Source organism: Asticcacaulis sp. (genome assembly GCA_024707255.1).
Taxonomy (GTDB): domain Bacteria; phylum Pseudomonadota; class Alphaproteobacteria; order Caulobacterales; family Caulobacteraceae; genus Asticcacaulis.
Window position 1 is genome coordinate 681,044 of record JANQAC010000002.1, and the last position, 230,686, is coordinate 911,729.

195 protein-coding genes, 1 tRNA gene and 10 pseudogenes (2 of these 206 cut by a window edge) are annotated in these 230,686 nt (G+C 59.9%); 110 read left to right on the forward strand and 96 right to left on the reverse strand.

The window, feature by feature from the left end; all coding sequences use genetic code 11:
* Both NVV72_14535 and NVV72_14540 read right to left on the reverse strand, forming a co-directional pair.
* Window positions 1-293, reverse strand: the beginning of a protein-coding gene (locus tag NVV72_14535; GenBank protein ID MCR6660491.1) for an ABC transporter substrate-binding protein. Its footprint begins 847 nt before the window's first position; only the first 293 of its 1,140 coding nucleotides appear in the window; the start codon lies at window positions 291-293; the stop codon falls past the left edge of the window.
* Window positions 290-892 carry an ANTAR domain-containing protein gene (locus tag NVV72_14540; GenBank protein ID MCR6660492.1) on the reverse strand — a complete coding sequence of 201 codons (603 nt, stop codon included), beginning with the start codon at window positions 890-892 and terminating at the stop codon, window positions 290-292. Before NVV72_14540 ends, NVV72_14535 begins: the two co-directional genes overlap by 4 nt.
* Window positions 893-1,054: 162 nt before the next feature.
* Between NVV72_14540 and ugpC the strand changes: the two genes are divergently transcribed.
* On the forward strand, window positions 1,055-2,155 hold the full coding sequence (ugpC, locus tag NVV72_14545; GenBank protein ID MCR6660493.1) for a sn-glycerol-3-phosphate ABC transporter ATP-binding protein UgpC: 1,101 nt from the start codon (window positions 1,055-1,057) through the stop codon (window positions 2,153-2,155).
* Here the strand turns inward: ugpC and NVV72_14550 are convergent.
* On the reverse strand, window positions 2,140-3,477 hold the full coding sequence (locus NVV72_14550; protein ID MCR6660494.1) for a GH1 family beta-glucosidase: 1,338 nt from the start codon (window positions 3,475-3,477) through the stop codon (window positions 2,140-2,142). The two genes, ugpC and NVV72_14550, sit on opposite strands and share 16 nt — an antisense overlap.
* A 146-nt stretch (window positions 3,478-3,623) precedes the next feature.
* On the opposite strand from NVV72_14550, the gene NVV72_14555 reads away from it, so the two are divergent.
* The 11 genes from NVV72_14555 (at window position 3,624) to NVV72_14605 (ending at window position 21,363) form a co-directional block, all read left to right on the forward strand.
* Window positions 3,624-5,105: a Tat pathway signal protein gene (locus NVV72_14555; GenBank protein MCR6660495.1), complete on the forward strand. Its 1,482-nt coding sequence runs from the start codon at window positions 3,624-3,626 to the stop codon at window positions 5,103-5,105.
* A complete protein-coding gene (locus NVV72_14560) occupies window positions 5,105-6,376 on the forward strand; it encodes a sugar ABC transporter substrate-binding protein (GenBank protein ID MCR6660496.1) in 1,272 nt (423 codons plus the stop codon). The genes NVV72_14555 and NVV72_14560 overlap by 1 nt, the downstream gene beginning before the upstream one ends.
* Window positions 6,373-7,266, forward strand: coding sequence for a sugar ABC transporter permease (locus NVV72_14565; protein MCR6660497.1), 894 nt, complete (start codon window positions 6,373-6,375; stop codon window positions 7,264-7,266). Before NVV72_14560 ends, NVV72_14565 begins: the two co-directional genes overlap by 4 nt.
* Window positions 7,263-8,084 carry a carbohydrate ABC transporter permease gene (locus NVV72_14570; protein ID MCR6660498.1) on the forward strand — a complete coding sequence of 274 codons (822 nt, stop codon included), beginning with the start codon at window positions 7,263-7,265 and terminating at the stop codon, window positions 8,082-8,084. Before NVV72_14565 ends, NVV72_14570 begins: the two co-directional genes overlap by 4 nt.
* 63 nt (window positions 8,085-8,147) lie before the next feature.
* Window positions 8,148-8,792, forward strand: a complete 645-nt coding sequence (locus NVV72_14575; protein ID MCR6660499.1) for a prolyl oligopeptidase family serine peptidase — start codon at window positions 8,148-8,150, stop codon at window positions 8,790-8,792.
* 5 nt (window positions 8,793-8,797) lie between these two features.
* The gene (locus tag NVV72_14580) at window positions 8,798-11,068 is read left to right on the forward strand and encodes a glycoside hydrolase family 3 C-terminal domain-containing protein (protein ID MCR6660500.1); all 2,271 of its coding nucleotides are present in this window, start codon (window positions 8,798-8,800) and stop codon (window positions 11,066-11,068) included.
* 1 nt (window position 11,069) lies between these two features.
* The gene (locus NVV72_14585; protein ID MCR6660501.1) at window positions 11,070-12,590 is read left to right on the forward strand and encodes a tryptophan 7-halogenase; all 1,521 of its coding nucleotides are present in this window, start codon (window positions 11,070-11,072) and stop codon (window positions 12,588-12,590) included.
* 417 nt (window positions 12,591-13,007) lie between these two features.
* On the forward strand, window positions 13,008-14,024 hold the full coding sequence (locus NVV72_14590; GenBank protein ID MCR6660502.1) for a LacI family transcriptional regulator: 1,017 nt from the start codon (window positions 13,008-13,010) through the stop codon (window positions 14,022-14,024).
* An 86-nt stretch (window positions 14,025-14,110) separates the two neighbouring features.
* Window positions 14,111-17,017 carry a TonB-dependent receptor gene (locus tag NVV72_14595; protein ID MCR6660503.1) on the forward strand — a complete coding sequence of 969 codons (2,907 nt, stop codon included), beginning with the start codon at window positions 14,111-14,113 and terminating at the stop codon, window positions 17,015-17,017.
* Between the two features lie 80 nt (window positions 17,018-17,097).
* A complete protein-coding gene (locus tag NVV72_14600) occupies window positions 17,098-19,365 on the forward strand; it encodes a glycoside hydrolase family 3 C-terminal domain-containing protein (GenBank protein ID MCR6660504.1) in 2,268 nt (755 codons plus the stop codon).
* A gap of 147 nt (window positions 19,366-19,512) precedes the next feature.
* A complete protein-coding gene (locus NVV72_14605; GenBank protein ID MCR6660505.1) occupies window positions 19,513-21,363 on the forward strand; it encodes a family 43 glycosylhydrolase in 1,851 nt (616 codons plus the stop codon).
* Here NVV72_14605 and NVV72_14610 read toward each other — a convergent pair.
* Window positions 21,360-22,034, reverse strand: a complete 675-nt coding sequence (locus NVV72_14610; GenBank protein ID MCR6660506.1) for a DUF6445 family protein — start codon at window positions 22,032-22,034, stop codon at window positions 21,360-21,362. The genes NVV72_14605 and NVV72_14610 overlap by 4 nt on opposite strands.
* A 190-nt stretch (window positions 22,035-22,224) precedes the next feature.
* On the opposite strand from NVV72_14610, the gene NVV72_14615 reads away from it, so the two are divergent.
* The 3 genes from NVV72_14615 to NVV72_14625 all read left to right on the forward strand — a co-directional run bounded on the left by NVV72_14615 (window position 22,225) and on the right by NVV72_14625 (window position 25,989).
* A complete protein-coding gene (locus NVV72_14615; protein ID MCR6660507.1) occupies window positions 22,225-24,549 on the forward strand; it encodes a TonB-dependent receptor in 2,325 nt (774 codons plus the stop codon).
* A 149-nt stretch (window positions 24,550-24,698) separates the two neighbouring features.
* Window positions 24,699-25,805: a glycerophosphodiester phosphodiesterase gene (locus NVV72_14620; GenBank protein ID MCR6660508.1), complete on the forward strand. Its 1,107-nt coding sequence runs from the start codon at window positions 24,699-24,701 to the stop codon at window positions 25,803-25,805.
* A gap of 108 nt (window positions 25,806-25,913) precedes the next feature.
* Window positions 25,914-25,989, forward strand: a tRNA-Lys gene (locus NVV72_14625).
* A 59-nt stretch (window positions 25,990-26,048) separates the two neighbouring features.
* Here NVV72_14625 and NVV72_14630 read toward each other — a convergent pair.
* The 4 genes from NVV72_14630 to NVV72_14645 are packed head-to-tail and all read right to left on the reverse strand — an operon-like array spanning window position 26,049 to window position 28,607.
* Window positions 26,049-27,110 (reverse strand): tyrosine-type recombinase/integrase, encoded by a 1,062-nt coding sequence (locus NVV72_14630; GenBank protein ID MCR6660509.1) that lies wholly within the window; start codon window positions 27,108-27,110, stop codon window positions 26,049-26,051.
* On the reverse strand, window positions 27,100-27,294 hold the full coding sequence (locus tag NVV72_14635) for a hypothetical protein (GenBank protein MCR6660510.1): 195 nt from the start codon (window positions 27,292-27,294) through the stop codon (window positions 27,100-27,102). The genes NVV72_14630 and NVV72_14635 overlap by 11 nt, the downstream gene beginning before the upstream one ends.
* Window positions 27,287-28,003 carry a hypothetical protein gene (locus NVV72_14640; protein ID MCR6660511.1) on the reverse strand — a complete coding sequence of 239 codons (717 nt, stop codon included), beginning with the start codon at window positions 28,001-28,003 and terminating at the stop codon, window positions 27,287-27,289. Before NVV72_14640 ends, NVV72_14635 begins: the two co-directional genes overlap by 8 nt.
* On the reverse strand, window positions 27,969-28,607 hold the full coding sequence (locus tag NVV72_14645; GenBank protein ID MCR6660512.1) for a hypothetical protein: 639 nt from the start codon (window positions 28,605-28,607) through the stop codon (window positions 27,969-27,971). The genes NVV72_14640 and NVV72_14645 overlap by 35 nt, the downstream gene beginning before the upstream one ends.
* Before the next feature lie 85 nt (window positions 28,608-28,692).
* Here NVV72_14645 and NVV72_14650 point away from each other — a divergent pair, with 85 nt between their 5' ends.
* Genes NVV72_14650 through NVV72_14660 form a run of 3 tightly spaced genes read left to right on the forward strand, consistent with a single transcriptional unit; the run spans window position 28,693 to window position 30,000 of the window.
* Complete coding sequence (locus tag NVV72_14650) at window positions 28,693-28,881, forward strand: hypothetical protein (protein ID MCR6660513.1); 189 nt, start codon at window positions 28,693-28,695, stop codon at window positions 28,879-28,881.
* A gap of 1 nt (window position 28,882) precedes the next feature.
* A complete protein-coding gene (locus NVV72_14655) occupies window positions 28,883-29,788 on the forward strand; it encodes a hypothetical protein (GenBank protein MCR6660514.1) in 906 nt (301 codons plus the stop codon).
* A 50-nt stretch (window positions 29,789-29,838) separates the two neighbouring features.
* Entirely contained in the window at window positions 29,839-30,000 is a 162-nt protein-coding gene (locus NVV72_14660) for a hypothetical protein (GenBank protein ID MCR6660515.1), read from the forward strand.
* Between the two features lie 548 nt (window positions 30,001-30,548).
* Here the strand turns inward: NVV72_14660 and NVV72_14665 are convergent.
* The 8 genes and pseudogenes from NVV72_14665 to NVV72_14700 form a co-directional block, all read right to left on the reverse strand.
* A complete protein-coding gene (locus NVV72_14665) occupies window positions 30,549-32,600 on the reverse strand; it encodes a hypothetical protein (protein ID MCR6660516.1) in 2,052 nt (683 codons plus the stop codon).
* Window positions 32,587-32,811 carry a hypothetical protein gene (locus NVV72_14670; GenBank protein ID MCR6660517.1) on the reverse strand — a complete coding sequence of 75 codons (225 nt, stop codon included), beginning with the start codon at window positions 32,809-32,811 and terminating at the stop codon, window positions 32,587-32,589. Before NVV72_14670 ends, NVV72_14665 begins: the two co-directional genes overlap by 14 nt.
* 229 nt (window positions 32,812-33,040) lie before the next feature.
* Entirely contained in the window at window positions 33,041-34,312 is a 1,272-nt protein-coding gene (locus NVV72_14675) for a phage major capsid protein (protein ID MCR6660518.1), read from the reverse strand.
* Window positions 34,313-34,518: 206 nt separating this feature from the next.
* Entirely contained in the window at window positions 34,519-34,758 is a 240-nt protein-coding gene (locus NVV72_14680; GenBank protein ID MCR6660519.1) for a hypothetical protein, read from the reverse strand.
* A 223-nt stretch (window positions 34,759-34,981) separates the two neighbouring features.
* The gene (locus NVV72_14685; protein ID MCR6660520.1) at window positions 34,982-36,118 is read right to left on the reverse strand and encodes a helix-turn-helix domain-containing protein; all 1,137 of its coding nucleotides are present in this window, start codon (window positions 36,116-36,118) and stop codon (window positions 34,982-34,984) included.
* Window positions 36,119-36,567: 449 nt separating this feature from the next.
* The gene (locus NVV72_14690; GenBank protein MCR6660521.1) at window positions 36,568-37,251 is read right to left on the reverse strand and encodes a hypothetical protein; all 684 of its coding nucleotides are present in this window, start codon (window positions 37,249-37,251) and stop codon (window positions 36,568-36,570) included.
* Window positions 37,252-37,293: 42 nt separating this feature from the next.
* Window positions 37,294-38,070, reverse strand: a pseudogene (locus NVV72_14695) (glycoside hydrolase 43 family protein).
* A 152-nt stretch (window positions 38,071-38,222) separates the two neighbouring features.
* Window positions 38,223-39,065 (reverse strand): alpha/beta hydrolase, encoded by an 843-nt coding sequence (locus NVV72_14700; protein ID MCR6660522.1) that lies wholly within the window; start codon window positions 39,063-39,065, stop codon window positions 38,223-38,225.
* Window positions 39,066-39,680: 615 nt separating this feature from the next.
* Between NVV72_14700 and NVV72_14705 the strand changes: the two genes are divergently transcribed.
* The 8 genes from NVV72_14705 to NVV72_14740 all read left to right on the forward strand — a co-directional run bounded on the left by NVV72_14705 (window position 39,681) and on the right by NVV72_14740 (window position 52,785).
* Complete coding sequence (locus tag NVV72_14705) at window positions 39,681-40,706, forward strand: alpha/beta hydrolase-fold protein (protein MCR6660523.1); 1,026 nt, start codon at window positions 39,681-39,683, stop codon at window positions 40,704-40,706.
* On the forward strand, window positions 40,703-41,245 hold the full coding sequence (locus NVV72_14710; protein ID MCR6660524.1) for a DUF3237 domain-containing protein: 543 nt from the start codon (window positions 40,703-40,705) through the stop codon (window positions 41,243-41,245). Before NVV72_14705 ends, NVV72_14710 begins: the two co-directional genes overlap by 4 nt.
* A gap of 339 nt (window positions 41,246-41,584) precedes the next feature.
* On the forward strand, window positions 41,585-42,913 hold the full coding sequence (locus NVV72_14715; protein MCR6660525.1) for an alpha-N-arabinofuranosidase: 1,329 nt from the start codon (window positions 41,585-41,587) through the stop codon (window positions 42,911-42,913).
* Window positions 42,914-42,972: 59 nt separating this feature from the next.
* Window positions 42,973-45,057, forward strand: coding sequence for an alpha-L-arabinofuranosidase (locus NVV72_14720; GenBank protein MCR6660526.1), 2,085 nt, complete (start codon window positions 42,973-42,975; stop codon window positions 45,055-45,057).
* Window positions 45,058-45,081: 24 nt separating this feature from the next.
* Entirely contained in the window at window positions 45,082-47,739 is a 2,658-nt protein-coding gene (locus NVV72_14725) for a glycoside hydrolase family 3 C-terminal domain-containing protein (protein ID MCR6660527.1), read from the forward strand.
* Window positions 47,740-47,758: 19 nt separating this feature from the next.
* Window positions 47,759-48,634: a hypothetical protein gene (locus NVV72_14730; protein ID MCR6660528.1), complete on the forward strand. Its 876-nt coding sequence runs from the start codon at window positions 47,759-47,761 to the stop codon at window positions 48,632-48,634.
* Between the two features lie 44 nt (window positions 48,635-48,678).
* Window positions 48,679-51,105: a glycoside hydrolase family 95 protein gene (locus NVV72_14735; protein MCR6660529.1), complete on the forward strand. Its 2,427-nt coding sequence runs from the start codon at window positions 48,679-48,681 to the stop codon at window positions 51,103-51,105.
* 3 nt (window positions 51,106-51,108) lie between these two features.
* Window positions 51,109-52,785, forward strand: a complete 1,677-nt coding sequence (locus NVV72_14740; GenBank protein ID MCR6660530.1) for a tannase/feruloyl esterase family alpha/beta hydrolase — start codon at window positions 51,109-51,111, stop codon at window positions 52,783-52,785.
* Between the two features lie 3 nt (window positions 52,786-52,788).
* Here the strand turns inward: NVV72_14740 and NVV72_14745 are convergent, their stop codons facing one another.
* On the reverse strand, window positions 52,789-55,443 hold the full coding sequence (locus NVV72_14745) for a DUF5110 domain-containing protein (protein ID MCR6660531.1): 2,655 nt from the start codon (window positions 55,441-55,443) through the stop codon (window positions 52,789-52,791).
* A gap of 141 nt (window positions 55,444-55,584) precedes the next feature.
* On the opposite strand from NVV72_14745, the gene NVV72_14750 reads away from it, so the two are divergent.
* The 12 genes and pseudogenes from NVV72_14750 (at window position 55,585) to NVV72_14805 (ending at window position 68,209) form a co-directional block, all read left to right on the forward strand.
* Entirely contained in the window at window positions 55,585-56,595 is a 1,011-nt protein-coding gene (locus NVV72_14750) for a zinc-binding alcohol dehydrogenase family protein (protein MCR6660532.1), read from the forward strand.
* Between the two features lie 13 nt (window positions 56,596-56,608).
* A complete protein-coding gene (locus NVV72_14755; protein MCR6660533.1) occupies window positions 56,609-58,483 on the forward strand; it encodes a glycoside hydrolase family 97 protein in 1,875 nt (624 codons plus the stop codon).
* 618 nt (window positions 58,484-59,101) lie between these two features.
* Entirely contained in the window at window positions 59,102-59,404 is a 303-nt protein-coding gene (locus NVV72_14760; GenBank protein MCR6660534.1) for a hypothetical protein, read from the forward strand.
* Window positions 59,365-59,523: a hypothetical protein gene (locus tag NVV72_14765; GenBank protein ID MCR6660535.1), complete on the forward strand. Its 159-nt coding sequence runs from the start codon at window positions 59,365-59,367 to the stop codon at window positions 59,521-59,523. Before NVV72_14760 ends, NVV72_14765 begins: the two co-directional genes overlap by 40 nt.
* Window positions 59,524-59,704: 181 nt before the next feature.
* On the forward strand, window positions 59,705-60,379 hold the full coding sequence (locus tag NVV72_14770) for a hypothetical protein (protein ID MCR6660536.1): 675 nt from the start codon (window positions 59,705-59,707) through the stop codon (window positions 60,377-60,379).
* A 20-nt stretch (window positions 60,380-60,399) separates the two neighbouring features.
* Window positions 60,400-62,307, forward strand: a complete 1,908-nt coding sequence (locus NVV72_14775; protein MCR6660537.1) for a TonB-dependent receptor — start codon at window positions 60,400-60,402, stop codon at window positions 62,305-62,307.
* A gap of 65 nt (window positions 62,308-62,372) precedes the next feature.
* Window positions 62,373-62,951 (forward strand): hypothetical protein, encoded by a 579-nt coding sequence (locus tag NVV72_14780; GenBank protein MCR6660538.1) that lies wholly within the window; start codon window positions 62,373-62,375, stop codon window positions 62,949-62,951.
* A gap of 37 nt (window positions 62,952-62,988) precedes the next feature.
* Complete coding sequence (locus NVV72_14785) at window positions 62,989-63,666, forward strand: DUF6445 family protein (GenBank protein ID MCR6660539.1); 678 nt, start codon at window positions 62,989-62,991, stop codon at window positions 63,664-63,666.
* An 84-nt stretch (window positions 63,667-63,750) separates the two neighbouring features.
* A pseudogene (locus NVV72_14790) lies at window positions 63,751-65,230 on the forward strand (tryptophan 7-halogenase).
* A gap of 3 nt (window positions 65,231-65,233) precedes the next feature.
* A complete protein-coding gene (locus NVV72_14795; GenBank protein MCR6660540.1) occupies window positions 65,234-66,511 on the forward strand; it encodes a tryptophan 7-halogenase in 1,278 nt (425 codons plus the stop codon).
* A 14-nt stretch (window positions 66,512-66,525) separates the two neighbouring features.
* The gene (locus NVV72_14800; protein ID MCR6660541.1) at window positions 66,526-66,699 is read left to right on the forward strand and encodes a hypothetical protein; all 174 of its coding nucleotides are present in this window, start codon (window positions 66,526-66,528) and stop codon (window positions 66,697-66,699) included.
* A 1-nt stretch (window position 66,700) separates the two neighbouring features.
* The gene (locus tag NVV72_14805; protein ID MCR6660542.1) at window positions 66,701-68,209 is read left to right on the forward strand and encodes a tryptophan 7-halogenase; all 1,509 of its coding nucleotides are present in this window, start codon (window positions 66,701-66,703) and stop codon (window positions 68,207-68,209) included.
* Between the two features lie 32 nt (window positions 68,210-68,241).
* On the opposite strand, the gene NVV72_14810 is transcribed toward NVV72_14805, so the two are convergent.
* The 6 genes from NVV72_14810 to NVV72_14835 all read right to left on the reverse strand — a co-directional run bounded on the left by NVV72_14810 (window position 68,242) and on the right by NVV72_14835 (window position 76,822).
* Window positions 68,242-69,021, reverse strand: coding sequence for an IclR family transcriptional regulator (locus tag NVV72_14810; protein MCR6660543.1), 780 nt, complete (start codon window positions 69,019-69,021; stop codon window positions 68,242-68,244).
* 580 nt (window positions 69,022-69,601) lie between these two features.
* Window positions 69,602-70,681 (reverse strand): glycoside hydrolase family 5 protein, encoded by a 1,080-nt coding sequence (locus NVV72_14815; protein ID MCR6660544.1) that lies wholly within the window; start codon window positions 70,679-70,681, stop codon window positions 69,602-69,604.
* 395 nt (window positions 70,682-71,076) lie between these two features.
* Window positions 71,077-73,128 (reverse strand): beta-galactosidase, encoded by a 2,052-nt coding sequence (locus tag NVV72_14820; GenBank protein MCR6660545.1) that lies wholly within the window; start codon window positions 73,126-73,128, stop codon window positions 71,077-71,079.
* Window positions 73,129-73,201: 73 nt separating this feature from the next.
* Window positions 73,202-75,586, reverse strand: coding sequence for an ABC transporter permease (locus NVV72_14825; protein MCR6660546.1), 2,385 nt, complete (start codon window positions 75,584-75,586; stop codon window positions 73,202-73,204).
* Entirely contained in the window at window positions 75,583-76,245 is a 663-nt protein-coding gene (locus NVV72_14830) for an ABC transporter ATP-binding protein (GenBank protein MCR6660547.1), read from the reverse strand. Before NVV72_14830 ends, NVV72_14825 begins: the two co-directional genes overlap by 4 nt.
* A 121-nt stretch (window positions 76,246-76,366) precedes the next feature.
* Entirely contained in the window at window positions 76,367-76,822 is a 456-nt protein-coding gene (locus NVV72_14835; protein ID MCR6660548.1) for a hypothetical protein, read from the reverse strand.
* A gap of 148 nt (window positions 76,823-76,970) precedes the next feature.
* Here NVV72_14835 and NVV72_14840 point away from each other — a divergent pair, with 148 nt between their 5' ends.
* Both NVV72_14840 and NVV72_14845 read left to right on the forward strand, forming a co-directional pair.
* Complete coding sequence (locus NVV72_14840) at window positions 76,971-78,212, forward strand: response regulator (protein ID MCR6660549.1); 1,242 nt, start codon at window positions 76,971-76,973, stop codon at window positions 78,210-78,212.
* A 4-nt stretch (window positions 78,213-78,216) separates the two neighbouring features.
* Window positions 78,217-79,416 carry a HAMP domain-containing histidine kinase gene (locus tag NVV72_14845; GenBank protein MCR6660550.1) on the forward strand — a complete coding sequence of 400 codons (1,200 nt, stop codon included), beginning with the start codon at window positions 78,217-78,219 and terminating at the stop codon, window positions 79,414-79,416.
* 249 nt (window positions 79,417-79,665) lie between these two features.
* On the opposite strand, the gene NVV72_14850 is transcribed toward NVV72_14845, so the two are convergent.
* Window positions 79,666-80,217: a helix-turn-helix domain-containing protein gene (locus tag NVV72_14850; GenBank protein MCR6660551.1), complete on the reverse strand. Its 552-nt coding sequence runs from the start codon at window positions 80,215-80,217 to the stop codon at window positions 79,666-79,668.
* 1,369 nt (window positions 80,218-81,586) lie between these two features.
* Here NVV72_14850 and NVV72_14855 point away from each other — a divergent pair.
* The 3 genes from NVV72_14855 to NVV72_14865 are packed head-to-tail and all read left to right on the forward strand — an operon-like array spanning window position 81,587 to window position 85,360.
* On the forward strand, window positions 81,587-82,885 hold the full coding sequence (locus NVV72_14855; GenBank protein MCR6660552.1) for a glycoside hydrolase: 1,299 nt from the start codon (window positions 81,587-81,589) through the stop codon (window positions 82,883-82,885).
* Between the two features lie 40 nt (window positions 82,886-82,925).
* Entirely contained in the window at window positions 82,926-85,133 is a 2,208-nt protein-coding gene (locus NVV72_14860) for a glycoside hydrolase family 2 protein (protein MCR6660553.1), read from the forward strand.
* A complete protein-coding gene (locus NVV72_14865) occupies window positions 85,103-85,360 on the forward strand; it encodes a hypothetical protein (GenBank protein MCR6660554.1) in 258 nt (85 codons plus the stop codon). The genes NVV72_14860 and NVV72_14865 overlap by 31 nt, the downstream gene beginning before the upstream one ends.
* Window positions 85,361-85,405: 45 nt before the next feature.
* Here NVV72_14865 and NVV72_14870 read toward each other — a convergent pair whose 3' ends face one another.
* From NVV72_14870 to NVV72_14880, 3 genes are all read right to left on the reverse strand, one after another.
* Window positions 85,406-86,998, reverse strand: a complete 1,593-nt coding sequence (locus NVV72_14870; protein ID MCR6660555.1) for a beta-xylosidase — start codon at window positions 86,996-86,998, stop codon at window positions 85,406-85,408.
* Between the two features lie 514 nt (window positions 86,999-87,512).
* Window positions 87,513-88,838, reverse strand: coding sequence for an alpha-L-fucosidase (locus NVV72_14875; protein MCR6660556.1), 1,326 nt, complete (start codon window positions 88,836-88,838; stop codon window positions 87,513-87,515).
* A gap of 15 nt (window positions 88,839-88,853) precedes the next feature.
* Complete coding sequence (locus tag NVV72_14880; protein MCR6660557.1) at window positions 88,854-90,440, reverse strand: alpha-L-fucosidase; 1,587 nt, start codon at window positions 90,438-90,440, stop codon at window positions 88,854-88,856.
* Window positions 90,441-91,242: 802 nt separating this feature from the next.
* On the opposite strand from NVV72_14880, the gene NVV72_14885 reads away from it, so the two are divergent.
* The 10 genes and pseudogenes from NVV72_14885 (at window position 91,243) to NVV72_14930 (ending at window position 105,526) form a co-directional block, all read left to right on the forward strand.
* Window positions 91,243-94,668, forward strand: coding sequence for a TonB-dependent receptor (locus tag NVV72_14885; protein ID MCR6660558.1), 3,426 nt, complete (start codon window positions 91,243-91,245; stop codon window positions 94,666-94,668).
* A gap of 189 nt (window positions 94,669-94,857) precedes the next feature.
* Complete coding sequence (locus NVV72_14890; GenBank protein MCR6660559.1) at window positions 94,858-96,348, forward strand: tryptophan 7-halogenase; 1,491 nt, start codon at window positions 94,858-94,860, stop codon at window positions 96,346-96,348.
* A gap of 398 nt (window positions 96,349-96,746) precedes the next feature.
* Window positions 96,747-96,983: pseudogene (locus NVV72_14895) on the forward strand (alpha/beta hydrolase).
* A 125-nt stretch (window positions 96,984-97,108) separates the two neighbouring features.
* Window positions 97,109-97,450, forward strand: coding sequence for a prolyl oligopeptidase family serine peptidase (locus NVV72_14900; GenBank protein ID MCR6660560.1), 342 nt, complete (start codon window positions 97,109-97,111; stop codon window positions 97,448-97,450).
* Between the two features lie 58 nt (window positions 97,451-97,508).
* Window positions 97,509-98,666 (forward strand): hypothetical protein, encoded by a 1,158-nt coding sequence (locus NVV72_14905; GenBank protein ID MCR6660561.1) that lies wholly within the window; start codon window positions 97,509-97,511, stop codon window positions 98,664-98,666.
* Entirely contained in the window at window positions 98,620-99,486 is an 867-nt protein-coding gene (locus NVV72_14910; protein ID MCR6660562.1) for a sialate O-acetylesterase, read from the forward strand. Before NVV72_14905 ends, NVV72_14910 begins: the two co-directional genes overlap by 47 nt.
* Before the next feature lie 32 nt (window positions 99,487-99,518).
* Window positions 99,519-100,595, forward strand: a complete 1,077-nt coding sequence (locus NVV72_14915; GenBank protein ID MCR6660563.1) for a non-reducing end alpha-L-arabinofuranosidase family hydrolase — start codon at window positions 99,519-99,521, stop codon at window positions 100,593-100,595.
* A 187-nt stretch (window positions 100,596-100,782) separates the two neighbouring features.
* Window positions 100,783-102,564 (forward strand): NPCBM/NEW2 domain-containing protein, encoded by a 1,782-nt coding sequence (locus tag NVV72_14920; protein MCR6660564.1) that lies wholly within the window; start codon window positions 100,783-100,785, stop codon window positions 102,562-102,564.
* Between the two features lie 42 nt (window positions 102,565-102,606).
* Window positions 102,607-103,284 (forward strand): DUF4968 domain-containing protein, encoded by a 678-nt coding sequence (locus NVV72_14925; protein MCR6660565.1) that lies wholly within the window; start codon window positions 102,607-102,609, stop codon window positions 103,282-103,284.
* On the forward strand, window positions 103,268-105,526 hold the full coding sequence (locus NVV72_14930) for a PA14 domain-containing protein (GenBank protein MCR6660566.1): 2,259 nt from the start codon (window positions 103,268-103,270) through the stop codon (window positions 105,524-105,526). The genes NVV72_14925 and NVV72_14930 overlap by 17 nt, the downstream gene beginning before the upstream one ends.
* Before the next feature lie 167 nt (window positions 105,527-105,693).
* On the opposite strand, the gene NVV72_14935 is transcribed toward NVV72_14930, so the two are convergent.
* A complete protein-coding gene (locus tag NVV72_14935; GenBank protein MCR6660567.1) occupies window positions 105,694-105,936 on the reverse strand; it encodes a hypothetical protein in 243 nt (80 codons plus the stop codon).
* Between NVV72_14935 and NVV72_14940 the strand changes: the two genes are divergently transcribed.
* From NVV72_14940 to NVV72_14960, 5 genes and pseudogenes are all read left to right on the forward strand, one after another.
* Window positions 105,935-106,105 carry a hypothetical protein gene (locus NVV72_14940; GenBank protein ID MCR6660568.1) on the forward strand — a complete coding sequence of 57 codons (171 nt, stop codon included), beginning with the start codon at window positions 105,935-105,937 and terminating at the stop codon, window positions 106,103-106,105. The genes NVV72_14935 and NVV72_14940 overlap by 2 nt on opposite strands.
* A 122-nt stretch (window positions 106,106-106,227) precedes the next feature.
* Window positions 106,228-106,752 (forward strand): sigma-70 family RNA polymerase sigma factor, encoded by a 525-nt coding sequence (locus NVV72_14945; GenBank protein MCR6660569.1) that lies wholly within the window; start codon window positions 106,228-106,230, stop codon window positions 106,750-106,752.
* A gap of 130 nt (window positions 106,753-106,882) precedes the next feature.
* Window positions 106,883-107,871: pseudogene (locus NVV72_14950) on the forward strand (FecR domain-containing protein).
* Window positions 107,872-107,875: 4 nt separating this feature from the next.
* Window positions 107,876-110,227: a TonB-dependent receptor gene (locus NVV72_14955; GenBank protein MCR6660570.1), complete on the forward strand. Its 2,352-nt coding sequence runs from the start codon at window positions 107,876-107,878 to the stop codon at window positions 110,225-110,227.
* Window positions 110,228-110,429: 202 nt separating this feature from the next.
* Window positions 110,430-110,627: a hypothetical protein gene (locus tag NVV72_14960; protein MCR6660571.1), complete on the forward strand. Its 198-nt coding sequence runs from the start codon at window positions 110,430-110,432 to the stop codon at window positions 110,625-110,627.
* A gap of 62 nt (window positions 110,628-110,689) precedes the next feature.
* Here the strand turns inward: NVV72_14960 and NVV72_14965 are convergent, their stop codons facing one another.
* From NVV72_14965 to NVV72_14985, 5 genes are read right to left on the reverse strand one after another with little or no spacing between them, the layout of a single operon-like run.
* Entirely contained in the window at window positions 110,690-110,962 is a 273-nt protein-coding gene (locus NVV72_14965; protein ID MCR6660572.1) for a thioredoxin family protein, read from the reverse strand.
* Window positions 110,925-113,621, reverse strand: coding sequence for an FAD:protein FMN transferase (locus NVV72_14970; protein MCR6660573.1), 2,697 nt, complete (start codon window positions 113,619-113,621; stop codon window positions 110,925-110,927). The genes NVV72_14965 and NVV72_14970 overlap by 38 nt, the downstream gene beginning before the upstream one ends.
* Window positions 113,621-114,994: a DUF3570 domain-containing protein gene (locus tag NVV72_14975; protein ID MCR6660574.1), complete on the reverse strand. Its 1,374-nt coding sequence runs from the start codon at window positions 114,992-114,994 to the stop codon at window positions 113,621-113,623. Before NVV72_14975 ends, NVV72_14970 begins: the two co-directional genes overlap by 1 nt.
* On the reverse strand, window positions 114,985-115,218 hold the full coding sequence (locus NVV72_14980) for a DUF4266 domain-containing protein (protein MCR6660575.1): 234 nt from the start codon (window positions 115,216-115,218) through the stop codon (window positions 114,985-114,987). Before NVV72_14980 ends, NVV72_14975 begins: the two co-directional genes overlap by 10 nt.
* Complete coding sequence (locus tag NVV72_14985; GenBank protein MCR6660576.1) at window positions 115,208-115,684, reverse strand: TlpA family protein disulfide reductase; 477 nt, start codon at window positions 115,682-115,684, stop codon at window positions 115,208-115,210. Before NVV72_14985 ends, NVV72_14980 begins: the two co-directional genes overlap by 11 nt.
* A gap of 172 nt (window positions 115,685-115,856) precedes the next feature.
* Between NVV72_14985 and NVV72_14990 the strand changes: the two genes are divergently transcribed.
* Window positions 115,857-116,450 carry a hypothetical protein gene (locus NVV72_14990; protein ID MCR6660577.1) on the forward strand — a complete coding sequence of 198 codons (594 nt, stop codon included), beginning with the start codon at window positions 115,857-115,859 and terminating at the stop codon, window positions 116,448-116,450.
* Here NVV72_14990 and pdeM read toward each other — a convergent pair.
* Complete coding sequence (gene pdeM, locus NVV72_14995) at window positions 116,402-117,076, reverse strand: ligase-associated DNA damage response endonuclease PdeM (protein MCR6660578.1); 675 nt, start codon at window positions 117,074-117,076, stop codon at window positions 116,402-116,404. The genes NVV72_14990 and pdeM overlap by 49 nt on opposite strands.
* Window positions 117,066-119,504 (reverse strand): ligase-associated DNA damage response DEXH box helicase, encoded by a 2,439-nt coding sequence (locus tag NVV72_15000; protein MCR6660579.1) that lies wholly within the window; start codon window positions 119,502-119,504, stop codon window positions 117,066-117,068. The genes pdeM and NVV72_15000 overlap by 11 nt, the downstream gene beginning before the upstream one ends.
* Window positions 119,505-119,547: 43 nt before the next feature.
* Between NVV72_15000 and NVV72_15005 the strand changes: the two genes are divergently transcribed.
* Together NVV72_15005 and NVV72_15010 are read left to right on the forward strand one after the other, a co-directional pair.
* A complete protein-coding gene (locus tag NVV72_15005) occupies window positions 119,548-120,555 on the forward strand; it encodes a ligase-associated DNA damage response exonuclease (protein ID MCR6660580.1) in 1,008 nt (335 codons plus the stop codon).
* Window positions 120,552-122,129, forward strand: a complete 1,578-nt coding sequence (locus tag NVV72_15010) for a cisplatin damage response ATP-dependent DNA ligase (GenBank protein ID MCR6660581.1) — start codon at window positions 120,552-120,554, stop codon at window positions 122,127-122,129. The genes NVV72_15005 and NVV72_15010 overlap by 4 nt, the downstream gene beginning before the upstream one ends.
* 21 nt (window positions 122,130-122,150) lie before the next feature.
* Here NVV72_15010 and NVV72_15015 read toward each other — a convergent pair whose 3' ends face one another.
* From NVV72_15015 to NVV72_15025, 3 genes are all read right to left on the reverse strand, one after another.
* Complete coding sequence (locus NVV72_15015; protein ID MCR6660582.1) at window positions 122,151-125,354, reverse strand: glycoside hydrolase family 78 protein; 3,204 nt, start codon at window positions 125,352-125,354, stop codon at window positions 122,151-122,153.
* A gap of 120 nt (window positions 125,355-125,474) precedes the next feature.
* Window positions 125,475-126,323, reverse strand: coding sequence for a hypothetical protein (locus tag NVV72_15020; GenBank protein ID MCR6660583.1), 849 nt, complete (start codon window positions 126,321-126,323; stop codon window positions 125,475-125,477).
* Window positions 126,324-126,545: 222 nt separating this feature from the next.
* Window positions 126,546-127,088, reverse strand: coding sequence for a glutathione peroxidase (locus tag NVV72_15025; GenBank protein ID MCR6660584.1), 543 nt, complete (start codon window positions 127,086-127,088; stop codon window positions 126,546-126,548).
* Between the two features lie 93 nt (window positions 127,089-127,181).
* Here NVV72_15025 and NVV72_15030 point away from each other — a divergent pair, with 93 nt between their 5' ends.
* Genes NVV72_15030 through NVV72_15040 form a run of 3 tightly spaced genes read left to right on the forward strand, consistent with a single transcriptional unit; the run spans window position 127,182 to window position 128,685 of the window.
* The gene (locus NVV72_15030; protein MCR6660585.1) at window positions 127,182-127,535 is read left to right on the forward strand and encodes a DUF1304 domain-containing protein; all 354 of its coding nucleotides are present in this window, start codon (window positions 127,182-127,184) and stop codon (window positions 127,533-127,535) included.
* The gene (locus tag NVV72_15035; protein MCR6660586.1) at window positions 127,532-128,065 is read left to right on the forward strand and encodes a GNAT family N-acetyltransferase; all 534 of its coding nucleotides are present in this window, start codon (window positions 127,532-127,534) and stop codon (window positions 128,063-128,065) included. The genes NVV72_15030 and NVV72_15035 overlap by 4 nt, the downstream gene beginning before the upstream one ends.
* A 32-nt stretch (window positions 128,066-128,097) precedes the next feature.
* On the forward strand, window positions 128,098-128,685 hold the full coding sequence (locus tag NVV72_15040) for a pseudouridine synthase (GenBank protein ID MCR6660587.1): 588 nt from the start codon (window positions 128,098-128,100) through the stop codon (window positions 128,683-128,685).
* Here NVV72_15040 and NVV72_15045 read toward each other — a convergent pair whose 3' ends face one another.
* Window positions 128,686-129,384 (reverse strand): SDR family oxidoreductase, encoded by a 699-nt coding sequence (locus tag NVV72_15045; GenBank protein ID MCR6660588.1) that lies wholly within the window; start codon window positions 129,382-129,384, stop codon window positions 128,686-128,688.
* Window positions 129,385-129,500: 116 nt separating this feature from the next.
* On the opposite strand from NVV72_15045, the gene NVV72_15050 reads away from it, so the two are divergent.
* Window positions 129,501-131,552 (forward strand): glycoside hydrolase family 2 protein, encoded by a 2,052-nt coding sequence (locus tag NVV72_15050; GenBank protein ID MCR6660589.1) that lies wholly within the window; start codon window positions 129,501-129,503, stop codon window positions 131,550-131,552.
* Between the two features lie 97 nt (window positions 131,553-131,649).
* On the opposite strand, the gene NVV72_15055 is transcribed toward NVV72_15050, so the two are convergent.
* The 3 genes from NVV72_15055 to NVV72_15065 form a co-directional block, all read right to left on the reverse strand.
* The gene (locus NVV72_15055; protein ID MCR6660590.1) at window positions 131,650-133,320 is read right to left on the reverse strand and encodes an alkaline phosphatase D family protein; all 1,671 of its coding nucleotides are present in this window, start codon (window positions 133,318-133,320) and stop codon (window positions 131,650-131,652) included.
* Window positions 133,321-133,429: 109 nt separating this feature from the next.
* Window positions 133,430-133,780: an L-rhamnose mutarotase gene (locus tag NVV72_15060; protein ID MCR6660591.1), complete on the reverse strand. Its 351-nt coding sequence runs from the start codon at window positions 133,778-133,780 to the stop codon at window positions 133,430-133,432.
* A complete protein-coding gene (locus NVV72_15065; GenBank protein ID MCR6660592.1) occupies window positions 133,777-134,799 on the reverse strand; it encodes a LacI family DNA-binding transcriptional regulator in 1,023 nt (340 codons plus the stop codon). The genes NVV72_15060 and NVV72_15065 overlap by 4 nt, the downstream gene beginning before the upstream one ends.
* 300 nt (window positions 134,800-135,099) lie before the next feature.
* Here NVV72_15065 and NVV72_15070 point away from each other — a divergent pair, with 300 nt between their 5' ends.
* The 7 genes from NVV72_15070 (at window position 135,100) to lldD (ending at window position 143,145) form a co-directional block, all read left to right on the forward strand.
* Complete coding sequence (locus NVV72_15070) at window positions 135,100-136,275, forward strand: aldose 1-epimerase family protein (GenBank protein MCR6660593.1); 1,176 nt, start codon at window positions 135,100-135,102, stop codon at window positions 136,273-136,275.
* 1 nt (window position 136,276) lies between these two features.
* Window positions 136,277-137,023 carry an SDR family oxidoreductase gene (locus tag NVV72_15075; protein MCR6660594.1) on the forward strand — a complete coding sequence of 249 codons (747 nt, stop codon included), beginning with the start codon at window positions 136,277-136,279 and terminating at the stop codon, window positions 137,021-137,023.
* A gap of 27 nt (window positions 137,024-137,050) precedes the next feature.
* Window positions 137,051-138,244, forward strand: a complete 1,194-nt coding sequence (locus NVV72_15080) for a CoA transferase (protein ID MCR6660595.1) — start codon at window positions 137,051-137,053, stop codon at window positions 138,242-138,244.
* Window positions 138,237-140,129: an extracellular solute-binding protein gene (locus tag NVV72_15085; protein MCR6660596.1), complete on the forward strand. Its 1,893-nt coding sequence runs from the start codon at window positions 138,237-138,239 to the stop codon at window positions 140,127-140,129. The genes NVV72_15080 and NVV72_15085 overlap by 8 nt, the downstream gene beginning before the upstream one ends.
* A gap of 114 nt (window positions 140,130-140,243) precedes the next feature.
* Window positions 140,244-141,215 carry a D-glycerate dehydrogenase gene (locus NVV72_15090; protein MCR6660597.1) on the forward strand — a complete coding sequence of 324 codons (972 nt, stop codon included), beginning with the start codon at window positions 140,244-140,246 and terminating at the stop codon, window positions 141,213-141,215.
* On the forward strand, window positions 141,199-141,999 hold the full coding sequence (locus NVV72_15095) for a kinase (protein ID MCR6660598.1): 801 nt from the start codon (window positions 141,199-141,201) through the stop codon (window positions 141,997-141,999). Before NVV72_15090 ends, NVV72_15095 begins: the two co-directional genes overlap by 17 nt.
* 15 nt (window positions 142,000-142,014) lie before the next feature.
* Window positions 142,015-143,145 (forward strand): FMN-dependent L-lactate dehydrogenase LldD, encoded by a 1,131-nt coding sequence (gene lldD / locus NVV72_15100; protein ID MCR6660599.1) that lies wholly within the window; start codon window positions 142,015-142,017, stop codon window positions 143,143-143,145.
* Between the two features lie 39 nt (window positions 143,146-143,184).
* Here lldD and NVV72_15105 read toward each other — a convergent pair.
* From NVV72_15105 to NVV72_15140, 8 genes and pseudogenes are all read right to left on the reverse strand, one after another.
* Window positions 143,185-144,029 (reverse strand): annotated as a pseudogene (locus NVV72_15105) (fumarylacetoacetate hydrolase family protein).
* A gap of 76 nt (window positions 144,030-144,105) precedes the next feature.
* Window positions 144,106-144,831, reverse strand: coding sequence for an SDR family oxidoreductase (locus tag NVV72_15110; GenBank protein MCR6660600.1), 726 nt, complete (start codon window positions 144,829-144,831; stop codon window positions 144,106-144,108).
* 312 nt (window positions 144,832-145,143) lie between these two features.
* Window positions 145,144-147,240, reverse strand: a complete 2,097-nt coding sequence (locus NVV72_15115) for a TonB-dependent receptor (protein MCR6660601.1) — start codon at window positions 147,238-147,240, stop codon at window positions 145,144-145,146.
* A complete protein-coding gene (locus NVV72_15120; GenBank protein ID MCR6660602.1) occupies window positions 147,173-147,865 on the reverse strand; it encodes a TonB-dependent receptor plug domain-containing protein in 693 nt (230 codons plus the stop codon). Before NVV72_15120 ends, NVV72_15115 begins: the two co-directional genes overlap by 68 nt.
* Before the next feature lie 715 nt (window positions 147,866-148,580).
* Window positions 148,581-149,783, reverse strand: a complete 1,203-nt coding sequence (locus NVV72_15125) for an MFS transporter (GenBank protein MCR6660603.1) — start codon at window positions 149,781-149,783, stop codon at window positions 148,581-148,583.
* 13 nt (window positions 149,784-149,796) lie between these two features.
* On the reverse strand, window positions 149,797-150,627 hold the full coding sequence (locus NVV72_15130; protein ID MCR6660604.1) for an amidohydrolase family protein: 831 nt from the start codon (window positions 150,625-150,627) through the stop codon (window positions 149,797-149,799).
* A gap of 3 nt (window positions 150,628-150,630) precedes the next feature.
* Window positions 150,631-151,581 carry an aldo/keto reductase gene (locus NVV72_15135; protein ID MCR6660605.1) on the reverse strand — a complete coding sequence of 317 codons (951 nt, stop codon included), beginning with the start codon at window positions 151,579-151,581 and terminating at the stop codon, window positions 150,631-150,633.
* 88 nt (window positions 151,582-151,669) lie between these two features.
* A complete protein-coding gene (locus NVV72_15140) occupies window positions 151,670-152,809 on the reverse strand; it encodes a mandelate racemase/muconate lactonizing enzyme family protein (protein MCR6660606.1) in 1,140 nt (379 codons plus the stop codon).
* A 289-nt stretch (window positions 152,810-153,098) separates the two neighbouring features.
* Between NVV72_15140 and NVV72_15145 the strand changes: the two genes are divergently transcribed.
* Complete coding sequence (locus NVV72_15145) at window positions 153,099-153,836, forward strand: FadR family transcriptional regulator (GenBank protein ID MCR6660607.1); 738 nt, start codon at window positions 153,099-153,101, stop codon at window positions 153,834-153,836.
* A gap of 148 nt (window positions 153,837-153,984) precedes the next feature.
* Here the strand turns inward: NVV72_15145 and NVV72_15150 are convergent, their stop codons facing one another.
* Both NVV72_15150 and NVV72_15155 read right to left on the reverse strand, forming a co-directional pair.
* Complete coding sequence (locus NVV72_15150; GenBank protein ID MCR6660608.1) at window positions 153,985-155,520, reverse strand: glycosyl hydrolase family 28 protein; 1,536 nt, start codon at window positions 155,518-155,520, stop codon at window positions 153,985-153,987.
* Window positions 155,517-157,631 carry a right-handed parallel beta-helix repeat-containing protein gene (locus tag NVV72_15155; protein MCR6660609.1) on the reverse strand — a complete coding sequence of 705 codons (2,115 nt, stop codon included), beginning with the start codon at window positions 157,629-157,631 and terminating at the stop codon, window positions 155,517-155,519. The genes NVV72_15150 and NVV72_15155 overlap by 4 nt, the downstream gene beginning before the upstream one ends.
* A gap of 210 nt (window positions 157,632-157,841) precedes the next feature.
* Between NVV72_15155 and NVV72_15160 the strand changes: the two genes are divergently transcribed.
* Together NVV72_15160 and NVV72_15165 are read left to right on the forward strand one after the other, a co-directional pair.
* The gene (locus NVV72_15160; protein ID MCR6660610.1) at window positions 157,842-158,243 is read left to right on the forward strand and encodes a hypothetical protein; all 402 of its coding nucleotides are present in this window, start codon (window positions 157,842-157,844) and stop codon (window positions 158,241-158,243) included.
* A complete protein-coding gene (locus tag NVV72_15165; protein ID MCR6660611.1) occupies window positions 158,224-158,418 on the forward strand; it encodes a hypothetical protein in 195 nt (64 codons plus the stop codon). Before NVV72_15160 ends, NVV72_15165 begins: the two co-directional genes overlap by 20 nt.
* A gap of 75 nt (window positions 158,419-158,493) precedes the next feature.
* Here NVV72_15165 and NVV72_15170 read toward each other — a convergent pair whose 3' ends face one another.
* Together NVV72_15170 and NVV72_15175 are read right to left on the reverse strand one after the other, a co-directional pair.
* Complete coding sequence (locus NVV72_15170) at window positions 158,494-159,084, reverse strand: hypothetical protein (GenBank protein ID MCR6660612.1); 591 nt, start codon at window positions 159,082-159,084, stop codon at window positions 158,494-158,496.
* Window positions 159,084-159,749 (reverse strand): MFS transporter, encoded by a 666-nt coding sequence (locus tag NVV72_15175; GenBank protein ID MCR6660613.1) that lies wholly within the window; start codon window positions 159,747-159,749, stop codon window positions 159,084-159,086. The genes NVV72_15170 and NVV72_15175 overlap by 1 nt, the downstream gene beginning before the upstream one ends.
* A gap of 135 nt (window positions 159,750-159,884) precedes the next feature.
* On the opposite strand from NVV72_15175, the gene NVV72_15180 reads away from it, so the two are divergent.
* Entirely contained in the window at window positions 159,885-160,319 is a 435-nt protein-coding gene (locus NVV72_15180) for an OsmC family protein (protein ID MCR6660614.1), read from the forward strand.
* Between the two features lie 133 nt (window positions 160,320-160,452).
* On the opposite strand, the gene NVV72_15185 is transcribed toward NVV72_15180, so the two are convergent.
* The 6 genes from NVV72_15185 to NVV72_15210 all read right to left on the reverse strand — a co-directional run bounded on the left by NVV72_15185 (window position 160,453) and on the right by NVV72_15210 (window position 167,902).
* Window positions 160,453-161,889 (reverse strand): glycosyltransferase family 39 protein, encoded by a 1,437-nt coding sequence (locus tag NVV72_15185; GenBank protein ID MCR6660615.1) that lies wholly within the window; start codon window positions 161,887-161,889, stop codon window positions 160,453-160,455.
* A gap of 27 nt (window positions 161,890-161,916) precedes the next feature.
* On the reverse strand, window positions 161,917-163,932 hold the full coding sequence (locus NVV72_15190; protein ID MCR6660616.1) for a phospholipase C, phosphocholine-specific: 2,016 nt from the start codon (window positions 163,930-163,932) through the stop codon (window positions 161,917-161,919).
* Window positions 163,933-164,002: 70 nt separating this feature from the next.
* On the reverse strand, window positions 164,003-165,484 hold the full coding sequence (locus NVV72_15195) for a carboxylesterase family protein (protein ID MCR6660617.1): 1,482 nt from the start codon (window positions 165,482-165,484) through the stop codon (window positions 164,003-164,005).
* A gap of 70 nt (window positions 165,485-165,554) precedes the next feature.
* On the reverse strand, window positions 165,555-167,081 hold the full coding sequence (locus NVV72_15200; GenBank protein ID MCR6660618.1) for a DUF5110 domain-containing protein: 1,527 nt from the start codon (window positions 167,079-167,081) through the stop codon (window positions 165,555-165,557).
* On the reverse strand, window positions 167,059-167,382 hold the full coding sequence (locus NVV72_15205; GenBank protein ID MCR6660619.1) for a hypothetical protein: 324 nt from the start codon (window positions 167,380-167,382) through the stop codon (window positions 167,059-167,061). Before NVV72_15205 ends, NVV72_15200 begins: the two co-directional genes overlap by 23 nt.
* Window positions 167,330-167,902 (reverse strand): hypothetical protein, encoded by a 573-nt coding sequence (locus NVV72_15210; protein ID MCR6660620.1) that lies wholly within the window; start codon window positions 167,900-167,902, stop codon window positions 167,330-167,332. Before NVV72_15210 ends, NVV72_15205 begins: the two co-directional genes overlap by 53 nt.
* Before the next feature lie 179 nt (window positions 167,903-168,081).
* On the opposite strand from NVV72_15210, the gene NVV72_15215 reads away from it, so the two are divergent.
* Window positions 168,082-168,687: a hypothetical protein gene (locus NVV72_15215; GenBank protein ID MCR6660621.1), complete on the forward strand. Its 606-nt coding sequence runs from the start codon at window positions 168,082-168,084 to the stop codon at window positions 168,685-168,687.
* 49 nt (window positions 168,688-168,736) lie between these two features.
* On the opposite strand, the gene NVV72_15220 is transcribed toward NVV72_15215, so the two are convergent.
* Window positions 168,737-169,177, reverse strand: a complete 441-nt coding sequence (locus NVV72_15220; GenBank protein ID MCR6660622.1) for a methyl-accepting chemotaxis protein — start codon at window positions 169,175-169,177, stop codon at window positions 168,737-168,739.
* A gap of 7 nt (window positions 169,178-169,184) precedes the next feature.
* Complete coding sequence (locus tag NVV72_15225; GenBank protein MCR6660623.1) at window positions 169,185-170,411, reverse strand: HAMP domain-containing protein; 1,227 nt, start codon at window positions 170,409-170,411, stop codon at window positions 169,185-169,187.
* A gap of 250 nt (window positions 170,412-170,661) precedes the next feature.
* Between NVV72_15225 and NVV72_15230 the strand changes: the two genes are divergently transcribed.
* From NVV72_15230 to NVV72_15240, 3 genes are all read left to right on the forward strand, one after another.
* The gene (locus tag NVV72_15230) at window positions 170,662-171,771 is read left to right on the forward strand and encodes an S-(hydroxymethyl)glutathione dehydrogenase/class III alcohol dehydrogenase (protein MCR6660624.1); all 1,110 of its coding nucleotides are present in this window, start codon (window positions 170,662-170,664) and stop codon (window positions 171,769-171,771) included.
* 210 nt (window positions 171,772-171,981) lie between these two features.
* Window positions 171,982-172,824: an S-formylglutathione hydrolase gene (gene fghA / locus NVV72_15235; protein MCR6660625.1), complete on the forward strand. Its 843-nt coding sequence runs from the start codon at window positions 171,982-171,984 to the stop codon at window positions 172,822-172,824.
* A gap of 341 nt (window positions 172,825-173,165) precedes the next feature.
* A complete protein-coding gene (locus NVV72_15240; protein ID MCR6660626.1) occupies window positions 173,166-173,774 on the forward strand; it encodes a hypothetical protein in 609 nt (202 codons plus the stop codon).
* Here the strand turns inward: NVV72_15240 and NVV72_15245 are convergent.
* Window positions 173,771-174,691: a DNA methyltransferase gene (locus NVV72_15245; GenBank protein ID MCR6660627.1), complete on the reverse strand. Its 921-nt coding sequence runs from the start codon at window positions 174,689-174,691 to the stop codon at window positions 173,771-173,773. The two genes, NVV72_15240 and NVV72_15245, sit on opposite strands and share 4 nt — an antisense overlap.
* 187 nt (window positions 174,692-174,878) lie before the next feature.
* Here NVV72_15245 and NVV72_15250 point away from each other — a divergent pair, with 187 nt between their 5' ends.
* Entirely contained in the window at window positions 174,879-175,469 is a 591-nt protein-coding gene (locus NVV72_15250) for a hypothetical protein (protein ID MCR6660628.1), read from the forward strand.
* 275 nt (window positions 175,470-175,744) lie between these two features.
* Window positions 175,745-177,022, forward strand: a complete 1,278-nt coding sequence (locus tag NVV72_15255; protein MCR6660629.1) for a hemolysin family protein — start codon at window positions 175,745-175,747, stop codon at window positions 177,020-177,022.
* On the opposite strand, the gene NVV72_15260 is transcribed toward NVV72_15255, so the two are convergent.
* The 5 genes from NVV72_15260 to NVV72_15280 all read right to left on the reverse strand — a co-directional run bounded on the left by NVV72_15260 (window position 177,023) and on the right by NVV72_15280 (window position 181,177).
* Window positions 177,023-177,859, reverse strand: coding sequence for a methyl-accepting chemotaxis protein (locus NVV72_15260; protein MCR6660630.1), 837 nt, complete (start codon window positions 177,857-177,859; stop codon window positions 177,023-177,025).
* Complete coding sequence (locus NVV72_15265; GenBank protein ID MCR6660631.1) at window positions 177,856-178,143, reverse strand: HAMP domain-containing protein; 288 nt, start codon at window positions 178,141-178,143, stop codon at window positions 177,856-177,858. The genes NVV72_15260 and NVV72_15265 overlap by 4 nt, the downstream gene beginning before the upstream one ends.
* Entirely contained in the window at window positions 178,098-179,105 is a 1,008-nt protein-coding gene (locus NVV72_15270) for a cache domain-containing protein (GenBank protein ID MCR6660632.1), read from the reverse strand. The genes NVV72_15265 and NVV72_15270 overlap by 46 nt, the downstream gene beginning before the upstream one ends.
* A 91-nt stretch (window positions 179,106-179,196) precedes the next feature.
* Window positions 179,197-179,898: a CDGSH iron-sulfur domain-containing protein gene (locus tag NVV72_15275; GenBank protein ID MCR6660633.1), complete on the reverse strand. Its 702-nt coding sequence runs from the start codon at window positions 179,896-179,898 to the stop codon at window positions 179,197-179,199.
* A complete protein-coding gene (locus NVV72_15280) occupies window positions 179,870-181,177 on the reverse strand; it encodes a ferritin-like protein (protein MCR6660634.1) in 1,308 nt (435 codons plus the stop codon). Before NVV72_15280 ends, NVV72_15275 begins: the two co-directional genes overlap by 29 nt.
* Window positions 181,178-181,422: 245 nt before the next feature.
* Here NVV72_15280 and rpsD point away from each other — a divergent pair, with 245 nt between their 5' ends.
* Window positions 181,423-182,040, forward strand: coding sequence for a 30S ribosomal protein S4 (rpsD, locus tag NVV72_15285; protein ID MCR6660635.1), 618 nt, complete (start codon window positions 181,423-181,425; stop codon window positions 182,038-182,040).
* A 102-nt stretch (window positions 182,041-182,142) separates the two neighbouring features.
* Here rpsD and grxD read toward each other — a convergent pair whose 3' ends face one another.
* From grxD to purL, 3 genes and pseudogenes are all read right to left on the reverse strand, one after another.
* A complete protein-coding gene (grxD, locus tag NVV72_15290) occupies window positions 182,143-182,478 on the reverse strand; it encodes a Grx4 family monothiol glutaredoxin (protein MCR6660636.1) in 336 nt (111 codons plus the stop codon).
* Between the two features lie 74 nt (window positions 182,479-182,552).
* On the reverse strand, window positions 182,553-183,464 hold the full coding sequence (locus NVV72_15295) for an aldo/keto reductase (protein ID MCR6660637.1): 912 nt from the start codon (window positions 183,462-183,464) through the stop codon (window positions 182,553-182,555).
* A gap of 246 nt (window positions 183,465-183,710) precedes the next feature.
* Window positions 183,711-185,931, reverse strand: a pseudogene (gene purL, locus NVV72_15300) (phosphoribosylformylglycinamidine synthase subunit PurL).
* 165 nt (window positions 185,932-186,096) lie between these two features.
* On the opposite strand from purL, the gene NVV72_15305 reads away from it, so the two are divergent.
* Both NVV72_15305 and NVV72_15310 read left to right on the forward strand, forming a co-directional pair.
* Window positions 186,097-186,558 (forward strand): hypothetical protein, encoded by a 462-nt coding sequence (locus NVV72_15305; protein ID MCR6660638.1) that lies wholly within the window; start codon window positions 186,097-186,099, stop codon window positions 186,556-186,558.
* A 170-nt stretch (window positions 186,559-186,728) separates the two neighbouring features.
* Entirely contained in the window at window positions 186,729-187,007 is a 279-nt protein-coding gene (locus NVV72_15310; GenBank protein ID MCR6660639.1) for a DUF4242 domain-containing protein, read from the forward strand.
* 3 nt (window positions 187,008-187,010) lie between these two features.
* Here NVV72_15310 and NVV72_15315 read toward each other — a convergent pair whose 3' ends face one another.
* From NVV72_15315 to NVV72_15330, 4 genes are all read right to left on the reverse strand, one after another.
* Entirely contained in the window at window positions 187,011-188,420 is a 1,410-nt protein-coding gene (locus NVV72_15315) for an alpha/beta hydrolase (protein MCR6660640.1), read from the reverse strand.
* A 61-nt stretch (window positions 188,421-188,481) separates the two neighbouring features.
* Window positions 188,482-189,153 carry a phosphoribosylformylglycinamidine synthase subunit PurQ gene (gene purQ / locus NVV72_15320; protein MCR6660641.1) on the reverse strand — a complete coding sequence of 224 codons (672 nt, stop codon included), beginning with the start codon at window positions 189,151-189,153 and terminating at the stop codon, window positions 188,482-188,484.
* Between the two features lie 6 nt (window positions 189,154-189,159).
* Window positions 189,160-189,399, reverse strand: a complete 240-nt coding sequence (gene purS / locus NVV72_15325; GenBank protein MCR6660642.1) for a phosphoribosylformylglycinamidine synthase subunit PurS — start codon at window positions 189,397-189,399, stop codon at window positions 189,160-189,162.
* The gene (locus NVV72_15330; protein ID MCR6660643.1) at window positions 189,399-190,160 is read right to left on the reverse strand and encodes a phosphoribosylaminoimidazolesuccinocarboxamide synthase; all 762 of its coding nucleotides are present in this window, start codon (window positions 190,158-190,160) and stop codon (window positions 189,399-189,401) included. The genes purS and NVV72_15330 overlap by 1 nt, the downstream gene beginning before the upstream one ends.
* A 298-nt stretch (window positions 190,161-190,458) precedes the next feature.
* On the opposite strand from NVV72_15330, the gene NVV72_15335 reads away from it, so the two are divergent.
* From NVV72_15335 to NVV72_15345, 3 genes are read left to right on the forward strand one after another with little or no spacing between them, the layout of a single operon-like run.
* Window positions 190,459-190,779, forward strand: a complete 321-nt coding sequence (locus tag NVV72_15335; GenBank protein MCR6660644.1) for a DUF1476 domain-containing protein — start codon at window positions 190,459-190,461, stop codon at window positions 190,777-190,779.
* A 36-nt stretch (window positions 190,780-190,815) separates the two neighbouring features.
* The gene (locus tag NVV72_15340; GenBank protein MCR6660645.1) at window positions 190,816-190,995 is read left to right on the forward strand and encodes a hypothetical protein; all 180 of its coding nucleotides are present in this window, start codon (window positions 190,816-190,818) and stop codon (window positions 190,993-190,995) included.
* A gap of 7 nt (window positions 190,996-191,002) precedes the next feature.
* Window positions 191,003-191,452, forward strand: coding sequence for a hypothetical protein (locus NVV72_15345; protein MCR6660646.1), 450 nt, complete (start codon window positions 191,003-191,005; stop codon window positions 191,450-191,452).
* Here the strand turns inward: NVV72_15345 and NVV72_15350 are convergent.
* Entirely contained in the window at window positions 191,433-192,113 is a 681-nt protein-coding gene (locus NVV72_15350; protein MCR6660647.1) for a 2OG-Fe(II) oxygenase, read from the reverse strand. The two genes, NVV72_15345 and NVV72_15350, sit on opposite strands and share 20 nt — an antisense overlap.
* Window positions 192,114-192,285: 172 nt before the next feature.
* A pseudogene (purB, locus tag NVV72_15355) lies at window positions 192,286-193,592 on the reverse strand (adenylosuccinate lyase).
* On the opposite strand from purB, the gene NVV72_15360 reads away from it, so the two are divergent.
* The 5 genes from NVV72_15360 to NVV72_15380 all read left to right on the forward strand — a co-directional run bounded on the left by NVV72_15360 (window position 193,591) and on the right by NVV72_15380 (window position 199,055).
* Complete coding sequence (locus NVV72_15360) at window positions 193,591-193,713, forward strand: hypothetical protein (protein ID MCR6660648.1); 123 nt, start codon at window positions 193,591-193,593, stop codon at window positions 193,711-193,713. The pseudogene purB and the gene NVV72_15360 overlap by 2 nt on opposite strands.
* Before the next feature lie 100 nt (window positions 193,714-193,813).
* Window positions 193,814-195,115: a peptidoglycan-binding protein gene (locus tag NVV72_15365; GenBank protein MCR6660649.1), complete on the forward strand. Its 1,302-nt coding sequence runs from the start codon at window positions 193,814-193,816 to the stop codon at window positions 195,113-195,115.
* 88 nt (window positions 195,116-195,203) lie between these two features.
* Window positions 195,204-198,101 (forward strand): DUF4982 domain-containing protein, encoded by a 2,898-nt coding sequence (locus NVV72_15370; GenBank protein MCR6660650.1) that lies wholly within the window; start codon window positions 195,204-195,206, stop codon window positions 198,099-198,101.
* An 80-nt stretch (window positions 198,102-198,181) separates the two neighbouring features.
* A complete protein-coding gene (locus tag NVV72_15375; GenBank protein ID MCR6660651.1) occupies window positions 198,182-198,625 on the forward strand; it encodes a hypothetical protein in 444 nt (147 codons plus the stop codon).
* A 166-nt stretch (window positions 198,626-198,791) separates the two neighbouring features.
* Window positions 198,792-199,055: a hypothetical protein gene (locus tag NVV72_15380; GenBank protein MCR6660652.1), complete on the forward strand. Its 264-nt coding sequence runs from the start codon at window positions 198,792-198,794 to the stop codon at window positions 199,053-199,055.
* Window positions 199,056-199,110: 55 nt separating this feature from the next.
* Here the strand turns inward: NVV72_15380 and radC are convergent.
* Window positions 199,111-199,868, reverse strand: a pseudogene (gene radC / locus NVV72_15385) (DNA repair protein RadC).
* Between the two features lie 18 nt (window positions 199,869-199,886).
* Window positions 199,887-200,705 carry a type I methionyl aminopeptidase gene (gene map / locus NVV72_15390; protein ID MCR6660653.1) on the reverse strand — a complete coding sequence of 273 codons (819 nt, stop codon included), beginning with the start codon at window positions 200,703-200,705 and terminating at the stop codon, window positions 199,887-199,889.
* Between the two features lie 172 nt (window positions 200,706-200,877).
* Between map and NVV72_15395 the strand changes: the two genes are divergently transcribed.
* Both NVV72_15395 and NVV72_15400 read left to right on the forward strand, forming a co-directional pair.
* Window positions 200,878-201,729, forward strand: coding sequence for a division plane positioning ATPase MipZ (locus tag NVV72_15395; GenBank protein ID MCR6660654.1), 852 nt, complete (start codon window positions 200,878-200,880; stop codon window positions 201,727-201,729).
* Window positions 201,729-202,187, forward strand: a complete 459-nt coding sequence (locus NVV72_15400; GenBank protein ID MCR6660655.1) for a molecular chaperone DnaJ — start codon at window positions 201,729-201,731, stop codon at window positions 202,185-202,187. The genes NVV72_15395 and NVV72_15400 overlap by 1 nt, the downstream gene beginning before the upstream one ends.
* Window positions 202,188-202,222: 35 nt before the next feature.
* Here NVV72_15400 and NVV72_15405 read toward each other — a convergent pair whose 3' ends face one another.
* Together NVV72_15405 and NVV72_15410 are read right to left on the reverse strand one after the other, a co-directional pair.
* Entirely contained in the window at window positions 202,223-203,233 is a 1,011-nt protein-coding gene (locus NVV72_15405; GenBank protein ID MCR6660656.1) for an SPOR domain-containing protein, read from the reverse strand.
* Entirely contained in the window at window positions 203,115-203,738 is a 624-nt protein-coding gene (locus NVV72_15410) for a serine hydrolase (protein ID MCR6660657.1), read from the reverse strand. The genes NVV72_15405 and NVV72_15410 overlap by 119 nt, the downstream gene beginning before the upstream one ends.
* 476 nt (window positions 203,739-204,214) lie before the next feature.
* Between NVV72_15410 and phaP the strand changes: the two are divergent.
* The 3 genes and pseudogenes from phaP to clpA all read left to right on the forward strand — a co-directional run bounded on the left by phaP (window position 204,215) and on the right by clpA (window position 207,822).
* Window positions 204,215-204,653 (forward strand): annotated as a pseudogene (phaP, locus tag NVV72_15415) (TIGR01841 family phasin).
* A gap of 275 nt (window positions 204,654-204,928) precedes the next feature.
* Window positions 204,929-205,258 (forward strand): ATP-dependent Clp protease adapter ClpS, encoded by a 330-nt coding sequence (clpS, locus tag NVV72_15420; protein ID MCR6660658.1) that lies wholly within the window; start codon window positions 204,929-204,931, stop codon window positions 205,256-205,258.
* Window positions 205,259-205,510: 252 nt separating this feature from the next.
* Window positions 205,511-207,822: pseudogene (gene clpA / locus NVV72_15425) on the forward strand (ATP-dependent Clp protease ATP-binding subunit ClpA).
* Between the two features lie 177 nt (window positions 207,823-207,999).
* Here the strand turns inward: clpA and NVV72_15430 are convergent.
* Both NVV72_15430 and NVV72_15435 read right to left on the reverse strand, forming a co-directional pair.
* Window positions 208,000-208,806, reverse strand: a complete 807-nt coding sequence (locus NVV72_15430) for a hypothetical protein (GenBank protein MCR6660659.1) — start codon at window positions 208,804-208,806, stop codon at window positions 208,000-208,002.
* A 125-nt stretch (window positions 208,807-208,931) separates the two neighbouring features.
* A complete protein-coding gene (locus NVV72_15435; GenBank protein MCR6660660.1) occupies window positions 208,932-209,315 on the reverse strand; it encodes a hypothetical protein in 384 nt (127 codons plus the stop codon).
* Window positions 209,316-209,443: 128 nt separating this feature from the next.
* Here NVV72_15435 and NVV72_15440 point away from each other — a divergent pair, with 128 nt between their 5' ends.
* A complete protein-coding gene (locus tag NVV72_15440) occupies window positions 209,444-210,439 on the forward strand; it encodes an LLM class flavin-dependent oxidoreductase (protein ID MCR6660661.1) in 996 nt (331 codons plus the stop codon).
* Window positions 210,440-210,452: 13 nt separating this feature from the next.
* Here the strand turns inward: NVV72_15440 and NVV72_15445 are convergent, their stop codons facing one another.
* The 3 genes from NVV72_15445 to NVV72_15455 all read right to left on the reverse strand — a co-directional run bounded on the left by NVV72_15445 (window position 210,453) and on the right by NVV72_15455 (window position 213,361).
* Window positions 210,453-212,243 (reverse strand): DUF4153 domain-containing protein, encoded by a 1,791-nt coding sequence (locus NVV72_15445; protein MCR6660662.1) that lies wholly within the window; start codon window positions 212,241-212,243, stop codon window positions 210,453-210,455.
* Between the two features lie 63 nt (window positions 212,244-212,306).
* Window positions 212,307-212,930: a histidine phosphatase family protein gene (locus tag NVV72_15450; GenBank protein MCR6660663.1), complete on the reverse strand. Its 624-nt coding sequence runs from the start codon at window positions 212,928-212,930 to the stop codon at window positions 212,307-212,309.
* Complete coding sequence (locus tag NVV72_15455) at window positions 212,930-213,361, reverse strand: HIT family protein (GenBank protein ID MCR6660664.1); 432 nt, start codon at window positions 213,359-213,361, stop codon at window positions 212,930-212,932. Before NVV72_15455 ends, NVV72_15450 begins: the two co-directional genes overlap by 1 nt.
* A gap of 76 nt (window positions 213,362-213,437) precedes the next feature.
* Here NVV72_15455 and NVV72_15460 point away from each other — a divergent pair, with 76 nt between their 5' ends.
* From NVV72_15460 to NVV72_15475, 4 genes are read left to right on the forward strand one after another with little or no spacing between them, the layout of a single operon-like run.
* Window positions 213,438-213,842, forward strand: a complete 405-nt coding sequence (locus tag NVV72_15460; GenBank protein ID MCR6660665.1) for a CrcB family protein — start codon at window positions 213,438-213,440, stop codon at window positions 213,840-213,842.
* Window positions 213,839-214,843, forward strand: a complete 1,005-nt coding sequence (locus NVV72_15465; GenBank protein MCR6660666.1) for an RluA family pseudouridine synthase — start codon at window positions 213,839-213,841, stop codon at window positions 214,841-214,843. The genes NVV72_15460 and NVV72_15465 overlap by 4 nt, the downstream gene beginning before the upstream one ends.
* Window positions 214,840-215,538, forward strand: coding sequence for an HAD-IA family hydrolase (locus NVV72_15470; GenBank protein MCR6660667.1), 699 nt, complete (start codon window positions 214,840-214,842; stop codon window positions 215,536-215,538). The genes NVV72_15465 and NVV72_15470 overlap by 4 nt, the downstream gene beginning before the upstream one ends.
* Window position 215,539: 1 nt before the next feature.
* A complete protein-coding gene (locus tag NVV72_15475) occupies window positions 215,540-216,286 on the forward strand; it encodes an ATPase (GenBank protein MCR6660668.1) in 747 nt (248 codons plus the stop codon).
* On the opposite strand, the gene NVV72_15480 is transcribed toward NVV72_15475, so the two are convergent.
* The 4 genes from NVV72_15480 to NVV72_15495 are packed head-to-tail and all read right to left on the reverse strand — an operon-like array spanning window position 216,270 to window position 218,743.
* Window positions 216,270-216,614, reverse strand: a complete 345-nt coding sequence (locus tag NVV72_15480; GenBank protein MCR6660669.1) for a DUF962 domain-containing protein — start codon at window positions 216,612-216,614, stop codon at window positions 216,270-216,272. The two genes, NVV72_15475 and NVV72_15480, sit on opposite strands and share 17 nt — an antisense overlap.
* Window positions 216,615-216,650: 36 nt before the next feature.
* Window positions 216,651-217,082 carry a hypothetical protein gene (locus NVV72_15485; GenBank protein ID MCR6660670.1) on the reverse strand — a complete coding sequence of 144 codons (432 nt, stop codon included), beginning with the start codon at window positions 217,080-217,082 and terminating at the stop codon, window positions 216,651-216,653.
* Window position 217,083: 1 nt separating this feature from the next.
* The gene (locus tag NVV72_15490) at window positions 217,084-218,226 is read right to left on the reverse strand and encodes a GNAT family N-acetyltransferase (GenBank protein ID MCR6660671.1); all 1,143 of its coding nucleotides are present in this window, start codon (window positions 218,224-218,226) and stop codon (window positions 217,084-217,086) included.
* 46 nt (window positions 218,227-218,272) lie between these two features.
* On the reverse strand, window positions 218,273-218,743 hold the full coding sequence (locus tag NVV72_15495) for a RidA family protein (protein ID MCR6660672.1): 471 nt from the start codon (window positions 218,741-218,743) through the stop codon (window positions 218,273-218,275).
* Between the two features lie 247 nt (window positions 218,744-218,990).
* On the opposite strand from NVV72_15495, the gene NVV72_15500 reads away from it, so the two are divergent.
* Both NVV72_15500 and NVV72_15505 read left to right on the forward strand, forming a co-directional pair.
* Window positions 218,991-219,359, forward strand: a complete 369-nt coding sequence (locus NVV72_15500) for a response regulator (GenBank protein MCR6660673.1) — start codon at window positions 218,991-218,993, stop codon at window positions 219,357-219,359.
* Between the two features lie 9 nt (window positions 219,360-219,368).
* A complete protein-coding gene (locus tag NVV72_15505) occupies window positions 219,369-220,742 on the forward strand; it encodes a PleD family two-component system response regulator (GenBank protein ID MCR6660674.1) in 1,374 nt (457 codons plus the stop codon).
* Here NVV72_15505 and NVV72_15510 read toward each other — a convergent pair.
* Together NVV72_15510 and rpmG are read right to left on the reverse strand one after the other, a co-directional pair.
* Window positions 220,739-221,191 carry a hypothetical protein gene (locus NVV72_15510; protein MCR6660675.1) on the reverse strand — a complete coding sequence of 151 codons (453 nt, stop codon included), beginning with the start codon at window positions 221,189-221,191 and terminating at the stop codon, window positions 220,739-220,741. The two genes, NVV72_15505 and NVV72_15510, sit on opposite strands and share 4 nt — an antisense overlap.
* Window positions 221,192-221,369: 178 nt before the next feature.
* A complete protein-coding gene (rpmG, locus tag NVV72_15515; GenBank protein ID MCR6660676.1) occupies window positions 221,370-221,537 on the reverse strand; it encodes a 50S ribosomal protein L33 in 168 nt (55 codons plus the stop codon).
* Window positions 221,538-221,734: 197 nt separating this feature from the next.
* Between rpmG and NVV72_15520 the strand changes: the two genes are divergently transcribed.
* A complete protein-coding gene (locus tag NVV72_15520) occupies window positions 221,735-222,304 on the forward strand; it encodes a hypothetical protein (GenBank protein ID MCR6660677.1) in 570 nt (189 codons plus the stop codon).
* A gap of 359 nt (window positions 222,305-222,663) precedes the next feature.
* On the forward strand, window positions 222,664-224,253 hold the full coding sequence (locus tag NVV72_15525) for a hypothetical protein (protein ID MCR6660678.1): 1,590 nt from the start codon (window positions 222,664-222,666) through the stop codon (window positions 224,251-224,253).
* 3 nt (window positions 224,254-224,256) lie between these two features.
* On the opposite strand, the gene rnr is transcribed toward NVV72_15525, so the two are convergent.
* The gene (rnr, locus tag NVV72_15530) at window positions 224,257-226,650 is read right to left on the reverse strand and encodes a ribonuclease R (protein MCR6660679.1); all 2,394 of its coding nucleotides are present in this window, start codon (window positions 226,648-226,650) and stop codon (window positions 224,257-224,259) included.
* 51 nt (window positions 226,651-226,701) lie between these two features.
* Window positions 226,702-227,172, reverse strand: a complete 471-nt coding sequence (locus NVV72_15535; protein ID MCR6660680.1) for a response regulator — start codon at window positions 227,170-227,172, stop codon at window positions 226,702-226,704.
* Window positions 227,173-227,322: 150 nt separating this feature from the next.
* On the opposite strand from NVV72_15535, the gene NVV72_15540 reads away from it, so the two are divergent.
* Together NVV72_15540 and NVV72_15545 are read left to right on the forward strand one after the other, a co-directional pair.
* On the forward strand, window positions 227,323-228,819 hold the full coding sequence (locus NVV72_15540; GenBank protein ID MCR6660681.1) for a PAS domain S-box protein: 1,497 nt from the start codon (window positions 227,323-227,325) through the stop codon (window positions 228,817-228,819).
* A gap of 23 nt (window positions 228,820-228,842) precedes the next feature.
* Window positions 228,843-229,298, forward strand: a complete 456-nt coding sequence (locus NVV72_15545; GenBank protein MCR6660682.1) for a response regulator — start codon at window positions 228,843-228,845, stop codon at window positions 229,296-229,298.
* Between the two features lie 2 nt (window positions 229,299-229,300).
* Here the strand turns inward: NVV72_15545 and NVV72_15550 are convergent, their stop codons facing one another.
* On the reverse strand, window positions 229,301-229,570 hold the full coding sequence (locus tag NVV72_15550; GenBank protein MCR6660683.1) for a hypothetical protein: 270 nt from the start codon (window positions 229,568-229,570) through the stop codon (window positions 229,301-229,303).
* Window positions 229,571-229,630: 60 nt separating this feature from the next.
* Window positions 229,631-230,326 (reverse strand): DUF1345 domain-containing protein, encoded by a 696-nt coding sequence (locus tag NVV72_15555; GenBank protein ID MCR6660684.1) that lies wholly within the window; start codon window positions 230,324-230,326, stop codon window positions 229,631-229,633.
* A 96-nt stretch (window positions 230,327-230,422) separates the two neighbouring features.
* Between NVV72_15555 and NVV72_15560 the strand changes: the two genes are divergently transcribed.
* On the forward strand, window positions 230,423-230,686 hold the 5' portion of the coding sequence (locus NVV72_15560) for an SRPBCC family protein (protein ID MCR6660685.1). The gene runs 183 nt beyond the window's last position; the window shows 264 of its 447 coding nt (coding positions 1-264); the start codon lies at window positions 230,423-230,425; its stop codon lies off the right edge, out of view.

Here is a 230,686-nt window from a genome sequence, read left to right on the forward strand (position 1 = left end):
GCCTTGAGCTTGGCCGAGACCAGCACCGAATTGCCGTTGGCGCCGAGCGCCATGGGCGCGATGATCCGGCCCATCGAAGGCCCCAGCCCCAGCGCGGCCGCAAATGGCATGGGCGCCAGGATGTGGGCGGCATCTATCATGCCATAGGCCAGCTTGTCGCGGATATTCGACCAGTTGGCCTCACGGATCAGGGTGACGTTCAGGCCCTCGCTGTCGTAAAACCCCAGCGCTTCGGCCACCAGGATCAAGGCGGCGTCATTCAGTGGGCTGTAGGCGATTTTGAGTTCGGTCATTGGCTGTCACCCGGTTTCAGCAGATCGCTCACCGCCAGGATGTCGGCGGCCACGGCCTGGATGGGCCGGCCGGTATCCATGGCATGTTTGCGCAGGGCCTTGTAGGCATCGTCTTCGGAGAGATTGCGCGAGGCCATCAGCACGCCCTTGGCGCGGTCGATGGTCTTGCGGGCGGCGAGGTCGGCCTTGGCCTTGTCGAGATCCTTGCGCAGCCCCTGTGTTACGGCGAAGCGCTGCGCGGCTACGGTCAGGATCGAGGAAATCCGCTTCGGATTGAAGCCATCGACGATATAGCCGGCCACGCCGGCCTCCAGCGCCTTTGCCGTGGCGTTGTCATCGGAGCGGTCGACAAACATCACCACCGGACGCGGAACCTGTTCATTGGCCACCTGCAGGGCTTCCAGCATATCGCGGTCCGGGCTTTCGCAGGCGATGATGACCATGTCGGGGTCGAAATCGCGCAGCATCCGCAGTTCGAAATGCCGCTCCTGGCGGATGACGGTCTCCTGGGCGCCATTATCCGCGCGGACGCCTTCCGCCACCTGTTCGGCGCGGGCTTCGTCGGGATCGATGATAAGCACATTGACGGTCTTGGCCATTCGCCAAAATGTTAGCGCCTGCAAAATAAACTTGGCAAGGCTGTTTGCTGCCGCCTGGGGCTGTTCTGGTAACAGTTTGATTTACATCGTTTACATGACGTGATGATCTTGTGATTAATCGATGCGCCGCGTAGTCTGGCCAAAAAGGCGGGAATATACAGAGTGGCGAATGTCGCGTTAATAGGGCTGGAGAAACGCTTCGGGGCGCAGGCCGCCCTGAAGGGAATCGACCTTGCCATCGCCGATGGCGAATTCCTGGTCATTGTCGGACCTTCGGGCTGCGGAAAGTCCACGCTTTTGCGCGTCATCGCCGGGCTTGAGGCGCCGACCGAAGGCGATGTGCGGATCGAGGGGCAAAGCGCGTTGTCGCTGTCGCCCGCCCAACGCGGGGTCGCCATGGTTTTCCAGTCCTATGCCCTCTATCCGCACCTCAATGTGCGCGACAACATGGCTTTCGGCCTGCGCATGGCCAAAAGACCGGAGACCGAAATTGCGGTGGCCGTGGGCCAGGCGGCGACACTGCTCGGTATCGAAGACCTGCTCGACCGGCGGCCAAAAGAGCTTTCCGGCGGCCAGAGGCAGCGCGTGGCTATCGGCCGCGCCATTGTCCGTCAGCCGCGCCTGTTCCTGCTCGATGAGCCCCTGTCCAATCTCGATGCCGGCCTGCGCGTCCATATGCGCCACGAATTTGCCCGGCTGCACCGTGACCTGCAAACGACCATGATCTATGTCACGCATGATCAGGTCGAGGCCATGACCCTGGCGTCGCGGCTGGTGGTACTCAATGGCGGCGCAATCGAGCAGGTCGGCACGCCGATGGAGGTCTATAACGCGCCGCGCAACCTGTTCGTGGCATCCTTTCTCGGTTCGCCGCGCATGAACCTGCTGGCGGGCGAGATTGCCGCCATAACGAAGTCGACCGTCAAGGTCCGGCTGGTGTCGGGCGATGTGGTGTCGGCGGCGGTCGAAGCCGGCCGGGCCCATATCGGCGGCCGGGTAACGCTCGGCGTGCGGCCTGATGCCCTGGCCATCGGAAAGGCGGGGAATGGGATTGCTGCCACGGTTGATGTGGTCGAGACCCTGGGCGGGATGCAGGCGGTCTATGGCCTGATGGCGGGAGCAGGCCAACCGGTCTGCGCGCTTTTGCCCGGCAGCTATCCGGTCAGGAATGATGACGCGCTGCGCCTGTGCTTTGCCGCCGGTGACGCCTATCTGTTCGATGCTGACGGGCAGGCGTTCAAGCGCGGTCAGGGCAGGCCATGACAGGCGATCACCTGTGAATAGAAGCGTGCACTGGTCTTGGGTGTCCGCGCCTGTGTCTCGAAATTGACGTGGACAAGGCCGAAGCGCTTGGCATAGCCCAGCGACCATTCAAGATTGTCCATGAAGGACCGGGCCATGTAGCCGCGCACATCGACTCCCTGACGGATGGCCTTGTCCAGGGCCAGCAGGTGCGTGCGCAGGTAATCGACACGCTGGGGATCATGAACCTCGCCGTCGGCGGCTGCGGGCGGATCAGGGAAGGCGGCGCCGTTTTCGGTGATGTAGATCGGGATGTCGCCATAGCGTTGCCGCACCCACAGCAGCGTATCGGTAAACCCTTGCGGAAAAACCTCCCAATTCGTCTCGGTATATATGGCATCCGGCTGCCGGACGGCAGCGGCCTTCAGCAGGTCATCCCCCGCGTCATGACGGACCACGGCGCGGGTATAGTAGTTGATGCCGAGGAAATCGAGTGGCTGGCGGATCAGGTTGAAATCCGTTTCCGGCCAGTCCGGCCAAGCGGGGCCGTAAATCTCGCGCAAGGGGTGCGGGTAGCGGCCGAGCAGGGCTGGATCGAGATACTGTTCGTTCATATAGGCCGAGGCGCGATGGGTGGCCGCCATGTCTTCCGGCGTGGCGCTGGCAGTATATTTCGGCTCGATATTGACCGCCAGGCCGATCTCATGCCGGCCGGTTTCCCGATAGGCTTTGACCGCCGCGCCATGCGCCCGCATCAGGTTGTGCGAGGCGATCGGCGCCTCGAAACGGTTGCGGTGTCCGGGGGCTATGGTGCCGCGCAGATAACCGCCGTCGTTGACCACCCAGGGTTCGTTGAGGGTGATCCACTTTCTCACCCGGCCATCGTAAGCCCCGAACGCCACGCGGGCATATTCGGCGAACCAGTCGGCCGAGTCGCGGTTGAGCCAGCCGCCCCGGTCATCGAGCGCGGCGGGCAGATCCCAGTGAAACAGGGTGACCATCGGCTCGATATTGTGTTTTAGCAATTCATCGATCAGATCGGAATAGAATTGCACGCCGGCGGCATTGATCCGGCCAATCCCTTCGGGGAGAATACGCGCCCAGGACAGGCTGAAGCGATAGGCCCGCATCCCCAGGTGGGCCATCAGGGCGATATCTTCGCGGAAACGATGATAATGATCGCAGGCGATATCACCATGGTCGCCGTTCGCCATCATACCGGGGGTGTGGGCGTAACGATCCCAGATGCTGGGACCCTTGCCATCGGCCTTGGGCGCGCCTTCGATCTGGTAGGCGGCGGTGGCGCAGCCCCACAGAAAGCCTTTCGGAAAGCGCCGCGACATGGCTCCCACATCCTCCGTGTTTCAAAGTTCTTATGCGGCCTTGGTAGCACATATGTCGGCGTTGACAACAAATTTGTAAGCGTTTACAGCCGGAGGTCAAGCGGACCTTGAAGGGTCATAAAGCAGCCGTCAGTGCAGGGAAAACAATGGTTTCGCGTAACCGGGTCAGTCGTCGTCATTTCATGCTGGGCTTAGGCGCGGTCGGCCTGCTGTCGGCCTGCGCCCGGCCAGAGGCTGTGCGCGAGGGGGTGGCGTTCGATGACGGCCTGGCGGACCTGCACCGTCGGACCTTCACCTATTTCTGGGAGACGACCGACGCCAGAACCGGCCTGGCGCCGGATAACTGGCCTGGTCCCGATTTCTGCTCGATCGCCGCCACCGGTTTTGCCTTGACCGCCTTCGTCATCGGCTGCCGGAGCGGCTATATCAGCCGGTTTGATGCCGCCGAGCGGGTGCGCACCACCTTGCGCACCTTCTGGAACGGTCCGCAGGGACCAGCCCCGGAAGGGATGATGGGCCACAAGGGGTTCTTTTATCACTTCCTGCATATGGATACTGGCCTGCGTTACAATAGGGTCGAGCTGTCGAGCATCGACACGGCCCTGTTCCTGTGCGGGGCCCTGACGGCAGCGGCCTTTTTCGACGGCAAGAATGCCATCGAAACCGAGATCCGTGATCTGGCCATAAAGCTCTATGAGAGGGTCGACTGGACCTTCATGGCGCGCGAAAATGGCCTGGTCAGCATGGGGTGGCACCCCGAACCCGGCATGAAGGATCATGACATCAATGGTCTGATCAATCGGAACTGGGACCGCTATAATGAAGGCATGATGATCTATCATCTCGGCATGGCGTCGCCGACCCATCCCCTGCCGGCTAAGGCTTGGGAAAGCTGGACGGCCACGCTCGATACCTGGGGCGATAATTTTGGCGAACCGCATCTCGGTTTCGCGCCGATGTTCGGCCACCAGTACAGTCATGCCTGGTTCGATTATCGCGGCATCGCCGACAGCTTTATGCGCGGCAAGGGCATCGATTATTTCATCAACTCCCAGCGCGCCACGGCGGCGCAGCGCAATTATGCCATCCAGAACCCCGGAGGTTTCAAAGACTATAGTGCCGATATCTGGGGGCTGACCGCCTGTCGGGGGCCGGGCTATGTCACGGCGAAAGTGAATGGCCGCGAGGTCCAGTTCCAGGAATATGGCGCGCGCGGCCCGCAGACGCCCGACAAGGAAGGGCTGGACGACGGCACGATCGCACCGACCGCCGCCGCCGGATCGGTGATGTTTGCGCCCGATATCTGCGTGCCGGCGATCCATGCGTTGCGCGACCGCTATGGTGCCGATCTGTATGGCCAGTACGGCTTCATGGATGCCTTCAATCCCAGCTTTCCAGCGGATCAGCCAACGAAGACCGGCATTCATACCGATAGGGCCGGCTGGGTATCGAGGGAATATCTCGGTATCGATCAGGGCCCGATCCTGATCGGACTGGAAAACTATCGCTCCGGCTTTGTCTGGGATATGTTCAACAGAAGCGCCGTCACCGGTCCGCTGGTGAAAAAGGCATTTGTGGCGGCGGGTTTCCAGCCCGTGGCCGAGGCGGGGAACTGGTTGAAAGCCTGATGAATACCGACCGGCGCAGGTTTGGACTGGCATTGGCGTCGCTAGCGGCCGTCACGCCTGTGGCCTGCGCCAAAAAGCATGAGCCGCTGCGCATCTGGGCCATGGGGCTGGAAGGCGAAGCGCTGGGTGGCATCGCTCAGGATTTCGAGACTGCAAATCCCGCCATTCCGCTGCGCGTGCAGGCCCTGCCCTGGGGCGCGGCGCACGAGAAGCTGCTGACCGCCTTCGCCGCCGATAATCTTCCCGATGTCATCGCGCTGGGAAACACCTGGGTATCGGAATTTGCCGCCCTTGGCGCGCTGGAACCGTTGAACAGCCGCTTGTCACGCAGCGGCATAATCCCTGACCGCTGGTTCGATGGCGCGCGAAAATCGGTCACCCTCGATAATCAGGTTCTGGGCGTGCCGTGGTACGTCGATACGCGGCTGCTGTTCTATCGCACCGATCTGCTGCAAAAGGCCGGATTTAACGCACCGGCAGACACATGGGCCGGCTGGGACGCGCAACTGGCGGCGCTTTCCGGCGCGCGCCGGGGCGGCAAATATGGTCTGCTGATGCCCTTTGCCGAATATGAGCCCCTGGTGGCTTTTTGTCTTCAGGCCGACGCACCGATCCTGATCGACAGCGATACGCGCGGCGGCTTCCGCCAGCCCGGCATCCGCGACAGTTTCGCCTATGCGGCATCGCTGTATCAGCGGGGCTATGCCGCGCGCCTGACCCATTCCGAGGTGACGGATGTCTATTCATCCTTCGCGCGCGGCGATTTCGCCTTCATCATCACCGGCCCGTGGAACCTGGCGGAGTTCGCCAAACGTCTGCCCGCCGAATTGCAGAACCAATGGGCGACCGCGGCGCTGCCGGGGCCCCACGGGCCGGGCGACTCCTCGGCCGGCGGGGTGTCGCTGTGCATTCCGCGCGCGTCCCGGCGCAAGGACAGCGCCTTCCGTTTCATCGAATATCTGTGCGATCCGCAGCGCCAGGCCGATTTTTACAAGACCACCAGCGATCTGCCGGCCGACCGGAGCGCCTGGCTGCGCACCAGCCTGATGCACGACCGGCGGTCTCTGACCTTCTTCGACCAGCTTAACCGCACGCGCCCGCCGCCGCAGGTGCCGGAGTGGGAACGCATCGCCAATGAGATGGTGGCGGCGCTGGAGCGCGTGGTGCGCGGCATCATCACCCTGGACGCGGCGCTGAAGGGCCTCGATGAATTTGCCTGGACCCTGCTGGCCAAACGTCGCGCCATGCTCGAACTGAAGGGTGTGGCATGACGACCTTGCGCACCTTTATGCGGGAGATATCGCCGGGCCATGTCTTCGTGGCGCCGGCCATGATCGTGCTCAGTGTCTTTTTCCTCATGCCGGTGTTGGGCGCGCTGGTGATGAGCTTCACCGATTTCGACCTCTATGCCCTGGCCGACCTGAAGAACCTGCGCTTCATCTGGCTTGGCAACTATATCAACCTGATGCAGACGCCGCTGTTCTGGAAGGCGTTCGGCAATACCTGCTATTTCGCCCTGGTCGGCGCGCCCCTGTCCATTGGCGTGTCACTGGCCATGGCCATGCTGTTGAATGTGCCGGGGGTGGGTCTGAAGGCGCTTTACCGCACGGCGCTGTTCGCCCCCTATGTGGCCACGCTGGCGGCGGCGGCGGTGATCTGGCGCTATATGCTGGATGCGCAATATGGCTGGCTGAACCAGTTCCTGATCGTGCTGGGCCTGCAACCGATTGACTGGCTGGGCAACCCGCACTTTTCCATGCCAGCCATCATCCTGTTCTCGGTGTGGAAGAACTTCGGTTACAACATGCTGATCCTGCTGGCTGCCCTGCAGCGCATTCCGGATGATCTTTACGAAGCCGCACGCGTTGATGGGGCAGGGCCCTGGGAACGCTTCATTCATGTCACCCTGCCGGGCGTGGCGCCCAGCCTGTGGATGGTGGCCCTGCTGACCGTGGCTGGCTATTTCCAGCTTTTCGCCGAACCCTATGTCATGACCCAGGGCGGTCCGGCGCAATCGACCGTATCCTTGCTCTATTTCATGTACGAGGACGGCTTCAAGTGGTGGAACCTCGGCCATGCCTCGGCCACGGCCTTTATCCTGTTCGCTGTGCTGATGGGCCTGTCCTTCCTGCGCCCAAAATCGGAAGAGGTGTTCGCATGAGGAATGCCCTCCAGAAGATATCGACCACGGGCCTGTTGATCGCCGCCTCGTTCATCGCCATCTTTCCGCTGCTGTGGATGGTGTCGATGTCCTTCATGCCGGAGGCCGAGGCCAATGCCTTTCCGGCGCGGCTGTTTCCGCACGATCCGACCCTGGCCAATTACGCCGACCTGTTCGCCCATCAGCGCATGGGGCGCTTCCTGTTCAACAGCCTGCTGGTGGCCTCACTGGCGACGGTTCTGTCCCTGGGCTTCAACGTGACCGCTGGTTATGCCTTCGCCAAGCTGCATTTCAGGGGACGGGAAAAGCTGTTCCGCTTCCTGCTGGCGGTGGTGGTCATTCCTGGCCAGTTGACCATGCTGCCGCTGTTCTTCCAGCTCAAGACCCTGGGCCTGCTCAATTCCTATGCCGGCGTGGTGGTGCCTTTCATAACCTCTCTGTTTGGTATCTTTCTGGTGCGTCAATACGCGCTGGGCCTGCCCGATGAGATGCTCCAGGCGGCAAGGGTCGATGGCGCCTCGGAATGGATGATCTTTCGCAAGATCGTCCTGCCCAACCTGTCGCCGATCATTGTGACGCTCGGTGTTTTCACCTTTCTGGCCGCCTGGAATGATTTCCTGTGGCCGCTGATCGTGCTGTCCGACGATCACAACTACACCCTGCCTTTGGCCATCGCCTCGCTGTCGCAGGAACATATCCAGGATTCCGGCATGGTCATGGCCTGCGCCACCGTCACCATCGCACCGGTCATATTATTGTTTCTGGCGCTCCAGAGGCATTATGTGCGCGGTTTGCTCGCGGGGAGTATCAAAGGATGAGAACCTTCATTTTGGTATTAGCGGTCCTGGCCCTGACCGGCTGCGCCACGATCTCGACCGGATATGCTGGCGAAAGGCGCGACCGCCGAAAAGGTCGTGCTGAAAGATGGTTCGACCATCCAGTACATGCAGTATGTGCCTGCCAGCTATCATGGGGGCAAGGCGCCGGTCATTGTCTTCCTGCATGGCTCCGGCGAGGCTGGCAGCGATGTTACGCGGGTCATGGGGCCGGGGCCGTGGGAATATGCCCGCGACCATGCCGATTTCCCCTTTATCATCCTGGCGCCGCAGCAATGGCGCGATGAGGAATGGGAACCTAAAAAGCTGAAAGAATGGCTGGATGATGTCGAAGCGCACATCCCGGCGGACCGCAAACGCATTTACCTCACCGGCCTGTCGCTGGGCGGCGGCGGCGCCTGGGACTGGGGCATGACGCAGCCCAGACGCTTTGCCGCCATCGCGCCGGTCTCCGGCTATTCGAACCTGAAAACCCCCTGCAAGCTGACCGGCAACCACATCTGGGCCTTCCACGGCGAGGTCGACGATGTGGTGCCGATCCGCGACGAGGAAGTGCTGGTCAGCGCGGCCAAAGCCTGCGGCATAGATATCAAATACACCATCTATCCCGGCGGTAATCACAATGCCTGGGACGCCACCTACGCCAATCCGGACCTCTACGCCTGGTTTCTGGAACATAAAAAGGAGTAACGCTCATGACCGCTTTTACCCCCTCCCGCCGGTTTTTCCTGAAAGGCGCCGCGGCCACGGCCGCCCTCGTGCCGGTGGCCGCGCCCGGTTTCGCCAGGGTGACGCCCGCCGCCGATCCGTTCATCGAAAAGCTCATCAAAAGCATGAGCATCGAGGAAAAGGCCGGGCAACTCTCGATCTATGGCGATACCACCCGCTTCGACGGCCCGCCGATCAATCCGACCTCGGAACAGGCGCAGGGCAAGGAAAAGGTCAAGGCCGATATCGCTGCCGGTAAGATTACCGGGCTATTCAACGGCATCGGCGTGGCCGGCGGGCGAGAGTTGCAGCAGGTGGCCATAGAGCAATCGCCGCATAAGATTCCGCTGATTTTCGCCGGCGATATCATCCACGGCGTGAAGACGACCTTCCCGATTCCGCTTGGCGAATCCGCAAGCTGGGATACCGACCTGGCCATGCGCACAGCGCGTGCCGCCGCCCTGGAAGCCACGGCCAAAGGGCTGCACTGGACCTTCGCGCCGATGGTCGATGTGGCGCGCGACCAGCGCTGGGGCCGTGTCGCCGAAGGGGCGGGCGAGGACACCTATCTCGGTATCCAGTTGGCTAAGGCGCGCGTCAAGGGTTTCCAGGGCGACAGCCTGAAGGCGGAAACCTCGTTGGTGGCCTGTCCGAAGCACTTCGCGGCCTACGGTGCCGTCCAGGGCGGGATGGAGTACAATACCGCCGATATCCCCGAAACGACTCTGCGCGAGGTCCATCTGCCGCCGTTCAAGGCCGCCTTCGACGCCGGCGCATTGACCACCATGTCGTCGTTCAACGATATCGCCGGGGTGCCCTCCACCGGCAATCATTACCTGCTGACCGATATCCTGCGCGGCGAGTGGGGCTTCAAGGGGCTGGTTGTTTCCGATTACACCTCTGAAGAAGAACTGATCCTGCACGGTTTCGCTGCCGATGGCGCCGATGCCACGGCCAAGGCGATCAATGCTGGCTGCGACATGGGGATGCAGTCGGGCCTCTATATGAAATACCTCCCGGACCTGGTGCGGTCGGGCAAGGTCAAGTTGGCCGTGCTGGATGAGGCGGTGCGCCGGGTGCTTTACGTCAAGAAGGCGTTGGGCCTGTTCGACAATCCCTATCGCTCCCTCGATCTCAAACGCGAACAGACGGATATCCGCCGGCCCGAAACCGTAGCGCTGGCCCGCGAAGCCGGACGCAAATCGTGCGTGCTACTGAAGAACGAGGGCAACCTGCTGCCCCTGCCGAAATCAGGCAAGAAAATCGCTCTGATCGGCCCGTTCGGCAATGACAAGGCCAATTGTCCCGGTCCCTGGGCGGTCTTCCCGGATGTGGAAAGCTGTGTCACCTGGGAGGCCGGTTTCCGCGCCGTGATCGGCGATGCACTGACGGTGGTGAAGGGCTCGGATGTCGAGGCGCCGATACAGGGCGGTATCGACGCGGCGGTCAAAGCGGCCAAGTCGGCGGATATCGTCGTGCTGGCCATCGGCGAGGCGGCGAATATGTCGGGCGAGGCGCAATCGCGCGTCGATATCTCGATCCCCGCGCCGCAACTGGCCTTGGCCGAGGCCGTGGCGGCGACCGGTAAACCGGTGGTGGTCATTCTGAAGCACGGCCGCGCCCTGGCCCTGACCGGGGCAGTGAAGGATGCGTCGGCGATCCTGGCCACCTGGTTCCTAGGCTCGGAAGAAGGCAACGCCATCGCCGATATCGTCTTCGGCGATTACGCGCCGCAAGGCCGTTTGCCGGTCAGCTTCCCGCAGGCGTCGGGGCAAGAGCCCTTCTATTATAACCACCGCATCACCGGCCGTCCGCAAATCAGTGACGACAAGAACTTCAAGGCACGTTACCGCGAAGTGACCAATGACGCGCTCTATCCTTTCGGTCATGGCCTGAGCTATTCGACGGTTTCCTACGGTGCCACGACGGTCAGCGCTGCGAGCCTGGCGATGAACGGAACCATCAAGGTGACGGCGACGATCAGCAATACCGGCGCCCGCAAGCTGCATGAGGTGGTGCAACTCTATATCCACGACAAGGTGGCCTCGATGACCCAGCCGATCCGGGCGCTGAAAGGCTTCCAGCATATCGATCTGGAGCCAGGCCAGAGCACGACGGTCGAATTTACCCTGACGGCCGCCGATCTCGCCTTTGTTCATCCCAACCTGAAAGCGTCGGCCGAAGCCGGGCGGTTCGATGTGTGGGTTGCGCCGTCTTCCACCGGCGGCACGCCGGCCTCGTTCGATCTGACAGCGTAAAATGACTTATACACCGATCAAAAGCATAACCATTGTTGGCGGCGGCACGGCCGGCTGGATGACGGCCGCCTTGCTCTCCAAGCTGCTGATGGGCCGCTATGACATCACCCTGATCGAATCCGAGGAAATCGGCACGATAGGGGTGGGGGAGGCGACTATCCCGGCCATCAAGGTCTTCAACGAGATGCTGGAGGTCAATGAAGCCGAGTTCCTTAAGGCGACGCAGGGCACCTTCAAGCTGGGTATTGAGTTCGTCGGCTGGCGCGATGGCCCGCGCGACCTGACCGACAGCTATATCCATGGCTTCGGCAAGATCGGCATTGACCGGCTGTGGCTGCATACGCACCAGTTCTGGCTGAAGATGCGCGAGAAAGGCGCGGTCAAACATTTCGACCATTACGCCATCTGCTGCGCCGCCGCTCGCAAAGGGCGCTTCACGCCGCCTGACCCCCGGCGCGGCCCGCCGATCGGCGATCTCGACTACGCCTATCATTTCGATGCCTCGCTCTATGCCCGCTATCTGCGGACCCTGAGCGAAGGCCGCGGCGTCAGGCGCATTGAAGGCCGGATCACTCAGGTCAACCTGCGGCCGGAGGACGGCTTTATCGACACCGTGACCTTGCAAAACGGGCAGGCGATAGGTGGAGATTTGTTTATTGACTGTTCCGGGATGCGCGGTCTGCTGATCGGCGAGGCGCTGGGTGTCGGCTACGAAGACTGGAACAAATGGCTTTTATGCGACCGCGCCTATGCCGTGCCTTCGGTCAATCCGGCCCAGATCACGCCCTATGTCACCTGCACGACGCGCGATGCCGGCTGGCAGTGGCGCATCCCCCTGCAACACCGCACCGGCAATGGCTATGTCCATTCGAGCGGCCATACCGATGATCAAGCGGCGGTCGATACCCTGATGTCCACGCTTGGCGGACAGGCCCTGGCCGAGCCGCGCCTGGTCAAGTTCCGGCCCGGCAAGCGGCACAAGGCATGGGTGAAGAACTGCGTTGCCATCGGGCTTTCTGGCGGCTTCCTGGAACCGCTGGAATCGACCAGCATCCACCTGATTCAGACCGGTATCCTGCGGTTGTTGTCACTGTTTCCGGGGCAAGGCTTCAATGCCGCCGACATCGACGCATACAACACCTATACCGATGACGAATACCGCGACATCCGCGACTTCATCATCGCCCACTACAAGGTGACGAACCGCGAAGACACGCCCTTCTGGGCCTATGTCAAGCACATGCCAGTGCCTGACTCACTCCAAAGCAAGCTTGACCTGTTCTGGTCATCGGCAAGGGTCTTCAAGCGTGGCGCGTTCGAGCTGTTCCGCGAGGAAAGCTGGGTGCAGGTGCTGTTGGGACAGGGGATGGCCGCCGGTTACGACCCTAATGTCGACCTTCTATCCGAAGCGGAAATTGTCAGCTTCCTGCGTGATATCGAGGCGGTGATTGATGGTAACGTCAGCACCATGCCGACGCATGACGACTACATCGCCCGCTATTGCCAGGCGCCGAAGATGTAAAAAAGAACCCCGCCGGAACTGGTGCGGCGGGGCTTAGGGCGCATGCGCTGATAGGGCGACAGCGCCTGCGTGTCTTGGTATGGGCGTCCCGTTTGTTACTCTGGCGCAACACTTGCGCGGTGTTTGGCGGGGACTTTCAGGCGAAACCGGATCGCAAAGGGTGGGGCGTCTGGTGGCAGTCTGATTTTTGGTTATTCAAATTCTTTTTAATACAAGGCATTAATGTACTTTTTGACGTGAAGTCAGACGGCTTTGTGTCTAAATTTCGTGATCACAAGTGGCAATGTAAGCGCTTGCATAATCGTTGACAAGCGAAATGTAAGCGTTTACGGAGTGGCGTCATACGAGACCTTGCCGCCTTCCTGCCATGTTTTACCGCGCAGGCGGGGAGGCGAAATAACCACCACAGGAGAGACGATGCGGCGCGCCACGCTGAACGACGTTGCAAAGGAAGCGGACGTGTCGATCGCCTCGGCGTCACGCGCCATCAACGGCCTCGACAATGTCGCCGAGGGGGTGCGCACGCGCGTGCTCGAAGCCGCCGCCAAGCTCAAATATATCCCGCATGGCGGCGCGCGCTCTTTGGCTTTGGCGAAGACGAACACCATCGGCCTGCTGCTGCCGGATATCTATGGCGAGTTCTTCTCTGAAATCATCCGTGGCGTCGATGTCGCGGCGCGCGCCAAGGGGCTGCACCTGCTGGTTTCGGGCTCTCACGGCGACGTCAAGGAAGCCGTGGCGGCCATCCTGGCCATGTCCGGCCGGGTCGATGGCCTGCTGGTGATGTCGCCCTTCGTCGATTCGCAGGATCTGGGCGCCGTTCTGCCGGTCAGCCTGCCGCTGGTGACCATCGCCAGCCGCATCGGGCAGTCGGGTTACGGCGCCATTACGGTCGATAACCATGCCGGCGGCAAGCTGGCGGTCGAGCATCTGGTGGCGCAAGGCTGCACGCGTCTGGCCCATATCAGCGGGCCGGAAAGCAATTTCGAAGCGCAGGAACGCAGGCGCGGCTTCGAGGCGGCGGTGGCGGCCGGTTCAAAGGTCACGTCTGTCACCATTCACGAAGGTGATTTCACCGAGGAGAGCGGCTTCCGCTGCGTGAAGGATATTCTGGCCGCGGCCGATGCCGGCGCACCCCTGCCGGACGGCATCTTCGTCGGCAACGACATGATGGCGGTGGGCGCCCTGTTCGCGCTCAAGGAAGGCGGCCTGTCGGTGCCGGACGATATCGCCCTGGTCGGCTTCGATGATGTGCCGATCGCGCGCTTCGCCCAGCCGGCGCTTAGCACCCTGCGGGTCGGCGTCTACGAACTGGGCCGGCGCGGCCTGGAACTGCTGGCCGATGCGCTGGCGAACCCTGACGCCGAACCGGCGGAGGGCATAGTGATTTCACCGGAACTGGTCATTCGGGAAAGCAGCAAACGAACAGGCTGACCACCACACACGGGCCGCACCTCAAGTCAAAGACGGGGTTTCGGCCGGCACCAAGCACGACACACATATCTGTGGGAGGAACGATAATGAAACATACAACCAAATTCCGGCTGGTTCTGGGGGCGTCGATTTTCGCGCTCACCGCCACGCTCGGTGGCGCCGCCCTGGCGGCGGATTTTTCCACGGTGCAGGGGCATGTGGCGTCGGCCCAGGCAGGCGATACTGTCACCGCCACCGACACCAATACCGGCGCCGTCACCACCGGCACTGTGCGCACTGACGGCACCTATGTTATCGTGGGCCTGCGTCCCGGTAATTACAAGATCGCAGTCGGTTCCACCGTTCAGGAAGTGACCCTGGCAGTCGGTGAAACCACCACGCTCGATCTCGACGCCGCCGCGGCCGCCGAACCGACCGCGACCATCACCGTCGTCGGCCGTCGCCGCAAGGAAGTCCGCACCTCGGAAGTGGCGACCAGCGTCTCGCAGACCCAAATCAACAGCCTGCCGCAGAACGGCCGCAACTTCCTGAACTTCGCCGCCCTGGCTCCTGGTGTGGCGGTGACGCCCGACGCCGAGAACAAGCAGTTCCGCGCCGGCGCCACCTCGGCCAACCAGGTCAACGTCTTCATCGATGGCCAGAGCCAGAAGAACCAGGTGCTGCAGGGCGGTACGATGGGGCAGGATTCCTCACGCGGCAATCCGTTCCCGCAACTGGCCATCCAGGAATTCAAGGTCTCTACCCAGAACTTCAAGGCCGAATACGAGCAGGCGGGCACGGCCATCATCTCGGCCGTCACCAAGACCGGCGGCAACGAGTTCCACGGCAGCGCCTTTGCGACCTATCAGTCCAAGGATATGATCGGTCAGCCCTACTTCCAGCGCAGCCAGCCCAAGGGTGACTATCAGAACACCGAATACGGCGTCGATCTCGGCGGGCCGATCATCAAGGATGTGCTGCATTTCTACGCGGCCTATGAACATCGCAAGGACCAGCGTCCGACGGACGCCGTTGACATCACCTTACCAGGCTTTGAATCCGAAAACGGTGTCTACGCGAAGGATTTCCAGGAAGATCTCTACTTTGGCAAGCTGACCTGGACGCCGAATGAGATGAACACGATCGACGTCTCCTTCCAGGACCGCGAAGAAGACGATGTGCGTGGCTTCGATCGGACCACGGCCTATACACAGGGCAATACGCTCGACCAGTATGTCCGTCAGGGACTGATTTCGTGGAAGTATCGTGAGGAAAATATCCTCAATGAAATGACGCTGGAATACCAGACCTATCACTGGCTCCAGACGCCGCTGACCGATGCGCCGGGCCAGACCATTATCAACAGCCCGACGGATTTCGGCGTACTGGCAAGGGTTGGCGGCGCTACCTATGCCCAGGAAAAGGGCCAGGACAACACCACCTTCCGTGATACCATGACCTTCACGGGTCTGGACTGGCACGGCCAGCATGTCATCAAGGCGGGCGTCAAACTGGCGCTTTATGAATATATCGCCACGGAGGCCGATCACTTCAATCCGGAATTCTTCTATCCGGCCAGCAGCTATACCTATGGCGCATCGAACAATGTGCCGGTGCGTGTCGTTATCGCTGACGGCAATCCGGTCGTCACGGGCAAAAACAACCAGTGGGGCCTGTTCATTCAGGATGACTGGACGGTTGATGATCACCTGACGCTGAATCTCGGCGTGCGCTGGGATTATGAAACCAACATGCTGAACGACAAGTTCGTTACCGATCCGGGCGTTGCGGCGGCTCTGCGCGGCTGGGCCAATTTCAAGGCGGCCGGTTTCGATCCGGAAGACTATATCAGCGACGGCCATAACCGTAAGGCATTTGGTGGCGCCCTGGCGCCGCGTCTTGGCTTCTCCTATGACGTGCATGGCGATCGTGATCTCGTGATCTTCGGCGGTTACGGCCGTTATTATGACCGCACCATCTATGATGACGCCCAATTGGAAACGCGCCGCACCCAGATCCATGTGGTGACGCTGAACATCAATCCAGAAGGTACGGTCGACACCAATCCGAACGACAACAATGTCACATGGAATCCGGCCTATTTCACCGACAAGAATGCTCTGATCGCCGCCGCAAAGGCTACGGGCCAGAAGGGTGAAATCTTTGCACTGAATAACAATGCCAAGGTGCCCTATTCGGATCAGTTCAACCTGGGTGTCCGCAAGCAGTTCGGTGATATCGCCACCAGTCTGACGCTGGCCGATATCGAGAGCAAGGATATCTTTAGCTTTGTTCTGGGTAATCGTAATCCGGATGGCTCCTGGTGCAGCTATGGCCCGCAATATGCCTGCCAGCCCTGGGGCTATGGTCTGCCGGGCTATGGCAACTTCATTATCTCAACCAATGACCAGCAGGCAAAATATCAGGCCCTCTACCTGACGGTAGACAAGCCCTATACCCGCGCTTCGCACTATGGCTACAGCGGCACCCTGACCCTGACCAACGCCAGGGCCACAGGTCACAATGACCGCTTTATCTTCGACTACGCCATGCCGCATGATTCCGGCTGGCACGATGCCGAGGGCGTCGACAAGTGGCGCTTTGTCGGCACCGGCATTGTCGACGGTCCTTGGGATACGCAATTGTCGGCCTTCGTCACCCTGGCTTCGGGCGGTCCGTTCGATTACATCGATGCCAGCGGTCCGGCCGTGCGTATCATTCCCGGCGGCGTTTCGCCGAAGGACGATATTGCCTACCAGAATGTCGATCTGCGCATATCGAAGGACTTCGACCTGCCGGGCGGCCAGACCATCACGCTGGAAGGCCAGGTCTACAACCTGTTCGATTCGATCAATCGCACCTATTCCGGCTGGAATGGCGGCCTGAAATGTTCGCCGACGGACACAGGCTGTATCGACCAGCGTAATGGTCAGCAGGGTCCGACTCGCGCCGGCGATGACGTGACGGTCGGTTCGGCCCGGTCCTATCAGGTCGGCCTGCGTTACAAGTGGTAAGCGCTCTCCCTGGTGAATGAGCAAACTGGAGAGGGGAGAGCCTTGGTTTTCCCCTCTTTTTTATTCTGAAAGCCTGAATCATGTCTCAGCCTCTTTCCCGGCGCGCCTTTTTCAAGGGGGCGGCTTCAACCTTCGCGGTGATGGGTGCCGCATCGGCCTATCTGCCGGCGATCGCCGCGCCAAAGGATGCCTTTATCGAAGGGCTGATTGCGAAGATGTCGCTGGAGGAAAAGGCTGGGCAACTGAGCCTTTATTCAGACTCCGTGCGCACCGAGGCGGCGTTTTTCAACCCGGCCATTGCCAGCCAATCGAAAGACCAGGTGCTGGCCGATATCGCCGCCGGAAAGATCACCGGCCTGTTCAATGGGCGCGGCGTGGTCCTGAGCCGTGAACTGCAAAAGGTGGCGGTCGAAAAATCGCCCCACGGCATTCCGCTGATCTTCGCTGCCGACATCATCCACGGCATGACGACCATCTTCCCGATCCCGATGGCCGAAGCCGCCAGTTTCGATCCGGAACTCTCCCGCCGCACCAATCGCGCGGCGGCGGTGGAGGCCACGGCCAATGCCATTCACTGGACCTTCTCGCCGGCGGTCGATGTGGTGCGTGACCAGCGCTGGGGCCGATCGGCTGAGGCGGCGGGCGAGGATACCTGGCTCGCCTGCCGGTTCGCCGCCGCCCGCGTGCAGGGCTTTCAGGGACCGGACCTGAAAGCGCAGGATTCGATGCTGGCTTGCCTGAAACATTTCGCCGCCTATGGCGCGGTTGAAGGCGGGATGGATTATAATACGGTCGAAATTACCGAGCCGACCCTGCGCCAGACGCATCTCCCGTCCTTCAAGGCGGGTATCGATGCGGGCGCGCTGACGGTGATGAGCGCCTTCAACGATATCGGCGGCGTGCCCTCGACAGGTAATCACAAGCTGCTGACCGATATTCTGCGCGGTGAGATGGGATTCAAGGGCTTCGTGGTTTCCGACTTTACCTCGGAAGAGGAATTGATCGCCCATGGTTTCGCCGCCGATGGCCGCGATGCAGCGATGAAGGCGATTTTGGCAGGCTGCGATATGTCCATGCAAAGCGGCATCTATATGAAATATTTGCCGGACCTTGTGCGCAAGGGCGAGGTGCCTTTGAAGGTTCTGGACGAGGCCGTGCGCCGGGTACTGCGCATCAAGAAGGCCGTCGGCCTGTTCGATGATCCGTATAAATCGATGGATGCGGTACGCGAACGCAACGATATGCGCAAGCCCGAAACCATTGCCCTGGCGCGTGAGGCGGCGCGGCGGGCTTGTGTGCTGCTGAAGAGCGATAATGATATCCTGCCGCTCAAAAAGTCCGGCCAGAAGGTCGCCCTGATCGGTCCCCTGGCGGCGGACAAGAACCAGCTTAACGGCTATTGGGTGGTCTTCCCGGATACAAAAGACAGTGTCACGGTCGAGATGGCGATGCGTGGTGTGATCGGCGATAATCTGACCGTAACGCGAGGGAGCGATATTGACGCGCCGATCGAAGGCGGCATAGACGCGGCGGTCAAGGCAGCGAAAGCGGCGGATGTGGTGGTGTTGTGTATCGGCGAGGGACAGGAAATGTCCGGCGAGGCGCAGTCGCGCACTGAAATCACCGTGCCGGACGCGCAAATGGCGCTGACGGAAGCGGTGAAGGCGACAGGCAAGCTGGTGGTGGTTTTGCTCAGCCACGGCCGCGCCATCGCCCTGGAAGGCGCGGTGAAGGACGCCGATGCCATCCTCTGCACCTGGTTCCTGGGTTCGGAAGCCGGCAATGGCATCGCTGATTTGCTCTTCGGGGATTACAGCCCGTCCGGCCGTCTGCCGTGCAGTTTCCCGCTGAAATCCGGGCAGGAGCCCTTCTATTACAACCATCGCACCACCGGCCGGCCGCAAATTGGCGATGACGCCAGTTACCGCGCCCGCTGGCGGGACGCGCCTTTCGCGCCGCTCTATCCGTTCGGCCACGGACTGGGCTACAGCAAGGTCACCTATGGCGTTACGCGACTGAGCGCGGAGACTTTGCCGTGGTCCGGCAAGGTGACGGCCTCGGTTGAGGTGCGCAATACCGGCGGCCGTCCGGTCCATGAGGTGGCGCAGCTCTATATCCACGATCGCGTGGCCTCGATTACCCAGCCGGTGCGCTCGCTGAAGGGCATTCGGCACCTTGATCTAAAAGCCGGTGAGACGCAGACCGTCCGTTTTGAACTCTCCCGCGCCGATCTCGCCTTTGTCGGGCTGGACCTGAAATGGCAGGCCGAACCCGGTGACTTCGATATCTGGATCGCGCCGTCTTCCGGCACCGGCACGCCAGCCAAACTGACGCTGCAAAAGGGATAAATCTTCGCCCGCCCCGTTTACGGGGAGGGGGACCATCGCTTGCGATGGTGGGAGGGGCAAAGACCGGTGGAATTGCCCCTTCCGTCACGGCGCAAGCGCCGCGCCATCTTTCCCGTAAACGGGGCAGGCGAAATTGATGAGGATCGGATGATGAAATTTGCGATATTGCTCACCGCTTCACTCCTCGCCTTGGCCGCGTCTGCTCACGCCGAGCAGACCACCTATGCCAATCCGCTCGATATCGATTACCGCTATAATTTCGAGCAGCAGAACGAGGGCATTTCCTACCGCACGGGCGCCGATCCGGCGGTGGTGCTGCATCAGGGCGCTTACTACCTCTTCCAGACCCTGGCCGATGGCTACTGGCGCTCGGAAGACCTGATCCACTGGACCTTTATCACGCCGAGCCGCTGGCCGTTCGAGAGCATCGTGGCGCCGGCGCTCGTTTCCGACGGCAAGACGCTCTACATCATGCAGTCGCATACTCGCCAGACGGCCCTGTTGAAAAGCGACGATCCGGCGTCGGGCAAGCTCGATTTCTGGGTGCGACGCACCCCGCCGGTGCCGACCGCGGTGGGGGAAGGGACGGACGACAGCCATCTGGGGCCGGACCAGGTCCAGCCCAGTCCGTGGGATCCCGGCCTGTTCATCGATGATGACGGCAAATGGTACATGTACTGGGGCTCTTCGAATATCTACCCTATCTACGGCATCGAAATGACGCCGGAACCCTTTGCCTATAAAGGCAAGCCAAACCGCTTCATCTATTTGCAACCTGAAAAACACGGCTGGGAGCGCTTTGGTCAGGATCATTCCGGCAAGCTGCCCAATGGCACGCCAATCAAGCCCTTCACCGAAGGGGCGTGGATGACCAAGGTGAACGGCAAATACTACCTGCAATACGGCGCGCCGGGCACGGAATATAATGTCTATGCCAACGGCACCTATGTCAGTGACAAGCCTTTGGGGCCATTCACCTATGCCGACTACAATCCCGTGGCCTATAAGCCTGGCGGCTTTGTCAACGGCGCGGGGCATGGCTCGACCTTCCAGGACAAATATGGCAATTACTGGAACACCGGTACGCTCTGGCTGGGCTATAACTGGACGTTTGAGCGCCGTATCGACATGCTGCCGGCGAAATTCTACGCCGACGGCCAGATGGCGGTGTCGGCGCGCTTTGGCGACTTCCCGCACTATGTGCCGACATCCAAGATCGATGATCCGGAAAAACTGTTCACCGGCTGGATGCTGTTGTCCTATCGCAAGCCGGTCAGCGTCTCCTCGCAACACGCGCCGGTGGAAGGCCAGAATTTCGAGCCGAAAAACGCCACGGATGAAAACCCGCGCAGCTTCTGGCTGGCGGCGGATAACCAGCCCGGCCAGACCCTGACCGTCGATCTCGGCGCGGAAAAGACGGTGCGCGCCATTCAGGTCAATTATGCCGACTACAAGTCCGGTCTCTATGCCGATGGCCCGGATATCTATACCGAATTTACGCTGGAAGCTTCGTCCGATGGCCAGTCTTGGACGAAGGTGGCGGAAACCGAAGCCCCCCGCCGGGATCGGCCCAATGCCTATTTCGAACTGCCGCAGCCGATGAAGGCGCGCTATATTCGCTATGTCCACGGCCATATCGGCGCGCCGAACCTGGCCATTGCTGATCTGCGCATCTTCGGTACTGCCGATGGCAAGGCGCCGGCCAAGCCCTTGGGCGTGACGGCAAAGCGTGACAACGACCCGCGCAATGCCCATATCAGTTGGAATGCCGTACCTGGCGCGGTCGGCTATAATGTCCGCTGGGGTATCCGGCCAGATCGCCTGACCCTGACCTATCAACTTTTCGCCGAGGATGACGACAATCAATTCGGCGGCCGCCAGCATGGCCATGCACTCGACCTGCGCGCGCTCAATGTCGGCGTCGGCTATTATGTGGCGGTCGAGGCCTTCAACGAAACCGGCGTCTCGAAACTCAGCAAGGTCTTGAAACTACCCTAATAACCCCGCACAAACAGATTGGCGGTCAGGCGGCCGGTCAGCGGATCGTCGCTCAGCGGCATATCGGGCGGAATGAGGCCGGAGTGCAGCAGGCAACCCTCGTAGATGACCAGGCGGTCCGGTTTGGCTTCAACCCGGCCGATTTCCTCGAACCACGGGTTTGATCCGCTGATATACCCCTTTGCGTCCGTATTTTCGGCTTCCGCGGCGGCGACATAGAGAGCGAAAGTCTCCACTGTCACGCGCTCAATGCCGGTTGAGCGCTGACGGAAAAAAGCCGTGCCGGTGCCGGTTGTGTCGCTGAGATAATGCAGGATCGCCAGGTATTTCGGCTCGACCGTGTCGATATGCGGTGCGCGCTGGCGCGGTGCGAGTGTTTCCGGCGGTTGGGTCACCATCGAAAAGCTGCCCTCTACCCAGTCGAAACGATCGATATCGAAGGCGCCCCCGATATAGGGAGAGGCTTCGACCAGCAGCCTTTGCATATAGTCATGCGCCGGCAGATCCGTTTTGGTGATCATCCGGCGCAGACCGGGGTAATATTGCGATTGCGCCGGGAAGGGGGGCAGAGCGGCGGCCATGCGGCAAATCTGGTTATAAGTACCGGTAAAGTCATCAATGACGACAACGCGGCTTTGGCTGTTTCCCAAGGTCAGCAGCTCAGGCTTCATTTTTTTCTCTCCTGTTTAAATGTAACCTGAAAAGCACATTATTTTATACAGCAAATTCAATATCTTGTGAGGTGTCATTTAATCGTTTCGTTCCTGACAAGATTGCGTCTTCAAACCTTGGAAAAACTGTCACCGAGCGACGTTAGGGCGCTTTCTCAGAGGGTCATTAAGGCCCTGCTGGGGATATATCATGAAAATCGCACTCTTCACTTCCGTGGCCGCCTTTGCCCTTCTGAACGCCGGGCTGGTTCATGCGCAAGACGCTGCGCCGGTCGCTGATGCCGCCACCGCGCCGGCCGCTGCCGATCAGGTTACCGAAGTTATCGTCTATGGCCAGGGCCAGAGCCGCCAGACCCAGTCGGTCAAGGCCGACGACATCACCAAGGTCGCGCCGGGCACCAGCCCTTTGAAGGTGCTCGACAAGTTGCCGGGAGTCACCTTCCAGTCGGCCGATCCGTTCGGTGCCTATGAATGGTCCGCCCGCATCTCGGTGCGTGGCTTCAACCAGAACCAGATGGGGTTCACGCTTGATGGCGTCACGCTCGGCGACATGAGCTATGGCAATTATAACGGCCTGCATATCTCGCGCGCCATTATCAACGAAGACATCGCCCGCGCCGACCTCTCACAGGGCGCCGGCTCGCTCGATTCGGCCACTTCATCCAATATGGGCGGCACCTTGAAGTTCGTGTCGCGTGATCCGTCTGAAACCCTTGGCGGCGAACTGGCCGGCACGGTGGGTTCCGACAATATGCACCGCGTCTATGGCCGCTTTGAAACCGGCGCGATCACGGCGCTCGGCGGTCTGCGTGGCTATATCTCGGCGGTCGATATGAAGACCGACAAGTGGAAGGGCGGCGGTGAGCAGAAGCAGCAGCAGGTCGACGCCAAGGCGGTCCTGCCGATCGGCGAAGGTTCGCTGTCGGCCTTCGTGAACCACAGTCAGCGCCGCGAGCAGGATTACCAGGACATGTCGTTCGAGATGATCGACCGCCTGGGTTATGACTGGGATAACTTCCAGCCCAACTGGGCGCTGGCCAACCAGGTAGCGCAGCTCTACCAGACCCAGACCACGCCGACCTATCCGGGCAATATCACCACGGTCGATGACGCCTATTATTATGGCGGCGGCGTGCGCGACGATACCCTGTCGGGCATCAGCCTCAACCTGCCGGTCTCCGACCGCCTCACGTTCAACGCCACGATCTACAACCACACCAATAAGGGCCAGGGTCTGTGGGTCACGCCGTACCTGCCGTCGCCGGGTGTCAGCTACTCGCCCTTCTATAACGCCGCCAACCCGTCTTCGGACGATGCCTATGTTTCGATCCGCACCACGGAATACGATATCAACCGCACGGGTGCCATTGGCGGCGCCACGCTCGATCTCGGCACCCATCAGGTTTCGGCCGGCTTCTGGGTTGAAAACAATGACTTCAACCAGGCCCGTCGTTTCTACGGCGAAACTCTTGCCGCGCCGCATCGTGACAGCCTCGGCTTCCAGAGCAACCCCTTCTATACGCAGTGGGAATACGCCTTCAACACCAAGACGACCCAGCTCTACCTCCAGGATGTCTGGACGGTTACCGATGCCCTGAAGATCAATTACGGCTTCAAGTCGCTGGAAACCACCAACAAGGTCAATCAACTGGCCGGCGGCACCATCAATGCCGAACTGAAGTCGAAGGACACCTTCCTGCCGCAGGTCGGCGCGGTCTATAAGGTCAACAGCCATTACGAAGTCTTCGGCTCCTATGCCGAAAACATGGACGCTTATGTCTCGGCCGCTACTTCCGGCCCGTTCAGTTCGCAAAGCCAGGCCAATATCGATTACGTCAAGACCAGCCTGAAGCCGGAGTCGTCGAAGACTCTCGAAGGCGGCCTGCGTTTCCGCTTCCCGCAGTTCTCTGGTGTCGCCGCGCTGTATAATGTCAAGTTCGACAATCGTATCCTGGCCGTGGCGCAAGGGTCCGGCATCCAGGGCAATGCCCCCGTGCTGTCGAACGTCGGCGGCGTTACAAGCCAGGGCGTCGAGCTGGCCGGCACCTATCGCTTCACCCCGCAGTGGAAACTCTACGCCGCTTACAGCTACAATGACTCCAAGTATGAGGACGATGTGCATTCGTTCGATGGCGCCGGTAATCCGGTGGTCACCCCCACGAAGGACAAGACCGTCGTCAATACGCCGAAAAACCTGCTGAAGACCGAACTGGGTTACGACAACGGCGCGCTTTTCGGCTCCCTCGGCGTCAACTTCACGGATAAGCGCTATTACACCTACACCAATATCGGTGGTGAAGTGCCTTCCAGCACCATCACCGACCTGAGCGTGGGGTATCGTTTTGAAACCATCGGCACCACGGTCCAGCTCAACGTTACCAACCTGATGGACGAGCAGTACATCTCGACCATCGGCTCCAACGGTTTCGTCAACTCTGATCCGACCGGCACGACCCAGACCATCCTGCCGGGTGCCCCCCGTCAGGTCTTCCTGAACGTGCGTAAGACATTCTAGTCGCTCAGAGGCCGCGAAGGCTCGCCGCTTCAGCGGCGGCGGGCCTTGCCCTTGCCAAATCCTTTGCAGGATTTGGAGAGTCTCTGACTTTCCCTTGGGCCAGCCGCGTTCACCACCGTGGCTGGCCTTTCTTTTTATCCGGAGTTACCATGACGCATCTCAACCGCCGCCGCCTGATCGGCGCAGGACTTGCCACCATGGCCGCCGCCACTGTTGCCTACGCCGCCAGCCCGAAGAGGCCGCTGATTGTGGGCCATCGCGGCGCGCCGGGCTATCTGCCCGAACACACTATTCCCGGCTATGAACTGGCCATAAAAATGGGCGCCGACTTCATCGAGCCCGATGTGGTTTCGACCTTGGATGGCCACCTCATCGTCCGCCACGAGCCGCTGCTGTCCGTCACCACTGATGTCGCCAGCCGGCCGGAATTCGCCGGACGAAAGCGCACCCGCACGCTCGATGGTATTGAAACAACCGACTTCTTTACCTGCGATTTCACCTTGGCCGAGATCAAGACCTTACGCGCCCGTCAGGCGTTCGCAGGCCGCGATCACAGCCATGACGGACTCTATCAGGTACAGACCCTTCAGGAGGTCATCGACCTGGCGCAGGCGAAAAGCCGGGAAACCGGGCGCACCATCGGCCTCTATCCGGAAATCAAGCATCCGACCTTCCATCAGCAGCTTGGCCTCGCCATAGAGGACAAACTGCTCGATATGCTGAAGCGCGCCGGGCTGGACAAGGCGTCATCGCCGGTGATCATCCAGTCGTTCGAGACCGCCAACCTGAAATACCTGCGCCGGAAAACCACGATCCGCCTGATGCAACTGATCGACGGTTCCGATACCGATCCGGATACCGGCGCCATGATCCTGACGGCTCCCTCCGACAAGCCATATGACTGGGTATTGGCTGGGCGGGCAGGGGATAACCGCGACCAGTTATCGCCAGACGGCCTGAAGGCAATCGCCACCTATGCCGATATTGTGGCGCCCTGGAAGCGGCACCTGCTGAGCTTCGCCAAGGGCCAGCCCATGCGCCGTAAGGACATCATCGATACCGCCCACGCTTGCGGCCTCCAGGTCCATAGCTGGACCATGCGCAATGACCAGCTTGATCCGTATTATAATGGCGATGCCCAGAAAGAGTATTTTGACCTGTTTGATCTGGGCGTAGATGGTCTTTTCACCGATTTCGCCGATAACGGCGTCAAGGCCCGCGATGCCTGGATGAACGGCAGGGCGTTATCTGTTTAAAAACTTTGGAAAAAGCGAATTTAGCGCTTGTCATGGCAAAATAATTGGCTATGTTCCGCGCCTCACCGCCGGGGTCACCAAGCCCGGCTGGTTCCGAAGAATTGGTTCGGGTGTGTAGCTCAGTTGGTAGAGCAGCTGACTCTTAATCAGCGGGTCCACGGTTCGAGTCCGTGCCCACCCACCAATTTTCATTCCTTAATTCAAACACTTAGCTTTATTGATATGCTAAGATTGGTTTGCGGTTTACAGTCGGTTTACAGTTTTCATTCCCATTCCGTTCTCATTGAGGCGGGCGATTGCCCGTTCCGCGAGGGGCGTTTGGTCGCCCAAATAGTGGGCATTTAGCACCGCCTCGACCGTCTTTTCAGAGTGTCCGGTGATCGATGCAATCTCGCGCGTTGTGCATCCGGCGATCGTGAGTTGCGTTATCGCGGTCCCTCGCAAGTCGTGGAAATGCAGATCGGTATCCGTAAATATTTTACCAAAGGCTTTTCGCCAGCTTGCCCGAAACCCGGATGCGGTCCACGGCAGGCCGCGCGAATTGGTCAGGATGTGGGTACTGGTGCGCTCCAGGCTGTTCAGGGCGTCGGCGGCATAATCGAGCAGGCGTATTGTAAGCTTGACGCGCGGTGCGCCGGGTTTCTTCTTACTGACCGACACCTTGATACGTTCGCCGTCGAAATCCGCCCAGGTGAGCTTCAGGAGGTCGCCTTCGCGTTGCCCGGTGGCAAGGGCCAGCATAAGGGCGAGCGACAGTGACGCCGGCGCTTTCTCCACGAACAGGGCTATTTGCTCCTTGGACCAAACCTTTTCCGCTCGGTCGCTGCTGTATAGGCGCCCAAGGCGGGCGGCGTAGTTATAATGGATCCGGCCGTTATCCAGCGCCACCGAAAGGATGCGGGCGAGGGTGGTGGCGGCATAGTCGGCGGCGCGTGGCGTTTCGGCCATGGAATCGCGCCACCGCTTGAAATGACCGCGAACGCGTGGATCGTCCAGCGCGCTTATGGGCATATCGCCGAACCGATCAAGCACCTTGGTCGCCGCCAGGTCATAATTACGGCGTGAACTCGCCGACAGGCGCGCGAAATCGGTGCTGGCCCGCCATTCGGCTACCAGCGTCGCCAGCACGCCCTGAACTGGCCTGCGAAGCTCTTTCAGGGCTTCATTGTAGCTGGCCATGAATTCGGGTGTGCCGGGCTTGCCATCAAGGCGCGGGCCGCCGCGCCAGGCGTAATGGTATCGCACCACGCTGCCGTCGGCGAGGGTCTTCCTGACCTTGTGAATACCTTTGAGCTTAACCCGCATTTTGCTTTTTTACCCATCCGTCAAGGGCAGTCCCGGCATCTGCCTCGGTCGTCTGGCCGGGGAAAAAGTCGATAACGCCGGTCGTCACGTCCACACTGATCCGGTCGAACGAAAGGCCGCTCTTACTCGCGCCCTTAAGGGCGCGTTCCACGGCCGCCTGGCTGATCTTTGATGGCTTACGCATCGGCGACCTCTTCGTCATCACGCGTTTTCATGAATTGATGCGGCATCGCCCAGTCGATCCTGCACTTGAGTGACGCGAAAATAGCGCTAGCGGTCGCAGACGAACTGATCAGGCCGGCCGAATCGGCCCATTTAAATCGGATCAGTTCGTCTTGTGGCCAATATTCCCCGGCGATTTCGGGATCGGTATGCTCAATGCGTACACATGCCTGACCAGGCATGAATGTAATGGACCGCGCGCCGCGAACCAGACGATCCTCGCTTAGAATTCGGGCTATGACGAACTCCAGGTAGGGGCGCATGGATTGAAGCCCGCTGCCCTGATCTTCCATCAGTGGTTCACCGTTGCGTGTCGCCTGACAGAAGTCTTCATTCGCAGCGGCCGGATCGACGCCAGCTCGCCAGGCGAGGACGCCAAGGAGGAGGCGGGCAATATAGACCGGTTGAACAAGGTGGATTTGACGGCCTGAACTCTTGGGCAGGCAAGGCGCCGCCTCGCCCTGTAATGCCTTATAAACTGGATAGACATTTGCCCACGATAGACCCGCGATATCGGCAAATTTTTTGGCTGCAAGGAGTACAGAATCAGGCATTGAAATCTCCAATTTGGATTTTTGATAGTTAAATCCAAATTGAAGACGGGTCAATTGGAATTTTAAATTCATTTTCCAAATTCTACGCCAGCGCCAGCAAAAGACTTTTGGCGTCATCGATATCGATTTCCGCCAGCAGGGTGGCGAGCGGTTCCGCCAGCGTCGCTATCTTTCGGCGAGCCTCGCCAAGGCTGGCGGGCTTGATCGCCAGCAGGGCCTCCACAGCAGCGTCATGCTCCGTGCCCAGCGATTCAAGTCGATCCAGGCACGCGGTCAGGCCGCTATCCCGTTCGACCTTAAGGCGTGCATCACGGACCTCCCGAAATTCGGCGATCTTGGTATCGAGATATTTTTTTGCATTGCTGTCCGGCCCCCAGAATTCCACGCCCGCATCTAAATGCCGGTGGATTTCAGATTCGGAATAGGCCCGCACCTCCTGCCCACGGTTGTTTTTCCCCATGCTCACGCTCACGATGTCATCGATGCCGTCGCTCAGGCGCTGGCATAGCGCTTCGCAGGCTTTCAGGGCCGCCTGGGCCGCCTCCAGGCGGGCAATGGCGGCGTCCATGCCGGTAGGCGGCGCAGCGCGCGCAGCGGCGGCCTCCAGGGCGGCAACGCCCGATATGGCAGGCAGGGCCATCAGCGCGGTGCGGCGGTTGAGATGGGAAGCGTCCGAAATGGACACGGCGGGCACAGGGGTGCTATGGGCATTTGCAGCCATGATTGATCCTCCAGTGATCAGTTTGGTGAGGCCCGTTGATTAGTTCCAGCTTTTCAACGGGCCGTTAATTTGATATCAAAATATCATGAGCGATGCAATAATTGATATCAAGAAATCTAAAAAAGGGCGTCCGAAGTCTGAGACTACGCCTGTCATGGTGCGCCTTCCGATAGACCTGGTTGCCAAAGTTGATCAGTATAGACGAGAACAGCCTGACCTGCCCGGCCGTCCGGAGGCGATCCGGCAGATACTGAAGGCTTATTTCAAGGGCTGAAATGGACTTGCACCTTACAGTACAAGATTTCTTAAGTGTTGTTGGAACGACAACATTCATCGTCGGGTTAATCGGCTGGGCACTATCAATTCCCTATCGATCCGCAATTGAAAATGGCATTCGCAGCAGCTTCGATACCAAACTTGAAAAGTTGAAAGGTGACCTTCGTAAAGAGGAGGAAGCTTTCAAAGCAGAGATTAAACGTAAGGATGACGAACTAAGTTCTCTTCGCTCGAACGTATTGTCGATAGTGTCGAATAGACATCAACATTTGGACAAAAGAAAACTTGAAGCTGCTGAAAAGCTATGGGCGGCGGTTATTGCAGACGGCAAATACACCATGCTCATCGAGTTTTGCAAAGCCGCCTATATCGATCAAATGGTCGAAGTCGCCTCAAAAGGCGGGCGGGACAGCGATGGAATAAAACAATTCGCCAAACAAATCTGGGAATCGACCGGCCTTGAAGGGCAAAAATACGACCCTCTTGCCGATTGCGAAAGGTTGTACATCTCACCGACAGCGTGGGCGCTCTTCGGACTGTTCAGAAGTATTTCGATGTCTGCTGTCGCAAAGTTTGCATCATTGCGGACAGGGATGCCGGATATCGTGAAAGATGATAACCAGATTGTGGATTCCCTTATAAAATTGCTGCCTGAGCGTGAAGTGTACTCAAAAGAGCATCGGATGACCGCCGCTTTCTATTTGTGGAGCGACATCAGGGAGTTGATTTTTCAAGAGTTGGTCAAGGACATTGACGGGGACAACGGGTCTCAAACCGCCCTTCGCCAATCGACAGACGTGATTAAGGCGCTGGGATTGCCAAATGGGGATAGTCAAAACGGCACTGCCACCGTCGCGCTTCCGCCTGAAATGGCTAAGAAATTCGGACGGGACAAGGTTTTGTGATCTCAAAGCAACGTGACAATAATCAGGTTGCGATCAGGATGCCGCTACCGGTGAAGTTGGCGGCCATTGAAGCCTGCCTCGATCAGGACCGGGCGCTTGCCGCCGTGGTGGTCGACGCCCTGACCGACTACCTCACGGCGCGCGGCTATCTGACCCCGGAAGGTGAGCCAGCGAATCAGATATGGTCCAGGGCGTCCGAGAGCGGCGTGTAGGGCTTGCGCTCGATCATCAGCTTGCCGGCCGACCTATACTTGTCGATTTGTCGATCAGATTACTTCGATCTGGCGAATTATCCATATCTATCCCCACAAGTCACAGGCTGTGAATCGGCCACAAGTGGATACCTGTGAGTCTGCGGAAAATCCGCCACGACAGCCCTTGTGAATAACATCTTAACTCTGAAACTGGACGGGCCCGATCATATTGATTCGGGCCGTACCTATGGAGAGACGCATGAAACGTCTGAAATATAGCCTGCACTTCAAATGCAAATGGTTTGATGTCAGGATCAGAGCGGGGCCGAGGGCCGCAATGGGGATGCTTATGGTGACGGTCGTTATTTGGACGATCCCGTCCGCCACCATAAGTCAGTCGCTTGATCTCGCCATAGCCTGGTTCAGGTAACAACGATAAGAGCAGCGCGCCGACGTGATTTTCACGCCGGCGCGTAATTTATTTGTGGCGCAAATGAAGCATCGACGCAATGTGGCATCAAGCCCGCGATGGACTTTTTTTCAGGTGCCGGCGGCCGCTAATAGGTTCATGACATCTCGCTCCGTTGCTGTTTCGCCGCCTGTGTCCGCGCCAGTTGCGCGCCGCCGTATACCCCCACCTGCGCGGCACGCTCGCTCATCGGCTGGGCGATCTGCGTCACCCGCACATCGAAATAGGGCGAGGCTTCCACCTGCACCCGGATCGCCTGCGGATCGGCCGCGCGGGCGCCTTGCAGGGCGCGCAGGCTGTTATTGTTGACGATGCTGCCATTGAGGCCGGGCGTGAAGACTTCCGGGCCATGCTCGCCCACCAGATAGCTGCCCGCCCCGGAAACCATGCCGCCGCCGGCGCGCGCGCCGGTAATTCCGCCGCCGATGCCGCTGATGATCGAGCCGAGCAGCCCCCCGCCCGAACTGCCGGACTTGCCCAGAAGGCTGTTGAATATGTCTTGCAGGCCGCCCGTGATCCATTCGGCAGCGATCCGGCGGAAGGTATGCGAGAGCGCATCCCCCAGGTCATCGCCATAGGCGATGGCCTCGCCCAGGTCATAGGCGATATCGCGCGAGACGGAGCGTAGACCCTCCAGCGCCTCGCGGGCCGGATTGACCACCTCCGGCAGCTTCATCATCGGATCGATGATATTGATATCCCGGTCCTTATTCGTGCCGAGCGTCGGGTTGTTTCCGATCTTGCCGTACAGGTCTTCCTGATCCTTGGTGCCATCCTTACGGATCACAAAGGCGCCGGATTGCTTGTTCTGATATTCGCGGGTCAGTTCGGCCAGGGCCGTATTATATTGCGCCTGGGTGATCTCGCGCTGTTTCAGGCCGGCGGCCAGCTTTTTCTTGTCGTCTTCATACTGCTTCGCCAGGCGGGCATCCTCTGCCATCAGGGCTTCGACAAGCTGGATCGCGCCCGTGGCCTGCACGCTAGAGGGAGGTGTGACGTCCGGGTCTTTGATCCCGAATTTTCTTCGGATGTCGTCAACGGAAACCGATTCGGAGGATACGGGAGACGCTTTGGCGTTTTGCGCTATCACCTGTTCGGCATAGGTTTTAGCCTCGGCTTTCGTTTTTCCCTGCCGGATAGCTTCGTCATAAAATTTCGCGTACTGGTTATATCCGTCGATAACCGGCTTCACCAGGTCGCCGCTCGCGCTGACTAAACCCGCCGGGCCGGAAACCATCCGCAGCAGGAACCATCCTATAGTGCCTTCCTGATTTGGCATCTTGGTCGTCAGGAATTGCAGGAAATCCGCGCTTGCGGTCGTGGCGCCGGTAATCGCCGGAGCCAGGTCAAGGAAGGCCCGCTTAAGCTGGGCATCGATACGCTGATGGGCGATTTCAACCTCGCGGTTCATATCCGCCAGCGCGCCGACCGTCTGGTTATCGATGACCAGCCCCAGTTCCACGGCGCGGTCGGTGACCTCTTTCAAGCCGCCCGCGCCATTTTGCAGCATGGGCAGCAGTTCTTCGATGCCCAGCTTTTTGGCGATCTGCACCTGTTCGGCGCGCGTGCCCATGGCGCTTATCTTGTCAGCCAGCAGCGGCAGCAACTCACTGGCGTCATTCATGCCCTTCAGTTGCTCCGGCTTGATGCCGATGGCGGCGAACGCCTTCTCAATCTTGGCGGCCCCCACGCCGGTCTGGATAGCCCCCAGCGAGGCATTGAGCGCCTTCAGGCCCTCCTGCATGGCTGAAACCTCGACATCGGCGTCACCGGCAGCGAATTGAAGCTCCTGAAGGGCTTCGGCCGAAATGCCGATATGATCGGCCGCGGCCTGTAATTCATCGGCCCAGTTCATGGCTTTCTGGGCCTGGTTCAGACCTATGGCCAGCCCGGCTACGGCCGTGGTCGCCAGAAGGGCAGGGCCGCCGAGGGAAATCAGTGCATCGCCCAGGATCGGCACCTGGCTGGCAGCGCCCTCAATAGCGCTGGTGAAATTACCGCTGATACTGGACCCGGCCTTGTCGAAATGCCCCTGTATGACATTGCTGGTTTTCTTCGTGTCAGCCGTCATCTTGTCCATTTTTTTCGCCATCTTCGAGATGTTCACGTCCATCTGGAAAACGAGCGCTTCAAGTTCAGTTTGCGGCATCTCTGCCCCCCTGATTAGCTTGGCTGATAGTCGCCAGAGCAATTGCCGCTTGCGTGATGTTCAGGTTCTGAAGCTGGGTATTAAGGGCCTCGATGCGCAGGTCCGCCTCTTCGATGCGGCGCGTGTAGGCGCCGATTCGGTCAACAAAATAAGCTTCGACGGCCTCATAACCGTCGCTGTAGGCGTCTCTCAGGCTGGTATGCTTTTTCACGTTACCTCCGAAAAATAGGGGCGGACCACGCCCCCTTTGGGGGCCGTCCGCTCTTGGCCGGAAAGGCAACCGTACCAAGCGAGAGGGATGGGGCGGGCTGCCGATACCCGCCCCGCTCGCGCAGGAAGTCACCACACAAACCGCGCGAGGGTCTCGTAGGTGAGAGGGGTGGGGCGGGTCGCCGATACCCGCCCCGCTCGCGCGGGAAGCACACCGCGCGAGTGTTCGATTAGCTGGCGGCGATCTTCAGCAGGCGAACCGCTTTCGGGTCGTCAAGGCCGCCGCCGACACGCTTTGTCGCGTAGAAATCGACATAGGGCTTGTTGGTGTAGGGGTCACGCAGCAGGCGCAGGCCGATGCGGTCGTTGATGACGTAGGCACGCTTGAAATCGCCGAAAGCAATCGGCAGGTTGCCGGCGCCCACGTCAGGCATGTTTTCATCGATCTCGACAGGATAGCCCAGCAGGGTGGCGGGCTGGCCAGCAACGTAGGTTTCGCGCCACAGGTAGTTTCCGTCGCCATCCTTGAACTTGGCGATGGCGGCGGCCGTCATGCTGTTCATCAGCCATTTGGCGTTTTGGCGGTAGGGCGAGGTCAGGCCATAGACGAAATCGATCAGGCCATCACCATCCGGAAGAGCCGAGGCGGCGCCGGACGGAACAACCGTGATGTTTCCGGAGGGATGAACGCCGGCCGAAGCGCCGCCGGTGACATAGGTCAGCAGGCCACGCGGCTTGTTGGTGCCGTTCCCGGAAATGAACGCCACGCCTTCCTGTTTGGCGAATTCCTCGCTGATTTCATCCGCCAGCCACTGTTCAATTTTGAAGTCGGCATCATCGAGCAGTTGTTGGGTGACCGAGGGTTTGGCGTAGATTTCACCGTTAGGGAACGTCAGTGAAGCGAGCGTAGCGTTGTCGGTCGCCGGGCGAGCATCGGTTTCCCCGACCCAGCCGGAGGCCCAGCCGCCAGCCCGATAAAGCGTCGAATAGGCGCGTACGGTCGTGGGTACGACACGAGCTATGCGCCGCATGGGGCTTACGGCTTCAAGCGCCTTGTTGACCTTGCGGTCCCATTCGATCGGTGCCAGGTAGCCGCCGGCGGTGTCCGGGCTGGTCGTCATGGCGGCTTGGATCGCCGACCGAATACCGGTTGCGTTCAGGGAACGCAGGTCGCCTTCCTGCTGGCCACTGCGCGTCCAGTTGTTGAAAGTTTCGGTATAGCTGGGATCAGCCGGGAGAACGTCAGAGCCGCCTCCGATACCGTTCAGACCAATGGCGGCGAGGCGGATGTTTATCCGGTCGATTTCCTCGCGGTGTTCGTCCAGGGACGCACTTTGCCGCACTTTGAAGTCCTCGAAGTTTTCGCCCAGGCGACGGACGAAACCCACGGCATCTTCATCGGAATTTCGGGGGGCAGCGAAGGCAGGGCCTACGAGGCCGCGAAGCTTGGCAGCGGATGGTGAATAGCTCGGCGCAATACGAGCGCGGTTTGATTGGGACATAGGCCCACACTCCTGCAAAGGATGAATTTGGAAAAATTGGCCTGCGTCAACGGCAGCGCTCGGCGTGCCGGAACTCAGGGTATGCGGTGCATCGCCTTTTGGGCGAAGCTGGCCCCGATAGCGCTCGGCGTATCGGGAGGGGGCTACAGCGCCAGACATGACGCCCCTACCATGATTGGACGGGTGCAATGCTTCGCGGTTCCCTGTCAAGTGCTGGGCCGAAAATTTTTATGCGCCTCGGCCATGATCTCATCGGCGACCCGTTGCAGGCCCTCCGCGACGGCCGCCGAACCTTGCTGTGCGGTCGCCAGCCGCATCCCCCAGGTGAGCGCCGCCGTGGCCAGCACTTCAACGGGCAGACCTTGCTTGGTCCAGCCTTCCTGGCATTTGAGCATGTAGCGCTCTACCAAGTCTTCAATTTTTTCAACACCTTGATTGTCATTCATGGAATGATCCTTTGAGTTTGTGTATCCGGAAAAAATACAGCCAAAAACCTCCGGTAGGGCTATGGCCGCCAAGAATTATCAATTAATTCAGTGGGATAGTTTTCACCCGTCTGACCCTCCCGGTAACCACAGCCAGAAAACTGTTTGAGCCGGAAAAAAAATCTACGGATGAGGGGGACGCGGGTCTTCTGTTGATCGACCTGCCAGACTTTTGACTGCCCCCCTATGCCGTTGACGTTGGTTGCGAGGTCACAGCGCGGGCCGTGAGAGGGCTTATCACTCGAATGCCCTTGAGTGCTGGATGCTGGCTTAGACGTTCGTGAGCGGTCTCTGTCGCCGCAATGATCGAGCCATCCGGGCCGACCTTGGCGTCGTATAGGTACGATATCCCGAAGTCGTGAGTGACGTGAGTGAACAACTCCAGTAGTTCGGTAGGCGCATGGAAATCTGCCGAGTCAGGGCTTGGCCCCCATTCAGCCGGCCAACCCTTCTTCAGCGCAAAAACGTTCATTGCGGTGCGCCAGCGACCAAGCGTCCATTGCTCCAGCGGAACCGAGAGAGCGGGCTTTTCCTGAGCCCGCCTTCTCGGTGGCGTTTTACGCTGGCTGTAGCCGATTTCCTCAAAGGGGGATTTAGGGGGTATAGTTCTTTTACGGTTCATTATCACCGGCAAACAGTTGCCGGTAGGGTTGCTCGATTTTGCCGGTAGGGTTTGCGTGATTTTGCCGGTAGGAGTCCTACCGGCAGATGTTGCCGGTAGGCTGTTTTCAAAGGCCAAATGATACCGCGTTCCGAGCCGCTGGCCGACCTCTCCGGTGATCCGTTCGCGCGTGATATGCCCCAATGTTTCGAGGATTTTGAGGTGCGTTCTAACGCTCCGCTCGCTGATCTCAGTGACGGAAACGATGTAGTCCTGACCGGGAAAACACCCCTGCGCAGGGTTGTGACAATCCGCGAGGACCAGCAGGATCAGCTTCGTGGCCGGCTCCAGACCGCGAATGTTCATCGCCCATGATGTTGCCTCGTGGCTCATGACGCCACCAGGGGAGGGTTGGGCAGCGCACATGGCCATGAGAACGTCCAGATGCACCTCATAGACGTTGGGCAGACAGCCACGCGTCTGGGAATTCTGGGAATGGGTTGAAATTAGCCCGGCCTCGCGGAGACACTTCAGCGCCTGGCACACGGTTGACGGCGCCATGCCGGTCATGAACGCTAAGTCTGGCTGGCTGGGACTGCATTGGCCTGTGCGCCCATCCGCGAGGTGAGCAAGTTGGACCAAGACGCTCTTTGCGGAGGCGGAGAGGCGGTAATATTGTGCGCTGAGATCGGCAGCGAAACCGAGATGTGCGGCGCTCATATCGCGCCGCATTTCTGGTTTGCAAAAGTCGCATAACCTATTGATTTATAACACACGGTTTTGGCTCCGGTTTGGAGCTATGTGTTTGAATAGGTGCGGCAAACCGCAGCCTCTTAATCAGCGGGTCCACGGTTCGAGTCCGTGCCCACCCACCATTCTCCCTTCCGCCTGGGTCCGGCGATGATTGAAAAATCCTTTAAAATCTGATGTGTTAGCCGGGTATCTGTCCGGTCGTTTCCACTTGTATCCGGGATTATCCGTACAAGTTGGGGGTATTTCCGGGGGTACGTTCAAGTGCCCCCCGTTAGGCGATACCCCCACATGGCAATTGCGGACTCGGCTATCCGTGGCGAAAGCCATAGAGAGCAATAACTGAGAATTTTCCGGCAAATCGCTGTGAATGGCAGGTTCAATCCGCCCCGGGGTTCCCTTTGGTGTGGGGGCATGGATCAGGGAGTTGTCGGCGATGTTTTTGAGGCGCTGATGGTCAGGTCGAAACTGTCAATATCCAGATAACCGTCACCTGGAACCGGATTGAAGCAGAACAAGGCAAATTGCGGTCCCTGGAAGGTGCCGGTGCGCCAGTCGTAGGCCAGCGGGAAATCGCCGCCGAGCGGTGTCCAGGCGACGCCGTCCGGGCTGTAGGCAATGTGTCCGCGGTCTGTTTTGAAGTCCATATCTGTGCGCACGTACAGGCCGCCGCCGTTCAGTGCCTGAGGCGGCGCCAGAACAGTGGCTTTTTGCCCATCGACTGTATCCTCACCCAGGTTGAGAGCCAAGGTGCGGTGGCCATTTGCAGTGGTTTCAACCGTTGCCTGGGCGCTGTATTTGCCGAGCGTGCCGACACCGCACCGGTCGCCGGGTTGAAGGTGTGAGATGTCCAGTCGCACCACGGCCTGACTGGATGGACCGAAGCCTTTTTGAGTCAAGGTGTTGCGTGCCGTCCAGAAAGCCTCTCCCTTTGTGGCTTTAAGTCTCAGAAAGCCTGGACGTTCTGTCAATGTCCAGCGGCTGTTGTCGGGATTATGATTCCATTGCCACTGGAGGCCGAGGGTGGCGCCGCTGAAGTCATCCGATGTCGCCAGTCTTAATTCCGGGTGCGCGGGCAGGGGCAAGGCGGCTGACAAAGGCACGCGACCAGGCGCGGCGGGCGCTCCCCATACCGGCCAGTCGTTTTCCCAAAAGACGGGGCTGATCTGCGTCATGCGGCCAATGGCGCCGGCATCGACCATCACAAAGCCATACCAGCCGCCATCCGGCAGATCGACCAGAGCGCCCTGATGGCCGCCGGTCGTGTCATCAATCTGGTTTCGTGTTTCCCATGGGCCTTCGAGCTTGTGCGCGCGTGAAACCGTCATGCCCAGGCGCGACGGGATGGCGTTAAACAGGTAATACCAGTCGCCGCGGTGGATCAGCTTCGAGCCTTCGGCGCCTTTGTTAAAATAGACCTCTTTGGACGCAACGATCTTTGAATAGGCAACATCGAGCGTCAGGAGCGTGAGTGTGCCGTCCCATCCGCCAGATGTGGCGATATAGCCCGTGCCGTCAGCGTCGAAAAACAGGCCGGGATCGAAAGCAGCGCGATCGAGTTCGGTATAGGTCCATGGTCCTTTTATGTCGGTCGTGCGGTAGATTCTGTGTGTTCTGGCCGTTCGGTGTGACGACGATATAAAACACGCCGTTGTGATAGCGCAGGCTGGGGGCATAGACGCCGGCTCGATAGGCCGTGCCGCCCTTCAGGTCTAGGCATCGCGTCCGTCCAGGCGAGGCATGACATGGCCCGCATATTCCCAGTTTACCAGGTCTTTGGAGTGCAGGATGGTCAGACCGGGCGTGTTGGCAAAAGTAGTTGTGGCGAAATAGAAGTCACTGCCGACCCGGATGATGTCGGGGTCGGGGAAGTCGGCATAGAGGGGCGGATTGTTGTAGGTACCGTCGCCGTTGGCGGCCATGGGCTGTGTACGCAGGGGATCGGCGAGGGCAGGAAGTGCGCAGGCCGCAGCCAGCCACAGGATGGAAGCCAGTGTTGTTTTGGTCCTCGTCATTTTCAACATTGGCCTCCCCTTTAATGTTTGCAATTCCTGCTGGCTTAAGTCTGTTTAAATCACGCTTTCGGTTTCAGATAGCCGTGCATGCCCAGCCACAGCACGAACTCATCGAACCAGGCTGTGCTCGTGGTTTCTTTTTTGTACATGCCGAAGCCGTGCCCGCCCTGTTCGAACAGGTGGAATTCGACCGGGCGTTTGGCGGCGCGCCAGTTGTCGATCAGGCCATATCCGGCGTTGGCGAAGAACGGATCATCGCTAGCCAGGGCAACAAACAGCGGCGGCGCATCGGCCGGCACGGTGACCGGCATCAGCGGACCATAGATATCGCCGATAAAGGCCGGCTTGGCGTCCTGACCATAGAGGGCGGTAGACAGGGTGAGCATGGCGCCGGCGGAAAAGCCGACCATGCCGACGCGATCGGGGTCGATGTGCCATTCTGCGGCCCGCGAACGAACGAGGGCGAAGGCGGCGCGGGCATCGTTGATCTGGGGCGCCAGGGCTGCCGCCGGATCCTGCTGTGCGGGCGGTCGCGGACGCGCGGCGCCTGAGAACATTTCAGCCATCGAATGTTCGAACGCGCCCATGTCTTCCGGCGTGGGGTTGAGGCGATATTTCAGCACAAACGCGGCGACCCCGTGGTCAGCCAGCGCCTGAGCGACCTGCCAGCCTTCGTTTTCCATGGACAAGGTCATGAAGCCGCCGCCGGGGGCGACAATAACGGCGGCGCCAGTCGCTTTGGCAGGATCAGGCAGGAAAGGGGTGAGTGTAGCGACCGTAACATTGCGTGCGAACACGCTGCCGTACTGGCTGTGCCACGCTTCCTTGGCGGTAGTACCCGGCAGGGGGCCAGTGCCCAGTTCGATGGCATTGGGCTGTGCCGGGGTGGCGATCGGCGTCATCTTGTCATCCAGCGCATGGGCCGGAGAGGTGAGCGCGCAGGTCAGGACAATGGCGGCCGCGCCGACGCCGGTCAGCAACTGATGAACCAGTCGCGCAGCGAATGGCTTGTGAATTTCCGCTTTCATGGCATTCCTCTGTATTTGTTTTTTAGTTTATCTGGTTTGGTCGTAACGCGAAATCAGTCCTAAGCCCGTCAGGGCGCTTACTGTATCGAAAAAAAGGGCGCATCCCGAAAATGCGCCCACCTCATGCTCCGTAGACAAAGAGCAGTCAGGAAGAAAATACGAACTGCCATTCTCCAGGGACGGGGAGAATAGCGCCAACTCATGTTAGCGGTCACAACGCTATTATATCGGACAATTTCCGTCAATCGGGTTTGGTTCCGGTTTTCGCCAAAATGAGAAATAAATTTGCTTCTTTTCATGAATTTAAACAGGCTAAATTTGAATAATAATTTGATTTTAATGGAAAAAATAGAAACTTCCCGACTTTAAAATATTCCGCTAATAAAAAAAGTTTCCAAAATTGGGTTGGGTGAATGAATTCGTGCCTTGATTTTTAGCGGATATTGTCGGAGGAAATAAGAAAGAGATAAAAATTCCAGGGAGGATGGTATGCGGCGGCTGTTTTCAAGCCTGTGCGTGGTTCTGGCTGTGGTCATTGCGCACCCTGTGGCCGCGCAATCAGTGCGGACCGAGCAGATTACGGTTCACAGTCAGGCCCTGGAAGGCAATCTCGAAGGCAATTCGCCTGACCGCAGCGTGACCGTCTATCTGCCGCCGGACTATGACAAGGACAGCCAGAAACGCTATCCGGTGATCTATGCCCTCCACGGCTATTCGATCAATAACGAGATATGGTCGAAGGAAATCAAAACGCCGCAGACAATCGAAGGCGCCTATGCGGCCGGCGTGAAGGGCATGATTATTGTGCTGCCGAGTTCCCAGACCCTGCATAACGGCTCCATGTATTCCAGTTCGGCAACCACCGGCGACTGGGAGACGTTTATCTCGAAAGATCTGGTGGCCTATATCGACAGCCATTACCGCACCCTGCCGCAACGGGAGAGCCGTGGCCTGGCGGGGCATTCCATGGGCGGCTACGGCACGATCCGTATTGGCATGAAGCACCCGGAAGTCTTCAGTGCGCTTTATGTCATGAGCCCGTGCTGTCTCTCGGCGCGCGGCGCGCCCTCGCCCGAAGAGGGGGAGGCGCTTGAAGCGGTGAAAACACCCGAGGAAGCCAAATCGCTCGGCTTTTTCGCCCGCGCCACCCTGGCAGTGTCTTCGGCCTGGTCTCCCAATCCCAATAATCCGCCCTTTTACATGGATTTGCCGACAAAGGGCGGTGTGGCGCAGCCGGATGTCATTGCGCGCTGGGCGGCGAATGCGCCCTTATCGATGGTGCATCAGTATATTCCGAACATGCGCCGCTATACAGCGATTGCCTTCGATGTCGGTGACCGCGACGGGCTGAAGACGGACACGAAAGCCCTGAGCGACACACTTACTGCCTATCATATCGTCAACAGCTTTGCGCTGTATGACGGAGATCACGTCAGTGGCGTGGCGGACCGCTTCCAGAATCATGTCCTGCCGTTCTTTGCCGCGCACCTGGCCTTTGGGCCGGCCAAGCCATGACCCGCCTTATCGCCCGATTTGGACGGCTGTGCGTGGCTGCTATAGCCGGCATCGTCTGGCTTGCGTTGCCTGCGCAGGCGCAGACCTCTGAGCCGCTGGCGCCGCATCTCGAATTTGTCTTCGAGGAAACCGTCCTTTTGGGCGAGGGGGTCAATCCGGGCCCGACGCCGATGGGTGAGCGCTATATCATTCCCATTACCGGTGGAACGTTTGATGGCCCAGGCGACGGTGCCGGCTTTAAGGGGATCGTGCGGCCTGGCGGCTGGGACTGGCAGCTTAAGCGCGCCGATGGCTGCGTATGGGCGACGGCGGATTACATGCTTCAGACCGATGATGACGCGGTGATCAATGTTCGCAACCAGGGGCCAATGTGCCCTCAGACGGCGTCTGAGTCTGCACCGTTCCTGCTGACGCCCATCTTTGAAGCGCCGCTTGGCCGCTATCAGTGGCTCAATCAGTCGGCCTTCGTGGCGCGGCTGGATATTGTGACACAAGACGGGAAACCGGCGGTGAAAATTCGTTTCTATCGCGCGCGATGATATGATCTTGGCAGCAGTTTGTTTTGTCATAAGATGGTAGCGCTATCATAATGGCGGCGTGAGCCGCAGCCAGAAAAAGCTCCACCAGGTGGGGTTGAAACAGGGAGGTACTATGAAGTCGATTGTTCTAACCGCAGCCGTATCAGTGGCTGCATTGACCGCGCCGGCAATGGCGCAGGATCGCGTTGCAGTCACGGTCGACGCCGCCCAGCCGGGCGCAAAGATCGATCGGCGGATTTTCGGCCAGTTCGCCGAGCATCTCGGTAGCGGCATTTATGAAGGAATCTGGGTCGGCAAGGACTCCCCATCCCCAATACGCGCGGCATTCGTAACGATGTGGTGGCGGCGCTCAAGGCCATCAAGGTGCCGGTTGTGCGCTGGCCGGGCGGCTGTTTCGCCGACGAATATCATTGGCGCCGCGGCATAGGCCCGGAGCGCAAGCCCTCGATGAACGCCAACTGGGGCGGCGTGATCGAACCCAACACCTTCGGCACCGACGAGTTCTTCGATTTTGCCAATCAGGTTGGCGCTGAAGCCTATGTCTCGGTCAATGTCGGCTCTGCGCCTGTCAGCGAAGCCGCCGAGTGGCTGGAATATATGACGTCCAGCACGGGGGACGCCCTGGGCGCGGAACGGGCGAAAAACGGCCACGCGGAGCCGTACAAGGTGGCGTTTGTCGGCCTCGGCAACGAAAGCTGGGATTGCGGCGGCGGCATGACGCCCGATTTCTATGTCAGCCAGATGAAGATGCACGCGCGCTTTGATCGCAACTATAATCCTGCCCAGCCGATGCAGCGCGTCGCGGTCGGACCGAACGGCGGCGACACAGCCTATACCGAGGCGGTCATGAAAGCCTATCAGGGCAGGAGCTGGGCATGGGGCATAGAAGGCCTGTCGCTGCATTCCTATACAACGGGCGGCGGCTTCCCTGTCTCGCAAAAAGCCACCGGCTTCGGGGAAAAGGAATATGCTGTCATCCTGAAGGATACCCTGGGCATGGAGGATCTGGTCACCAGACACTCAGCGATCATGGACAAGTACGATCCGGAGAAGAAGGTCGCGCTGGTGGTTGACGAGTGGGGCGCATGGTATGCGCCCACGCCCGGCACCGATCCCGGCTTCCTGATGCAGCAAAACACCCAGCGCGACGCGGTGCTGGCTGCGCTCAATATCAATATCTTCGCCCGTCACGCCGATCGTGTCCGCATGGCCAATATCGCCCAGATGATCAATGTGCTGCAGGCCATGATCCTGACCGACAAGGACAAGATGCTGCTGACGCCGACCTACCACGTCTTTGAAATGTATGTCCCCTTCCAGGACGCGACCTTCATCCCGGTCAAGCTGGATGCCGGCACATATACCTACGGCGATATCAGCCTGCCGCGGGTCGATGCGATCGCGGCGAAAGGAACTGACGGCAAGCTCTACGTGTCGCTGACCAATATCGATCCGAACCGGCCTGTGGAAATCGACACCGCTTTCCTGGGCATCAAGGCGAAGTCCGTGACCGGCAAGACCCGGGCGGCGCCGAAGATGGATTCCGCCAATACCTTCGAAGCGCCGAATACGGTCGCGCCCAAGCCGGCAGCGGTCAAGCTCAAGGACGGCCAGGCGGTTGTCCAGCTCGCCCCGTCATCCGTAACCGTAATCGCCATTAGTTTGTAACCACCAAGGCCTGCTGGTGTTCAGTGGGCCGTATTCTTTTCCTGGATCTAGAGGTTACCATGCATACTGAAAATAAGCTCACCCTGTCGCGCCGCCAGGCCCTTCTGACCGGCGCCACCGCCAGCCTGTTCGCCGGCTTTCCGGCCCTGGGCCAGACCCGTTCTTCCATAGCGTCGACGATCCTGGCCGGCCAGGCAGGTGCGCCGATCAATCCGTTTATTTACGGCGGCTTTCTTGAACATATCGGCAATCTGATCAATCACAGCCTGTGGAGCGAAGTGCTCGACGACCGCAAGTTCTTCAACGTCATCAGCAGCAAGCCCGCACCTCAGCCGCAAGGCCAGGCGGGCCGTATGCGCGATATGAACGCCTGGGTGCCGGTCGGGCCGGACAGTGCCGTCACCATGGATACCGCCGCGCCCTATGTCGGCGAACAGTCGCCTGTCATCGCGCTGGCGGGCGCGGAGGCACGCGGCATTGCCCAGTCGGGTCTGGTTCTGGCCAAAAAGGACTATACCGGACGGGTGGTGGTTGCCGCCGATGGCCAGGCCGATATCGCTGCCACCCTGGTCTGGGGCGAGGATGCGGGCGACCGTCAGGTCGTGAAAATCGCCGCAGGGAAGGACTGGAACACGGTGCCGCTGCATTTTTCCTGTCCGCTCGATACGCAAACCGCGCGCCTGGAAATCACCGGGACGGGCACGGGGGCTTTCCGGCTCGGCGCCGTGTCGCTGATGCCAGCCGATAATATCAAGGGCTTCCGTGCCGATACCATCGCCCTGATGAAGGAGATCGACTGCAAGATCCTGCGCATTCCGGGCGGCAATTTCATCTCCAGCTATGACTGGAAGAATACCATCGGCGATCCGGACAAGCGCCCGCCGATCCTCGATCCGGTGTGGAACTTCCCGCAGCCGAACGATGTCGGTGTCGATGAACTGCTGCAGATGTGCCAGATGATCAATGCCGAACCGAGCTGGTCCGTCAGCACCGGCTTCGACGAGCCGCGTTCGGGGGCGGAACAGGTCGAATATATCAACGGCGCCGCCGATACCGAATGGGGCGCCAAACGCGCCGCCAATGGCCACCCGGAGCCCTATCGCGTCAAATACTGGAACATCGGCAATGAAATGTACGGCCACTGGCAGATGGGCCACATCCCGATGAAACAGTATGCCATCAAGCACACCCTGTTTGCCGACGCCATGCGCAAGGTCGATCCGTCGATCTATATCATCGCGCCGGGCGGCTTCGCCGATGAAATGACGACGGGGCAGGGCATCTTCATCGAGGGCCAGCCCCAGGTCGAGTTCGGATCGGAGCGCGACTGGGCCTATGGCATGTTCGCCAATGCCTGGGGCAAGTTCGACGCCCTGGCCACCCACGCCTATCCACCGGAAAACAAGAAGTTCGACATCAAGACGGGCAAGCTGTTTGATGTCGAGCGGCCGCTCGTCGAATGGGCACGCCAGCCGGCCAATCGTGTCCTGACCATGGTGGAATGCTGGGAAGAGTACAAGCGCCGCTTCCCGAAGTTGAACGATGGCAAGGTCAAGGTCTTCTTCGATGAATACGCCTACAGCTTCCGCCAGACCCTGAAGACCTGCCCGGCCCTGGGCATGTGCCTGCACGAATTCTTCCGCCATACCGATTTCATCGACATGGCGGGCTACACCATGGCCACCGGCTGGATGGATTTCGACCGCACGCGGTCGGTCATCAGCGCCACGGGCCGGATGTATCAGATGTACAACCAGCACTTCGGGACCATTCCCGTGGCCGTGACCGGCAATTCGCCGGTACCGGCGCCGGAATATCCGGCCGGGGGCGACCAGCCGCGCGTTAATGCCGGCAGCGCCACCTATCCGCTCGATCTCTCCGCCGCCCTGACGGCGGACCGTAAGGCGCTTGTGGTGGCGGTTGTCAATGCGACGGAGCAGCCGCAAAGCCTTCAGATCAGCCTCGAAGGTTTCAAGGCGCGCAAGACGGGCCGTTGCTGGAAACTGACCGGCACCGGTCTGGAGGCGCAAAACCAGGTGGGCAAGGCCCCGGAGGTCTTGGTTGCCGAAAGCCCCTTCAATGCGACGGCAGGACTGAAGATCGCGCCGATCAGCGTCGAGCTGTACGAATTCACCCGCGCCTGAGCCATATAAGAACAGGGAATGGAAATGGAACGACGTCACAATGCCGCCTTGCGGGCACTGACCACTTCGGCGATCACCTTGCTGGTGTGCATGGGGGCAGCCGCTCACGCGCAGAACCCGCTCGATCGCCCGCCTTATCAGGATATGACCCGCACGCCGGAGCAGCGCGCCACCGATCTGGTGTCGCGCATGACTCTCAGTGAGAAGGCCGCCCAGCTCATCAATGACGCGCCGGCGATTCCGCGCCTCGGTATCCGCGAATACAACTGGTGGAACGAAGGGCTGCACGGGGTGGCCGCCGCCGGCCATGCCACGGTCTTCCCGCAGGCGGTCGGCCTGGCCGCCACCTTTGACGCGCCGCTCGTCCATCAGGTCGCCGATACGGTCAGCGTCGAGTTCCGCGCCAAGTACCTGGAAAGCCGCCACAGGTTCGGCGGCACCGACTGGTTCCGCGGCCTGACCGTGTGGTCTCCCAATATCAACATCTTCCGTGATCCGCGCTGGGGGCGCGGCCAGGAAACCTATGGTGAGGATCCTTACCTGACCTCGCGCATGGGCGTGGCCTATGTCGAAGGCCTGCAGGGCAATGATCCGGTCTATTATCGCACGGTCGCGACGCCCAAGCATTACGCCGTCCATAGCGGCCCCGAGTCCGGCCGCCACCGCGATAATGTCTCGCCGTCGCGTTACGATCTCGAAGATACCTATTTGCCGGCCTTCCGGGCGACGATCACCGAAGGCAAGGCGGGCTCCATCATGTGCGCCTATAACGCCATTGACGGCCAGCCGGCCTGCGCCAATGACGACCTGCTGGTCACCCACCTGAGGAAGGACTGGGGCTTCAAGGGCTTTGTCGTGTCCGACTGCGACGCCGTGGGCGACATCTATTACAAGACCTCGCACTTCTACCGCCCGACGCCGGAGGAGGGGGTGACCGCCGCCTATCTGGCTGGCACCGATCTGATCTGCGGCAATGCCAATGAGGCCGACCACGTCATCGATGCGGTCAGTCACGGCCTGTTGCCGGAGAGTGCCGTCGATACGGCTCTGGTCCGGCTGTTCACGGCCCGCTTCCGTCTCGGCCAGTTCGATCCGCCGGCCAAGGTTTTCCCCGCCATCACGGCGGCGGATTACGATACCCAGGCCAACCGCGACTTTTCGCAGCAGGTCGCCGAAGCCGCCATGGTCCTGCTGAAGAACGACGGCAATCTGTTGCCTTTGAAGGCAGAGCCGCGGTCGATCGCCGTGATCGGTCCCAATGCCGATTCGATCGACTCCCTGATCGGCAACTATAACGGCGATCCGTCGCATCCGGTGACGGTCCTGGCCGGTATCCGCGATCGCTTCCCCGACGCCACCATAACCTATGCCAAGGGGTCCGGTCTGATCGATCCGGTGATGATCCCTGTGCCTGACAGCGCCTTCTGCCGCAATCAGGGCTGTACCGAAATGGGCGTGACGGCCAGCCATTTTGCCGCCGCCGATACGTCCGGCACAGCGCAGACCACCGCGGCGGAGCCGAGCGCGCGCCTGGCCTGGTCCGGTGAACTGCGCAGCGGGGCGGTGCGCTTTGACGGCTACCTGACCGCGCCGGAAAGCGGCGAATACCGTTTCCGTTACGATGCCGACGGCGGTTACCGCATCTGGATCAACGACCAGCTTGTCGTAGACGCCTGGCGGGTCGACTGGCGTCCCTCCATCGCCACCGGCACGATCCGGCTGGAAGCGGGCAGCCACAACAAGATCCGCGTCGAATCCTTCCAGAGGCAGGCGTCCGGCGACGAAAAGCTGCTGTGGAGTCTGCCGTCCGACACCGGCGCACAGGAAGCGGTGGCGGCCGCAAAAGCATCTGACGTGGTGATCTTTGTGGCCGGCCTGTCGCAGCGCGTCGAAGGCGAGGAAATGCACGTCGAGACACAGGGCTTCTCCGGCGGCGACCGCACCAGCCTCGACCTGCCGCCGGTGCAGCAAAAGCTGCTGGAGCAGGTAACGGCCGCTGGCAAGCCGGTGGTGCTGGTGCTGACCAATGGCAGTGCGCTTGGCGTCAACTGGGCGGACAAAAACGTGCCGGCCATTGTCGAGGCCTGGTATCCCGGTGGGCAGGGCGGTGCGGCCGTGGCGCGGCTGATCGCCGGGGATTACAGCCCGGCCGGCCGCCTGCCGATCACCTTCTATCGCTCGGTTGATCAGTTGCCGGCCTTCAGCGACTACAGCATGAAGGGCCGTACCTATCGTTATTTCAAGGGCGAGGCGCTTTACCCCTTCGGTTACGGCCTGTCCTATACCCGCTTCAGCTATGCGCCTGCCAAGCTGTCGGCCAGCAAGGTCAGTGGAAGCGGCGAATTCACGGTCTCGGTTGACGTCACCAACAGGGGCCAGATGGACGGGGACGAGGTGGTTCAGCTTTACCTCAGCCATCCGGGAGAAAAGGATGTTCCGATCCGCGCCCTGGCCCGGTTCGGCCGCGTCCATCTTAAGGCGGGCGAGACGAAGACGGTCAGCTTCACGCTCGACAGCCGCGCCCTCAGTACGGTCAATCCGGATGGGTCACGCTCGGTGAAACCGGGCAAGGTCAATATCTGGCTGGGCGGCGGGCAGCCGCAGCAACGCGCCGGCCTGGCCAAGGCGGCGGGCGTGGCGGCTGCGATCACCGTGACCTCCGGCCAGTCGCTGGAGCCTTGAAATGGTGAGGATCATGAAAATGAAACGAGCATTCTTTCTGGGACTGGTTTTCGCAGCCGTGGCGGGAAACGCCCTCGCTAGCGAAGGTTCAGGCGCTTATCCCGCCATTTTTGAAGAAGATGCGGGCCTGCCGAATCATGTGGTCTATCGTCCGGAAAACCTGGCGGCGGTGAAAGAGGGGGCGCTCGGCGTCTACGTTTTTGGCAATGGCGGATGCAGCACAGATGGCACCAGTTCGCGCAACCACCTGCTGGAAATCGCCTCACATGGCTATCTGGTCATCGCACCGGGCGTCATACCGTCGCAGCATCCGCAGACTGAGGCGGCTCAACCGGGCAATGGTCAGTTGAAAGCGCCGACCGCGCCCGAAGCCCTGACCGAGGCGATCGACTGGGCGGTGCGCGAGAACGACCGGCAGGGCAGCCCCTATTATCATCGCCTGGCGCCCGGAAAGATCGCGGCATCCGGCTGGAGTTGTGGTGGCTTGCAGGCCATAGCCATCGCCAAGGACCCGCGCATATCCACCTTCATCATCATGAACAGCGGCGTCTTCAATGGGGCCAATCCGATCGCCAGGTTAAACGTCAACAAGGCAATGCTCGCCGATCTGCATGGTTCGGTCATCTACGTCATGGGTGGGCCGGAGGATATCGCCTATGCCAACGGCCGTGACGATTACAGCCGTATCTCGCAGATTCCGGCGGCCTATGTCGATATCCCCGTCGGCCATGGCGGCACCTATATGGAACCCAATGGCGGTATCGGCGCCGAGATCGTCACGGCCTGGTTGAACTGGCGGCTCAAGGGCGATGCGACAGCCGCCCGCAAGTTTACCGGTGACGGTTGCGGTTACTGCGTCGACAAACGTATCGTCTACGAGCACAAAAACGACTGACACGGCGCCGGACAGCGCGCAGTGATTTCGATAGGGAAGCAGGCATGGTTCTTTCAGGCAAAACCTCAAGGCGCGCCGTTCTGGCGGGTATGGTGGCCGCGTCTGCGGCAGGGGTCTCAGCCCCGGCAGGAGCCAAAGGCCGCGCATCCGATAACCGGCTGTGGTATCGCAAGCCGGCCGCGCGCTGGGAGGAGGCGCTGCCGGTCGGCAATGGCCGGCTGGGCGCCATGGTCTTTGGCCGGACGGGGCAGGAGCGGCTGCAACTCAATGAAGATACCCTGTGGTCGGGTGGACCCTATACGCCGGATAGTCCTGATGCTCTGGCAGCCCTGCCGGAGGTGCGGCGTCTGATTGCCGACGGGCGCTACAAAGAGGCCACCGACTTGGCCAGCGCGAAAATGATGGCGCGTCCCCTGTCGCAGATGGCCTATGGCACGCTCGGCGACCTGCTGCTGACCTTCGACGAGGCGGCCGTTCCCGACCGGTATGAGCGTGAGCTTGATATTGAGACGGCGATTGCCGGCGTCTACTATCAGACGCCGGGCGGCACAATCCGGCGTGAGGCCTTTGCGTCCGCGCCGGATCAGGTGGTGGTCGTGCGGCTGGAATCGGAGGGCGGCAAGCTGGGGTTTGACCTGGCTTATCGCGGCCCGCGCGAGGTGAAATATACCGCGGCGAATTACAGCGGCTCCCCGACCAATCTGGCGGTCAACCACGCAACGGACTGGGCGCAGCATGAAGATCCGGGAACAAACGGTGATAATATTCGTACCCGCCCGGCCGGCACCAACGTCTGGCTGATCACCGGCAGAAATACCGCCAGCCAGGGCATAGCGGCCAACCTGACCTTTGCTTTGCGTGTCCAGGTGGTCAGCGATGGCCAGGTATCGGTTTCGGAGTCGTACGTTTCCGTCAGAGGCGCGCGTACCGCGACCCTGCTGATTTCGGCGGCGACCAGCTATGTCAATTTCCGCGATACCAGTGGCGATCCCGTGGCGATCGTGCGCAGGCAGGGCGAGGCGGCGGCAAGAAAATCCTATACGCAACTTAAGCGGGACCATATCAGCGACTATCAGGGCCTGTTCGCCGGGTTTACAGTCGATTTCGGACGCGGCGCCAGTGCGGACCTGCCGACCGACCAGCGCATCGTGGCGACGGAGGCAGCAGACGATCCGGCGCTGGCCGCCCTTTACCTGCAATATGCCCGCTATCTGCTTATTTCGTCATCGCGCCCAGGCACGCAGCCAGCCAACCTGCAGGGCATCTGGAACGAAGGGACAAACCCGCCCTGGGGCAGCAAATACACCATCAATATCAATACCGAGATGAACTACTGGCTGGCCGGTCCTGCCGGTCTGTCGCCCTGCGTCGAGCCGTTGCTGCGCCTGACCGAGGAACTGGCGGTCAGCGGCGCCGCCACGGCGAAGACGATGTACAATGCCAGGGGCTGGGTGGCGCACCACAATACCGACCTGTGGCGTGCGGCCGCGCCGATCGACGGACCGTTATGGGGGCTGTGGCCGTGCGGCGGCGCCTGGTTGTGCAACACCCTGTGGGACCAGTATGACTACAGCCGCGATGCAGCCATGCTGTCGCGCCTCTATCCCCTGATGCGCGACGCTTCCCTGTTCTTCCTCGATACCCTGATCGAAGACCCCGGCGGTCGCGGCCTGATCACCTCGCCATCGGTCTCGCCGGAAAATACCCATCCCTTTGGCTCTTCGGTGTGCGCTGGTCCGGCCATGGACCGTCAGATCGTCCGCGACCTGTTCCATCATACGGTCGCTGCCGGCAAGGGCCTGGGACAAGACACGGACCTGCTGGCGCAGATCGAAACCACGGCGGCGCGCATTGCCCCCGACCGCATTGGCAAGACAGGTCAATTCCAGGAATGGCTGGAAGACTGGGACGACGCCGCCCCGGAACCGCAGCACCGTCATATCTCGCATCTCTATGCGCTTTTCCCCAGTTCCCAGGTCAATCCGCGCGATACGCCGGAACTGGTGAAGGCAGCGCAGGTCACCCTCGAAAGGAGAGGCGATCTGTCGACGGGCTGGGCCACGGCCTGGCGGATAAACTGCTGGGCGCGGACGGGCGAGGGCGACCATGCCCACCGGATCCTAAAGTCCCTGCTCGGACCGCAGCGTACATACCCCAATATGTTTGATGCCCATCCGCCGTTCCAGATCGACGGTAATTTCGGCGGCGCCATGGGGATCATGGAAATGATCGTGCAGTCGTGGGGCGGCGAGATTCACCTGCTGCCGGCGATGCCGTCCGCCTGGCCTTCGGGCCGGCTGAAGGGCGTTCACGCGCGCGGGAATATCAGGCTGGATATCGCCTGGACCGGCGGCAAGCTGATGGCGCTCAAGGTCTACGGCCGGCCGGCGCAGGAGGTCGTCCTGCGTCACGGCGGCGACGTCCGCACGGTCCGGCTTGACAGCTGCGGCATCTACCAAATGAAAGCCTGAACCATGCGCCTGTTTTTGACGACCATCTTCGCTTTGTTTGCCGGACTGACATCTCAGGCGCACGCTGCTGATACCCAGCCTGTCTGCGAGGCTCTGGCCGGGCGGACCATCGCCTGGTCCGGCGACGCGGCGCGAATTGTCAGCGCCGCGCCGGTGGCTGCGACGGCCGACCTCGCCGCCCATTGCGACCTTTCCGGCATCATGCACGAGCGCCGGGGACGCTTCGGGCAGAGCTATGCCATCCGCTTCCATATGCGCCTGCCACGGGAGTGGAACGACCGCATGGTGTTTCAGGGCGGGGGCGGCAGCAATGGCGATATCGGCGATGCCCTGGGGCATGTGTCTTCGGCGGGCCCAGTGGCGCTGGCCATGGGCTATGCCGTCATCAGCCAGGATTCCGGTCACGACAACGCGACCAATACGGATATGGCTCGAAACGGCGCCCTGGCCTTCGGTTTCGATCCGCAGGCGCGCGCCGACTATGGCCATGCTTCGCTGAAAGCATCCGCAGAGGCCGCAAAAGCCGTACTTCGGGCGGCCTACGGGCATGGACCGAAATTCAGTTATTTCGTTGGCTGTTCCAAAGGCGGTCAGGAAGGTATGGTCTTCGCCCAGCTTTACCCCGATCTTTTTGATGGCATTATCGCCTCGGCACCAGGTTTTTCCCTGCCACGCGCGGCCGTGGCCGAAGCGTGGGATGTCCAGGCATTCGCTTCACTGGCCGGACCGCGAGATGCCGTGAAAATGGGCGATCTTACCAAGACCTTTTCCGCGGCTGATTTTGCCCTTGTGAGAAGCGCTATTCTGGAAGCGTGCGACGGCGATGACGGGCTACAGGACGGCATGGTGTCGAATATCACCGCCTGCACCAATGTCAGGGTGCAGCCCGCGCTGCAAAAGCGCGTATGTGCCGGCGGGAAAACCGATGCCTGCCTGACGCCGAGCCAGGCCGCAGTTTTGCAGAAAGTTATTGACGGGCCGACCACCTCAGCCGGCGCCCGCATCTATAGTGACTGGGCCTGGCCGTCATCGATCAATGCACCTGAATGGCGCATGTGGAAGATCGGTTCGGAAAACGGCCAGATACCACCGCTGAATGTCATCCTGGGTGGTCCGGCTCTGGCTTCAGCCTTTACAACACCGCCGGTCGCCCTGGGATCGCCGAATGCCCTTCTGGCATACCAGTTGAATTTCAGTTTCGACCGGGATGCCGCCGGTATCCACGCCATTGCTGAACCCTTTAAGCGCTCTGCGTGGGAAGATGTCGGCGCGCGGTCGACGGACCTGTCGGCATTTCGTGCGCGCCATGGTCGGATGATCGTGGCGCATGGCGAATCGGACCCGGTATTCTCATTGAAGGACACACTGAACTGGTTCGATGCCGTAAATGCAGCCAATGGCGGCCATGCAGCGGATTTCGTCCGGGTGTTTCCGGTTCCCGGCATGTGTCACTGCGGTGGCGGCAGCGCAACCGACCAGTATGACATGTTCACGGCCCTGGTGACCTGGGTAGAGCAGGGACAGGCGCCGCAGAGCATCGTCGCGGCTGCCGGACCTGCCACGCCATGGCCGGGACGCACGCGCCCGCTGTGCGCCTATCCGCAATGGGCCAAATATACAGGCGGCAATCCCGAAACAGCGTCCAGCTTTCAATGCGTGGCGCAGGCCGGCGGCACCTGAAAACTATTCGCCGAGGCGAACGCGAAGCGGCCGGCCGGTATAGGTCACCATCAGGTCGGGGGGCTGGCTTAGGGCCGGATGACCCTCAGCGGCGAGACGGATGCGGAGCTGTTTCTCTTTGGCCATGCCGTCGAACCGGCCTGTGCCTGCGCCTATGATCAGCTCTTTGTTGTTCTCATTCCAGGACAGGGGGATGAGGCTGTAAGCGCCCGCTTCGTAACTGTAGGTGAGGCCGTCATCCTCATAGAGCTCGAAGCTTCCATCCTGTCCGGGGAAAATCACAATGTCCAGAACCTGGCCAGTGATGTCGGCGGTGGACTGAACCTCCGGGCCCAGGGGCAGGATCGTGCCTGCGCGAGCGTGAAGCGGTATCTGCGACAGGGGAGAGGAGACGAGATGCGTCTCGCCCCCTGCGCGATGGGCGCCGGTCCACAGATCGAACCAGCCACCCGGCGATTGCGGCAGGTAAACCGGCCAGGTGGTCGCGTCCGGAGCGGTGACCGGTGCCACAAGAAAGGCCGGGCCGAACATGAAGCTGTGCGCCTGGGCCAGGGCTTTTTCGTCGCTCCTAAAATCGAAGACCAGCGGGCGCAGTAAAGGCATCCCCTTGCGATTGGCCATGGCGCCCAAACTGTAGATGTAGGGGAAGAGACGGTATCGGAGGTTGAGATAGTCGCGCGCCACGCTTTCAACCGCTTCACCGTACCGCCAGAATTCGGTATCCGTCATATAGCCGTGCACGCGCTGCAAAGGCAGGAAGGTGGCGTACTGGAACCAGCGGACAAAGCGTTCATGGTAGGCGGTGTCGGTATATTGCGACGGGCCGGGTCGAAAGAAGCCGCCGGCATCGACCGTCCAGTAAGGATAGCCGGCAGCGGCCATATTGAGACCCGCCGGTATCTGCCTTTTCAGGGTTTCCCAGTCGTTGCCGATATCGCCGGACCAGGTGGCGGCGCCATAGCGTTGCTGGCCGGGAAACGCCGAGCGTGTCAGGATAAACACGCGCCGATCGGGGAAGTCGCGGCGCTGACCTTCGTAAACAGTCCTCGACACCTGTAAAGGATAACTCAGGCGGACATGTTCTCCTTTGCCGGCATGGGTCTGGCGTCCGACCAGATCGTCGTTTTCCGGCTCTGTCGCGTCCTGCCACCAGGCATCGATACCGAGCGCCGCCAGCCGCGTGCTCTGGTTCTGCCAGTAGAAGGCTGCGGCGGCGGGATCAAAAAAATCGATCCATTCTGAGTCGGGGATGTAGAAGCCCTTCGACGCCATGGCCTTGCCGAGTTCGGTCTTGCGATCGACCTTTGACCAGACCGACAGCATGAACCGCATATCCATGTCGTGCAGGCTTTTCACCATCCCGGCCGGATCGGGATACTGTGTCTCATCGAAGCGCATGGCGTTCCAGCCATGTTTGCCCCAGTATTGCCAGTCCTGCACCATGACATCGACCGGCAGCTTTCGCCTGCGAAACTCATGGGCGGTGTCGAGGATTTCCTGCGCGGATTTGAAGCGTTCGCGGCAGTGGATGTAGCCATAGGCCCATTTCGGCAAGATCGGTGCCGCGCCGATGAGTTGCCTGTAGCCCGCCATGATGTCAGCGGCATCGGGCCCGGCAATAACGACATAGTCGATCGCCTCGGCGACGTCGGACCGCCAGACCGTGCGGTCTTCCGCCTTGCCGTAAGAAATGGAGGGGCTGTCGTCGGCATTCGCCCGGACGGTCAGGGCATGGGGGCCGGGCTCCAGTTCGGCAAGGAAACTGGTGGTCGGCGGCAGCCACAGATTTGACAGGTCGCTATAGACCTTGCCGTCGATTTCCACATAATGCCGGGACGCCATCTTGCGGCCGATATCGAGCTGAAAAGCATAACGACCCGGCGCATCGACATGGATTTCGCCGCGGAATTCCGCTTCGGTCCGCGTCAGTTTCGCATTGCCTGCGCCGGTCGTGACATCGACGACCTGCCCTTGTTTTTCGGTATCGACGCGATCGAGCTGAACGCGCATGGCGGGTGGATTGACATCGCTTCGCCCTTCATTGAGCCACATCAGGCCATAACCGCGGCTCGACAAGAGGAATGGCAGACTGATCTGGGTATTCACCTGCGTCAGGCGGCGCGGAAGCTGGCGGATATCGAGCGCGCCATCCTGAAAACAGCCGGTGCCGAAGATGCGTTCATCTGGCGGCGAATCGAACGCCTGTTCGGCGATAAAGACATATTCGTCACCCAGTTTCGAGGCTTCGAGACGCCGGCCATCGGGCAATTCGCTGACGAGGGCATTACTCTTCCCGTCGAGGAAGGACAGGTGGCCGTCTGCTGGATCGAGATCGCAGATAATGCCCGGCAGGCGGAGGCGAACCTTGCCATTTGCTGCTTGTGTTCGAGCGCGCGGTTGCTGCTCTTGAGGCAGAAGAATGCGATCCGGCGCCGCCGTCAGCGGTGCCGTTCCAGGCGAAAAGCGCACACGAAACGCCCGGTCGGTCAGGGCAAATATCTGCAGGGTGCCGTTTTCCCGGACATCCATATAGTCCGCGCGGCGTGAGGGTATTGCCTTTGCCCGCGTGCTTACTGCGGCCACGCTGGCCAGCGCAGCGGTGCCGGTCAAAAAGCTGCGCCGGGTAGGGGTATTGGCCGATAAATTAAGAGAGTTCATTCCTTTGCCTGTTGTTTGTCTTGTATTTTATTGCGTTTTTCGTTCCGGCTTTCGCATAAGCAAGCGAATTTCAATACGTGATATTGCAATCTGATATTATCCTATATAAAAGTAAATTCCATATAAGGAAATAAATTCAAGATGCTCGCCATATCCTGCAACAAGCCGTTTGATCTGAGCCTGGCTGAACGCCCGATGCCCGACCGCCGCGCCGGCGAGGTGCTGGTACGTGTCAGGCGCGTCGGCATGTGCGGGACAGATTTCCATATCTATTCCGGAAACCAGCCCTATCTCTCTTATCCCCGTGTCATGGGGCACGAACTTGCGGGCGAGGTGTGGGAAGCCGACCCGGATCTGGGGCTGCGAACCGGTGCGACCGTGACAATCAATCCCTATTTCCGCTGCAAGACGTGCCATGCCTGCCAGATGGGCAAGCCGAATTGCTGTATGAATATCCGCGTCATGGGCGTTCATATCGATGGCGGCCTGGCGGAATTCGTTGCGGTTCCGGCGGAGGCGGTCATCGACGTAGACGGGTTGAGCCTGGAACAGGCGGCAATGGTCGAGTTTCTGGCGATCGGCCTGCACGCCGTCCGCCGTGGCAGCGTCACTTCGGTCGATCGGGTGCTTGTGGTTGGCGCCGGCGCCATTGGTATGGGCGTGGCATTGTTTGCCAGGATGGCCGGTGCCCGTGTCCATGTCATCGATACCAATGATGGACGGTTGAAACGTGCCCAGGCCGTGTGCCCCGACGTCAAGACGGCGCTGGTGGACGACGGCATCGATGCCTGGTTGAGCGAGCGGACAGAAGGCAACATGTTCGACGCTGTTTTCGACGCTTCGGGAAGCGCCGCAGCCATAGAGAAAGGCTTCTCCTATGTGGCGCACGGTGGCCGCTATGTCCTGGTCAGCGTCGTCAGCCAGAATATCACTTTTTCGGATCCTGAATTTCATAAGCGCGAAATGCAGCTCATCGGCAGCCGCAACGCCATGAAGCATGATTTTCAGATGGTCATCGACATGATCAGGGATGGTGCCATCCCCACCGAAAAGCTTCACACCCATTCGCTGGCCGCGGCGGAGATGCCGCAGAAGGTTCCGCAACTCATGGCGGCGCGCGGTGATCTTCTTAAAGCCATTGTAACCATCTGACCGGGGAAAAATGATGCTGGCATATCTCTTAACGGCGGCCGCTGCCGCCCAGATTGTTGTGTCGTCACCCGACGGCAAGGTCGAATTGCGTATCGCCCCGGACGGTTCGAGCTATGTCGCCGCGCGCAACCATGAGGATATTGCTTCCGGCAAGCTCGGTTTGCAACTGACCGGAGCAGAGCGGTTTGCGCCCCTTATTCTGACCAGACACACGCACCAAAGCGTAAATACGATCCACCCCCTGACCGCAACCAAGGCCGACCGGGCACCGGATGTCTATAACAGTGAAAGCCTGGTGTTCCGTGAAGCTTCCGGCCTGAAGCGCGAAATCACCTTCGAGGTCCGGGTCTATAATGAGGGCGTTGCCTGGCGTTATGATCTGCCCAAGGGCAATGCCGTCAATCTGGCAAATGAGGACACGCAGTTCCGGCTGGCCGGTGATCCGAATTGCCTTGTTTCGGAATACAGTTCCTCCCACGAAAATTATTGGAATTCCGTCCGCGTCTCGCAACTCGATCCCGCCAAACTCTACGACTACCCCATGGTTTGTGCTTCACCAGGTGGCGGCACACACTATGCCATCGTCCAGGCGGGCCTGTCGGGCTATGCCGGTTCGGCACTGAAGCCGGCAGCGGAGGGGCTCAAGGTCGAGTTGTTTCCCCGCCCGGATCGCAAGGATGTGGCTGTGGCTTCGCCTGCTGGTCTGCAAAGTGGTTGGCGAGCTATTCTGATGGGGGATCGGGCAGGCGATCTGATCGAGTCCAACCTGATCGGCAATCTGTCGGCGCAAGCCTCTGGCGATTTCAGTTGGGTCAAGTCCGGCAAGGTGGCGTGGGACTGGTGGTCCGGCCCCACCGTCGGCGAAAAGCCGACCATGGAACGTTATCGTCGGTTCATCGATTTCGCGGCCGAATCCGGCTTTCCCTATTTCCTGATCGATGCCGGCTGGGCGCTGAATACCGGCCCGTGCTGTGACGCCGACCCGCGGACCGACATCACAAAGGCTGAGGCGGGCATCGATATGCCGGCGCTCGCGCAATATGCCGCCTCGAAAGGCGTCGGCCTGCTCCTCTGGGCGCACTGGAAGCACGTCGAGCCGCGCATGGACGAGGTGCTCGATACCTATCAGGCATGGGGGATCAAGGGGATCAAGGTTGATTTCCTGGAGCGCGATGACCAGGACATGGCCGCCTTCTATGAACGGCTCGCCGCCGCCACGGCCAAACGGCACCTGCTGCTCGACATGCACGGCGCCTTTCCCCCTATGGGCCTGTCGCGGACCTATCCGAACTTCATCACTCAGGAAGGCGTCCTGGGCGCCGAATATAACAAGTTTGCATGGGGACGCGTAACGCCTTCGCATAACGTCAAGCTGGCCTATACCCGGATGCTGCTGGGGCCGATGGATTACACACCGGGTGGTTTCCGCAATTCATATCCGGACGCCTACGTGCAGACGGAAGTGATGCCATCCACGCGCTTCACCCGCGGCCAGGCTTTGGCGCAGTTCGTCGTGTATGACAGCCCGCTTCAGATGGTGTCGGATGATCCGTCTGCCTATCAGGGCGCTGATGGCTTCGATTTCATCAAGGCGGTGCCGACATCGTGGGACGAGACCCGTTTCATTGAAGGCACACCGGATAGCTACGTCGTCCTTGCTAGGCGCAAGGGCAATGCCTGGTATATAGGTGCTATGAACAACGAGACGGCACGCGTCATAGATATACCGCTGACCTTCCTGGCGGCCAAGACGCAAAACGCGGTGATATGGGCAGATGGAGCGAGCGCCAACCAAGTCTATCGCACAGCCAGAACCGTGTCAAAAGGTGACATGCTCAGCGTAAAAATGTCGGGCGGAGGCGGCGCCGTGATCATGATCACACCGTAAAGCGTCAACCCCCTGACGCGCCACATACCTTTGCATCGCTAATTGCAGGGGCGTTTTTCCCAAGGTTTCCTCTGGTGAGCCTTGATAATTTGTCACGTCTTGATGGTCAAAATAATCAGACAATTTATTCCATAATATTTATTTCTATTAGAAAAAATTATTTTCATTTTCGGCTTATAATTGCAAAGTTGCGAATTTGGAATTGATGATTTACATCACGAAAGTAATTTCCTGCCACTTATTTGCAATAAAAACAATAAAATAACTGGATACGTTCCGTAATTTGATATGCCTTTGTGCGGTAGTATTTTATAAAAATGAATTCTTCATATGGACAAAAATGTGTCACAATCTGGCAACGTCGCGCAAATTTTCAAAAATATGTCTGACTTTTTAGCTTGAAATCATGTGACCGCTATCATAACCTTGTTACGTCTAACTGGCGGGGACCGGCAAGGCACGGCTCTCAAAATGTTAGCGATACCATAAAAACGTCTAACTGACACACTCGCTTAGGCGGGAAATCACAAAAAGTACTCGGGGCCATAAGCCACACGAGACAGGGAGCTAAACACAATGACATCCACACGGGATAACTTTGTCCAAAATTACGGCGCCATGCGTGCCCGTTCTCGCGTCGGCAGACTGCTGCTCGGCTCGACGGCGCTTGCTGCGGCACTGCTCGCCACCACGGCCTTCGCACAAGATGCGGCGCCGACCGGTTCGGATAATCCGGAGGCAACGGCTCAGGACGATGGCCAGGTCGTCATCGTTACCGGTATCCGCAGGTCGCTGGAAACGGCGGCCCAAATCAAGCGGAAGTCCGATACGTTCGTCGATTCGATCACGGCATCCGACGTCCCGCGCTGCCGGATGCCAGTGTGGCGGAGGCCCTGGGCCGTATTCCGGGCGTATCCGTGACGCGCTATTCGATCCTGCCGCAATACAACACCGGCGGTGCCGGCGGTGCCAGCGGCGACTTCCCTTCCGCCGAAGGCTCGGGCAACCTGATCTCGCGGCCTGTCGTTCGTTCGCTCTGAATTCAACGGCCGTGATCAGTTCACCGCCAACGGCGGCCGCGCGCTCGACTGGTCATCCATTCCACCCGAACTCGTCGGTGGTGTCGATGTTTACAAAAACGCTTCGGCCGAGCTGATCGAAGGCGGTGCCGGCGGCACCATCAACCTGCGCACACTGGCGCCGTTCGACCGCAAGGGAAAGGTGTTCTCCGTCAGCGTGGACGGCACCTATGCCGACCTGCGTGACGCCTGGTCGCCCACCTACAGCGTTATTGCGAGCAACCGCTGGCAGACCAGCGCCGGCGAATTTGGCCTGCTGGGCTCCTATTCACATTCGGAACTCAAATCAAACATCAATGACTGGCAGATCGGCGCACCGGTCCCGAAGGTCAATGTCGGCGCGGTTGAAGCCACCGGGCCGGACAAGTTCGACGGCGTACCTGTCGGAGATGTCATCGGCACGCAGACGGTCTTCCAGTTGCGCCACAACGAGCAGGACCGCGAGCGCACCAGCTACTATCTGGCCGGGCAATGGCGTAACGACACGACGAGCGTTCTGATCAAGTACATCAATGTTGAGAATGGTACGGACACAGTCGAACATACGGTTGAGCACCTGCCGGACTCCAACACGCCGAACAATACGGTTCTCTCGGACATCAAGACTATACCTTACAGTGGCACAGTCGCGCTCTGTAATACCGGTTATGATCTCGCTCTGGGCGGCTGCAGCCAGCCGATCGCCATCGGCCAGTTGATGACCTCAGGACGGATTAACGGGGCCTCAGAAGACGGCGGCGCCTATGGCTATGCCATCAATACACTGGGGCGCGGGGTTGTTGATCACCCAGGACCGAGGATTTCAGCATCAACCTGAAGCACAACTTCAGCAGCCAGTTGCACCTCAACCTCGATGCGCAATATACCAAGGCAACGGCCTCGCAAAACGAAATGTGGGCCGGCGGCCAGACGCACTTCATGGTCGATATGGTGTCCGACCTTGATCACGGGTCTGTCAAATTCACAATGGACCCGCGCGGCAACCAGATCACTGCGGTCAAGCCTGGTCTGACACCGACCACTGCGTCGACCAGTACGGCTGATCCGGGGGTCTACTGGTGGCTCTATAATGCCGATAACCAGCAAAAGGGCAGCGGCGATCTCTATGCGCTTCGCGGCGACCTGGTTTACGACTTCGCGGACCATTCGTGGTTCAAGGATATCAAGTTCGGCGCCCGCTATTCCGAACGTAACCAGACCAACGATACCGCCAACCAGAACTGGGCGGGCGTCGCGCCGCCGTGGGCCGGCGGCGGTGCAACGCCGTTCAGCGCCCTGCCGGCCGGCATGACCGAAGTCGATGACTACAAGGACTTCTTCCGCGGCGGTCTCGTCCAGGGCGATAATACCAAGTTTGTCTATATCAACCGGGATTATCTGCTGAATTACGACAAGATGGTCGATTTCTTCGCCAACAACTCGGATCCGAATACCGGCCTGGTTCGCGGTGCGCCGTGGGCGCCGCGCGTTCCGATGTTCCCGGATGCCAATCGTTCCGAGATCACCGAAAAGACGACCAACTTCTATGTTCAACTGGACTTTAATCATGAGTTCGGCAACGGCCAGTCGATCGAGGGCAATATCGGCGTTCGTTATGCGAAAACCGATCTGGAATCGGCAGGTAATCTGGTCCGTGTTCCATTCCCTGATGAGACAACCTGTACGCCGGGCACGGATACCAACGGCAATGTGACGACGCCAGGTGCCTGTTCACGCGACAATCCGCAGGATTTCCTGCCGGAAACCACCGCCTATCTTCAACAGGCCGCGCAAGCCATCAATTATTCGACCAGCGACGACCACGTCCTGCCATCGTTTAACATGAAGTGGAACCTGAACGAGGACATGCTGATCCGTTTTGGCGCCAGCCAGAACCTGACGCGCGCCAACATCGCGGACCTGCGGGCCTACACGACTTATGGCGCCAGCACGCTCAGGACGCCGTTCCCTGCCGGGCACTGCGCGTCTCTCAGCCTGCCTGATGGCTGTAATGACGGGGTCCAGAACATAAGCCTGACCGCGATCAGCGCCGGCGGCGGCAATCCGCGCCTGAAGCCGACGACTTCGGATAACTTCGACCTCTCCTATGAGTGGTACTTCCCCAGCGGGAATATCACAACGGCGGTGTTCTCGAAGAAGCTGCACGATGTCATCCAGGGCGGCTCGGAAAACATCGGCAATGTCACGCTCGATGGAAAGCAGGTGCCGATCGTCTATAGTGGCCAGGTTAATGCCAAGTCAGTGGATGTGGATGGCGTCGAACTCGCGTATCAGCAGTTCTACGACTTCCTGCCGGGTATCTTCTCCCACCTCGGCGCACAGGCGAACTTCACCTACATCGACGCCAGCACGGCGCCGGATACGTCGTGTACGAACAACGGCGAACCCTGCCGTTACAATATCACCGACCTGTTCGGTCAGTCCAAGTACCTGGCGAACCTTGTCGGCATCTATCAGGATGACAAGTTCGAAGCACGTCTGGCCTATTCGTGGCGCAGCCGCTACCTGATCGTGAAGGGCGACTATATGACGGGCAACCCGACCTACAACCAGGCGGGCGGTTTCCTCGATGGATCGCTGAAGTGGAACGTCAACGAGCACCTGCAACTTCACACATCGGTCGAGAACATGCTCGATACGACGACGAAGGCGGTCATGCAGGTTGATGCGGCGGGGCATACGCTTCCGCGCTTCGCCATCAAGAACGATCGGCGGATCGTGGTTGGCCTGCGTTACCTGTACTAAGTTAATCCTAGAGAGGGCGGGGTAGAGTCTACCCCGCCTTTTTGCCTGATCCGTGAGGTTTTCCAATGAAGAGGTTTTCACTTGTCGCCGTGGCCCTTGTCGCCGTGGTCGCGGTCTCGGGCGCCGAGGCGAAGGAATACAAGGCTGCCGCCAAACCTGGTGACGCCGGTTATTTCAATGTGCTTGAGGAGGGTGGTTTCTGGACGGTCGGCTATACTGGTGAGCCAGGGCAGTCCAACCGCGAAATCGCCGAATACGCCATGAGGCGCGCCGGCGATCTGGCTGCCGAACAGCACAAGGAATGGTTTGCGGTGCTGACGACCACCAATCGCATGGTTCAGCTTGGTGTCGCTGACGATCTGCAGATGCGCGCCGGCAATTTTATGGGTTCGAGCGGTGGCGCTAACACGTCTGCGCCGGTTTCCGGCGCACCGGCCAGTAATTCCCGTAATAATACGGGCACCTTCGGTGGTGAGGCGGTCCCCAACAGTGTGCTGGAGCGCTGGGAGCCACGCAAGGTGCGTCAGACTCTGCTGGTGATCGAACTGGGATCAGGCGATAATGCTTCATTTCCAGGACTGGACCACACGCCGGAAATTTTTCCCGCTACAGGGGCCGCGTCCGCGCCATCGCCCAAGCCATAATTTACTTTCCGTGCGGACTGGGTGTTAGAGTAGGGCCATGCAGGTCGGGGTATATGAAGTCGGGCGTTCGAAGTCCAAAGTCATCGTTATTGATGACTTTCTGCCCAATGCCCAGGACGCCGTGGATGCGGCGGCTGCATTGCCCGCCTTTCCGCCTGAAACCAGGACAGGCTATCCGGGCAGGCGCCACCAAATCGGTCCGGCGGACAAGGCTTCTTCATGCGTTATGGACATATTGAAAGGGGCGGGGCCCCTCATTCAAAGCCAGTATGGGGTAGATAATTTCAGGGTCTTTGAAGCGAGTTTTTCCCTGGTCACGACGCCGGCGGCGGAAATGAGTCAGAGACAACGCATTCCGCATTACGACTGGGATGATCCCAACTATCTGGCCATTATGCTTCATCTGCATCGTGTCCCTGACACCGGCACGGCATTCTACCGTCATGTGGCCAGCGATCTCGAACAGGTCAGCGGCGGCGCTGCGTCCAGGCTGGGCAGACGGGTGCAGGCGGAAATCGCAGAATGCCAGCCCGGTCCGGATGCGCATTACGAAAAGCTATTCCAGGTCGAAGGCCGTTTTAATCGTCTTGTCATTTACCAGGGCTGTTTGCTTCATTCGGGCTACTTTCCGCTGGAATTCAATTACAGCAGCGATCCTCGGGCGGGACGACTGACGGCTAATGTATTCATTCAAACGGCCAAAAATAGCGGCTGACAATTATATCAGGGTTTTGGAATGCCGCTGCGCTCGAAAAATATTGAAAAAATCTGCATTTTAGGTGGGGGCACGGCAGGGTGGATGACGGCGGCCGCGCTCTCCCACAAGCTGAGGGGATTGCCGGTCCACATCGAACTGGTCGAATCCGATGAAATCGGCACGGTTGGCGTTGGTGAGGCCACACTGCCGCTGATCCGGAACTTCAATGAAGCGCTGAACATCGACGAAGCGACCTTCATGAAGGAGACAGAGGCGACCTTCAAACTGGGAATAGAGTTCTGCAACTGGGGCCGGCCGGGCGACCGCTATATCCATCCCTTCGGTGACTACGGACGGCCAATCGATGGTCTGCCCTTTTACCAGGCATGGCTGCGTTTGAGGCAGTTGGGAGAGACCTCGCGCCTCGATGATTATGCCTACTCGATTATAGCCGCCGAGCACGCGCGTTTCCAGCGGCCCAGTGCGGATCATACGGCGATCGACGGCGGATTTGGCTATGCCTACCAGTTCGACTCCTCACGCTATGCCCGGTTCCTGCGAAAATATGCGGAAGCTAAGGGTGTGGTGCGGACGGAAGGGAAGGTGGCCTTGACCGACTGCCATCCCGAAAATGGTTTTGTGCGTTCGCTTACCCTGGATAACGGCAAGACAGCGGCGGCAGACCTGTTTGTCGATTGCTCCGGGTTTCGCGGCGTTCTGATCGAACAGGCGCTGAAAACGGGCTATGACGACTGGAGCCACTGGTTGCCGTGCAACCGGGCGATTGCTGTCCCCTGCGAGATCCCGTGGTGCCTTCGCGCCGCTTACGCGCGCCACCGCACGCGAGGCTGGCTGGCAGTGGCGCATTCCCCTTCAGCACCGGGTCGGCAACGGTCATGTTTATTGCAGCAGCTTTATTTCGGATGACGAGGCGACCACGCGCCTGCTCGAAAATCTGGAAGGGCCGGCACTGGCCGCCCCCCGTCAGCTCTTTTTCACCACGGGCCGCCGGCGCAAATTCTGGAATCGCAATGTCGTCGCTATCGGGCTTTCGGCAGGTTTCCTTGAGCCTCTGGAATCAACCTCCATTCACCTGATTCAGGAAGGCATTACCGAGCTCCTGCAACTGTTCCCTGACCAGTCTTTCCCCACGCTGGATGCCGACGAATACAATGCGCGCATGGGGCTTTCGTTTGAGCGGGTGCGCGATTTCCTTCTGTTGCATTATGTCGCCAATCAGCGCGAGCAGGGCGATTTATGGCTGCATTTCCAGAACCTGAAACTGCCCGACAGCCTCGAGGAGAAGCTGACAGCCTGGATGACGCGCGGCCATATTATCGCCTATGAATTCGGCACCTTCCTGCCGCCCAGTTGGCTGGCGGTCCTGCTGGGACAAAACCTGGTGCCGCGCGGTTACGACCCGCGCGTGCGCAAAATCGACGATAACCGGTTGCGGATGGAAGCCCGACGCCTTCGTGAAGCGGTCCAGGCCGCGGTCGGGAACACGCCCAAACACGCCGACTTTATTCGCCAAGTCGGGGCTGACTCCGGCAGTGCCCCGATCATGGCCGGGATGATCTGAGCCATGAGCAGAACCGATCACGACACACCGGCTTTTCATATCGCCATCTGCGGGGGCGGCCTGGCGGCATATATGACAGCGGCGGCGCTCAGTCGTCATTTGCCGCCAGACTACCGGCTGACACTGATTATCACCGACGAAAATCCGCCGGCCGATATCTTCTACGGCAGCGTGACCTCACCCACGGCCTATAACTTCAACCTGTCGATCGGCCTGTCGGAACCGGACCTGATCCGTGGCGGCAATACGGCCTTTTCCTGGGGCACCCATTATCAGGCGTGGGGGAAAGAGAGGAGAGACTGGATACAGGGCTTCCAACTGCCACTGCCGGTGCTGGGCGGAGTCCAGTTTCACCAATATCTCGCCGACCGCGATAATGAAGCGCTCGAACCCTATCTTGTTTCAGCCGCCGCCGCCAGGCTGGGCGTATTTGCGCATCCGCCCGAAACCGATGGGCATTCACTCGCGCGCGCCGAATACGGCTACCAGTTTTCACCCGCCGCGTACCGGGAAGCGATGTCATCCGTTATCGACCGCGCTCGCCTGAGCGTCATCGCGGCGGCCATCACGGAGGTCGATCGCCTGGCCCATGATATTCGACAGGTTCGCCTATCTGATGGCCGGTCGGTTTCTGCCGACCTGTTTATCGACTGCACTGGTCCCGAGGCAGCCCTCATTGGTCGCATGGGCGCGGATATGATCGGTGGCAAAGCGCTGGGCGCGGCCCTGAGCCAAACGCCATCCAGGACATTGGGGCCGGCCACGCGCGTGCTGACGGGCCAGGCATTCGGCTGGCAAGCCGTTACCCCTTTGCAGGGCGCCTCGACGAAACTGACCCTGTACGCGATGGAAGATGAAATTGCGGCATTGGTGGCGCATGGCGCTGTCGATGTCGTCGCCCGGGCGGTCTGCGGTCGCCGGTCCGCCGCCTGGATTGGCAATTGCGTAGCGATAGGTCAGGCGGCTGGCGTGGTCGATCCGCTGACGCCCGCACCATTGATGCTGCTGCAACGCGATGTCGAGCGCCTGCTGGCGCTTATTCCCGTATCGTCCGACTTGGCCATGGAACGGCGTGAATTCAATCGGCAATTCGCCAATGATCATGACCACGCCGAGCTGTTTCGCGGGGCATTGCTGGCCTCGCCGCCTGAGGACGCCGGCGCCTACTGGCAGGGGGAGAAGCATCCGATGAAAGGCTCGACCGGAAGATCACGCAGTTTCTCAGCCGGGGCGTACTGGTCTCTTACGATCTGGAACCCTTTACACCGGAAGACTGGCTGATCCTGCACTACGGCATGGGGCGCCGGCCGGAACGCCATGACCGCCTGGCTGATACCCCGCCGGACGAACAGGTCCGGGCCTATCTTTCCGATCTGCGCAACCGGATCGAGGCGGCGGCCCGCAGCCTGCCCGATCATCACACCTACATGGTCAACCTGAAGCGCTACCTGGCGCACAGAGGCGCATAGAATGGCACCGCTCCTGAAAAATATCGTGATTGCCGGCGGCGGCACGGCCGGATGGATGACAGCCGCCGCCTTGTCGAGCCTGCTCGGTCCCGACAAGCTGTCGATCACTCTGATCGAGTCGGAGGAAATCGGCAGCATCGGCGTGGGCGAGGCCACCATTCCCGACATCATCAACTTCAATCATCTGCTGGGCATCAACGAAGCCGACTTCATCCGCGAGACCAACGCGACCTTCAAACTCGGCATCGAATTTATCGATTGGGGACGAAAGGGGGATCGCTACATCCATCCGTTCAGCGGTCACGGCATCGATATGAACGGTTACGATTTCCACCAGTACTGGCTGCGCAGCCGCGCCGCCGGTAATCCCCACCCGATCGACGATTACAGTCTGTGCGCCGTCGCCGCCCGGCAGGGAAGGTTTACCCATCCGGATCCCAATCCGCGCACCGTTCTGTCACATATCCGGTATGCCTATCATTTCGATGCCAGCCTTTATGCCCGATATCTGCGCGGCTATGCCGAAAAACGCGGTGTCCGTCGGGTCGAAGGCAAGATACGGTCGGTCGGCCAGGCCCCCGAAACCGGTCGCATAACGCATCTCGATCTCGAAGACGGCCGATCCGTTCAGGGCGAATTTTTCTTTGACTGCACGGGTTTCCGCTCTCTGTTGCTGGGCCAGACGCTCGGCGTCGGCCATATCGACTGGAGCCACTGGCTGCCATGCAACTCCGCCCAGGCCGTTCCCTCGGCGCATTCCGGGCCGCTCACGCCCTATACGCGGGCTACGGCCAAGGCTTCCGGCTGGCAATGGCGCATCCCCACTCAGGCGCGGACGGGTAATGGCCATATCTATTGCCGGGACTTCATTTCCGATGACGAGGCGACCGCGGTTCTTCTCTTCGGGCTGGACGGTGAGGCCCTGGCGTCGCCGCGGACCATCCGGTTCACGGCCGGTCACCGCCAGACTTTCTGGGAAAAAAACTGCATTGCCATCGGCCTTTCGGCTGGTTTCCTGGAGCCTCTGGAATCAACCTCGATCTACCTGATCCAGGAGGGGATCAGCCGGTTTATTTCCCTGTTCCCGGACAGCGCCCTACCGGACGTATTGCGCAACGAATATAACCGGCACATGAAAACCGAGTTCGAGCAGGTCAGGGATTTCATCATCCTGCACTTCAAGGCCACGGAAAGGGATGACAGCCCTTTCTGGGACTATTGCCGTAATATGACGATCCCTGACAGCCTGGCGCGCAAAATCGCCTTGTTCCGCGAGGGCGGGCGCACTTTCCGCTACGAGGACGAACTGTTTTCGCGCCCAAGTTGGGTGGCGGTCTTCCTCGGGCAGAATATCGTCCCTGACGCCTGCGATCCGGTTATAGCCAGCTTGCCGGCGGATGAGGTCATGGCCAGCGTGGAGTCAATGCGCAGGGCCATGGCGCAGGCGGCAAGTCAGATGACGACGCATGACGAAGTCTTGAAGCGCTACCGCAAGGCCGGCGCCGCCTGAGCAGACGAACAGCCGCCGGCAAGAATGCTGCATCAGCAGCGGATGGCGCCCAGTTCTTCCGAAATCTGGCGGGTCGTTTCCTGCAGAATTAGCCGTGCTTCCTCACGATCGACCTTTTGTGTGCCGTCTATCAATTGCAGAAAGGGCACTGTGAGCGCGGCGAGGGCAACACCATTCCCGCCAAAAACCGGACAGCTCATGTCCGTAACGCCGACCGTGCGGGTGCTTTTCATCATCTCGTAGCCGCGGGTCCGAATTTTGCGCAGCGTATTTTCCAGCGCGGGATCGATACTGACTTCGCCAACGCGCGGTCCGTCGTTGACAGCATCGAAGGCAAGCAGGACGTGACCGGAGCATGTGGCCGGCAAGGCGATCTCGGCGCCAACGCGTGTGGCAAACACGGTAGGACCAGGAGTCTGCTGGCGATATACGATCATTCCGCGGTCACCGTTGCGCACGGCGAGGTGGCAGGACTGTTCGATTCGGTAGGAAAGCTCGCGCATGAACGGGGCCGCCGTCTGAACCAGATCGTCGACGGGCGTGGCCTTGAAGCCCATTTCCAGCAGACGCAAGGTCACGCGAAACCGGTCGCCGGCATGGCGTTTGATCCAGCCTTGTCTTTCCATGACCATGATAACACGAAAGATTTCGCTGACAGACAGGCCCAGCTTGCCAGCCATTTCGGTGATGGTCAGGCCACCGGGAAATTCGGAAAGGAGCTCCAGAATTGTGAAGCCCTTTTCAAGGGCGGGCGCGCTGTATACCGGTGACTTGCGGGTTTTTTCATCAGGATCTTGCGAAGAAACGGCCATTGGGTAGTCAGGCTTTCAATTCGATGGATTTTGGCGCGTCATGCGACAAATTATCGCCGACCTTATGGCGCGTCTGCAGGAAAAGATCAAATAAGCCGTGAAACAGCCAGGTTCTTATCACTCGGCTCTTCGCTACGGGCGCTGGCCATTTGGGCTTTCGTGGCCACGAGCGGTTTGTTATGTTTGCAGCGCCTCCCCGATTTGTAATGAAAGGCCGACCCGAAAGGGCGACCGACGCCGCAGGCGCCCTAAAGGGATAAGTATTGCAAAAACAACGTGCATCAATCTCTTCGAGTGCCTCAATTAAAATCAGTAACCTGAACGAAAATGACGGTGCAATTGCACCACTTTTTTCGTTTGTAAACCGCTGTAGCGGCGTCTCAAATTTGCAGCATTATTGCCGATTTTGAAAATTATTATGTTTTATCAATCGAATAATGGCGAAAAAATAGTTTGGGCCTCGCAGGCTAGGGAAGGGTCGACAAGCGCTGCCGCATGATTATTGGTTTCCTGTAATGATCATTATCGGGTGATCAGCCGAAGCCGGCGCTCCGGAGATATCCGGAGCGCTTTTACCTGGTTAGCAGAAAACCAATTGACGATCGCGACACAGCTTTATTTCTTGCCGGCGGCCGTGAGGGAGGGCGTCGAGAATATCCGCATCCTTGACGGCGAGGGTGGTTCGATCGATCAGGCTGCCGGTGTCCCAGAGGAACGGCACCACGCCATTAGCCAGCGCCTGTTGGGTCACGTACTTGTTCCAGTAGGTCACTGAGGCATTGTGTTTCGGCAGGTCGAGCGGCGTGGTTTTGCGCCAGGCGCCATACTCGCCCATGATAACGGGGATGCCCTGGTCAACGAAATGCGTTTTCATCGCCAGCATCTGCTGATCGACATAGTCTTCCTCGCCCCAGGTCGCATTGCGGTCGGGCTCGATGGTCGAATGGTTATCCTTACCCCAGTAATAGAACATCTTGCCCCAGGACTGATCCTCGCTGATGATGGCGAACTGTGAGGGGGTATAGTAGTGGATTTCGAACATAAGACGGTTTGCCACAGTATCCGTCGGCATGTTCGTCCACAGCGAAACCGCATATTCCGTACTGGTGCTGGGTGACTGAACGACTATGGTGCGGTAGGCATTCCGGCCGCCTGTGGAGCGGACCGCGTCGATACAGGCCTGATGATAGGTCATCAGCGCATCCATCTGCGCCACCTTGTCGGCGGCGGGTTCGTTCGCGCTGGCAAGCACCAGGCGCTCGTCGAAATCGCGCAGATGGGTAGCGATCTGCTCCCAGAAGGCTTTTTGCTTGGCCGAGACGGCCGCCTTACTGGCGTCGTCGATATGGCTCTCCAGCCAGCCGCCATCCCAGTGTATGTTCAGCACGACATAAAGATCGGCATTCATACAGTATTGCACGACCGTCTTCACCCGATCGAGCCAGGTGGCAGAAATCTTGGCGGTGGTCTGGTCGGCATACTGGTCCCATGCGCAAGGCAGGCGAATGGCATCGAAGCCCAGTGATTTGTACTTATTCACCAGATCCTGGGTAATCATCGGGTTACCCCAGGCGGTTTCACCGCCAATGGCTTCCATCGTATTGCCGATGTTGATGGCCAGTTTGATTTTGCTGGAAATCTGAGCCGCGGTGCTGGTCATGCCGGTGGAATCCGCGGCCAGCGAGCTCGTATTGTAATCCGGGTAAAGGCCTGCGGATGATGAACTCGAAGAAGATGAGGAGGACGAGGAAGACGACGACGACGACGAAGATCCGCCACCCGACGAGCTGCCAGAAGAACCGCCAGACGAGCCAGATGACCCGGAGCCTCCGCCGCCGCACGCGCTGCATGTGCCGGCGATGGCCACTGTCGACAAAAGAAATGCACGCCTGCCAAGTATCATTTGGTTTCCTCGATATTTTTGTTGTGCGTTTGATCAGAAAGCTGAACGCATGGGGTTACGGTTAATTTGTCAGTAAAATATTATTTTGCAAATAAAATATTTACTGTCGCCCACTTCTTTTAAAAGTGATGCCGTTTTGTCGTACTTTTTGCCTATTGCACCAGGTCAACACCATAGGGCCCCAAATGTATCTCCCTGTTCCAGGTCGTATGTGTAACGAGCCCTGTTTTCTGACCGGAAATCGGCACGACCTTATCGGTGGTGGTTGTGTTTACATACAGGGTCCGGCCGTTCACCTCACGGGCATAGACCCCTTCGGGTGTTTTAGGCCCGACGGCGATTTTCAGGTCGGCATACAGGCTTTCGTATAACGGCGCCATGACCGACGTCTGAGCGGGCGTGGCCACATAGATCGCACGGCCCTTGCCGTAGGTGTTCACGGTTATGACGGGCGGCGATCCCTCAACATTTGAAAACCGGGCTATGACTTTTGCGGTCGATGGTTCGAGCACTTCGTAGAAATTGATCGTGGTGCTGAAATCCGTGTCGCCAATCCGGCCGGTCAGCGGCGTGTCGGTGCGATAAAATGCATTTGTTTTCAGGCCGAAGACATCGGAAAGCCTACCCGGCAAGGGTGTGTCGTGCCATTGACCGGTGCCGTCGGCCTTGTCGGATAAGGCCGTCATCACAACCGTGCCACCATTGGCGACATAGGTGCGGATCGCGTCGGTCGCTTTTGGGTCCATCAGGTATTCGCCCGCCACGACCACAAGCTTGTATCGGCTCAAATCCTCGTGCGCGACATTGATCACCGCCACGTCGATATTGTCGTTATAAAGCGGCGCGAAGGCGTTGTGCTTCTGCGTCAGGTAGGGCGTGGTGTAGTAGGCGCGCACCGTATTGCTGGGACCGTTTGGATTGGAGGCGATGCGGGCGTCGAACGAGTAGTCGACAGCCACTTCAGGCGAAACCTGCCGGGGGAATCCAAGGGTTTGCATTGTGCGGAATTCCTGGGCGATGGCACCAAATTCATCAAGCTTCCAGGAAGGCGTGTCGTCGTGATCGATCAGTCCGAAGAGGGCCTGTTCCTCTCCGCCGAGATGACTGTTGAACGTCCAGGCGAGGACGGCTTGCCCGCCATTGAGGAGGCCAAAATAGGCCCACATGCGCGACCGGCCCTTGCTGCCGTAAAAACCACCGCCACCGGCCTGAAATTCGTTGAACCAGACGGGGGTAGTCAGGGCCCCGCGCATCATCGATGTCTCAAAGCCGCCGCTGATGGGGTCGCCGTTGTAATAGCCGTAGGCGCCGTAATTGACATATTGGCGATAGGTCGAGAGATAGTCGAAGCCCTTGCGATCGGAGCTGTCCCACAAATTGGAAATCGCCGGCTTTTCCGGTGCGTTACGCTGGCGAATGGCCTCCAGATCCTTGAGGGCGCCGATGGTCACATCCGACCAGTAACGATGCAGGTCCAGGTAGCGTTCTGCCGGCCCCGGACCATCACCATAGGGCAACTGAACCTCATCCCAGGCACTGATGCGTCTCGACCAGCGCTGTGTCGCCCAGGCCTTGTTGAGGCTGGGCAGGTCTCCGTAACGGGCCTTGAGCCAGGTAATGAAGCGTTGCCTGTCGGCCTCCGAATACGACATGAAGCCGTTGCCGATTTCGTTATCGAAACCGATGGCTATCACCGTGGGATCGGCGCCGTATCTTTTTGTCAGCGTATCGGCGAAATCGGTCACAAGGCGCCGGTAATCGGGATCGCTGATATTGTCCATATAGCGTTCGGCTGGGTTGAGCCGTGTGCCATTCTGCGCAACAAGATCGACCCCCGGATATTTTCGATGCAGCCATAAGGGTGCGGGCAGGCCGGGGATATCGAGGATAACGCGGATGCCATTGGCCTTCATCTCGGCCAGAACGGCGTCAAACGCCTTGAAATCGTAGACGCCTTCTTCGGGTTCAAAATAATCCCACGACAGGTCGCCCATGCGCACAATATTGAACCCGGCCTTCTTCATGAGCGCAATGTCACGGTGAATTTGCTCAGGACTCCGGTCGACGGGCTGATAGCAGGTGCCGACGAACAATTGTCCAGGGCCGGGCCAGCCGGAATGCTCTGCCGCCGCCTTCGCTTGAACCGTGCAGGGGATGGCTGTGGCGATCAGTAAGGACGCCATCAGGCTGTTCATGAATTTCATCTTTTCCCCTTTAGTTAAATATATTTGGCTTATTTGTATTATATATAAAGTTATAATTCAAATATAAATGCGATCATTCCAGATTTCTCAATGGGCTGCTTGACCGGGCGGGTTGCGCCAGCGCCGTATGGATCGCCAGGGTGCCGAAGGCGATGAGAAATGTGGAGGCGCTCGCCAGAAAGAAGGCCAGCCAACTGGGGTTCACATGCAGCGCGAAGGTATGCAGCCAGGTAACGGCGATACCCCATGCGAATGGCCCCGCGATCAGATTGGCGATCAGAAGCGGCCGCAGATAGGGTTTCAGCCGGAGCGCGATCAAATCGGCCTTGCTGGCGCCGAGCGCATTACGTATGGCAATTTCCTTGCGATCCGTCCTGTAAATGTGGATGGACAGACCGATCAGGCCGAATATGCAAACGGTCACGCCGATAACCGACAACAGTCCGAAGACATACCATTGCTGGTACATGTCAGCGTATTCGGCACGGACATATTCCGAATAGAACTGCCTTTCCAGCGGGCCGGCTCTTGGATAGGCCTGTTTCCAGATACGGTCGATCTGATCCAGAGTCTCTGCCTCGGTGCCTGGCACCAGTTTCACGCTCAGGCGACTAAAGAAGGCCGACTGATTATCGAAAATCATCGGCGGTGCGGGTTCGCGGACATCCGCCAGACGTATATTGTCGACTACGCCAATGACATGTGAGACAATATCACCATTGTTACGCGCCAGGTTTATGTCGTGGCCAATGGCGTCCTGTGGCGCCTTGAAGCCAAGCGCCTGCAGGGCGGCCCGGTTGATCACCACGTCCCGCGCCGGTGTCAGTTCCGCGTAGGTGGTTGAAAAGGTCCGGCCGGCAAGACGCCGCACGTCGTAAAACTCAAAGAAATGCGGATCGACGGATTGCCGCTGCGCCCGGATAATCTGTCCATCCGCTCTGCGAAACCAGTCCGGCCAGATGTTGCTTTGTTCGGGAAGGCTTCGTGAGTAGGTGGCTCTTTCAACGCCCTTCAATGTCAGCAGGGGCTGCCTGAGGCTTAAGTCCGCCGGTACATCGGAAGACGTATTGATCAGCAGGATGCGGCTGGCATCATGGTTCAGCGCATCGCTCGTCGCAAACCGCCATTGCTGATAGACGGTATAGGAGGTCATCAGCAGCAAAATCAGCAAAGAAAAGCGGGCCACCGTCCACAATGTGCGCGACAATGAGGGACCGCTCGATGACGCGGGGCGATTTCGGCTGAGGCGGGGGTGGGCGGATGCCAGGGCCAGGGCGGGATACAAGGCGGCCAACATGGCGATTATGAAACCGACCGACAAGCTTCCCCATAAAAACCAGGCTTCGGACCAGGGGGACCGGCCTATGCGCATAATCGGGTCAAGTACGGGCAGGAAACGCTCAACGGCGGCGGCGGCCAGTACCAGTGCCAGCGCGACCAGGATGGCGGCTTCGATCAGAACCTGAAGGCATATCTCGTGCGTCTTCGCCCCCAGGGTTTTGCGGATCGCCATCTCATGACGCCGTTCATCGATCTGTATGGCCATCAGTTCACTGAAATTGACCACGGCCAGCACAACAATGAGAACGGCCACGGCGATCATGGCGATAATTGTATCGGGGTGTCCGCGCGGTGCGATCGGGGCATCGGCCCTCGGCAGGAAGTGAACCCTGGGCAGGGCGACGATTTCAAACGTCATGGGACGCTCGCGTGACGAAATGCCGTGGCGGGTCGCCAGCGCGCTGAGCGCCGGCACAGAAGCTGTTGCGCCGGGTTTCAGGCGCACGAAGGTCAGGCAGGAGGTCCAGTTCCATTCCGGATGCGTGTCCAGGATGGAAAGCATACTGTAACCCGCTTCGCTGGAAATGAAGACCTGGCGGTTGAAGCTGGTATTATCGGGAAAATCGGCAAGCACGGCCGTGACGGTAACGGGCAGCCAGTCGCTCAACATGACGGTTTGTCCGACGACGTCCTCGCGTCCGAAAAAAGTCCGCGCCATTTTCTGCGTCAATACCATGCTGTCGGGCTTCTGCAGGGCCTGGCTTAAATCCCCGGAAACGGCTTTGAAGGGCACCAGGTCGAAGAAGTTGGAGTCCGCCCAGTAGAACGGCTGCTGCGTCGTGATGCGCGGCGTCCGCATCGGCCACTCGGCCGTGACCAGACGCGATGCGGCGTCTATCGAGGAGTTGTCCCTGGCCAGCCATTTGGCCATGCCGGCAGGCGATTGGTCGCTGCTGACCTGTTCGGGGCCATCGGGTGCATAGAGGGTTCTGAGGAGATAGACGTTGTCCGCATCGGCTATGAAACGATCAAAGCCGAGTTCGCTTCTGACTTCCAGCGCAACGATGAAGGCTGCGGCAAAGCCAATCGCCAGCCCCAGGACTTTCAGCAGGCTCATGCCCCAGTACCGGCTCAGTATCCGGCCGGGCTGCCCGAAACCTTGCGCCAGGCGCATCATGACAGGCGCCGGCGGGTGAACTGAATCTTGCCATCCAGCATTTCAACAATGCGTTCGGCCTGATCGGCCTGCGCCGGCGCGTGCGTCACGATAACAAGGGTACATCCTTCGGCATTGACGGCTTTCAGGATGCTGAAAATCTGCGCGGCATTTTCGGAATCCAGATTTCCTGTCGGTTCGTCGGCAAGAATGATCGACGGCTTGCCCACTATGGCACGGGCAATGGCGCAGCGCTGTTGCTGCCCGCCGGAAAGCTGGTTTGGCAAGTGATTGGCCCTGTGGGCGATGCCGACAAGGTCCATGACCTCCTGGACCCGTTCATCGATATGGAAGTCCGGTTTGTGTCGGTAGAGCAGGGCCAGCTTGATATTCTCGTAAACGCTGAGACTATCGATCAGGTTGAAGCTCTGAAAAATGAAGCCGATGTCAAAGGCGCGCAACCGGGCCAGTGCGCCCGGCGCGGCATCGGCGACGTTCTGGCCGTGGAACAATACGCTGCCCGTCTCCGGGCGATCCAGAGTGCCCATGATGTTAAGCAGGGTGGATTTGCCGCAACCGGAGGGACCGCAAATGGAAACGAACTCACCGCGTTCGACATCGAGCGTGATGTCACGCAGAGCGTCGACGCGACGGCCGGCGGCTCGATAGGAGAAATTCACGCCCCTCAAACTTATGAGGGGCGCGGTCGTATCCGATACTGTGTTTTGCGCTGGCAATTGGAAACCCTGGGAGCCGCAAGGCGCGTCTGGTCAACGAGCTTAATACAGGTTTTGCGGTAAGTTAAGCCACCAGGGACTGTGCAATAAAGGATTGGCTCAGGCGGTTTGCGGCCGCCGCGACCTGCGCCCGGCACTCTTCCAGGGATGGCCCGTTGCGACGCTTCACGCAGGACGACACAAGAAGGGCGACCTGCTTCGTGCCCTGGAAGATGGGGGCATAGACATCCGTAATGTCAGGCAGGTTGGGGTTCGGTTGTTGGTCGGCCTTATATGGCTGATCAGAGACAGTGTTTCCGGTGTCCTGAACCTCGTAAACCATCCCTATGGGCATGTTGACATAGAAAGCGGCCGACGGAACGCTCTGATGCCTGACATGGAAGCTGCCTTCCTGGCGCACGACAAGCTGGCAGGACTGTTGCAGGGTCTCCGCGAGCTGATCCAGAACCGGCCTTGCGCAGTCCGTCATGTCCTCGCATGGCGCATTCAAGACAAAAGCACTTCTTTGGGTCATCATCATGTGGCTTCCTCCGCGTTGTCCGTATCTTTGTTCTTTTTGACAGTTTAGCGGATTTCCAAAAATAAGCTAAGGCGTCAATTTTATTTGACTTTTTCCTAATTCGAGTGAATTTTGACGCATCAAGTGTCCGAATTGTCCGGAATCGTACATGCCGCAAACGCATAAAACCCTGCTGTTTATCGATGACGACGCCGATGTCCTCAAGACGGCGGAGTTGTTGCTTAACAGGGCAGGCTATACCCTTCTCAAGGCTGGTTCGCCGGGACAGGCCTATGCGTTGTTGTCTGCACAGGCTGTCGATCTGATCCTGCTCGACCTCAATTTTTCCCAGGCTCAGACTTCAGGTGAGGAGGGCCTCGCCAGCTTGCAGGAGTTGCGTCGCTATGCGCCGGGCGTACCCGTGCTGGTCGTGACCGGTCACAGCGGACTGACTGTTGCTGTTCGCGCCCTGAGGGCCGGCGCCACCAACTTCATCATGAAGCCGTGGAGCAACGACAAATTCATCGCCGCAATCGAAGAGGGGCTTGGGCAGGGGCTGCGAAACCCGAGTGCAGACATCGGTCCGATTTCAGAGCCGCCATCGGTTTCCGACGCGGAATTCATTATCGGGGACACCGAGGCCATGACGCGTATCAAGGCGCTGGTGGACCGCTACGCGCCGCTGACGGTCCCGGTCTTATTGTCGGGGGCGCCAGGAACAGGAAAATCGCATATCGCCCGCGCCCTGCATAACCGCTCCGGGCGGGCGCATCTCAAAGTGGTTGACGCGTCATCGATCTCGACGATTGCGCCCGAAGAGCTGCGGGACGCCACTCTGATTATTGAAGCGATTGAAAGGCTCGATAGCGGTTTTCATCAGGCCTTGCTGGACTGGCTGCCTGGGTTTGAGCGCCGTAATGTGCGTGTGGTCGCAACCTCAGTGAGAGGGCGCGGCGACATGGATCTGCCGCGTGGTCTCGTTTATGCACTCAGTACCCTTGAAATCAATCTGCCCACCCTGGCGGAACGTACTGGCGATATCGGTGTTTTGGCCGAGCATTTCGCCAACCTGTGCGCCTACAGGCAAAATCTCTCACATCGCACCCTGACCCCGGAAGCTATCGCGCATCTCAAGGCGGCTGTGTGGAGCGACAATCTGCACGCGCTGCGTCAGGTCATGGAGCGTGCGATCATCGAAACGGACGGGCCGGTGCTGGGGCCGAACGACCTGCACATACCGTCCATTCAGGATATCGACCTCCGAACCACCGTCTCAAGTCTGGAAACCACGGAAAAATTCGTTATCGAGTCGGCCCTCAAGCGCCACAATTTCAATGTCACCAAGGCTGCCGCCGAACTGGGCGTGACACGGCAGACCCTCTACCGCCGAATGAGCCGCCATGGTCTTTAGGGGCGTGATCATCAAATTTATGGGTGTCGTGGGCGTGGCGATGACCGCGATCCTGGCGTTCACGTCGGCGCGCGATCAGATGTGGGCCAATATGGCCTTGTGTCTTCTGGGGCTGGCTGTAAGCGCGGTGGTGCTCTTCGCCGTCAGAGAGACCTGGAGGCCCCAGAAGGATGATTCCGCCGAGCCTCGCAGCCATCCCGAAGCGACGCCGCCAACCCTTTCAGCCCTGCTGGATCAGGTGCCGGTGCCATTGTTAAGGTCTGTCGAAGGCGAGGGCTATTATGCTCTGAACCTGGCGGCGCGTCGGCTTTTTCGGGTGGATGATTTTATAAGCGATCCTCCGCCGGCGCTGGTGACGGCGGTGATGCGTGCGGAAAGAGGGGCACGGTCCTCGATCCGGCTTTTTGACAGCATCTATGCCCTTGGGGTCAGCGAACTGTCTTTTGAGAAACGCAAGGAGCGATTTATCAGCCTGACGGATATTCAGGCCGAGATGCGCATAGCGGAGGCCACGGCCCTGGGGGATACCTTGAGGGTCATCAGTCACGAAATCATGAATTCGCTGACGCCGGTCGCCTCTCTCGCCGAGACGGCACAACACTACCTTGAGGGCGAGGCGCCCGAAGACGTACAGTCCGCCAGGGAAGCGCTGGCCTTGCTTGAGCGGCGCGCCAGGGGCCTTAAGCGGTTCGTTGAGGGATACCGTTCGCTGGCGCGTTTGCCGCAGCCTGAGTTGCGTCGTGTCGATGTTTCAGGGTTTGTCGCGGATGTCGTGCGTGTATTTGAGCAGAGCGCCGTGGCTAAGGGCGTAATGGTTACCCTTGAGATAGACGAGGGGGCGCCGTCCCTGGAAATGGACGAGGCCCTGATGGCGCAGGCGATGATCAACGTCCTGACCAATGCGGCCGAGGCCACGCGCGATAATAGCGGGCCGCGGCGTGTGAACATTGCTCTGCGGCGTGTGGATAATGATATGGGTATTGTGATCGCGGATAACGGCACCGGGATAGAGCCGGCGATGCGGGACCGCATTTTCCATGGCTTCATAACGACCAAGCCGGAAGGCGCCGGCATAGGTCTGTCCCTCGCCCGCCAGATCGCGCTGGCGCACGGCGGTGACCTGCGGTTGACGGAACACTCAGAGCCCTGGTCTTCGGAATTTTTGTTCAGGCTTCCAGGCAGTAAGAGCCTGATGGATAGCTAGAAGGTTTCCCGTGGTGCCGCCCCCAATGCGTTTGACAGGGAGGTGCAGGTGTCAACCAGGGCGTTCGCGCAGTCTTCGACACTGATGCTCAGCTTGCTGCGAATGTACGGTATGGTGATGGCGGCAACCAGGCCGCGATCGTTGAAGACCGGACAGGCGATGTCGGTAATGCTCTCCGAATAGGCGCTTTGGGCGATGAGGAAACCATTTTCCCTGGCGCGTATGGCCTGCTGTTCAAAACGTGCCCATTCACTTTCGGAGACTGTGGGCTGCAGCGCTTTCCGCCACGCCGTCTTGCTCGTCGGAGGTCTGGAAGGCGTACAGTACGGTGCCTGCGGTCGCTTCGACAATCTCCTGACGATAACCGACGCGCACATGAAAACTGGGGGCGGCCGGTGCGTCCATCTGCCCGATGACAACAACCTGGTCATCGGAAGCGACCACGATGTGCGTCGCCTGTAAAATCTCATCGCTGAGCGCCCGGATCGCAGGAATGGCGTAATCGAGCAGATTTTTGCTGACGCCACGGGACATGCCGAGTGAAAACAATTTGTTGGTCAGTTCGTAACCGCTCTGGTTTTCGGCCATGGCAACGTAACCGCGGTGTTCAAGCACCGCGATCATCCGGAATAATTCGCTCACCGACCGATTCAACTGCTCCGAAATTTGACGGGGCGGCATGGGTTTGGGAGAGGCGGCAAGAAGCTCGACGATATCCAGCCCCTTTTCCAGGGCCGGCGCGCGATATTTCAGTTCGCTCTCGTCTATGTCGTCCTGAACAGATAGATTTAGCTTCGCCATGATATGCCTCTGTGCCTGCGCATTGACCTTGAAAATGAACGCCTTGCGATGTTTTCACAGGTATGGATGAGTCTTACCAATGGCGATCATATATGAAAAGAAAAAATAACGTCAGCGGAAAAGAGTAATCCGAAAAAAATACCGGCATATTGAACTCATTTCGGTGCCTACACAGGCATAAGCTGGATTATGCGCGCAAATGTCAGGATCATTCGATTGCCTGTCAATTTATTCATGCGGGTTTGCATGTGAAAATATATTTTACATTTGAAGTTATTTGTATGTAATATAATTATATAGACGGGTTTCGAGCAGGGCAAAACCACCTCGTTCGACGCAGAGTGTGTCGAAGAGGCGGCTGGCATAGTCGAAAATTTTTCCGGTTTCATAAAAATACGGGCAGCGAGGCAGGCGATGAAACGCATAGGTTTAAGTGCCCTTTGGGGGGCGGCTCTGTTGGCTTTGATGGCAAGCGGCACCCTGGCGCAAACCTCCACAGTTAAAAGCGTGCCCTATATCTGGGCCACGGCTCCTATGGGCGGCGGCGGATTTGTCGATGGCTTCGTCTACCACCCCAAGGAGAAGGGCCTGCTTTACGCCCGCACCGATGTGGGCGGCGCCTATCGCTGGGACGGCGACGATCAGATGTGGATTCCGCTGCTGGACGGGATGAACAGCGCCGACGATCTGGGGGTTTTCAGTCTGGCGCTCGATCCTGAAGATGCGAACAGGGTCTATGTTGCCACCGGCCTTTATACCAGCCAGTGGGCGGGCAATGGCGCGGTTTGGCGTTCGGACGACCGCGGCCAGACCTGGCAAAAAGCCGACCTGCCGGTCAAGCTGGGTGGTAATGAGGACGGACGCAACACCGGCGAGCGCCTGCAGGTCGATCCCCACAAAAGCGACATTCTGTTCCTCGGCACGACGACGAGCGGCCTGCTGAAAAGCGATGACGGCGGCAAGAGTTGGAGCAATGTGTCTTCGTTTCCGGAAAAGTATGTCAGCTTCGTGCTGTTCGATCCGGCGTCGGGCGCAGACGGCGCTGCGACGCCGACCCTCCATGCCGGCGTGAATGCGAAATCCGCCAGCCTCTATGTCAGCCACGACGGCGGGGCTTCATGGCAGGCCGTCAAGGGCGCGCCGACCGGCTTTATGGCACATCACGCCGCCTTCGACGGCGACGGCAAGCGTCTTTATGTCACCTTCGCCGACAGGCCCGGCCCAAATGATTGCAAGGACGGCGCCGTCTGGCGCCTCGACACGGCCAGGGGAAGCTGGACCGACATCACGCCGCAAAAGCCCGGCAACGGCGGGCCAGACTTCTGCTATGCCGGGATCAGCGCGGCGGCCAGCGCGCCGGGTTCCCCTGGTGACCACGACTCTGGACCGGTGGTGGGGCGGCGACACGGCCTATCGCAGCACGGACGGCGGCGCGCACTGGACCGATCTGGGCGCCGCCTCGCATCACAGCGCCGATGGTTTTCCGTGGATGGAGGTCAGTCGCGGCGGCAAGGAAGCCATGGGACACTGGATGTCCGATATCGACATCAATCCGTTCGATGCAAATGAGGCGGTTTACGGAACCGGCGACGGATTGTGGATGACGCAGAATCTCACCGACGCCGATGCCGGCAAGGCTGTCGCGTGGCGCTTCGCGGTCGATAATCTGGAGGAAACGGCGCCGCTGGATCTGATCAGCCCGACCGCTGGCGCGCATTTGATCGCGGCGGTCGGCGATGTCGGCGGTTTCCGTTATCTCGACTTTAGCGCTTCGCCGCCCGCCGAAGGCGGCTATTTCCAGCCCGCCGCCGGGACGAACCGCTCGATCGATTTCGCTGAACTGAATCCGGGTCTGGTGGCGCGCATCGCGGACGGCGATGCGGCCAAGACCCACGGGCTGATCTCGCTCGACAACGGCAAGAACTGGTCGGACATGCCGTCATCTCCGCCCATCGTCACCCACGATGCGGACGGCTGGTACACGCCGGGCCGCATCGCCGTCTCGGCGAAAGGCGGCCAGATGGTGTGGGTGACCGGTAAGGGCGACGCCTATTATTCGCTGGATCGCGGCAAGTCGTGGACGGCGTCCAAAGGCTTTCCGCAGGTCAAGGGACGAAGCTTCCCGGTCTTTTCGGATCGCTCCACAGAAGGCGTCTTCTACGCCTATGACGCCAGCGCGGGCAATATGCTCGCCAGCGGGGATGGCGGGGCCAGCTTTACGGTTTTCGCCAGCGGCCTGCCGGTGCTCGATCCGTGGCGTCCGGTCCCCAAACCGCGCGCTGCGCCCGGACGGCTGCGCGACATCTGGCTGCCGACGCCGCAGGGTCTGTTCCATTCGCCCGATCCCAAATCGCCGTTCAAGCAGTTGCCCGATATTTCCGAGGCTTCGGCGGTCGGCTTCGGCAAGAGCGCGCCCGACCAGACCTATCCCGCCGTTTATATGTGGGGGCGCTATAAGGGCGTCTGGGGAATCTTCCGTTCCGATGACGCCGGCGCGTCATGGGTCAGGATCAATGACGACGCCCACCAGTATGGCGGCGGCATGGGCGGCCAGGTTATTGGTGATCCCCGTCAGTACGGACTGGTCTATATCACCACATCCGGCCGTGGCGTCGCCATGGGGCAGCCGGCTTCAGACCTGAGCCCTGCGCCGCCGGCGCAAAAGTAATCCCTGAAAATCTCCGAAAGGAAAGATGTTGCTTAAATTCATGACCTCCGCCAGCGTTCTGCTCCTGGCTGCACTGATCGCCGCGCAGCCCGTGGCGGCGAATGCCGAACATCTGAATCTGTCGCAGGGTTGGCGGGTGCATAAGGGTGACGCCAAGGGGGCTGATAAAGGCGGCTATGACGATCAGGACTGGACGCCTGTGATTGCGCCGCATGACGCCTCGATCATGGATGGCCCGGACGGCACGCCCTTCGATGCCGGGGCGACAGCCGGGCAGGATTCCGGTTATCTGCCGGGTGGCGTGGTCTGGTATCGCAAACATCTGAACCTGGATGCCGCACAGGCAGGGCAGGTAGCACGGCTGAACTTTGAAGCCGTTTACATGGATGCCGAAATCTGGGTCAACGGGCAGGCCGTGGCTACGCATCGTTACGGCTACACCGCCTTTTCGGTCGATCTGACCGGCAAGCTGCGCGCGGGCGACAATCTGATCGCGGTGCGCGTGAATCATGAAGACCCGTCGTCGCGCTGGTACGCCGGCACTGGACTGATCCGGCCAGTGTCTCTGGACCTGCTGAACTGCGTCCATATTGAACCGGACAGCGTGGCGATTACCACGCCGGTGGCGACGCCGCAGACAGGTGAGGTGGCGGTTGCGACGACCATTGCAAACTGTGCCTCAAAGCCGCAATCCGCGGAGTTGGTCAGCGAAGTGGTCGCGGCGAACGGAGAAGTCGTGGCGCGTTCTGCCATGCCGCTCTCTGCCTCGATAAAGGCCGGCGTTCCGTTAACGCAAAAACTGACCGTACCGTCACCCGCCCTGTGGTCAACGGATGCGCCCAACCTCTACACCCTGGTACAGCGGGTTCGCATCGACGGCGCCGTCGTCGACGAACGCCGCACCCGCTTCGGCATCCGCACGATCAGCGTCGATGCGGTCAACGGCCTGCGCATCAACGGCCAGCCAGTCCTTTTGCGTGGCGGCAATATCCACCATGACAACTATATGCTCGGCGCAGCGGGTTTCCCCGACGCCGATGCGCGCAAGGTCGCGCTGATGAAGGCGGCCGGGTACAACGCCATCCGCAACGCCCACAATCCTGCCAGCCAGGCCACACTGGACGCTGCCGACGAACTGGGAATGCTCGTTATCGATGAGGCTTTCGACGCCTGGAACAAGGACAAGCGTCCGAAGGATTATGCCCGCTTTTTCGCCGACAACTGGCAGCAGGACATCACCAGCCTTGTGATCAGCGGGCGCAATCACCCCAGCGTGCTGTTCTGGAGCATCGGCAATGAAATTCCGGAAAGCGGCATACCATTGGGTGTCGAAACCGGTCATAAGCTGGCCGCGCTGGTTCGTAAGCTGGATCCGTCGCGCCCGGTAACGCAAGCCGTCAACGCTGAGCCACCACTGGACGACGCGCAGTTCGCCACGGGCGATGTGGCGGGCTACAATTATCACGTCAATCTGTTCGCCGGCGACCACGAGAAATTCCCGAACCGCGTCATGTTCACCTCGGAATCGACCTCGAAGGACGCTTTCCAGTACTGGCGGCCGGTGGAGACCATGCCGTGGGTGATCGGCGACTTTGTCTGGACGGCGGTTGATTATATTGGTGAAACCGGCATTGGCTGGATGGGCTACAGCCAGGACTGGCAGAAGCTGGGGCCCTATCCGTGGCACCTGGCCTATTGCGGCGAGATCGACGCCATCGGCCGCAAGCGCCCGGCGGCCTATTACCGTGAGGTGCTGTGGAAGACGGGCATCGACCCGATCTCGGCCTTTGTGCGCCAGCCGGAAGGCACAGAAGACCTGCCCGACCGCCACCTGTTTCCGATTACGCCGCCGCATCTCGACTGGTCCTTGGATGACGTGCATCCAAGCTGGACCTGGCCCGGTCAAGAGGGCAAGGCGCTGGAGGTCGATGTCTATTCCGAATTGCCGCAGGTCGAGCTGTTCCTGAACGGCAAGAGTCTGGGCCGCAAGGCTGTCGGCGTGGATACAGAATATAAGGCGATCTATGCGGTTCCTTACGCGCCGGGCAGGCTGGTCGCGGTCGGCTATCGCGACGGCCAAGAAGCGGGACGCTGGGAACTGCGCACCGCCGGCGATCCCGCCGTGGCGCAGCTCAGCAGCGACAAGGCGCAGATCAGGGCCAATGGCGAAGACCGGCCTATGCCAATCTCAAGCTGGTCGATGAGAACGGCACGCCCATCTATGCCCGCAGCGGCGATCGCAAGGTGACGGTGCATGTATCGGGCGCCGCTACACTGGCCGGGATCGGCAACGGCAATCCGATGGACGCCTCAAGCTTCCAGTCGGGCGTGCGCACCACCTTCCGCGGCCAGCTCGCCTTCGTGCTGCGCGGTTTGCGTGAGGCTGGCGAGATTCATGTCGAGGTCGAGGTTGAAGGTTTGCCGACGCAATATCTGACGCTGAATGCGGTTTCGGAAAACTCTGCGGCCCCATAAGGCGGACGTGTCCGGGCGCGGCCCAAAGCCGCGCCCGGCAGTGGGTCAGGCTTTCGGCGTCAGCCGCGCCAGCACGATGTCATTGCTGTTCATGACCAGTTTGACCTGCGCCTTGCCGTCGCTGCCCACCTTGAGCGTGCGCTTAGATTCCGGGCGGTCGAGCGTCAGCGCCTGCAAGTCACGTAGCTGATCCGGCGACAGAGCCGCCGGCGCGCCCATGGCGATATAGGCGCTGTAGGCGTCGTTCTTGCGATAACCCGTGCGCTGCACGCTCAGATCATACACACCGGGCTGCAAACCCTCGAAGGCGAGTTCGAGCGGCCGCGACGGCTTATTAGGCACGAGCTTGCTGAAGAAGGTGCCATTGCTGCGGCCCTGCTGGTCGGGCAACTGGAAGTCCCAGGCGACGACCGAAACGGCCGCGCCATCGCGCGCCGCCCAGACCTGTTTGTCGGCGCAGGGGATTTCATCGCCTTGCAGCGCGTGCAGATATTTGTAGGCGAACCATGACGACTTGCGCACGCCGTCCTTGGTCATCAGGCCGAAACCGCCTTCGAACGGCTTGGACGGCGGACCGGGCTCCTCGAACAGGTCGGAATAGACCCAGTAACTCATGCCCTGCGCTATGCCCTGAACGGCCTTCAGCTTGCTAAGAATATAGGGGGCGGCGATATAGGAATCATGGCTCAGGTCGCGCGGATTGTAGCTGGTGCTCCATTCCGAGAAATAGAGCGGCAGGCCCGGAAAGGCCGAAGCCTCGATCTGGGCGCGGACCTTTTTGACGTCGCCGATAATGGCGTCGGGGTTTTTGGACAGTTGCAGGTCCATCTTGCCCTCTTCGTCGAGATAGCCGTAATCGACGCCATAGGTGTGTGTGGTGATGAAATCGACAGGCGTATTGGTGGCCTTGGCGTAGGCGAGAAACTCAGGAACCCAGCCGGCGCCTGCGGTCGCCGGACCACCGACACGCAATTGCGGATCGATGGCCTTCAGGGTGCGGGCGGTCAAACCATAGAGGGCGAAATAGGCTTCCTGATCGCCATATTGCCAGAAACCCGCCAGGTTCGGTTCGTTCCAGACCTCGAAGAACCAGGACCGCACCTCGTCAAGCCCATGGCGTTCGATCATATGGCGCGCAAAGGCGTCGACGAGTTGCTTCCACAGGTCGAAACGCGGGTGCGAGGTATTGCCCTTCCAGTAGAAGATGGTCTGGTCGGAGGTCTTGAGCGCATCGGGCGTGAAGCCAAGCTCGACAAACGGCCTGATGCCGTCCTTCAGCATCGTATCGTACAGGTAATCGATGCGGGTCCAGTCATAGACCAGCTTGTCGTCCTGCATCTTCACCGTGCCGAGCGCATCGGTGAAGATGTCGTGAAAACGCAGATAGCGAAAGCCGAGTTCTGTGGTCGCTTCCTTCAGTTGCGCCAGATTGGCGTCGCGGATCGTCGTGCCGGGGTAATCCGCGCCGACCGACAGGTCGAAGAAGCGGTCGAGCGGCTGCGTCGCCTGGCTCAAATCCAGCACGGCGCGACGCGCTGCGGCCTTCGCGGCAAAGGCAGGCCCGCCCAGACCGGTCAGGGCGCTGGTCAGGGCGAGGCCGGAAAGCGCCGACCGGCGGTTCAGGGAAGGAGGTGTCATGAAAACGCTCGTCTTTGAAAGCCATAAAGCAGATGGCCGGATCAGAACGATTAAGCCGTCAGTCGTCAAGAGAAAACTGTATGTGAAGTAAAGATTTAAATTTGAAATTTACTCATCGGGGTGTCAACACAACCGCCAGAAAGGGGGGGCTCCAGGCTCAGACTGCTGTTCGCATCACCACGCCTGCTTTTGTAATGATGGAGTTTGCATCGGCGTCATCAGGCAGGGACTTTGCAGCATAAGCCCATTTTCCAGAGAGCATAGGCCCGATCAACGACCTCAAATTTCGACGTAAGAAATTCATTTGTGAAAATAAGATTTATATTTGACATTTCCGAGTCGTCTCTATATGCCTGACTTATCCATTCGCGGGTCTCCCGGCTCTCCACGCAATATATGAGTCAGAATTGGCGCGGCGCCTGCTTCTCCCTGGAAAGGCGCCGAATTTTATTACTGGCCTGCTCCCGCGGCGTGGCGCGGGAGACTTTTTTCTGGCCATATTGGATATCTATGATCAGGCAAGCCGCAATTCGATGACCGTGACGGCCGGGCCGCGCGACGCCGGCGGTACGGACAATGCAAGACCGTCGCTGGTGGCGGACCACTTCACCGTCTCACCCGACAGATTCCGGACATCGACGATCTTGCCCGCCAGAGGCGGCAATACCAGTTGATCCTGCGGCCAGCCGACAATATGAACGAAGATGCTCTTGCCGGCCATGGTGGCGCCATAGACGCCATCCACGGGCTGGAATGGTCCCGGTCGTGTACCGTAAACAGCGCGGCCGTGCCGCTTCAGCCACAGCCCCACGCCTTTCAGGGTCTCGGCCTGTTTGGGCGGGATAAGGCCGTCACGGTCCGGGCCGAGATTGGCAATCACATTGCCGTTGCGTACAATGGCATCGACGAGCAGCCGCACGAGTTGATCCGTGGTCATGACGCTGTCTTCGGGGGTATAGCCCCAGGCGCCAGTATTGATGGAAAAGGCTTTTTCCCAGGGGCGGGCCCGGATAGGGCCGGTGATCGGGCTGGGCCCTTCGGAAATGTCGAAATCGCCCTGCCAGCCGGAGCGCGGATTGATCACGATATCCGGCTGGTATTTTCGCACCATGCGGTTCAGCTTGTCCGGCTCCCAGAACCACGCGGCGTCGGCATCGGTGCCGGTGTGCGCCAGCCAGCCGCCATCCCACCACAGGATGTCGATATGGCCGTAGTTGCGCATCAGTTCCTCGACCTGGGCATAGGTCTGTTGTTTGAACAGGGCGGCGTTTTCGGGCATTTCCTTAGGGTGGAAATAGGCCGGGAAACGCCAGTCGAGCGGAGAATAATAGAGCCCGACGCGCAGGCCCTGATGACGCACCGCTTTCACATAGGGCGCGATCAGGTCGCGGTGGGCCGCCGCGTGCATGGAATCATAATGACCGTAACTTGCCGGACTGTCCCACAGCGCGAAACCGTCATGGTGTCGCGCCGTCATGACCATGTAGCGGGCGCCGCCGGTTTTTGCCAGGCGGGCCCAGCTATCCGGATCATAGTGGCGCGGGTTGAATTCCTGTGCGAGTTTCGCGTAATCTTCCGGCGCGACCTTCTCGTTGAACATGTACCATTCGCCGCGACCGGGAATGGCATAGAGCCCCCAATGAACAAAGACGCCGAACTTGGCATCGCGCCACCAGGCCATCTTGCGCTCCGGAAGCAATAGGTCGGGCGCAAGGGTCGGGTCGGCATTAGCCGTTTTTTGCGCGGACCGCTGCTCGTCGGTTACGGTCTGGGCCATAAGCGCGGATGCAGTGAAGGGCATGGCCAGCGCCCCGGTGATCAGGCTGCGGCGGTCAAACATGGGCATCTCCGGAAGTTATAGGCTCAGTTTCAGCACGCTGCCATGGCGTGTCGGCAGGTTTGCCGGCATGGCCACTACAAGAGCTTCGTCAGTTTGCTGGAAGGACACGGGCTTCGTCTGTCCGAGGAGTTGCACCTTGCGGACCGGCCGGTTGAGATGCCCTGACTTATGGCCGAGCGCGGCAATCTGGCATGTCGTGCCCGGATCGCCGAGCGTAATGGCATAAAGCGTTTCGCCCTTTGTCGTGAAACGGATATCCTGGCCGGTATAGGTGTTGTTTTCCATGAAGGCGCCATCCGTCGTCTGGGTCGGGCCTTCGCCGTAGATTTTCCACGGGCGTGAGCCATGGATCGCTTCGCTGTTGACCGACATCCAAGCTGCGAGTTCATCGAGCAGGCTTTGCGATTCAGGCGGCAGGCTGCCATCGGGATAAAGAACGATGTTGAGCAGCAGATTGCCGTTCTTGCTGACGATGTCGGCCAGCATATGGATGACGTCAGGCGCCGTCTTGTAGGTATAGTTGTCGCTGTAGAACCAGTCGCCGTTCGAGGTGTCCGTTTGCCAGGGCAGGGGATTGATGCCCTTGAGAACGCCACGTTCCACGTCCTGGACGCACATCTTACTGCTGTATTCGCCCGAACCGAAGGCCTTGCAGTTATATACCGCCTGTGTCCGCCCGGTCTTGTCTGTGGCGTTGTTATAGAAGTGCGACAGGAGGGATCGCCCGACAATGCCGAAGGGCAGACCGCCGTCCGAATAGAGCAGATCAGGCTGATAATTGTCGACCAGATCGCGTATGCGGTCGAACCATATCTGGTGATAGGCCGGGTCGCGCGTGTACCAGGTTTCGGTGCTGCGATAAGGCTCATCCTTATTGTCGTGATAAAGGTCGGCGAATCGCGGATCGGCGCCGTCATAATTGACACCCAGCTTCGGCCACATCTGATCGTAGAGATGGCTGGGATAGAACCAGTTGTGGCTGGCGCCCAGATGCTCGGAGACGCCGAAACGCAAACCGCGTTTTTTTGCCGCCGCCTTCCAGGCACCGACGATATCGCGTTTCGGACCCATGGCGGCGGCGTTCCAGCGGTGGGTCTTCGAGTTCCACAGGTCGAAATTGTCGTGGTGTACACCCATGCTGACGAAGTATTTGGCGCCGGCCGCCACGTATTTGTCCATCAGGGCTTCAGGATCGAATTTCTCCGCCTTCCAAAGGGGGATGATGTCCTTGTAGCCGACCTCAGATGGATGCCCGTAGGTCTTGAGATGGTGTTCGTAGTGCGGATGCCCTGGAATGTACATCTGGCGGGCGTACCAGTCGCCGGCGCGCGGCACGGCCTGAGGCCCCCAATGGGCCCAGATGCCGAACTTGGCGTCGCGGAACCACTCCGGCGCGTGATATTGCTCCAGTGAGGCCATGTCCGGCGCGAACGGCCCGGAAGCGATCGGCAACTTGTACTCAGCGGGCTTTTCGGCGGGTTTGCAGTCGCCATCAGCGCCGGATTTTGCGGTTTCCTGGCCAAATGCCAGGGGAGCGCTTGCCAGGCCGACTGTCGCCAGGAGGGGGGCGCCCAGAAAGCTGCGTTTGCTTATCTTATTCATATTCCTGCCTGCATGATGAATGGCCGGCCGTTATCTTCCTTAGCCGTAGATCTTTGGCTTTATGTAACGCGAAGACGTAATTGCATCAATAAAAATAAAGTTCATTAGGAAATTTATGCGTCCGGTTCCAACTGGCGAATCTTCAGTTGCAGCGGATGGAACAGGGGACTTGAAGCATCGCTCATCGGGCAAGGTAATTTTTCTCTGTTTATGATCGATGTCAGCGGTCGGGAAGTTCCATCTTAATTTTAAAAGCAAGTGGCAACTGGATAGTGTTGCGTGGCAAAATATGACTTAGCTATTTTATAGGCGATGTGCGGAGGCGGTCCTTCTTTTTGCATATTTTGCACATAAATATGAATAAAATAAATTAGTTATATGGGGTGCGGTCATCGGCATCGCCCTGGTTTTCGGCGCTTAAATGTGTTTCATGGGCAAAAAATAAAATTATATTTGATGAAATTGGCGGACAGGTGTATTGTCGTACAATAAGCTTAGCGCCTGGAGTCCTGTCAGGTTGCTGCGGCGCGTTTCGAGCAAGCTTGTTAACAAGGCGCAAATCGTCCCAACCGATTGCGCTTCCTCCCCGACTCCCTCGCTCCGCAGCGCGAGGGGCTTTTTTCCGAAATTTATGAAGACGGCGCCTTGTGTCAAAGGCGCAACAATCATGACGTTTCTTATATAAAATGAAATTTTATTCTTGAATCAAAAATGCCGCGGCTATTATCCTACAAATGGCGGCGCGGCTGCCACGAAGAATAAGAAGCGGCGACGGCGTCAGTTTCGGATCAGAGGGAAGAAAATGAAAAAGCTCACGAGTAGGATTTTATTGGGCGCAAGCGTGTCGGCCATTGTTCTGGCGGCCACGGGCGTGTCCGCGATGGCGCAGGAGGCTGCGGCAGGAAATGATAGCGCGCCTGAAGCCAAGGCGGCCACGGACGATACGCTTGTTATTGTTACGGCGCGTCGGAAAGCCTTGCAGTCGGCGATCCAGATCAAGAAGAATTCGGACACGATCGTCGACTCGGTCGTCGCCGATGAGGCTGGCAAGCTGCCTGACAATTCGATCACCGAAGTGCTTCAACGCGTGTCGGGCGTGTCGATATCCCGATTCACCGGGTCTAACGGAGGCAGCACTGCGTTCCAGATCGAGGGTACGGGCGTCACCGTGCGCGGTCTTCCCTTCAATTCGAGTATGCTTAACGGCCAGCAGCTATTTAGCGCTAATGGCGCGAGCGCCATCAGCTGGAACGAGGTCACGCCCGAATTGATGGCCGGTGTCGATGTCTACAAGGCGTCACGTGCTGACCTCATTGAAGGCGGTGCGTCCTTGATTAATCTTCGCACCCATCTGCCCTTCGATTTCAAGGAGACCCAGCGCCAGCTCACCGTCGGTGCAAGTTACGGCAGCCAGGTAAACAAGGGTTCGCCCCGTGTTTCCGCCATGTTCTCCAAGCGTTTCGACACCAAATTCGGTGAAGTGGGCGTGTTGTGGGATGTGGCCTACAGCGCTCTGCACCAGCAGAGCAGCGATTTGCAGGTCGGTGCCATGTTCGGCGAATATGCGCCGACTTCCACGCGTGACGATCATCTGGCTTTTGTTCCCAGTTCGTTCAACTGGAGTACCAGTACGAGTAAGCGCGAACGGTACGGCGCCTATCAGGCCGTTCAGTGGAAGCCGAATGACAACCTGACGCTGACCAACACGGTGTTCTACACGCAGTACAACGACGATAGTTGGGGCAACAGCGGTGGCGTAGGGTCTTCCCCCTCGGCGGCATCTGCCGTTATGCCCAAGGTCGGCGCCCCGGTTGAGTATGACGCCAATGGCGCTTTGCGCGCGGGTAGCCTCACTGTAGGGTCCACCGGCAATTCGGTGGATTGGTCGAATACGACCGCGAGCGACAGTTTTAAGGCGGCGAACGGCTGGTTCCCCTCCTATTATATGATGGATTGCGGCGGCGTCTTTGGCAGTCCCGCGTCGTCGCTTCAGTGGGACTGGTCGGCCAATAGTGGTATTGATCCGAACAATCCCCCTGCGGATTGGGATGGTAAGCGTCTGGTGCAGTGTGGCCCAGCGGGTACGTTTAATCCGAGCGGCGGGGCATCGGCCACGCACGGCAAAAGTTCCACGCTCGATATTTCGCAGAGCTTCATGTGGAAGCCCACCGACCGTCTGGCGGTTCGTGGTGGTGTGCAATATGTCAGTTCCAGCTCGACCGGGGAACAGTTTTTTGTTGGCCTTGCTCAGACCAGCCAGTTAGTGACGTCAATGGACGTCGACCTGACGGGGTCTCTGCCAGTGTTGTCTGGTCTTTCCACTGCTGGCATGCTCGATAAAAGCAGCGCGTATCTCAGCAATTTCGGCTATCACAGACCCGATAACAAGGGGGAGATGGTCGCTGCCCACATCGATGTTGAATACCAGGTCAGCGATGATGGATTCCTGCGCAGCATCAGTTTCGGCGGGCGTTCCGCCACCCGTGACGAGAACGACGACTTTGTAGGGACCTATTGGGCGCCTCTGAGTCAGTCCTGGCTCGGGAATCCGTGGGGATCGCATCCGGGAGACCCGACTTATGGCGCGGGGAATATACTATATCTGACGAATACGAATGTCCCGTCGTCAGATTATGAAATCAGCACCTTCAAGAATTTCTTCGGTGGTGAAGCGGCTGTTCCAGCCCAGCTTCTCGTCCCCAGCCAATCGCTCATGCAGAGTTATGACTGGTATCATTTGCTCTCGACGTATAACGGGCAGATCGCTAACGGGACAGCGGATGACTATTGGACGAAGTATATTGATCAGGGGCTGAACAAGACCAATAGCCACATCGCCACGAATGCGGTCTATATCCAGGCTAAGTTTGCGCACGATGGTTTCGGTTTCATTCCGGCGTTCTCGGGTAATATCGGCATTCGTTCGTTCAGCGAAACCCTGCATGCGAGCGGTCTGCTGCAAACGCCGAATGCCGCGAACCTTGCTCTGACCTTGCAGGACAGCCTGGATTACTACAACGCGCAGCAGGCGCTGGCAGCGGATCCGAATTCATCGCCGGTCTTTCCGACGCTGTATTCGTTTGTTCCTGGGTATAGCATGCAGACCCGCGACTACAGCTACCATCGTATTCTGCCTTCGTTCAACATCAAGTTCGACGTAACCAATAAGTTCATCATTCGCGCTGCGGCATCGAGGGCGTCTGCCCCGCCGAACCTCAATGATATCCGCGCGGGCGGTTCGATTTCCGCCAGATCAGTTTCTGCCGGAAATCCGCAGGCGCCTTCGATTCTCACAGGTGTTTCCGTTAACGGTGGGGGCGCAAATCTGAAGCCGACCATGATCAACAGCCAGGATCTGACGTTCGAATACTATCCGTCGTCGTCCAGTTTCCTGTACTTCGATCTGTTCGCCAAGCAGGTTGAGGATCACCCGGTGTTCTATTCGTTCATCGCCAACAATCTGCCGATCCCGGCTTTGGCCTACGCCAATGGTGACACCCCTCCGGTCAACGCAGGGGACCCGGATCCGGGGACGCCGACTACACTGGATCTTCCCTGGCTCTATCTGCAGAACAAGACGTCGGAGCAGAAGGCCTACATCAAAGGCTTTGAACTCGGTGGGCGTAAGTTCTTCGATAAACTCCCCGGTTTGCTTCGCGGGTTTGGCCTTGATGGCAACGTGACCTACATCGACAGCCGAAACCCTGCCCAGCAGGCCAACAGCGTGTTGACCCCGCCTCCCGCCGGCGGGGCCCTGCCGGGCCTCAACCCGGACGGCACTGTGCCTCTGACCTACTCCAAACTTCCCTACGCCGGGTTGTCGAAGTGGGCCTACAACATCCAGTTGCTGTACAGCCGTGACAAGGTCAATTTCCGTCTGGCGTACAACTGGCGCGACAAGGCGTTGCTGTCGACCAACGTCAATCCGCTGTCCTATGCGACAAGCGGTGGCAACCCCTACACGCTCAACACCAGCCCGACCAACTTTGACAGCGCCCATTCCTATCCAGTGTACAACATGGTTCCTGCCTACATGGCTGCGGCCGGTTACCTGGATATGGGCTTTGACTACCGTGTGAACGACGAGATTTCCGTTTCCTTCAACGCGAACAACCTCACCAACACGAAGTCGAGAACGCTTCAGGAGCCAGTGCCTGGTGTGTTCGAGCCGTACGACTATAACGTCAGTGATCAGCGCTACGAGGTCACTATTCGGGCACGTTACTAACGGGCTAAGGGGGGGGGCGCTTCATCGCGAAGCGCCCTTCCTTTTCAAATACGTCTTGCGGCCGGATCATTCCGGCCGCTTATTGCAGGTATGGGCACAGGCACAGGCGGCTTGCCCGACTCCAAACCGTAAAGGCCTGAAGCCCCCTCGTCGGACATGGCGTCGGGTGCGTTCACGGCGAGGTATGTTATGAATAGCGTACAGCAACAGGAAATCGTCATACTGGGTGGTGGCGCGGCGGGGTGGATCGCGGCCGCGCTGCTCGCCAAGAGGACGGATCGCAGTCAAATCCGCATCACTCTGGTCGAATCCGAGGAAATCGGCATCATCGGCGTCGGGGAGGCGACGGTACCGATTCTGACGCACTGCAACGCTTTGCTCGGTATCGACGAATATGACTTTATTCGCAGCACTCAGGGCACGTTCAAGCTGGGTATTGAATTTTGCGACTGGGGCGTTGCCGGAAATCGGCATTTCCACGCGTTCAGCGACTATGGTCACCACGTTGACAATCTATCGACCCACCACTACTGGCTGAGATTGCGGCAATCCGGCGATGAACGTCCGATCGATGACTACTCGTTCGCCTACGCGGTTGCGAAGAACAACAATTTTGCGCCTAGTGATCCGCAGAATTCGCGCTATCACCATGCCTATCACTTTGATGCCGCATTGTACGCCCGCTATCTGCGGGACGTGGCGACCGGGCTGGGCGTGCAGCGTATCGAAGGCAAGATGACGCACTTCGATCTGGATGGCGCCTCTGGCAATATTACCGCCATCCATCTTGCTGATGGCGTTAAGGTTCCCGGCGACCTGTTCCTGGATTGCACCGGTTTTGCGTCTGAATTGCTGGGAAAGGCGTTGGACACGCCGTTTGTTGACTGGTCGCGCTGGTTGCTTTGCAACAGCGCCATAGCAGCCCCATCGAAACGGACTGGCGCGCTTATGCCGTTTACGCGATCCACCGCCCATGCCGGGGGCTGGCGCTGGACCATTCCGCTACAACATCGCAATGGCAATGGCATGGTCTATAATTCGGATCTCTGGGGCGACGACGCGGCGCGCGACGCCTTGCTGGGAAATCTCGACGGCGAACCGCTGGCTGAACCACGGGTGTTCCGCTTTACATCCGGGCATCGCAAACTGTTCTGGAACCGCAATTGTATTGGGATTGGTTTCGCTTCCTGCTTTCTCGAACCACTGGAATCAACCGGACTGCAGTTGATCGTCACGGGGGTGTTGAAATTGCTTCGACTCTTCCCCCAGGGGACCATCAACCCCGTTTTACGCGAAGAATATAATCGGATAACCACCATCGAGCTTGAGCGCATACGCGACTTCATCATTGCGCACTATTACCTGTCACGCCGGCCCGAACCATTGTGGGCGGCGTCCCGCGACATCGAGATACCCGACAGCCTTCGGCACAAGCTTGAGATCTGGAACGCCAGCGGGCAAATCGCGCTCGGTGATCTCGAATCCTATATGGAGCCGAGTTGGCTCGCGATCCTGCTGGGCAATGGCGTCGTTCCAGAGCGCTACGCCGTAGCGGCTGATCTCTATCCGTTGGAGCAGATCCGCAAGGGTATGGAAATGCGCCGCGAAGAGATCACGCGTTCGGCGCAGGCGGTCTCTTCGCATCAGGATTTCATCGACCAGTACTGCAAGGCACCCTGAGCGGTGCCGTCTGTCCAGGTAGGGATGCAGAGTTCGGTCGGCTGTAGGCTATGCCGTTCGATTACAAGGGCATGAAAGAAGCCGTTTCAGTTCAGGAAATTTGAGGAGTATTCACCATGAGCCTGTCGCGCCGCGATCTTGTAAAATCTCCCTTCGCTCTGGCGGGCGCATCGGTAATCGGAATGGCGGCTACCGAAGTCCGGGCTCAAGCCCGCGCGGCTGCCCCACAGGACATTATCGAATTGTGGCCGCATGCGCCCGAAGGGGCACTCCATCCCGGCATGACTGAGGTCATCGAGCAGACCTCGACAAGTCCAGGTTATAGCAGCCGGCGCACGAACGGTATTAGCAGGCCGTACATGATCTCATTGCCGGCAGCCCAGCCCAACGGCTCAGCCATGCTTATCATTCCGGGGGGCAGCTTCCAGTGGAACTACTTCGAGCACGAGGGCTATAAGGTTGCCGACATTCTCAATCGTGCCGGCATCTCGTGTTTCGTGCTGATCTACCGTCTGGCCCAGGACGGCTGGAAAGAACCGGCCAAGGTCGGGCCGGCTGACGCCCAGCGCGCCATGCGCGTCATCCGCGCTCAAGCGACCCGCTTTCACCTTGACCCGGCCCGGGTTGGCGTTCTCGGGTTCAGTGCCGGCGGCTTCCTGACGACCACCCTTGCCACGCGACACTCGGCCGCCTTCTATTCGCCGGTTGACGCGACGGATCAACTCAGCGCGAGGCCGTTCCGGCGGCACCGATCTACCCTGTGCAAAGCGTCGATCCGACCTATGCCTATGGCGGCGTGGCGCCGTCGCTGTTCGGCGGCCCGCCGACGCCGGCGCAGATCCGCGAGTGGTCGCCAGACCTCAATGTTACGTCGGAGGCTGCGCCGACCTTCCTGGTCCACGCCGAGGATGACGGTGCTGTGCCCGTGGCCAATTCGGTGCGGCTACGTGACGCCATGGTCGCCGCCAGGATAACGGTCGAGACCCACCTGTTCGCCCATGGGGGGCACGGCTTTGGCGTGGGCGCTCAGCCAGGCAGTCCCGATGGTCTGTGGCTGCCGCTGTTCCTCAACTTCGCACGTCAGGAGAAGTTGTTTGCATAGTCGCAATTTAACGAGCGGCGCCGTCTTGAAAAGGTCTTGCGCGCCAGGGATGTGGTCGATGAAATACAAGGTTATCAATGCGATATTTGCCGCTGCCGTTGTGTTTGGCGGCATCACGACAGCGCATGCGCAGGAGGCATTTGGTTTGGCGCCGGTCTTTACCGATCACGCCGTCCTGCAGCGCGATAAGCCGGTAGCCGTCTGGGGCCAGGCGCCAGCAAATGACGCGGTCAACCTGACCTTGTCCGAAGGCAACCGCGTTGTGACCAGCATCAGCGGCAATGCTGACGCATCGGGCCGCTTTTCGCTTTCCCTGCCGCAACAGGCGGCGGGCGGTCCCTATGCACTGACGGTTTCGGATACGCACGGCCACACGCAAACCCTGAACGACATCATGGTCGGCGATGTCTGGTTGTGTTCGGGCCAGTCGAACATGGAATTTCCCCTCAAGGCGGCCAATAATGGTGAGGGCGAGGTGGGAGGCGCTGGAAATACGCAATTGCGTATTTTCGACGTTCCCAGAAATTCGCAGGCTTCGCCCGTCACCGGGTTCGTCAAAGGGGCGCAGTGGAAGGTGTCGTCACCCGCCTCCGTACCCAACACCTCGGCCGTATGCTACTTCATGGCGCGAGAACTCGCCGATAAGACACATGCGCCCCAGGGGGTGATTCATGCGTCGTGGGGAGGTACGGCGGCTGAACTATGGGTGAGCCGGGAAGGTCTGTCGGCCTTTGATGACATGCGCAAAGTTCTCAGTGTGCAGGATCTGTACCGGACTGATTCGCAGGCCGCTTTGTCTGACTGGGAGGCCCATTCCAAGGGCTGGTGGCGCGAACACGATCCGGACTATAATCAAGTCGGATTGTGGTCCGGCAAGGGATTTGATGATGCAGCCTGGCCGACCCTCGTGGCATCGGGTGTCTGGGAGAACAGCGGTGTCCCGGCATTGAGGGCGTTCGACGGTGTTGTCTGGTATCGCCAGACGGTCACGCTGACAGCGGATCAGGCGGCCCACGCCGTATCGCTCGATCTGGGACCGGTCGATGATTCCGATACCACCTGGGTAAACGGCGTTTTGGTCGGAACGACTGACGGTTGGACCTTGCCGCGCCATTACACCCTGCCAAAAGGTGTGCTGAAGGCGGGGAAAAAATGTCATTGCTGTGCGCGTGCTGGATTCGGGCGGTGGCGGCGGCCTTTACGGCGCGCCGGCTGAACGGACGCTGACGCTGGATAGCGGGGCGCTCGTTGCCCTGCCGGCAGAGTGGCGCTATCATATCGGCGCCGATATCAAGGCCTTGGGAACGCCGCCCACCGCTCCCTGGTCCGAGGCCGCGGCGCCTGCCGTGCTCTACAACGGCATGATTGCGCCCGTAGCTCCGTATAGCCTGAGGGGTATTGCCTGGTATCAGGGGGAATCGAATGCCGGCAACCCAGCTCTTTACGCCAAACTCCTGCCGGCCCTGGTGAAAGACTGGCGCGAGCATTTCGAGGCGCCCGACCTGCCGTTCCTGGTGGTGCAGTTGAGCGCGTTCGGCACGCCTCAGGATGTGCCGGCCCCCTCTGGCTGGGGCGAAATCCGTGATATCCAGCGCCAGTTGGAGCAGAATGACCCTCATGTCGGGATGGCGGTCAGCTACGATGTCGGCGACCGTTTCGATATTCACCCGACGCAAAAACGCCAGGTCGGGCTGAGACTGGCTCTGGCTGCGCGCAAGGTCGCCTATGGTGAAGCCCTGAAGCTGGGGCCGCGGCCTGAGCGTGTGTCTCGGCGCGGCAATGATCTGGTTGTCGATTTTCAGGATGTCAACGGAGCGCTGCGTGCCTATGGTGGCAAGGACGTGCTGGGCTTCGAGGTGTGCGCGGCGACTTGCCACTTCGCCAGCGCCCATATCGAAGGCAACACGGTCGTTCTGCCGGGAGAAGCCATTGCCAATGCCCGGTCGGTGCGCTTCGGATGGGCTGACGTGCCTTATCTCAATCTCTATGACGGGGCGGACCTGCCGGCATCCCCCTTCGCCATGGACATACACTGACAGGCAGGTTCATCCTGGATTCCGAGGTCACTATGAAAAAATGTAAGCCTATCCTCTCCGCCATCTTCGCGCTCGCCATCCTGCCAGGGCTGGCGCAGGCGGGTGCCGCCGGAGGTTTTCACTGGGCTTCCAGTCCGCCGCTGATCATGCCGCCGAAAGGCGAGGGAATAACCTATTACGGCGTCAAAGACCCGTCGGTCGTCTTTTACGACGGCCAGTACCATGTGTTCATGACCACCGCCGGGACGAACGGGTGGGGGCTGGCCTATACCCACTTCTCCGACTGGTCGCAGGCGAAAGCCTCGCCGATCGTGCCGCTCGATAAGTCGCCGATGGGGCCGGGTTATCGTGCGGCGCCGCAGGTCTTTTACTTCGCACCTCGAAAGCTCTGGTACATGGTCTATCAGGGCGGCGACCCGATGTACTCCACAAGTTCGGACATCAGCGATCCCCTTTCGTGGAGCGCGCCCACGCCCTTCTTTGACACCGTTCCGGATGTGGTCAGGCAACCGAACGGCGAGGCCGGTTGGCTGGACTTCTGGGTCATTTGCGACGACGTGAAGTGCTATCTTTTCTTCACCAATGATAATGGCAGTTTCTTCCGCGCCGAAACAACGCTCGATGCTTTCCCGGCCGGCTTCCATAACACAACCCGCGTAATGACCGGGCAACGGGACGATGTGTTTGAAGCCAGCAATACCTACAGGGTTCTGGGTACGAAAAGCTACATCACGCTGGTCGAGGCCATTGGCCCCAAAGGGCGGTATTTCCGGGTATGGAAAAGCGACCGTCTGGATGGCGAATGGACGCCAATGGGCGATTCCATGAATGTTTTCGCTGGAACGGGCAATGTTCGCTTTGACGGCAAAACCTGGTCGCAGGGCGTCTCGCATGGCGAAATGATCCGTTCAGGTTTCGATCAGACCTTGTCGATCGATCCGTGCCGTCCGCTTCAATTTCTTTATCAGGGACTTGACCCGGACAGCCAGGAGCCGGACTATCTCAAGCTGCCTTACCGGCTGGGCCTGATTACCGCTACCGGAGCTGACCCGGTCAGTGACATGTGTCCCCTCCAGGATACGGTAAATCCGTATCGGCTGAAACAGTAGGCAAGCCGGTAAAAAACAGGCACAAATTGAATTTTTGGGAAGAGACGTGATGCGATTTGGAAATGGGCTTGCCACGGGGCTGGCGATAGTGTGGTTGTTTGCGGGCGTCGCCAATGCCGCGCCGGACAGGTTGGCGCCGACTGGTCACTGGACCGCGGTTGCCACCGGGCAGGCATCCACGCCGCCCATGGGCTGGAATTCGTGGAACGCGTTCCATACGGATGTCACCGAACAAAAGGTTCTGGATTCGGCCAAGGCCATTGTCGACAGCGGACTGGCGGCTAAGGGCTACCGGTACATCAATCTTGATGACGGCTGGTGGCTGAAGCGCCGGGCTTCGGACGGCCGCATGATCGTGCGCACCGCGATCTTCCCCTCTGCCGCCGTGGGTGGCGCCGAAGAGACAAGCTTCAAGCCGTTTACCGACCGCATTCACGCCATGGGACTAAAGGCCGGGATCTATTCCGATATCGGCGCCAACAACTGCTCGCAGGCTTTTGGCGGCCCCGATACGCCGAACTTGCCGGAGGGCACGGTCGCCGAACGCGAGGTCGGCCTGTACGGTCACATCGATCAGGACATCAAGCTCTATTTCGGTGACTGGGCCTTCGACTATATCAAGGTCGATGCCTGCGGCATTCGTGCGTTTGGCCCGGAGAGTGCGAAGGTCAAATCCGGCCTGTACCGGGCGCTCGATCCGTTGATCGATATCAAGGAAATCCGCCGTACCGACATTCCGGCCGTGCGCGCGCTTTACCAGCAGGTCGCGGACGCGCTTCACCACACCAATCCGGATAATGACTACATTTTTTCGATCTGCGCCTGGGGCTCGGCCGATGTGCGCGCCTGGGCCAAGGATGTCGGCAACCTGTCGCGCACCAGCGACGACATCACACCGAGCTGGACGCGTATGCTGGCCAATTTCGACAGCGCCGTCGGGCGGTCGCTCTATGCCCATCCCGGTTCGTGGAACGATCCGGACATGCTGTTTATCGGTCATGGCGATTTCGACGAACATCATCTGACCGAGGCCAGATCGCATTTCGCCCTGTGGTCCATGCTGTCGGCACCGCTTCTGATCGGTTATGACCTGCGGCAAGCGCCGCAGCCGCTCATGGATATCCTGGGCAACAGCGACATCATCGCCGTCGATCAGGACCCCGCGGGCAACCAGGCCGTCTTGGCCTATGACACCGACGACATCCAGATACTGGTCAAGACGCTTGCCAACGGCCACAAGGCGGTGGCCATATTCAACCGCGGACTGGCGCCGGCCGAGGTCACGCTCACGGCACGCCACCTGAAATTTGACGGTAAGGCGCCGGTTACGCTCAGGGATCTGTGGGACGGTCAGGCCCTGCCGGCCTTCAGCGGCGAAACCCGTATGCACCTCGATCCGCGCCAGACGCTGATCTTTGATGCCACCGGCACCCGCAGCCTGTCTGACGGGCTTTATCTGTCGGAAATGACCGGGCGTGTAAATCCGGCTGTCGATGGCGTGGTCACGCCGCAACCCGATCCGACGATACACCGCATGATCACGCCCTGGGGCGGGACGACCGATACAGGTGAGCCACCGGCCTATACCGGTTGGGGTGGCGCCCAGGCCGACGCCACGCCTTACCGGCAAATGCTGCGTATCAATGGCACGGCTTTTGAGACCGGTCTCGGTGTGCTGTCTAACTCCCGTCTGGAGGTCAAGGCCGACGGTCAGTTCCGTCATTTTGCCGCCGAGGTCGGGGTCGATGATTCGACGTCTGATGCTGATGACGACGTGACCTTCTCGGTCTACGGGGATGGCAAGTTGCTGGCGACCTCGAAGGCCATGCGCTTTGGCCAGCCGGCCCATGCCCTGACGGCGGATGTGACCGGCGTTCGGATCGTCGAACTGGTGGCGCGCGGCAAGGCCGGAAAGAACAAGACGCCGACCGTGGTCACCTGGGGCAATGCCGCCCTGTTGAATAAATAAAAGACGGGCCTTCAGGCCGACGGCGAAAAAGGGAAGAAACACATGCGACTCAAAACATTAGGCTTGGCCGTCTCAGCTTTGGCGCTTGTTGCCTCCGCTGGTCTGGCGGAAACGCCGACCGGTCTCGATGGCCGCGGCCATATGGTGGAGGTCGCAAATGTGAATGCCGCCGGTTTTGACCTGGTCCGACTGAAGAATGGCGTACAGTTCCGAGTCGGCGGCATGACCAAGAGCGTCATCTTCTATTCGCCGACCACTGTGCGCGTGAACACCAACCTAGGTGAAAACTACTGGACGCAGCCGAGCATTGTCGTCACCGACACGCCGGACGACATCGATTTCAAGATCAGCCGGTCCGGCGGCACGGCGTCGATACGTGCTGACCGGCTGCAAATCGATATTGATACCGCCACGGGCGCCCTGACGTTCAAAGGGCCGGATGGTCACATATTCACGCGCGAGGACGCCGCTCATCCGCAAATGGTCGAGAAGAAGGCCATCTCTAACGCGCCGACCTATGAGGTCAGCAACAGTTTCACCCTCAAGCCGGATGAGGGCATCTACGGTTTCGGTTTCGTCGATCAGGGCAATCTGAACCGGCGCAACCAGGATTTGCTGCTGGTCCAGACCAATGTCGGGATCGTCATTCCGGTCATGGTCTCCAGCGAAAAAATATGGCATTCTGTGGGACACCTATTCCCAGATGCGGTTCAAGGATGACGCCGGGAAGGCTACGCTGTGGGCGGAAAGCGCGCCGGGCGGCGTCGATTATTACTTCATGGCCGGCAATTCGCTGGATGAGGTGGTGGCTGATTATCGCGGCCTGACGGGGGATGCCCCGATGTTTCCGAAACAGGCGTTCGGCCTTTTCATGAGCAAGGAGCGCTACCCGGATCAGAAGCGGCTTGTCGAAGTCGCCAACACCTTCCGCAAAGAACAGTTCCCGCTCGATTATATCGTTCAGGACTGGCAATACTGGGGCAGCGACACCGACGGCACCTGGAGCGGCATGATCTGGAACCCGGAGCGCTACCCCGACCCGGAGGGCATGACCCGTGAGATACATGACCTGCACATGAAGCTGATGGTGTCGATCTGGCCGTCGATCGGCAACGATACCGACCTTGCCCATGAACTCGACGCGCACAATCTGCGCTTTACGCCGCTGCACTGGATTTCAAAGAAGGCGAGGGTCTACGACGCCTATAGTCCGCTCGGCCGGCAGATATATTTCAAATATATCAAGAAGGGACTGCTGGATAAGGGCGTGGACGCTTTGTGGATGGACGGCACCGAGGTCGAAGTCGGCTCTGCCGCCTGGGATGCGCAGGAAAATATCCGCGACATCAAGGGACTGGGCGTGAACGCCATGGGTGATTTCACCCGCTATCTCAATCCCTATTCGCTGATGACGACCCAAGGAACCTATGACGGCGAACGCGCGACCAGCGATCAGCGCGTCTTTACCTTGACGCGCTCCGCCTGGGCCGGCGCCCAGCGCACGGCGGCGGCCTCGTGGTCGGGCGACATCTTCGCCAACTGGAAGACCTTCCGCGAGCAGATCAGCGGTGGCGTCAATGTGACCATTACCGGCAATCCTTACTGGACTCAGGACACGGGCGGTTTCTTTGTCAATGAATTCCCCGGCGGCGAGCGCAATCCGGCCTATCAGGAACTGTTCGCCCGTTGGTTCCAGTTTGCCGCCTTCAATCCAATCATGCGCGTCCACGGCACCAGCATCGAGCGCGAACCCTACATCTTCAAAGACCTGAACCCGGAGATGTACCAGTCGCTGCTGGATACTGTACATCTGCGTTACCGGCTGCTGCCTTATATCTACAGCGAAGCCTGGCAGGTCACCGCCAACCGCTCGACCCTTATGCGCGCCCTGCCGATGGACTTTCCGGACGACAAGGCGACGCATGACATCGACGACGCCTTCATGTTCGGGCCGTCTTTCCTGGTCCACCCGGTCACGCGGGCGATGTACCATGTGCAGGATCCACCGGCCGAGACGATTCCCGCCAGTGCGCTCCACACTGCCGATGGCAAGGCCGGACTGGCCGGGCAATATTTTGCCGGTGTCAATTTCGACACCCCGAAAGGCCAGGTCGTCGATGCGACCCTGGACGCCCGCTGGCCTGGACCGCCGTTGGCCGAAATTCCGGCCGGCCTGGAGAGCCTGAATAACTTCTCCGCCCGCTGGGAAGGCTTTGTCACCGCGCCGGAAGACGGCACATATGAAATCGGCCTGGAGGGCGACGACGGCTATCGTCTCTTCCTTGACGGCAAACTGGTCGTGGAAGACTGGTCCCAGGGCGCCAAACGCTACAAGGGGGCAAATGTCACCCTGCACAAGGGGCAGCAGGTCGCGGTAAAGATCGAGTATTTCCAGGGCGGCGGCGAGCGAAGCCTGCGCCTGGCGTGGCGTACGCCCTCCGAACTTCGCGCCCTGAAAGCAAACACGCCCGCGATCAATACCCGTGTCGAAACCTACCTGCCACAGGACGCCAACTGGTACGATTTCTGGACGAATGAAGCCCTCAGGGGCGGGCAGACCGTATCAACGGATGCGCCGCTCGATCGCTTCCCGCTGTATGTCCGGGCGGGGTCGATCGTGCCTATGGGGCCAGTCGTTCAGTACGCCACTGAAAACCCCGGAGCGCCCTATGAGCTGAGGATCTATCCGGGCGCCGATGCCAGCTTCACCCTTTATGAAGATGACAATGAAACCTACGCCTACGAGAAGGGCGCGCGGGCAACGGTTGATATCCATTGGGATGACAAAGCCAGGACACTGGTGTTCGGAAAACGTCAGGGCACTTTTCCGGGTCTGGTTCAGTCGCGCACCTTTAACGTCGTAATCGCCGCGCCAGGCAATGCCACCGGCATAAGCGAAGCCAGTCCGGTAAAAACCGTCAGCTATAATGGGGACAAGTTGACGCTTCAGTTTTCCGAATAGCGGGAGTGACTCTTGGCCGGCGCGCATAAAACTATATCCTAAAGACGCTTCGCTTCAGGCAATGCGCGGCTTGCTCCTGGACTGCGGGAAAAGGAATGCCGGTGGCCTGACGACCGGCATTCCTTCTCGTCAGCAGCCGGGACGGTCCGGCTGGCTGTTGACCTTATCTATTTGCCGGCTTGAGAGGCGGCGTAGCCGCGCAGGGACGTCATCAGGCTGGTCATGGTCGAGACAAAGGCATCTTTCGACACACTGCCTGTATTTTTCGGATCGAGAGCGGACCAGGTCTTGTCGAAACCATAGGCTTTGAAATTCACCGGCGGGCTGAGGGTCTGGAAAGCTGTCTGCAACTGCGGCCTGGTGATGGTGCCGCTATTCTGGGTGTCGATCTTGGCGAAGAGGTCGGACATGCGTTTGGCCGGCGGCATGGGCGCGCTGGCGCCGGTCATGGCCCAAGCTGACGATATACCGGCGGGACCGGAAACAGAAGACGTCATTACTATCCTTTTAGGTCTGAAATCAGGACTGGCCACGGCCGGTATCAACGGCGCTGATGTATGGACACCGCCCGCGTCGTAATGTCGTAAAGCGTTCGGTGGTTTTTTTCAAAGCCTCCGGCGGGGCCGGGACGAGCCACATTTTGACCCTTTTTCAAGGCCAAGCGATACAATTGCAATGTGTCTAATGGTTCGCCGGGCTCGATGACTTCGCCTTTACTCAGCGCCTATCTGGAAAAGCGGACCCTGCTGGTGCGTTATTTCACGGCGCGTACCCGTGACGCCGGCGTAGCGGAAGACATCGTGCAGGAACTCTATCTGAAGATCGCCGCCCAGCCGGATGATTACAGCGTCGATAATCCCTCCGCCTTCCTGTTTCGCGCCGCCAATAATATCTGGTTGAACCGCCTGCGCGGCGAAGGGCGCGATCGGCGCCGTAATGGCGAATGGCACGACACGGTGCGTCAATCGATCGGCGAAGATGTCATTGTCGATGAGCCCGATGCCGAGGTCCGCCTGGTGGCGCGTCAGCAACTGGCCCTGGTCATGAAGGGGGTCGAGGCCCTGCCTGAGCGGACGCGTGATATTTTTCGCCTGCACAGGTTTGAGGAGCTTAATCAGGCGCAGGTGGCGCAAAAGCTCGGCGTGTCGAAAAGCACGGTTGAAAAGCATCTGTGCGCAGCGCTGAAATCGCTTATGGCCCTGGCGCGCGCTGGCCCCGGCCCCTGAGGACGCCCCAAATTCGCCACGATGATGCAAATATTTCGCAGAAAATCGCCCAGGCCTGTACGATGATCCCCTCGCGGCGGTGTCGTTATGACAGGTACACACAAGACCGCAGCCGGAACCAGACTAAACCATGTCGAACGACGCTATCAGGACGCAGACGCTTCAGGACCAGGCCATTGCCTGGGTTGTGCGCGCGCACGCCTCCGATATGTCGGATGACGATATTATCGCTCTGAGCGAATGGCTGGAGGCCGACCCGGCACATCTGGCGGCCTATGACGCCGCCGAACGCGTCTGGATCGGTGAGGCGCCGGCGGCTGAAACGGCAACCGTAGTTGATCTGGCCTCAGCACGCGCCGGGAAAATCAAAAAGCCGGCCGCGCCGTCGCGCCGCCTGTGGCTGATCGCCGGCGGCATGGCTGCGGGGCTGGCGGCTCTGGCCCTGCTTCCCGGTCTGTGGAAGGCGCAGGCGCCGCTGATCTATGAGACGGCGACCGGCCAGACGCGCGAAGTCGCTCTTGATGACGGCACCAGACTGCATCTCAACAGCGCCACGCGTCTTGAGGTGCGTTATGCGCGCAAGCGCCGGGATATTGTGCTCGACAGGGGGAGGTCGCGCTTGATGTGGCCCATGATGCAGATCGGCCATTGAGCGTTCATGCGGGCGATGAGGTACTGCGCGATGTCGGCACGGTGTTCGATGTGCTGCGGCATGATGGCACGGTCACGGTGACCGTCAATAGCGGGGCGGTGGCAATGCTCCGGGCGGGGGAAACGTCAAAAGCCCTTGCATCCGAAAGGGTTTTGCACGCCGGCGATCAGGCTGTCATCGATGAGACAACAGGCCGGGCGCAGCGCTCAAAGATCATGGTGGGGCCGGGCTTCGACTGGCAGCGCGGACAGGCGGTTTACCGCAACCGCTCTTTGGCCTATGTGGTCAGTGACCTCAATCGCTATTTCGACAAACCGATTGAGGTTGACGGCGAAACAGGCAAACTGAACGTCACGGCTGTACTCACCCTCGATTCGGAGGCTTCGGTTGTTCGCCACCTGCAAGATTTCCTGCCGGTCGAGGCTGCCGAGAGCGACAAGGCGATTACCCTGCGCCGGAAGCCTTAGCCTTGTGAGCTTTGGCGCACTGATGCTGGCGGCGCCGGCTCTGGCCACGCAGACAGTCCCCATAGATATTCCCGCCGAGCCTCTGGCGCAGGCCGTGGCCGATCTGGCCCGCCAGACCGGCAGCAATATCGGCGGTGTCGATCCCGCCCGGTGCGCTGCGCCGCTGCGGGCCATCCGCGGTGCCATGACCGCACGGACCGCGCTCGACCGGCTGCTGCGCGGCAGCCATTGCCGGTTCGATCAGCCGGATGACAATACCTTCGTGCTGAAACTGCGTCCGCGCCCGGTTCTGCGCCTGCCGCGTCCCGAACCGACGCCGGCGGAAGTGCCCACCGAGGTTATGGTGACCGCGAACCGCCGGCTTCAGAACGCCGCCACGGCCGCCTCGGCGATCAGCGTCATCGGCGCCGATGCCCTGACGCGACGGGGCGGTGACTTGTCCGATGTCGCCGCACAGGCGGCCGGATTGACCCTGACCAATCTGGGGCCCGGCCGCAACAAGATCCTGCTGCGCGGCCTGTCGGACGGTGTGTTCACTGGCCGCACGCAGTCCAGTGTCGGGCTTTATCTCGATGATGCACCGATCACATATAATGCGCCCGATCCTGACCTGCTGCTCGTCGACATGGCGCGGATCGAGGTGCTGAAAGGGCCGCAAGGCGCGCTTTATGGCGAGGGCTCGATTTCCGGCGTGGTGCGTCTGGTGACGCGGACGCCCGATCTGAGCCGGTTTGGCGGCAGTTTCAGCGCCGGCGTCGGTTTGAGTGATCAGGCCGCCGCTTCCAGCCGCTGGGACAGCGTTCTCAACCTGCCCCTCATCAAAGATCGTCTCGGTGTCCGCGTCGTGGCCTACAGCGACGAGGCGGGCGGCTATATCCGCGATCTCTCGACCGGTCAAAGCCACATCAACAGCGTTCAGCGCTTTGGATCGCGGTTTTCGGCGCTTTGGCGCGTCAATGCCGATTGGTCCGTGTCCGCATCGCAGGCCACCCAGCATATCAATGCGAAGGACAGCCAGTACGTCTCCGGCAATCTCGGCACCTATGCGCGTGACCTGACCATACGCGAACCGCACGACAACGATTTCAGCCAGGCATCATTCGGCTTGCAGGGGCGCACCGGACTGGGCACATTGAAGCTGTCGCTCAATCATCTCCATCATCATCTCGACAGCCGCTTTGACGCCTCGCCGCTGGCGGGGCAATATGGCCTGCCGGCGACGACAGGACTGATCTATGACCAGGCCCAGGCAGTGGAACTGACGACGCGCGAACTGACCCTGGTGTCGCCGTCAAACCAGCGCCTGCGCTGGCTGGCAGGGGTATTTTCCGCCCAAAGTACCGAGCGCCTGACACCGCGTCTGACCGAACCGGGTACGCGCCGCCCGCTTTACAGTGAGCGGCGCCACGACCGTATTACCACCCTGGCGGCGTTTGGCGAGCTGAGTTACGACCTGACGCCGCACTGGACGGCGGTGATGGGCCTGCGCCAGACCGACACCCGGCATGATCTTGACAGCCGTATCGATACCGAAACCGTCAGCGGCGATCATGATGAACAGATAATCGATCACGCCTCAACGGTACGCCTGTCGCATCAGGTGACCCTGCGTTACCGGCCGAACGATACGGCGACCTATTATCTTCAGTCTGGCGAAGGCTATCGCGGCGGTGGCTTCAATACCACGCACCTCTACGGCACACCGGCCATCCCCGCGCGATATGCTGGCGATGAGCTGAATGCCTATGAGCTAGGTGCCAAGCTGCGGTTTCCAGCTGTGAACCTGCGGCTTGATATGGTGCTGTTCAAGGCCTATTGGCGCGATCTGCAAAGCGACCAGTTGCAGGCGGATGGCCTGCCGGTCACCGTCAATATCGGCAATGGCGTCAATACCGGCCTTGAGGTTGAAGCGACATGGACACCTATGCAGGCCCTGACGCTGAAGGCGGCTGGCCTCATCAACGAGCCGCGCCTGACCCGGCCAAATCCGGACTTCGTCACCAATGAGGATTCCGGACTGCCCTATATCGCCCGGCAGAGTGTCAACCTGTCGGCGGACTGGCAGCGGACACTTGGCGGGGCGGTGTGGCATACCGGCGCCGATCTGACTTGGCGCGGTCGCTCGCATCTGAATTTCGGGCCGCTGCAAAATATTGAAATGGGCGGCTATGCCGAACTGGGCCTTTATACCAGCCTGGAGGCGGACACGATGCGCTTAAACCTGCGACTGGAGAATGCGCTGGGCGCCGATGGCAACAGCTTCGCCTATGGCAATCCGTTCAGTCTGGGGCTGACGCCGCAACAGACACCGCCACGTCCGCGCACCCTGTGGATCAGCCTGTCGCGGGACTTCTGACAAAGCCTCCGTAATTCCATGACACCGCTACTGGCCTGACCTCGTAACGCGCACGTTTAAGTGATGTTGCTTTCCTGTCAACTCATTGAAATTTAAACGGTTGTTAAGGGTGCTGGCGCATCTTTCAACTGTGGCAAATCCATTTGCCGCAGGGCCTTGGCCCTTGTTTTCAGGGTAAAGAATTTACCGAAAGGATATCCAGATGACCTCTATTAGTGCGGTTGGCGCCTATAGCCCGACACCCGCGTCGCAACCCGTCGCGCGTGTCGATCCCGATCATGACGGCGACAATGACGCCGGCAAGTCGAAAGCCGCCGAAGCCGCCGAAACCTCGCGCGGCCCAGCCACCACCGTGACCTTGTCGCCACAGGCGAAGGCCATGATGGCAAGTCAGGGCTAAACGTAAAAGCAAGCGTTGCGTAACCGGTATCGAGGGCGGTCTGACCCCTCGATATGGGCGCCTTATCGGCCAGCCTGCACAGCCTTTATCACGGTGTCAGGCGTCAACAGTTGCGGCAGGATCACTGGCTGGGCCTGACCTGGACCGTAATAGACATACAGCGGCACGCCTGACCGGCCATTCTGCGTCAGATAGCGCGTGATTTCGGCATCGCGGTGCGTCCAGTCCCCCACCATATAGGCCACATTCTGCGCCTTCAGCACCGATTGTACGCGCGTGTCCGCCAGGGCGACGTGCTCATTGACCTTGCAGGTCAGGCACCAGGCCGCGGTCATGTCGACCAGAACCGGCTGCCCTTGCGCGCGCAGGACGTCGAGGCGGGCTTGCGAGAACGCGACCTCGCCCACAGTGGCGGCGGTGACCGGCGCGGCGGGCGTCTGCATGGCCGATCCGATGCCAAGGGCGAGGCCAATGATGACCGCTATGGCGCGCCACCCGTTCGGCAGTTTGCGGGCGATTGTCGCGGCGGCGACCAGCGCCATGCCGAGTGCCAGCAGGCCCAGTCCGGCCGAGCCGGCCTGTTGCCAGAAGACCCAGGCCATCCAGGCGGCGGCCAGGTACATGGGGATGGCCAGAATTTGGCGCAACCGATCCATCCACGGACCGGGGCGTGGCATGAGCCGCGCCAGTGACGGCATCCAGGTCAGGACGAAGGTCAGGGCCACGAAGGGCGCGGCAAAGCCCAGGCCCAGGGCCATGAAAATGGCGATTGACGCGAAACCGCCGCGCGCCAGCGCCACGCCGGTGGCCGTGGCCATGAAGGGCGCGCTGCACGGCGCGGCGACCATCACCGCCAGTACACCGGTCATGAAGGCGGCCAGATAGGGATGCCGGCCGATCGGCTGCGCGCGCGGCGGCGGCCTGTAATGAGCCGCCGATTTCAAACAGGCCGGAGAGATTGAGGCCGACCATCAACATCAGCAGGCTCAAGGCCGCGGTGACATAGGGTGACTGCAATTGAAAGCCCCAGCCGACCATGCCGCCGAGCGCCCGCGCCACATCGAGCAGGATCGAAAGGGAGACAAAGCTCAGGACGGCGCCGAGGCCATAGATCAGGGCTTCGCGCCGAGCCAGCCGGTGATCGTGGCCGGTGCGGGTCAGGGCCAGCAGTTTCATCGACAGGATGGGGAAGACGCACGGCATCAGGTTGAGCACAAGCCCGCCGAGGAAGGCCAGGAAGACCGCCAGGGCTATGCCGTCAGATCGCGGCGCGGCCGGTTTCGCAACGGGTGGTGCCGCCTCGTGCGCAAGGACGCGCACCGCTGCACCATCGGCAAAGCGCACGACCAGCGGCGCCAGGGCGGGCAGGTCGGTACCGCTGGCCATTGGCAGGCTGACACTGGAGCCCTGCGGGGCGGTTGTCAGGGTTTGCGGGGCCGCGGGCGGAATCAGATCAGCGATTTCGCTGAAGACGTAGGCGCCGTCCGGATGGGAAAACCGTGTGCGTTGGGCGGGATTGCCCGGCAGCGAAAAGCGGATGTTGAGGGTGCCGGCCTCTCGGCTATAGGTGGCTGGCGCTTGGAGATCGACCGGCAGGGCGGCAGGCGTGGCGACGGGCGCCATTTGGGCGGATACACTCAGCCGTCCGGTCAGATCGAAGCTGACGGGCTCGCAGCTATCGCGGCAGACCAGGGAGTCAATATGCAGGGTGTAGGGGAGGTGGCTGCCGATTTTCACATCCGGCGCCGCGCGCACATGCACATAGGCGGTGACCGGCTGGTCATAGCCATAGGTAACGACGCCGTCATAGGTCAGTTTTTGCGGCGTCGGCCACTGGGTGCGCACGAGGCTGACCTCAGGCGCGGCATTAAGGCTGATGTCGGTCGGCAGGCCCGTATCGCCGGGATTGATCCAGTAGGTATGCCAGGCTTTGTCAGGCGTCAGGGTCACGGCCAGCACGGTCTCGCCGCCGGGCGTGATAGCCGCCGGCGCGGCCTCCAGCGCGGCGGTCATGTGGCCGGAGCGCACGGCGGCCCATGACGGCGCCACAGACAGCAGGGCGGCCAGCGCCAAACTGACCAGGAGGTATTTTAAGCGGATCAACGAACGCACCACGAGGGTATGCCTTCCTGTTTGAGAAATGTTTCCGCCCGGCGGCCGTGCAGCATGGCCGGGGTCGAGATAAAGCCGGCTTCGATGCAGGTCGGGGCCGCCACGGTCACCGAACGCGGCGGATCCGTGACCGGCCCTGGCCGTGCGCGGATCGAGAATATGCGAATACCGGATGCCGTCCCTGAGCAGGAAGCGACGCGCATCGCCGCTGGTGGTCAGGGCGCCGTCAGTGATTTCCAGCCGGCCGGCCATTTCGCCCGGCCGGTCGGTGTCCTCGATGCCGACGCGCCAGCGCTGATCATCCCGGCGCGGACCGGTAACCCGCAGGTCGCCGCCGAAATTGACCAGACAGGCCCGGTCGGTGAAGGTGCGCAGGCGATTGATCGCGCAATCGACGGCATATTCCTTGCCGAAGCCGCCGAAGTCGATCTCTCGGCCTGCGCCGAGCGTAATCTCTCCGGCTTGCCAGCGCACCTTGCCCCAGCCGATCAGGGGGCGAAGGGAGGCGATATCGGCGCGCGAGGGCACATTGTCCGAACCGTCGAACCGCCAGATGCGCCTGAGCACGCCGGAGGTGATGTCGAAGCGTCCGCCGCTGAGCTGCCAGGCCCGATCGGCGAAATCGATCAGGGCGCGGGTTTCATCATCGACACTTACCGGCGCACCGACCGCGGCATTGATGCGGCCGATGACGCTGTCCGGGCGATAGCGGCTGTAAGTCGTCTCAATGCGCATGGCCTCGGCGGCGACCACCCGGCCAGCTTTTTCGGCCAGCCGGGGATCGTCGGTTTCGATACGCAGTTCGCAGGGCGAGTGCATGGCGGCAAAGCGATAGACAAAGCCGTCATCCAGTTGCTCCAGATCGGCTGTAGCCTCGGTCATCAGTAGAAGGCGAAGCTGTAGCCAAGGATCACGCTGGTCGCCTTGACGCCGGTGAACAGGTTTTCCTGCTTGAGGTCGCCAACCGCATAGGATGGATGGCTGGTGCCGGTCTGCTGATAGCTGGCCGCGCGCAGGTAAAGCTCGTCATTGCCACGCAGCCGCATCCCGAGTTTCAGACCAATCGTCGAGGCGTCGAAACTGGCCAGCCGACTGTCCGAGGAGGCATTTTCGGGAAGGGCCTGCCCATCGATCAGATAGTCGCGGAAGAAGTTGGCCTTGGTCTGGTGGTAATAGCGGTAACTCGGCTCCACATAAAGGAAGGAGGTCAGCGGGATACGCTCGGCCACTTCCAGGGTTTCGGCATTGATCCCCCAGCTATCATGATAGAGCCGGGCGGAGACATCGGCGACTGTGCCCCAGAGCGCCAGCTTGTTGCCGATATAGAGGCTCTGGCGCAGGCGTGAACCCGGACGGCTCTCATAAAGATATCTGACTGGCGCGCCACTTTCACCATTGACCACCGAGATTATGCGGTAGGGATCGGTCTGGTAGCCGGAGGTGTCGCCCAGCGAGTAGTTGACCTGCATCAGCCAGTAGCGGTTCATCACCTGGCTGACACCGGCGACCAGATCCACGACCGTTTTCTGCCGGTTCCCACCCTTCAGGGTGCCGCTCATCTGCGTCAAAGGTTCAGGGGTGCCGAAAAAGGGCTTGGAGGTGTCGGATTCAAAATTGAGGGCGACCGAGGCCGTGGTGTTCTTGTCGTTGAAGTCGCGGGCATACCCGACATTGGCCGACATCGAGCTGTAGTCGCGCTCGCTGGAATAGCTGCCGCCGATGCTCAGGCGATCGCCATTGTCGCGCGTGCCGGTATAGCCGAGATCGATGGCGTATCTCTGGTCCCGGAAGCCACTGTCCACCGGCAGGGTGTCGGCGGCGACTGTGTATTGTCGCGCCGTGACATCGGTGCCGGGAATGGTGACCAGCGTGCTGTTGCCCGAGGCGCTGGTGACCGTCGTTTTCTGCCCCTGGGTTTTTGACGGGGTAATGAAGGTTTGGTCATGGGTCCAGGGTGCGGCGCCATTGGGGGTGGCCCCGGTCAGGGTGTCGGCGGTCAGCTTGACATGCAGGACATCGCCGCTGTCGTCATTGAGCGTGAAGCTGGCGACGGGTTCCGTGGCCTTCACCCGCCCGCCGGCTTCCTGGTAGAACAGGATCGCCGTATCGACGCGCGTCAGGCCGGCGTCAGTAGAGGTATCGTCATTGATATTCTGGCTGGCCTGCTGGGCATGGACGCCCGCACCGGCAAACAGGCCCGCGGTCATCAGGCCGAGTGCAGCCGTCAGGCGGCCTTTGCGTTTCCTCAGTTGCATCCGCAGCCCCCGCCGTCAAAGGAGCGGCCGCCGGAAGCTCCTTCCTTGGAAAAATAGATATGATCATCGGTGCCGGCGATCAGCGGATGGGTGACGGGCTGCATGGAACGCCGAGCCATCAGGTCGCGGTCCCAGGATTTAGCACCCAGGGATGAGCAACCGCCCAGCAGCAGGCACGCGGCGGACGTGGCCAGTGCGGCCATGTGCAAAGCCTTAATTTTCATGGACAAGCTCCGCGACCTGATCGTTGTAATTGGCAGCCTGTTCCGGATGGAAACCCAGGTGGGTATAGCGGATACGGCCATCGCGCCCGATCAGCAGGCTGGTCGGCATGTCGTGGACCTTGTAGCGCTGCGCCAGGACGCCTTTGGCATCGTAGACGACGGTCAGGTCACTGCCGACGCGCTTCAGGAAGCTGTCGGCGCGATCGCGGCTGTGATCGACATTGACGGCGATGATCACCAGGCCGTCCGGTCCGTAGCGCGACTTGAGCTGTTCCATATAGGGGAAGGACTGCTCGCAGGGGTGGCACCATGAGGCCCAGAAGTCGAGATAGACGACCTTGCCCTTGTAGGCGGACAAATCGAGGGGCTCACCCGCCATGACCGGAGGGGCGCTGGCCAGCAGGGTGGCGCTGGCGAAGAGGGACAGGCCGGCGAGTAGGCGCGGCAACAGACGTTTAATGACCACAATAGGTTCTCCGTGGGGTGGATCATCCAAACGACACCGCCGCGCCGGACAGGTCGTACTTGCGCCGGAAAATTTTTTTTTGAGGATCGGGATTACGGCTGTTGTCTGTGGGCGGTGTCACTCAGGCGAAAGGGCATCTGACCGTCCATGCCCGAACCGCTGATGGAGGATCATGGTCGTGAACCGTCGCACTCTGTTCATCTCTGCTTTTTCCGCCGCGTTCCTGCCCGATATCGCCAGGGCGGGCACGCCTCTGACCTTCGTGCCGCAGCCGGGTCTGGTGGGTTCGGGCAGACTCAATATCCTGACGGTGCCTGTGCTGGATATATCGCTCTTTGCGCCGCAGTCACACTGGCGTCCTGACAGGCCCTATGCCTTGCAGGTCACCTTTCTGCGTGATCTGGAGGCGCGCAGAATGGCCGGTCACATCCGGGATGAGATGCAGCACATTGGGGCGGGCGATGCCGGGCGCCTGGAACTCTGGACGCGGGAACTGGAAGCGGTCCTGCCCGACATGCGGCGCGGAGACGTGCTGACCGGCGTGCGGGACCAGGGGGCGCGGTCCTCCTTTTTCACGGTGACAGATCTTTGGGGCATATCGCGGAAAATGGATTTTCAGAGGCTTTTTTTGGCATTTGCCTGGGGCCTCGGACATCTCAGCCGAAGTTGCGGCAGGCGGTACTTGGACTTGCCTCTGCAGAACACCAAGGAGCGTGATCAGGATGGAAGGTCCAGGGCGGCAATCGTCCGGCCGTGGATGATATAGGGTCGCAGGGGATCATCGGCGCCAAGTTCGGCAAAAACAGGATCGCGCATATCGAGCCCGCCGGTGAAGCTGCCGAAGGCCGGCATGATCAACAGGTTTTGATTTATGGCGAAACATTTGCCGGTCAGGCGATGGCCATGCAGTGAGATGCGCAGCTTGGGATGAAAATGGCCGATAATCTGCGGTTTCGGACTGACTGCCGGCGCGTGGCGGAAGGTCAGGCCATCCAGTTCGATGCCGTCAGTAAAACTGAGGCCGCTTTCGCTCAACAGGCCGATATCGTGATTGCCCTCCACCAGATGGCAGGTATCGACTGCACCGCAGATCTTCCTGAACTGCTGGCGGGCGGTGGCTTCCAGTCGTTCCCAGGCGTGGCGGTCGTGGAAACTGTCGCCCAGCATGACCAGGGATTGCGGGCGGTATTTTGAGACCAGAGCCTCCAGCCGGTTCAGGGTGTCCAGCGTGTCATAGGGCGCCAGCGGGGAGCCGAACTGTGCGAGAAACGTCGCCTTCTCCAGGTGCAGGTCGGAAACCACCAACATACGCTGCGCCGGCCAGTAAAGCCCCAGGGCGGCGTCGAGCACCAGTCGCTGGCCGGCGAAATCGACCTCAAGACTAGAGCGCATCTTCGACCTCGTGCATCAGGGTTTCGGCGGTCTCGGCCAGGCTTTGCTGGGCCAGCAACGCTTCCATACCGCCGCCGGGCAGGCGTTCGGTGCGGACATCGAGGATGACCGGCAAGGAGAGCGGCGAGGGGCGCGGCAGGTCGCGGAATTCGATATGACGCTGGAATTTCAGGATCATATCGGTCAGGCGGTCGAGGTCGAGCAGTTCGCGTTCGGCATCGGAGCGCGCCAGGGCCAGCAGGACGTGAGCCGGCTCATACTTTCGCAGCACATCATAGATCAGGTCGGTGGAAAAGGTGACCTGTTTCAGCGTCTTGCGGGCGGAATTATTGTTCTGCTCGACAATGCCGGCGATGGTCGCCACCCGGCGAAACGATCGCTTGAGCATGGGCGATTCTGCCAGCCATTCTTCCAGTTCATCGGCCAGGATATCCGGCAACAGCAGGTCATAGACCGTATCCTCGGTCACCGGCTGGAGGCTGTTGATCGCCAGGCCATAGTCGGTGACGGTGAAGCTCAGAGGATGGAGGCCGGTGCGCTCCATGCGGCGGCTGACCAGCATACCCAGGGTCTGGTTGGCGCGGCGCCCTTCGAAGGTATAGAAGATGACGCAGTTGAGCTTGCCGCGCGGAAAGCTTTCGACCAGCAGGCTTTTACGGTCGGGCAAAACCGAAAAACGCGCTTGCAGGTGCAGCCAGTTGCGCACCACTTTCGGCAGTTTTTCAAAGCCTTTTTCGTTCTGCAAAAAGGCGCGCACGCCTTCGGCCAGGAAAGTCGAGAGCGGCATCTGGCCGCCGGCATAGGTCGGTATCATCGGTTCCCTGGCGGCCGAAGCGCGCGCTTCGAGCGTCATGTCATGGATGCGCTCGAAGGCCAGGATCTCGCCGGCGAAATAGAAGGTATCGCCTGGCCGCAGGGATTGCCCGAAGGACTCCTCGATCTCGCCGAGATACTTGCCGCCGCGACCATGGCGGCGTTTGACCTTCAGCTTGCCGGCCTCGATGATGACGCCGATATTCTGGCGATGGCGCTGGATGACCGCTTTATTCGCAGGGATCCAGGTGCCATCGTCCTGTTTGATCAGCCGTTGCCAGCGATCGTAATTACGCAGTACATAGCCGCCATCGATGACGAACTGGAACAATTCCTCGAACTGCGCGTAGGTCAGTTGACGATAGGACCAGGACTGGATGACCAGTTGGTGCAACTGATGCGGCGTTACCGGCGCGGAACAGGCGGCATTGAGGATGAACTGGATGGCGACGTCCTGCGAGCCGGGCAGGGGATGGTCACCATCGAGATGCCGCGCCTTGATAGCCAGCATGGCGGCCTCGCATTCCAGTACCTCGAAACGATTGGCCGGCACCAGAAACGCCTTCGAGGGCACATTGACCTGGTGGTTGGATCGGCCAATGCGTTGCAGCAGGCGCGAGACGCCCTTGGGCGCGCCCACCTGGATGACGACATCGACATCGCCCCAATCGATGCCGAGTTCGATGGCGGAGGTAGCGACCAGACCGCGCAGTTTGCCTTCGGCCATCATCTTCATGGTTTTGGCGCGCAGCTCACGGGTCAGCGAGGCATGGAAGATGGCGATCGGCAGCGCCTGGTCATTGACATCCCACAGGAACTGGAACAGCAGTTCGGCCTGAAACCGCGTATTAACAAAGACGATGGTCGAGCCGGCCTTTTCGATCTCGGCCATGATCTCGCTGACGGCATATTGCGCCACGAAACCAGTGAACGGGACCGGCTCTTTCGTCTTCAGGATGGAAACCTGCGGCGGTTTGCCGGTGGATGGGCTGTTGAAATGATCGACCGGCTGGCCGGTCTTGCCCAGCCACAGGCAGAACAGGTCCGGTTCGGCCACGGTGGCCGAAAGTCCGATGCGGCGGAAACCCGGCCGGTAGGCTTCAATCTGCGCCAGGGCGAGGGTGATCAGGTCGCCGCGTTTGCTGGCCGCCACCTGGTGGATTTCGTCGATCACCACGGCATCGATGGCGCCGAACATATCGCGCGCTTCCGGATAGCTGAGCAGCAGCATCAGAGATTCCGGCGTGGTCATCAGAATGTTGGGTGGTTTGGTACGCTGGCGCTTGCGGCGATGGGCCGAGGTATCACCTGTCCGGCTTTCGACCCGCACCGGCAGATCCAAAGCCCCAATGATCGCCGTAACATTGCGTTCGATATCGTAATTTAATGCCTTGAGCGGCGATATATAAAGCGTGTGAAGGCCTTTCGGCTGGGTTTCGCTGATGTCAATCAGCGATCCCAGGAAACCGGCCAGGGTCTTGCCGGTGCCTGTGGGCGCGGTCAAAAGGGTCGACTGGCCTTTCTGGTAGCGGTCAACCATCTCGCGCTGGTGCGGCAATATGGTCCAGCCCTGCTGGTCGAACCACTGCCGGAACCGGGTCGGAATCTTCACCATGCTGAGACTGTATCGTGGCCGGAAATAAAGACGAAAGGTGGAAATGCACCCCAGGGACTGGATAGAGGTGAGGCCGCAGGGCGTCTATTGCAAGGCCGGCGATTTCTATATCGACCCGATGGCGCCGGTAAACCGCGCAGTAGTGACCCACGGCCATGCCGACCACGCGCGCGCGGGTCACGGCCATGTCTGGGCCACGGAGGCGACGCTGGCCATCATGCGGGCGCGCTACGGCGAAACCCATTACCTGATGACCGAGAACCCGATGGCCTATGGCGAGACGTTGGAGATCGGCGGTGTCAAGGTCAGCCTGCATCCGGCGGGGCATATTCTCGGCTCGGCCCAGGCCAGGCTGGAACATGCCGGTGCGAGTATCGTCTTTTCCGGCGACTATAAGCGCCGGGCAGACCCAACTTGCGTTCCATTCGAGCCGGTGCCGTGCGATGTCTTCGTCACCGAGGCGACCTTCGCCCTGCCGGTCTTTCGTCATCCGCCGCTGGAAGATGAGATTGCGCGGTTGCTAACCTCGATTGAGCAGTTTCCCGAACGCTGCCATCTGGTTGGCGTCTATGCCCTCGGCAAGTGCCAGCGCATTATCTGCGCCCTGCGTGCGGCGGGTTATGGCGAGACCATCCATTTGCATGGCGCCATGCAGAAGCTTTGCGAACTCTATGAAAGCTTTGGCATCGGGCTCGGCCTGCTGGAGCTGGTGACGCCGGAAAACGCCAGAAGGCTTGCCGGAAAGATCGTGCTGTGCCCGCCCTCGGCCTTGCAGGATCGCTGGTCGCGCAAGCTGCCCGACGTGCTGACCGCCGCGGCATCGGGCTGGATGCGTATCCGCGCCCGCGCCAGGCAGAAGGGCGTTGAACTGCCGCTGGTCGTCTCCGATCATGCCGACTGGGACGAACTGACCCGGACGCTCGTCGATGTCGGCGCGCCGGAGGTCTGGGTGACGCATGGCCGCGATGACGCCCTGGTCTATTACGCCCAGCAGCACGGCTTCAAGGCTCAGGCCCTGCATTTGCTGGGCTATGAGGATGACAGTGAATGAGGGCGTTTTCGCAACTGCTGGAAAAACTCTATTACGAGCCGGCGACCTCGGCCAAGGAGCGGTTGCTGCTTGATTATTTCGCCACCACGCCCGATCCGGATCGTGGCTATGCCGTGGCGATCATTGGCGGAAGCTTGAGTCTGCCCAATTTCAAACGCGGCATGGTGCTCGACCTGATCCGAGCGCGCACCGATCCGCAACTGCTGGCCATGAGCCACGACTATGTCGGTGAGCTGTCGGAAACGGTAGCCCACCTGTGGCCAACCGCGGCCATTCCGCCTAATGACCCCGACCTGCCGCCGCTGCATGAGGTGGTGGCCGGCCTGCGCCATACCCCCAAGGCGCAACTGCCCGACTATGTCGCCGGGTTGCTCGATCGAATGACGTCACCTGAGCGCTGGGCGTTATTGAAGATCGGCGCCGGCGCCTTGCGGATCGGCGTATCGGCGCGGATGCTGAAACAGGTTCTGGCCAAGTATGGTAACCAGCCGATCGAGCGCATCGAGACCCTGTGGCATGGCGTTGATCCGCCCTATGATGACCTGTTCGCCTGGCTGGAGGGGCGGGCGGAAGCGCCGGCTGTCAATGAGCGGCTGACCTTCACTCCGGTCATGCTGGCCCACCCGCTGGAAGAAAAGGATTTCGGCCTGATCCTGCCGGGAACCTATGCCGCCGAGTGGAAATATGATGGCATCCGAGTCCAGTGCGTCAACAGCGCCATTGGCCGCGCGCTTTTCACGCGCACCGGTGATGATATCAGCGGCAGTTTTCCCGACGCCCTGAAGCATCTCAACTTCCATGCCGTGCTCGATGGCGAGCTTCTGGTCCAGCGCGGCATCGAACTGGGCTCGTTCAACGACCTGCAACAACGCCTTGGACGCAAGAACCTATCCGCCAAACTGATGACAGACTATCCGGCGGCGATGATCGCCTATGACGTGCTGATGCTGGAAGGCGAGGATGTGCGGCCTTTGCCCTATGAAAAGCGCCGCGAATTACTCCAGGCAGCACTCGATAAATACCAGCCGGTCGGGATCAGCCTGTCACCGCAAATCCCCTGGCATGAGTTCACGCAGCTTGAGGAAGCGCGGGCTAGCGTCGATAATCTCTCGGTCATAGAGGGGCTGATGCTCAAGCGCCGCGACAGCGCCTATGTCGCCGGTCGGCCGACCGGCCCGTGGTACAAGTGGAAGATCAATCCCAAGCTGGTGGATGCCGTGCTGATGTACGCCCAGCGCGGCTCCGGCCGCCGGTCAAGCTACTATTCCGATTTCACCTTTGGCCTGTGGCGCGATGGCGAACTGTTGCCAATCGGCAAGGCCTATTTCGGTTTTACAGATGCCGAACTGGTCGAGTTGGATAAATGGATACGCCACCACACGCTCAAGACCTTTGGGCCGGTGCGCGAGGTGAAAAAGGAACTTGTGTTCGAGGTCGCTTTCGACGCCGTCCATCGCTCGACGCGCCATAAATCCGGCTATGCCCTGCGCTTTCCGCGCATAAGCCGCATCCGCTGGGACAAGCCGGCGGCCGAAGCAGACGAGATGACGGTTCTGGAACGGTTGATGGGATAGCCCGGAGTTTCCGAAAAGCCACTACGCGACGCGAAAGCGGTAATCGCCCGAACCGATCTCGAACCTGACATTGCCCCTTTCACGATGCAGGTTGCGAATATCGTCATGGCCATCCAGCGCCTTGCCACTTTCGCGCCAGGCGCCTTCGGGCAGGATGACCTCGGCCGTGGCGTTGGGCGGCACAGTCAGGTCATAGCGTTTAAGGCCCGTGGCATCGCCTTCGCAGCACCCGGCCATCCGGCCCAGACACGAGTCATAGGTAGCGCTGACCGTGCCGGCCTTCGGCAGGTAGATGGGTTCGGCGCGCAGCGTGCGGAAACCGGCCGAGGCGGGGGAGAGGCCTGCCAGACGGCGGTACATGAAGCCGCAGACCGCGCCATAGGCGTAGTGGTTATAGCTGTTCATCGCCAGATCACCGGTATCGCCATCCCAGCGTTCCCACATGGTGGTGGCGCCGTGCAGGGGCATATAGCCCCATGACGGTTTCTGGGTTTGCAGCAGCAGGCCGGATACGACCTCCAACTGGCCGGTATCGGCGAGCGCGTCTAACAGATAGGGTGTGCCTAGGAAGCCTGTGGAAAGCTTCATGCCGCGCCCACGGATCTCGTCGGCCAGTACTTTCGACGCGCCGGCAATACGATCAGCGGGCACCAGGTTGAAATGAAGCGACAGCACTTGCGAGGTCTGGCTGCCATTGCCGGCCTTGCCATTGGCATCAATGAATTCCTTCGCGTAGGCCGCGCCGATTTTGGCGCGCAGGTCAGCATATCTGGCCGCCAGGTCGCCCCGGCCGGTGGCTTTCGCCATGTCGGTCATCAGGTCGGCGCAATAGGCCCAGTAGGCGGTGGCGCAGAGGATGCGCGGCGTCGTCTCGTCGTCCGGTTTTATGGCATCGACTGACAACCAGTCACCGAGATCGAGCCCACGCTCATGGCGCCAGATATAGTCCGGATTGTGCCGGAGCAGATAATCCATCCACGCCGTCATGGCGCCCCAGTTCTCGTCAACCACGGCGGTGTCGCCATAACGTTTCCAAAGGGTCCACGGCAGGATGACGCCGGCTTCCGACCAGCCCGCCGTGACGATATCGGGGAAGGAGAGGGGCTGCGGCACCACGATCGGGTAGGCGCCTTCGGGTGTCTGGGCGGCACGGACCTCGGTCAGGAAGCGCCGAATGAAGGGATCGACCTCCATATTGAAGGCGGCGGCATCGAGGAAGACCTGGATATCGCCCATCCAGCCCATGCGCTCGTCGCGCTGCGGGCAATCGGTCGGCACACCGAAAAAGTTGGAACGCTGGCTCCACATGGCGTTGTTCCAGAACTGCTGGATCAGGGGGGAATCAAATTTCATATCCCCCGTCACCTTGCAGGCCGAGGTGACGACAATGCCTCCGATATCGGCCGCCTTAGGCACGCCGGGATAGTTTTCGACCTGAACATAGCGAAAACCGTGATAGGTGAAGCTTGGCTCCCAGGTTTCGCCATTGGCGGCGCCCTTCAGCGTGTAATGGTCCTGGCATTTGGCCATGCGCAGATTAGCCTGATCGACCTCGCCATCGGCTTTCAGGTATTCGGCGAATTTCAAGGTTATGGTCTGTCCGGCCTTGCCCTTGGCCGTCAGGCGGGCCCAGCCAGCGAAATTCTGTCCAAAATCGAAGACATAGACGCCGGGTTTCGGCTGCGTGATCTTCGCGGCACGGCGTTTGGCCACCGGCATGAGCAGAGGGCTGGTCTGGGCGAGGAGGCGCGCCTTCGGTGCTTGACCGATCCTTACGGCGGACCAGTCCGGCTTGAAACCGGGGCGGTCCCAGCCCGGTGTTTCCATGCGGGCATCATAGACTTCGCCGTTGTAGATTTCCGAGGTAACGATGGGTGAAGGACCGATGCGCCAGCTCTCATCGGTCACGATCCATTCGGATGTGCCATCGGCATAGTCGAGCCGCAGTTGCGCCAGCAGCCGGCGCGGCGCGGGGCCGAAACCATAGCGTTCCAGCCGCCAGCCGAAAGCGCCGGCATACCAGCCGTCGCCGACCGTGATGCCCAAAGCGTTCTCGCCCGCATGGATCAGGTGCGTAACATCGAAGGTCTGGTAGAAGATGTGATCGCGCGCCACGCTGATTTCAGGCGATAAACGCGCCGGTGAGACGCGTTCGCCATTGAGGCGGGCGTCATAGGCGCCCAGGGCCGTGGCGTAGAGGCGGGCATTGACCACCTTGCCCTTTGGCGTGAAGGCCGTGCGCAGATGCAGTGCCGGCTCTGCCGGGCGTGGATCGTTTTGCGCATCTGAGCCGGATTTTTGCGCCTTGTCCCAGCCGCTGGCGTCGAAGTCGGCGGCCCACCAGTTTTCCGGTGGCAGGGGGTGCACCTTCCAGTCCGGCCCGCTGACAAAACGTTTGATGCTTCCGTCGGCGAGATGCAGCCGGATCAAGGCCGAGAAGGCGCCGCCATCAACCGGAAAAAAACCGGTTGTTTCGGCCTGTACCAGTACGCAGACACTGTTATGGCCAGGCCCGATTTTGGCAGGCACCGGCACCAGCGTACCCCAGTTGGGCACCGGCTGATCGGGTAGGGGCAGGGTTTCACCGTTGGCCCAGGCACCTCTGATCCAGTCCTTACCGGCGATCAAAACCTCGGCAGAAACCAGCGAAGCCGGCGCGTCGAAATCGAGCCGGAAGGCATGGTGACGATCGTCGAGCGCCTTGGGGGACCAGATCCACTGAAGAGCAGCGGCGCGATCACCGGCGGCCAGATCATCCTCGGCGATGATCCATTGCGCCCGCCAGTCGGAAGGATCAAGCAGGCCGGTCTCGAACCAGGTGGCGGCCGATGCGGCCGTACGGCCCTTATTATCGGCGATCTCGACCGACCACCAAACGCGCTGCATCGATTTGAGCGCCGTGCCTTTGTAAGAAATATCGAAGCAATCGCTCACATTTACGACGCCGGAGTCCCACAGATCGGCCTTTGTCGTATCGGGCGTGGAAGCGGCGCGGATGCGATAGCTGGTCTGCATCAGGCCGCGCTCCGGATCGCGTTCTGGGCCGGTCAGCCGCCACGACAGGCGCGGCTCGCGGACCTGCGTGCCCAGCAGTTCGGTCGTCTGTTCGGCACGCAGATCGGTTACACCGAAAGGAGCGGTAGCCGCCAGAACGCTCGACGTCTGGGCGGAAGCCGCCGCCAGTCCGGTGGCGGCAAGGAAATGGCGTCGGTTGAGCTTGGGCATAGGGCGCGTTTCCTGTTGATATATAATACATCATACATATTCCATAGTTAGACATTGGGCAACAAAAAAGCCGGGCCGGATGTTTCCATCCGGTCCGGCCATATTTACAGGCGTTGTACCCTAGTAGTTGTCGCGCAACCGGCCGCCCAGCGCCGCTGTGACACAGGCGATAAAGGCGCCGACGAGCAGGGAAATGCACAGGGCCGTATGGAAGGCGACCATGGCCTTGCGGGCGTCTTCCGCCGCCTTGGTCGCCTTGGCCTTTGCGACATCGATCTGGGCCAATGTATTATCGACGCGCGCTTCGGCCTCGGGCTGGGACAGCCCTGTGCGAGCGGCGACCTGAGCAGACAGATAGGCGCGATCGGCGGGCGGAATGACACCGGTCTTGGCGCCATTGGCCAGGATGCGCGTGGTCTCCGCGCTGACGTCTGCGGCTGTTGCGGGCGTGGCCGGAGTCGTTGTGCGGTAGAGGCTGTCAGAGTAATAACCCAGGTCGTCGGCATTGCCGGCGGCACCGGCCGCAGCGCCAGCCGCCACGGTGGCGCCCGCCTGCACGCCGGCATTGACCGCACCCAAGGCCACGCAGGCAGCAAGGGCGAAGGTGAACAGGGTGGCCACGGCCCAGGCCAGGAAGCCATGCGCCGTATCGCGGAAGAACACTTCGTCGCTGTGGGTGTCGGCCCATTTGACGCGCAGCCTGCCGGCGATATAGCCGCCGACCCCGGAAGACGCCCACTGCATGACGACCAGCCAGATAGCCATGCCGGCGGTGAAGGTCACCAGGCTTTCGCCGGGATTATAGGCCGAGGTCGCGGCAAAGCCGAGCGCCGAGCCAAGCGGCAGGAGGATGGCGGAAATCGCCGCCGCCGCCGCGGCACCGCCAAGGATAGAGGCCCAGTGAATGCCGGATTTTGACGATTCGAGGTTGGGGCCATCGGTCGCCGTGAGGGGATCGGGGAGTGCCATGTCTTGCCCTCCGATCAATGAAACAGAAGGGCCAGGATGATGATAACAGGGATCGGCACCCCCAACAGCCACAACAGAATACCTTTACCCATAAGAAAACCTCCCATGATTGAAACGATAAATCAGGGATAGGGCAGGCTGTATCGGGTCTAAATGCCGGACAGGCCGGCAAACTGTAATAAAGTCATAAGCTTGGCGGCAACGTCTTGATTGCCGCCTGTTTCATTTCGCCAGTTCGCGCTCGATGGAGGCCACAAGACGCGGATCATCGGCCGTCACATCCGGGGCGAACCGTTCGACGACCTGGCCGTCCTTGCTGATCAGGAATTTCTCGAAATTCCACAGAACCTCGCCTTCGGGGCTGACCGGGATGCCGAACTTTACCAGCCGCTCGCGCATGGGGCCGGCGCTGACCGCTTCGGGCTGGGCCTTGGTGAAAATGTCATAAAGGGGATGCTTATCTGCGCCCACCACGCTGATCTTGGCGAACATTGGGAAGGTGACATCGTAGCTGGTGGTGCAGAAATCGGCGATTTCGGCGTCGGTGCCGGGTTCCTGGCCGAGGAAATTGTTGGCGGGGAAGCCGAGGATTTCCAGACCGTCAGCCGATTTCTGGCGATAGAGGGCTTCCAGGCTTTCATATTGCGGCGTCAGCCCGCATTTCGAGGCCACATTGACGGCCAGCAGCACCTTGCCCCTGAAGGCTGCCAGCGTGGTCGGCGTGCCGTCAATACGTTTCAGGGGGATAGAGTAGAGATCGGTCATGGGGTACTCCCTGGCAATGGCGCCGAGAGTGCTTTTTTCATTGCGCTTTGGCAAGGGCTGGCCCACCCTGTTGTCAACAGGAGGGAACTCGTCATGCACACCATCGCCAATATTATCACCGGCCTTGTCGCCGCCCTGCATATCGGTTTCCTGATTCTGGAGATGTTCCTGTGGCAGACGCCGTTCGGACGACGCACCTTCGGCCTGACTCCGGAGTTCGCGGCGCAATCGGCAAAGCTGGCCGCCAATCAGGGACTCTATAACGGCTTTCTGGGCGCCGGCCTGATCTGGGGACTTCTGGCGCCGCACGACGGGTTTTATATCAAGATCTTCTTCCTGACCTGCGTGATCGTGGTCGGGCTTTATGGCGGCTTCACGGTCAAAAAGTCGATCCTGTTCATTCAGGGCTTGCCCGCGCTGACCGCGCTGATATTGCTCCATCTATGAGCTTTACACTGCGTCCCGCCGCAATGGCGGATATTCCCGTCCTGAAAAATCTGATTGCCGAGTCCGTCATGACCCTCCAGGCGGAAGACTACAGCGAAGCCCAGCGCCGCGCAGCGCTCGGCACGGTGTTTGGCGTCGATACGCAACTGATCATCGACCAGACCTATTTCGTGATCGAGGCAGACGGCGAAATCGTCGCCTGTGGCGGCTGGAGTTTCCGCAAGACGCTTTATGGCGCCGATGCCCTGGCGGGCCGCGAGGACAACCGGCTTGATCCGGCCGCGGATGCCGCCCGTATCCGTGCCTTTTTCGTCAGGCCCGGCTGGACACGGCGCGGCCTGGGCGCGCAAATCCTCAAGGCCTGTGAAGCGGCGGCGGAAGCAGCCGGCTTTCGGCGCTTCGAACTGGGGGCGACCCTGACCGGCATTCCGCTGTATCGCGCCTATGGCTACGAACCGATCGAGACCACCGAGGCGCAAATGAAGGAGGGATTGACCCTGCCGATCGTCCGCATGGGCAAGGCGCTGTAGTGCCTGAGACACTCCTTTATGTGGATGCGCATATGCTGGTGGCGGAAAAACCCGCCGGCCTGCTGAGTGTGCCCGGCCGCCTGCCGGAAAACAAGGACTGTCTGGTTACCCGCTTGCAGATTGACTATCCCGATGCCCTGACCGTGCACCGGCTGGACATGGCGACCTCCGGCCTGATAGTGTTCGCGCGCGGGGCCGAGGCGCACCGCACCCTGTCGAAAGCCTTTGCTGATCGAAGGGTCAGCAAGCGCTACATCGCCGTGGTGGCGGGCCGGTTGGAAGGGCGGGGCGAGGTCGACCTGCCGCTGATCACCGACTGGCCCAATCGTCCGCGCCAAATGGTCGATCATAAGATTGGCAAGCCATCCCTGACGCGCTGGCGGGTGCTGGAAGCGGGGGAGGGCACAACGCGGGTTGAACTGGAGCCGGTGACCGGCCGGTCGCACCAGTTGCGCGTCCATATGATGGCGATTGGCCATCCGATCCTGGGCGATGTGTTCTATGCGCCGCAGGAAATCGAGGCTCTAAGCCCGCGTTTGCGGCTACATGCCGAATGCCTGTCCCTGCCGCATCCGATCAGCGGCGAGACGATGGATTTCCGGTCTCCGGCACCGTTCTGATCACCAGGGCAGGGGCTGGCCCGTATAGTCGTAAAAGCCGCCGCTCTGATGGGGTTGCAATCGGTTGATGACGCTCAACAGGGCCAGGGCGGCTTCGGCGGGCGGCCGCACCGCCAGGCCGGTTTTGTGAAAAGGAGATGACAGGACCGTTTCAACCGTTCCGGGATGCAGGGATACGCAGATCGCTTGCGGGGCGCGCCGGCGCAATTCGATGGCGGCGGTCCTGACGAACTGATTGAGCGCCGCTTTCGAGGCTCGGTAACTGTACCAGCCGCCCAGTTCATTATCGCCGATGCTGCCGACCTTTGCCGAGAGGGTGGTGAAGACTGCGCGGCCTTCGCGGGGCAGCAAAGGCAGAAAATGTTTCATCAGCAGGGCGGGACCGGCGGCATTGACGGCAAACGCCCCGGCCATGTGCGCTGGATCGAGGTGTTTCCAGCTTTTTTCCGGTTGAAACTGCGCGTCATGCAGGAAGCCTGTAGCGTCTATCACCAGGCGGATATCACCTTGCGACGCCGCCCAGTTCGCGGCACCGGCTATGCTGGCTTCATCGAGCAGATCCAGCGGTGGGACAGACGACCGAGACAGGGCAAGTACCTGATCGTAGCGGTTTTGCGCGATCAGCGTGGTGAGCAAGGCGCCACCGATTCCGCCACTGGTGCCGATGATGATGGCATTGCCTTTTGAGGATGTGTTCATGCCGCCTTTACGATTATATCGCGTTTCTGGATTGCGCTTAAATTCATCATATGAATTTTAGCTTGTCATGATACCGGTGTCAGAATAGGGTGGGGCCATAAACAGGAAACGCCGTCATGAAACATATTGCCCGCCTGCTGCTGGCGCTCGCTGTCATTTTTTCAACGCCGGCTCTGGCGCGTGAACAAACCTCTCTCAACGACAACTGGCTGTTTATGAAAGGTGACATGCCGGAAGCAAAAAGTACGGACTTCCATGCCAATAGCTGGCAGCCGGTCACCCTGCCGCATACCTTCAATGCCGGCGACGCCAACCAGGGCGGCGACACCTCGCGTGGCGAAAAAGAAGGCGTCTATTATCGCGGATCGGGCTGGTATCGCCGCCAACTGGAGATCACGCCGGTGGCTGGCCAGCGCTATGTCCTGCAATTCGACGGCGCGGCACTGGTGACCGATTTATGGGTCAATGGGAAAAGCGTAGGCCATCATGAAGGCGGCTATGCGGCCTTTCGCTTTGATATCACCGATGCCCTGAAAGCGGACGATAACCTGATCGCCGTGCGGGTCGATAATACGCGCGTGCCGCAGGTGGCGCCGCTGACCGGTGATTTCAACATCTTCGGCGGACTCTATCGCACTGTCTCGCTGATCACCACCGGCAGCGTCCATGTCGATCTGATGGACCATGGCGGGCCGGGTGTTTATGTGACGACCAAGGCGATCAAGGAATCAAAAGCCGATGTTGGTGCGCGTATCCTGCTGAAGAACGACAGTACCCAGGCGAGCCAGGTAAAGGTAAGGACGCGCATTCTCGATGCTGACGGCAAGACGGTCGCCACCGCCAAATCAGCCGTGTCGCTCTCTGCCGGACAGGCCCTGCCGGTCGAACAGGCGCTCAGCGTCCGCCGTCCGCATCTGTGGGCCGGCCGCAAGGACGCCTATCTCTATAAGGCGGTCATCGAGGCGGGGACTGACAGCGTGACCGTGCCGCTCGGCATTCGCACCGTGACGATCGACGCCGACAAAGGGTTTCTGCTCAATGGCCAGCCCTACCGCATCTATGGTGCCAATATGCAGCAGCCGGGCCGCAAGGGCAAAGGCACGGCGGTCAGCGACGCCGATATCGACGAAGACATGCAGATCATGGACGATATGGGTGTCACGGCCCTGCGCCTGGCCCATATGCAGCACACCAAACGCGTCTATGACGATGCCGACCGCATGGGTCTTTTGCTCACCACCGAAGTGCCGCTGGTTGACGCGATCACCGCCGGTCAGGCGTTCCAGGACAATGCCGTGGAGCAGATGCGCGAGCTGATCGCCCAAAACTACAATCATCCCTCCGTGGCCCTGTGGGGGCTGGGCAATGAGATTCGCTCGACTGTGCCGGACGCCAATCCGGTGCTGGCCGCTTTGCAGACAACAGCAAAAACCATGGACCCGACGCGGCCGACCGTTTATGCCCATTGCTGCCTGGCCGATGACGATCCTATCGCCGGCCACAGCGATGTCATTTCCTATAACCGCTATTTCGGTTGGTACGGCGACACCTTCGCCGATATGGGCAAATGGGCCGATGCGCTTCATGCCAAATATCCCACGCGCATTTTCGGCGTTTCGGAATATGGCGCCGGCGCCAGCATCCGACATCAGGAAGACGCGCCGAAAGCCGTGGTGCCGCAGGCTTTCTGGCACCCGGAGCAGTACCAGGCGCTTTACCATGAGGCCAACTGGCGCGAACTGAAGGCGCGGTCTTATCTGTGGTCGGACTTTATCTGGGTGGCGTTCGATTTCCCGTCCTTCCGCCGTAATGAGGGCGACCGCCCGGCCATCAATGACAAGGGCCTGGTGACTGAAGACCGCCAGACGAAGAAGGACGCCTACTACTGGTATCAGGCCAACTGGTCGGACCGGCTGATGGTCCATATCACCAGCCCGCGCGATGTTCACAAGCGCATCCGCCATGTGAAGGTGAAGGTCTATTCGAACATGGATGAGGTACGGTTGTCGCTGAACGGCGAGGCTTTGGGCGCGCAGAAGGTCATCGATCATGTCGCCATCTGGGAGATCGATCTGCGAGACGGCGAAAATGTCGTCGAAGCGTTCGCGGGCAAGGACCTGCACGACCGCGTGGTTTGGAACTATGAGGGGCCGGCCGAAGGGAAGTAAGCCTACCCTTTATACCTCCCCGGCTTGCCGGGGAGCCGGGCGGCCGGTGCCGGGAACCGACGCGCACTTGCGCGTTGGTGGTGGGGTTTCTTGCTTTCTAAACGCCTGCTTTCAGCCGCATCTCATCAGCCTTTGCCGAGAACCGGCGGTGCGGAAAACAGGTGAACTGGCGTGACGTGATCGTGCTGACCGCCATCCATTCGCCAGTCATTTCCTCCGGCGTCAGGGTCAGGCGGATAAAGCCGTTATAGGCGTCATCGGCGGCCAGGACTTCCTCATTTTGGTCCGCCAGGGTGGCGGCCAGTTGCAGGTCTGGCAACCAGGAATCGAGCCAGCGCGTCGGGCTGGAAATGGCGGTGACGCCCAGTTCGACGGCGACCGGCTGGCCCACGCCATCGCGCAACTGGTTAGCCCAGGCGCAATGACTGTCGCCGGAGACAACGACCGTGCGCGCGCCGGCTGTTTTGATCATGGTGCAGAGCCGCTCGCGTTCGGCGGGATAGCCATCCCAGGCGTCGAGATTGAAAGGCAAGGGATCGGCGCTGTCGAACAGGGCCACGAAGGTGTCGAGTTGTTTGCGCACGCCTTCCGGGGAAACGGTGCGGAGTGTGTTGATCGCATCCGGCCCCAGGCGCTTGACAATATCCGGGCCGTTGACCCGTGCCATGACGATCTGGTTGCCCAGCACCTGCCAGGTAACGCCATCGCGGACCGAAGCGCTCAATGTGTCCTGCAACCATTGGCGCTGTTCGGCGCCCAGCAGTTCCCGCGCCGGATCATTGAGCCGGGCCCGGAAGGCCACCTTGTCGGGCTTGCCATCAGCATAGGTCAGGTCTTCGGCGTAATCGAACTGTTTGCTGCGCGCCAGCAGGCGGCTTTCCAGCATGACCAGTTCGGCCAGCCTGCCGAAGCGGAAGCTGCGATAGATGGCCTCGCGCAGCTTACCGGGCGCCGGATCGCGGATCGGCATCCATTCGCTGTACGCCTTGAGCGCGGCGGCCTTGCGCACACCCCAGTCACCCTCATCGGGCTGGTGATTTTCCGCGCCGTCGCGCCACGGGTTATTGCAGATTTCGTGATCATCGAAAACGCAGATCCACGGCGCGCGGGCATGGGCGGCCTGGAGGTCTTCGTCGCGTTTGTACTGGGCATGGCGCATCCGGTAATCGGCCAGCGAGACGATCTCGTGCGTCGGTTCGGGAATGCGCATCAGCATTCGGCCATTACCCATGCCGTAATCGGTCAGTCCGGCGCCATACTCATAGATATAGTCGCCGAGATGGACAACGGCATCGACATGCGGCAGGTCGGCAATGGCGCGATAGGCGTTGAAATAGCCGTTCGGGTGCAGGGAACAGGAAACGACGGCCAGCACCACCTTGTCGGTTTGCAAGGGCAGGGTGCGGGTGCGGCCGACCGGCGAGACGATCGGGCCCGCCAGGAAACGGTAGTGGTATTCGGTATCCGGCCTCAGGCCACGAACATCGACCTTGACGGTATAGTCGCGGCCGGCATCGGTGAAGACCTTGCCCTCGGCGACGAGGGTGGAAAAGCTGTCGTCGCGCGCTACCTCCCAGGCGATATCGGCGCCGCGCTCCAGGCCGCTGATCCGGGTCCACAGGATCACCGCGTCGGGTAACGGATCGCCCGAGGCGACGCCGTGCTCAAATCGCACCTGCGCGGGTGTTTCGGGAAGAGCGGAGGCGCCGAGCGCGGGCGCGGCGGCAATCGTGCCTGCGGCAAACAGGACTTTCCGGCGGCTGACCATCCCCATAAGGCTCCCGCTATTTCCGATGAAACCAGCGGATAGGGTGATTTGATGACAGCCGTTTAGCGGTTAAGTGACGGTTTTTCTTCAAAAACCTTAACGGCCACAGTCAGGGTTGCTCCGACAGGCTGTAGATGCGTGCCATTTCCAGCCAGGTAGAGCCTTCCGGTCCGAAGGGCAGGGGCTTCTGGAAGGTACGCATCAGGGCATCCCACGCTGCGACATCGGGGTTGGCGGTATCGCGCTTGGCCTTGGCTGCCGGATCGAAATCCGGTCCCTGTTCCATGATCAGCACCATACGGTCGCCCACCAGCCAGATTTCCAGGTCGCGGATATCGTCGGCCCGGATGGCGTCGGTGACAGCCTGCGGCGGTCCGCCGGCCCGGTGCCAGGCCTTGTAGGTCTCTATGCCCTCGGCATGGATATCGACGGCGAAGACCTTGCGGATTGTGGCGCTCATTCTGGAATATTTTCCTTGAAGATCGCCTGAACGCGGATCGGCAGATAGGATTTGACTGTCTCGCCGCGCAGGGTGCGGGCCAGTTGATCTATGGCCTCGCGGGCCTCGACATAGGGGTTCTGGTCGATAACGGCGTCCATCACCCCATCCAGCAGGAATTTACGGGTGTGATCGGTCAGTTCATGGCCGATAAAGACGATTTTCTGGTCGCGGCCGGAATCTTCCAGTGCCCTGGCAATGCCGCGATTACCGGCACCGATATTATAGATGCCGGCCAGGTCGGGATACTGTTGAAGGAGGGTGCGCGCCTCACGGTAGGCGGCCTCGTCGTCATCATGAACCTCACGCAGTTCGACGACCGACAGATTGGGATAGGATTCGCGCAGGATATGGCGAAAGCCCATCTCGCGCTCCTCGTGGCCGCGATAGGACAGCGAGCCGGCAAACAGGGCCAGCTTGGCGGGGGCTTTCGGTAACAGGCGGCCAAGCAGATAGCCGCTTAGCCGCCCGGCGGCGCGATTGTCGATGCCGATATAGCCTTCACGCGGCACATTCGAAATGTCCGAGATCAGGGTGAAGACCAGGGTGCCCGAATTGCGCAACTGGCGTAGGGCCTCCCGCACGACAGGGTGATCCAGGGCGATCACGCCAACTGCCTTTGAGTGGCCGGACAGTTTCAGCAGGGCATCGGCCAGGGCGTAGGGATCGAAGCCTTCGGTCATATGCAGGCGCAACTCGATATCACCGCGGTCGGCACTGATCTCCTCCAGCGATTTCGACAGGTTGCGGATGAAGGTATTGGCGCCATTCGGCAGGATGAAATCTAGCACCACGGGCGCGCGGCTGACCGTGACCTCTCCCGGCAGGGCGATATAGCCCAGGCGCGAAGCCGTCTGGAACACGATCTCCCGTGTGCGATCGCGCACGCCGGGACGTTTGTTGAGCACGCGGTCTACCGTAGCCGTAGAGACGCCGGACTGTCTGGCGATGTCGATCAGGGTGGCGCGGGTAACAGCCATTGGGGCGCTCCTCCTTGGGATTCGCAGCCCGGCGCAGGGTTGCGGTCTTTGACATCAAAATACATCGAAACGACATGGATAAGTCAAGTGGTTTATTTGGCCCTATTGGCGATCTGGTAAAAGGTTGGAGTTGTGATACTGAGTCAAGTTATTGAAATATAATAATTTAATTAACATTCACGAAACGCTAAAAGGAAATTACACATATGATGTATGATGATGTATTGACATCAAGTCTGATCGGTATATGAGTGGTTGGTAGCAAAAAATATATCGCGTACAGGGATACGGAACTGGCTCATGGCTGAACTTTTCAAGCAAACCTACACGCGCCGTGACCTGGCGGCGCATACCGGCCAGTTGTCGCAATTCGCCGGTGTGCGTCTGATGACGCTTGGGGATGGTGTCGAGCGTGGCGTACGGATGCTGGAATTCCGCACCGGCTCCGGCCTGCGTTTCACCGTGCTGGTCGATCGCGCCATGGATATTGCCGATTGCGAGCATAATGGCCGGGCGGTGGGCTGGCATTCGCCTTCGGGCTTCAGGCATCCCGGCCTGCATGACTATGAAGGCGAGGGCGGCTTAGGTTGGTTCCGGTCCTTCTCGGGCCTGATGGTGACCTGCGGGCTCGATCATATCCTCTTCATGGATGACGATGCCGCCGATCAGTATCATTACAGCGCGCGTAAGGCGGTGTCTTCGTCACTGCACGGTCGTATCGGCACCATTCCGGCGCGCCTGACCGGCTATGGCGAGCGATGGAACGGCGATGAATGCACGCTATGGGCGGAAGGCGTGGTTCAGCAATCGACCGTCTTCGGCGAGGATCTGCACCTGATCCGCCGCATTGAGGCGAAGGTCGGTTCCGACGAAATCCATTTGCATGACCGGGTGGTCAATCATGGATTCTACCGCACGCCGCATATGTACTGCTACCATATCAATGTTGGTCATCCGGTCCTGGCGGGAGGTTCGCGCTATGTGGCGCCGATCCGCGATGTGGTCTGGGCCGCCCATGCCGATGACTACCAAAGGCAGGAAGTTGGCTATCGCACGCTCTGCGAACCGAAGGTGAACTTCCATGAGCAGGTCTGGCAACACGATATGCAGGCCGACGCGTCGGGGAAGATCAATGTCGCTTTGATCAATGAAAACATTGGTTTCGGCTTTGAAGTTGAGATTTTGAAAGAGCAGTTTCCGGCCATGTATGAATGGCAGAACCTTCAGGCCGGGCACTACGCCCTCGGCATCGAACCGTCCACAAACCACGTTTTCGGCAAGCCATTTGCGAAAGAGCGTGGCGAGCTGATCTGGCTGGAGCATGGCGATGAGCGTCGCTATGACAGCGTCTTCCGTATTCTGCCGGATAGCGCTGCCGTGGCCGATGCCGTTCGTCGCATTGAAGCGGTGGCGGTCCAGCCCGCCGAGGATTATCCCGTGCCGTCGGGCAGCTTTCCGCCGATCGGGGGGCGCTAGGATGCGGAACAGGACCATCCTTTATACGGGGGCTGCGGGTGGACTTGGCCTGCAAACCACGCTGAACTTTCTGAACCGCGGCGCCACCCTTGTGGCCGTCGATCACGACGATGCCAAGATCGCCGCCCTGACCGCGGCCGCCGCCGGCATCACCACAGGCCGTCTGCTGGTGACGCGCTCAGATATGTCCGATCTGGAGGGCTTCCGCGCCGATATCCGTGCGCGCCGGGAAGAGACAGGCGGCTATGATGTGGTCATCAATAACGCCGCCATCTATCCCTCTAAATCTTTTGAAGAATTTACCGTAGAAGATCACCAGAAGGTCCAGCGCGTCAATGTTGACGCGGGCATAGTTGCCGTGCAGGAAGCCCTGCCGGGCATGAAGGCGAAGGGCTTCGGCCGCATCATCAATATCGCCTCGATCACTCTCTCCGGCGGCTGGCCGAACATCTATCCTTACGTCGCTTCAAAAGGTGCCCTGATCGGCCTGACCCACGCCTGGGCCCGCGAATTCGGCCCCTACGGTGTGACCGTCAATGCCATTTCGCCGGGTGCCTTCCCGACCGACGCCGAAGCCATCAATCCCGATCCCGAAGGCTATAACCGCCATGTCCTGGCCCAGCAGGCGATCAAGCGCCGCGGCCATGTCGGCGATATCGCCAACGCTATCGCCTTCCTCAGCTCAGAAGACGCAGGTTTCATCACCGGCCAGACACTGAACGTCAATGGCGGCTGGGTGATGAATTAGATAATGCATATAAAGGTTTGATTTGAAATGGGTATATTAAGCGGCATTCGCGTTCTCGATTGCTCCATCGCCATGGCCGGGCCGTTCGCGGCGCAGCGCATGGGCGATATGGGGGCGGACGTTATCAAGGTGGAACCGACCACCGGCGAATGGCAGCGCCACGCCCCGGCCGGCGGCGCCTGGGGCAATGAAATCAATGTCTCCTTCCTGTCGCTGAACCGTAACAAGCGCTCGCTGGCGGTCGATCTGAAATCGCCGGAAGGCAAGGCCCTGCTGCTGGATCTCGTCAAGTCGGCCGATGTATTTTTGCAGAATTATCGTCCCGGCGTGGCGGCGCGGCTGGGGGTTGATTACGAGACGCTCTCGGCCATCAATCCGAAGCTGATCTATGTCTCTATGTCGGGCTATGGCGAGGACGGCCCCTACAAGAACTATCCTGGCCAGGACCTGCTGCTGCAATCCATGTCCGGCGCCATGATGTCCGCCGGATCGAAGGATACGCCGCCATCGCCCGCCGGCCAGTATCTCGTTGACGCCATCACGGCCTATACGGCTTTCGAGGGCGCGCTGGCGGCCCTGTTCCACCGCGAACGCACGGGTGAGGGGCAGAAGGTCGAGGTCAATATGCTCGATGCCATCACCACCATCCAGATGCAGGAACTGTCGGTCTTCACTGTCGGCAAAAGGCCGCAGACGCGCACCGTTGAGCCCCACGCGCACAGCTATATCCGCGCGCCTTACGGGGTCTTCAAAACGAAGGACAGCTATATCACCATCGCCATGGCCAATCTGAAAAAGCTGGGCGAACTGATTGATGAACCTTTCTTTGCCGACCTGGAGGATCAGACGGATTCGTGGACCTACCGGGATGAAATCTATGCCATGACACGCATCAAGCTGGAGGAGCGTACCACCCAGGAATGGCTCGATCTGTTCCGTCCGGTCGATATCTGGTGCGGGCCGGTCTATGGCTATGAAGATGTCGTCAATGATCCGCAGATCAAGCATAACGGCACCTTTGTCGAATATGATCATCCGACCGAAGGTCGCGTGAAGACGCCGGGCTTCCCGATCAGGTTTTCCAAGACCCCGTCAACCGTTGATCGCGGCGCCCCGCGCGTCGGTGAACACACGCGCGAAATCCTGTCCGCTGCGGGTAAATCCGACGCCGAGATCGAGGCCCTGCTGGCCAGCGGTGCGGTGAAACAGGCAAATGTCTAAGCATAAATACAAAGGTCTGACCTGGGATCATCCGCGCGGGTTCAATGCGCTGGACGCGGCGGCAAAAGCCAATCCGGCGCTCGGCCTGTCCTGGGATAAGCATTCCTTGGAGGGCTTCGAGACCCATCCGATCGCCGAGTTATGCGAACAGTATGATCTGGTGGTGCTGGATCACCCACATGTCGGTGAGGCGGTGGCTGGCGATTGCCTGCGGCCGCTGGAGGATATTTTCACGCCGGAAGAGATCGCCGGGTGGGCACGCGACTGTATAGGCCCTTCGCTGAAAAGCTATCAGTTTGCAGGCAAACACTGGGCCTTGCCGCTCGATGCCGCCACGCAGGTGATGGCCTGTCAACCGGGGATCGATATTCCACAAACCTGGGATGAGGTTCTGGCCTTCAACGGGCCTGTAGCGCTGTCGCTGGCCGGACCGCACGCGGCGCTCAGCTTTCAGTCGATCTGCGCGGCACTTGGTGAACGTCCGGCGGTGAAAGATCCGGACCTGTTTGTTAGGGAAGCCGTCGGGCTGACCGCGCTCGATATCATGCAACGCCTGACGGATAAATCGCCTCTGAGCGTGCGGGAAAAGAACCCGATCGGCATTCTTCAGCATATGGTCGATCATGACGATGTGGTCTTGTGTCCGCTGATCTATGGCTATGTGAACTATGCCGCGCCAAAATCTGGAAAGGCTCTGACCTTTGCCAATGCGCCGCGCAGCGCCGGCGGGATCGGCTCGACGCTTGGCGGCACGGGTATCGGTATCTCTAAGCGTTGCGACATCACGCCCGCATTGCTCGATCACCTGCGCTGGCTGATGTCGCCGCAGGCGCAGATCGGCTTTATCCCGGCGCATGATGGCCAGCCATCGCTGCGTGTTGCGTGGCAAGACGCGGTGGTCAATGCGCGTTGGGGCGACTTTTATCGCAATACCTCCGATGCCCTGGAAGCCGCCTATGTCCGGCCGCGCCATGATGGTGCCATCGCCTTCCAGACGGCTGCGTCAGAGGCCATCCGCGATACGCTTTATGCCCGGCTGCCGCATGATCAATTATTGACTCAATTGCAAACCCTTTATGCCGGAACGCGGATTCGGGCTCGGAGCGCTAAACTCATGACCGATGAACTGCTGTTTGAAGTGGATGGCCACGTCGCTGTCATCACCATTAATCGCCCGACCAAGCTCAACTCGATGACGCCCGAGATGGCCTATGCGCTGGAAGCCGCCGTGGCCGAATGCAACAAGAGCAATACCATCCGCTGCGTGATCGTCACCGGCGCCGGCGAACGCGCCTTCTGCGCCGGGTCAGATATCCGCACGCTCGACGACTACGCCACGCCGTGGGAATTCCGTAATCGCGGCGACTATTGCGACGCCATCCGCCTGTGTCTCAAGCCAACTATTGCCGCGGTCAATGGCTATGCTTTCGGCGGCGGGCTGGAAACGGCCATGAGTTGTGATATCCGCATTGCCTCGTCAAATGCCCAGTTCGCTGCCCCGGAAATCAAGCTGGGGTGGATCGGTGGCGGCGGCATGGCGGCGGGCCTGGTCCACTCGATCGGCGCCTCCAATGCCTCGCTGATGATCCTGACCGGCGATGCGATCACCGCGCAAAAAGCCGAACAATGGGGCCTGGTCAGCGAGGTGTGCGAACCGGCCGATCTGATGACCCGCGCCCGTGACATCGCCGAAACCATCGCCAGCCGCGCGCCGATTGCCGCCGAAACCGGCAAGCTCAACCTGCGCGCCGCCCACACCATGCCGTACGAAAAGGCCGTGGAATACGAGCGCGATTTGCAGACCATCTGCTTCGCTACCGAAGATGCCGAGGAAGGGCGCGCCGCCTTCAAGGAAAAACGTGCACCGCTTTTTAAGCGGCGCTGATTCAGCTCAGGCGCCGCATGGCTCCCGCGCAAACATGCGCGGCGGGCGCTTGCCCTTGCCAAAACGCGATAAGAGGTTCATCGCATTTTGGAGAATAACCGAGAGATTCCCTGTATGACCCGTCCCAAAGTTCTGCTCACCCGTCCGTGGCCCGAAGCGGCCCAAGCCTATATGCAGGCGCATTACGACACGACGGTCAATGACAGCGGCAAGCCGCTGACGCCGGAGCAGCTTAAGGCGGCGATGACGGAATATGACGCCCTGTGCCCGACCGTCACTGACAAGCTGACGGCGGAAATCTTCGCCACGCCCAATGCGCGGGTAAGGATGATCGGCAATTTTGGCGCGGGTTATGAGCATATCGATATCGAGGCCGCGAAAGAGGCCGGGATCGTGGTCTCTAATACGCCGGACGTTCTGACAGAGGCCACGGCCGATATCGCCCTCATGCTGATGCTGATGGCGTCGCGCCGGGCGTCCGAAGGCGAGCGCCAGTTGCGCGAAGGCGGCTGGAAAGGTTGGGGCACCACGGCACTTATGGGGCAATCGCTGGAAGGCAAGACCCTGGGCCTGGTCGGTTTCGGCCGCATCGCCCAGGCGACGGCGCAAAAGGCGCGGACGGCGCTCGGCATGAAGATCGCCTATTTCAGCCGCCGCCAGGCCGCGACCGATATCGAAGCGGCGCATGAGGCGCGCTATGTCGCCAGCCTCGAAGACCTGGCGGCGCAGTCGGACGTGCTGTCCCTGCATACGCCGGGCGGGCCGGAAACGCATCACATGGTCAATGCCCGCCTGCTGGGGCTGATGAAGCCGACGGCTATCCTGATCAATACGGCACGCGGCTCAGTGGTCAATGAGGATGACCTGGCGGCGGCGCTGAAGGCCGGCACCATCTGGTCGGCGGGGCTGGATGTTTATGAGCGCGAACCGGTGGTCAATCCGGCCCTGCTGCCGCTTAATAATGCCGTCCTGCTGCCGCATCTCGGCAGCGCCACCATCGAGACGCGTAACGCCATGGGAATGCGGGCGGCGAAAAATGTCGATCAGTTTTTCGCGGGGGAGCCCGTCGGTGACCGGGTCGCTTGAGGTTGTAGAAGCTAGGGTAAAAGACTGGCTGAAAGAGGCGGACAAGCCGTTCGTACTTGGCGTCTGCGGGGCGCAGGGCTCCGGCAAATCCACCTTGAGCGAAGGACTGGTCGCGCATCTGGAAGACGAGGGGCTCAAGGTCGCGCTGTTATCGCTTGATGATCTCTATATGGCGCCGGAAGCCCGGCCGGTCGCACTCTCGCCCTTGTTCGCCACGCGTGGTGTGCCAGGCACGCATGATGTGGCTTTGGGTGAGCGTGTATTCGCCGGGCTGAAAGCTGGACAACCGACGCGATTGCCGCGCTTTGACAAGGCCAATGACCGGCCTTTCCCCGAAAAGGACTGGCCGGAAATCACCGCGCCAGATGTTATCATTTTCGAGGGCTGGTGTGTGGGTGCCCGTCCGCAGTCGGATGAAGACCTGATTGCGCCGGTCAATGATCTGGAGCGCCAGGAAGACGGCGTCTGGCGGCGGGCGGTGAATGACGCGCTGAAAGGGCCTTACGCCGATCTGTTCCGCCATATTGACCGGCTGGTCCTGCTGGCGGCACCCGGTTTCGACATCGTGCGCGACTGGCGAATCGAGCAGGAAAATGCCTTGCGCGCGCGCCTGAAAGCGGAAGGGCGCACTGGCGCGCGGGTGATGGACGACAAGGAGATCAGCCGCTTTACCCAGCATTACGAGCGTCTGACCCGTCATATTCTGCAAACCATGCCCGCCTATGCCGACCTGACCTTGCAACTTGATTCATCTCGGAATATGAAACCAAGTCCGAAATACTGACCAGTTGAGACCCGCATGATCATTTCCGCTGCCACCGATTACCGCGAAGCCGCCAAACGCAAACTGCCGCGCTTCCTGTTCGATTATCTCGACGGCGGCTCCTATGCCGAAATGACCCTGCGCAATAATGTCGGCGACCTGTCGTCCCTGGCCCTGCGCCAGCGCATCCTGAAGAATGTCGCCGACCTGTCGCTGGAAACGGAACTGTTCGGAGAAAAGATGGCCATGCCGGTCGGGCTGGCGCCGGTCGGCTTAGGCGGTATGTATGCCCGGCGCGGCGAGGTGCAGGTGGCGAGGGCCGCGAAGAAGGCCAATATTCCCTACATTATTTCAACGGTTTCGCTGTGTCCTCTTGAGGAAATCGTTGAGAAGTCCGGCTGCGATATCTGGTTTCAGCTTTACGTGCTGAAGGATCGCGGTTTCATGAAGCACGCGCTCGAACGGGCGCAGGCCCTGGGCGTCACCAAGCTGGTCTTCACCGTCGATATGCCGGTGCCGGGCGCACGCTACCGCGACAAGCATTCCGGCATGAGCGGCGATTTCGGTCCGGTCCGCCGTATCATTCAGGCGATGATGAAGCCGGAATGGGCCTATGATGTCGGCCTGCTCGGCACGCCGCACGATCTGGGCAATGTGTCGAAATATCTCGGCAAGGCCACAGGGCTTGAGGACTATATCGGCTGGTTGGGCGCCAATTTTGACCCGTCGATCAACTGGTCCGATCTCGAATGGATCCGCGACATGTGGAAAGGCCCGATGATCATCAAGGGCATCCTCGATCCGGAAGACGCGAAGGATGCCGTGAAGTTCGGCGCCGACGGCATCGTGGTATCGAACCACGGCGGTCGCCAGCTCGATGGTGCGCTCTCGACCTGCAAGGCCCTGCCGGCGATCGCCGACGCCGTGGGTGACGACCTGACAATTCTGGCCGATTCCGGTATCCGCACAGGGCTGGATGTGGTGCGGATGCTGGCGCTCGGCGCCAAGGGGGTATTACTGGGGCGGGCCTATATCTATGCCCTGGCCACTCACGGCGAGGTGGGCGTGACCAACCTGCTGGACCTGATCGAGAAGGAAATGCGCACGGCCATGGCGCTCACCGGCGTGAAAACCATCGCCGAAATCAACCGCAATCTGCTGGCCTGATATGAAAAGGGCCTCCGGATGGCTCCGGAGGCCTTAAGATCATGCACCCCCTACGGTCTGCTTCTGGGTGCCCAGGCCTTCGATGCCCAGTTCCATGACATCGCCGACATTGAGATAGATCGGGTCAGGCTTCTGGCCAAGGCCGACACCCGGTGGGGTGCCGGTCGAGATGACATCGCCCGGATGCAGCGACATGAACTGCGAGACGTAATGCACCAGGAAGGCCGGCTTGAAGACCATGGTGGCCGTCGAGCCGTTCTGGAAGCGCTTGCCGTTGACGTCCAGCCACATTTTCAGGTTGTTGATGTCGCCGGCTTCATCCTTCGTCACCAGCCAGGGGCCGATAGGGCCGAAGGTGTCGCAGCCCTTGCCCTTGTCCCAGGTGCCGCCGCGTTCGGTCTGGAAGTTGCGCTCGGACACATCATTGATGGTGCAGAAACCGGCCACGTAATCCAGCGCCTCGGCTTCGGAAACGTAGGACGCCTTCTTGCCGATGACCAGGCCCAGTTCTACCTCCCAGTCGAGCTTGGTCGAGCCGCGCGGCTTGAGCACTTCGTCGTTCGGCCCGACGATGGCGGAGGTGGCCTTCATGAACAGGACGGGCTCATCCGGCACGGGCAGGCCGGATTCGGCGGCGTGGTCGGCATAGTTCAGGCCGATGCAGATAAACTTGCCGACGCGGCCGACGCAGGGGCCATAACGCGAACCGAACGGAGCGAGGGGCAGGGTGGCCGGATCGATGGCGGCGATCTTAGCCGGCCCTCGGCGGAGAGCACGTCGCCGGCGATGTCATCGACCACGCCGGAGAGGTCGCGGATCTGGCCTTCGGCATCGAGGAGACCGGGTTTTTCAGCGCCCGACGGGCCGAAGCGGAGCAGTTTCATTTTGTAATCCTGAATAGAAGCGGGGAGGCGCGGTTCAACACCGTCAAGTTACGGGTCAAGGGGCTGTGCCCCTTGCCTAGTTTAACCAGCCGCCATCGATAATGTGTGCCTGGCCGGTCGTAAAGCTGGATTCGTCTGAAGCGAGATAAACGGCGAAGGCGGCCAGTTCTTCCGGTGTGCCCAGGCGACCTGTGGGCTGGCGTGACAGGAACATGGCGCGGCCCTTCTCATAATCGCCGGTATCGCGCATCCGCTGCTGAAGCGAAGGCGTATCGATGGTGCCGGGGCAGATGGCGTTGCAGCGAATGCCTTGCGCCACAAAATCGGCAGCCACCGACTTGGTCAGTCCCACCACGGCGGCCTTCGAGGCGCCGTAGGCCAGGCGGTTGGCCACGCCCTTGAAGGCGGCCACGCTCGCCATATTGATGATCGAACCCTGTTTGCGTTCCAGCATCCTGGGCAGGAAGGCCTGGATGGTGTGGAACATGGCGGTGACATTGATCGAGAAGCTGAAGTTCCAGGCGGCTTCATCCGTGGTCAGGACCGTACCGGCATGGACATAGCCGGCGCAATTATAGAGCACGTCAACCTGCGGGAATTCGGCGGCCAGCGCCTTGATGGCGGCGGGATCGGTGGCATCGAGCGGGCGGCAGATCGCGCCTTCCAGACCCTCCAGAAATTCAAGCTTTACGTCGGTGGCAATAACGGTGGCGCCTTCTGCGATAAAGGCTTCCGCCGCGGCGCGGCCCATGCCTTGGCCAGCGGCGGTGATAAAGGCGGTCTTGCCGGTGAGGCGTCCCATAAATGGCTCCGTTACATAATACATATTATGAATATGTTTTAGGCAAGGCATAGTTCTAAGTCAACCCTAAACCCGCAAGTGATATTTAATCCCCCACGGCGCCAAAAACTTACGGGTCAAGGGGCCGCGCCCCTTGCTTCAAAAAAGACCCGCCGCTTCCGGAGAAGGGCGGGCCAGGGGGCCTCTGTCACCGGACCTGTAAAACGGGTGAATACAGGTCCGGACAATTACGCAACAGACAGCAGGTCGGGGAGAACTTTGGTTTGTCGCGCTTTTTAATCCAAAAAGTGCGTCACACTTTTTGGAAAGCGCTTAGTAACGGAAGCGGATGCCGGCGGAGATACGCTTGCCGGTGGTGCGGTATTCCTTGGTCCGGTCAGGCGTGACCGAGTAGATGAACTCGTTCTCGTCCGTCAGGTTCAGGCCGTCGAGATAGACGGTGAAGTGGTCGTTGATGTCGTATGAGACACCGGCATCGAGCTGGCCGTAGGCGTCGAAATATTCCGGTTCGTTGTTACGCCCTGACGCCAGTTGCAGGAACTTGTCGCGCCAGGTGTAGGCGATACGGGCCTGGAAGCCATACTTTTCATAGAAGCCGACCAGGGAATAGCTGTCCTTGGAAAGCCCTTCGAGCGTGTAGGTAATGCCGGAGCCGTTGGTGTAGCGGGCATCACTGTCGGCATAGGTATAGCTGACCTGCGTGCCCAGGCCGTCGAACGGTGAGGGCAGGTTGTTGAACACCTGACGGTAACCCAGTTCGAAGCCCTTGACCACGGCGCCCTTCCCGTTGACTGGAATTGTGACCGCGAAGGTAACGGGACCAACGACCTCCGTCGTATTGCCGAGCGTAACAAAGGAGTCGATGTTCTTGTAGAAGGCGTTGAACGACAGCAGGGACAGGCGGTTGAAATACCATTCCAGGCCGCCTTCAATCTGCGAGGCGCGGAAGGGTTGCAGGTCCGGATTGCCGTGCTTGATCGTCTCGTTACCGGGATTGGTCTGGATCGACAGCTTCGGCGACAGATCCGACAGGGTCGGGCGGGTCATGACGCGGGAGGCGGCAAAGCGCAGCAGCAGGTCGTCGGTCAGGTTCAGCTTGGCATTCAGCGAAGGCAGGATATCAGTATAGTGACCGTCGAAACTTACCGGAATGACGTCCGACAAGGTGACGATGTTCTGGCCGGCGTCATTCGGTGCGGCCGACAGCACGGTCCGCGAGGCACCGGACGAAGTGTAGTTGGTATCCTCGACGCGGACACCGGCATTGATCGCCAGCGGCATACCGCCGATTTCGGTGCGGATATCGCTCATCAGATAACCGATGGTGACCTTTTCATCCACGACCGACGAGCCTGAGGGATCGAAGACGCCGGGGGCAAACGCCTTGCCGTCCTGATCGGCGAACGACTTGACCTGCTGGATCAGGGCGATCGGATCATAGGCTACCCAGTCGCGGATAATGTTTCCGTCATGACTTGAGAAGAAATCCATGCTGGTGTTGGAGAACAGCGACTCTGGCAGAACACGATCGGAGCCGCAATAGGCGCACTGCTGGCCGAACGGCATGGAATTGGTGGTGATCGTCTTGGTGCGCTGTTCGCTGGCCAGGCCGGCATAGAGCGTGACGGCGCCTTCCGGGGCCCACTTGGCGTCGAGCTTGAACTCGTTGGTCTTGTCATCGATATCCGAACCGCCGCCCCAGATATAGTAGTGGGCGGTTATGCCCTGCGGGTTGGTCGCGGCGTTGGCGTAGTTGGGCGAGGAGAAGCCGTAGTCATAGATCGGGCTGCCGCTGCGGCGATCGAACCACAGGTCCATGTTCTTGCGGCGGATGGTGGTGAAGTCGCTGTCTTCCTTGCCGCGGCGCTGGGCCTTGGAGGTCGAGGCGTCGAAGCTGAGGGTAAGGGTATCGGTCGCCTTCCATGCGGCGTTGAAGCCGACCATGGTGGTGGTGACGTCGCGGGTATCGTGCTGCAGAATCTGGTCGACCGTGCCGCCGGTATAGCGCTGGTAGACCGCTTCATTACCCTGAACGACCTGCTCGACGAGCGTGCCGCCGGAGAAGTCATAGGCGAGACCCGTCTGATCCTCGGTGATGTCCGCCTTGGAATAGAGGGTGTCTAGGGTCAGGGTCAGGTTTTCGGCCGGCTTCCACTGCACCGAGCCATTGAGACCGGTCATCTTCTTCTTGCGGACGAAGAAGAAGGGCGACAGGTTCGATGGCATGGAAATGTGCGTGAAGGGCGCCACATCCGGGCCGAGCCGGGCGCCGGCGACGCCGCCGGCATTGTAGTAGCTGTCGGTTGAGGAGCGGTAGACGTGGCCGGCGCCGATGGTAAATTCATCGTCGCGGACTTCCTGGTCCATATAGGAGGCGGAGAGGGCGACGCCAAAGGTGCGGGGCGTCATTGCGCCAGCTCATGACGCCGGAGGCTTCCGGGTTCTGCGTGTCGGCCAGTTCGGCCCACTGGCTGCCGACTGAAGCGGCGGCGGTGAAGCTCTTGGATTGATCGAGCGGACGCAGGGTGCGGACATCGACCGTGGCGCCGATTGAGGCGCCGTTGATATTGGCCTGTGGCGACTTATAGACATCGGCGCCGGCGATCAGTTCGGAGGGCAGGACGTCGAAGGAGAATTCGCGGCCGTTATTGTCGGTGGCCAGCGTGCGGCCATTGACGGTGACGGCGTTGAACTTCGGTCCGAAGCCGCGCACCGAGACATAGCGGCCTTCGCCGCGGTTGCGCTCGATGGTCACGCCGGGGATACGTTGCAGCGATTCGGCGACGTTCTGGTCGGGCAGCTTGCCGAGATCCTCGGCGGCGATCGAATCGACCGTATTGATGGCGGCCTTCTTGATATCAATGGCGGCCTTCATGGAGCGGCGAATACCGCGAACGATGACGACCTGGGATTCGTCAGGCGCGGCGGCGGCCGGCGTGTCGGTTTGCGGGGCAGCATCCTGAGCAAAGGCCGGTGCGACGATCGCGGCGGCGGAGAGGGCTGTGGCGGCCAATAATACGAGTTTCCTGGACATGATTTCCTTCCTTGGTCGCCCCCTTATGTGAGGGGCTGATGTCCTGACACTATTTCAAGGTAATATGTGTGTCAAATGATCATCATATGTCCGACAATATGGCGTTTCTCTAAATTGAGCCCGGGAAGAGTGGAAATGAAGTGCTGCGGGGCAGGCCCTGCAACGCGCAAATTTGTTTTCTCTCTTTTGAAGGCATCCTGTGTGCGCTTCAGCTCTCTGTATTTATTTGTTTTTTATCTTGCGGTTTGGCAAAGACGCTGGGCGGGGTTATGGTTTCAAATGCGAAAATCGGCTGTCCGATGCGGCTTTCATATATTTTAGCGCATTTACCTCAGGCCGGCGACTAAAAAAGAGGTGTGTGCCGCGGAAGCCCAACCCACTTATAAAGCTTTATTTTTTATGGCCAATATGCCATTTATCCGCACCCATTTCGAGATTTGCTCACAAAATATAAATGACAATAATTTTGTGACCAAATGATCACATTTGTGATTTGAATATATATAATTGCATCATTTTTTGATGTATTTTGATTTATTGCTAAATTTATTGTCTGAGTTATTTGGTGGGTTTGATAAAAAAACCGCCTCTGCTAGGCAGAAGCGGCTTGAAATCGCCAGGTGAGATGGCAGGTTATTTCACGGATCGGATCGGCAGAACAAAGAACGATCCGGCGAAGACGAAAACCAGGGCGGCGATGAAAAGTACGCGATAATCAGTATCGAAATATTTCAGCAGTTGCGCCGCCATGACCGGCGAAATGATCTGCGGTATATTGACGGCGGTGGTGAGTAGGCCGAGATCCTTGCCGGCCTCGCCGGTGTCTTTTGGCAGAACCTGGGTCATTAGCGCCATGTCGATCGACATGAAGGCGCCGTAACCCACCCCGATCAGGGCGGCATAGCCATACATGCCTTCGAGATTCGGCATAAACAGCGGCACGACCAGGGCCGCCCCCCATGATGATGCTTGATGCGAACACGAACGGCTTGCGACGCTTGATCCAGTCCGACAGCCAGCCCGACAGCATGGATGAGCCAAAAACACAGAAGAATGTAATGAGAGAGACCGTGCCGATGACGATATTGGCCTGATCGGTGCCCAGGCCGATATAGTCCTGCAGGATGTAGAGCAGGTAAGTGACAATGGCCTGGTAGCCCATATATATGGTGAAGCGGCCGGCGAAGGCCCACCAGAAATCGGGATAGGCTTTCGGATCGATCCAGAACCCTTTCAGGAAATCGCCGGCGCGGAATCTGGCCAGCGGTTCGCCTTTGGAAGAGGTATCGTGGTTGAGGATCACGAAGGCAATGCAGCAGATGGCAATGGCGCCGGCGAAGACGGCATAGGCCAGTGGCATGTTATTGGCCAGGCGTCCGGCGACGATCATGCCGACCGTACCACCGGCGGTCATGCCGGCGCCGACAAAGCCGGAAGCCGTGCCGCGGGCGTGTTCGGGGAAGCGGTCGGCGACCACGGTGGTAAGCGCCGGCTGCATGGAGTTGAGCGCGATGGCGGCGATGACCCAGACGGCGGTAATGGTCCAGAAGGTCGGCATATAGGCGACGCTGGCAAGCGCTATGGCCCCGATCACCGAACCGGCGACGATCCAGGGCGTGCGGCGACCCCATTTTGAGCGGGTACGGTCGGAAAAGGCGCCGGCGATCGGTGTCGTCAATGTTGAGAAGATTGAAGTGACGAAGAACATCAGGCCGAGGTTTTCCACCTTGTGTGCCGGATCTAGCGTGGCGATCTGGTTGGGCAACAGCACGGCCAGCACGCCACAATAAAGCGCCAGAAGCATGAAGAAACAGACGAAAAGCGAGCACAGCAACAGCCAGCGGCGGCCGCCTTCGACATGAGGAATGCCCGATAAAGAAACGGCTGGCGCTTCGGTCAGGGTCGGTTGCTGGTCCATTGTTTCCTCTGTTTTATAATTGATAGACGGTCCGGGCGGTGCCTGACCAGACCTGTATTTGCTGATTTTCTGGCAGGTGGCTGATGGCCGAGGCCACCACGGCCTGCCAGCGCGCATAGCCGCCGGCGAGATCGACGACCGGCCAATCACCGCCGAACAGGCAGCGTGAGGGGCCAAAGGTGCTCAAGGCGTGATCGAGGTAAGGACGGAGCTGTTCTTGTGTCCAGTGGTCCCAGTCGGCCTCGGTTGGCAGGCCGGAGAGTTTGCAAAAGACATTAGGCATAAGCGACAGGCTATTGATTTCATTTGCCCAATCGCCGGCATGAATATCTGTGCCGTGAGATTTGATGTCTGGCTTGCCGAGATGGTCGAGAATGACGCGTGCGTCCGGTACGGCCTTGAAAAGCGCAGCCAGCGCCTGGCGCAATTCCGGCAACTGCCGCGCACGGATACACATGTCGAGACTGAAACCGGCCTTCGCTGCGGCGATCATGCCGGCCTGATAGCCTTCGGAAATCATGAAGCCGTCGGGTTCATTCTGCGCATTACGGCGGATGCTGACGACCTTTGATTTGGTTTTCAGCGCTAATATATGCGGGGTATCACCCAGTTCCAGCGGCGCATAGGCGACAATACCCAGAATGGAAAAGTCGAGGCTGTTGACCCAGTCAACCTCTGCCAGCGCCTCTTCGCAATCGGCCTGTACAAAGATCGCGCCTTCGAGAGCGGCGCCTGTCGCGGCAAACTCTTCAGGCCCCATGCGCCCGCTGATCGCCGGCACATATTGCAGCCAGTCGTAGGTCAGGCGTTCGGGGTTCCAGAAGTGCAGGTGCGAATCTATCATTGATTATTGGCCCGCCTTGCCGCCGTTGCCGGGCAGCACGTCCCAGCCCTGGTTCAGAACCGGCGCCAATATGGCTTTGACTCGCGCCAGCAGTTCCGGATCGATCGGTTCGGAGAGGACGGCCACATTATCGCGCATATTGGCCGGGGTGGAGGAACCGATCACGGTCGTTGCCATGCCGTTCTTCATGGCGCCTTGCAGGGCAAATTGCAGGGCCAGTTTCGAGATGTCGCTGCCGGCTTCAGCGCATATCCGTGCGGCCTCGGCGGCGGCGGCATGAACCGTGGGATGGCCGGGATGCCAGTCGGGCGGGCCGCGCCGGGTCAGCAGGCCCATGCCGAGCGGTGACGCATTGAAAACGCTGATGCCCTGGGCTTGCAGGCGCCTGGCCACCGGCGCCAGGCGCTGATCCTGAAGCGTATAGGTGCAATAGGCCATGATCGTATCGACCTGTTGCTCGACCGCGACCTTTTCCATGAGGGCCAGATCATAGCCGGTAATGCCGACAAAGCCGATGACGCCCTGGCGCTTAAGGTCGTGCAGGGTGGGGAGGGCCTCGCCGATCAACTGTTGATAATCGCCCATTTCAATGTCGTGACATTGCAGGATGTCGATACGGCCGCATTTCAGCCGGCAAAGGCTGGCATCAAGACTGCGCAGGGTGGCCTCGCGCGAAAAATCCCAGTCCTTGTCGCCATAACGGCCGATCTTGGTGGCCAGCACATAGGTCTCGCGCGGCACGCCCTGCAAGGCATGGCCAAGCGCGGTCTCGGCTTTTGTCAGGCCATAATAAGGCGCGACATCGATGAAATTGACGCCCAGTTCCAGCGCTGTGCGTACGGTCTCGTCGGCATTTGCCTGCGAAACTTCGGAATAGACGCTGCCGAGCGACGCTGCGCCCAGCGCAAGGGTAGATATAGCCGGGCCGTCAGGTTTGATATTGGATGTTTCCATGTGATTTTTCTTTGTTTGAAACCACGAATGGACACGAATATGCACGAATAGCTTCGTGTTCATTCGTGTCCATTCGTGGGTCCGATATTTAACTTTCCGGCACCAGCCTCAGGCCCGCGCGGCTTGGCCGCACATGGGGGCCGCCGGCGACATTCCATTGACCGGACTGGCGCTTGGCGGCAATCGCCGTTTCATCAACCTCGATACCGAGCCCTGGCGCATCGCCCAAAATAATGCCGCCATCGGCGATCTCCTGATCGATGGTCAGGCCGTAAGGCACCTTCCAGTCCTGCACCTCGATCGTCAGCAGATTGGGCACAGCCGCTGCGGCATGGGCCACCGGATTGCCATTATAACCCACCGGCGAGACCGGCAGGTTATGGGCATGGGCGGCCATGGCGACGCGGTTGAAATGGGTTATGCCCCAGACCATTCCGGCCTGAACCACATCAACCGCGCCGGCGGTAAAGAGGGGCAGGTATTGGTCCAGCCCCGTCAGGTTTTCGCCGGTCGCCACCGCGCATTTCGAGGCGCGGGTAATGACGGCGTGGCCCTCGGCATCCCAGCGACGCACGGGTTCCTCTATCCAGGTCAGGTCGAGATGGTGTTCGATTTCGGCAATGTGACGCAAGGCCTGCTTGCGCGACCAGGATTCATTGACATCGAACATGATGGCCGGGCGCGGGCTGTTGCGCTTCAGCACGTCTCGGACGCCAAGCATCCGGCGGATATCGCGGTCGATATCGCGGCCGCCCTTGATCTTGGCGGAGGTGTACCCACGATCGGCCCATTCGCCATAGAGGGCGTACAGCGCATCGTCCTCCAGCCCCATGCACAGGCCGGAGGCATAGCCCGACACGAAGCGGTCGCGCGCGCCCAGCGTCCGCCACAGGGGCTCGCCGGCCATCTTGGCTTTCAGATCCCACAGCGCCATATCGACCGCGCCGATGGCGCCATAGGTGGCGCCGGCGTGTCCGCTCTTGAACACATGGGCGAGCATCCGGTCATAAAGCGTTGTAACCGCTCGCGGATCTTCACCTTCCACGGCCGGGAAAACACGCGCGATGTCGCCATGGGCGCCCAGGCCGACACCGGTCAGACCCTCATCGGTTTCCAGCAGCAGGATCGGCACATCGGTAATGCCGGAACGCACCAGTCCGTTGACATCACCAATCGGCCGGCCCCAGTCATGGACCGTGGTGAGGCTGCGATAGCCGGTAATCTTCATCTGTGGTCTTTCTCGTCAACGCCGCCACAGACGGTAAATCCCGCGATGTGGAGTTATAATATGTATTATGAAAATTAGCATTGGCGATAAGGCTTGGCAAGGGCTGAATTGGACGGCCCTCCGGTTTGCAATAATAAGCCTTTGAATTGCCTTGTAATAAGACTTGCAAGACTTTGAAAAATATATGACATATGCTGAATGTGCGTGGTGGCGGCTTCCAGCGAAATCCCTGCGAATTTGCGCGATCCGTGTTACGCTGACCAAGAATCGACTCTTGAGGTAAAAACGCTTGAATACCACTGTAGCCTTTTCCGCCCGTAATGCCCGCCGCCGTCCGCGTCTGGCCGTCGCCGTCGTCGAAGACCTGGTGACCGCCATCGTCACCGAGGTTTATCCCGCCGGTTCAGCCCTGCCGCCGGAAAATGTGCTGTGCGATATGTTCGAGGTCAGCCGCACCGTTATCCGCGAGGCGACCACGGCCATGACCGAAAAGGGGCTGGTGGTGTCGCAGCAGGGGCGCGGCACGATCGTGCAGGATTCCTCGCACTGGAGCCTGCTCGATCCGATGGTGCTGAGCGCGCTTTTCCAGCGTGATGATGGCCTGTCCTATCTCGACAATCTGGTCGAGATCCGCGTGACTCTCGAATCCTCCATGGCCGCCAAGGCGGCGCAGAAGGCGACGGGTGAGGATATCGCCGAACTGACGGCGCAGATGGAAAAGCTGGAAAGTCTGATCCAGACGCCGGCCGCCTATGTCCATGAGGACGTGAAGTTCCATGACATCATCATGCGGATATCGGGTGATAAGCTCAGTGAAGCTATTATCAACAGTATTCAGGGCAAGGCGCTGAAAAATCTGAACTATTCCGGAAAGCTCAATGTCGAACATATCCGGGAAACCCATGCGGCCCATACCGAGGTCTATCAGGCTATCCTGAAACATGATGGCGAAGCTGCCGCAAAGGCCATGCGCGACCATATCGAAGGGTCGTGGAAGAAGCGCCGCCCAACGAGTCTGAAAGTCTAAATTCTCCTCCCTTGCGAAGCGGGGGAGGTGTCAGCGCCCAGTTCATTCGGGCGAAGCCCGAAGGGCTGGTGTCGCTGACGGAGGGGGCATCAAGGGTGGTAAGTGGCGCCCTCCGTCGCGGACAAGCCGCGACACCTCCCCCGATAAATCAGGGGAGGAGAATGATTTCCGAGCTATTCTTTTGAACAACGGAACCTGCGCCAAAGCCCTCAATCCGGCCGCCTTTAACATCATCCAGCACAATTGCCGGGCGGGCGTCGGGTGTTTCGACATCGAACGTGCAGTCCTTGAGGATCAAGCCCCGCAGATTTCGCCCATAAAACCCATAAGCCGGCAGGGTGCCCATGAAACTGACCTCCAGGCTGGCCTCGCGCTTTTCCTTGGGCGTGCGCGCTGAATCCCTCATCGTGCCGCCGCCCGAACTGACGACATGCACATCCGAGAAACTGACATCCATGACCGGCGCATCGGGAATGCCCTGCACACCGCACGGATAGCGGCCATCGGCGCCGGACACCTGGATATTGTCGAACCGCACCCGCCGGCAGGCCCCGACCGTCGTGCCTTCCGGTGCCCGCAGACGCGCCGCCTGACGGATGAATAGCGGATGATTAACCGGATTGCGTAAGATTATGTTCGAAACGACGACATCTTCCAGAACGCCGCCATCGACCACGCCGATCAGAATGCCGCGCGTGTTTTCGCAAACACAATCCCTGATCAGTATATTGCGGAAGCCGCCATTGCTCTCGGTGCCGAGCTTGATGCGGCCAAGCACGCCCATATCATCGACCGAGCGATAATCAGACAGGCGGTAGCAGCCATCGATCACCGACCCGGTTTCAAAACCTGAAGTCTGGCAATTGGTTATGCTTATATTCTCACAGATCACCTTACGCCCCAGCGCATAGCTCGACTTGACAACGATGCCGTCATCATGCGGCGCATTGACCCGGCAGTTGGTCACGCGCACATCACGGCAGCAATCGATATCGATGCCGTCGCGGTTGGTGTCGACGGTTATGGTGTCGATCGTGGCATTGGTGCAGCCGAGCAGGTGGCAAGCGAAATGCCCGCCTTGCAGAATGGTGACATCTCGGACCAATACATTGCGGCAATTCTTGAAGCCGATAGCGCGGATGCCCTGGCCCTGCATGGCGATTTCCTTCGGATCGGCGATGCGCGGCGCGATCCAGCCGGTGGCGCCGTGCCAGCGCGCACCGGGATCTTCACGCCGCAAGCCCTTGCCGAAAATCATCCCGCGCCCCATGACCGAAACATGATCGGCGCCATCGGCATAGATCAGACTGCAATGGAACTGGGTGATGCCGAAGTCCTGGAACTGCTCCGGCATGTCCGCCTCTGCCAGGTCATATCTACCCCTGTGGAGCGCCGGATCGGCAGCCTCCAGCACGCAGCCTTCAGCGAGCAATAGTGTAATATTATCAAAGAGACGCAGGGAAAAGCTGAGATAATGCCCGGCGGGCAAGAGCACGGTGCCGCCTCCGACCTTACGGGCGGCGGCAATGGCCGAATTGATCGCCGGGCTGTCGAGTGTGACGCCATCGCCGCGCGCACCGAAATCGCGGACGTCAAAAAGCCCGTGCGCCGCGAAAGCCGGCACGTTGCTTAAAGGGAGGGCAAACAGCGCTGCCGCGCCGGTTAGAAGCGCGCGCCGGATCATTCCTTGCGCGTCTTTTCAGCGACCGGAGACCCATTGGGCTGCGGCAGGCCGGCAGGGTGTGCCAGCGGTTTCACGGCGCCGAATTCCACCGGTCCGGCCTCTGGCATGATGCCGGCATTGGCCATGACCTGCTTCGCCTCAACGGGCCACTGACTGCCCGTGACCAGGTGATCATCCAGGATCAGGTCTTCCTGATAGGCAGACCAGATGCCGCCGGTTGTTGTGGTGTTGTGCCAGTTGCCGCGCGCCGTATTGTTGACTGAGGTGCGCAGGGGCAAGGCGGAGCGGGCGGTATTGATATTCAGCCAGACCCCGGCATCCTCCACTACATTATTGCGCGCCAGGATGCCGCGCGAGCCTTCGTCGAAATAGAGGGCGATGCGGTCGCCGATATCGAAGACGTGGTTTTCGGCGAAAACGCAGTCCGGACAGGCGCCAAGATTATAGATGGCGCCGCCATCATTGAACAACTGCTTGACCTTGTAGACGCGGTTGAAGCCGACAAAGACATCTCTGTGGGTGGTCGGGGTCTCGTAGACTGGCTGGCCGCCACCGCCCTGGGCCACGGCATCATAGCCGCGCTGGCGGGTCCGATAGTTCGGATTGCCGCCGGCATCGACATAGCCCCAGCCATAGCCGACATCGATCGCATCGTAAGGCGTGTCGGAAATGTCGTTATGGATGATGACCGTGTTCCACACATAGGTGGAAAGAATGGCGGAATTGTCCTTGTAATCCTGGCTGATATTCTGGATCAGGTTGTTCTCGACGACAAGCTGACGGTTGGTCAGGTTGCCGTTTGACGGATGATGCGCGTCCGGCAGCACGCCGCCGGAGGAGATGGCGCCGCCGGCCAGATCGGTGAAGACATTGCGCGAGACGACGATATCGGTCGTCGCCAGGCCCTGGCCGGTGAAGTTGGCATTGGCATCGTTGCCGATGCCGAGCGCATACTGGCCGAGATGGGCGAACACATTGCCATCGAGCACTATGTGTTGGGCGGCGGCGAACTGAACCGCCGCCGGCGTCTGGTGCCATTTGTCGCGCACGGTCTCGAATTCCGGACAGCCGGTCTTGCAGACCTCCAGCACATTCTTCGGATAGGCCGCGGCCCGACCGGTCAGGAAGGAACCGCTCTGCTGGCTGGCGAAGCCTTCCGGTGAGGACGGGCCCATCCACGAACTGTAGGAGAATTGCAGGCCGGAAAATTTCAGGTCGGTGACCGGGGCTTCGGGCGTGCCGGCGGCGCTGACCAGCACCTCCAGCCGCGGCAGGATCGCCTTTGCCTGCTTCATGTCCACGCCATCGGCCGGTTTGTAATAGAGCTTGCCGGCGGCCGGATCGATATACCACTGGTTCGGTTTCGTCAGGAAGGCCAGGCTGTTTTGCAGATAGAGGTGCGACCATTCGGGGTGGAACGGGTAGGGGATGCTGTCATAGCCCCAGATATTGTTGGCCCAGGCTGGCTGCTGCATGGTGAGGGTGTTGACGCTGATGGCTTCCACCGGCGAGAAGCGCGAGGTGAAGAAGCCTTGGCTCTCGATTTCGATACGGTGCTGATCGGCCAGGCCGGCCAGCCATGACCAGCTTTTATCCTTCAGCACCATGCCGGTTTCGGTGAAGGTGACCGCGTCGCGCGGCAGTTCGATCTGGGCGCGTTCGGCCAGGGCATCATTGACCCAGAGCTGGCGGCTGTCCATGCCTTTTGGTACATCTGCGACATAGATATGCTTTTGGGCGTCATGGACGCGCCAGCCGGTGACGGGTACGCCGCCGGACAGGACCGGACGCGCCTGCGGGGCGGCCTGCCAGGTGACGGTAAAGCCCTTCTGACCGCCATCGGCCTGGGTGAAGACCAGCGGCGCCAACAACGCATAGGTGCCGTCGGCCAGGATGACGGCCACATCGCCGGTGGCGTTGTGCTGGCGTACGGCGACCTGGGCGCGGGGCAGGGTTTTGAAAGGATGTGCCGCAGACCCATCGTCTGCGTCACTGCCTGCGGGAGAGACGTGGATCTCACTGCTGGGATGTGCCCAGCGTGTCTGGGCCTGGGCTGGCAGGGCGGCGAGGGCGAGTATCGCAACAAGGGTAAGGCGACGGTCGGCTGGCATTATCCACTCCCACGGGACTATGTTTCTTGTTTTATATGCCACACTTCAAACATAATACATCATATGTCAAGGGCGTGATGTTTTAATAAGAGCTTACTTGATCCTGATTTTTTGCGAGGACGCTACGCATGGAAAGCCTCATCACGCCGGGGATAGAGACAGGACATCAAGCCATCAGGCTTTTTATAGCCCTTCATCTGAGGTATCCGCATGTTCAAGTTCCCCACCTTTAAAGCCGGCGGTTTTGCTCTGGCCCTGTCGCTGACCACGACGGCCCTGGTGCCCGCCGTCTTGCCGCAGGCCGCCGAGGCTGCCACCAAGGCCGATATCAACGCCGATTCTCAAGCGGCGCTGAATTCGCTCTATGCCGGCAACCCCACCGCCAAGCTTATCGGCTCCAAAGCCAAGGCCATCCTGATCTTCCCCAGCATCGTCAAGGCCGGTCTGGTGTTCGGCGGCGCTTATGGTGAGGGCGAGTTGCTGATGAACGGCGGCGTGGCAGACTACTACAACTCTTTCTCCGGTTCCTGGGGGCTCCAGTGCCGGGGCGCAATCCTACGGCTATGCCGTCTTTCTGATGACCGACAGTGCCGTGAAATATCTAAAGGATAGCTCGGGCCTGGAAATCGGCGTCGGTCCCACCGTCGTCGTGGTTGACGAGGGCGTAGCCCGCAATCTCTCGACCTCGACCCTGAAGGACGACGCCTACGCTTTCATTTTCGACCAGAAGGGCCTGATGGCCGGTGTTTCCATAGAGGGCACCAAGATATCCAAGATCAAGCAATAGTACCGAACGTCTGATCCTGTTATGAGCCCTCCGGTATCCCCCGACCGGAGGGCTCTTTTCTTATAAGGTGTCAGCTTAGTCCACCCAATCCTTTCGGATGGTTTTGGATGCGAGAAACAGCAAGACCGCCGCCACCAGATAGAAGCCCAGGCCGATTACAAAGGCCCATTTGATTGAGTCCGCGCCATATTCCGGTTTGAGCAGATCCGACACCTTGCCGAAAAAATAGGGCCCGGCACTCAATCCGATCAGGTTGGTGATCAGCAGGAACAACGCCGCCATCTGGGCACGCGCAGAGGCCGGCCCCAGGTGCTGTATGGCGTTTACCAGCGGTCCGAACCACATCAGGCCGAGCGCCTGGGGTATCAGGATCAGGAAGAACGCCTCATGCGGCGTTTTCGCCATGACGCACAGGGCATAGAGCGGTGCCGACAGCACGAAGGCGATCGCCGGAATCAGCGGATAGGCGCCCTTGCGGTCCGGGCCGAGCCAATCCCCCAGTATGCCGCCCGCCAGAATGCCGACAATGCCGCTGATCAGAAAAGCGCCGCCGAAGAGTTCTGACCGGCTGACGATATCCATGTGCAGCGAGCGCGCCAGGAAGGTCGGGAACCAGTACAGAAAGCCGTAACCGACCAGCGAGGCGAAGGACGCGCCAAACGCCATCAGCCAGAAACTCGGCTTGCCGAAGGCCAGAGAGGCAACCTTACCAAACGACAGGGGGCGGCGGGCGCCTTGTCGAACTGCCCGCGCACCGGATCCCTGACCAGCAGCCGGAACACAGGCGCCATCAGCACGCCCAGCCCGCCAATAACCAGAAAGGCCCAGCGCCAGTTGACCGCCGCCGCCATCAGACCACCGAAGAGGATACCGGCCGCGCTGCCGATGGGAATGGCCAGGGAATAGACCGACAGGGCGCGGGCGCGCTGTTTTGGCGGGTAGAGGTCGGCGATCAGGCTGTAGGCGGGCGGAACGCCGCCGGCCTCGCCAATGCCGACCCCCATGCGCGCCAGGAACATTTGCGGGAAGGTCATGGCCAGTCCGCACACCGCCGTAAAGCCTGACCAGACGGCCAGGGACGCGGTCATGATCCAGACGCGGGACCAGCGGTCCGCCAGCCAGGCCACCGGAATGGCCAGCACGCTGTAAAGCAGGCCAAAGGCCAGGCCGCCCATCCAGCCCAATTGGGCGTCATTCAGGTGCAGTTCGGCGGCGATCGGCTCTTTCAGGATGCTCAGGATCTGCCGGTCGAGGAAGTTCAGCGCATAGACGATGATCAGCAAAAACAGTGTGAATGATCCGCCTTTTGCAGGCGTGGTTTCCGATGACATGGTCCGTCTCCCCATCTTTGCCGCCTTCATAGGCGCTGCCGCCGATTTCGACAAAGGAAAACGGGATCGTTCATTGAGTTGTCGCATAAGCGGGCGTAAGAAAAGGGCGTATTTCACCGCAGAGGAGAGTTTCACATGATCCGTACCGCACAGGCCCACTGGGCCGGAAATGGCCAGCAGGGCGAAGGCAGTCTGACCACGCAGAGCAAGGTGCTCAACAGCCAGCCCTACAGCTTCAAGCTCCGCTTTGAAAACGCCGACGGCCAGGCCGGCACGAATCCGGAAGAACTGATCGCCGCGGCCCATTCCGGCTGCTTCTCCATGGCCCTGGCCTTCGCTCTGGGGGCAGCGGGCTTTACGGCCGACAGCATCGATACGGAAGCCGCCGTCAAGCTCGATCCGGTCGAAGGCGGCTTCGCCATCACCGGCATCACGCTTAAGCTGACAGCGAAGATTCCGGGCATTTCCAGGGAACAATTCGACGCCATCGCCGCCGGCGCCAAGGCCAACTGCCCGGTCTCCAAGGCGCTGTCATCGGTACCGATCACACTCGAGGCGACGCTGGTTTAAGGAAGATTTTTAGCCACAGATGACACAGATGGGCGCAGATTTTATGTTCATCGGGAAAAAAAAGATGGGGTGTGATCACCTGTTCAGGCGCGAAGCGCCATCTGTGTTCATCTGTGCCATCTGTGGCTAAAATCTACTGATCCAAACTATCCATGTCACAGTCGGTTGATTTCAATAGCCCGGTATAGAGTCGGAAATCCGACTTCCTGCCGGGCTTTTTCAGGCGCGAAACCGTGCCGACATCGCGCAGGTCGGTGAAGCATCGGGCGAGATCGGGCGCATGGCTGGCATTGACTACGATCAGGGCTTTTTTACCCATGCCCGGCGAGGCGGGCCAGTTGTACCGGTCGCGCTCGGCCATGCCGATGATTGAGGTGTCCGGCATATGTAGGCTGAGTTCACCCTGGGTGTTGTAATCGGTTGTGGCGATCCATTTGCTATCGGTTTCGGAGGCTTTATCATGAATGGCATAGCTAAGCTTCTCCCATCCCAAACCCAGACCGGCGGTGCCACTTTGCTGCGGCAGGACGGGGCTTAAGGCCATAAGCAGCAAAGCGATCACGCTTACGCCAATCCCCACCGGCGCGGCCCATTTGCGGGCCCAGCCGAACCGGCCGCCTTCCGCGCCAACCGCCGCCAGCAGGACCAGTCCGGGAAAGATCGGCGCCGGCCAGTTGCCCTGGATGCGGTCATGAAAAACATGGACCAGCATATAGGCAATCAGTGGCAGGGGCAGGGCGACCAGCAGGGTAAGCGGCGAGTTATCGCGCTGTTTTCGCCACGCCTTCACGCCCAGAACAACAAACACAAAGATCAGCGGATTGAGCAGCAGGGGCTGCGACATCAGGAATTCCAGCAGGTATTGCGCCGTCAGGTGCGCGCCTTCGATGCGGCCGAATTGCTTGGCGAAGGTGATCCAGTGATGCTGCGCGTTCCACACCAGGTTCGGCGCCATGGCCGCCAGGGCGACAACACCGCCAAGCCACGGCCACGGCGTCAGCAGCCACTTCCGCGCCGGCTTGTCGAGTACGAACCACGCCAGCACGCCTAAGCCTAAGAAGAAGTTGGTGTATTTGGCTTCGACGCCCAGCCCGGCAAACAGGCCGAAGACCATCCACCAATAGCCCTTGCCGCTGGCCTGCAATTTCGCCAGCGCCCATAATCCGAAAGCCCACATCAGCACCGAGGGCGGATCTGGCGTGGCGACCACCGAGCCGATGCTCAAAAGCAGGCAGGCATTCAACCACAGCAGCGCCCGGCGGGCGACAACCTCGCTGAAAAGTGTTTTGCCCGTGTCGTAGATCAGCCAGCTTAAACCTGCGAAGCTCAGTACAAACGGCAGGCGCACAAACAGGGCGGATATATCTGGCAGCCCTGGAATGGCGGCTATCCACCACGCCACCATCGGCGGGTGATCATAATAGCCGAAGGACGGATGCTGGGCCCACAGCCAGTAATAGGTCTCGTCCGGCACCAGTCCGGCGCAAGCCCCCGCGACCAGCCGCAGAACCATCAACCCCGCAAGCAGGGGCAGGTAGGGAATGCGGCGGAGGCGGTCGATCAGGCTCATCCGCCCTTATTGGCCGGTTTCTCCGGCTCAGACAAGCTTCATCACGGCCGGGCCGCCCAGCGCCGGATCGGTCATCGAGGGCTTGCCAGTCTCGATATGACCGGCGAAGCGATGGCTGAAACCGTCACCGCTGACGCTGATATCATACCACTGGCTCGTCAGCTCGACCGGCAGCGTCTGCGCTTGCCCCGCGGATAAGGTGATGCGCTTTTCCGGCTGGCCATAGGCTTCGTCCCGGAGGATCACCTGGCCATCACCGATCAGGGTCAGGCTGTTGCCGTGCCATTGTGCCGGGATAGATTGTGCGGTCTTGCCGGAAAAGCGGCGGTGGAAGCCATTCGGCGCGTAGAGCCACAGGTCGTAGGTCTCATCCGCCGGGATCAGGGCCGTCAGTTGCCCGCCGGCCTTGACCGTATAGCGGCGTGGTGGCGATGCGGGTGACAGGCGATCGTAGATATGGAAGACGACGGCCGTATCAGGGCTTTGATTGGCCAGATCGAGGACGACAAAACCGGGTTTCGGGGCGGCATTGGCCTCAAAAGCGTAGGGCAGGGGGCGCGTCGGGCGCTGGCCCTTTTCCTGAACCGGCGGCGTGATCTCGGCGGGCGGTTTTGGCGTGGGCTGGCCGCTCAGTTTGCGGGCGCGTTCCGCCGTAGCCGTGGTTTCAGGCAGGGCCTGGAAGAAAGTGTCGGTGTTCGGCGTAGCGAAGTCGAAACAGGTCGTCAGGTCGCCGCAGACGGCGCGGCGCCACGGGCTGATATTGGGCTCATGCACGCCGAAGCGCGTTTCCAGGAAGCGGATGACCGAGGTGTGATCAAAGACCTGCGAATTGACGAAACCGCCCTTGCTCCAAGGTGAGATGACATAGAGCGGGACGCGCGGACCGAGGCCATAGGGCCGGTCCTTCCAGTCCTTGTCGTTGTGGTATTCGCCGGTGGTATCGACCTGGCTCTCGCCATAGCTGACGCCGTCCAGCTTGGCCGGCACCGAAGGCGGCGGCATATGGTCGAAATAGCCGTCGTTCTCGTCGAAATTGATCAGGAAGACGGTCCTGGCCCACACGGCGGGGTTGGCGGTCAGGGCATCGAGCACCTGGGCAGTGTAGTCCGCGCCCTGAGCCGGCGAGGACGGGCCGGGATGCTCGGAACCTGCCGCCGTGGCGACGATCCACGACACCTGCGGCAGTGTGTCGGCCAGAACGTCCTCTTTCAGCTTGTCGAGCGCGCGGGTGCGCAAAGACCGCGCCGCCAGTTCCATCAAGGGTGCTGATTTCGACATGTCGGCCATGCGGTAGAGCTTGAAGCCGGCCAGGGGGTTGTCGGTGAAGTTGTCGTCCATATCCTGATAGATCTGCCAGCTTATGCCGGAAGCGGTCAGGCGTTCGGGATAGGTGACCCACTCATAGCCGCCGTGGCCCTGCGGGTCGGATTTCAGGTTGTCATAGCCGTTGTCGATCGCCGGACCATTGTGCGTGCCGGAGGGGTCGTTGGTGCCGGTCCAGATGAACAGGCGGTTCGGATTGGTGCCGGCGTGAATGGCGCAGTGATAGGCGTCGCAGATGGTGAAGGCCTCGGCCAGGGCGAACTGGAAAGGAATGTCCTCGCGGGTGAAATAGCCCAGGCTGTGATTATGCTTGGCGCCCGGCCAGTTATTCAGTCGGCCCAGGTCCCAGGCGTCCTGCGCATTGACGAAATTATGAGGCGTGCCTTCCGCGCGCATATATTTGAAATCCTGCACCGTATTGAAGCGGAAAGGCGCGATCAGGTGCTTCTTGTCATGCTCGTCCGGCTGCGACCACACCGTGCCATTGACCGTCGGGATCGGGAAGCGATCGGAAAAGCCGCGCACCCCCGAGAGCGTGCCAAAATAGTGGTCGAAGGCGCGGTTTTCCTGCGTCAGGATGACGACATGCTGCACGTCCATGATCGTGCCGGTGCGATTATCGGCGGGGATATCGAGCGCACGGGCGATAGAGGCGGGCAGGGTGCCAAGGGCTGAAGCCAGAACGCTGGACAGCAGAAAGCGACGACGATCGATGGACATGGCATTACCCCTGATGACTTTTCTTTTGGGGCATATCAGCCAGTCATGACGGTTTTATCAAGGCGGATGATTATGGTATCCCGAAGAGCCTGAAATCCGGCAGTTTGCCGCGCCGCTTGATCTCGTCGTCGGTGCCGATGCGGAAAACGGACGCATCCGAGCCATCGAACGCCTGCCATTTGGACAGGTCGGCGCCATTCGGATCGCCTGTCCGGGCGAAATTCGTCCAATAGGTAGCCAGCCGGTCGGCCAGTTGCCGGTCTTCAGCGCCCCACGGCCGCGGGTCTTTATCCAATTGGTCAAAGACGTACTGGATTTCCGCGCCATGCCCGGCCTGGCAGCCATAGCCGCACGGCGTCGCGGGTTCGGTCGGCGAATGAACGAAGTAATAGAGATAAGGTTTTTGCTTCCCGCCCTTCGCTTGCAGGGAGGTCCAGTACCACATCCGCCAGCCCCACCAGTCGGTGGTCAACTGGTTGATCGCGGCATGGGCCTGTGTATCCGTTGTCCCCGGATAGGCGGCCAGCAGGGCATCGGAGGGCGCATGGCCGAGCAACTTCTCCACCAGCCCCTTGTAGTTGGCCGCGCTGAAATTGCCGGTGCCGAGGATTTCCGGCGCCAGGTCCATGCCTTCATCGGCATTCCAGCCGACCAGGATCGGCACATCGTTTTGCCGGTGGTGGCGATAAGTCGTGGTCATATCTTCGCGCAGCACATCTCCATCGACGATAACGCGCGGCCCCCACGTCTGGCGGATCAGCGTATCGGCATCCATGCGGCGCAGATCGGCGATAGTGGCCGCGCCCTGCGCCTTCATGAAAGCGGCACCCTCGGCCTCCGCCGTTTTGCGATCGGCGCGGGCGTTCTCACTGGCGTCCAGCGGCACGCTGTAATTGCCGCTTTCGGCGATCGCGCGCTGGAACAGGCCCTTCGCGGCCGGTGACGCGATCAGCACGGCCACCGAATTGGCGCCGGCGGATTCGCCCATAATCGTGACGCGGTCCGGATCTCCGCCAAAGGACGCGATATTGGCCTTCACCCATTGAAGCGCGGCGATCTGGTCCTCGATCCCCTGATTGCCGGACGCGTGGTCTGGCGATTCCGCGGAAAGTTCAGGCGTGGCCAGGAAACCAAACACGCCGAGGCGGTAATTGATCGTAACAACGATCACGCCCTTTTCCGTCAGGCGGGTGCCGTCATAGAGCGGTTGCGCGCCGGTGCCGCCGAAATAACCACCGCCATGTATCCACACGATGACCGGCAGGTTTTCGGCTTGCTTTTTTCTAGTATTTTGGGGCGCCCAGATATTGAGATAGAGGCAGTCCTCGCTCTGCGGGTTGCTGATCCAGGCTACGGTCTGGCGGCAGGCAGGTGAAAAGGCGCGGGTCTCTTTAACGCCCGACCACGGCACGACCGCCTGCGGCGGCCGCCAGCGCAGATCCCCGACCGGCGGGGCGGCGAAGGGTACGCCAAACCAGGTGCGCACTTCGCCATTATCCGTGCCCGATATCTGCCCGCCGGTTACCGAAACCGGCGGGGTGGGCTCGGCCAATGCGGGTGCCGCGAGACAGGCGAGACCCAGACAGGCTAAGCTACTCAGGACCCGCATATCTATACCCTCCTTATTTTCCGATAATCTGCACCAGTGAGGGCGCCGATTTGGCGAATGGCTTGTCATTGCCGGTGGCCGTCAGGCTTTGCGTGGCATCGTTCCAGCGCAGGGTGGTGGTCGTTGCCCCCTTGCCCTTTTCGTAGTCATACGATGTGCCGTCATCGTCATAAAGCGTAAACTCCCCGTCCATGCCGGGATAGACTTTCAGCGCGGTGATCGACTGCTTCGTAGCGGTCGACTGGATATCGGAGCCGACGGGCACGATCGAGCCGGCCTTCACGAACACCGGGATCTGTCTTATGGGCGCGGCCACCTTGACCCATTGGCCGCCAGTCATTTTTTCGTTGGTCCAGTAATTATACCAGTCGGCGCCGGCCGGCAGGTACACGTCCTTTTCCGTCTGCCCCTGTTTCGTCACCGGGGCCACCAGGAAGGCCGGACCGAACATGTATTGCGTGCCGATATCGGCGACGTTCGGATCGTTGGGGAAGTCCATCCACAAAGCACGCATGAAGGGGGCGCCGGTGTCGTAGGTCTGTTTGGCCGAAGAGTAGAGATACGGGATCAGCCGATAACGCAGGCGGTCGTAATCGGCCAGGATCGCCTCGGCCTCTTTCCCGAAAGCCCAGATTTCGGTGTGCTTGCGGTCGCCGTGCAGGCGCAGGGTCGGCAGGAAGGTGCCGTACTCGAACCAGCGGGTGAACAGTTCCGGGTAATCGTTATTCTGGCCGACCGTCTCGCGCGCATCCGACGGATCGAGCAGGGGCGTGCCGGTGAAGCTGGTGGTCTGCGGCAGCCATTGCCAGCCGCCGATATCATTGCCCCAATACGCAATCCCCGATGCGGTCATGTTGAGGCCGGTTGGGATCTGGCGTTGCAGCGCTTCCCAGGTCGGGTTGATATCCGATGACCAGAACAACGCGCCGGTGCGCTGCGAACCCAAGTAAGCGGCACGCGACAGGATCAGCACGCGTTTGTTCGGCTTCCACTCGCGCATCCCCTGTGCCACGCCCTCGACGTGCAGCAGCGGGAAGACGTTATGGTAGCGGTCGCCGGAACCGATGGAGAAGAAGTTGCCGTCCGGCACCAGGTCCGGCTCAGTCTCGTCCAGCCACGGATAATCGAAGCCGTGGCTGAGGATATTGTCGCGGGCGTGTTCCCAGAACCATTTGCGCGCGTCTGGGTTGGTGGCATCGATCAGGCCGCCGGTGCGATCGGAGCGGAAGGGCAGGCCATCGACCGTCTTGCCGTCCTTGTCTTTAAGCAGGAAGCCCTTGTGGTCCAGTTCGTTGAAATAACGCCCGGCGGTCTCGTAGCGCGGCCAGATCGAGACGATCGACTGCATCCCCATATCGTGCAGTTGCTTGTTCATGGCGTCCGGATCGGGAAACTCGGCCGGATTGATGTCCATCTGGCCCATGCGCGTCCAGTAGAACCAGTCGAGCACCATGATATCGAGCGGATACTGCTTCTCGCGGTAGGTATTGGCGACGCGCAGGATTTCGCCCTGGCTGTCATAGCGCGCCTTGGACTGGATCAGGCCGAAAGCCGATTTCGGCGGGATCGGCGTCTTGCCTCGTCAGGCGGGCATAGCCCGAGTAAATCTCTTCCGGCGTCGAACCGGTAATGACGAAGAAGGACACGCGTTCGCCGACCTTGGACTGGAAGCCGAGTCGGCCATTTATGCCGCCGACAAAACGGGTAGCCGACGGGTTGTCCCAGACGATGCCGTAGCCTTTGGAGGAGACCATGAAGGGGACGCAGACCTGCTCGCCGGCGGGAGCGTCATACCAGTGGGCGCAGTCGATCACACGGCCGCGCAGGTCGAGATCGCTCATCGATTCCTCGGTTCTGGCCCATGCCGTAATAGTGCTCGCCGTCCGGTGCGGCAAAGGCGGCGCCGACCTGGTAGGTCTGTTCGCCATTGACCTCATGCGGCGACATTTCCCAGCTATTCATGGAAAGAACGGTTTCGCCCTTGGCATTCTGGATTTGCAAGGCCACCGGGGCCAGCGACGGCGCGAAATACTTCTCGCCCTGGCTCGGCACATGCGGCGCCGGTGCGGCATTGACATGCAGGGTCAGGCCATTAGATGCAAAGGTGTCGCCATTGGCGTCGTTGCTTTGCTTAAAGGCACCGTTATCGGCGTGATCGGCCAGGATGCCGTAGCCGGGGGCCTTCAAAACCTCGGCCTTATCCACGGCAATGGTGACGTGGACGATGTTCGGGCCGTAGGCTTCGACCGAGACGTAAGCGCCATTGCGGTCCAGCGTGGAAATCGGGGCGGCGGATACCGCCGTGGCCAGTGCCAGGGCCGAGGCCACGCCGAAAAGGGCGGATTTTAAAAGGTGACGCATGATCTTCTCCCAATCGTCCGAACGTTTCTGACAACGTTATCATTTGCGTCACGGCTAAGCTTTGCGCACGCTTTCGTCAAGCCCAATGGTCATACAAAAAGAGGGGCATGAAAACCGGAACAGCAAGTTTTCACCGGCTAAACCGCCGCCCGTAGACTTGAGGCTTTACAGGAGCCCTCATGCCTATAGACCGCAAAGCCTTTTTCGACCGCGTCCGCGCCACGCTGTTTGCCGGTAAGCTGCTGCCCGGACGCGTGGACGGGTTGACCTATCTGCTCGATCAATGGGAGACGCGCCATTCGGGTGAGGATATCCGCTGTCTGGCCTATGCCCTGGCGACCGCGTACCACGAAACCGGCTTTACCATGCAGCCGGTGACCGAGCGGGGCGGGACGGTTTACCTGACCTATATGTACGATCCGCAGAGCCCCAATCCGAAGCGCGCGGCAATGGCGTTAGCGAACGGCAACCTCCATCCCGGCGATGGCATCAAATATTGCGGGCGCGGCTACGTACAACTGACTTGGGCCAATAATTACCGGCGCATCGGCGGTCTGATCGGCATAGACCTGCTCAGCTATCCCGAACGGGCACTGGAGCCGGAGATTGCCGCGCGTATCCTGTATGAAGGCATGATCGGTGGCTGGTTTAGTGGGGTAGGTCTGGGGCGTTATCTCAGCAACCGGACCGCCGACTGGAAAAATGCCCGCCGGATCATCAACGGCCTCGACTGCGCCGACCGGATCGCCGGCTATGCAAAGGCGTTTCATTTGGCGCTGATATAAAAGAAAGCCCGGTCAGCGAACTGACCGGGCTTTCTCATATGTTCAAAGCTTAAGCCGCGCGCAGACGACCGACAAAGGCCATGACCTCGTGCTGGAGGTCTTCCGAGCGGGTTTCAAGATCGGACGACAGGCCGAGCAGCGATTGCGCGGCTTCACCTGTCTGCTGAGCGGCATCGCCAACCCCCGCCATATGGCCGGTGACTTCACGGGTGCCGTCGGCGGCGCGGTTAGTGTTGCTGGCGATTTCCTGCGTGGCATAGCCCTGCTGCTCGACCGAGGCGGCAATCGCCGTGGTCAAACCGCCGATCTGCTCGATGGTACGCACAATCGTATCGATGCTGGAAACCGTCTCGCTGGTCGCCGACTGGATCTCGCCGATCTTGCTGCGGATTTCATCGGTCGCCTTGGCGGTCTGCTGGGCCAGTTGCTTGACCTCGGAGGCGACAACCGCGAAGCCCTTGCCGGCGTCACCCGCACGGGCGGATTCGATGGTGGCGTTAAGCGCCGAGGAGGTTGGTCTGGGCGGCGATGGCCTGGATAAGATTGATGACCTCGCCGATCTGCTGGGCGGCCGTGCTGAGGGTCTGGATGGCGGCCTCCGTCTTGGCGGCTTCCTCGACGGCGGTGCGGGTGACCTGCGAGGTGCGGGTCACCTGCTCGTTGATCTCATTGACGCTGGCCGACAGTTCTTCGGTGGCGGCGGCGACGCTCTGGACATTGTTGGCGGCGTCGACGGCGGCGGTATTGACCGACTCGACCCGCGCGGCGGCATCATCAGCGGCATGGGTCAGGCTTTTGGCCGAGTCGGCGACGGTGCGCGAAGAGGCGGCGAAGCGGCGGGCCAGTTCGCCCATGCTCTGCTCGAATTCGCTGGCGATGCGGTTACGTTCCTCGCGCATGTTCTCGGCGATGCGCATTTCCTCTTCCTGCTGATGCGCCTTCAGGGTTTCGCCTTCCGCGGCCCGGTCACGCAGGGTGCGGATCGAGCGCCACAGCGAGGAAATCTCGTCGCGGCCCTTGGCTTCCGGCACGGCGGTATCGTAGGCGCCTTCGGAAATACGCATGACGCTTTCGGTAACGTGGTGCAGAGGGCGGGAAATCGACTTGATAGCGACCCACAGAGAAGCGGCGACCAGAAGGAGGGTGCCCGTTGCGGCCATCAGCAGGAACTGCCAGACGCGGGTCTGCTTGTACTTGGCCATATCGGCCTTGGAAGCCGTCACATCGCTCTTGATGTGCTTGACCATGGCGTCGATCGTCGCCTGGAAGGCCTTGCGGTTTTCGCGGTTGGCATCGTTATTGCCGAGCGCGCTGGCATCGGCCGGCGTGGCCTCACGCCCCAGGCGCGCCAGTTCGCGGCGCAGGGTGATGAATTCGTTGGCCTTGGCTTCCACCGCGGCGAATTCCGGCAGTTCACCCGCCTTCATGCCCGCTTTCCAGGACTTCATCAGGCTGTCGATATCGTCCAGTTGCTTGTCGACCCCATCGGCGAATTTGGAGGCTTCGGCGGTATCCTTCGACATGTAGACGCCGCGCGAATCCATGACCACGCCGGTGACCAGGCGGTTGAGGTGCTCGCCATTATAGGCGTTGTCCTGCGCCCGGTCGGCACTTTGCAGCATGTGGTTGTAATCATTGATCGTCATCAGCCCGAGGCCGGTAATGGCCGCCGCCATGAGGGCGAAGCAGGCAACGAGGGCAAGGATGCGCGCCTTGATGGTCATGTGGTACTCCAATACTCATCCATCTGAATCATAAAGGAGTTTTACCCCGACTCTGGTTAATGGACTCTAACCGTCGCTTTTGAGGATTGTCTCGCCGTTGCGAAAAATGGCTATCCTAAGGTGTGCAAGCCTTTGCGGTCTTCCCTAAGGTCAACCGCCGTCAATAATTCCCGGCAAAGAACGCATTCGTCTCTTGTCAAAGGCTACAAAGCTTCGCACAAAGACGCACTGAATTTAAGGAGTCCCGACTATGAAAACCCGCGCCGCCGTCGCCTTTGCCGCCAACCAGCCGCTGGAGATCGTCGAGGTCGACCTGGAAGGGCCGCGCTACGGCGAAGTGCTGGTCGAGATCAAGGCCACCGGCATCTGCCATACCGACGCCTACACGCTCGACGGCCTCGATTCGGAGGGCATCTTCCCGGTCATTCTCGGCCATGAAGGCGCCGGCGTGGTGCTCGAAGTGGGCGAGGGCGTCACCACCCTGAAGCCCGGCGATCACGTTATCCCGCTCTACACGCCGGAATGTCGCCAGTGCAAATCCTGCCTGTCGCGCAAGACCAACCTGTGCACCGCCATCCGTGCCACGCAAGGCAAGGGGCTGATGCCGGACGGCACGACGCGCTTTTCCTACAAGGGTCAGCCGATCTATCACTATATGGGCTGCTCCACCTTCGCCAACCACACCGTCCTGCCGGAAATCGCCCTGGCCAAGATCCGTGACGACGCCCCGTTCGACAAGGCGTGCTATATCGGCTGCGGCGTGACCACCGGCGTCGGCGCCGTGGTCAATACGGCCGGCGTCGAGCCCGGCGCCAATGCCGTGGTCTTCGGCCCGGGCGGCATCGGCCTCAATGTCATCCAGGGCCTGAAGATGGTCGGCGCCGACAAGATTGTCGGGGTCGATATCAACAACAACAAGAAAGAATGGGGCGAGCGCTTCGGCATGACCCACTTCGTCAATCCGAAGGAAATCGACGGCGATATCGTCGCTCATCTGGTCGAGCTGACCGGCGGCGGTGCGGATTACACTTTCGATTGCACCGGCAACACCACGGTCATGCGCCAGGCGCTGGAAGCCTGCCATCGCGGCTGGGGCGAGAGCATCGTCATCGGCGTGGCCGAAGCCGGCAAGGAAATCTCCACCCGTCCGTTCCAGTTGGTCACCGGCCGCGTCTGGAAGGGCTCGGCCTTTGGCGGCGCGCGCGGCCGCACCGATGTGCCGAAGATCGTCGACTGGTACATGGACGGCAAGATCGAGATCGACCCGATGATCACCCACACCCTGCCGCTGGAACGCATCAACGAGGCCTTCGACCTGATGCACGCCGGTGAGAGTATCCGTAGCGTGGTGGTGTTCTAAACCTTCCCCTCTCCCCATGAAAATGGGGAGAGGACGAGAGCCGAGCATAGCGAAGGCGATCGGGTGAGGGGCTTTTTTACGCCTCCGCCGCTCTTTACCGAAATTTGCCTTTCCGTGCGCGTAAATCAAACTGAAAAGCGACCCGGCCGGTCTTAGATACTGCCCATATCTCAGACCGTTCCACATCACAGGGGCCAAGGAATGTTTTCAGTGGAATTTGTCTCCCAGCATCGCGTCTATGACGGCATTCTCTATTTCATCCGTCATGACAGCGCCGCCACGCAATCGAGCATGAGCGCCAGTGTCTTCGTGCCGGACGTGGCGGAAAAGCGCACCGACGCCCCGTTCCCGGCGCTCTACTGGCTGTCGGGTCTGACCTGCACCGCCAATAACTTCACCGAAAAGGCCGGCGCCTATCGCAAGGCGTCCGAACTGGGCCTGATCATTGTCGCGCCCGACACCAGCCCGCGCGGCACCGCCGCCGATGATGAAGCGCACGATCTGGGGCAGGGCGCCGGCTTCTATGTCGACGCCACCCAAGTCCCCTGGAAGCCCAACTTTCAGATGGAAACCTATATCACGCAGGACCTGATCGCCGCCATCAAGGCCAATTTCCCGGCCGATCCGAAGCGACGCGGCATACTGGGCCATTCGATGGGCGGACATGGCGCGCTCACATTGGCGATGAACCATCCGCATCTCTATAAATCGGTCTCGGCCTTTGCCCCGATCTCATCACCCAGCCGCGCCCCGTGGGGCCAGAAGGCCTTCGCCGCCTATCTCGGCAATGACCACGATGCCTGGGAGCGCCACGACGCCGCTATCCTGATGGCCAAGGGCATGGCCGCACCGTTTGATGATATTCTCGTCGATCAGGGCCTAAGCGATCCCTTCCTTGAAAATCAACTGATGCCCGACCTGCTCGAACAGGCCGCCGCCACCGCCGGCCAGAAACTGACCATGCGCTATCATGAAGGTTACGATCACAGCTATTACTTCATCCAGAGCTTTATCGACGACCATATAGCCTTTCACGGCGCGCGGCTGCGGTGATCTCATTATGGTGTGAGTAAAATTCGGAACTGATTATCCTCTCGCCTTGATTATACCTCCCCGACTTGTCGGGGAGGCCCGGTGAGCGATGGCGAGATATAGTCTAGGCAAGCGTAAGACGACGACGCGAAGCGGCTAGATGTGTTGGTGGGGTATCTGACTTTCTTTGGTTGCAATTACGCAATTGATATCGTGTCACCCGAATTCCTCAGACAGCGCATTTTGAAGGCACGGAGTGTCTAGCAATCTAGGGGCGCCTCAGGGAGCCTGTTTTCTTGGGGTTGCAACGGTTCCAGCAGGAGAGAATCGGGCTATTGCGGCAGGTGTACAGGGGATGCCGAATGCCATTAGCTGTTCTTGATAAAAAACACTTCAATCAAAAAGCTCAACTACCCTTTGGTGTGAACGTCACTCACATTATGCAGGCAATGGACGAGTTTCTTGATTTCGTTGGCTTCCTAAACGATCAGCTAGAGACAAGAGAGATAAAGCCACTGGAGACCATGCTAATGCCTGCTAATTTCAGCAGCATCGTTGGCGAGTTCATGTCCAGCACGATACCCAAGTTTTGTCCGTCGATAGTAAAGAATGCCTATCATAATGGGCACCCCGATCTTGTACCAGCAGGCATGTTTCCAAAGAATATGTGCCAGCATGGCATCGAGGGTATCGAAATCAAAGGCAGTAGGTACCTCTCCGGTTGGCAAGGTCACAATGCCGAGGAGTGCTTTCTTATGGTCTTCTGCTATGAGTCAGGACGGCCGACCGATGAAGCCAAAGGCATCGCCCCCAAACCATTTCGATTCTTGAAGGTGTGTGCAGCGCAGTTGGAGGAAAGCGACTGGCAATTTGCCGGGCGGTCTGAGACTAGCCGACGCACCATCACCGCGACCGTTAGACCGAGCGGTTACGCCAAGATGATGTCGAACTGGATTTACCAGGCACCTTAGACTCTAAGACGCGCCAGTTTTGGAATGCCCGCTTGGGCAATATCAAAGTATTGCTTATCGCGTTCGACGCCGATGCTTTGATAGCCCACCGAGAGGGCGGCCGCTATGGTCGAACCACCACCCATGAATGGATCAAGTACCACGCCAGTGCCAAGCGGCAAAGACGCGCGCACCAACTGACGCATAAGCGCTTGTGGTTTGAGGGAAGGGTGGTTGGAGAGGCTGCGCTCTTCAGAACGGGTCGGAGCCGACTTGATTACATCACCGAAAGGCAGGTCGTGCGAGATACGACGCAAACCACCAGTACCCCATTTGCGAAGATTTTCATGCACCCTGCCTTCACAAGGCTTGCGGAAAAGTCCCCAGGGCTCCCACTGCGACTTGGGCATTACCGATACATCAGGGAAGTCCTTTTCGGCCCCCTTTGGACGGTCGCCGCCCCGTAGAGTTTGCACTAGGCGAATAATCTCCCCACGCTTCTCAAATCCCGCCTCTACTAGAGGCATGAAGAGAACGTGAGACAAAAGCGGGTTTGCCGCTACGATGATATGTCCACCCGGCACCAAGATATGGCGGGCCGCTCCGGCGAAGTCTGCGAAAAATTCCCTTAATTGGCGCTGGTCTGTTTCGGTTAGAACGGTGAAGCGAGGTAGAGGGGCACGTTGGGCGCCCCCAAGCGTCGGGGGAATACGCCACACACCGCCTTTGTTCCCGTTACGCAGCTTTGTCGTCTCTTTATCCGTATATTCTTTCAGTCCGTAGGGCGGGTCTGTGACAATGGCGTGGACCGAGTTCGCAGGCTGCGACCTCATCCATTCAAGTGAGTTTGCGCGCACGAGATTATACACGCCGCTAACGGCGGGGACCTCCTCACCGCTTTCGCGGTCGAAGGCAAATTCCTCTTGTGCGTCGTACACTTCGCGTCCCTCTGATGATGGTGAACGATACGACTGACGCGATTCCGGCGCAAGAACAATTCAGAAACTCTTGCGCTGTGCACATGCAGCGCCGGTATTACGGTGACATGATATCAAATGTGTGATTTGCTACAGCCAGATTACCCAAATCTATTCCCCTGCCAAATTCCTGCTGCATCCTATTCGGATGTCTCAGGATGACCACACAGCACAGGCACAACTCACCCCGGACGAGCGGCGCAAGCTCCTGCGCGCCTTTGCCGATCGGATGCTGCTAAAAGTCACGGCCATGGACGATCCCGAAGACCTGCCGGGCATAGAGAAGGCCGTGCGGACCGCCGCCGTGATCGAACGCGTATATAGCCGCTGCGACCGCGCCGAGCGCCAGAAGCCGGAGCCGCGCAAGGTATACGCCGAGCGCGCCACCCATGAAGAAGAAGCGATCAAGGCACAGGTCTCCCTGGCCAGTACGCTGAAATGGGGCGAGGAGCGCCGCCAGCATCTGGGGCCGTGGTGGGAGGCGGCACAAAAGGTCACTCAAAATGCCACAAAGATCGTGCCTCAGGCGCCGGCCCGCCCGCAAAAACCTGCCACGCCGGACAAAGTCGCGGTCGTGCCTCTGAATAGCCCGCCGTCCTGGCAGAAAGTCACCTATACCGACCTGACCGACGATTTCGAAGCGGCCAACGCCGAACTGGCCTTGCAAACGCGGGCAACGACGAAACCGGCGCAAATATCGCGCCCGCCGTTTCACGGACCGCCGCCACCTTCCGGTTAGTATTTACTTCCCCTCTCCCTGCGCAGCGGGGAGAGGACGGGAGGCGAGCGCAGCGAAGGCGACCGGGGAGGGGCATTTTCAAGTGGACATAAGCCCCTCACCCGACGATCTGCGGCTTCGCCTTGCGCGTCGTCCTCTCCCCATCGTCATGGGGAGAGGGAGGTATGATTTGCCTGCAATCACGCAGATGTCAAAGCCTGTCCATTGCTAATAAGGGCTAAGCCCGTTAGCCTGAATCCGTGACCGCGTAAGGTCTCGTCCGGATCTCCTCCCCCATGCTGCTCTTTGCTGGTGCCGTTGTCCTGCTCCTTGTGGTGCTGAACGGCATCTTTTCCATGTCCGAACTGGCCGTGGTCTCCTCCAAACGCCCCAAATTGCAAAGTCGCGCCGAACGCGGCGACAAAGGCGCCGCCGAAGCGCTCAAACTGGCCAATGACCCCAACCGCTTCCTGTCCGCCGTCCAGGTTGGCATTACCCTGATCGGCATTCTGGCCGGCGCCTATGGCCAGGCCACCGTGGCGGGCGAACTCGACAAGCTGATCAATACCATTCCCCTTCTGATGCCGTATTCGGAAGCCATATCGACCGGCATTGTCGTCGTCGTCCTGACCTATCTGTCGCTGATCGTCGGCGAGCTGGTGCCCAAGCGCCTGGCCATGCTGTTCCCGGAACGCATCGCCGGTGTGGTGGCGCGGCCGCTGAACCTGATGTCGCTGGTTCTTGGGCCGTTTGTCAGCCTGCTGACCGGCTCGACCTCGTTGGTGTTGAAACTGATGGGCATCCGCGATGAAAAGGGCGAGGCCATCACCCAGGAAGAGGTCGAAACCACCCTGGCCGAGGGCATGGGCGCCGGCCTGATCGAGCCCGGCGAAAAGCAGATGATGACCGAGGTGATGCGCCTGGGCGACCGCACTGTGCGCGTGGCCATGACGCCGCGCACCGAGGTCTATCGCGTGTCGATCGACGAGGCGGATGTCATCAGCCAGATCCGCGATTGTCCGTATTCGCGCTTTGTCGTCGTGCGCGGCCAGGACATGGAAGAGCCGGTCGGCGTGGCGCACAAGCGCGACATCGCCGATGCCCTGCTGGCCGACAAGCCGCTCGACCTGGCCGCCATGACGCACGAGCCGATCTATATTCCCGTCACCACCTCATTGCTGGTGGCGCTGGAACGCTTCAAGGAATCGAAGCTCCATATGGCGTTCGTGATCAATGAGTATGGCGGGTTCGAGGGCGTGCTGACGCCGACCGACCTGCTGGAAATGATCGCCGGCGACCTCAATGAGGGCCATGACGACGACCGCCTGATGATCGTACGCCGTGAGGACGGGTCGTTCCTGGTTGATGGCCGCGCCGATCTGGTCGAACTGGGTGATGCCATCGGCGAGGATTTCGAGACCGGCAGCGGCTATCATACCGTCGCCGGCCTGATCCTCTACAAGCTGGGGCGCTTCCCGAAGGAGGGCGAGATCGTCACCCTGGGGCGCTTCCGGGTAGAGATTGTCGATATGGACGAACGCCGCATCGACAAGCTCCTGTTCCACAATAGCTGATCAGCCGGCCCGGACCCGGGCCACGAACTGCGTGATCTGCTCGCGCATCTGGGCGGATTGCTCGACCAGCCGCGAGGCCGTATCCAGCGCCAGGTTAGAGGCATGACCGGTTTCCTGCGTGGCCTCGGCCATGGCATGAACGTGGCTGGCAACCTCGTCCGTGCCTTGCGCTGCCTCGTGTACATTGCGGGCGATATCGGCGGTGGCCGCGCCCTGTTGTTCCATGTTGATCGTGATGGCCTGGGCGATTTGGTTCATCTCGTCGATGGTGGCGCGGATCGACTGGATGGCCTCGACCGTGCCGCTGGTGGCCGATTGAATGGTGCCGATGTGCGAGCTGATGTCCTCGGTCGCCTTGGCGGTCTGGGCGGCGAGAGTCTTCACTTCGGTGGCGACCACGGCGAAGCCCTTGCCGGCGTCACCGGCGCGGGCGGCTTCGATGGTGGCGTTGAGGGCCAGCAGGTTGGTCTGCTGGGCGATGGCCTGGATCAGGTTGACCACTTCGCCGACCTTGCCGGCAGCGGCTTCCAGGTCGCGGATGCGGGCATCGGAGAGGTTGGCCTGTTCGACCGCCTGCTGGGCAATGGTGGAAGACATCTGCGCCTTCGAGGTGATCTCATGGATCGAGCTTGACAGTTCTTCCGAAGCGGCGGCCACGGTGCGGACATTGGTGGCGGCCTGTTCGGTGGCCGAAGCGATGGAGGTGGTCTGGCCGGAGGTGCGCGAGGCAATGGCGTTCAGCGCCTCGGCGGAAGTTTTCATCTCGCCGGAGGCTTCCCCGACCGCCTTGACGATCGAACCGACCGAGCGCTCGAATTCGGCGGCAAGCGCGCTCATGGCCTGGTGACGTTCGCGCTCGGCCGGGCCTGACGCTGAATTTCGGCTTCGGATTCGGCGTGGGCCTTGGTGCGCAGGCCTTCACGGAAGGCCATGACCGCCTTGCCGATCAGGCCGATTTCGTCGATGCGGCGGGCTTCCGGTACATCGGCATTATGGTCGCCGCCAGCCATCTTGTCGAAACTGCCCTTGAGACTGTTGAGCGGCTTGCCGACCAGTGAATAGAGGACAAAGAAGATCAGGCCGGCCGAGACGAGGATGCACAGCAGCGAAATGCCCAGCATGAAGCGGTTATTGTGATCGACACTGGGCGTTGAGCGTGGCGACCGGCACCTGGACGACGACCGCCCAGGTATCCGCGGTGCCGGCGGCGGCGATCGGCGAGGCGAGATAGCGCCGAGGGCTTGCCGTCCGGCCCCTTGGCGTCGAATTTCACGGTCTTTTTGGAAGCGATGGCCTTTGCGGCGGCCTCGGCGGTGCCGGCGTCGAAATCCTTGATCGCCTTGCCCGCCGCCTTGGCGTTCGGATAGCTGACGACCAGTCCGCCCTTGGTGATCAGTGCCACGAGGCCGGTATCGAAGGGCTTGATGGCGCCTAGCTCGGTATTGATCGAGCCGAGATCGACATCCACCCCGGCAATGCCGACGAACTGGCCGTCAATGGTCAGCGGCCGCGTGAAGGAGGTCATCAGCACGTCCTTGCCGGCGATCGGATAGACGTAAGGCTCCATGGCGACGGCCCGGCCTTCGTTTTTGGGGCGCAAATAATAATCGCCAGCGCCGGGCTTGTCATAATCGAGAAGGATTTCACGGATCACGCTGCCAGTGCCGCGATTCCAGTAGGGCACGTAGCGGCCGGAGGCGTCATGACCGGGCGTACCGGCGAACTGGGCGTCCTTGCCGTCCAGTGCATTGGGCTCCCATGCCGTATAGGTGCCGAGAATGTCGGGGTGCTTTTCCAGCAGGGCTTTCAGCAGGGCGTCCTGCGCCGATCTTTCGGTCAGGCCGGTCGATTTGATGGCCAAAGCGCTGGCGGCGATATCATCGGCGACAGTGGCGGCCTGGTCGAGCCGGTTGCGGACCGTATTGGCTTCCTTTTCGGCCACATCGGCCTGGAGCGCATCGGTCTGGCGGGTGAGGCTGTGACTGGTGCCCTGCGATAATATGAAACTGCTGGTGCCAAAAACGAGCGCGAGCGCGGCAGCGGAAATCAGCGCGATTTTCACCGGCAGAGAGCGAGACAACATAGACAACCCCTGAACTGATACACATGGTCAGGGCTGGACTGTGGATAGAATCGGTTGCTTAAGTGTTAACCATTATCCAATTCACGCAAAGCTACTCACTGATAAAACCCACCCGCGCATGGCTGCCGTCACAATAGGGTTTGTTGCCGGAATGTCCGCAGCGGCAGAGCTGGAGCGCCTGCGCCTTGCGGATGGTCCGACCGGTGCCGCTCAGCACTTCCAGATTACCGGAAAGGCGCAAGGGGCCGTTCTTTTGCGGATTGATATTGACGGGGCCATTGCGCACCTCCAGCGCGGTCACGTCGCCGGTTTCCGGTTCGCCCGTGGCCAGGAAGGGATCGTTGCCTTCCTTGTGTGACTGGTCGCAAAAAGGCTTGTTCTTCGAGCGGCCACACCGGCAAAGCGTGGCGCGGTAGCCGATCGGTTGGCCATCGAGGGTGAGTTCACCGCGAAAGGCATTCGGGCCGTTTTCGCGGACCTGGATCAGGTTGACCAAAGGCGGCAGTTCCTGTGGCCGGCCATCCTTGCGTTTATACTGGATGGCGCCTGAAGGACAGTTCTGCGCCGTGGCCACCAGATTGTCGGCGCAGTCGGCGTCATCGGGGGCTATCCACGGCCCCACCACATTGGCCTTGAAGACGCCGGGCTGTTGCAGCACGCAGAAACGGGCATGAATGCAGCGCTTCGCCTCGAATTCAATAATCACCTCCTTGCCCTCGGCATATTCTACCGTCGGCGCCTGGCCGTTCTCATACCCTTTGGTCTCAGCTTTTCCGGGTTGTGGTTCGGCCATGACGGTTTTTTTCCTTCAGTGTCGGCGCATGTATATCGCGCAGTTTCTTTGCCAGCGTCGCCAGCCGGCTGGCGGTCCCTTCGGCAAGCTCTCCGTGCAGCGCCTTGCGCGCGCCTTCGGACAGTTCTTCCAGCCGCTCGGCGATGAACCGCAGCGAAGGCTTGCCATCGGGCAGGGGCGTTACGTCGCGCAGGGTGGCGAAGCTCATCCCCGCCGTGACATCCGGCACGGTTGTCGATGCCTTCAGGCGCGTCAGGTGTTCGGCCACGGGCGACAGGGCGTACATGCCGTCGATCGAGACATCGATGAAGACGCGCTTGCGCACCGGGTCATTGTCGGCAAAGCCCTGGGAAAGCGCGCGCAGCATCACGTTATAGATGGCGTTGGCCAGGTCCATTACCGCCGCGGCTTCCGGCGCATCGACCCATACGGCATCGCTGCGTTCCGGGCCCTTGCGCATCAGCGGGTTCTTCGCCACCGGACGAGACGGTGCAAAAGCCGGATCGGCGGCCTCCATCTGGTGGTAGGCGTCGCACATGGCCATGAAGCGGTTATAGTGCGAACGCGCATTGTCACCGGCGGCGCCTTCGCCCTGGTCGACAATGGTGTCGCAGGCGGCCAGCGCCGTCTTCAGGCACTTGACGATCTTCAGGCCGGGCAGGGGTGTCAGGTCCGGGCCAACCTGGAGCGACATATCGCCGATGAACAGGTGTTCCTCGCCCAGCCGGGCGCTGAGATCGGCCAGTCCCTTGCGGATCCCGCGATAGAGATGGCCAACCGTGGCGTAGTCCTGGCCGTTCGGCATCAGGCGGACGCCATCCATATTGCGGTCATAGGTCTGCTTTACGGCCTCGAAACCGGCGCCATCGGGCCGGGTGTCGCCTTCGGGGCGTTCGAGATAGATAAAGTGATCGAGTGTCGACTTGTTGAAGGGGTGCAGTTCGACCACCACGCCGGAGGGATGATAACCGGCGGCGATGGGGAAGTTCGGCCGGCCGAAGTGCGGCGTGCCGCCAACCGCGATGGTAATATTGGCGACCAGGGCCAGATGACCCATTTCCTCCACGGCGATGGCAATGATGTCGCGCCGCCAGCCGGCCACCACTTTCGCCTGTTCGGGTGTCAGGCCGTCGGCTTCGGTTTTCAGGGAAAAGGCCGCGAAGAGATAGCAGCACATCAGGTTGTGCTCGATTTCCGCCGCCTCGGCCAGCAGGAAGATCAGTTCCTCGCGGGTGCGGACATCGATAACGGGCTCGGAAACGGAGGTATCTGCCGGCATGGATAGCTCCAGTCTTGCATGTAAGGACATATCAGTTAAGTCTGCTCCCCTGCGGGGCGCAAGCCTTGATTGCGATTAAAACGCCTTATGGCGCTTGACTCCCGCTCACCTTTCCGACATAAGCCGCCACTTCAAGTCCCGGCCACTGGCCTGGGGCTTACTACGGGTTGATCCTGAGCCGCCGTTGCAATCGCCTTCCGCACTCTCGCGGGAAGCCGGTCAGGGTTAGATATCGAAGGTACGATATGTCGAAGCGCCACAGCGCCAAGTACAAGCTCGACCGCGTCATGGGTGAAAACCTTTGGGGCCGTCCCAAGTCCCCCGTCAACAAGCGCTCCTATGGCCCCGGCCAGCACGGTCAGCGCCGCAAGTCCAAGATCTCCGATTTCGGCACCCAGCTCCGCGCCAAGCAGAAGCTGAAGGGTTACTACGGTAACATCACCGAAAAGCAGTTCCTGCGCACCTACGAAGAGGCCGATCGCCGTAAGGGCAACACCTCGGAAAACCTGGTGGGCCTGCTGGAATCGCGCCTGGACGCCGTCGTCTACCGCGCCAAGTTCGTGCCGACCGTCTGGGCGGCCCGTCAGTTCGTCAACCACGGCCACGTCCTGGTCAATGGCAAGCGCGTCAACATTGCTTCCTACCGCGTGAAGGCGGAAGACGTGATCGAAGTCCGTGAGCGTTCGCGCAACATGGCCCTGGTTCTCGAAGCCCTGCAATCGCCTGAGCGCGACGTGCCGGACTACATCGAACTGGACGCCAAGGGCATGAAGGCTCGTTTCGTCCGTATGCCGGAACTGGCCGAAGTGCCGTACCCGGTCAAGATGGAACCGAACCTGATCGTCGAATATTACTCCTCGTAATCCGAACGACGATGTAGAATTAAACCCCGGAAGAGCGATCTTCCGGGGTTTTTTGCTGGCATAAAAAAAACGGCCGCCAGAGCAGCCGTTTAACATGTTGGATCAAGCCTCGATCAGGCCCTGATCAGCCAGGGCTGTCTTCAGTTCGCCCGACTGGAACATCTCGCGGACGATGTCGGCGCCGCCGATGAATTCCCCCTTGATGTAGAGCTGCGGTATGGTCGGCCAGTCGGAATAGGTCTTGATGCCTTCGCGCAGGTCATTGTCCTGGAGCACATCGACGCCGATATACTGAGCGCCCAGGTGATCGAGCACCTGCACGACGAGTGAGGAGAAGCCGCAACGCGGCTGGTCGGGCGTGCCCTTCATGAAGAGGACGATGTCGTGTCCCTTGATGGTGGTGTCGATGAAGGTGTTGACGTCAGACTCTGCGCTCACGATACGCTCTCCTAAAATGGCTAACTGGCATATAGGCGAAGCGCGCTGGCAAATAAAGAGCAGGCGGGGCTTTTTTAACCGCCCGCCAGCTTATGGGCGCGTTCGTTGAAGCGGGCCATCTCGATCTGGGCCGGCACCGAAGAGGGCAGGTGGCGTTCCGGCACCTCGGCGAGGGCTTCCAAATGTTCCGGACTTTCGGCATCGATCAGGATGCACGACATGCTGGGCTGGGAAAGCGCATAACCCAGGCACAGTTCTTCCGGCGTCCAGTCGGGCGTCTGGTGCAGGAAGGCGTGGGTGCCGGCGCCGGCCAGCGGGTTTTTGGGCTTGCCGCCAAAGAAGCCGCGCCTGGCTTCCTTCGGCACGACATCAGCCGCCTTGCGATAGGTGGCCGGGTAAAAATCGGTAGCGATGACGTTCATGTCGCGTACCACGGCGTCATCGATCTTGCGACGCTTGTCCCAGCTTGAATCGATATCGAAACTGGTCTGGATGACGCTGTAAAGCCCGGAGGCAATCAATTCCGACAGGTCATCCGTCTCCCCCATCCCGCCCAGAAAACGCAGCATTTTCGATTTTTGCAGGCTGTAGAGGAAGTTCAGGCTGTCATCCGGCAAGCTGCCGGCGCCAGGTTGGGCGAAATAGAGCAGATCAAGCCATTGCAGGCCCGAGTCCTTTATGGCGCCGCGCAGGCGTTCCTTGAGTGGGGGCAGGGCATAGGCGTCAGGATCGCCCGCCCGCAATGGCTCGTGCGCATTCACTGAAATGAACAGCAGCTTGCGATCGACCACGGAAAAGGCGTCGGCGGCGACCCGCAGGAAGGCCGGATCGAGACTGTCGAAATGGTAGGTATTGATGCCGTTTTCCAGTGCTGAAATGATCAGCTTCTGCATCAGGGCCGTATTGCGGCCGTGAAGTTCGGATTTCAGGCGCAGGCCGATGGTGGAAAGCGCCAATCCGGAACGGCCGAAGGGACGGTAACGCATGGTTACGGTCTCCTGTCCGCTGGCCAGCCTGCGGGCATCATCATGGTCATGTCAGGCCGCCCCAAGTTAGCCGGTTGCAGATATACGCTGAAAACAACAGGATTCGTCTGGTCCCAGACTAGGCCGCAAACCGGTTAAGAGAGATTTAAGCCTGTTATTGAAATCGTGCTTGGGGCAGCGATTTCGCACACAAAAAGGCCGCCCGGCCTTGAGCGGGGCGGCCTTGTCTTCAGGCTGACGGATCGTTTAGGCTTTGCCGGCCATGTAGTTCGGCAGCCAGTCCTCGTGTGCCTTGCGCAGGGCATCTATGCCTAAGGACAAGCCGGTATAGCTGAGGTCCGTACCGCCGGCCACGCCGATAACGGCGGCATGGACATCGGCCTCCGCCGCCTGGGCGATGACGAGGTGGGCGGAGGCTTCATCGACGGCGATCAGATAGCGCGCCTGATCTTCGGCGAAACCGAAGACGTGATCGGCCAATTCGGTCGGGTTCTTCAGTTGCAGGCCGATCTGCGAGGCCAGAACGACATCGACCGCCGCCGACAGCAGGCCGCCATCGGAGAGGTCGTGGACGCCCTTGGCGACACCGGACTTGATCAGGCGGCGGACCAGGGTGCCGTTGTTCTTCTCGCAAGCCAGGTCGACCTTCGGCGGCGCACCGGCCTCGATACCGAAGACTTCGCGCAGGTAAAGCGACGAACCCATCTCACCCTTGGTTTCACCGATCAGGATGATCACCTGGCCGGGCTGGACCTTGTTGAAGCCGACACGCTGGTCGTAATCTTTCAGCAGGCCGACGGCGCCGACGGTCGGCGTGGGCGGGATCGATATGCCGTTGGTTTCGTTGTACAGCGACACATTGCCGGACACGACCGGGAAGGACAGTTCGCGGCAGGCTTCGGCCATGCCATCGATGGCGCGGACGATCTGGCCCATGGTTTCGGGCTTTTCCGGGCTGCCGAAATTGAGGTTGTCGGTGATGGCGATCGGCTCGGCGCCGACGGCGGTCAGGTTGCGCCAGGCTTCGGCCACGGCCTGCTTGCCGCCTTCGTAGGGGTTGGCCTGGACATAGCGCGGCGTACAGTCGGAAGTGACGGCGAGGGCCTTTTTGGTGCCGTGGACGCGGACCATGCCGGCATCGTGGCCGGTGGATGAGTCGGCCAGGGTATCGGCCATGACGTGGCGGTCATACTGTTCCCACAGCCAGCGTTTGGACGCTTCGTCCGGGCTGGAAATGATTTTGAGCAGGGCGTCGTTGAGGTCGTGCGTCACCGGCACATCGGCCTCGGTCAGTTGCGGCTCCCGCGCCGGTTCGACCCAGGGGACGATCATAGAGCGGGGCGTCGTCGGAAAGCGGAGCCAGCGGCAGGTCGCAGACGACTTCGCCCTTGTGCTTCAGCACGATATGGCCGGAGGTGTTGGTTTCGCCGATGACGGCGGCGTCCAGACCCCACTTTTTGAAGATGCGGTAGCCGTCTTCCTCGCGGCCGGGCTTCAGGATGGCCAGCATCCGCTCCTGCGATTCCGAGAGCATCATTTCGTAGGCCGTCATATTGGTTTCGCGCTGCGGCACCTTGTCGAGGTCGAGCGTGATGCCGAGGCCGCCCTTGCCGGCCATTTCCACGGAACTGGAAGTGAGGCCGGCGGCACCCATGTCCTGAATGGCGGCGACCGCGCCCGAAGCCATCAGTTCGAGTGTGGCTTCGATCAGTAGTTTTTCGGCGAAGGGGTCGCCCACCTGAACGGTCGGGCGCTTTTCTTCGGAGTCTTCCGAGAATTCGACCGAGGCCATGGTGGCGCCGTGGATGCCGTCGCGGCCGGTCTTCGAGCCGAAGTAAACCACCGGCAGGCCGGGTTCGGGCGCGGCGGAATAGAAGATCTTGTCGGCATCGGCCGGGCCGACGCACATGGCGTTGACCAGGATGTTGCCGTTATAGCCGGCGTGGAAGTTGGTCTCGCCAGCGACGGTGGGCACGCCGACGCAGTTGCCGTAGCCGCCGATGCCCGACACGACGCCTTCGACGAGGCGGCGGGTCTTGGGGTGGCCGGGCTCGCCGAAGCGCAGGGCGTTCAGCAGGGCAACGGGGCGGGCACCCATGGTGAAGACGTCGCGCATGATGCCGCCGACACCGGTCGCCGCGCCCTGGTATGGCTCGATAAAGGACGGATGGTTGTGCGATTCCATCTTGAAGATACAAGCCTGGCCGTCATCGATATCGATGACGCCGGCGTTCTCGCCGGGGCCGCAGATGACACGCGGGCCGGTGACCGGGAATTTGCGCAGATGCAGGCGTGAGGACTTGTAGGAGCAGTGCTCCGACCACATGACCGAGTAGACGCCCAGTTCGACGTCATTCGGTTCGCGGCCGAGACGATCCAGGATGACCTGATATTCGTCTGCCTTGAGGCCGTATTCGAGGGCCTTTTCGGCCATGGATTTTGCGGGTGCGGGGGCTGCTGTGCTCATGCCCGCGCATATAGGGGATTCAGGGCGCGATGTCACCCTGTTAAGCTCAGAAATGAAACGGTTTCATTTCATTTCCTACAATCCGAAACGTGGTCAGAATAGAAGAATTGATCATTCGTTCAAAAGCGGCTTACAAATGCCGAGGCACGACATTGAGGAGGGGAAATGAAATCGTATTTAGCATCAGCCTTAATCTTGCTGGCGCTTACCGGATGTGAAGGGATAGATCACTCCAAAGCGAAAGCTTTTTACGTCAATAATGAAACGTCGGTTCAAAAGCAGGCGGAAATAGGCAAGTATAGTCTGTCCGACCAGTGGGAGATATATGAATACGGATTGTCTAAGATCGAACCGCCTCGTGTTGAAATGTCGGAATATCTCGCACAGTCCGGCAGGCCAATGCTCGATTATCTGATTGAGAAAATTTCAAAATCTGGAAATGAAAAGAGCAAGGCCGATGCAAGTTTCGTTTTTATTCACATGCAGAAAGAGCGGCGCTACAATATCTGTGCAAGCGACGCTTACATGAAAAAAATTAAGGACATAAACTCCGGCATGAAAGATGCCTACTCGGCGTCTATTTACAGCGGGGAAATCGATAAGATGTGCAGGAAATACAGCTATTAGTTAAATTTGAACGGCAGGCCGCAATAGTCTTGCGTACGAAAAACGTGTCCGGGGCGTGGAATTGCCAAAAGCCCTGCGCGGGCGTAGGTTTCACGCCGGTTAGTCAGCGTACGGGTAAGCGACGGCCGGTCAAATCGTCGCGTACAGTTTTTCTGATCAGGAACCCTGCCATGATGAAACGCTATGTGATCGAACGCGATATCCCCGGTGTTGGCAAGCTCGATGGCGAGGGGCTGCAAGCCGCCGCCTGCACCTCGAATGAGGCGCTGGCAAAGCTGGGCGGCAGGGTGCAGTGGATGGAATCCTTCGTTGCCGACGACAAGACCTTCTGCATCTATCTGGCGGAAAGCCCAGAAGCCGTCCAGGAACACGCCCGTATCAGCGGCTTTCCGGCGAACAAGGTGACCGAAATCCACAGCCGCATCGATCCGATGACGGCCGTGGGCTAGGATTTACAAATCAAACTGGAACTTCGGCTGATCTGTCTTGATACAGGTGGCGTCGACATTCGGATCGGCGGTTTCCAGGAACTGGCGGATCATCTTCTTGGCGCATTGGCTGCCGGCGATGGTGTGCGTACGGTTCGGGAAGAAATAGTTTTTGCCATGGCTCAGGCGCTTGACCGCTTCGTCCGAAAGTTCCGATGGGCAGCCGGCGTCAATATCGGCCGACAGCATAAGGGTGGGGATATCACTGGTCAGGGGTTGATTTTCGACCGGATCAGGTGTGCCGGGATTAAACGACTTACACACCGCGAAGAAGCGCTTCGTATCGTGCGCCGTGGCGACCTGGATCGGATCGGTCATGTCGATCTTGTCGAGATCGGCCGGGTTCTCAAAGGCAAATTCCTCGTTGCACAGGGTGGTGAAGAACTGGCCTTCGGTATAGCCGGCCTGTGTTTTTTCAAATACATCCAATGCCTTGTAGTCGCCGCCCATGATCGCGTTCAGCGTCTTCGGTAAAGCTTGCGCCCCCTGACGGGAATAGATTTCATCCAGCAGGAAAGCGGCCAGAAGATCGGCCGTATAGGCGTGGTCCTTGACCGTAAGGGGCTTGGCCAGCCAGGCCGTCATCAGGCCATCCAGACGTTTTTCCATGTTGGGGTATTTGGCGTTACAGGCGGAAACGGCGGCGCAATAACGCAGTACCTGCCGGGTTTCACGCGACACCAGACCGGGCAGGGGAGCCGTGGCGTTGGCTTCCGGCGGCCAGGTCGAGGACAGCACGGCGGCGCGCAGACCTTCCGGATCGTGCTGCATCACCGCCATGGCGACGCGGGTGCCGTAGGAACCGCCATAGAGGTTGTAGGTCTTGATGCCGAGCGCGGTGCGCAGGTCGCGGATATCCCTGGCGATGACCGTGCTGTTATATTGCGTCAGGTCATAACCGGCGGCCTGATATTTCGTCATACAGTCAGAAAGGGTTTTCACGCCGGCGTCGCTGGTAATGCCGGCGTCGGACAGCGGCGCGTTGCCGCAGTCGAAGGACGGGCTCGACTTGCCGGTGCCGCGGTGATCGAAGAAGATCCAGTCGCGGTCGGTCGTGACGCGGTCTTTCTTGCGCAGGCCGAGCCACAGGTTGCCGACGATGTCGCCGCCAGGACCGCCATGCAGGAAGATGACCGGATCAGCCTTGGGCTTCGGATCGGTGGCGTGCTGGATGACGATGGGCAGGGAAACCGTGCGGCCATTATTGGCGCCGCGCGTTTCCTCGACCACCATCACGCCGCATTCGACCTTCTTTATGCCGAGATAAAGGATCGAGCAGGTTTGCTTGTGATAGCCAAGGGTCGTTTCCATCTTGGGCTGGCATCCCGCCAGCATCAGACCCGCCGCAAGTAAAACACCTAACGCCCGCCACATGAAAACAACCCTCGTTACTGATGTAACGAGGGTTGGCAGGTCTTATTCGATTTGTAAAGCGTCAGGCCGTCTGGAGCGCGTTGACCAGGCTCTGGAACAGCGGTGCGCCGTCGGCGGAACCAAGGGCTTCCTCAAAGGCGCGATCGGGGTGCGGCATCATGCCCAGCACATTGCCAGCCTTGTTGATGATGCCGGCGATGTCATTGACCGACCCATTGGGGTTTTCAACGTAGCGGAAGACGACTTGGTTGTTATCTTCAATATCCTTCAGCACGTCAGGCTCGGCGAAGAAGTTACCGTCGCCATTGCCCTGCGTCATCCAGACGGTCTGGGCATTGCCATAGGCATTGGTGAAGCGGGTATTGCGGTTCTCGATCTTCAGTTCAATCGGCTTGCAGACATATTTCAGGTTGGCATTGCGCAGCAGGGCGCCCGGCAGCATCCCGGCTTCGCACAGGATCTGGAAGCCGTTGCAGATGCCCAGAACCGACACGCCGCGCTCGGCTTCGGCCTTGACCGCCTGCATGACCGGCGACAGCGAGGCCATGGCGCCGCAGCGCAGGTAATCACCGTAGGAGAAGCCGCCGGGAATGACGATCAGGTCGAGGCCGGAGGGCAGGGTGCTTTCCTCGTGCCAGACCATCTCGACCTTGCCGCCGACCGTGGTTTCCACGGCCGTCTTGCAGTCGCGGTCGCAGTTGGAGCCGGGAAATACGAGAACCGCTGCCTTCAAAGCCATTTAAGCCACCTCAACCTTGTAGGATTCGATGACCGTATTGGCCAGGAGCTTCTCGCACATGGCTTTCAGTTCGCCCTTGGCGGCTTCGGTATCCGAGCCATCCATGTCGAATTCCAGCAGCTTGCCGACGCGGACGTTGGAAACGCCGTCCCAGCCGAGGCCGTGCAAGGCGCCTTCAACGGCCTTGCCCTGAACGTCGAGCACGCCGGGTTTCAGATACACGTGAACCTTGGCTTTCATTACTGCACTCCGCCTTCAATCACTTTTGGCATGTCGCCCATGATGCCGAGACGCTTGGCGACCTCGGTATAGCTCTCGATCACATTGCCCATGTCGCGGCGGAAGCGGTCCTTGTCGAGCTTTTCGCCCGAGGTCGAATCCCACAGTCGGCAGCTATCAGGGCTGATTTCGTCGGCCAGGATGACGCGAGAGAACTCGCCTTCGAACAGGCGGCCGTATTCGATCTTGAAATCGACGAGGGTGATGCCGACCGCGGCGAACATGCCCGACAGGAAGTCGTTGACGCGCAGGGTGGTGGCCAGAATATCGTCGATTTCCTGGGTGTTGGCCCAGTTGAATGCCGTGATGTGCTCCTCGGTGACCAGCGGGTCATTGAGCGCGTCGTTCTTGTAGTAGAATTCGATGATCGAACGCGGCAGTTGCTGGCCTTCCGGCAGGCCGAAGCGCTTGGCCATCGAGCCCGCGACCACATTGCGGCAGACCACTTCAAGCGGCACGATCTCGACTTCGCGGATCAGTTGCTCGCGCAGGTTCAGGCGCTTGATGAAGTGGTTCTGGACGCCGATATTGTTGAGCTTGGTCATCACGAACTCGCTGATGCGGTTATTGATGACGCCCTTGCCTTCGAGCTGGGCCTTCTTCTCGCCGTTGAAGGCGGTGGCGTCGTCCTTGAAATACTGGACGAGCGTGCCGGGCTCCGGGCCTTCATACAGGATCTTGGCCTTGCCTTCGTAGATTTTCTTGCGGTTTTTGGTGGTCATTGTCTGTTCCAGTCGGAATGTCCAAAACGGCGGTCGCGCCGGGAAGGCGGGGCCTTGCGAGGCGTTTCGGGAGAAGGCTCGAAGGCGGAGATATCTGGCGGCATCCTAAAGGACGCGCTTTCGCGCCGCAAATAAACAAAAATGTCCGTTCTGTATAGGGCGGACACGGACATTTCGTGTCTTTTTTAACCGGTCCGGTCCGTCCGCCGGCAAGAATCTGGTGGTTATCTGTCAGATGTAGTTGCGTCAGCACGAAAGGGGAACTAGAACCGGTTATACCTGAAAGGTTTTCTACTCTATGCCGATGTCCGATACCCAGCCTGCCGAATCCAATGAACCCCCGCTACAGGGGAGTGAGGCTTTTGAATTTCAGGCCGCCGCGGCCCGCAACCGCATGATGGCCCTGTGGGGCGCCGAGAAGATGGGGCTGACCGGCAAGACGGCGGAAAACTATGCCGCCGCCGTGGTCCGCGCCAATGGTGAGCAGCCTTCGGAAGAAGACGTGATTCGCAAGGTTCTGGGTGACCTGACGGCCTCCAATATCGCCGTGCGTGAATCCGAAGTCCGCACCAAGGCGGCGGAATTCCTGGCCCAGGCCAGAGAAGCGTTGAAAAGCTGAAACCCTGAAAAGCTGATTGTTTATGAGGCGATGATTATGAAAAAGGTTGTTACAGCGTTCATGATCATCGGTTTTGCGGCGCTGACCGCCTGCGCGACGGTTGAACCGTCGCCGGGCCTCGATACCCAGCCGATCGGTGCGCCGCCGCCACCACCGCCGTTGGATACCCAGCCGGTCGATGCCCCGCCGCCGCCGCCGCCCAATACGGGTAGCTAGGCTGAAAATGCTGGGGGATTTGCTCAAAAAGCAGGACGTAAGGGCTCTGCGGGCAAAAAACCGCATTGTCATGATCGTTTATGGTCTGGCCTTGCTATTGTCACCAATAGGATTTCTGAAAGTTCTGGTTACCTATGGCTCCGTGCCTGCTTTTGCGGGTGCGGTCGGGATCGCCTTATCATTGCCTGTCGCGGTCTTAAGTTTGCGAAAGACAGACAAGCCATCGGATCGATTGATTGCTACACTTCTGGTTGCCCTGGGCCTGCCCATAATCGCTTTGTTGTGCTGGCGCTATTTCAATGATCTTTTTAACGGACAGGTTGATACAAGCGCATATTGGACATGGCGCTACACGCTTGGCGGGCCTTGCCTCCTCGTGGGAGCGATTTGGCTTTATTGGCACGAGTTGAAACGGCTCAGTCGATCCGTTTCAAGCGTTAGCCGAACCGCCCGGTAACCGAAAAACGTGGGCCACCAGCATAGGGGGCCACGCTGGCAATTGAGCGCGGCTGGTCGCCGGCATAGAGCGACAGATCGTTGAAGCGCGGCATGATACCGCCCTCGATATCGCCCGATGGCGAATGGAACAGCATCTGGCCGCCCCAGTCCGAGCGCCAGCCTTGCGTGAAGTTCCACTCAAAGCACAGGCGCGCCGAATTATCGGTATGCTGGGTGAAGAAGTCGCCATTGCGATAACAGACGGCGTCGAGCGAGGCCAACTCTAAGCCCGACAGGCCGGTAAGCTGGCCGCAAAAGGCCGCGAAAGCCTCCGATTTCAGCAGGTTTGAGAATGGGGCAAGGGCGATTGTATCAGCATCGATCAGGTCGAGACCAAGGCGCAAATAGGAGAGGCCGGTCTGGGCGCGTTCGGCGGCATCCTGCAAGCGGGTCTGGATGATTTCCGGCGACAGGGTTTCCAGTTCGGCGCGCGACAGGATGGCGGGCTTGCCGTCCCCGGTGACGATCTGGAGATCCCACGGCGTCTGTTGTTCGAGTGCGTGGTGGACTCGCAGGGCGTGGTCTTCGGGCAGGGCGCCTTCGAGACGGATTCGGCCCTTGCCGGTGAAGCGGCTTTCATAGCCGGCAAAGTCGAACTGATCGGTGAGCAGGGTGGGCATGGGATGATCTCGCGTGAGTGGCCCCCTCCGTCTCGACGCGGCCTTCGGCCTTGCTCGACACCTCCCCCGCACGCTGCGCTACAGGGGAGGAGGGGGGTATTTCTCCTCCCTTGCAAGCCCTTGGGCGAAGCGGGGGAGGTGGCGCGGCGCAGTCCGCGACGGAGGGGCCTCTTTAAGCTTGCCCAAACACGCGGGCGAAAATCGTATCGACGTGCTTGGTGTGATAATCGAGATTGAAGAACGGCTCCAGTTGCTCACGGGTGAAGAACTTCGACACGTCTTCATCGGCGGCCAGGAAGTCGAGGAAGTTGCCTTCGCCACGCCAGACCTTCATGGCATTGCGCTGGACGGCCGAATAGCTGTCTTCGCGCGACATGCCCTTTTGCGTCATAGCCAGCATGACGCGCTGGCTGTGGACCAGCCCGCCGAGACGGTCGATGTTCTTCTGCATGTTTTCCGGATAGATCAGCAGGTTATCGACGACATTGGCCAGGCGGCGCAGGGCGAAATCGAGGTGGATGGTGGCGTCCGGCGCGATGCCGCGCTCGACCGAGGAGTGCGAGATATCGCGCTCATGCCACAGGGCGACGTTTTCCATGGCCGGCACCACGGCCGAACGGACGAGGCGGGCGAGGCCGGTCAGGTTTTCGGTCAGGACCGGGTTGCGCTTATGCGGCATGGCCGAAGAGCCCTTCTGGCCAGCCGAGAAGAATTCCTCGACTTCCAGAACCTCGGTGCGTTGCAGATGGCGGATTTCGGTCGCCAGACGCTCGACCGAAGAGGCGACGACACCCAGAGCGGCGAAGAAGGCGGCGTGACGGTCACGCGGAATGACCGGGTCGAGACCGGCTCGATCTCCAGGCCCATCTTGCCGGCGACATAGGCTTCGACTTCCGGCGAGACATTGGCGAAGGTGCCGACGGCGCCGGAGATGGCGCAGGTCGAGATTTCCTCGCGGGCTGTGACCAGACGCTTACGGGCGCGGGTGAATTCGGCATAGTAACCGGCCAACTTCAGGCCGAAGGTCACCGGCTCGGCGTGGATGCCGTGCGAACGGCCGACCGTCGGAGTGAGTTTGTGCTCCATGGCGCGCTTCTTGAGCGCGGCGAGGACGAGGTCGACGTCCTCGATCAGCAGGTCGGCCGACTTCTGCAATTGCACGGCAAAGCATGTATCGAGCACGTCCGACGAGGTCATGCCCTGGTGCAGGAAGCGCGCTTCCGGACCGACGATTTCCGAAACGTGGGTCAGGAAGGCGATGACGTCGTGCTTCACGGTGCGCTCGATCTCGTCGATGCGGTCGGCGTCGAATTGGGCGTCCTTGCCCTTGGCCCACAAGGTCTCGGCAGCCTCGGTCGGGATGACGCCGAGTTCGGCCATCTTGGTGGCGGCGTGAGCTTCGATCTCGAACCAGATCTTGTACTTCATCGCCGCGTCCCAGATGGCGGCGGCTTCCTTGCGGGCATAACGGGAGATCATGGGCGATACCTTTGGGCTTGAAACGATTGTCGCGGTCGGAATGGGAATATGGGGCCGCAATGTCAAGTATAAAAGAAAGGGGACACGTTTTGAGGCCGCGGCAATTGTGGCCAAAAAATGAAGTTAATTTACGCGTTGCGGGTGTGCGGACTTGGCGCAAGGGTTTATAAAGGGTTAATTTTCAGGCTGATTGCGAATCCATGAAACTTGAGGGTGTTGTTGTGCGTAAGCTTTTTCTGAAAACGGGTGTGGCTTGTCTGGTGGTGGCCGGCATCGGTATGGCCATGCCGGTCATGGCGCATACGCACAAGCCGGGACACAAGATGTCGCACAAGCCGACCGTGGGCCCGGTATCGAAACAGTTCGACCGCGCGTCGCGCGTCACCGCTGAGCGGACCGTCACGGTCATCCAGACCGGCACCAGCGCCGCGGAACCGGCTCAGGGCGATATCGGACAGATTATCACCATGACCGAAGCGGCGCCGGTGGCCTGCCCCAGCGGTCCGGTCGGCTCACCGGAATGGGAGCAGGTGCCGGAAGAGCTGCGTAAGCACGCCATTCCCGGCCAGTGCTTCTCGCGCCTGCTGATGCCGCCGAAGACTGAACGCTATGTCGAGCATATCATGGTGTCACCGGAGCGCGTCGAGACCCGCCGCATCCCTGAGGTGGTGGATATGGTCGATGAAGACGTCATGGTGCGGCCCGAACGTCTCGAGCGCCGCCTGATCCCGGCCGTCACCCATGTCGAGATGGTGACCGAGGTCGTGCGTCCGGCCAGCTTCCGTGAGGAACGCATTCCAGCGCAGTACGAAATGCGCACCGAACATGTAATGGTGCGGGATGCGCGCCGCGAATGGGTGCGCACCGACGGTATCCCGACCGATGCCCCGATGGTGACCGCCGGCGATCATCAGCCGGTTGATTATCGCGCCGATGGCAGCCTGAGCTGGCCGGGCAAATATGCGGAAGGCACGCCGGAAGACGCCTATTATGAGCGCGATCCTTCGGTCTGGTGCCTGAAAGTGGTGCCGGGCGTCTATGAAGACCGCAGCTACCGCGTTGAGGTCGCGCCGGCCAGCGTGCGCCGCATCGAGATCCCGGCCGAAACGCGCCAGGTACGCCGGACGGTGATCGACCAGCCGGAGCGCTATGAGCAGGTGGTGATTCCGGCGGTTATGGAAAAGCGCCGCGTCCGCAAGGTTATGCAGGAAGCGCGTACCGAAACCTATACCGTGCCGGCGGTCTATGATGATGTGACGCGCGAACGCGTCGTCGGTGCGCCGCAGCCGGTATGGCGTGAGGTCATCTGCGGCAAGAATACCTCGCAGGCCAAGATTATGGAGGTTCAGCGCGCCCTGGCGGCAAAGGGTTATAACCCCGGTCCGATCGATGGCCAGTTGGGCCGCCAGACGGTCAGCGCCATGCAGAAGTTCCAGGCGGATAACGGCCTGCCGCAGGGCCAGCCTTCGGTGGAAGCCGTACAGATGCTGGGCGTGCCTCTGGTGCCGCTCAACCGCAATTAAATAATACAAAAAGAGACGAATGGCGTGTTTTGGGGTTCAAAACGCGCCATTTCCGTGTCTAAGCTCTGAAAAAAACGGGAGCGGACATATGAATCGTCGGGAATTATTCAAAAGCGCCAGCGCTCTGGCTGTGGCCGGCTTGTTGCCCCAGGGCGCTTTTGCCGGCACCAATGGCCCGGACGTACCCGATCAGGGGCCACGCGAAACCCTGTTACTCGACAAGGGCTGGCGTTTTCATGATGGGGATATCGCCATGCCGGTGCTGATCACCCATGACCAGACCTATAACGCCGCCAAGGCGGGCCGGGCGCTCGGCGCCGCCAGCCCATCATTCGATGACAGCGACTGGGCCGAAGTCACCCTGCCGCATGATTTCGTCAGTTTCCAGCCGATCGAGAATGGCACCAATGTCGATCAGGGCTACCGCCGGCGCGGCATTGTCTGGTATCGCAATCACCTGAAGTTTTCGGACTCCGACCGTGGCAAACATATCGAACTGCAACTCGACGGCATCGCCACCTTCGCCACCATCTGGTTCAACGGTACGATCGTGGCGCGTAACTGGAGCGGCTATAATTCGACCTATATCGACCTGACCCCTTACGTCACCTATGGCGACAGTGACAATGCGCTGGTGGTCCGCGTGGACGCCACGGCGATGGAAGGCTGGTGGTATGAAGGCGGCGGCATCTACCGCGACGCCTGGATCGTCAAGCGCAGCCCGGTGCATATCGTGACCGACGGCGTGTTCGCTCACCCGGTGAAGAATGGTGATGAGTGGACAATTCCCGCCGAGGTGACTGTTTTTAACAGCGGATCAAAGGAAGCCACGGCGTTCGTAAATATGATCGTCACAGCGCCTGGCGGGATACGGGTCAGTGAAGCGCGAATTCCTGTGACTGTACCCGCCCTGCAAAGGCGGACTGTAAGCCTTAATCACAGTTTAGGGGCTGTACATTTATGGACACTTGACGATCCCTATCTCTATGAAGTCGAAACTGAACTGCTGCTGCCGGGGCAGATGGCCTCGGGATTTGAAAGTCATCCATTCACGGCGGTTCTTGATTATGTCCAGCAGTTTGCAGGCTGTCGCACCCAGCGCTTCGATGCCAAAACCGGTTTCTATCTCAATGACAAACCGCTGAAAATAAAGGGCGTCTGCCTGCATCAGGACCATGCCGGGGTTGGCTGCGCAGTGCCGGAAGGTTTGCTTGATTTCCGCCTGCGCAAGCTGAAGGAACTGGGCGCCAATGCCATCCGCTTTTCGCACAACGCTCAGAACAAGGCGCTGATGGATGCCTGCGATCGCCACGGTTTCCTGGTCATGGCCGAAAATCGCAATTTCAATGCCTCGACCGATTATCTCGAACAACTCGAATGGCTGGTGCGCCGGGATCGCAACCACCCCAGCGTCTTCCTGTGGTCGGTCTTCAACGAGGAGCCGATGCAGGGCACCGAGCAGGGCTATGAAATGGTCCGCCGGATGAGTGCGGTGGTGAAATCGCTTGATACGTCGCGTCCGGTCACCGCCGCCATGAATGACGGCCTGTTCACCGCGCTCAATGTCTCGGATGCGGTCGATGTTGTCGGCATCAATTACCAGCAGCACCAGTATGACGCCTTCCATGAAGCGCACCCGGATATCCCCATGTTCTCTTCGGAGGATACCTCGGCCTTCATGACCCGCGGTGAGTACAAAACCGACGCCGGCAAGCACATCATGGCCAGCTATGATGACGACGCCGCACCGTGGGGCGCCACGCATCGCCAGGCGTGGAAGGAAATCGCGCCCCGGCCGTTCGTCGCCGGCACCTTTGTCTGGACCGGTTTCGATTATCACGGCGAGCCGACACCACACACCTGGCCGACCAATAGTTCTTTCTTTGGCATCATGGACCTATGCGGCTTTGAAAAGACCGCCTTTTATATCCATCAGGCGCAGTGGATCGATGACCGGCCGGTGCTGGGGCTGGCGCCGCACTGGAACTGGCACGCGGGCGACAAGGTCCGCGTCATGGCCTGCGCCAACCTGGATGAGGTCGAGTTGTTCGTCAACGGCAAGTCGTCGGGGAAGCAGGCCGTTGACCGGTTGAATATGAACTATTGGACGGTCGACTATGCACCGGGCTTTATTGAGGTGCGCGGGTATAGGGGCGGCAAGGTCGTCAGCAAGACCCGTAATGAAACCACCGGCAAAGCCGTTGCCTTGCGGCTGGTAAAGGACCGTCCGACCCTGACCGGCGATGGCCGCGATGCCATGCCGGTCCGTGTGGAGGCGATAGACGCCAAGGGGCGCGTGGTGCCAGACGCCCATCATAAGGTCACGTTTGGCGGTACGGCGGCGATCATTGGCCTCGGCAATGGTGATCCCAACTGCCTCGAAGCCGAGAAAGGTGATACGCGCTCACTGTTCAATGGTCTGGCGCAGGTCATCATTCAGGCGCCGGAAATGGGGCGGAATCCGACGACCGTCATCAATCTCACGGCCAGGGCAGACGGGCTGAAACCGGCCAATATCGAAATCTGGCTCGACGCCCCCAAGGCCGCAACCCCGCGACAGCCGACGATGTCGCCGACGATGGTGCTCGATAGCTGGTTTCGGGCCCCGGATAGTGCAGGGCCTCCCGATCCCAACCAGAAGGCCGCCGACACCGATATGAATTCCTGGGCCTGGTTCCGCCCAGGCGAACTTTTCGGCGCGGCAAAGGCGGATGGGTATAGCCTTGTGGCCGCAAATTACACGCCCTTCGCCAGCATACAGAAAACGGGCGGGAGGATCGTCTTCGCCAGCATTACCGGCGCCTGCGACATCTATCTCGATGGCCAGGCCATAGGCCGCAAAGCGGATCCGGCGCTGGCAGGGCTGAGCGTCGCCATCCCCCCGTTCAGCGGGCCGCGCCGGCTGAGTCTCGTATTCAAACTTAAGACCGGTGAGCCGTTCGGTTTTGGAGGGTTGATCCGCATAGGTGGGCCAGAGGAGGCATAAAACGCATCGCATTTTGACACGTGCCGGTCTTACGCCTGACTGTCTTACGCCAACTTGTAAATGCTTTGGGAGCGTACCGCATGTTTGATCTCAACAGCCTCGATCCGTTTGCCGGATACTGGTCCGGGGAAAGCGTCGTTGGGCCCAATCCGTGGACGAAAAGCGGTCCGAACCTGGGACGCTGGGGCTTTCGCTTCGATGATGCCCGCAAGAACCTGATTTTCGATTATGAGCAAAGCGGGCCGGACGGCTCCGGGTTCGATGGTCACGGGGTTTTCTGCGCCGACCCGGATTCGGAAGACCTGTGCGGGTTCTGGTTTGATGACCGGGGCTTCCCGCCTTTTCATCCGTTGCGCGGGCAGTGGAGCGACAACCGCCTGATTCTGCTCAATACCACGCCCCGCGGGCAGGGGCGCTGGACGCTTCACATCGAAAATGGCGCACTGCACTATCTGATCGAGGGGCGTTTGACAGCCGATGATGCCTATTCAACGGTATTAAATGGCCAGTATCATCTGACTTGATATCTTCGGAAATGTATTTTAATTCAGTGGTTTATCGGTAATTTTTCTGGCGCCTTCAGTCAGGCAGTGAATTTTTTGTGTCTGTTGCAGGGTGGTTTGGCTATCGCCAGCGCGTCAAATCCGGGCTAAAGTCCCACCTCCCGGACCAGATTTGATGAGGACGACTGTGAGCACCAGATTATATGATACGGCCTGGGTCAGTGTTGAAGGCGTAGAGCAACCGCTTCAGGTCCAGAAGGACCGGCGCAATCCGGCGGCCTTTATCGTCGGTGATTACCTGTATGATATCGATGGACGGCCCCTGCCTTCGCAAGGTGTCGTGCCGAAGATCCTGAACCTGCACAGCCTGCAATCGGCGCGGGAAGCCGGACTGCGGATCAATCTCGATGTCGGCGCCGCCTATCCCGAACCACGCGAGTTTCTCAGCTAGAAAGCGCTTTCCAAAAAGTGTGACGCACTTTTTGGATTAAAAAGCGCGCAAAGCTCTAAAACGCGCCGATCTGTTTGAGGCTGGCCACGCCTTCGCGGCCGACGATCAGGTGGTCATGGATGGTGATCTTGAGCGGCTTGCCGGCGGCCACAATCTGCTTGGTCATATCGATATCGCCCTGCGACGGCATCGGATCGCCACTTGGGTGGTTATGGACCAGAATCACTGAACTTGATGAAAGTTCCAGAGCGCGGCGCATGATCTCTCGCGGGTAGGCCGGCGCGTGATCGACCGTGCCGTGCCCCATGATTTCATCGGCGATCAACTGGTTTTTCTTGTCGAGGAACAGGATGCGGAACTGTTCGCGCGGTTCGTGGGCAAGCGTCACCTTGAGATAGGAGACCAGCGCCGACCACGAAGATATCACAGTGGTGCGTTTCAGCGGTTCAGCCACCATCCGGCGCGTCGCCTCGAACATCAGGGCGAGGTCGAGCGCGATATCGGCGGTCATGCGCAGGGCCTTGCCCTTGTTGTCGACGGCCGAGACCTGAAGCATGTCCTCCAGTGGCGCCGAGAGTGCGGCCGGCAGCGAACCGAAGCGCGTCAGCAGGGCCTTGGCCAGCGGCTTGACATCGCGCTGAGGGATGGAGCGGAAGAGAAAAAGCTCCAGAAGTTCGTAATCGGGCAGGGCGGAAACGCCCCCAGGCGTGCCCGATGGCGCAGACGGTTACGATGACCTCCATGATCGGGCAGGGCAGGTTCCGCTATCGGGTTGAAAAAGCCTGCGGCCTCTTCCAGTGCGTCTTCTGCCATGATCCCCCCGGATACCGATTAGCCCAAAACCGGCGCCGGTTTGAACTGGCCGGTCGGCGAGGCGGTAAACAGTTCCACGCCGTTTTCCGTGACGCCACAAGAGTGCTCGCACTGGGCGGTCAGCATCTTGTCGCGCGTGACGGCGGTCCAGCCGTCATTCAACACCTTCACATCGGGCCGGCCGAGATTGATCATAGGCTCCACGGTGAAGAACATGCCTTTTTCCAGGCGCGGACCGGTGCCGGCCTTGCCGAAGTGCAGGACGTTCGGATTATCATGGAAAACGCGCCCGACGCCGTGGCCGCAGAAATCACGGACCACCGACATGCGATGGCTTTCGGCATATTTCTGGATAGCCGCCGCGATATCGCCAAAGGTATTGCCCGGCTTGATCTGCGCCAGGCCCAGCGTCATGGCCTCATAGGTCACATCGATCAGGCGTTTGGCCTTGGGCGCCACGACACCGACTTCGTACATGCGCGAGGTGTCGCCATGCCAGCCATCGACAATGCAGGTGACGTCGATATTGGCGATATCGCCTTCGCGCAGGGTCTTTTCCGACGGGATACCGTGGCAGACCACATGGTTGGGCGAGATGCAGACCGTATGCTGGTAACCGCGATAGAAGAGGCAGGCCGACAGGCCGCCATGATCGGCGATGAACTCGCGCGCCAGATCGTCGAGATACGAGGTCTTCACGCCCGGCACCACATAAGGGATCAGCATGTCGAGGCACTCGGCGGCGACGCGCCCGGCCTTTCTCATGCCTTCAAAGTCTTCATCCGTGTGGATGCGGATGGTTTCGGAACGGAGCATATAGTCGGAATCTGTGGTCATGGCGGCAATATAGTCTTGTCGTCCGGCTAAATCCAGTAGGCCCAAAAGAAGTAAGCCGATAACTTACCCACGCCAAAATTTAACGCTTCGTTAATCGCGCCTCTGGCGGCATGACACGGATCAGCCTAAATGAGGCGTTACCACTGGGGATTAAGGTGGGCGGGAGTGCATAATGTCTGATACGCGTATTCTGGTGTTCGGGAATGAAAAGGGCGGGGCGGGGAAGTCCACTGTGGCCATGCACGTGGCCGTGCATCTGCTGCATCTTGGCAAGCGCGTGGCCTTTATCGACCTCGACCTGCGCCAGCGGTCGCTTGCCCGTTTCTTCTCCAACCGCGTCAGGTGGGCGGCGGCCAATGAAAAGGCGTTGCCGATGGCCTTCGAGCCGCACCTGCACGACAAGCCGGCGTCGCTGCTGGCCGTGCCCGAAGCCGAGGCACGCCAGGCTTTCGATCGCGCGCTTGATGAAGCCATTGAGCAGGCCGATTACATTATCATCGATACGCCGGGCGGTGATCACGTCCTGTCGCGCCGGGCCCACGCCGTGGCGCACCTGATCATCACGCCGATGAATGACAGCTTTATCGATTTTGACCTGCTGGGTGAGGTCGATCCGGTGACACTCGATGTCAAGCGCCCGTCCATCTATGCCGAAACCGTGTGGAATTCGCGCAAACAGCGCGCTGTATGGGATGGTAAGTCGATCGACTGGATCGTGCTGCGCAACCGCCTGGCGGCCAATGAGGCGCGCAACCGCAAGCGGGTCGATGAGCGCGTGCAGGCCCTCGGCAAGCGCGTCGGCTTCGAGGTTCTGGCCGGCCTGCGTGACCGCGTCATCTATCGGGAACTGTTTCCGTTTGGCCTGACCGTGGCCGACCTGTCGGCGGATATCCGTCCGGTGGCGGTGTCGCTGACTCATATCGCCGCGCGCGCTGAGCTACGGGCCCTGATGGGCTCGCTGGGCCTGGAAGCCGGCGCGGAAGTGCCGCACACAGCCGAAGACCTGGAGGCCGTGGACGCCTGATGGTGTGGGTCGCAAGTGCCATTGCGGTGTTTCTGTTCCTGGCCTGGGTCGGGAAGCAGTCGCGTCTGGGGCGCCTGAAAGCGGGGCCGTGGATAAACCAGTTTCGCACCCTGCGCAGCGTCATCAGCATGGGGTTGGTGGTGCTGGGCGTCACAATGCTGTTGCGCGGCCTGATCTGGCAGGGGCTGGCGGCGTTTCTGGTGTCGTTTATCCTGGGCGGCAGTGTGCGTTACCAGACATACTTCCGCCAGCCCGAGGCCCCGGCGGCTGCCAGTTACAGTTCCGAAGAGATCAGGGCCTATAACACGCTGGGCCTGGCCATCGGCGCGGACCGCAAGGCCATCAAGGAGGCATGGAAGCGGCTGATGAAGACGGCGCATCCGGATCAGGGCGGGGATGTCGGCCGCGCCAGTGCGCTGAATGCGGCACGGGATGTGTTGTTGAAGCGCCGTCGCTAAACTTATGGGGCCTCAGGCCCCAAACCCCATTAGCTTTAAGCGTCCGGCTTGATCACCATGCAGTCCAGGTGCTTGGCCGATATATCCTTGCAGGCGGCCGACGCCTGGGCCTTGGTCAGGGTGACGAAGCGCGTGCGATACCAGCCATTATCGTTCTTGCTGATGTCGGTAGTGCCGTTGGCCAGATGGTTGCTGAACTTCGACTTCATCTTCTTGGCCCAGTCATTGGCCAGGCTCTTGTCCTTGAAGGCGCCAATCTGGACAGCATAGACGGCCGTCGGATCTTTCTTCTTTTTGCCCTTAGCCGCCTTGTCAGCCAGCGCCGCTTTCTTTGACTTGGCAGTTGTTTGGGCAGTTGGCTTGTCGGCCGCGGCCACCTTGGTCGCCGGCTTCTTCACCAGGGCGGCGGTGTTGGTGGCGGCGCTCAGGGTCTGGGCGACAGCCGGGGCCTTGATGGTCGAGCTGGCGCGCTGGACATCGACATCTGACGCATTGGCCTGTTCGCTGCCCTCAAGCGTTTCGCGCAGTTGCGCATCGCTGAGAGGCGCGTTGCCGCCCACCACATCACCGTTATCCGCCAATATGGTGTAGGGTTGCGGACCTTCCGGCATCCGTGCCTCGGCATCCATGGCGCGGGTAAATTCATTCTGCGCGATCTCGATCCGCTCGCCGCGGTCACGGCGGGCAATGACGTCGAAACCGGTATTCATCAGGGCGGTGACGTGCTCGCGGCGCTGCGTCTTGTTCGAGCCGCCCAGCATGACGGCGATCAGGCGGTGATTATTGCGCACGCCGGAAGCGACCAGGTTATAGCCAGCGGCATTGGTGAAGCCGGTCTTCATGCCGTCGATGCCCGGCATACTGCGCAGGGGATTGTGGTTCACATAGGTACGGCCGCGGAATTCCTGCGAGGGCAGGTTGAAATAGTCATAATACTGCGGATAGTCGCGCATCACGGCGCGCGCCAGGATGGCCAGGTCGCGGGCCGAGGATATCTGGCGCGGATCGGGCAGGCCGTTGGCGTTGACGAAGCGCGTATGCGTCATGCCCAGTTCCTGCGCCTTGATCGTCATCATGGCGGCGAAGCGTTCCTCTGAGCCGCCGCCGATCTTTTTCGGCCAGGGCCACGGCCAGGTCGTTGGCCGAATAGAGGGCGATCAGGCGCATGGCGGTATCGACATCGATGGTATCGCCCGGCCGGAGATAAACCTTCACCGGCGCCTGTGAGGTGGCGTGGGCGCTCATGGTGATCTGGTCGGTCGGTTTCAGCGTGCCGTGCGCCAAGGCATCGAAGGCCATATAGAGGGTCATGATCTTGGTCAGCGAGGCGGGATAGCGGGCCGAGTCGGCGCGCTGGGCATAAAAGACCTCGCCCGATTGGGCATCGACCACGATAGCGGCGTAACGGGCGTTATCGGTCAGGTCCTGGGCGGCGGCAGGCAGGGCTATCAGGAAAACAGCCGAAGCCGCGAGAACGGCGGCTTTCAGCCCCTTGTTCCCGTTTGATATTGTCTCGCCAGCCCGTTTAAATATCCACCCGATCCTACGCATCAAAACCTATCCTCAACTCGTTACACACGCGATTTGCACATTCAGATTGCCGCCGGACGCCCCAATGAGAAACCTGGTAAATATGAAAACCGTGTCCCTTAAAATAAGAAAACAATGTGTTCTCAATGTGAGCGCTATAACATCATAACGTCAGAGACTTAGTCTGTCGTGAATTTTCCTTAAGCAAACCTTAAGCTCACCGTAACGTGACCGCAGGCTGGCCATTTCGCGCTGGTTATGCGCCTTTCACCATGCGAGACAACCACCGCGTTCATCAAGTTGCCAAGAAACTCCCATATGAGGAGAATCCGCAGGTCTGTAGGTTGTAAAATTTTTGTGCAGCGCAACATAAAGATTGACGTTATGCTGCGCTTGCGTTATATAAGCATCAACCGGGCAGAAGGTCCGATATCCAAGTTCAAGCGTTCAGGGATGTCGGGGATTGGCCCACGCATCATATGAAAAAGGAGTTACCCATGTCGGAAGCTGCTGAAACCGTAAAAGCCACTGTCGAAAAGTTCACCACCGCTGGCAACCAGGCGTTCAAGGACACGGTCGAAAAAGACCCTGGCCGGCATCAATGAAGCCAATGGCCTGGCCAAGGGCAATGTTGAAGCCGTCGTCGAAAGCCTGACCGCCGCCACCAAGGGCGCGGAAACGGTTGGCGCCCAGGCCATCGCCTTCTCCAAGAAGAACTGGGAAGAGGCCGTGACCGCCGCCAAGACGCTGCAAGGCGCCAAGAGCATTCAGGAAGTCATCGAGCTGCAATCGAAGTACGCCAAGTCCTCGATGGAATCCTATGTCTCGGAACTGAACCTGCTGACCGAAACCCTGTCGGCCTCGTTCAAGGACACCTTCAAGCCGATCAATGCGCGCATGACCGCCGCCGTCGAGAAGTTCCAGTCCTATCGTTAAATAAATCCGGCCTTCGGGTCAGATGATTTTTTAAAACCCCGTGCCATCAGGCGCGGGGTTTTTCATTTGGCGGCGCCGCAAAAAATCCGCCTGCCGTTTTTTAAATTTTGACTCTTAACAGGCGCGCAATTGGACTATCTTGTGGCCTGGTCTGCATTGCGGCTTGCAATCAGGCGACTCCGCCATATCTATTAGCGGAGAGTGCGTAAAGCACCCAAGGCACAGAACATACTGAGATGAGACGGGTTTTGACAGACATAGAGCAACAGGTGGTCATGGCGGCCGACAAGGGCACGGTGACTCGCCCCGGACAGACGCCCGGCCTGCTGATCGACACCAAGCCGAAGGCGCAAAAGCCCTCACTTTATCGTGTTTTGATCCTGAACGACGACTACACGCCAATGGAGTTTGTCGTTTACGTGCTTGAGCGATTCTTCAATAAATCGCGTGAGGATGCCACCCTGATCATGCTGCATGTCCATCAAACCGGAGTGGGGGTCTGCGGCGTATATACCTACGAGGTGGCGGAAACCAAGGTGGCGCAGGTGGTGGATATGGCCCGTCGCCATCAGCATCCGCTCCAGTGTACGATGGAGAAAGACTGACGGAGACAGGCTGAGGGCGACAAAAGAGAAGTGCCCGTCATCAGCATCCATTGCAGTGTACGATGGAGAAGGACTGAGGAGGGGGGATTACGGACGGCCGGGATTTTATCTGAGTTCTGAAGGGAGAATTCAGATCAGGTTCAGACTGAAGGGGCCAGAATGAGCATGGTTAATTTTCTAAACCACGCGTTAAGAATTCGGGTCCAGAGTTTGAGTTGAGTAAAGCGTTTTCAAGTTTTATCGGAGGTCGTCATGCCGTCATTTTCCAGCGCATTAGAAGAGACCCTGCATCGCGCAGTCGGTCACGCCAATGCCCATCATCATGAATATGCGACGCTTGAGCACCTCCTGCTGGCCCTGATCGATGATGTCGATGCCGCGGCCGTCATGAGTGCCTGCAACGTCGATCTGCCCAAGCTGCGCACAGCGCTTGACGCCTATATCGAAACCGACCTGAAATCATTGGTCGAACCCAGTTCGGAAGAAGCCAAGCCCACGGCCGGCTTCCAGCGCGTCATCCAGCGCGCGGTGATCCATGTCCAGAGCTCCGGCCGCGATGAAGTGACCGGCGCTAATGTCCTGGTCGCCATCTTTTCTGAGCGCGAATCGCACGCCGCCTTCTTCCTGCAAGAGCAGGAGATGACGCGCTATGACGCGGTCAATTACATCGCTCATGGCATCGCCAAGAAGCCCGGCGCGTCCGAACCACGCGTCGTGCGCGGCGCCACGGAAGACAATGCCGGCACGGAAGAGAAGGGCAAGGGCGGTTCCACCGATGCGCTCGCGGCCTATTGCGTCGACCTCAACGAGAAGTCGCGCCACGGCAAGGTCGATCCGCTGATCGGCCGTTCGGCCGAGGTCGAGCGCGCCATCCAGATCCTGTGCCGCCGCACCAAGAACAATCCGCTGTTGGTCGGCGATCCGGGGGTTGGCAAGACGGCCATCGCCGAGGGGCTGGCCAAGAAGATCGTCGATGGCGAGGTGCCGGACGTTCTGGCCGGCGCCACGATCTACTCGCTCGACATGGGCACGCTTTTGGCGGGCACCCGCTATCGCGGTGACTTCGAGGAGCGCGTCAAGCAGGTCGTAAAGGAACTGGAGGCGCACCCCAATGCCGTCCTGTTCATCGATGAAATCCACACGGTCATCGGTGCCGGCGCCACCTCCGGCGGGGCGATGGATGCCTCTAACCTGCTGAAGCCGGCGCTGGCGGCGGGCACCCTGCGCTGTATGGGCTCGACCACCTACAAGGAATATCGTCAGCACTTCGAGAAAGACCGCGCCCTGGTGCGTCGCTTCCAGAAGATCGATGTCAACGAGCCGACGCTGGATGACACCATCAAGATTCTGAAAGGTCTCAAGCCCTACTATGAGACCTTCCACCATCTGAAATACACCGACGCCGCCATCAAGACGGCGGTGGAGCTGTCGGCGCGCTATATCACCGACCGCAAGCTGCCGGACAAGGCGATCGACGTGATCGACGAGGCTGGCGCCCTGCAGATGGTCATGCCGGAAAACAAGCGCCGCAAGGTGATTGGTCCGAAGGAAATCGAGTACGTGGTCTCCAAGATTGCTCGCATTCCGTCGAAGTCCGTCTCGCGTGACGACACCACGGCCCTGCGCGACCTGAAGGCCGACCTCAACCGCACGGTCTTCGGTCAGGACGAGGCCATCGAGCAACTGTCCACGGCCGTCAAGATGGCCCGCGCCGGTCTGCGCGATCCGCAAAAGCCGGTGGGTTGCTACCTGTTCTCCGGCCCGACCGGCGTCGGCAAGACCGAAGTGGCCAAGCAACTGGCCGCCACCATGGGCGTCGAGCTCCTGCGTTTCGACATGTCGGAATATATGGAGCGCCACACCGTCTCGCGTCTGATTGGCGCCCCTCCGGGCTATGTCGGTCACGACCAGGGCGGTCTGCTCACCGATGCCGTCGATCAGCAGCCGCATTCGGTAGTCCTGCTCGACGAAATCGAAAAGGCGCACCCGGATATCTACAATATCCTGCTCCAGGTCATGGACCATGGCCAGTTGACGGACGCGGTCGGCAAGAAGGTCGATTTCCGCAATGTCATCCTGATCATGACCACCAATGCCGGTGCTTCAGATAACCAGAAGAACTCGATCGGTTTCGGCCGTGAGAAGGTTTCGGGTGAAGACGAACAGGCCATCAAGCGCCTGTTCACACCGGAATTCCGCAACCGTCTCGATGCGATCGTCACCTTCAAGCAACTGAAGCCGGACGTGATCAGCCAGGTCGTCCAGAAGTTCATCCTGCAACTGGAAATGCAACTGGCCGATCGTCATATCTCGATCGAACTGACCGACGAGGCCGCTGCCTGGCTGGCCGAAAACGGTTACGACGAACTGTATGGCGCCCGTCCGCTGGCCCGCGTCATCCAGGAAAACATCAAGAAGCCGCTGGCCGACGAAATCCTCTTCGGCAAGCTGGTCAAGGGGGGCATATCCTGGTGAAACTGGCCGATGGCAAGATCGCCTTCGATATTACGCCCTCGCAAAAGGGCGCCGACAAGCCGGGCGCAAAAGCTGAAATCGTAGACTAGAGGCAAGCCCCTAGGACCGGATCATTGACAGCGTGTGTTGATACGCTGGCGGTTAAATAACAAAGCCCTTCGGTGCAAACTGGAGGGCTTTTTTTTGTACCTCCCCGGCTGCGCCGGGGAGGGGGACCGCACGACACCGCGAAGCTGTTAGATGCGGTGCTGGGGTTTCTTGTTTTCTTAAAGGATTGGGTAGTGTTGAGTGCATGTGTCAGTTTGCTCATCCGGCATGTATAGTCTTCCGGCGAATTCAACTGGATGCCAGGTCGAAGGCTTGAACTCGACCTTCAAATCTTCCGGTTTTTGGCCTTCTTCGGCACAGGCCGCGTGGCTGGCAACAACGGTCCAACGGCCCTGCCGCACCATCAGCAGGGTAGCCAGTCGCCAGGTGCTGACATCCTTACGCACGTTTCGATCGAGTATCACCACGTCGTCACTGCCGTCATGATTAATGTCTGAGACCATGGCCATGCAGGCTTTCGGATTGTGGCTGGTAAAACAAGGCGGCAGGCCGTGATATGCCGGTTTCATCCATGTTTCACGCATCGGGGGCTCGGTCGCCCAGGGCAGGACAATGGTGCGATCGGCGAGAGCCTTTGCCAGGGATTCAGGGAGCGGTTTTGAAAGCGGCAGCCGCGCGATATGCGTGAGCAGCGGTGCCATAGCGCGCGCCTGATTAAGTTCGCCAGCAGGAGCGGGAATCGTATTCTCTCGAACCATGCAATCACTGTCGAAGAAATTGACCGCGTGTCCGTTTATCCACAACATATCCAAGGCTTGGGCGGGGAAGTTGATTTGTCCATTTCCTACAGTAGCCAACTCCGTCTGGCATAGGCGCATACGTACAGTGCTTTGCCACTCGCCACGCTTGAGTTGAAAGATAGTCAGTCTGTGCCCGACAGCCGGTTTGATGTATTCCTCCCATGTGCCGATAGTCTGAGCGTCGATAATAATCTCACCCTGGCTATCGCCGGTCAGGTCTGCCATGTGCAATACGCATTCGCCGGTAGCGTAGGTCTTTGGCGGCAGGAGACAGGGTAAGCGGTAACGCCATGTCTGCCAGAATCTTTTCCGGAATTTGCTGGCCGGATAACAAATCTTGCCGCAGGGTCTTACCATCGAGAGGCATCCGCAGTTCGTTGAAACGAGTTTCCTTTTCCTGGATATTGCTCCCCCCCCAAATGATCTCCGCCCCAATATGTTATGTGGCCAGATTCAAACCATTGCTCCTGAACAGCTACCGAGGTCTGACGGATTTTGTCTGTCGTGCCGCGTATTTCCAGATCGTGTAAGGCATCCAGTCCGGCCTTTCCGGAACGTAGTTTCAGATACCCCCAGTCTGCGCGATCCAGCGGAATCAGGCCCAGGTTTATTCCGAGTGCTTCAGCGGGCACACATATAGCTGCAACCCGCGCCTTCGGCACATAGTTGGCGGTGACACCGTAACCAACAATTACGACGACTATTACAGCCAGTCCCCTGAGTAGCCATTTCATATTAATCCCCCGGTTTTGCACTATGCTACCAGAGATTTAATGCGACACCAGTGTCTATTAATTCGCACGAAAACCTCGCAATCGTAACCGTACCTCCTACATAAGGCGCTGAAACCGGAGTGCACCGCATGATACCATTTTCCATTCTCGACCTGTCGCAGATTTCCGAAGGCAGCAGCATCAGCGATGCCCTGGTCAATTCGGCGAAGATGGCGCAGGCGGCGGAGGGCGCGGGATATAAGCGCTACTGGCTGGCCGAACACCATGGGATGCCGGGTATCGCCTCGGCGGCCACTTCCATCGTCATCGGCCATGTTGGGGCGGCGACGAAGACCATCCGCATCGGTTCTGGCGGCATCATGCTGCCCAACCATTCGCCGCTGGTGATCGCCGAGCAGTTCGGCACGCTGGAAGCGCTCAATCCGGGCCGGGTCGATCTCGGTATCGGCCGCGCCCCCGGCACCGACATGATGACGGCGCGCGCCCTGCGCCGAAATATGGATGCCGGTGTTGAGAGTTTTCCCAACGATATCCTTGAGTTGCAGCATCTGCTTGGCGAACCGGATGAGGGCCAGCGCATTCTGGCCGTGCCGGGCGCCAATAGCCAGGTGCCGATCTGGCTGCTCGGTTCCTCACTCTACAGCGCCCAACTCGCGGCGCAACTGGGGCTGCCCTATGCCTTCGCCTCGCACTTCGCGCCGGAACTTTTGTTCGATGCGCTCCAGCTTTACCGCCAGCATTTCCGACCTTCGGCGACGCTCAACAAGCCGCACACCATGGTCGGCGTCATGGGCGTGGCGGCGGACAGCGATGCCGAGGCGGAATATCTCTACACCTCGATGCAGCAGTCCTTCGCCAACCTGCGCCGTAACGTGCGTGTGCCATTCCCGAGGCCGAGCTATGACGCTGTGGCCGCCCTGACGCCGGAAGAGACCACCATGATCGACCATATGCTCCGCTACGCCATGGTCGGCTCGCCGGCCACGATCGAAAAGCGACTCGGCAGCTTTCTGGAGCAAACCCAGGCCGACGAACTGATCATTTCCATGCCGATCCACGATATCGCCGCGCGTCTGAAATCGGTGGACCTGTTCGCCGGTCTGCCGTTTATGCAGAAGGCTTGAGGCGAATAGGCGCCTATTTTGCAGATGGTGCATTTCCTTTGGCGTTTGCCGCGACCGGTAAACTCAATGACGGCAGTTCGACCCGCCCCTCTTCGTTGTTCCCAACACGGATCGAATAATATTGGACCGGCATGATGGAAAACCTGCCTGCCTTGAAGTCGGCCAGTTCAGTGCCGCCCAAAGCAAATCCGGACGTTGTTCCCCACAGACCATTGCTCTCGTAGGCCACGGCAACCTCGGCAAGATTTTCTTTGCGCAAGCGATCCGGTTCATGGATCACAAGCACTTCAGGTTTGCCATCGCCATTCATGTCACGCAGTATGGCTGTGCAGGAATCTAATTCTGCCGCAATTTTCAAGCAATTCGTTGCGTCGAACATGCCTTCAAATTTTGTATTCAAAAAGCTCTCTGGCAAAGCTGCGCCAGCCGGATAGATCACTTTGAGAAGGTGCAAATTGGAACGTGGTTTCGGGAACTCCGGTTGGGGGGCGGTGCCAGGCTTGGTGGGAGCAAGATAGTCCAGGACCTTCTGCGCGGGATCACGAATCGCGGGATTGGAATGGTGCGCTAAGTCTTTGAGCGCAGCCCGACCATAGGTGCCAGCGCTTCTGGCAAGAAACTCCCAGTCGAACGCATCGGGTGTTATCTTCCCCTGCTGCAAGCGCACGACTTGGCTGTTAACGCTCAGGCGATACGGATCGGCAATCGGCGTCAGCACCGCCAGGCAAATCAGCGCCATGATAAAGGCCAGGGCGATATTGACCGGCTCCAACAAAGCTAACCAACGGCCCTTTGGCGTCACGGCGGCCACCGTATAGCCCAGTCCGTAAAGCGCGGCGATGATGACACCGACCAGCGCCATAACTCGCTCCGGCGTCAGGCCGTATTGGGCGATCCGCAACCACAGCGAATATGCCGCAAGCCCCGAAAAAACCAGCAACAGCCCGCAGGCGATCCGCGCCGACCAGCGCAGGATGATATGCGCCTTGCGGTCCTCATCGCCCTGCTGCCAGGCGGCGTTGACCAATAGCACCAGCGCTACGCAGCCGGCCAGCAGGGAGGCCGTCGCCGCCTTGGTTTTCCACAGCGGTTCCAGTCCGCTGAAACACAAGGAGACGGCGAACAGCAGTCCAATCACAGTGATCACCGGTAGCAGCCAGGACAGCACACCCAACACCAGGGCGCGGAAATTGTGCATCAGTTTCGGCTGGACATCGCCGAGATTGACCGAAGCGGCGATAGCGAGCCCTGTCACCGGCCAGGCGAAATACACATTCATCAGCAAATCCTTGAACCAGTGGAAGCCGATAAAGCCAAGCAGGCCAGCACCAAGAAACAGGATGGCCCAGAATAGCGCGGTAAAAAGACCGCTCAAGGCCAGTTGCACGCCGCGTTTCCATGCCTCGTCGAAATAGAGAGCGTAGGCTGCAATCGGCTTTCCGGCCTGGTCAGCGCTGGAAACCAGTTCATGGCTGATGAAGAGGAACGGGTAGATCAGGAAGGTCAGGTTGAGGAAGAACGGATTGTAGCGGTCATCCAAGCCATGCGCCGCGCGGTTCCAGGCGATCAGCGCGATCAGGCCAAGCGCGATAACGCTCCAGATGGCGAGGCTGATCCGTTTCATGGCGCCGGCACCAGCCCATAGGATAAAGGCGCCGAGGATCAGGGTGCTGGTCAGGACCTGCGCCCACACCGGCACATGCTGCCCCTCAAGGGCATCAAAGCTCTTGATCAGCCAGGCGATGCCCAGGCCGAAGATGAGCCCGACCGCCAGCCGGATGATCAGGGCTTCATTGGCTTTCAATGATTGAGTGGTCATGGCGCTCCCCGCTTATGTCATAGGGGTAACACGAAAAGCGTTCAGCCGCTATATCCTGCCCATGGTGGTCTGGGCGTTGTAGATCTGCTGGATCGGCGCATTGTCCGGATCGAGCGGCACCATGCGCCATTTGTCACCGTCCGCTTCAAAGCGGACCGGCGCGGCATTGGGGCTGGAATACATGTCGTTGAGGAACTTGCGCGTGACGGCCCGGAAGGGGATGCCGTGGAAGACGAACAGGCATTTGCCGGTTTCGCGGTATTCGTTGATGCAGGTGTAGACCCGGTCGATCACCTCCGGCAGCGGCTCGGCGTCCCACGGATAGTGCTTGCCGTCGACATCGGCCTGCGGGTTCATATGCTCGCGCATATCCTCGCGGTGCTGGTGGACCTCATCGATCGTCATGCCCTCGAACTGGCCGAAATTGCGCTCGATCAGCCGCCCATCGATCACCGGCTCGATACCGCTTGCCGCGCCGACGATCTGCGCCGTTTCCAGCGCGCGGGAGAGGGGGCTGGCGATGATCTTTGTGATACCTTCGCCCGCCAGGATTTTCGCAGCCACATGCGCCTGCGCACGGCCGGTTTCGTTCAGCGGAATATCGGTCGAGCCCTGGAGGCGCATCTGCACGTTCCAGTCGGTCTGGCCATGGCGAAGGACGTAGAAGGTCATTACAATTTCGCTTTAATTTGCGCGGCTATGTCTTTCAATTCGTTGAAATCCGCCATCTTGCCGACGGCGTGGGCACGCTCTGTCACACCGTCCCAAGCCGGCAAGATATGAAAGTGGATATGGAAGACGGTCTGGCCGCTGGCTTCGCCATTGAACTGCATCAGGCGGATGCCATCCGGCGCCAGCGCGTCACGCACGGCGCGGCCGATTTTCTGCGTCTGGACAATGAGGTTTTGCAGGTCGTCGGCTGGAATGTCGAACAGGTTACAAGCACTGACCTTGGGAATGACGAGCGTATGGCCCTTTGCCTGCGGAAAGGCGTCCATGAAACTCAAAATCCGCTCGTCTTCATAGACCTTTACCGACGGAATATCGCCGCTCAGGATTTTGGCGAAGATGTTTTTCGGGTCGTATTGGGCGGAAAGGCTCATGATTTACCTGCAATTTGTGCTGATTCCGAGTTTAGAGGACTATGATATGCAGGCCAAGAGGGGTATTAGCACGGCAATGATCAATCTCTTGCTAGTCATGCTGGGTGGCGCTTTCGGCTCTGCCTGTCGTTATCTGCTTGGCCTCGCGTCCGCCGGGTGGTGGCGGCATGAGGGCTGGCCGCTCAATGAATGGCCGGTGGGCACCTTTCTGGCCAATGTCATTGGCGGCCTGCTGATGGGGCTTCTGATGGGTGAGTTGTTCGGCCCTCTTAAGGGTCTGTTCGATACCGAACGCGCCCGGCTTTTCCTCGGCATCGGTGTCCTCGGCGGCTTCACCACCTTCTCCTCGTTCTCGCTGGAGACGGTGCAGATGCTGGAGCGCCGCGCTTACGGACTGGCGGCGAGCTATGTCTCGCTGTCGGTCATTTTATCCATTGCCGCCGTGATGGCCGGCCTGTTCCTGATACGGAAATTTTCATGAGTAAAGACGTCAAGACCCTCTATATCACAGACGGCGAAGACGGCATCCGAGTTGATCGCTTCTTCAAGCGCCGCTGGCCGCATATCAACCATGTGCAGTTGAACAAGCTGCTGCGTTCCGGCCAGGTGCGCGTCGATGGCGGCCGGGTGAAGGCCGATACGCGACTCGCCACCGGCCAGACCATCCGCGTGCCGCCGCTGCCGGAAGCGCCCGATATCGACCAGCAGAAGCGCGAGCGCGCCATGCTTTCGCCGCAGGAAATCCGCTTCGCCCATTCGCTGGTGCTCTATGAGGACGAGGATGTCATCGCGCTGAACAAGCCCTCGGGCCTTGCGGTACAGGGCGGCACCAAGACCAAGAACCACGTCGACCGCCTGCTGTCGGCACTGGGGGAGGGGCTGGAACGTCCGCGTCTGGTTCACCGCCTCGACCGCGATACCTCCGGTGTGCTGCTGCTTGGCAAGTCGCCGCAGGCCGCCGCACGGCTGTCGGGCGCCTTTGCCAAGCGCCGCGCCCACAAGACCTACTGGGCGCTGGTGGTTGGCAATCCGAAGCCGGAAGACGGCTATATCGATACGCCGCTGGTCAAGAAGGGTTTCCATGACCGCGAGATTGTCCAGCCGGCCGAACCGAACGAGCCGGGCGCCGAAGTGGCCGAGACCGAATATGTCACCATCTCCCGTGCCGGCCCGCGCGTCACCTGGATGGCTCTGCGACCGCATACCGGCCGTACCCACCAGTTGCGCGCCCACATGCAGGCCATCGGCCATTCGATCCTCGGCGATCCGAAATACGGCAGCGAGGAAAGCCAGTCGCTTTCCGCCGGGCTGAATCTGCAACTACATCACCGCCGCATCGAACTGCCGCACCCGACCAATGGGACGCTGATCGTCGAGGCGCCGCTCGATCCGGTGATACAGGCGGGCTTTGACCGCTTCGGCTTCGATGAGCACGAGGCCGAGACCGATCCGTTTGCCAATAAGAAAAAGAAGAAGAGATGAGTTTGCGTCTCGCCGTATTTGATGTCGATGGGACGCTCATCGATAGCCGGTCAAGCATCTTCCGTGCGGCGGTGGAAGCCGCTCATGCCATCAATATTGATCCGCCGACCTATGACGATGTGCGCGCCATTGTCGGCGTGTCGCTGTTCGATGCCCTGGCCATGATGCGGCCCGATCTCGATAGCGAAACCATCGCGCTCTATACGCACGAATTCCAGCAGGCGTTCCTGCGCTTTCATGCCGACCCGGATTTCAGCGAAGACCTCTATCTCGGTGCAGAAGATACTCTGCGCGCCCTGAAAACCGAGGGCTGGCTGCTCGGCATGGCCACCGGCAATTCGCGCCGCGGCGTTACCCGCACCGTGGCCAAACATGGCTGGGGCGACCTGTTCGACGTCACCTTTTGCGCCGATGATGGCCCCTCCAAGCCACACCCGCACATGCTCCAGCGCAATCTTGATGCGTTGGGCGTGGCAACGCACGAAGCGGTGATGATCGGTGACGCCAGCCATGATATGAAGATGGCCCGCAGCGCCTATGTACGGGCGGTCGGCGTCTCCTGGGGTTTCCATACGGTCGAGGAACTGCAACTGGCCGGCGCCCACGATATCGTCCACGATTTTACCGAGCTGAAGGCGCTCCTGGATGACTTCAATCCGGAAGTTTTGCCTGAAGCCAAGCGCGCAAGTTATTGATATGACCTACAAAGCCGAAGCCCCCGACAAGAAGTCCGATAGCCTTGGTTTTCGCCCCAAACGCTTCTGGGGTGGCACAGCCACCATGGAAGTGGAAGGCGGTTTTGCCGTTGCGCTCGACGGCCGGCCGGTCAAGACGCCCAAGGGCAATGTCATGGTCCTGCCCAATGCCGCCCTGGCGCAACTGGTCGAGGCGGAGTGGGCGGCCGTCGGCGAATATGTCGATTATGAAGCCATGCCGCTCACCCGGCTGGGTTTTGCCAGCGTCGATCGCATGGCCGAGGTGCTGGATGACACCCTGGCCGAGGTGACGCGGTATTCCGAAACCGACCTGCTGTGCTATCCATCAGAATATCCGGCGGCTTTGCAGGCGCGTGAAGCCGCCGCCTGGCAGCCGATTCTGGCCTGGGCCGATGCGGCGCTCGATCTCCAGTTCCAGCAGAACCAGAGCATCATCCACCAGCCGCAGCCGAAGGAAACCATTCGGCGGATTCAATCATTGATCGCCAATGCCACGGCCTATGAGCAGGCAGGGATCATGCTGGCTATTCCGCTTCTGGGTTCGGTGATCCTGGCCATTGCCCTGTGGCGCGGGCACTTGGGCGGTGAGGCGGCTTATCAATCCTCGCGCATCGGCGAGGATTTCCAGTCGGAAACCTGGGGCGCCGATGCCGAAGCCGCCAAACGCGCCGCCGGCATGAAGGCGCAGGCACAAAGCCTCGATATCTGGTTCAGGGCGCTGGCATGAGATGATCCTCGGCCAGCTTCTGGCGCCTGCTTAACTGACCCGTCAGCCACAGAACGAACATGTGGTAATCGCCCATGAACGACCGCAGCGGATATTTGAAGGTCGCTGGCCTGTTGTGCTCGATAAAGAAATGCCCGATCCACGCGCAGCCATAGCCGGCGATAAGGCCGGCCGGAATCCACAAGAAATTGCGCGTGGCGATGGTCAGGATCAGCGCCGCTATGCCAAAGGTCGAGCCGAGATAGTGCACGGCGCGCGTCGCAGGCTTGCTGTGCTCGCTCAGGTAAAAGTCGAAAAAGGCGGAATAGGTCTTGTAGCGCTCGGCCATGGCTTCGTCCTCTTTCCGGATTTTAGCACGGAGGAGCTAGAACAGGTAATTTGAAATCCTGAATTTGCGATGCAGGCTATGCGTCTCGTCCACAGGCATGGTCAACAAAGGCACATCCTTTTCCTGTGTCGCGGTTTCAAAAGCCTCCCTCGTTAATGGACCTGTGATGCCCCTGAATTCCGAATCCGGAACAGTGAGATCAATATACCAATAGTTTGAGATGTCCGGATTGTTGTCTGGATGCTGAAGCGCTGAAATATAGCGTTTGTTCATGCCAACGGCGGCGATAGTGCCGTCAATACCACCGATGCAACTGTGAGGAGGCGTTTCCCGGCATATCGATAGATCCTGCGGGATGTCCGGAGCGAAAAGTACATATTTATCCGCCAGTTTTTCCCGTCTTGCTGGATACCCGCAGCCAGCTAGGCCTATACTAATCAGCCCCAGTGCGCCCCAAATGCGTTTCATTTCATTCCCCCTTTTTAAACGGTGAAGCCTCTTCGGCCAGCATCAACATCTGTTCGGCCACGGCCTCGCGCTCCTGACGCAAGTAGGCCTCCACCGGCGCGCGAAGGCGCTTGTCGCGGATATAGTGCGCCGAATAGACCGGATTTGGCAGGTAGCCGCGCGACAGCTTGTGTTCACCCTGGGTGCCGGCCTCTACGCGTTTCAGACCCCGCGCGATGGCGAAATCGATGGCCTGGTAGTAGCAGACCTCGAAATGCAGGAAGGGGATATCGGCCAGCGTGCCCCATTGCCGGCCATAGAGCGTATCATTGCCGATAAAGTTGATTGCCCCCGCCACCGCGTCATCGCCGTCATAGGCGAAAACCAGCGCCATCTGGTCCGCCATGGTCTGGCGGATGTGGCTGAAGAAGGCCCGCGTCAGGTACGGGCGGCCTGTGCCCCATTTGCGGTCATAGGTGTTCTCGATAAAGCCATAGAAGCGATCGAGATGCGCCTCTGTGATCTCGTCGCCGACGATCCATCTCAGGTCAAGAATTGATTGCACATCGCGCCGCTCGCGCCGGATCACCTTGCGGCGGTTGGAAGACAACTGCGCCAGGAAGTCATCGAAGGTCGCGTAGCCGTTATTATCCCACCAGAACTGCTGATCCTGGCGTTGCAGAAAGCCCATCTCGCCCATCATCTGCCATTCATCCTCCCGCGGGAAGGTTATGTGCAGGGAGGATAGCTTGTTCGTCTCGCACAGCGACATCGCGGCTTTTACAAGCGCTTGCCGCACCTCCGGATCGGGCGAAATCAGCCGCGCCCCCGTCACCGGCGTGAATGGGATGGCGCCTTGCAGCTTCGGGTAATAGTCGCCGCCGGCCTGCTCATAAGCCCGCGCCCACGACTGGTCGAAGACATATTCGCCCATTGAATGGTATTTGACATAGAGCGGCATCACGCCCCGGATGGCGCCGCCTTCGTCGCTTAGCGAGATATGTACCGGCTGCCAACCGCTGGCCTGATCGACGCAACCGGTCGCTTCAAGCGCATCCAGATAAGCGTATGAGGTGAAGGGGTTATCATCATCCCTTAATCCATTCCATGCACTTTCGCCGATCTCGGCAATTCGGTTATGCAGTTTCAAGCTAAGGGCTGTCATGACGGCTATATGGGCATCACTTGTAAAATAGCCATCACGCGCAATCCTAACGGCGATCCATCACTTCGATAAAGGCGTCGATCTCGACCGCGAAGCCGAGCGGAATCTTGTACATGCCCACCGCCGAGCGGGCATGCTTGCCGGCATCGCCGAGCGCCGCCACCATCAGGTCGGAGCAGCCATTGATCACCTGGGGGATATTGTAGAATTCCGGTCCGGCCTGGACGAAGGCGTTGAGCTTGATCACCCGCACGACATTGTCGAGATCGCCGCCGGCGGCGGCCTTCATCTGGGCCAGCAGGTTGATGGCGCATAGGCGGGCCGCTTCCACGCCCTGTTCCACCGTCACATCCACGCCGACCGTGCCCTTGATGCCACCGCTGGCGTCATTGGAAAGCTGGCCTGAGATGTGGACGTGATTCCCGGTGCGCACGAAGGGCACATAGTTGGCGACGGGCGCGGTGGGGACGGGCAGGGTAAGCCCTAAAGCGCGCAGGCGGTCTTCACATTTCGACATGAGAGAAAATCCTGAAATTATAACGGGTTTGCGCCTGATAACGGCGCTGGCCGGCCGCCGTTATAACCGATTTGCAATGACTTCGGCCACCCCCATCTTTACCTTTTGTTACCTTCCCCTTCACCGGAGCTTAAGAGAGTCCGTGTAGGTTGTCGGCATCAAAAGCCGTGGCGCACATAGCGACCGATTCGGCAGGAATACGTGATGGGTACGGGGTCAGAGAGCTGACATGTTTGAAGGTTTGGGTATGAATCAAAAGAAAGTTCTCATTGTTGAGGACAACGAACTCAACATGAAACTGTTTCATGACCTGCTCGACGCGCAGGGCTATGAAACCTTCCAGACGGGCGAGGGCCTGTCCGCGCTTACGCTTGCCCGCGAGCACCGCCCCGACCTGATCCTGATGGATATCCAGTTGCCGGAAATTTCCGGCCTGGAAGTCACCAAGTGGCTTAAGGAAGACGACGAGCTGTCGCATATTCCGGTGGTGGCGGTGACCGCCTTCGCCATGAAGGGCGACGAGGAGCGCATCCGCGAGGGTGGTTGCGAAGCCTATATCTCCAAGCCGATCTCCGTCACCCATTTCCTCGACACGGTTCGCCGCTATCTGGGATAGGGATGCCCCATGACCGCCCGTGTCCTGATCGTTGACGACATCGCCGCAAATGTGCGCCTGCTCCAGGCCAAACTGGAGGCGGACTATTACGAGACTCTGACAGCGCCCAATGGCCGCATCGCCATCGAAATAGCGATCGAAGAGCAGCCTGATATCATCCTCCTTGACGTCATGATGCCGGAAATCGACGGCTATGAGGTCTGCCGCCAGCTTAAAGAAAACGCCGAGACCCGCCATATCCCGATCATCCTGATCACGGCGCTTGATGGCCGCGAGGATCGCCTCTCTGGTCTGGAAGCCGGCGCCGATGATTTTCTCACCAAGCCGGTCGATGACGTCGTCCTGATGGCGCGTTTACAGGCCCTGGTGCGGCTCAAGCAGATGGTTGACGACCTGCGCTCGCGCAGATCAACCTCACGCCGCGCCGGCCTGATTGACCAGGAACTGTATGAGCGCCAGATTTCGGCCACCGGCAATGTCCTGATCCTCGATGACAATATCCGCCAGGCCGAGCGCCTGATGATGCAACTGGGCGAGGACCACCGCTGCGCCTACGAAACCGATCCGGCAAAGGCATTGAAGATCGCCGCCGGACGGGTCGATCTTGTTGTTCTGAACCTGACCGCCAAGGCCTTCGATGCCCTGCGCTGGGTGGCGCAACTGCGCACCAGTGAGGCCACGCGCCAGAGGCCGGTCCCGGCCATTATCAATGCCGATGAACGCAAGACCATGCTCAAGGCGCTGGAACTGGGCGTCAATGACGTGGTGCCGCGGCCGATCGACATGCTCGAACTGCGCGCCCGCGCCAAGACCCAGATCAAGCGCAAACGTTACGGTGATTTCCTGCGCGATACGCTTGATCGGTCGCTCGAACTGGCGATCACCGATCCGCTGACCAATCTGAACAACCGTCGCTTCCTCGATCACCATCTCAATCTCGCCATGGCGCGTCATAACCGGGGCGCCGGAAAAGATGTGGTGTCAGTGCTGATGCTCGATATCGACTTCTTCAAGCGCGTCAATGACACCTACGGCCACGATGCCGGCGATGAGGTGATCCGCGAATTTGCCCGCCGCCTCAGCCTCAATGTCCGCGCTATCGACATGCCTTGTCGCTTCGGTGGCGAGGAGTTCGTGGTGCTGATGCCGGGCACCGACCAGCCGGACGCCCTGCATATCGCCGAACGCGTCCGTTCGCAGGTGGCCGATACGCCGTTTGCCCTGGCCGATGGCCGCTCGCTCGATGTCACGGTTTCGGTCGGCGTCGCCACTTCGCGCGGCCTGGGCGATTCACCAGAAGGTCTGCTGAAGCGGGCCGACGAGGGGGTTTACGAGGCCAAGCAGTCCGGCCGCAACCGCGTGATCGTCAAGGCCGCGGCTTAATTATCTGCAGGCGTCTTTATATAGACCTGCGCGCTGTCGGGATGCACCACCTGATACGACGTAGAGGAGATGATCCATGTTGCGGTAGGCTCAGCAGCGCCTGGGTCATAAAACAGGATTTCGTCACCAACCCGCTTTTCAGTACCGCTGTAAATCGCTCCGCCTGAATTGTAATAAGTATCGTCAATGATGCCCGTTTTGGGGTCGAGCCTTACTGCTGTGACGCCTTCCTGAGCAACACTCCCATCCTTATTGACCAGCTTATGTGTATTGATCGCTAGTTGGTTGCCTGTTGCAATATGAAAGCAGCGTGTGTCCGTAGCGCCATCGGGAAGAGTGTACGCCCAGCAACTTCCGTCAAGTTCCTTGAAGTGCTCTGAAAGGCTTTCTTCAGCCATTGTTGGCGTAGAAAATGTGAGCGCCACTGCTACAAGTAAAACAAACTTCATATGCCCCCCCAAAAAAGTCAGAACGATTATATTCACGGTATCACGGATTATCCAATCGTTTCGTCACCTAAAATCCCAGACGCAAAAAAGCCGCGCCGAGTATAGGGGGAACTCAGGCGCGGCTTCCTTAAAAGCCCACCGGCGGGGGGATGCCGATGGACAAACGCAACAGGCGTGATTACTTAATCTTGCCTTCTTTGAATTCGACGTGCTTGCGCACGACCGGATCGTACTTCTTCAGCACCATCTTTTCGGTCTTCGTGCGGGCGTTCTTCTTCGTCACGTAGAAGAAGCCGGTGTCCGCCGTCGAGTTCAGGCGGATCTTGATGGAGGCTGGCTTTGCCATGACGTAAAGTCCTTACGGTTCGGATGCGCCAAACGGCGCGAATAAAACAGGAGCGCGGAAAATACTCACAGAACGTCATAAGTCAATGGACAAATGAAGCTAACAGGCGTTTTTTCGCTGCAAGACCGCCATAGACGCATTTTTGCCGTGAAGGTCAAGCTATCTGCGCGTCCCTCCGCTGTTTTCGGGACAAACCCATGAAACGACTTCTCACCGCCGGTCTTGTTGTCTTCGGACTGATTCTGGCTATGCCGGCTTTTGCCGCCGACAAGCCGACCGGCTACCAGTCACCTGCGCCGCTCAGCCTGAGTGCGGCCGCCGGCGAGACCAATACGGCGAAGTCTGATCCGCTGACCGATGTCACCCGCGTTGACCTGGTGGTGCGTCTCAAATGCGCCGATGACAACTGCGCCACGGCGGCCTTTGGCCTCTCCATCGATGATGAGGCCGGGGAGGCGGCGGCCCTGACCTTTACCGCCACCGAAGATGGCAAGCTTCAGGCCGGGGTCACCAAGGTCGGCGGCACCGGCGAGGAAGCGGTGCAGGGCTATAAGATGTCGCCCAAGCCGGGTGATGATTTCGACCTGCGCATCCACTGGAATAACGGCAACCGCGTCACTTTCGATCTTTACGGCAAGAACCCGGTCACCGGCCTCGAAACCATGGAAAGCCACGACATCCAGCTCGATGCCGGCATCAAGCAACTCTCCATTCGCGCCTCCGGCGGCGACCTGACCCTGGAGAAGCAGAGCTATACCTTTAGGTAGGTTTCTGGCAGATAGGTTCTGACCGCCGGCTTGCCGGTCGACTCTGGCACGCCGTTTTATAGTGACGTTTTTGACACGAGCGGACTTCCCCTTTTGCGGGAAAAGTGTCAGCGTTCTGACAACCCTTGCGCAAGTTGCGGTTAAACGTTAATCATGGTTAACCGTGCCTCTATGCGTCTTTAGGGCAGGCGAGGTAATGAGGCTTTTGATGAGCCTTGTGATATGACATTGTAATTCTGATATGCGCCCATCTTGTCAAGACAAGGCCGCCTGACTCTGCAGATGTCATGCAGTCACGGACAAAGGACTGGCGCGCATCCTATCCAGCATTTGTTTATAGCCGGCTTGAGGGGAACGCCATGGCGAACAGGAAGCTGATTAAAGACAATTATGACCTGAAACTTCTGGATGGATCATTGGCTTTTGTCGATGGTCTCAATGCAGAGGAAATTCCGCAACTCAAAAAACCTGTCAAACCCGCAGATTATTATACCTTGGATGAAGAAACTTTAAGAGCGGACGGCAGGCATTTTTGTGACATTCAGGAAGCGATATCTCTCACCAATGAAAGTGAATGGTACAGGTTTAAAGATAGTGTCCTGCGTCCCTATTTCGATCATAGTATCACTGCCACAGCGGTTATGACCGCCGAAAGTGAGGCGCCGCGCCAAGCCATTATATCAGGTATTTCGCCGGCTCAATTGATCGTGCAGCCATTGATCGAACAGGATAAGCAATTTCCGCATATCGCCGAATTCAATTCCTTCAATGATAAAACTTTGCGAGATTGCGGCCTTGCCTGGGCTTCGGCCATTATTCGCAACTATGGCATTCTGCTGGATGAGCGTGCCAAAGCGACCAATGAGGGTGAGAAGAAAATCTTTAACCGTCTCTGGTGGGGCCTGGCAGTAATATGGCTCTTGAGCAACGTCATGGATTCTGGCCCTTTGATGATATGGCTGCATGAACATCAAAGAGGGTTTCCGCTCTGGCATTGGTCCCCGATACTCATCTTATGCTTGCGTGTGTTCGCGGTCGTTTTGACTCTGATCCTGGCGGGTGGTTTGATTTTGCTCTCAGGACGTTGTCGTTTCGTTGTGGAGAATAGATTTAAAGCATTATTATCGGCGTTTCAGAATATTACTCGACAATCAAGCCTGCAGGTCGGCGCGATGATGAATGCGCGCCGAGAGCTTTTAGACCACCTGCACGGTAATTTGTGGGGTGCGGCCATAATGTTTAAGGAAAAGCATTGGGCGGAAGATAAACAAAGAAGAGAATTCGCCACGGAATATCGGTTGTGGACGAAAACCCGAAGCCGATGCATACGCATGGCCATGTGGGTGAATGGGCGGCGAAAAAGCCTGGATGATCTGCTGATTAACCTGCATAACTACATTCTCATGGGATATGCCGCTCAAACCGCGCGTGCCGAGTTCAAGGCCCATTTCACGATCATTTCATGGGGGGCGGAGCAGGGATGGTGGCGATTGCTTTTCGGATATGGCCTCATAAAACTGTTGGGGAGTTGGGGTTGGGACAGGCTGTACTTTATAAAAGGCCTGGCCTCTTCACGTTTTTGGAAGGTTTTTTGGATTTCTCAGGTCGCATTGCTGGTTGCGGCCTTTTCAATCTGGTTGTTGCGGCTGCATTATTATTACGATCCGGTTGCTATGTCACAGCCTGGGGTAGCCGGATGGGATTGGGGAATGCTGGTTGTAAAGCTCGCGTGCATCGCGGCGCCCCTGGGCTTTGGTATACACAGAATATATAGCTTGGTCGCCAAGCTGGAGACGCCGGACGAACCGGCCTTGATCCTGGGCAATATCAAGGGCGCCCTGCCGGACGAAAAATACACAGCCTTGCGGGTTCTTGAAAAGGCGGTGAAGGAGCTTGTCGAGCATGATGCCAACCGTCTGCTGACAGAAGAGGACAAGCACCGCGGATAAACCTTATCTTTTCTTCTTTTTCTTCATGTTCTTGACGCCGTGTTTAGCGCCGCCGGATTTCATGGTCTTGTCGCGGAAGCCGGCTTTCTGCGGACCCTTTCCGCGCGTCTGGTAGCCCGGACCCCGGCCGCGCACGCCCAGGCGCGGTTTCGGCGCATTGGGATCGGCGGCTTCCGGTTCGCTCAGCATCTTGAACACCAGACCGCCGGTGATCGGCATGGCCTCGGTCAGTTCCACCTCGATCTGCCGGCCCAGGCGCCAGCGCTCGCCGCTGCGCTCGCCGATCAGGGCGTGCTGCACATCATCGTGGACGAAATAATCATTGCCCAGCGATGATACCGGGATGATGCCGTCGGCGCCGGTATCGGTCAGCTTCACGAACAGCCCGAAGCGCGTCACGCCGACGATCCGGCCCGCGAAGGTGGCGCCCACCTTGTCGTGCAGGAAGGCGGCCACATAGCGCTCGATGGCCTCGCGCTCGGCCTGCATGGACCGGCGCTCGGTAGCGGTGATATGCTCGGCGGTATCGGCCAGCGTCTTGATCTCGTAGTCGGTCAGGCCGTCATCGCCCAGTTTGAGCGCCCGGATAAGGCCGCGATGGACTACCAGGTCGGCATAGCGGCGGATCGGGGAGGTGAAATGGGCGTAATTATCGAGATTGAGCCCGAAGTGGCTGTAGTTTTCCGGCGAGTAGTGCGCCTGCATCTGGGTGCGCAGCACCACCTCGTTGATGATCTCGGCGTGCGGACCGTCCTTCTGGCTGTCCAGCAGGGCGTTGAAGCGCTCCGTGCGCGGCGGCTCGCCCTTGTTCCATGGCAACCCAATCGTTTGCAGAAAATCGGCCAGGTTGCCGACCTTTTCCAGCGACGGCGTTTCGTGGACGCGATAGACCAGTGGGGTTTTATGCTTTTGCAGTTCCTCGGCCGCGCTGACATTGGCCTGGATCATCATTTCCTCGATCAACTGCATGGCATCGAGCGAGACACGCTGTTCGATGGAGACAACATTGCCGTAGGCGTCGAGCTTTACACGGCGCTCCGGCGAAGTGATGTGCAGCGGCTGGCGGGTGTTGCGCCCACGCGTCAGGCAGGCATGGGCCGCCCACAAAGGCTTCAGCAAGGCGTCGAGGATCGGACCGGTCTTGTCATCCGGATTGCCGTCGATGGCGGCCTGCGCCTGTTCGTAGGAGAGCTTGGCGGCCGAACGCATCAGGCCGCGCACGAATTTGTGGCTGATCTTCTTGCCGGTGGCGTTGAAGACCATGCGCACGGCCAGCGTGGCGCGGTTCTCGCCTTCCTGCAAGCTGCACAGGCCAGAGGAGAGGACGTGCGGCAGCATGGGCTCGACACGATCGGGGAAATAGGTCGAATTGCCCTTGTCGCGGGCATCGCGGTCGAGCGACGAACCGGAAGTAACGTAAGAGGCGACGTCGGCGATGGCTACCCAGACGACATGGCCGTCCGGATTGGCGGGGTCGTCGTCGGCATGGGCATAGACGGCGTCGTCATGGTCCTTGGCGTCCACCGGATCGATGGTGACGAACGGCAGGTCGCGCAGGTCGGTGCGCTTGCCAAGCGTCGGCGGCTCGGCGGTTTTTGCCTCGTCCTCGGTGCTCGACTGGAAGCCGATGGGCAGGCCGTGGCTGTGGATGGCCATGACCGAGGCGATCTTCGGGCTGTCCTCCTTGCCGATGACCTCCAGCACGCGGGCGGGCTTCGGGCCATATTTATGCACGCCGCCGACCGGCGCGGCGATCACCACATCGCCATCTTCCAGTGTATCGAGATTGCTGCCGGTGAGGGTAAAGCTCGACTTTTCCTTGCGATTGACCGATTCCAGCCGGTATTCCCTTGGCCCCTTGCGCGACCGGCCGATCCGCACCACGCCGACCAGCTTGGGTGCGCCCTGGTCGAGCACCTTGATCAGATGGGCGACCCAGCCGTCAGAGGTCTGCTCGAAGCGGACATAGATGCGGTCGCCCATGGCGGGCGGCGTCTGGGCGGCCGAAGGCTTAAGGGGCGCGAGGCGGGCGAGCGGCGACGGGTTCTTCGGGTCCGTCTTGCCCCAGCGGACCCACAGTTCGCCATCGATATCGCGCTCGACCACTTCGCAGACGCCGGTATCGGGCAGGGCGCCCAGGGCACCGAACGACTTGCGGCCGCTCTTGTGCAGCCTGCCTTCCTCGCTGAGCGCCTTCAGCCGTTGGCGCAACGCCCGGCGATCATCCCCCTTGAGACCAAATTGTTTGGCGAGGTCGCCGACATCGATCTCGCGCGACGCCGCCAAGGCGTCGAGAAGGGTCTGGTCGTCAGGCAGGCCCTTGGAGGGCCGGGATGCGACAGGTTTTTGCAGATGGGGGGCTTTTGCGGCGCGCGGAATGCGGGGGAGCTTTGTCATTGCCTCTAATGTAAGCGAGACTCAAACGGGACACCATCCCCCGCCAAAGATTTAACTATAGGACGGCGGCGGTTGGTCGGGCGGTAATTGCATCAGGGTGAACCAGTACTGCTCTATGCGCGAAACGATATCGTCATAGGTATCGGCATCTAGCGGCTTGGTGATGTAGCCATTGGCATGGTGGTCGTAGCTGTCGGTAATATCCATATCGGCGCTGGAACTCGACAGCACGATCACTGGTATGCGCTTGAAATCCGGGTCTTCCTTGACCGTTTGCAGGAAGTCCTGGCCGTGCATGTGCGGCAGGTTGAGATCGAGCAGGATCAGATCGGGCCGGGGGGCTTCGGCGTGTTCGCCTTCGCGGCGCAGGATGCTCAGGCCCTTTTCGCCAGTCTCCGCCACCAGTATGTCGCTGGCCAGGTTGGCCCGTTTGAAGGCCCGCCGGGTGAGGACCGCATCGCCGCGATTGTCTTCGACCAGCAATACCTGCGCGGCGCGCGCCCTGTCTGCGATTCTGGTCATGTCGTCTCTTCTTTCCGGTTTCCCTGCGGTAAAGGTGTCCGCTATTTTTGAGGGGGCCGCAAGCGCTTTTCTACAAAGACCGGTGGGTTCAATTTCAGGACTTACCTTGTGGAGGCGCTTTGTTGTAACCTGACTTCAAGGACCGGGGAGATGGCGGATATGAAACACGAAATGAGCGCCAATGGCTTCATGCCGCACGGCTACTGCTTCCTGTGGCAGCCGGGCGTTCTGTGGCTGCACGTCCTGTCCGATCTGGCCATTGCTCTGGCCTATTTCGGCATTCCGCTGGCCCTGATCTATTTCATTCGCAAGCGCCGCGACCTGCCGTTCCAGCGGGTTTTCGTCCTGTTCGGCGCCTTTATCCTGCTGTGTGGCTGCACCCATCTGTTGAGCATCTGGGTGCTGTGGCATCCGGACTATATATTCGAGGGCTGGGTCAAGGCCGCTACGGCCGTCGTCTCCATTGCCACCCTGGTCATGGTCATCCGCCTGATGCCGCAGCTTTTGACCTTGCCAAGCCCGGCGCAGCTTCGTGAGGTTAACACCAAGCTGGAGACGATGTACCGGCAGAGCGAGGAAAACAGCCGGGCGGTGATAGACAATGTGCTGGACGGCGTCATCACCATCGATGAACACGACCGCATCTGCAGCTTCAATGCCGCCTGCGAGGACATGTTCGGCTATCAGGCCAGTGAAGTGATCGGCCGGCCGATTTCGCTGCTGATGCCCGACCCGACCTATACCGAGCACGACCGCTATGTCAGCGAATACCTGCCGATCGACGCCGGTGCGCGCGAAGTCCAGGGTGTTCGAAAGGACGGCACGGCCTTTGCCGCAGACCTTTCTGTCAGCGCCTTCGAGGTGGACGGGAAGCGGCACTATACCGGCATTATCCGCGACATTACCAAGGCCAAGCAGGCCGAGGCGGCGCGCCAGAAACTGCTGAAACGCCTGACCGATTCCAATACCGAACTGGAGCGCTTCGCCTATGTCGCCTCGCACGACATGCAGGAGCCCCTGCGCATGGTGCTCAATTTCAGCCAGATCATCGCCCATGATTATGCTGACAAGCTGGATGACGACGGCCGCGAGTACCTGAAGATCATCGGCGATTCGGCCGGGCGGATGCGCGACATGGTCCAGGATCTGCTCGAATATGCCCGGCTCGACAAGGACAGCGGACGGTACGATAAGGTCGATCTACGCGTCGAACTGGCCCATGTGCTGGAAAACCTGCGTACCCTCACGAAGGAAAGCCAGGCGGTGATCACCTATGACCCGCTGCCGGTCATCTGCGGCAATGGCGTGCAACTGATGCGCCTGATGCAGAACCTGATCGCCAATGCCATCAAGTATCAGAAACCGCGTCGGCTGCCGGTCGTCCATATCGGCTGTGAGGACGATGGCGACGACTGGCGGATATCGGTGCGCGACAACGGCATGGGCATAGAAGACGCCTTTATCGACCAGATATTCGAACCCTTCCGGCGCCTGCATAGCTGGGAAGGCATTCAGGGGTCCGGCCTGGGCCTGTCGGTATGCCGGAAAATCGTCGAAAGCCATGGCGGCCGCATCTGGGCGGTTTCCGAACCGGATACCGGCAGTACCTTCTTTTTCACCATTCCGAAAAATCTGAAATCCGGGTAAGCTGCACATCTGGGAGATAGACGATGGCCAATCTGCTTATTCGGGAAGGGCGTCCGGCCGAGGTCATGCTGGTCGAGGACAATCGCGGTGATGCCCTGCTGGCGGCGCGCGCCTTTCGCCAGGCTGAGATCGAGAACAACCTGACCGTGGCCGAAACCGGTGAGAAGGCCTTGGCCATGTTGCGACGGGAAGGCGAATATGCCGGCCTCAGCCTGCCGGATATTATCCTGCTCGATCTCAACCTGCCTATGATGAGCGGCAAGGATGTGCTGGCGGAGATCAAGACCGACGACGTGTTGCGCCACATACCGGTGATTATCCTGTCCAGTTCATCGGCGCCGCCGGATATTGCCGGCAGCTACGGGCTTCACGCCAATGCCTATATCGTCAAGCCGTTCAACCTGGAAAACTTCAGTGACGTGGTGCGCTCGATAGAGCAGTTCTTCTTTGTGCTGGCCGTGCTGCCGACGCCGGAATAGGATCAGGCGAGAATATTGAGCCGTGCGCCCGGTCCGGCTGCCGATACCGTTGATGTATTGCCCTGTCGCATTTCGACATTTGCCAGTTTGCCGCCGAAATGAAACGCCGCCTCAGCCTTTACGGTCGGGTCCGTTTTCGCATTGACGCCGTAGGGACCGGATTTCGGATGCGCCGGGTCGATATGCTTTTTGGCGTAGTCGACATCCGTGCAGTTTCGGCAGGTGTACCCGTTGACCGTAACGGGATGGGCATAATCTCCGCTGATCGACATTCTGTTCGCTCCGAAGCCTGATCATAGTAATACGTCTGTGGCATCCAAAGGGTTACAGTGTTATTTGGAGATCAGCGAAGCCGCGATATTTATGGTCAGGGCCAGGACAGTGGCGTTGAACAGATAGGCCGAGACACAGTGGATCAGGCCGATTCGCCGCATGTCGGTGGTGGCGAAATCGACATCCGCTGTCTGGCCTGACGTGCCGATTACGAAGGCGAAATAGAGAAAATCCATATAGTGCGGCGCATCCGTACCCGGAAATATCAGGCCGGCCTTGCCTTTATTGCGCGGCAGCTCGGCATAATAGCCATGCGCGTAGTGGAAGGTGAAGGCGAGGTGGATGTAGGTCCACGAACTGACGAGGGTCAGACCGGAGAGGGCGATATGCCAGGCTTTCACTGGATTACTGACGGTCTGCGTGGTGGCCAGTTCGCCAACGATGGCGACGAAGCTCAATATCACCGCCAGGATCGATACCAGCAGAATCACGCCTTCGCCGTCATCATAAAGGTGGGCGTGGCTTTTAAGGGTCTCATGGTTCGCCGTCATCATGGCGTGCAGCGAAATGAGGATATAGAACACGGCAAAGCTGTTCCAGGCGATCAGCGAGGCCGTGATACCGTTCAGCGGCGTCAGGAACAGGCAGCCGGCCAGAACGGCAAGCCCCATGACGACCGACAGGAGCAATTGCGGCTTGTGGCGCAGATAGCGGATGACATGAAGATCGAGGAAGCCGGTTTTTGCGGGTGTCATGAGACTCTAAAGACTTGTCAGTTAGCCGGCCTATGTTAGGCTCTCCGATCCGGCGTTTGTCAATTTTACCTTATCCGGGAGGAACAGGGTCCGTTCATGGCGATCAGTTTTCAGCATGGTATCGATTTGCCGCAATCCCCGCATCAGGTGTTCACCCTTCTGGCCGATTATTCAAAGGTGCCTCTGTGGCTCAAACGCTGCGAAGGCGTGGCCAAGCAGGGTTCTGGCCCCAACAAGGTCGGCGACAAGCTGCGTTACGCCTATTGCGAGGGCGGCCGCCATGGCCTGATGGATGGGGTGATCACGGCTTATGAAGAAGACCGCCATATGGCCTACCGCTATTATGACAAGATGATGCAG

Coding starts and splice junctions, on each gene's coding strand:
- NVV72_14540 (MCR6660492.1), bottom strand. CDS start 892: ATGGCCAAGACCGTCAATGTGCTTATCATCGATCCCGACGAAGCCCGC.
- NVV72_14550 (MCR6660494.1), bottom strand. CDS start 3,477: ATGTCGCGGCGCTTTCCGAAAGGCTTTCTGTGGGGCTGCGCCACCGCC.
- NVV72_14555 (MCR6660495.1), top strand. CDS start 3,624: ATGGTTTCGCGTAACCGGGTCAGTCGTCGTCATTTCATGCTGGGCTTA.
- NVV72_14560 (MCR6660496.1), top strand. CDS start 5,105: ATGAATACCGACCGGCGCAGGTTTGGACTGGCATTGGCGTCGCTAGCG.
- NVV72_14565 (MCR6660497.1), top strand. CDS start 6,373: ATGACGACCTTGCGCACCTTTATGCGGGAGATATCGCCGGGCCATGTC.
- NVV72_14570 (MCR6660498.1), top strand. CDS start 7,263: ATGAGGAATGCCCTCCAGAAGATATCGACCACGGGCCTGTTGATCGCC.
- NVV72_14575 (MCR6660499.1), top strand. CDS start 8,148: ATGCTGGCGAAAGGCGCGACCGCCGAAAAGGTCGTGCTGAAAGATGGT.
- NVV72_14580 (MCR6660500.1), top strand. CDS start 8,798: ATGACCGCTTTTACCCCCTCCCGCCGGTTTTTCCTGAAAGGCGCCGCG.
- NVV72_14585 (MCR6660501.1), top strand. CDS start 11,070: ATGACTTATACACCGATCAAAAGCATAACCATTGTTGGCGGCGGCACG.
- NVV72_14590 (MCR6660502.1), top strand. CDS start 13,008: ATGCGGCGCGCCACGCTGAACGACGTTGCAAAGGAAGCGGACGTGTCG.
- NVV72_14595 (MCR6660503.1), top strand. CDS start 14,111: ATGAAACATACAACCAAATTCCGGCTGGTTCTGGGGGCGTCGATTTTC.
- NVV72_14600 (MCR6660504.1), top strand. CDS start 17,098: ATGTCTCAGCCTCTTTCCCGGCGCGCCTTTTTCAAGGGGGCGGCTTCA.
- NVV72_14605 (MCR6660505.1), top strand. CDS start 19,513: ATGATGAAATTTGCGATATTGCTCACCGCTTCACTCCTCGCCTTGGCC.
- NVV72_14610 (MCR6660506.1), bottom strand. CDS start 22,034: ATGAAGCCTGAGCTGCTGACCTTGGGAAACAGCCAAAGCCGCGTTGTC.
- NVV72_14615 (MCR6660507.1), top strand. CDS start 22,225: ATGAAAATCGCACTCTTCACTTCCGTGGCCGCCTTTGCCCTTCTGAAC.
- NVV72_14620 (MCR6660508.1), top strand. CDS start 24,699: ATGACGCATCTCAACCGCCGCCGCCTGATCGGCGCAGGACTTGCCACC.
- NVV72_14630 (MCR6660509.1), bottom strand. CDS start 27,110: ATGCGGGTTAAGCTCAAAGGTATTCACAAGGTCAGGAAGACCCTCGCC.
- NVV72_14635 (MCR6660510.1), bottom strand. CDS start 27,294: ATGCGTAAGCCATCAAAGATCAGCCAGGCGGCCGTGGAACGCGCCCTT.
- NVV72_14640 (MCR6660511.1), bottom strand. CDS start 28,003: ATGACGCCAAAAGTCTTTTGCTGGCGCTGGCGTAGAATTTGGAAAATG.
- NVV72_14645 (MCR6660512.1), bottom strand. CDS start 28,607: ATGGCTGCAAATGCCCATAGCACCCCTGTGCCCGCCGTGTCCATTTCG.
- NVV72_14650 (MCR6660513.1), top strand. CDS start 28,693: ATGAGCGATGCAATAATTGATATCAAGAAATCTAAAAAAGGGCGTCCG.
- NVV72_14655 (MCR6660514.1), top strand. CDS start 28,883: ATGGACTTGCACCTTACAGTACAAGATTTCTTAAGTGTTGTTGGAACG.
- NVV72_14665 (MCR6660516.1), bottom strand. CDS start 32,600: ATGCCGCAAACTGAACTTGAAGCGCTCGTTTTCCAGATGGACGTGAAC.
- NVV72_14675 (MCR6660518.1), bottom strand. CDS start 34,312: ATGTCCCAATCAAACCGCGCTCGTATTGCGCCGAGCTATTCACCATCC.
- NVV72_14680 (MCR6660519.1), bottom strand. CDS start 34,758: ATGAATGACAATCAAGGTGTTGAAAAAATTGAAGACTTGGTAGAGCGC.
- NVV72_14685 (MCR6660520.1), bottom strand. CDS start 36,118: ATGAGCGCCGCACATCTCGGTTTCGCTGCCGATCTCAGCGCACAATAT.
- NVV72_14700 (MCR6660522.1), bottom strand. CDS start 39,065: ATGACGCCGATCGCCACCCCGGCACAGCCCAATGCCATCGAACTGGGC.
- NVV72_14705 (MCR6660523.1), top strand. CDS start 39,681: ATGCGGCGGCTGTTTTCAAGCCTGTGCGTGGTTCTGGCTGTGGTCATT.
- NVV72_14710 (MCR6660524.1), top strand. CDS start 40,703: ATGACCCGCCTTATCGCCCGATTTGGACGGCTGTGCGTGGCTGCTATA.
- NVV72_14720 (MCR6660526.1), top strand. CDS start 42,973: ATGCATACTGAAAATAAGCTCACCCTGTCGCGCCGCCAGGCCCTTCTG.
- NVV72_14725 (MCR6660527.1), top strand. CDS start 45,082: ATGGAACGACGTCACAATGCCGCCTTGCGGGCACTGACCACTTCGGCG.
- NVV72_14730 (MCR6660528.1), top strand. CDS start 47,759: ATGAAACGAGCATTCTTTCTGGGACTGGTTTTCGCAGCCGTGGCGGGA.
- NVV72_14735 (MCR6660529.1), top strand. CDS start 48,679: ATGGTTCTTTCAGGCAAAACCTCAAGGCGCGCCGTTCTGGCGGGTATG.
- NVV72_14740 (MCR6660530.1), top strand. CDS start 51,109: ATGCGCCTGTTTTTGACGACCATCTTCGCTTTGTTTGCCGGACTGACA.
- NVV72_14745 (MCR6660531.1), bottom strand. CDS start 55,443: ATGAACTCTCTTAATTTATCGGCCAATACCCCTACCCGGCGCAGCTTT.
- NVV72_14750 (MCR6660532.1), top strand. CDS start 55,585: ATGCTCGCCATATCCTGCAACAAGCCGTTTGATCTGAGCCTGGCTGAA.
- NVV72_14755 (MCR6660533.1), top strand. CDS start 56,609: ATGCTGGCATATCTCTTAACGGCGGCCGCTGCCGCCCAGATTGTTGTG.
- NVV72_14760 (MCR6660534.1), top strand. CDS start 59,102: ATGCGTGCCCGTTCTCGCGTCGGCAGACTGCTGCTCGGCTCGACGGCG.
- NVV72_14780 (MCR6660538.1), top strand. CDS start 62,373: ATGAAGAGGTTTTCACTTGTCGCCGTGGCCCTTGTCGCCGTGGTCGCG.
- NVV72_14785 (MCR6660539.1), top strand. CDS start 62,989: ATGCAGGTCGGGGTATATGAAGTCGGGCGTTCGAAGTCCAAAGTCATC.
- NVV72_14795 (MCR6660540.1), top strand. CDS start 65,234: ATGAGCAGAACCGATCACGACACACCGGCTTTTCATATCGCCATCTGC.
- NVV72_14800 (MCR6660541.1), top strand. CDS start 66,526: ATGGGGCGCCGGCCGGAACGCCATGACCGCCTGGCTGATACCCCGCCG.
- NVV72_14805 (MCR6660542.1), top strand. CDS start 66,701: ATGGCACCGCTCCTGAAAAATATCGTGATTGCCGGCGGCGGCACGGCC.
- NVV72_14810 (MCR6660543.1), bottom strand. CDS start 69,021: ATGGCCGTTTCTTCGCAAGATCCTGATGAAAAAACCCGCAAGTCACCG.
- NVV72_14815 (MCR6660544.1), bottom strand. CDS start 70,681: ATGACCAGCACCGCGGCTCAGATTTCCAGCAAAATCAAACTGGCCATC.
- NVV72_14820 (MCR6660545.1), bottom strand. CDS start 73,128: ATGAAATTCATGAACAGCCTGATGGCGTCCTTACTGATCGCCACAGCC.
- NVV72_14825 (MCR6660546.1), bottom strand. CDS start 75,586: ATGATGCGCCTGGCGCAAGGTTTCGGGCAGCCCGGCCGGATACTGAGC.
- NVV72_14835 (MCR6660548.1), bottom strand. CDS start 76,822: ATGATGATGACCCAAAGAAGTGCTTTTGTCTTGAATGCGCCATGCGAG.
- NVV72_14840 (MCR6660549.1), top strand. CDS start 76,971: ATGCCGCAAACGCATAAAACCCTGCTGTTTATCGATGACGACGCCGAT.
- NVV72_14850 (MCR6660551.1), bottom strand. CDS start 80,217: ATGGCGAAGCTAAATCTATCTGTTCAGGACGACATAGACGAGAGCGAA.
- NVV72_14860 (MCR6660553.1), top strand. CDS start 82,926: ATGACCTCCGCCAGCGTTCTGCTCCTGGCTGCACTGATCGCCGCGCAG.
- NVV72_14870 (MCR6660555.1), bottom strand. CDS start 86,998: ATGACACCTCCTTCCCTGAACCGCCGGTCGGCGCTTTCCGGCCTCGCC.
- NVV72_14875 (MCR6660556.1), bottom strand. CDS start 88,838: ATGTTTGACCGCCGCAGCCTGATCACCGGGGCGCTGGCCATGCCCTTC.
- NVV72_14880 (MCR6660557.1), bottom strand. CDS start 90,440: ATGAATAAGATAAGCAAACGCAGCTTTCTGGGCGCCCCCCTCCTGGCG.
- NVV72_14885 (MCR6660558.1), top strand. CDS start 91,243: ATGAAAAAGCTCACGAGTAGGATTTTATTGGGCGCAAGCGTGTCGGCC.
- NVV72_14890 (MCR6660559.1), top strand. CDS start 94,858: ATGAATAGCGTACAGCAACAGGAAATCGTCATACTGGGTGGTGGCGCG.
- NVV72_14905 (MCR6660561.1), top strand. CDS start 97,509: ATGAAATACAAGGTTATCAATGCGATATTTGCCGCTGCCGTTGTGTTT.
- NVV72_14915 (MCR6660563.1), top strand. CDS start 99,519: ATGAAAAAATGTAAGCCTATCCTCTCCGCCATCTTCGCGCTCGCCATC.
- NVV72_14920 (MCR6660564.1), top strand. CDS start 100,783: ATGGGCTGGAATTCGTGGAACGCGTTCCATACGGATGTCACCGAACAA.
- NVV72_14925 (MCR6660565.1), top strand. CDS start 102,607: ATGCGACTCAAAACATTAGGCTTGGCCGTCTCAGCTTTGGCGCTTGTT.
- NVV72_14930 (MCR6660566.1), top strand. CDS start 103,268: ATGCGGTTCAAGGATGACGCCGGGAAGGCTACGCTGTGGGCGGAAAGC.
- NVV72_14940 (MCR6660568.1), top strand. CDS start 105,935: ATGCGTTTGGCCGGCGGCATGGGCGCGCTGGCGCCGGTCATGGCCCAA.
- NVV72_14935 (MCR6660567.1), bottom strand. CDS start 105,936: ATGTCCGACCTCTTCGCCAAGATCGACACCCAGAATAGCGGCACCATC.
- NVV72_14945 (MCR6660569.1), top strand. CDS start 106,228: ATGACTTCGCCTTTACTCAGCGCCTATCTGGAAAAGCGGACCCTGCTG.
- NVV72_14960 (MCR6660571.1), top strand. CDS start 110,430: ATGACCTCTATTAGTGCGGTTGGCGCCTATAGCCCGACACCCGCGTCG.
- NVV72_14965 (MCR6660572.1), bottom strand. CDS start 110,962: ATGACCGCGGCCTGGTGCCTGACCTGCAAGGTCAATGAGCACGTCGCC.
- NVV72_14970 (MCR6660573.1), bottom strand. CDS start 113,621: ATGACCGAGGCTACAGCCGATCTGGAGCAACTGGATGACGGCTTTGTC.
- NVV72_14975 (MCR6660574.1), bottom strand. CDS start 114,994: ATGCAACTGAGGAAACGCAAAGGCCGCCTGACGGCTGCACTCGGCCTG.
- NVV72_14980 (MCR6660575.1), bottom strand. CDS start 115,218: ATGAAAATTAAGGCTTTGCACATGGCCGCACTGGCCACGTCCGCCGCG.
- NVV72_14990 (MCR6660577.1), top strand. CDS start 115,857: ATGGTCGTGAACCGTCGCACTCTGTTCATCTCTGCTTTTTCCGCCGCG.
- pdeM (MCR6660578.1), bottom strand. CDS start 117,076: ATGCGCTCTAGTCTTGAGGTCGATTTCGCCGGCCAGCGACTGGTGCTC.
- NVV72_15000 (MCR6660579.1), bottom strand. CDS start 119,504: ATGGTGAAGATTCCGACCCGGTTCCGGCAGTGGTTCGACCAGCAGGGC.
- NVV72_15005 (MCR6660580.1), top strand. CDS start 119,548: ATGCACCCCAGGGACTGGATAGAGGTGAGGCCGCAGGGCGTCTATTGC.
- NVV72_15010 (MCR6660581.1), top strand. CDS start 120,552: ATGAGGGCGTTTTCGCAACTGCTGGAAAAACTCTATTACGAGCCGGCG.
- NVV72_15015 (MCR6660582.1), bottom strand. CDS start 125,354: ATGCCCAAGCTCAACCGACGCCATTTCCTTGCCGCCACCGGACTGGCG.
- NVV72_15020 (MCR6660583.1), bottom strand. CDS start 126,323: ATGGCACTCCCCGATCCCCTCACGGCGACCGATGGCCCCAACCTCGAA.
- NVV72_15025 (MCR6660584.1), bottom strand. CDS start 127,088: ATGACCGATCTCTACTCTATCCCCCTGAAACGTATTGACGGCACGCCG.
- NVV72_15030 (MCR6660585.1), top strand. CDS start 127,182: ATGCACACCATCGCCAATATTATCACCGGCCTTGTCGCCGCCCTGCAT.
- NVV72_15035 (MCR6660586.1), top strand. CDS start 127,532: ATGAGCTTTACACTGCGTCCCGCCGCAATGGCGGATATTCCCGTCCTG.
- NVV72_15040 (MCR6660587.1), top strand. CDS start 128,098: ATGCTGGTGGCGGAAAAACCCGCCGGCCTGCTGAGTGTGCCCGGCCGC.
- NVV72_15045 (MCR6660588.1), bottom strand. CDS start 129,384: ATGAACACATCCTCAAAAGGCAATGCCATCATCATCGGCACCAGTGGC.
- NVV72_15050 (MCR6660589.1), top strand. CDS start 129,501: ATGAAACATATTGCCCGCCTGCTGCTGGCGCTCGCTGTCATTTTTTCA.
- NVV72_15055 (MCR6660590.1), bottom strand. CDS start 133,320: ATGGTCAGCCGCCGGAAAGTCCTGTTTGCCGCAGGCACGATTGCCGCC.
- NVV72_15060 (MCR6660591.1), bottom strand. CDS start 133,780: ATGAGCGCCACAATCCGCAAGGTCTTCGCCGTCGATATCCATGCCGAG.
- NVV72_15065 (MCR6660592.1), bottom strand. CDS start 134,799: ATGGCTGTTACCCGCGCCACCCTGATCGACATCGCCAGACAGTCCGGC.
- NVV72_15070 (MCR6660593.1), top strand. CDS start 135,100: ATGGCTGAACTTTTCAAGCAAACCTACACGCGCCGTGACCTGGCGGCG.
- NVV72_15075 (MCR6660594.1), top strand. CDS start 136,277: ATGCGGAACAGGACCATCCTTTATACGGGGGCTGCGGGTGGACTTGGC.
- NVV72_15080 (MCR6660595.1), top strand. CDS start 137,051: ATGGGTATATTAAGCGGCATTCGCGTTCTCGATTGCTCCATCGCCATG.
- NVV72_15085 (MCR6660596.1), top strand. CDS start 138,237: ATGTCTAAGCATAAATACAAAGGTCTGACCTGGGATCATCCGCGCGGG.
- NVV72_15090 (MCR6660597.1), top strand. CDS start 140,244: ATGACCCGTCCCAAAGTTCTGCTCACCCGTCCGTGGCCCGAAGCGGCC.
- lldD (MCR6660599.1), top strand. CDS start 142,015: ATGATCATTTCCGCTGCCACCGATTACCGCGAAGCCGCCAAACGCAAA.
- NVV72_15110 (MCR6660600.1), bottom strand. CDS start 144,831: ATGGGACGCCTCACCGGCAAGACCGCCTTTATCACCGCCGCTGGCCAA.
- NVV72_15115 (MCR6660601.1), bottom strand. CDS start 147,240: ATGACGCCCCGCACCTTTGGCGTCGCCCTCTCCGCCTCCTATATGGAC.
- NVV72_15120 (MCR6660602.1), bottom strand. CDS start 147,865: ATGTCCAGGAAACTCGTATTATTGGCCGCCACAGCCCTCTCCGCCGCC.
- NVV72_15125 (MCR6660603.1), bottom strand. CDS start 149,783: ATGGACCAGCAACCGACCCTGACCGAAGCGCCAGCCGTTTCTTTATCG.
- NVV72_15130 (MCR6660604.1), bottom strand. CDS start 150,627: ATGATAGATTCGCACCTGCACTTCTGGAACCCCGAACGCCTGACCTAC.
- NVV72_15135 (MCR6660605.1), bottom strand. CDS start 151,581: ATGGAAACATCCAATATCAAACCTGACGGCCCGGCTATATCTACCCTT.
- NVV72_15140 (MCR6660606.1), bottom strand. CDS start 152,809: ATGAAGATTACCGGCTATCGCAGCCTCACCACGGTCCATGACTGGGGC.
- NVV72_15150 (MCR6660608.1), bottom strand. CDS start 155,520: ATGATCCGGCGCGCGCTTCTAACCGGCGCGGCAGCGCTGTTTGCCCTC.
- NVV72_15155 (MCR6660609.1), bottom strand. CDS start 157,631: ATGCCAGCCGACCGTCGCCTTACCCTTGTTGCGATACTCGCCCTCGCC.
- NVV72_15160 (MCR6660610.1), top strand. CDS start 157,842: ATGTTCAAGTTCCCCACCTTTAAAGCCGGCGGTTTTGCTCTGGCCCTG.
- NVV72_15170 (MCR6660612.1), bottom strand. CDS start 159,084: ATGGCGTTTGGCGCGTCCTTCGCCTCGCTGGTCGGTTACGGCTTTCTG.
- NVV72_15175 (MCR6660613.1), bottom strand. CDS start 159,749: ATGTCATCGGAAACCACGCCTGCAAAAGGCGGATCATTCACACTGTTT.
- NVV72_15180 (MCR6660614.1), top strand. CDS start 159,885: ATGATCCGTACCGCACAGGCCCACTGGGCCGGAAATGGCCAGCAGGGC.
- NVV72_15185 (MCR6660615.1), bottom strand. CDS start 161,889: ATGAGCCTGATCGACCGCCTCCGCCGCATTCCCTACCTGCCCCTGCTT.
- NVV72_15190 (MCR6660616.1), bottom strand. CDS start 163,932: ATGTCCATCGATCGTCGTCGCTTTCTGCTGTCCAGCGTTCTGGCTTCA.
- NVV72_15205 (MCR6660619.1), bottom strand. CDS start 167,382: ATGAGCGATCTCGACCTGCGCGGCCGTGTGATCGACTGCGCCCACTGG.
- NVV72_15210 (MCR6660620.1), bottom strand. CDS start 167,902: ATGCGTCACCTTTTAAAATCCGCCCTTTTCGGCGTGGCCTCGGCCCTG.
- NVV72_15215 (MCR6660621.1), top strand. CDS start 168,082: ATGCCTATAGACCGCAAAGCCTTTTTCGACCGCGTCCGCGCCACGCTG.
- NVV72_15225 (MCR6660623.1), bottom strand. CDS start 170,411: ATGACCATCAAGGCGCGCATCCTTGCCCTCGTTGCCTGCTTCGCCCTC.
- NVV72_15230 (MCR6660624.1), top strand. CDS start 170,662: ATGAAAACCCGCGCCGCCGTCGCCTTTGCCGCCAACCAGCCGCTGGAG.
- NVV72_15240 (MCR6660626.1), top strand. CDS start 173,166: ATGCCATTAGCTGTTCTTGATAAAAAACACTTCAATCAAAAAGCTCAA.
- NVV72_15250 (MCR6660628.1), top strand. CDS start 174,879: ATGTCTCAGGATGACCACACAGCACAGGCACAACTCACCCCGGACGAG.
- NVV72_15255 (MCR6660629.1), top strand. CDS start 175,745: ATGCTGCTCTTTGCTGGTGCCGTTGTCCTGCTCCTTGTGGTGCTGAAC.
- NVV72_15260 (MCR6660630.1), bottom strand. CDS start 177,859: ATGAGCGCGCTTGCCGCCGAATTCGAGCGCTCGGTCGGTTCGATCGTC.
- NVV72_15265 (MCR6660631.1), bottom strand. CDS start 178,143: ATGCTGGGCATTTCGCTGCTGTGCATCCTCGTCTCGGCCGGCCTGATC.
- NVV72_15270 (MCR6660632.1), bottom strand. CDS start 179,105: ATGTTGTCTCGCTCTCTGCCGGTGAAAATCGCGCTGATTTCCGCTGCC.
- NVV72_15275 (MCR6660633.1), bottom strand. CDS start 179,898: ATGGCCGAACCACAACCCGGAAAAGCTGAGACCAAAGGGTATGAGAAC.
- NVV72_15280 (MCR6660634.1), bottom strand. CDS start 181,177: ATGCCGGCAGATACCTCCGTTTCCGAGCCCGTTATCGATGTCCGCACC.
- rpsD (MCR6660635.1), top strand. CDS start 181,423: ATGTCGAAGCGCCACAGCGCCAAGTACAAGCTCGACCGCGTCATGGGT.
- NVV72_15295 (MCR6660637.1), bottom strand. CDS start 183,464: ATGCGTTACCGTCCCTTCGGCCGTTCCGGATTGGCGCTTTCCACCATC.
- NVV72_15305 (MCR6660638.1), top strand. CDS start 186,097: ATGAAATCGTATTTAGCATCAGCCTTAATCTTGCTGGCGCTTACCGGA.
- NVV72_15310 (MCR6660639.1), top strand. CDS start 186,729: ATGATGAAACGCTATGTGATCGAACGCGATATCCCCGGTGTTGGCAAG.
- NVV72_15315 (MCR6660640.1), bottom strand. CDS start 188,420: ATGTGGCGGGCGTTAGGTGTTTTACTTGCGGCGGGTCTGATGCTGGCG.
- purS (MCR6660642.1), bottom strand. CDS start 189,399: ATGAAAGCCAAGGTTCACGTGTATCTGAAACCCGGCGTGCTCGACGTT.
- NVV72_15330 (MCR6660643.1), bottom strand. CDS start 190,160: ATGACCACCAAAAACCGCAAGAAAATCTACGAAGGCAAGGCCAAGATC.
- NVV72_15335 (MCR6660644.1), top strand. CDS start 190,459: ATGCCGATGTCCGATACCCAGCCTGCCGAATCCAATGAACCCCCGCTA.
- NVV72_15340 (MCR6660645.1), top strand. CDS start 190,816: ATGAAAAAGGTTGTTACAGCGTTCATGATCATCGGTTTTGCGGCGCTG.
- NVV72_15345 (MCR6660646.1), top strand. CDS start 191,003: ATGCTGGGGGATTTGCTCAAAAAGCAGGACGTAAGGGCTCTGCGGGCA.
- NVV72_15350 (MCR6660647.1), bottom strand. CDS start 192,113: ATGCCCACCCTGCTCACCGATCAGTTCGACTTTGCCGGCTATGAAAGC.
- NVV72_15360 (MCR6660648.1), top strand. CDS start 193,591: ATGGGCGATACCTTTGGGCTTGAAACGATTGTCGCGGTCGGAATGGGA.
- NVV72_15370 (MCR6660650.1), top strand. CDS start 195,204: ATGAATCGTCGGGAATTATTCAAAAGCGCCAGCGCTCTGGCTGTGGCC.
- NVV72_15375 (MCR6660651.1), top strand. CDS start 198,182: ATGTTTGATCTCAACAGCCTCGATCCGTTTGCCGGATACTGGTCCGGG.
- map (MCR6660653.1), bottom strand. CDS start 200,705: ATGACCACAGATTCCGACTATATGCTCCGTTCCGAAACCATCCGCATC.
- NVV72_15395 (MCR6660654.1), top strand. CDS start 200,878: ATGTCTGATACGCGTATTCTGGTGTTCGGGAATGAAAAGGGCGGGGCG.
- NVV72_15400 (MCR6660655.1), top strand. CDS start 201,729: ATGGTGTGGGTCGCAAGTGCCATTGCGGTGTTTCTGTTCCTGGCCTGG.
- NVV72_15405 (MCR6660656.1), bottom strand. CDS start 203,233: ATGACGCATACGCGCTTCGTCAACGCCAACGGCCTGCCCGATCCGCGC.
- NVV72_15410 (MCR6660657.1), bottom strand. CDS start 203,738: ATGCGTAGGATCGGGTGGATATTTAAACGGGCTGGCGAGACAATATCA.
- clpS (MCR6660658.1), top strand. CDS start 204,929: ATGGCGGCCGACAAGGGCACGGTGACTCGCCCCGGACAGACGCCCGGC.
- NVV72_15430 (MCR6660659.1), bottom strand. CDS start 208,806: ATGGCAGACCTGACCGGCGATAGCCAGGGTGAGATTATTATCGACGCT.
- NVV72_15435 (MCR6660660.1), bottom strand. CDS start 209,315: ATGAAATGGCTACTCAGGGGACTGGCTGTAATAGTCGTCGTAATTGTT.
- NVV72_15440 (MCR6660661.1), top strand. CDS start 209,444: ATGATACCATTTTCCATTCTCGACCTGTCGCAGATTTCCGAAGGCAGC.
- NVV72_15450 (MCR6660663.1), bottom strand. CDS start 212,930: ATGACCTTCTACGTCCTTCGCCATGGCCAGACCGACTGGAACGTGCAG.
- NVV72_15455 (MCR6660664.1), bottom strand. CDS start 213,361: ATGAGCCTTTCCGCCCAATACGACCCGAAAAACATCTTCGCCAAAATC.
- NVV72_15460 (MCR6660665.1), top strand. CDS start 213,438: ATGATCAATCTCTTGCTAGTCATGCTGGGTGGCGCTTTCGGCTCTGCC.
- NVV72_15465 (MCR6660666.1), top strand. CDS start 213,839: ATGAGTAAAGACGTCAAGACCCTCTATATCACAGACGGCGAAGACGGC.
- NVV72_15470 (MCR6660667.1), top strand. CDS start 214,840: ATGAGTTTGCGTCTCGCCGTATTTGATGTCGATGGGACGCTCATCGAT.
- NVV72_15475 (MCR6660668.1), top strand. CDS start 215,540: ATGACCTACAAAGCCGAAGCCCCCGACAAGAAGTCCGATAGCCTTGGT.
- NVV72_15480 (MCR6660669.1), bottom strand. CDS start 216,614: ATGGCCGAGCGCTACAAGACCTATTCCGCCTTTTTCGACTTTTACCTG.
- NVV72_15485 (MCR6660670.1), bottom strand. CDS start 217,082: ATGAAACGCATTTGGGGCGCACTGGGGCTGATTAGTATAGGCCTAGCT.
- NVV72_15490 (MCR6660671.1), bottom strand. CDS start 218,226: ATGACAGCCCTTAGCTTGAAACTGCATAACCGAATTGCCGAGATCGGC.
- NVV72_15495 (MCR6660672.1), bottom strand. CDS start 218,743: ATGTCGAAATGTGAAGACCGCCTGCGCGCTTTAGGGCTTACCCTGCCC.
- NVV72_15500 (MCR6660673.1), top strand. CDS start 218,991: ATGAATCAAAAGAAAGTTCTCATTGTTGAGGACAACGAACTCAACATG.
- NVV72_15505 (MCR6660674.1), top strand. CDS start 219,369: ATGACCGCCCGTGTCCTGATCGTTGACGACATCGCCGCAAATGTGCGC.
- NVV72_15510 (MCR6660675.1), bottom strand. CDS start 221,191: ATGAAGTTTGTTTTACTTGTAGCAGTGGCGCTCACATTTTCTACGCCA.
- rpmG (MCR6660676.1), bottom strand. CDS start 221,537: ATGGCAAAGCCAGCCTCCATCAAGATCCGCCTGAACTCGACGGCGGAC.
- NVV72_15520 (MCR6660677.1), top strand. CDS start 221,735: ATGAAACGACTTCTCACCGCCGGTCTTGTTGTCTTCGGACTGATTCTG.
- NVV72_15525 (MCR6660678.1), top strand. CDS start 222,664: ATGGCGAACAGGAAGCTGATTAAAGACAATTATGACCTGAAACTTCTG.
- rnr (MCR6660679.1), bottom strand. CDS start 226,650: ATGACAAAGCTCCCCCGCATTCCGCGCGCCGCAAAAGCCCCCCATCTG.
- NVV72_15535 (MCR6660680.1), bottom strand. CDS start 227,172: ATGACCAGAATCGCAGACAGGGCGCGCGCCGCGCAGGTATTGCTGGTC.
- NVV72_15540 (MCR6660681.1), top strand. CDS start 227,323: ATGGCGGATATGAAACACGAAATGAGCGCCAATGGCTTCATGCCGCAC.
- NVV72_15545 (MCR6660682.1), top strand. CDS start 228,843: ATGGCCAATCTGCTTATTCGGGAAGGGCGTCCGGCCGAGGTCATGCTG.
- NVV72_15550 (MCR6660683.1), bottom strand. CDS start 229,570: ATGTCGATCAGCGGAGATTATGCCCATCCCGTTACGGTCAACGGGTAC.
- NVV72_15555 (MCR6660684.1), bottom strand. CDS start 230,326: ATGACACCCGCAAAAACCGGCTTCCTCGATCTTCATGTCATCCGCTAT.